Origin of the sequence: Bradyrhizobium sp. ISRA442 (assembly GCF_038085055.1) — a bacterium.
Lineage (GTDB): Bacteria > Pseudomonadota > Alphaproteobacteria > Rhizobiales > Xanthobacteraceae > Bradyrhizobium.
In genome coordinates, this window is record NZ_JALGCN010000001.1 from 282,602 (window position 1) to 513,287 (window position 230,686).

Sequence of the window (230,686 nt, forward strand, 5' to 3'; positions counted from 1 at the left end):
TCGCGCCATGCCGCAAGGCTATCCGGAATGGCCGACTGGGCCGCAGGTCTATGCCTACCTCATCGACTATGCGAGGAGCTTCGGCATCGACCGCATGCTGCGGCTTCGCACCAGCGTGGCCGGCATGGCGCGGCGCGCGGACGGCAAGCCGGGCTGGACGCTGACGCTGACGGACAAGAGTGGCGCGATCACGAATGAGGATTTCGATTTCGTCGCCGTCTGCACCGGACAATTCAACGAGCCGCGCGAGCTGAACTGTCCCGGCGAAGACGGATTCAAGGCGCAGGGCGGCCAGATCCTGCATTCGTCCAAATACAATGACCCCGCGCTTGCGAAGGGGCGCCGCGTCGTCGTGCTCGGCGGATCGAAATCGGCGACCGACATCGCCGTCAACGCGGTGAAGGCGGGCGCGCGCGAGGTGACGATCGTGATGCGTGAACCGGTCTGGCGCATTCCCTACTTCATCGGCGGGCTCGTCAACTTCAAGCGCATCCTCTACATCCGAGCCCAGGAGCAGATGTTTCCCGGCTGGGGCGCGAGCCCGATAGCCCGCCTCGCTCATCGCCTCGCGGCTCCCTTGGTCTGGGCGAACTGGCGCGGGCTGGAAAGCCTGTTGAAGGCACAGCTCAAGCTCGGGGCATGCCGGATGGTGCCGAAGGAGCGCATCGAGGATGGCGTCAATTGCTCGGTGCCGATCGCCACGCCCGGCTTCTATCCGATGGTCGCCGACGGCCGCATCAAGGCGCTGTTCGGCAGCTTCGATCATTACGAAGGCGAGACTGTCGTGATGAGCGGAGGCGAGCACGTCGCCGCAGATGTCGCAGTGCTCGCGATCGGCTACAAGCTCGGCGTGCCGTTCCTGCCCGCAGCGTATCAGGCCAAGCTGGTCGATGCGGACGGGCAGTACCGGCTCTATCGTCTGATCGCCAATCCGGACCTGCCGGAGCTCGGCTTCGTCGGCTTCAATTCCTCGTTCTGCACCGTGCTCTGCGCCGACCTCGCCGCCAACTGGCTGGTCCGCTACGCTGACGGGCAACTCGCACGCCAGCCGCGGGCGCAAGAGATGCGCGACAACATCGAGATGATGCTGCACTTCAAGCGCGTCGAGCGGCCGGCCGCAGGCGTCTATGGCGGTCTTTGCGTCGCACCCTACCACTACCGTCACTTCGACGAGCTCTTGGCCGACATCGGCGCCAAGGAGCACAAGCGGAGCCGCCTTGCCGAACGCTTCCTGCCACCGGATGCCGACGCCTACGCAAAGTTCCTGGCGTCGGCGCCGGACTACCGGGCAGCGGCATGAGTTCCGGTTGAGCGGGATTTTGCATCTCGCCAGCCTCCGCCTCTGATGCTTACCATCCCCTTGGCCGTCGAATCGACAGGCCCTGGGGAACCCGCCATGGGACCGAGATGTCTTGCCGCCGCATCCTTGGCGGCTCTTGCCTTCCTTGTCGCGGCGCCCGCCGTCGGACAGCAGGACACGCTGACGCAAAGGCAGTCGGACGCGCTTGCCGCCTATGATCGCGCGCTCGGCAATTTCAAGGCGATCCTTGCCGAGCGGCGCGGTCAGATCGATGCGAAGCAGCCGCTGCCGAATCTGCCGGGACAGGCGCTCTATCTCGCGCGCGTCGCGGTGATCAGCAGCTACAAGGATCTCACGGACGCCATGCCGTCCAGAATCGGCAAGCCCAACAAATTCGAAATTCCGCCCGCCTATTTCGATGCCGACATCGAGCCGCTGGTCGACGAATACGGAAGACTGTTCGACATCATGGAGGCGCCGCCTGCCGGCGCGCAAAGCTCGGCCACTCCGTTCAAGGACGTCGTCGATCTCGCCGTTGCGATCGCGCGGACCAAGGGGCTTTCAGCGGCGCAAGCCGACGCCGCCGGCCGCATCAGCCTGGGGCTGTTCTTCGCGGAGACCAACGGCAAGCAGAACGTCCGCAATGCGCGCTCGAACACCTATATGGGAAGCTTGCAGACGGGCCCGTCCGAAGACCGCAACGGCCGCAGGAAATGGGAGGCTATCAAGCCGGCGATCGCGGCGGCCGACCCCGACTTGAGTGCGCGCGATGACAAGGAGGAAGCGCGGGCACGCGGTACCGATCATCGCTTCAATCACTGGACCGCAGTGAGAGACGGACTCATGAACGCCCATGCGGAGCTGTTCCGGGAGATCCCCGCGATCGTGAAGATGCTGCCCGATCCGATCGATCAGATGAAGCTGTTCGAGCTGATCCAGATAGTCCCCACGCCGACGCGGTCCGCACTCAGGTCGGGCAACCTGCTGGACTACAGGGTGTCCGACCCCACGGTCATGAGACATCTGCGCAACAACAGCATCTTCGCCTTCGGACAGGCCGACAGGGCGCGAACGTCGGCCAGCTTCCGCGACATCCTCGGTGCGATGTGGCTGTTCAACCGCAAGTTCGAGCGCGCGATGGCGAAACACGCGGAGATCAAAGCGCGGTAGCGCCGCCACAGCATCACGCCGTGAGGTCGCGCAAGACATCACGGCACCAAGACACGGCCGCGCTACTGCGTGCGGATCGGCGAGTCCTTCAGGCCGTTATTGTCATAGGCCTTGCGCAGCGTGCCGTTCGTCGTCGCCTCCGCCATGAACTTGGTGACGAATGCCAGTGCCTGCGGATGGCCGGGCGGCACGGCGACGGCGGTGACGGTCTTCTTGAAGGTCTCATCCAGCACGCGCGTGCCCGGAATCTTCTGCGCCATCTTGTTGAGCTGGTCGCGCGACAGCGCAAAGGCGTCGATTCCGCCGCTCTTCAGGAGATCGAAGATTTCATCGTAGGTCTGATAGCCCGTAACCTTCGCATTCTTCAGATGCGCGATTGCGCCGCGCATCGTGGTGGTGTTGTTGACAGCGGCAATCTTTGTGCCGGGCTGATCGAGCGCGGCGAAGCTGGTGATATCAGAGCCGGGCCTGACGATATACGTGGCGTCCGCGACCTCGTAGATCGGGCCGAACGTCATCTTGGTCTCGCGTTCGGGATCCTTGGGCAGGAAGGTGACGTCCCAGGTGCCTTTCGCGGCGGCATCGGTGATCTGTCCGGAATTCTGGTGCACGACATATTCGACGGGCACGCCGAGCCGGGCAGCCATTTCCTTGCCGAGGTCGACCGGCACGCCGGCATAGCCGGTTTCGGTCCTGGTCGACCAGAACGCGCCACCCGCGGGGCTGATCGCAATCGCGACCCGCAGCTTGCCGGTCGGCGCAATCTCGTCCCTCAAGCCGTCGGCTAGCGCGGGCATGGCGATCGCCGCCGCCAGCGCGACGCCGGCGCAGGCCGACCAGAGTGTCGTTGGCATGTCATTATTCTCCCCGGCACGTCCCCTTTTCGCCGCGTCGTTTTCCATCGCACAGCCTTTGACACAATTGTGGTCGATCATGCGCGCTGTGAAAAGCAGTTTGTCACGGCACCTGACAAATCTGTCAGAAGCCACGCTCTTCCTTGCAGTGCAAGGCTGGAGACTGCCATGGCTATGGTGTTCCACCGCCCGTCGTTTGTTGCTAGCCTGCCACAACGACAGACAGCAATCGGGAGCCACCGAATGACGCGCGCCAGTCCCGCTCGACGCAACGGACAGTTGGGACAAATCGGGCGGGCGCTGGCCGCTGCAGCGACCGTGATTGCCCTTGCCGGCTGCGAGGACAAAAACACGTTCGTGGCGCCGCCGCCGCCCAAGGTGGACGTCGCGACGCCGATCCAGCGTCCGGTGACGCGCTATGTCGAAGCCACCGGCAACACCGCGCCGATCAAAAGCGTCGATCTCGTGGCACGTGTGCAGGGCTTCCTGCAATCGATCGACTACACCGACGGCGCGTTCGTCAAGCAGGGCACCCAGCTCTTCACGATCGAGCCGGAAACCTACAAGCTCAAGCTGGAGCAAGCGCAAGCCGCCGAGATCGGTGCGCAGGCCACGCTCAAGCAAGCCGAAACCGATTTCAAGCGTCAGGTCGAACTCGTGCAACGCCAGGCGGTCTCGCAGGCGACACTCGACACCTCGACATCCACGCGCGACAACGCCCAGGCCAGTCTCCAGCAGGCCCAGGCCAACACAAGGCTCGCCGCAGTGAATTACGGCTACACCAATGTGACTGCGCCGTTCGACGGCATCGTCAGCGCGCACATGGTCTCGATCGGCGAACTCGTCGGCGTCTCCTCCCCGACCCAGCTCGCGACCATCGTAGCGATGAATCCGATCTATGTGAACTTCACGGTCAACGAGCAGGACGTCCTGCGCATCCGTGCTGAAGCTGCGCGCCGCGGGCTGACCGTCGCCGATCTCAAGCAGTTTCCGATCCTGGTGGGCCTCCAGACCGAGACCGGCTATCCCCATGAGGGCCATCTCGACTATGTCGCGCCGACCCTCAACCAATCGACCGGCACGCTCGCGGTGCGTGGCCTCGTGCCCAACGATAATCGGGTATTGCTGCCCGGCTATTTCGTCCGCGTCCGCGTGCCCTTCGACCAGGACAAGAATGCCCTCCTCGTCCCCGACACCGCGCTCGGCAGCGACCAGAGCGGCCGCTATCTCCTGGTGGTCAACAACGAGAACACGGTTGAGCAGCGCAAGGTGCAGATCGGTCAGGTGGACAACGGACTACGCGTGATCGAAAGCGGCCTGAAGCCGGACGACCGCGTGGTGATCGCGGGCCTGCTCAAGGTCATTCCGGGCCAGAAGATCGACCCGCAAGTGACGAAGATCGAGCAGCCGCAGGCGTCTGCCAAGTAGGAGCGCCGGCCATGATCTCAAAATTCTTCATCGAGCGGCCGGTCCTCTCGAATGTCATCGCGCTTCTGATGATCCTGATCGGCGCCGTCGCGCTGTTCAACCTCGCGATCGCGCAATATCCGGACGTGGTGCCGCCGACGGTGCAGGTCACCACGCGCTATCCCGGCGCCAGCGCCAAGACCGTGATCGACACCGTCGCGCTGCCGATCGAGCAGCAGGTCAACGGCGTCGAGGACATGCTCTACATGCAGTCCTACAGCGGCTCCGACGGCACCTATACGCTGACGGTGACTTTCAAGATCGGCACCGACCTCAACTTCGCGCAAGTGCTGGTGCAGAACCGCGTCTCCAGCGCGCTGTCGCAATTGCCGCAGTCCGTGCAGAACCAGGGCGTCACCGTGCAGAAGCGGTCGACCTCGATCCTGCTGTTCGTGACGCTGACCTCGCCGGACTCCAGGTTCGACAGCCTTTATCTGAGCAACTACGCCACCATCAACATCCGTGATGAGCTCTCGCGCGTACCCGGCGTCGGCAATGTCACGGTGTTCGGCGCCGGCCAGTATTCGATGCGGGTATGGCTCGATCCGAACAAGCTGCAAGCCCGCGATCTGGTGCCGCAGGACGTCATCCAGGCGATCCAGCAGCAGAGCCAGCAGGTCTCGGCCGGCCAGGTCGGCGCGCCCCCGACGCCGCCGGGACAGGCGTTCCAGTACACGCTGAACGTCAACGGCCGGCTCGACGATCCCGACCAGTTCGAGAACATCATCGTCAAGACTGGCACGAGCGGCGACGTCACGCGGGTGCGCGACGTCGGCTGGGTCGAGCTCGGTGCCCAGACCTACAGCCAGATCTTTTCGCTCAACAATCAGCCCGCCACCGGCATCGGCGTATTCCAGTCGCCCGGCGCCAACGCGCTCCAGGTCGAGCAGGCCGTCGAGAAGAAAATGGCCGAGCTCGCAAAGGCCTTCCCGCAAGGCGTCAAATACGACACGCCGTTCGACACCACCAAATTCGTGCAGGCATCGGTTCACGAAGTCTACATGACCCTGATCGAGGCCGGCCTGCTCGTGCTGGCGGTGATCCTGGTGTTCCTCCAGGACTGGCGCGCGATGCTGGTGCCGGCGACCACGGTGCCGGTGACCATCATCGGCGCCTTCGCCGCGATGGCAGCGCTGGGCTTCACCATCAACATGTCGACTCTGTTTGCGATCGTGCTCGCGATCGGCATCGTCGTGGACGACGCGATCGTCGTGGTCGAAGGCGCCGCCCACAACATCGAGCAGGGCATGAACGGCCACGACGCCGCAATCCGGGCGATGGACCAGCTATTTGCGCCGATCATCGGCATCACGCTGGTGCTGATCTCGGTGTTCCTGCCGGCCTCCTTCCTCGCGGGTCTCACCGGCCGCATGTATTCGCAATTCGCGCTGGTGATCGCTGCAACCGCGCTGCTGAGCGCGATCAATGCGGCGACGCTGAAGCCGACCCAGTGCGCGCTGTGGCTGCGGCCGGCGGTGCCGCTGGAGCAACGCAACTTCTTCTACCGCGGCTTCAACGCCATCTATAACCGCGTCGAACGAGGCTATGCGCGGCTGATCGGCGCGCTGGTCAGGCATGCGACCGTCTCGGTCGCTGTGGCATTGGTCCTGATCGGGATCGGCGGCTATGGCCTGTCGCGTGTGCCGACGGGATTCCTTCCGATCGAGGACCAGGGCTATCTGCTCGCCGTCGTTCAACTTCCCGACGGCGCCTCGATCGAGCGAACCCAGAAGGTGCTCGAAAGGGCCACCGACCTCATCACCAAGACGCCGGGCGTGGCACAGGTCACCAGCATCGCCGGCATTTCCGCGCTCGACAACAGCGCGAGCCTCGCGAATGCCGGCGTCGCCTACGTTACTCTGAAGGACTGGAATTCGCGCGGCAAGGGCGAGGATCTGCGCTCGCTGGTCTACGGATTGAACGACAAGCTCGCGACGATCGATGAGGCGCGCGCACTGGTGCTGCCGCCGCCGGCGATTCAGGGCATCGGCAACGCGGCCGGCTTCACGATGCAGCTCGAACTGCGTGACGGCAACAGCGATTTCGCAAAGCTGCAGGCAATCACGACCGCGATGGTCAACAACGCCCAAAGCCAGAGCGCACTGCAGCGCGTCTCGTCCTCGTTCCGGTCGGCGGTGCCGCAATTCAATGTCGAGATCGATCGCGTCAAGACGCAGACGCTGCACGTGACGACGGACCAGGTGTTCTCCGCCCTCTCCACCTACCTCGGCTCGTCCTACGTCAACCAGTTCAACAAGTTCGGCCGCGTGTTCCAGGTCTATACCCAGGCCGATCCGTCGTTCCGCGTCACCGAGCGCGACATCGCCAACATGCAGGTGCGCAACCAGAACGGCGACATGATCCCGATCGGCACCGTCGCCAAGATCACGCCCGCCACGGGGCCGTCGCTGATCAGTCTCTACAATCTCTATCCGTCGTCCAGCATCGTCGGCCTGCCGGCGCAGGGCTACTCCTCCGGCGAGGCGCTGCAGCTCATGGAGCAGATCGCCGACAAGACGCTGCCGCCCGGCGCCGGCTATGAATGGACCGCGATGTCCTATCAGGAGAAGGCGGTCACCAACCAGATCTACTGGGTGTTCGGCCTTGCCATGCTGCTGGTCTATCTCGTGCTGGCTGGCCAGTATGAGAGCTGGTACGCGCCGATCTCGGTGATCCTCGCGGTGCCCCTGGCGTTGATCGGACCGACGCTGATTCTGAACGGTTTGGGAATCGACAACAATCTCTATGTCCAGATCGGCCTGATCCTGCTGATCGCGCTGTCGGCCAAGAACGCCATTCTGATCGTCGAGGTCGGGCTTGAGTTGCACGTCCGCGACGGCAAACCCCTGATCGAGTCTGCGATCGAAGCGGCCCGCGCCCGCTTCCGCCCGATCCTGATGACGTCGTTTGCCTTCATCCTCGGCATGGTGCCGCTGGTGATCGCGACCGGCGCCGGCGCCAGCGCGCGCAAATCGATCGGCATCACGGTGTTCTCGGGCATGCTGGCCTCGACCTGCCTTGCAGTGCTGTTCGTGCCGGCCTTCTTCGTGGTGGTGCAGCGCTTCGAGAACTGGCGCGCATCGAAGAAGGCGGCGACTGCGGCGCAGCCGGCTGCGGAAGTGAAGCCTTAAGCCTTCTCCGCGGACGCCTGGCGAGCCTCGCCGCTCGACACCAGCAGGACCGAGGCCTTCGACTGCCTGAGCACGGCATCGGCGACGCCGCCGAAGGAGAGATGGTCGGCCTGGATCCGGTCGACACCCATGACCACGAGATCGACATCGGTGGTAGCGATCTCGCGCAGGATGGCAGCTTCCGGCGCCCGGTTCACGCGCAAGGTCGTGGTGATATCGACTTCATAGCGGGCGGCGAGATCGCTGGCGTCCTTGAGGATGCCCGCCTCCTGGCTCAGCCCGCGGGACGCGCCGCGCTGCGCGCCCTTGTCACGGGTCGTCGCCACATAGATCACGCGGAGCGAGCCTGATCCCGCCTGCGCCAGCGCGACCGCGACCTCGGCGCCGCGCTTGGAGACGCCGCTGCCGGAGACCGGAACGAGGATGTTGAGCGTCTCGAGCATCGGGTCCTTGAGATGCCGGCCCCTGGCCGCGACGATCGCAAGCGGTCCCTCGAACTCCGCGGCGATGGCCTCGATCCTTCCGTCGAAACGATCCTTGGTCGCGGTGACCTTGTCGACGCCGACGACCAGAAGATCAAAACCCTTGCGCGCTTCATCGGCGATCGTCTCGCCGAGTTCCGCCCGCCCGACGCGCGTGATGACATCGACGCTGCCAGTATCGCCGTTGCCATAGTGCGACACCGTTTCAGCCGCTTTCTTCACCACGGCTTCATGGCTTCCCACCTCGCCCCGTCCGATCTCCTGCCCCTTCGCACGACGGCCGATATGCAGCACGGTGATCGGCAGGCCGCGCATGCCGGCAATCAAGCCCGCGATATGCGCGGCAAAGGTTGCGTTGACGCTCTCGTCCACCGCCAGCAAGGGCCGTTCGAGATTGGCGACGAAGCCGCGCCTCTCGAACTCCTCGCGTTCCAGCCGCTCATTCTCCTCCTTGTTGACCGGCAGCTTCGCCAGCGCCGCGCGCAGCGTCGGCGGCATCGCCATCGTCGTCACGATCGCCATCGTCACGATCATCGTGAACAAGGTCTGGCTGAGCACGCCGATGGAGAGGCCAATGGTGGCGATGATCACCTCGGTCGAGCCGCGCGCGTTCATCCCGCTCGCGAGCGCCAGCGATTCCCGATAATTCAAGCCGCCCATCGTGCCGCCGACGAAGGCGCCGCCGAACTTGCCGACGCTCGCGATCACAACCAGCAGGCCGGTGAGCATCAGGAGATGGGGATCGCGCAGTACCGACAGATCGGCGCTGAACCCGGCGAGACCGAAGAACACGGGCATGAAGAAGCTCGAGATCAGGCCGCGTAGGCGCTCGTCGATCTGCCGGGTCAGGATCGGGGACTCGCCGACCAGGATGCCGGCAACGAAGGCGCCGAGCACGGTGTGCACGCCGATCAGATGCGTGATCAGCGCCATGGTGCCCATCAGCAGAAGGATCACGGTGATGACCGGCGCGGTGCTGACGAGGGTGTCGTTGGCCCAGCGGATGAGCTGGAACACCAGCCGGCGGCCGATGGTGAAGCTGACGACGAGGAAGGCCAGCGTGCCCAGCACGGCCTTCGCGACCGAGCCTACGTCGAGCGTGCCTTGGGAGGCCAGGCTGAAGATGATGGCGATGATGATCCAGCCGATGGTGTCGTCGATCACGGCGGTGGCGACGATGATCTGCCCGACATTGCGGCGCATGAAGTTCATCTCGCGCACGACCACCGCGACGATCTTCACCGACGAGATCGACAGCGCCGTCCCCATGAACAAAGAGGCCACCAGGCGGGCTTGCGGATTGGGCAGAATGGCATCCGGCAGGAACTCGCCGAGCACGAAGCCGCAGGCGAAGGGAACGACGATGCCGGCGATCGAGATCGCGATCGCCGCCTTGCCGATCCTCCTGACCAGCTTGAGATCGGTCTCCATGCCGGTCAACAGCAACAGCAGCAGGATGCCGAACTGGGCGATGCCGTCGATCATCGCCTTCTGCTCGGGTGTCTTCGGGAAGATCGCCTGCTGCGCTTCCGGCCAGACCCAGCCGAACAGCGACGGCCCGAGCAGGATGCCGGCGAGCAATTCGCCGATCACCGAGGGCTGCCCGATGCGCTGCATGATCTCGCCGAGACCGCGGCCCACGGCGATCAGGAGCACGATCTGCGCCATCAGCAGGAATTCGGACGGACCGGCGGATTTGCCGCCCTCTGCGCTCGCCGTAATGGTCGTGAGGATAAGCGCCGCGGGGACGAGGCCGGCCGGTCGGAGCAGGCTCCACTGCATGCGGGTGTCGTTCCCCCTTGATCGGCCCCCGGCGAGGTGCCGGTGGCAGCAGGAGTAGAACCCGCTCGAGGCGAAGGGAGTTCCCGCCTCCACGCCAGGGGCTGCGGGCGCTTCGGCAAAAAACGCGAAAACAACCCCATGCAAAACAACCCCATGCAAAGTAGGAAGGTGCCGGCAGGAATGCGTCGAGCTACGCCGGGACGACGTTGACACGTCGGGCAAAACAGCGGCACTATTCCATCATTCCCCTCCTTGCGAGCGCAGCGAAGCAATCCAGAGTCTTTCCGCTGAGACAGTCTGGATTGCTTGGCTGCGCTCGGAATGACGATACGGCGCGAGCCAGCCTGCCCCCTCAAACCGGCTGCGGCGTCCTGATCTCGCGCGGCAGGATGATCGCGGCTGCGATTGCCAACAGGCAGAGGCCGGCAAAGGCGTGCAGCATGGAGACGAAGCCGCCCTGCTCGTAGAGCCAGGCGACCAGGCCGACGGAGGCACCAGCCGCGGTGAAGCCGACGAAATAGCGCACCGCATAGGCGCGGGAGCGCCATTCTTCCGTGGTGTACTTGCCGACCATAGCATCGTTCACCGTGACCTGCCCGAACGCTCCCATGACGATGCCGATCGAGACCACGATCAGCGGCAAATTGGACAGGCTCGCCGCCAGATACAGGAACGGCGCCAGCATGAAGGAGAGCGGCAGCGCCACGGTCTTCAGCGAATAGCGATCGAGCAGCCGGCCGATCGTGTACTGCGTCATCGCACCGAAGACGTAGACGCAGGCGGCGATGACGCCGAGCAGCGCCGGGCTCTTGGTCAGGTCCGCGAGCCGCTCCGCGAACAGCTTTGGCAGCGCGACCGTGACCGCGTTGAACGTCGTCGAGATCGCGATCACGACGATCAATAGCGACAGCACCACGCGCCACATGTCCTGCTTGGCCACCCGCGCTTGAGCGGCCGCCTGCTTGGTGCCCTTGCGGTCCTCGTGGACGACGGTCATCGCGAAGGCAAATCCGATCAGCACGGTGACCACGCCCGGGATGATGAAAGCAAGGCGCCAGCCGAGATACTGGCCGATCACGCCGGTGACCAGCGCCGACGATGCGACGCCGAGATTGCCCCAGACGCCGTTCAAGCCCATCTCGCGGCCGAGCTTGTCGGCGTAGGACACGATCATCGCAGTGCCGACGGGGTGGTAGATCGAGGCGAAGATGCCGATCGCGAGCAGCGCCGCGCCGAGCTGCGCCGGCGTCTGCACGAAGCCGACGGAGATCATGGATGCTCCGATGCCGACGAAGAAGATCAGCATCATGTGGCGGCGGCTCCAGCGGTCGCCGAGCCAGCCGGTGAGCAGCGATCCCGCGCCGAAGGCGACGAAACCGGGCGTCGCGTAAGGCAGGAGCTCGGAATAGGCCATGCCGAGCGCCGGTCCCATGATGATCACGGCGGCGGCGAAGATCAGCATCGAATAGTGATCGATGAAATGGGCGGCGTTGACGAAGCCGATCACCCGGCCGGGGCTGTTCATAGACGAATCCTCTCCTGCTCCAAAATCGGTTATATGTCGGGGCCATGACGGGATGCTGCCAATGACTGTCGTCGAAACGCCAATCAAGGAGGTCCGCGGCAACCACCGCTCGACCGCAGGCGTGCACCTGGTTGCGCGCGACTATCCCAAGGGGCTGCGTCTCGATCCGCACAAGCATCGGGAAGCGCAGCTCGTCTATGCCGCCAAGGGAACGATGCAGGTGACGACGCCCAAGGGACGCTGGCTGGTGCCGCCGGACCGCGCGGTCTGGGTCCCGGCCGGGCTCGAGCATGCCATCGACGTGCTCGCCGACATCGAAATGCGGACGCTCTATTTCGACCTGCCCTGGCTGGAGCGCGAGCAGCGCGATGAGGGCCTGACCAAGGAATTCGTGGTGCGGGTATCGCCCTTGCTGCATCAGGCAATCCTGGCGCTGTTCGATGCCCGCACGACGTCCGAGCGCACCGAGCTCCTGGTTCGCCTGGTGATGGTGGAATTACACCAGGCCGAGGACTCCGCGACCTTCGTGCCGCTGCCGCACGAGCCGCGCTGCCGCCGCGCGGCGATGATCGTGCTCGACGATCCCACCGGCCTGCACGACATCGACGCACTGGCGCGCGAGGTCGGAACCTCCGCACGCACGCTGTCGCGGCTGTTCTCGACGGAAACACAATTGAGCTTCAAGAGTTGGTGCCAGCGCGCCCGGATCGCCGCGGCGATCCAGCGGCTCTCGACCGACGCCGGCATCTCAGTCAAGCAGCTCGCCGCCCAGCTCGGCTATGCCAGCGTGCCCGCGTTCTCGGCCGCCTTCCGTCACGTGACCGGACGAACGCCGACGGAATTTGCGGGGAAGGGTTGAGGTAAACTCGCTGTCATCGCCCGACTTGATCGGGCGATCCAGTATCCCAGAGACGTCAGTTGGATACGGAAAGGCCGCAGCGTACTGGATGCCCCGGTCAAGCCGGGGCATGACAGCGTGCTTTGGGGCGAGCATATTGCTGCGTCCAACTTCGCGCCCGTCGTCGTCCGCCTTCGCGCGGCATGGCGGCTTTCTTGGGGCGCATGACGTAGCTTAAGATGCCAAACTCTTGCGCTTGATTGTGATCGGCTTCCGCCTAAATCCCGTGTAAGCTTCCGCAGCGCACAAACCGGATTCGAAAAGCCCAGATGGCCAACGCCTTCTTCTCCGACCTGCTCGCCACGATCTCCGAGCGCGGCCGCACGCTGCTTCGCCGCGGGGATTCCTCCGACACAAAGCATGACGCCGACGGCCTGGTCGAGCTCTGCGAGGCGCTGCTGTCGGGACGGGGCGAAGCCTCGGGCACCGCCATGGCGCGCGAGGTGCTCGACCTCTACCAGGACCTTGATGCGAAAGGACGCCGCGCTTTTTTCGAGGCGCTGGTGCGCGACTTCGGTCCGGACCCCGAGCGATTGGCCAAGGCGATCGAAAAATGGCGCGCCAAGTCCGGCGATGAGGACGCCAGCTCCCTGCACTTCGCTTCCGAGCCGCGCCGGCAGGAATTGATTCGCCGCCTCAACCGCGCGCCCGGCGGCACCGGCGACCTGGTCAGCATGCGCGCCGACCTGCTCGGCATGATGAACGGGCGCACCGATCTCGCCGCGCTCGACCGCGACGTCGTCCATCTCCTTTCTTCGTGGTTCAACAGGGGGTTTCTCGTGCTGCGCAGGATCGACTGGTCGACCCCGGCCAACATCCTCGAAAAGATCATCCGCTACGAGGCCGTGCACGAGATCAGCGACTGGGACGATTTGCGCCGCCGCATCGATCCGGTCGACCGCCGCTGCTACGCGTTCTTCCATCCCGCCATGGTCGACGAACCCCTGATCTTCGTCGAGGTGGCGCTGACCGAGACCATTCCCGGCGCGATCGCGCCGCTGCTCGCCGTCGACCGCCAGCATCTGCCTATCGAGCGCGCGCGCACCGCCGTGTTCTATTCGATCTCGAATACTCAGCGTGGCTTAGGGGGCATCTCCTTCGGCAGCTTCCTGATCAAGCAAGTGGTCGAGGAATTGCGCCGCGAACTGCCGAAGCTCGACAATTTCGTGACGCTGTCGCCGGTGCCGGGGTTCATGCAGTGGGTGAAGCAGGACAAGGACCTGCCCCTGTCGGCCGACGATCGCGAGATGCTGAAGCAGCTCGACGAGCCGAAATGGTTCGAGCATGCAGACGTCACCGCGCAGTTGCGCAGCGTGCTGGAGCCGCTTGCGGCCCATTATTTCCTGAAGGCGCGTACGCCGAAGGGCCGCCTGATCGACTCGGTCGCCCGCTTCCATCTCGGCAACGGCGCGCGGCTCGAGCGCATCAATTGGCTCGGCGATCTCTCCTCGAAGGGTCTGCGCGAGTCCGCCGGCATCATGGTCAACTACCTCTACCGTCTCGACGACATCGAGAAGAACCACGAGGCCTACGCCAATGACGGCGAGGTCGTGGCCTCCGGCGCGGTGAAGAAGCTGCTCAGGGGCGAAGGGCGGCGGCTCTTGGATATGCGGCTGTCGTAGGAGACTTCCTGCTCGCGCCACATCGTCAATGCGAGCGCAGCGAAACAATCCAGACCGTCTCCGCGGAAAGATGCTGGATTGCTTCGCTGCGCTCGCAATGACGGAGTGTACTGCAGCAGCCGGGCTACTCCGCCAGCGCCCTCATCTCCTTGTAGAGATCCGACTTGCCCTCGAAGCCGATGCCCGGCAGGTCCGGCATGGTGATGTGGCCGTTCTCGACGCGCACGCCGTCGGGAAAGCCGCCATAGGGCTGGAACAGGTCGGGGTAGCTCTCATTGCCGCCGAGGCCGAGGCCGGCGGCGATGTTCAGCGACATCTGGTGGCCACCATGCGGGATGCAGCGGCTCGGTGACCAGCCATAGGTCTTCAGCACCTCCAGCGTGCGCTGGTATTCGCACAGGCCATAGGACAGTGCGCAATCGAATTGCAGCCAGTCGCGGTCCGGCCGCATGCCGCCATAGCGGATCAGGTTGCGGGCATCCTGGTGGCTGAACAGATTTTCGCCGGTCGCCATCGGACCCGGATAGAACTCGGCGAGCGCAGCCTGCAGCGAATAGTCGAGGGGATCGCCGGCCTCCTCGTACCAGAACAACGGATAGTCCCGCAGCATTTTTGCATAGGCGATCGCGGTCTCCAGATCGAAGCGGCCATTGGCATCGACCGCAAGCTGCGCGTCCTTGCCGATCTCCTTGAGCACCGCCTCGATCCGCGTGCGGTCCTCCTCGATCGGCGCGCCGCCGATCTTCATCTTGACGACGTTGTAGCCGCGATCGAGATAACCGCGCATTTCGCCGCGCAGCATCGAGAGGTCCTTGCCCGGATAGTAATAGCCGCCCGCGGCATAGACGAAGACGCGCGGATTGGCTTTGACGCCGTGGCGCTCGGCGAGCAGGCGGAACAGCGGCTTGCCGGCGATCTTCGCCACCGCATCCCACACCGCCATATCGATGGTGCCGACCGCGACCGAGCGCTCGCCATGACCGCCCGGCTTCTCGTTGGTCATCATCGCGGCCCAGACCTTGTCCGGATCGAGATTGTCGCCGGCCGCGTTGAGCAGCGACTTCTGGTCGGCTTCCAGAATGCGCGAGGCAAAGCGCTCGCGGATCAGGCCGCCCTGCCCATAGCGGCCGTTGGAATTGAAGCCGTAGCCGACGACACGCTTGCCGTCGCGCACCACGTCGGTGACGACGGCAACGAGGCTCGTCGTCATCTTGGTGAAGTCGATATAGGCGTTGCGGATCGGCGAGGAGATCGGCTTGGTGATTTCGCGGACGTCGACAATGCGGACGGACATGGGGGGTTAGCTTTCAGTAATCGAGGAGGACTTCCGTCATTACGAGCGAAGCGAAGCAATCCAGACTGTCAGTTCCTCATCCTGAGGAGCGCGGAACGCGCGTCTCGAAGGATGAATGGCCCCGCTGTTGGCCTCGCCCTTGGAGACGCCGCGCAAGCGCGGCTCCTCAGGGTGAGGGTCTTCTGGATTGCTTCGCTTCGCTCGCAATGACGGTGGTTGGACCTTTACTTCTTATCCCTGAAGTACGGCTCCACGGGCCCGTGCACCTTGATGGTGAGCGGGTTGCCGTAGCGATCCTTGGCGTTGCCCGCGGTGACGCGGACCCAGCCTTCGCTGACGCAGTACTCCTCGACATTGGTCTTCTCGATGCCCTTGAAGCGGATGCCGACATCGCGCGAAAGGACGTCCGCGTTGTAGTACGGGCTGTTCGGGTCGACCGACAGGCGGTCAGGCAATTCGTCGCTCATGATTGTCTCGCTCACAACAGTGTTTCGATTTGGTGCCGCAATCCTTCGGGCCGCGCGGTCGGTGCGTAGCGCGCGACCACCTTGCCGGCGCGATCCACCAGGAATTTGGTGAAATTCCATTTGATGGAGGCACCTAAAAGGCCGGATTGCTGGCGTTTCAAGTACTCATACAGGGGATGCGCATTAGCACCGTTGACGTCGATCTTCTCGAACAGAGGAAAAGTGACGTCGTAGTTGGTCGAGCAGAACTCCTGTATCTCGCTCGCCTGTCCCGGCTCCTGTCCACCGAACTGGTTGCAGGGAAAGCCGAGCACCGAGAAGCCGCGCGGCGAGAAGTCGCGATAGAGATCCTCAAGGCCGCGATATTGCGGGGTGAAGCCGCATTTGCTCGCGGTGTTGACGATCAACAGCACTTGTCCTTCGAAGCGCCGCATCGGCACCTCCTCGCCGGCGAGCGAGTTGGCCTTGTACTCGTAGATGGCCGACATCGTCAGCCCACGGGGTCGATCGGCGATGGCGGTACGCCGCCCGCCTCGATCGCCTCGCCCGCAAGCAGGCAGAGGTCCTCACGATAGCGCCCGGACACCACATGCACGCCGACCGGAGCCTTGCCGACGAGCCCCGTCGAGACCACGAGGCCCGGCAGTCCCATGAAGGGAATGGCGATCTGCGGCAGTTGCGCCTCCCAGACGCGCTTGAAGGACTCATCGTCCTTGCGGTCGAGATGATCCGGGAACGGCAATTCGCCGGAGACCGGCGTCAGCACCACCGCATATTTTTCGAAGAACAGCATCCATTCGCGGGTCAGCGTGGCGCGGCGGGTCAGCGCCTTCGCGTAAGCGGCCTGATCGAACGGCGTGACCTTGGCGCGGTTGCCGCGCAGGCATGCAAGCGCGCCGGGATCGCCCTCACGCTCGGCGGCCTCCAACTGCGCCTCGTAGCCGTCGCCGAGCCAGAGCTTTGTTTGCCACTCGACCGCTTCACGCATCGGCGGCGTGTTCTCGATCACATCGACAGTCCAGCCGGCGCGCTCCAGCCGCTTGCCGGCATCGCTCACCGCCGCCTTCACCTCCGGTGCGGTCGCGAGCCCATCGGGGTTGAGGCAGAGCGCGGCGCGCTTCGGCCGCTCAGGGCCTTCCAGCGGAACCGGCACCCACCAGGGATCGCGGATGTCGCGCGCCGCCATCGCGGCTAGCGAAATCCGCAAGTCGTTGACGGTGCGCGCCAGCGGCCCCGACACTGCACTGATCTGCGGACCGATCGGGCGCTCTGGCAGCGCCGGGTTGAAGGCGGGAATGCGGCCCATGGTTGGGCGCAGGCCGTGCACGCCGCAGGCATAGGCCGGATATCGGATCGATCCGGCGATGTCGGTGCCATGGGCGATGTGGCCGATGCCCGCCGCAACCGCCGAGCCGGCGCCGCCCGACGAGCCGCCGGGGGTCAGCGAAGCGTCGCGGGGGTTCCTGGTGTCGCCGTGCACGAGATTGGTGGTGAACCAGCGATAGGAAAAGGCCGGGCAATTGGTGCGGCCGAGCAGGATGGCGCCCGCTTTCCGGAAATTGGCGACCACCGGATTGTCCTCGCGCGCGATCAGGTCGCGCTGCAGCTTGAGGCCGTTGGTGGTGGCAAAGCCGACCTGGTCGACGTTGGCCTTGATGGTGACGGGCACGCCGGCCAGCACGCCGGGGTCCTCGCCGCGGGCGATCGCGGCATCGACGGCATCCGCCTGCTTGAGCACGTCTTCCGGCCGGTGGTCGACCACTGCATTGAGCTTGGGATTGACGGCGTCGAGCCGGGCGAGCCCAGCCGTTGCTGCCTCCCTGGCGGAGACCTTCCTGGATTTGACGAGGGTGGCGAGGTCGGCGGCCGACAGGCGCCAGAGATCTTGCATGACGTGCTCCGTTTGATCGGCGTGTTTTAACGCCGGTCACGCGGCAAAGCCATGCGGATTTCGCAGGGGCGAAGGCGTGCCGCTAAAGCGCGATGGGATCGCGCTTTAGGTTATTGTTTGGGCATGATCTTTTCGGAAAACTGCGGCACACTTCTCCGGATCATGTCTCCGGATCATGCCCTAATGCCTGGTCGCGGAGCGGTCCGGAATATCCAGAAGCGCCTCGGTAAACGGAAACTCCAGCACGATCTCGCCATCGACGTCGGTGACCTCGATGACGGCCTCGAGCAGGGCCGGCTGGGCCCCCTCCGATTTCAACACTTCCAGGATCATCTGACGGGCGACCTCCCAGGCACGATCCGGGTTGCGCAGGTCCTCGCCGTCAGGATCCACGATCAATTCGTCGCCGATGCGGGTGTTGAAGAAGTATCTGGGCATGCCTGATCCAATGGGGTCGCCTGTAGCGGATTGAAAGCCGCCTTGCACTCACAACTGGTTTATCCGGACAGGGATTGCGACCCATCGTCGTTCTTAGCATGAGGTTGTCTTGCTGTTTTTGCGTCATCTCCGCGGCGGGTTCGTGCCTTCCGTGTTTGCGGCGCAGCATCGCAGCCTGCCTACTACCTAGGTCTCGGAAGATTTCACTGGCGAACTTTTCTGCCCGCACTAACTTATGGGCGGGCGGATACGTCCGATTTCTCAGAAAAGGAGAGCCACAATGGCCTGGAAGGCACCAAGGATCGTCGAAGTGCCATGCGGCATGGAAATCAACATGTATGTGAGCGCCACCCGCAAATAAGGGCGGCAATTTCACGTTGCGCGCAGGTGGATCCTTCGGGTGCGCCACGTCCCCGGACGAAGGGATTTGTGTCAGCCTGAGATCCACCGCGACACGTGCTTCCAGGAGACGGATTTATGCTTCGCGTCGTCGTCCTGGGCGCCGCAGCGGGCGGCGGAGTCCCGCAGTGGAACTGCGGTTGCGCAGGCTGCCGTGCAGCGCGCGCTGAATCTCATGGATTGCAGAGAACCCAGGCGTCGGTCGCCTTCAGTGGCGACGGCGCGCACTGGTTCCTGATCAACGCATCGCCCGATCTCAGACAGCAGTTGAACGCCACGCCGCAGCTACACCCCAAGGCAGGTGCCTTGCGCCACACGCCGATCGCGGGCGTGATCCTGACCAACGGCGAGGTCGATGCGGTTGCGGGCCTGCTTTCGATGCGCGAGGGCTCGCCCTTCACGGTCTACGCGCATGAGAAGGTGCTGGCGATCCTGAAAGCTAACAGCATCTTCAACGTGCTGAACGAGAAGAACGTACGGCGGCAGCCGATCGGCATCAGCGAGCCGTTCGAGCCGCGGCTTCCCGACGGAGCACGCTCTGGCATCGAGGTGCTCCCCTTCGCGGTGCCCGGCAAGTCGGCCTGGTATCTGGAAGGCAAGGCGCATCCCGGCGGCGAGGTCGGCGACGGCGATACGCTTGGCCTGAAGGTCACGGACAAGTCGACCGGCAAGAGCTTTTACTTCCTCGCCGCCTGCGCCGAGGTCACCGATGCGCTCAAGTCCGAGATCGACGGCGCAGCGCTGTTGTTCTTCGACGGCACGGTGTGGCGCGACGACGAGATGATCAAGGCCGGCCTCGGCCACAAGACCGGCAAGAGCATGGGACATATCGCGATGTCCGGCGACGGCGGCGCGATCGCCCGGCTCGCTGATCTAAATATCGACAGGAAGATATTTCTGCATATCAATAACTCGAATCCGGCGCTGCTGCCCGGCTCAATCGAGCGCAAGGCCGCCGAGGAGGCGGGCTGGCAGATACCCGCTGACGGAACGGAGATCGTGCTGTGAATGCCGCGTCAATGACAGGAATGACCGCGCTCTCGATCGGCAAGGACTTGAGGCTCAATTCGGCCGAGGAGCTCGAGGCGACGCTGCGCCACATCGGCGCCACGCGCTATCACAGCCTGCATCCGTTCCATAAGTTGCTGCACGGCGGCAAGCTGAACAAGGGCCAGGTGCAGGCCTGGGCGCTGAACCGCTACTATTACCAGAGCACGATCCCGATCAAGGATGCGGTGGTGATCTCGCGCTTCCGCGACCGCGCCACGCGGCTGGAATGGCGCCACCGCATCGAGGACCATGACGGCGACGTTGGCAGCGAGGGCGGCATCGAGCGTTGGCTGAAGCTGACCGAGGGCCTCGGTCTCGACACCGCCTATGTGGAATCGACCGAAGGCATTTTGCCGGCGACGCGTTTTGCGGTCGAAGCCTATGTCCACTACTGCCGCGAAAAAAGCCCGCTGGAGGCGATCGCCTCCTCGCTCACCGAACTGTTCGCGCCGAACCTGCACGAAGAGCGCATCTCCGGCATGCTGGAGCACTACGACTTCGTCAATCCAGACATCATGAGCTACTTCAAGCGGCGCCTGGCGCAGGCCCCGCGCGATGCCGGCTTCGCGCTCGACTATGTCAAGGCACATGCGAAGACGCCGGAGGAACGCGCCGCCGTCTGCAATGCGCTGATCTTCAAGACCAACGTGCTGTGGGTGCAGCTCGATGCGCTCTACCACGCCTATGTCGAGGGCCACATTCCGCCGGGCGCATTCGTGCCCAAAGCGAGCTAAGAGGAACCAGCGATGGCCGGGCCGCGTCACATCAGCGTCAGCGAAACGAGCCGCCCCGTGCTGCCGCGGCATGCCAAGCTGAAATACGACGAGACGCGACAGGTCTGGGTGATCCTGGCTCCGGAACGGGTGCTGGCGCCGGACGAGATCGCGGTCGAAGTGCTGCAGCTCTGCAACGGCGAGCGCAGCGTCAGCGACGTCGCGGACCAATTGGCCGCGAAATACGCCGCGCCGCGCGAGGCGATCCTCACCGACGTCGTCGCCATGCTCCAGGATCTCGCCGACAAGGGCTTTCTCACCGAGGCCCGGGAGAAGACGCCATGAGCGACGTACTCGGCAATCCGACCATTCCCTCTGACGCCAGCGACAGCCTCGCGGTGCTGGAGAAGCAGCGCTCGACGGCGGAGACTTTCGGCATTCCGCTCGCCGTGCTGCTCGAGATCACCCATCGCTGCCCGCTGCAGTGTCCCTACTGCTCCAACCCGGTCGAGCTCGATCGCGCCGGCAAGGAGCTGACCACCGAGGAATGGAAGAAGGTCTTGAGCGAACTCGCCGAGATCGGCGTGCTCCAGGTCCATTTCTCTGGCGGCGAGCCGACGGCGCGGAAAGACCTCGTCGAACTGGTCCGGCACGCCAGCGACGTCGGCCTCTACACCAATCTGATCACCTCGGCCGTGCTGCTGACGCGCGACAGGCTCGGCGAGCTTGCGGATGCCGGGCTCTGCCATGTGCAGATCAGTTTCCAAGGCACCGAAGAGGGACTCTCCGACCGCGTCGCCGGTTACAAGGGCGCGCATCACAAGAAGCTCGAGGTCGCGAAGTGGACGCGCGAACTCGACCTGCCGCTCACCGTGAACGCGGTGATGCATCGCCAGAACCTGCATCAGCTTCCTGACATCATCCAGATGGCGGTCGATCTCGACGCCGACCGGCTCGAGGTCGCCAACGTGCAGTATTACGGCTGGGCGCTGAAGAACCGCGCCGCGCTGATGCCGACAGTGGCGCAGCTCGACGAGACCACCCGCCTCGTCGAGGAGGCGCGCGAGCGGCTGAAGGGCACGCTCGCGATCGACTATGTCGTGCCGGACTATTACGCGCTGCGGCCGAAGAAATGCATGGGCGGCTGGGGGCGGCAGTTCTTCAACATCTCGCCGGCCGGCAAGGTGCTGCCCTGCCACGCCGCCGAGAGCATCACCGGGCTCGAATTCGAGTCCGTGCGCTCCAACCATTCGATCGCGTGGATCTGGCAGAACTCCGACGCCTTCAACCGCTATCGCGGCACCGGCTGGATGAAGGAGCCGTGCAAATCCTGCGAGTTCCGCGACATCGATTTCGGCGGCTGCCGCTGCCAGGCCTTCGCGTTGACCGGCGATGCCGCCAACACTGATCCTGCCTGTGCGCTGTCGCCGCTGCACGAGACCATCTTCAAGCAGGCCGAGCGCGAGGCCGAGGGCGAGACCAACCGCTTCCTCTACCGCAATTTCGCCGGAGGCACGCTGGAAGCAGAGACTTCGGAGAGCGGCGAGAATGGCGCCTGACGCCGACGCGGCCAGTTCGGTCAAACGCGCCGATCCCTTCGCGCCGCTGACCTCCGAGATGCTCGACGTCGGCGACGGCCACGATATCTACGTCGAGAGCGTCGGCCGTGCCGATGGTATCCCCGCTGTCTATCTGCATGGCGGGCCCGGCAGCGGCTGCCAGCCCGACCATCGCCGGCTTTTCGATCCCGAGCGATTCTGCGCCGTGCTGTTCGACCAGCGCGGCTGCGGCCGCAGCCGGCCCAAGGGATCGCGCGCGTACAACACGACGGCGCATCTGATCGCGGACATGGAGATGATCCGCAAAAAATTCGGCTTTCCACGCTGGATGGTGGTCGGCGGGTCCTGGGGCGCGACGCTGGCGCTGGCCTATGCAGAGGCGCACCCCGAGCGCGTCTGCGGCATCGCCTTGCGCGCGACCTTTCTGGGCACGCGAGCCGAGGTGGAAACCGGCTTCACGCGCCGGCTGTCGCAGTTCTATCCTGCACTCAACGAAGATTTTCTGAGCGTACTGCCCGCCGAAGAGCGCAGCCGCCCGATTGAGGCCTATTGGCGCCGCATCCTCGACGCCGATCCCGCCGTGCATGGCCCCGCCGCGCGGGCCTGGCACGACACCGAGCGCACGCTGTCGGAACACAAGCCTGCAAAGACGCGGCTGGACCTCGCCTCGCTCAACGTGTGGCGCACGCTGCCCGCGACGCCGTTCATGGAAGCGCACTACTTCATCAACGACAGCTTCATGACCGAGGACCAGATCTTGCGCAACGCCGGCAGGCTCGCAGGCATTCCCGGCATCATCGTCCAGGGCCGCTACGACCTGTTGTGCCCACCTGAGACATCGCAGGCGCTCGCGAGGGTCTGGCCGGGCTCCGAGATTCGCATCGTGGAAGAAGCCGGGCATTCGCTCTATGATACCGGCGTGAGGGACGCAGTCATGAAGTCGATCGCGGACCTCGCGTCGAAAACCGCGCGATAGAAACTATCCCCTCATCCTGAGGAGCGCGCTTGCGCGCGTCTCGAAGACGCGGCTCCTCATCATGAGGGGCGTGGGAAGAGAAGGACAACAGGAAATGCCGCTGGCCGGAAAGGGCATGCTGCTGACGTCGATGGACATCGACGCAGCCGATGAAGCCGATTTCAACCGCTGGTACGATCGCGAACATCTGGAAGAGCGCGTCGCGATCGAGGGTTTCCTTGAGGCGCGGCGCTATGTCGCGCACGCCGCCCATCCCAAATATCTCTGCCTCTATTCGACCGCGACGCTGGACGTGCTGGACAGTCCCGCCTACCGGGCGCGGCTCGCGAGCCCGACCGACTGGTCGCGCCAGAGCATGGCGCGCTTCAAGAACATGCTCCGCGTGGTGGCGCGCATTACGATCAGCAACGGCACCGGACGTGGCGCGGCGCTCGGCGTGGTCCGGCTTCGTCCGACACCCGACAATGCTGAGATATGGCGTGATGCACTGCGGGAGAAACTTGCGCAGACAACGCGCGACGGCATCATCTCCATGCATCTGCTCGAAACCGAGCCCGGGCTGTCCGGCGCGACCGCGGAGATTCCGGCCGCGCGCAACGAAGGCGCGCGCGACTGGTTCGTGCTGATCGACGGCACGCAAGTCGGCGCCGTCTCGACCCTTATCGCCGAGCGCTTCACGGGACCCGGGGCCGCGCCGTTCCCGCTCCCGGTCTCCGTCGGCACCTATTGCCTGATGTGGGACTTGGCCAAGAGCGATATCTCGCGCGACTGACGCCGTCATCTGCACCGCGAATGCTGCACCGCCGAATGTCGCGCGGCCGTTAATGCCGTGCGCGCGCAGCTCCTATGAAACCTGGAGATCGCGGAAATTTGCCGTTGTGCTTCGGAATGGTTCTAATAAGGTAAGCCTATGATCCAATTTAGAAACCAGATCGCACCTTAAGCGTTCGCCAAGCTCAAGAAGGCCGCCGGGTCTTTGGGCCTGCGCGGACAGGGTAGGAATGAAACCGACTGATATCGCGGCCCCCGACTACTTTCACAAAGTGGTCGATTGCCAGTGGGCCTGTCCAGCGCATACCCCCGTCCCCGAATACATCCGTCTGATCGCCCAAGGCCGCTACAGCGACGCCTACATGATCAATTGGAAATCGAACGTGTTCCCCGGCATCCTGGGGCGCACGTGCGATCGTCCATGCGAGCCGGCGTGCCGTCGCGGACGCGTCGAGGACAATCCGGTCGCGATCTGCCGCCTCAAGCGCGTCGCCGCGGATTTCAAGGACGACATCAAGCAGCGCCTGCCGCACCCCGCTGCGAAGAACGGCAAGCGCATCGCGCTGGTCGGCGGCGGCCCGGCCTCGCTGACGGTGGCGCGCGATCTCGCTCCACTCGGCTACCATTGCACCGTATTCGATGCCGACCCCGAAGCCGGCGGCATGATGCGCACGCAGATCCCGAAGTTCCGCCTGCCGAATTCGGTGATCGACGAGGAGACCGGCTACATCCTCAACCTCGGCGTCGAGTTCAAGGGCGGTCATCGCATCGACAGCATGAAGGCCCTGCTCACGGAGAAGTACGACGCGATCTTCGTCGGCTCCGGCGCGCCGCGCGGCCGCGAGCTCGACATTCCCGGCCGGAAAGAAGCGGCAGGGAACATCCATATAGGCATCGACTGGCTGTCCTCAGTGTCGTTCGGCCATACCGACAAGATCGGCAAGCGCGTGATCGTGCTCGGCGGCGGCAACACCGCAATGGATTGCTGCCGCACCGCGCGCAGGCTTGGCGGCGAAGACGTCAAGGTTATCGTGCGCTCCGGCTTCGACGAGATGAAGGCCTCGCCCTGGGAGAAGGAAGACGCGATCCACGAGGATATCCCGATCCTCAACTTCCTCGTTCCCGTTGCCTTCATTCACGACAACGGCAAGCTCACCGGCGTCACCTTCCAGAAGGTGAAGGCGGAGTACGACGCCAAAGGCCGCCGCAATCTCGTTCCCTCGGGCGAGCCCGACCAGACCTTCGAATGCGACGACGTGCTGGTCGCGGTCGGCCAGGAGAACGCCTTCCCCTGGATCGAACAGGACTGCGGCATCGAGTTCGACAAGTGGCACATGCCCAAGGTCGATCCGAAGACTTTCGTCTCGACGAATCCGAAGGTGTTCTTCGGCGGCGACGCCGCCTTCGGCCCCAAGAACATCATCTGGGCCGTCGCGCACGGTCACGACGCCGCGCTGTCGATCCACAGGCTGCTCTCGGGCGAGGACATCACCGAGCGCCCGCTGCCGGAGGTGCACGTCTCCTCGCAGAAGATGGGCATCCACGAATGGAGCTATGACAACGACATCTCGGTCGACAAGCGCTTCAAGGTGCCGCATCGCGACAAGGTGGTCGCGCTGAAGGACATCCGCGCCGAGGTCGAGCTCGGCTACGACGTCAAGCTCGCGCTCGGCGAAGCGCATCGCTGCCTGAACTGCGACGTGCAAACCGTGTTCTCGACCGCGCTCTGCATCGAGTGCGATGCCTGCGCCGACATCTGCCCGATGGACTGCATCACCTTCACGGCAAACGGCGAGGAAAGCGACTTGCGCCAGCGCCTGAAGGCGCCCTCGCCGCATCCGGACCAGGACCTTTACGTCTCCAGCGACCTCAAGACCGGGCGCGTGATGGTCAAGGACGAGGACGTCTGCCTGCATTGCGGGTTGTGCGCCGAGCGTTGTCCCACCGGCGCCTGGGACATGCAGAAATATTTCATCGAAATGACCCACGCAGGATCGTCATGTCCGACAAAAAGCCGATCAGCAGCGTAAACGACTTCGTCGTCCGCTTTGCCAACGTCAACGGCTCGGGCTCGGCCAGCGCCAACGAACTGTTCGCCCGCGCGATCCTGCGCCATGGCGTGCCGGTCTCCCCGCGCAACATCTTTCCGTCCAACATCCAGGGCCTGCCGACCTGGTACGAGGTGCGGGTGACGGAAGCCGGCCATCTCGGCGCCCGCGGCGGCGTCGACATGATGGTGGCGATGAACCCGCAGACCTGGGACAAGGACGTCGCCGGCATCGAGCCCGGCGGCTATCTGTTTTACGATTCCACCAAGCCGATGCCGTCGACCAAATTCCGAGACGACATCACCGTGATCGGCGTGCCGCTGACCGCGATCACCAATTCGACCTACACCGATCCACGCCAGCGCCAGCTCTTCAAGAACATCATCTATCTCGGCGCGCTCTCCGCTCTGCTCGACATGGATCCGAAGGTGATCGAGCAGCTCATCGGCGAGCAGTACAAGGGCAAGGAGAAGCTGCTCTCCTCCAACGTCCACGCGCTGCATCTCGGCCGCGACTGGGCGCTGCAGAACCTGAAATGCCCGATCGGGCTGCGTGTGAAGAAAGCCGACAAGGTCGGCGACCGCATCTTCATCGAGGGCAACAGCGCCGCGGCGCTCGGCGCCGTCTATGGCGGCGCGACGGTATGTGCCTGGTATCCGATCACGCCATCATCGTCGGTGGCGGAGGCCTTCACCAGCCACTGCAAAAAGTACCGGCACGATCCTGAGACCGGCAAGGCAAAATACGCGATCGTCCAGGGCGAGGACGAGCTCGCCTCGATCGGCATCGTGATCGGCGCGTCCTGGAACGGCGCCCGCGCCTTCACCGCGACCTCGGGCCCGGGCATCTCGCTGATGACGGAGTTCATCGGCCTGTCCTACTTCGCCGAGATCCCGGCCGTGATCATGAACATCCAGCGCGCCGGCCCCTCGACGGGCATGCCGACACGCACCCAGCAATGCGATGTCATCGCCTGCGCCTATGCCTCGCATGGCGACACCAAGCATGTGCTGCTGTTCCCGGAAGATCCGGCCGAGGCGTTCGAGTTCGCTGCCGCGGCCTTCGACCTCGCCGAGCGGCTGCAGACCACGATCTTCCTGATGCTCGACCTCGACATCGGCATGAACCATCGCCTCTGCCGTCCGCTGAAGTGGGACGATGCGCGCCAATACGACCGCGGCAAGATCATGACCGCGGAGATGCTGGAGGAAGGCCGCGACTTCGGCCGCTATCTCGACGTCGACGGCGACGGCATCCCCTACCGCACCTATCCCGGCACGCATCCGACCAAGGGCTCCTATTTCACCCGCGGCACCTCGCGCGACCGCTATGCGCGCTATTCCGAGGAAGGCCCCGTCTACGCCGACAACATGCAGCGCCTGGTGCGCAAATTCGAGACGGCGCAGGACCTCGTGCCGCGGCCGCTGCAAGCCAATGCGGAACGGCCGACCAAATATGGCGTGATCTATTTCGGCTCGACTTCGCCGGCGATGGACGAGGCGATCGGACTGTTGGAAGCGCGCGGGCATCAGCTCGATCGCCTGCGCATCCGCGCCTTCCCGTTCCATTCCAGCGTGGCGAGCTTCCTCGCCGAGCACGATTTCGTCTACGTGGTCGAGCAGAACCGCGACAGCCAGCTCCGCCAGCTCATCGTCAACGAGAACGGCATCGACCCGGTGCGCCTCGTGCCGATCGTGCATTACGACGGCACGCCGATCACCGCCCGTTTCATCGCGAAAGCCATTGGCGACCACCAGGATCACCTCAAGGTGACCCCGCTCCGCAAGGCCGTGTCATGACCTACATTGCAAAGCCGAAGTTTCATCATCCGGGCCTGAAGAAGAACGAGCTCGGCTACACGCATCGCGACTACGAGGGCAAGATCTCGACGCTGTGCGCCGGCTGCGGTCACGACTCGATCACCGCCTCGATCATCGAGGCCTGCTACGAGCTGTCGATCGAGCCGCATCGGGTGGCGAAGATATCCGGCATCGGCTGCTCGTCGAAGACGCCGGATTACTTCCTCGGCAATTCGCACGGCTTCAACTCCGTGCACGGGCGCATGCCGTCGGTGCTCACGGGCGCCAACCTCGCCAACCGCGATTTGATCTATCTCGGCGTTTCCGGCGACGGTGATTCCGCATCCATCGGCTTCGGCCAGTTCGCGCATTCGATCCGGCGCGGCGTCAACATGACCTATATCGTCGAGAACAACGGCGTCTACGGCCTGACCAAGGGCCAGTTCTCGGCGACCGCCGACCGTGGCTCGAAGTCCAAGAAGGGCGTGACCAACACCGACAACGCCATCGACCTCGTGGCGATCGCGCTGCAGTTAGGGGCCACCTTCGTCGCGCGCAGCTTCTCCGGCGACAAGACCCAGCTCGTGCCGCTGATCGCCGCCGCGATCCGCCACAAGGGCGCATCCTTCATCGACGTGATCAGCCCATGCATCGCCTTCAACAATCACGCCGGCTCGACCAAGAGCTTCGACTATGTCCGCGAGCACAACGATGCCGTAAACCGGCTCGACGTGCTGGTCGGCCGCGACCCGATCGCGGTCGATTACGCGCCGGGCACGGTGCAGATGGTCGAGCAGCATGACGGCAGCAGGATCGCGCTGCGCAAGATCGATGCCGATTACGATCCGCACGACCGGCTCGGGGCGATGACCTTCCTGCAGAAGCACGCCGCCAAGGGACAGATCGTCACCGGCCTGCTCTATGTCGATCCCGAGGCGGAAGACCTGCACGAGCACCTCAACACGGTCGAGACGCCGCTCAACGCGCTGGAGGCGGACACGCTCTGCCCGGGCTCGGCGGTGCTGGACAAGATCAACGCCAGCCTGCGTTGATCACTTAGCGGCTGAAACGGGCTGCCTGACGCGTATCGTGATCTTCTCCGACACGACGGGCGGCGCGAACGGATAGTGCTTCGCATCGCCCAGCACGAGCTGCAGCGTGTGCGTCCCAGGCGGAAGCTCGAGGAAGGTCTCGGTCTGTCCCGCCCCGAAGTGCAGATGCGATTTGTCCTGCGCGATCGGCTCCTTGGGATCGATGGGATCGTTGACGTCGACCAATAGATGATGATGGCCGGCGTTCTGATAGTCGTCGCCGGCATGCGTCACGCCCATGTTGCGCAGGCCGAACCGGACCCAGAATCCGCTGCGGACCTTCTGCCCGTCATGCGGGGTGATGAAATAGAGCTTTGCGTCCTTGGGGGCGGTCTTGCCCTGCGAATAGGCGACGCCCGGGAGCAGGGCGAGCGCCGCCGCCAGCGCGACGCAGCGAATGATTTTCATCAAACCTACTCCAGCACTTAAGGACTGAGCGCGACGCGGAATCCATGCGTCGGGTAACGAACATTGGTATCGTAACCATCGCGGTTGGATGGCCGCACATACCGCGAATCGTTCTTCCAGGAGCCCGAACGCAGGACGTGCGAGGCGCAATCTCCACCGGTCCATGCCGTTCCGTCGCCGGGCGCACCCTGATAGGTCCTGTGCCAGCAGTCCTCGACCCACTGATCGACGCCGCCACCCATGTCGTAGAGTCCGAATGGGTTGGGCTTGAAGCTGCCGACTTTCCCCGGCTGCTCGGCGGCGAGGTCACCGCAATCCTTGCACCCGGCCATACCCGGCTGCAGCTTGTCGCCCCACCAATACTTGGTCTGCGTTCCGCCGCGCGCCGCGTATTCCCATTCGGCTTCGCTCGGAAGCCGGTAGGCCTTCTTCGCTGCCTGCGCGAGCCAGGCGGCGTATTGTTGCGCATCGGTCCAGCTCACATTGGCGACCGGCGCATCGTCGTTGCCGGCGGCGGTGAATCCACACGCCTTGGCAGCGGCGCATTCGTTCCACTCCTGCACTGTTACCGGATATTTGCCGATCGAGAACGGCTTGACCGAGACCTGGTGGACCGGGCGTTCGGTCGGATCATCATTGCTTCCCATTGCGAAGCTGCCGCCGCGAATGGCGACCATCTGGGGTTCGCGGAAGGGCGTCGCCGACGCCGGGGCGGGCGACGAAGCCAATGAAGGAGACGGTTGCGGCGTCTGCGTCGTCGCTTCGCGCGGCGAAGGCTGCGGGCTCGGGGATGCGGCCGGCGAAGCGGTCGGCGTCGCGGCCTGTTCGCCCACCCTGCCCGGCTGCGTCAGCAGATACCAGAGCACGCCGGCGGCAATGACCAGCACCATGATGGCCAGGAGAAACATCAAGGCATTCTCGCGCCGGCTTCGCGTCCTGCCGACGGCATCTGCGTCCGGTAGCACGCGATAGATCCGCACGGGATCGGTGATGTTCTTGACCTTGTGATCGCCAAGCGCCTCATAGCCGCACACCACCTTGTGCTTGATCTGCTCGTAGATCGCGCCGGAGATATAGACCTGACCGGGCTCGGCGATACCCTCGATGCGCGTGGCGATGTTGACGCCGTCGCCGTAGATATCGTCCGGCTCGACGATGACGTCACCGAGATTGACGCCGATCCGATATTCGATCCGGGAATGCTTCGGAAGCGAGGCATTGCGGCCGATGAGGTTCTGCTGGATGACGATACTGCATCTGACAGCTTCGACGGGACTATCGAAAATGGCGATGAAGCCGTCGCCCGTCGTCTTCACCAGACTTCCGTGGTGCTCGACGATGGTGGGCTGGATGAGATCCCGCTCGATCCGCTTGACGCGAACATGCGTGCCCTCCTCGTCGGCCTGCATCAAGCGACTGTAGGAAGCGATGTCACCGACAATGATCGCGGCGAGACGACGAGGCATTGCGCCGTGCGGCGGCTCGTCATGACTTCCGGATCTGAAATTGCGAATTTCGCCCACCGCGGGGACTCCACGAACCTACCAGAAGGCAGCCCCAGCATACGACTTCGAAAAGCAATCGTCTGTGAAAGCTATCACATTGATGAACTGAGACAATGTCGCAGAAATCATCCACATCAAGTTCCGGAAGGCGAAAGCGCCATGTCGATTGAACCTTCTCGACCCTGCCGATGACTAATGCGCCGCGTGGAACCATCCATCTCACTCCGCCCTGCGATCATCATGCAGCGACCTTGCGAACGTTGAACGTGTCGCACGCAGCGCGCGTCTAACAGACAACAGCTCCTGCTATGGTTGTCACGCACGCGAGGCCGTCATGAAGTTCTCTCTCTTTGCTGCCCTTACCCTCGCTGCGCTGACCGGCGCGGCCCACGCCGAGGAGGCCGACAAGGTGCGGGAGGCAAACAAGGCGGAGGCGGAGACCTTCAACGCGCGGATGTATGCAGGCGTGCCCGGCAACAAGGCCTATGCCTGCTTCGTCCGCCGCTACGATGCCGAGCACCTGGCGCGGCATCCGAAGCAGAAGGTCGCGTCGATGAAGCTGCTGGTGTCGGCTGAATACGATGAGGAAGACAAACAGCTCCACAACTCATTCCGGCTCGGCTTCAAATACCGCCATCGCTCCGGCGATTTCGATTCCAGCGGTTCATGCCACCATGTGGTGCTCGGGGACTACGGTGACGAAGTCCGTCTCGGCTGCGGCGTCGATTGCGAAGGGGGCGGCATCGAGGTGGCGCTGTCGAAGGACAACAAATCGGCCATCGTCCGGCTCGAGCGTGTCCGGGTCTGGCAGAACAACAAGCCGGACGACGAGGCCGAGCAATCGCTGGTCGCCGGCGCCGACGACAAGATTTTCCGCCTCGACCGTGCCGACAGCAGCGAATGCGCCTCGCTCGTCACCGACCGCAAGGAACTCGCCGCGCTCCGCCACAAGTGATATCTGTCCGGCCATCTCAGACGCATGATCCGCATGGCGGCGCTGCCGCTGTCGCAGCCCATGCGCAGTCGAGGGAGACGTCATGAACCGGCGCAATATCCTCTGGAGCGCGGTTTCCAGCTTGGGCGCGATGTTCGCTGCCCGAGGCGCGAAAGCTGCAACGGAGGCCAATGCGAGCGACAAGCTCAAGGTCGTCTATCACCTGAGCGATGCCGAGAAGGTCAGTTTCGTACTCGGCAACATCCAGAACCATATCGACGGCGTCGGCGGTCCCGAGCATGTGACGATTGCGCTGGTGATCCACGGGCCGGCGTTGAAGGCGTTTCACTCGGCGCACGCCAACCCCGATATCGGCAAGCGGATCGGCGATTTCTCCAAGGACGGCGTCGAGCTCGCCGCCTGCGGCAACACGATGAGGGCGCAGAACGTCACGCTCAGGGATCTGCTGCCCGGCTTCGTCAGTGCGGAGAAAGGCGGCGTGGTTCGTCTCGCCGAACTCCAGTCGCAGGGTTACATCTACTTGCGGCCTTGAAACACGATGAAGTTCGGCCGCTCACCGGGGACCACCTCTCCCCGGCGGGAGAGGTGGTCCGAGCTCTGGGTTCGCATCGCTTCAACAAGAACTCATCCCGCTTGACTCATCCATAACTCTTCGGTTATGGATTATTTCATAACCGATGGGTTATGGATTAGAGATGTCGAGCACCCCCGACCTGCTGTTCAAAACCCTGGCCGATCCGACCCGACGGTCGATCTTCGAGCGGCTATGCCGCGACGGGGAGCAGACGGTCGGGGCGCTGACGGCCCGATCCGGCGTTTCACAGCCGGCGGTCTCGAAACATCTTGGCGCGCTGAAGCAGGCGGGGCTCGTGCGCGACCGCCACGAGGGCCGCCAGACCCATTACAGCGCAGAGCCCGGCGCGCTGAATCCGCTGATCGACTGGACGAGCCAGATGGCCGGATTCTGGCAGAACCGGCTCGATGCGCTCGAATATCTCCTGAAGAGGATGGACCAATGACAGAAGCTGCGACTGAGCTGCGCTCCGTGATCATCGAACGCGAGATGGCTTTTCCGCCGGAAAGGGTCTGGCGCGCGCTGACGCAGCCGCATCTGATCGAGGAATGGCTGATGAAGAACGACTTCAAGCCCGTCGTTGGCCACAAGTTCAACCTTCGCGGCGAGTGGGGCGGCGTGCTGGACTGCGAGGTTCTCACCATCGAGCCGCATAGAAGCCTCGCCTACACCTGGAATTTCACGCACGAGGACGCGAACTTCGATCTCAGAAGCGTCGTGACCTTTACGCTCACCCCGGCGGGCGGCGGCACCCATCTGCGCGTGGAGCAGGCAGGTTTCCGGCCCACCCAGAAGCAGGCCTATGGCGGCGCCCATGCCGGGTGGAAGCAGTTCTTTGCAAAACTCGAGGAGGTGCTGGCGCGGACGGAGTGAGCTCCACGACCAGCATCCCCTACCCCACCATCTTCACTCGAGAGGAGGTCCCATTGACCTGGAATATGCGGATTCGCCAGATCCATCGCTGGCTTTCGATCGCGTTCACGCTAGCCGTCATCGCCAACGTCGTCGCCATGACCCAACAGGTGCAGGCTCTGTGGGTGGGCCTCTTGGCGCTGGTCCCGCTCATCCTGTTGCTCGCGAGCGGCCTTTATTTGTTTGCGCTACCGTATGTGGCCGGCCGCCGCATGGCGGGTGAAACAAGCCAGTGAGTTGGCCGAACGGAAGGTAGAGGCAAGCGAGATCATGAAGAAGATCGCAACAGCAGCCAAGAAGACCGGCAGCGAGGCGGAAGGGGCTTCAGCATCCCATTTGATCGACGCGAAAATCCAGGAGCTTGGCGATTGGCGAGGCAAGATGTTGAGCCGGCTCCGGACCCTGATCAGGGAGGCCGATCCCGACGTCGTCGAGGAATTGAAGTGGCGCGGCGTGCCGGTGTGGTCGCACGACGGAATCATCTGCACGGGCGAGACCTACAAGGCCGCCGTGAAGATGACTTTTGCAAAGGGCGCGGCGCTGGAGGACCCCGCGGGCCTCTTCAATTCCAGTCTCGAAGGGAATGTGAGGCGCGCCATCGATTTTCCCGAGGGCGCGAAGATCGACGAAAAGGCGCTGAAAGCGCTCATCCGCGCGGCCGTCGCCCTGAACACGTCCAAAGCCAAATCCAAGACCAAGGCCAAAGGCAAATCTGCCAAAGCTTCGGCTTAAGAAGCTCAAGCGGGTCGAGAACTCTCCCCCGTACGGAGAGGTGGCGGCGTCAGGCCGCCGCCGGCAGCGGCCGCGGGCTCACGACGTATTCGCGCACAACCTTGTCGTTGGCATCGACCTCGATCAGCGAGACGTCATAGGTCCAGAGATCGGCGAGATGCTGAAGCACCCGCTTGGCGTCGGTCTCGTTGAGCTGCGAGCCCTTGATGACGTGGTGGTGCAGGATCAGCCGGCGGTCGCCGGACAAATCGACGTCGACCACCTCGATATTGGCGTCGATGAAGCCGACATCATGCTGCCGCGCCAGCTCACGCCGCACCCGGCGGAAGCCGCGCTCGTCGTGAATGGCATCCACCCGGATTCCGGCGCGCTCCTCGGGATCGTCGTGCAGGTGGAACATCCGGAAGTGCCGCATCAGGCGCGGACTGAGGAACTGGCCAATGAAGCTCTCATCGCGATAGTTGGCCCAGACGTCGCGCAGCACGCCCATCACGTCGCCTTTGCCGGCGATGTCCGGGAACCATTCGCGGTCCTCGTCCTCGGGCTTGCTGACGATGCGCTCGATGTCCTGCATCACAGCGAAGCCGAGCGCATAGGGGTTGAATCCGGAGAAGCGCGGATCGTCGAATTCGGGCTGGAATACGACGTTGGTGTGCGATTGCAGGAATTCGAGGAAGTTGCCGTCGCTGATGCGGCCCTGCTGGTGCAGCTTGCTCATGATGCGATAGTGGACGTAGGTCGCCGTCCCCTCGTTCATCACCTTGGTCTGGCTCTGCGGGTAGAAATACTGCGCGATGTGCCGGACGATGCGCAAGAGCTCGCGCTGCCAGGGCGCCAGCCGCGGCGCGCTCTTCTCCAGGAAGTAGAGCAGGTTTTCCTGCGGCAGGCCCAGCAGCTTGCGGCGGCGTTCGATGCTGAGCGCGGATCGGCTCTTGGCCGCTCCCTTCGGCACGGTGCGCCAGAGGTCGTTGAAGACCTCCTCCTCGTGCTGGCGGCGCCGCCCTGCCCGCTTCTCTTCGGCGCGCAGGTCCAGCTTCTTCTTGCCGGGATAGCGGTCGATGCCGTGCGACATCAGCGCATGGGCGGCATCCAGCGTGCGCTCGACCTCGATGCGGCCGTGGCGCTCCTCGCAACTCGCGACGTAGTTCTTGGCGAAATCCAGATAGTCCAGAATACCGTCGGCGTCAGTCCACTGCTTGAACAGATAGTTGTTCTTGAAGAAATGATTGTGGCCGAAGGCGGCGTGCGCGATCACCAGCGTCTGCATCGTCGCCGTATTCTCCTCCATCAGGTAGGAGATGCAGGGCGAGGAGTTGATCACGATCTCATAGGCGAGCCCCATCAGGCCCTTGCGATAGGAAGCCTCGTGGAACGCGAAGTGCTTGCCGAACGACCAGTGCTTGTAGAACAGCGGCATGCCTACGGACGAATAGGCATCCAGCATCTGCTCGGCGGTGATGACCTCGATCTGGTTCGGATAGACGTCGAGCCCGAGATCCTTTGTCGCCAACTCCTCGCAGGCGTCGTGAACGCGCTGCAGGGTGTGGAAGTCCCAATCCGCACCTTCGAACAATCGTTCCGTCATGGAGCGGCCTTCTCCTGGGTTTCGCGGCGCTGGAACAGGTCGTGGAACACCGGAAAAATCTCGCTGCGCTCGCTGACCTTGCGCATCGACAGCGGCGCGCCGGTGTTGCGCAGGCGGTCATAGAGAGTCCAGAGCGAGGAATCGGACAGATCGAAGGCACTGCCGCCGGACTCGCCGACTTCGAGATAGGCAAAGAACTGGCAGACAGGAAGGATCTTCTCCGTCAGCAGCATGCCCGCGAGCTCGCCGTCGGAATAGGAATTGTCACCGTCGGAGGCCTGGGCCGCGTAGATGTTCCAGTCCGCCGGATTGAAGCGCTCGCGCACGATCTCGTGCATGGCCTGGAGCGCGCTCGAGACCAGCGTGCCGCCGGAGGCCGGGCCGTAGAAGAAGGTCTGCTCGTCGACCTCCTCGGCGCGGTCGGTGTGGCGGATGAAGACGATCTCAACATGCTTGTAACGGCGCTTCAGGAAGACGTAGAGCAGCATGTAGAAGCGCTTGGCGAGATCCTTCATGTGCTCGGACATCGAGCCGGAGACGTCCATCAGACAGAACATCACCGCCTGCGCGACCGGCTTCGGCACCGTCTCGAAGCGCCGGTAGCGGATGTCGAGCGGATCGATGAAGGGAATGCGCTTGGCTTTCGCCTTGAGCTTCGCGAGCCGGGCGAGGAGCTCGGCGCGCCTGTCCTCATCGGTACATGCGTCGATCTCGGCTTCCAGCTCATCCATCTCGCTCTTGCGCGGACGGCGGAGCGCGATGCGGCGGGCGAGCGCAAGCTGCACCGTCCGGCTCACGGAGATGTTGGCGGGCGATCCCGAGGTGGTATAGCCGGCGCGTTGGATGCCCTCGCTCTCGGTCTCCGCGATCTTGCGCTTGGCGAGATCAGGGAGTTCGAGGTCGTCGAGGAAGAGATCGACGAACTCGTCGCGGCTCAGCACAAACCGGAAGGCGTCTTCGCTGTCGCCCTCGCCGGGACCCGAATCCTTGGCGCTGCCCTGGCCCGAGCGGGGCAGATAGTCGCCCTCGACGAACTTCTTGTTGCCGGGCAGCACCATGTCGCGCGTGCCGCCCTCGCGGCGGAAGCGCGGCTCGTGCATGCCGTCGAGCGGGATCGTGACCTCACCACCCTCCAGGACGTCCCTGATGTCGCGTTCCTGCGAGGTCTTCTTGACGGCGCCCTGCACCAGGGATTTGGCCCGACGCAAGAACCGCTGACGGTTCTCAAGACTCTTGCCGCCTGGATTCAGGCGCCTGTCAATGATGTGAATGGCCACTTTCTCATCCGCCTCAACCGGCTTGCTTCACCCGCATGTACCATTCGACCAGCCGGCGAACCTGACGCTCGGTGTAGCCGCGCTCCACCATGCGTGCGACGAACTCGCCGTGCTTCTTCTCCGTCTCGCCGTCCTTCTTCGACCCGAACGAGATCACCGGAAGCAGGTCCTCGACCTGCGAGAATATCCGCTTTTCGATCACGTCGCGAATCTTCTCGTAGGAGGTCCAGTTCGGATTCTTGCCGCTGTTCTGGGCCCTTGCTCGTAACGAGAACTTGACCACCTCGTTCCGGAAATCCTTCGGATTGGCGATGCCGGCCGGCTTCTCGATCTTGGTCAATTCCTGGTTCAACAGTTCGCGATCCAGGAGCTGGCCGGTGTCGGGATCCTTGAAGTCCTGATCCTCGATCCACGCATCTGCATAGTCGACGTAACGGTCGAACAGGTTCTGGCCGTAGTCTGCGTAGGATTCCAGATAGGCCTTCTGGATCTCGTTGCCGATGAATTCGGCGTAGCGCGGCGCGAGTTCCGCCTTGATGAATTCGAGATAACGCTTCTCGGTCTCCTCCGGGAGCTGCTCGCGGCGGATCGCCTGTTCGAGCGCGTACATCAAGTGAACGGCGTCGGCGGCGACCTCCTGCGGATCGTGGTTGAAGGTCGCTGCCAGGATCTTGAAGGCGAAGCGCGTGGAGACGCCGTCCATGCCCTCGTCGACGCCGGCGGCGTCGCGATATTCCTGGACGCTGCGCGCCTTCGGATCGGACTCCTTCAGGCTTTCGCCGTCATACACCCGCATCTTGCCGAACAGGGTCGAGTTCTCGTGCCGGCGCAGGCGCGACATCACCGAGAACCGCGCCATCGTCTCCAGCGTCGACGGCGCGCACGGCGCCGATGCCAGCTCGGAGCCCTGGATCAGCTTCTCGTAGATCTTCTGCTCTTCGGTGACCCGCAGCACGTACGGGACCTTGATCACGCAGATGCGGTCGATGAAGGCTTCGTTGTTCTTGTTGGACTTGAAGCTCGTCCACTCGGCCTCATTGGAGTGCGCCAGGATGATGCCGCTGAACGGGATCGCGCCGATGTTCTCGGTGCCGATGTAGTTGCCTTCCTGCGTCGCCGTGAGCAGCGGGTGCAGCATCTTGATCGGCGCCTTGAACATCTCGACGAACTCGAGGATGCCCTGGTTGGCGCGGTTGAGGCCGCCGGAATAGCTGTAGGCGTCGGGGTCGTTCTGCGCGTAGGTCTCGAGCTTGCGGATATCGACCTTGCCGACCAGCGAGGAGATGTCCTGGTTGTTCTCGTCGCCGGGCTCGGTCTTGGCGACCGCGATCTGGCGCAGGCGCGACGGCTGGATCTTGGCGACGCGGAATTGCGAGATGTCGCCGCCGAAGGCTTCGAGCCGCTTGTAGCACCACGGGCTCATCAGGCCGGTGAGGCGGCGGCGCGGAACGCCATACTTCTCTTCCAGCACCGGCCCGAGCTGATCGGGATCGAACAGGCTGAGCGGGCTTTCGAACACCGGGCTCAACTCGTCGCCGGCCTTCAGCACGTAGATCGGTTGCACCTCCATCAGCGACTTGAGCCGCTCGGCGAGCGAGGATTTGCCGCCGCCGACCGGGCCGAGCAGATAGAGGATCTGCTTGCGCTCTTCGAGGCCTTGCGCGGCGTGGCGGAAGAAACCAACGATGCGCTCGATCGTTTCCTCCATTCCGTAGAAGCCGGCGAAGGCCGGATAGGTGCGTATCGTACGATTCAAAAAGATACGGCCAAGGCGTGGGTCCTTGGCCGTGTCAATCGTCTGGGGGTCACCGATCGCAGCTAGTAGTCGTTCGGCCGCATTCGCGTACTTCATGGGATCGCTTCGACACGATTCCAGATATTCCGCCATCGACATGTCGTGCTGGCTTCTCGCCTCGAACGACCGAGCGAAAGCGTTGAATAGAGAATCGTTGTACATGATCCCTCTCCGCATGAGTTCCGCTACACAAGCTGAAACGAAAGCAGTTACCGGACCGTTCCTCAGCGCCCGTCTCGAATCAGCGTGAGCACATGACGATCATTGGACACCCTGGCCCCTTCTCCACGCAACGCACAACGTAGGCATTCGGGTGGGTTACGAACAGGCACTTGCCCGTTATTTATGCGAATCTATACCTGTATTCGCTAATTTCCAGCAAATGTCGCCTCACCGCAACATCCGGGCATTACCGGGGATCGTTCATCCGGCACCGCAGCATAGCCGTTCACCAACGGCAGCTTTATGACGCTCGTGCGGCGAAGCTTTGCGCGCCATGACTCCCGCTGCAACGCGGTGCGTGAATCGCTCGCAGCCTGACGGTCGCGACAGGCGCGCAGCAGTGTATCAAAATCGGTCGTCACCCAACCCGGCGACGCAGCCGTTTGGTCAACTGCAGGAGAGCTGCCGCGGCAACAGCGACGTCAGCGTCAGCACAACCATCTTGCGGCCGCGGCATTCATCAGCCGAAACATCCGCGATCAGTCCCAAACCAGACATTCATGACCGCTGCGGGGCGCACGGACGCCGCAGGCGGTGACAAGGCCGTCCGACAAATCGACGGCAAGGCTCGCACCGAGCAAGGTCACCACCGAACCCGCCGCGACAGCCAGCCAAAGCGAGACGCACATCGACCGATTTCGAAATCGCACAATTCATCTGCGTCGGCCGCACCGGCCAATTTGCGAATTGGCAGCGACGGCCGTCCCGATGTGCGTGGATACTTGCCCCAGCGTGGCTGTTCATGACCTAGCCGACGCGGCACGCCTCGCGAGCAAACACCCGCTGACGACACTCCGCTCAGCGCCAAGCCGACGCTACGCAACCAGTCTTCGACCGAACGATCCCGGCCGAGGACTTTCACGCAACATAACAACCCGCCCGGATCGCCATGATCTCAACGGAGTTTACCCAGAGTATGACACCCATACCCTTGATTGGTTCCCTCCCGGGAGCATGTTAGCTAGAGAATAGCGCGTCAGGACCGGCGCGGGAACCCCTCGCCCGCAGGCTTGGAGAGAAATAGACATCATGAATCCCGTCAAAGAACTGGAAAAGCACGGACAGGCCGTATGGCTGGACTTTCTGGCCCGCGGCTTCATTGCGAAGGGCGACCTGAAGCGGTTGATCGACACCGATGGCCTCAAGGGAGTGACCTCCAACCCCTCGATCTTCGAGAAGGCGATCGGCAGCTCGGACGAGTACGACGCCTCGATCGGCAAGGCGCTCAAGCGCGGCGACCGGACGGTGACCGAATTGTTCGAGACCGTTGCGGTCGAGGACATTCGGAGCGCTGCCGACGTGCTCCGCCCGGTCTATGACAGCCTCAAGGGCCATGACGGCTATGTCAGCCTGGAGGTCTCGCCCTACCTCGCGATGGACACCGCGGCTACGGTCGCCGAGGCGCGACGCCTCTGGAAGGACGTCGATCGCAAGAACTTGATGGTCAAGGTGCCGGCAACGCCGGAGGGCCTGCCGGCCATCAGGCAGCTCACCAGCGAAGGTCTCAGCATCAACATCACGCTGTTGTTCTCCAAGGCGGTCTATCTGGAGGTCGCCGAGGCCTATCTTGCCGGTCTCGAAAAATACGTCGCCGACGGCGGCGATCCGTCGCACGTGGCGAGCGTCGCGAGCTTCTTCGTCAGCCGGATCGACACGATGGTCGACAAGCAGCTCGACGAGAAGATCGCACGCGCCAACGATCCCAGCGAAAAGGAGCGGCTCGCCGCGCTGAAGGGCAAAGTCGCGATCGCCAATGCCAAGCTCGCCTACCAGGACTACAAGCGCCTGTTCTCTGGCCCGCGCTGGGAGAAGCTCGCCGCGAAGGGAGCCAAGCCGCAACGGATGCTGTGGGCGTCCACGGGGACCAAGAACAAGGAGTACAGCGACGTCCTCTATGTCGAAGGGCTGATCGGCCCGAATACCATCAACACGATGCCGCCGGCCACGCTGGAGGCGTTCCGCGACCACGGCAAGCTGCGCGATACCCTGGAGGAGAATGTCGACGAGGCGAAGGCCGTGCTGGAAGAGCTGGAGCGCTCGGGCATCTCGCTCGATGCGATCACCGAAGAGCTCGTCAAGGACGGCGTCAAGCAGTTCGCCGACGCCGCCGACAAGCTTTATGGCGCAGTCGCCCACAAGCGCGCCACCGTGCTCGGGCCGGCACTCGACCGCCAGCACCTGTCGCTCGGCGACGGGCTCGGCAAGGCGGTGACCAAGAGCGCTGAAGAGTGGCGCGCTTGTGCCAAGATCCGCAGGCTCTGGCAGCGCGACAAGTCGGTCTGGACCGGTGCCGACGAGGACAAATGGCTCGGCTGGCTCGACAGCGCGGCGAAGGCCGACGTCGCGGACTACGCGGACTATGCGAACCGCGTGAAGGGCCAAAAATTCTCCGACGCCGTCGTGCTCGGTATGGGTGGATCGAGCCTCGGGCCCGAGGTGCTGGCCGAGACGTTCGCACGGAAGTCCGGCTTTCCGAAGCTGCATGTGCTGGATTCCACCGATCCGGCGCAGGTGCGGGCGATGGAGGCCAGCATCGACATCGCCAACACCGTTTTCATCGTCTCCAGCAAGTCCGGCGGCACCACCGAGCCGAACGCGATGAAGGATTACTTCCACGAGCGCGTGGCTCAGGCGGTCGGTTCATCCGTCAAGACCGGCCATCGCTTCATCGCGGTGACTGATCCCGGCTCGTCGCTGGAGAAGGCGGCCAAGCAGCTCGGCTACGCCCGCATCTTCCACGGCGAGCCCTCGATCGGCGGACGCTACTCGGTGCTCTCGCCCTTCGGTCTCGTGCCGGCGGCAACCGCAGGCATCGACGTCAAGACCCTGATCAAGCACGCGCTCTCGATGGTGCGCTCGTGCGGGCCGGACGTGCCGCCGCAAGAAAATCCTGGCGTGCAGCTTGGTCTTGCGATGGGCCTCGCCGGCCTCGAGGGCCGCGACAAGGTCACGATCCTGTCGTCGAAGAAGATCGCCGATTTCGGCGCCTGGGCCGAGCAGCTCATCGCGGAATCGACCGGCAAGGAAGGCAAGGGCCTGATTCCGATCGACGGCGAGCCACTGGGGAATCCCTCGACCTACGGCAACGACCGCTTCTTCATCGACATCCGTACCGAGGGCGAGGCGGATGCCGACCATGACGCGAAGCTCACCGCACTCGAACAGGCCGGCCATCCGGTCGTACGCATCGTCATGAAGTCGATCGACCATCTCGGCCAGGAGTTCTTCCGCTTCGAGATGGCGACGGCGGTGGCCGGCGCAATCCTCGGCATCAATCCGTTCGACCAGCCGGACGTGGAAGCGGCCAAGATCAAGACGCGGGAGCTTACTGCGGCGTTCGAGAAGACCGGCGCGTTGCCGGCCGAAGAGCCAGTCGTCAGCACGGACGAGGCCGATCTCTACACCGACGAGGCCAACGCCGCAGCGCTGCGCGCTGCCGGGGCGAACGGCGACCTCACCTCCTGGCTGAAGGCACATCTTTCCCGCTCCAACCATGGCGACTATGTCGCCCTGCTCGGCTACATCGCGCGCGACAATGCCACCATCGATGCGCTCCAGGCGATGCGGCTGGAAGTGCGCGAGAAGCGTCATGTCGCGACCTGCGCCGAGTTCGGCCCGCGCTTCCTGCACTCGACCGGGCAGGCCTACAAGGGCGGGCCCGACAGCGGCGTGTTCCTCCAGATCACGGCAGACGATGCCAAGGACCTTGCCGTGCCGGGCCAGAAGGCGAGCTTCGGCGTCATCAAGGCGGCGCAGGCGCGCGGTGATTTCGACGTGCTCACCGAGCGCGGCCGCCGCGCGCTTCGCGTGCACCTGAAGGGCGGCCTCAAGAAGGGTCTCGCGGCGCTCAACGCCGCGCTGTCGGACGCGCTCAACTAGGGAATATCGCGATGCAACTCGGCATGATCGGCCTCGGCCGGATGGGCGGCAACATCGTTCGCCGCCTGATGCGCAACGGCCATTCAACCGTGGTCTATGACAAGGACGCCAACGCCGTCGCCGGCCTCGCCGCAGACGGCGCGCAAGGCGCCTCCACGCTGGAAGAGTTCGTCGCGAAACTCGAGCGGCCGCGCACGGCCTGGGTGATGCTGCCGGCCGGCCGCATCACCGAGACGACGATCGACGCGCTTGCGGGCGTGATGCAGGCCGGCGACGTCATCATCGACGGCGGCAACACGTTCTGGCAGGACGACGTCCGCCGCGGCAAGGCGCTGAACACGCGCGGCATCCATTATGTCGACGTCGGCACCTCCGGCGGAGTCTGGGGGCTGGATCGCGGCTATTGCATGATGATCGGCGGCGACAAGGCGGTCGTCGACCGGCTCGATCCGATCTTCGCCGCGCTGGCGCCCGGCGCCGGCGACATTCCGCGCACGCCGGGACGCGAAAACCGCGACCCCCGTATCGAACAGGGCTACATCCATGCCGGTCCGGTCGGCGCCGGCCACTTCGTCAAGATGATCCACAACGGCATCGAATACGGCCTGATGCAGGCCTATGCCGAGGGCTTCGACATTCTCAAGAATGCCAATATCGAGGCGCTGCCGGCGGATCACCGCTTCAACTTCGATCTCGCCGATATCGCCGAGGTCTGGCGGCGCGGCAGCGTGATCCCGTCCTGGCTGCTCGATCTCACCTCGACGGCGCTCGCCGACAGCCCGGCGCTGTCGGAATATTCGGGCTTCGTGGAGGATTCCGGCGAAGGTCGTTGGACCGTGAATGCGGCGATCGACGAGGCCGTGCCGGCCGAGGTCCTGACGGCGGCCCTTTTCGCACGTTTCCGTTCCCGCAAGGAACACACCTTCGCCGAAAAAATTCTCTCGGCGATGCGTGCGGGCTTCGGCGGCCACAAGGAGCCGAAGAAACCGGACGCGTCGAAGCCCGAGTAAGAAGCTGAAGTAAGACGCAACAATACGAAGGCCAGTTGTTCGTGACCAAAGACCCGCAGCCAAAGCGCAAGCCGGAAAATTGCGCCTTCGTCATCTTCGGCGTCACCGGCGATCTGACCCATCGGCTGGTGATGCCGTCACTGTACAATCTCGCCGCCGAGAACCTGTTGCCGGAAAAGTTCTGCGTCGTCGGCGTGGCTCGCAGGGGCATGTCGAATGACGAATTGCGCGACAGCCTGATGAAGGGCCTGCGCCAGTTCGCGACACGCCCCGTCGACGACGTCGTCGCCCAGCAACTCCTGCAATGCGTCACCTTCGTCGAGGCCGATGCGAAGGATCCTCCGTCCTTCGATCACTTGCGCGAACACCTCGACGCGCTCGAATGCTCGCGCGGCACCGGAGGCAACCGGCTGTTCTACCTGGCGACGCCGCCGGCGGCGTTCGCGCCGACCGCGCGCGAGCTCGGCCGCACCGGATTGATGCAAGAGAACGGCGCCTGGCGCCGGCTCGTGATCGAAAAGCCGTTCGGCACTGATCTCGCCTCGGCGCGCGCCTTGAACGCCGAGCTCCTGAAGATCATGGAAGAGCACCAGATCTACCGGATCGATCACTACCTCGGCAAGGAGACGGTGCAGAACATCATGGTGCTGCGCTTTGCCAACGGCATGTTCGAGCCGATCTGGAATCGCAACCACATCGACCACATTCAGATCACGGTCGAGGAAAAGCTCGGCGTCGGCCATCGCGGCGGTTTCTACGACGCCACCGGTGCACTGCGCGACATGGTGCCGAACCATCTGTTCCAGCTCATGTCGCTGGTCGCGATGGAGCCGCCGTCCCGGTTCGACGCCCATGCTGTGCGCTCCGAAAAGGCCGAGGTGCTGACCGCGGTCCAGAAGCCGAGCGAGGAAGAGGCGCTGAGAAGCTCGGTCCGCGCGCAATATCTGGCCGGGCGGATCGGCGACGACGATATTCCGGACTATCGCAAGACCGCGGACGTCAAGCCCGGCAGCACCACCGAGACCTATGTCGCGCTCAAGCTGATGATCGACAATTGGCGCTGGGCCGGCGTGCCCTTCTACTTGCGCACTGGCAAGGCGCTGGCCCACAAGCGCACAGAGGTCGCGATCAAGTTCAAGCAGGCCCCGCTGTCGATGTTCAGCGGCACGGCAGTGGACCGCCTCTCGCAGAATTTCCTCACCATAGGCATCGCACCGACCGAGACCATCGAGCTGCAATTCAATGCCAAAATTCCCGGACCGAGCGTCACGATCGACGGCGTCGAGATGAAGTTCCGCTACGGCGACTATTTCAAGGCCGATCCCAGCACGGGCTACGAGACGCTGATCTACGACTGCATGATCGGCGACAACATCCTGTTCCAGCGCGCCGACGGCGTCGAAGCTGGATGGGAGGCGGTGCAGCCGTTCCTCGATGCCTGGAAGAGGGCCGGCACCAACGGTATCGAGACCTATCGCGCCGGCAGCGAAGGCCCGGCCTGCGCCAATGAGTTGCTGAAGCGCGACGGGCGAAGCTGGCGAAAGTATTCGTGATGGCTGCGGCCGACCAGCCGAAATTGATCGTCGAAGCTGACGCCGAGGCGCTGGCGCAAGCCGCAGCCGAACGCGTGATGGCGCGCATCGCGGCCAACCCCGGCCGTATCGCGATTTGCCTCACCGGCGGATCGAGCCCGAAGCAGCTCTATCAATTGCTCGGGAGCGAGGCCTGGCGCGGCAGAATTCCCTGGGAGCGCGTGCACTGGTTCATCGGCGACGAGCGGTTCGTGCAGGACGGCGATCCCCTCAACAACATGGCGGTGGCACGCGCGATCTTCCTCGATCACAGCGCACCGCCTGGCCACATTCACCCGATCCCGACCGCGACCGAGAATCCCGATCGCAGCGCCGAGGCCTATCAGCGCGAGTTGCAGCTCTTCTACGGCGCGGATCGGCTCGATCCATCGCGCCCGCTGTTCGACATGGTCCTAATGGGCGTGGGACCGGACGGCCACACCGCCTCGCTGTTTCCGGGCTATCCTGCGCTCGATGAGACCGCGCGCTGGGTCGTCGGCGTGCCGACGGCCAATGTCGCGCCTTTCGTGCCGCGGGTCTCGCTCACCCTGCCCGCTCTCGCCTCATGCCGCGAAATGCTGTTCGAGATCGCCGGGCACGACAAGCAGGCGATCTTGACGCGCCTCGTCAATGGCGAGAATCTGCCGGCGTTACGCGCGCGCTCGAATGGCGAGACCGTCTGGCTGGTCGACCAGGCCGCGCTTCCGGAGGGGATTCGTGGCGGGCGTTGAAGCACCTTGTGCGTTGATCGTGATGGGCGTGTCGGGCTCGGGCAAGAGCACGGTCGCGAAAGCACTCGGCAAACGGCTGGGCTGGCGTTTTGAGGACGGGGACAGCTTTCATCCGCCGAGCAATGTCGAGAAGATGCGGGCGGGCCACCCCCTCACCGACGAGGACCGCTGGCCCTGGCTCAACGCCATCGCCGACGAGATTGCGCGGGTGTGCAAGGCAGGCGAACACGTCATCATCGCCTGCTCGGCGCTGAAGCATGCCTATCGTGACGTGCTGTTACGTGGACGCGACGACGTCCGGTTCGTCTTCCTCAAGGGCACGCAGGAGTTGATCGCCGACCGGCTCGCCCATCGCAAGGGCCATTTCATGCCGCCGGAGCTATTGACCAGCCAGTTCAGGACACTGGAGCCGCCGGAAAATAGCGAGCACGCGATCACGGTCTCGATCGACGAAACCGTCGAGGCGATCGTCGGGGATATCGTGCGGCAGTTGAAATTCGACGGCGAGAAGCACGAGGCCATGTCATGACGCCGATCTCGCTCGTGGTCTCCGACGTCGATGGCACGCTGCTGACCAAGGACAAGACGCTGACCGACCGCGCCAGGGCCGCGGTACGGCGGCTGCACGCGGCCGGCATCGGTTTCACCATCACTTCGAGCCGCCCCGCGATCGGCATGCGCTTTCTGATCGAGCCGCTCTCGATCACCCTGCCGGTCGGTCCCTTCAACGGCTCTTCGATCATCGATACACAGATGAACCCGGTCGAGCAGCACCTGATCCCGCGAACGGCGGCCGAGCGCTGCCTGCAGATCCTCCGGGAATTCGGCGCCGACATCTGGCTCTTCACCGCCGACAAATGGCTGATCGACAATCCCAAGGGCAGCTACGTCGCGCATGAGGTGCACACGATCCGCGCCGACCCGACCATCGTTGCGGACTTCACGCCGTACCTCGCCAGTGCCTGCAAGATCGTCGGCGCAAGCGCCGATGCGGCGGGGCTGGAGGCCTGCGAGAAGGTGATGCAGGAGGCGCTCGGCAGAGAGGCGACCGCGGTGCGTTCGCAGACCTATTATCTCGACATCACCCCGCCCGGATTCAACAAGGGCACCTTCGTGCAGGCAATGGCGCAGCGCCTCGGGATTGCGACCGACGCGGTCGCCACCATCGGCGACATGCAGAACGACCTCGCGATGTTCCGCGCCAGCGGCTATTCGGTCGCCATGGGCAATGCCGCCGACAACGTCAAGCAGCAGGCGATGCACGTGACCGCGACCAATGAGCAGGACGGCTTTGCCGCGGCGATGGAGATGATATTGAAGCGGAACGGAAGCGGCTGAACCGCTACTGCGAGCGCTGCATCGCCGGCTTTTCGCTTTCCTGTCGCGCAGCCGACAGGTTGTGGGCAGTGTTGACCAGCGCGATGTGGGTCAGCGCCTGCGGGAAATTGCCGGTCTGGCGTCGCGCGTCGGGATCGTACTCCTCGGCCAGGAGTCCGACGTCATTCGCAACCGCGACGACGCGGTCGAACAACATCTGCGCCTTGTCGAGATCGCCCGCCAGCACACAGGCGTCGGCCAGCCACAGGGTGCAGGCGAGGAACGCACCCTCGAGCGGCTGCTGCTCCTCGGACACTTCGCGCGGATCATGCCGCAGCACGAAACCGTCGCGCATCATGCATTTTTCGACGGCGGCGATGGTGCCGCGGACGCGCGGATCCGTTGCCGGCAAAAAGCCGACCGAGGGCAGCAGCAGCACGCTGGCATCGAGCAGCTTCGAGCCGTAAGATTCGACAAAGGCATTCTCTCCTGCGTCGAAACCCCTGTTGCAGACGTCGCGATGGATGGCTTCGCGCAAGGTGCGCCAATGCAGAAGCGGCGCCTTGAAGCCGAAGGTCTCGGCGCTCTTGATGCCGCGGTCGAAGGCCACCCAGGTCATCACCTTGGAGAAGACGTAGTGCTTCGGCTCGCCGCGTCGCTCCCAGATGCCGTGATCGGGCTGGTCCCAGACCTCCGCGAGGTGGTTGAGCACAGCACATTCCAGCGCCCAGCTCTCCTCGTCGAGCTTCAGCTTGGCCATGCGTGACTGGTGGAACGCGTCGATCAACTCGCCGTAGACGTCGAGCTGGAGCTGCGCATGCGCGGCATTGCCGACCCGCACCGGCTTCGCCGCCTCATAGCCGTCGAGCCAGCCCGCCTCCCATTCGAGCAGCCGCCTTTGGCCCCAAATGCCGTACATGATCTGCATGTTCGACGGCGAGCCGGCCGCCGCGCGCAACAGCCAACTATGCCAGGCCGCGGCTTCCTCGGTGTAGCCCGAATTCATCAGCGCGAGCAGGGTGAAGGTGGCATCGCGCAACCAGCAGAAGCGGTAGTCCCAGTTCCGCGTCCCGCCGAGCTTTTCCGGCAATGACGTGGTCGGCGCCGCGACGATGCCGCCGGTCGGACCGAAGGTCAGTGCCTTCAGCGTGATCAGCGAGCGCACGATGAGATCGTGGTAGTCGCCATCCCGGCTGCACTGGCTGCACCAGCCGTTCCAGAAGGTCTCGGTCTCCTGAAACGCGATCTCGGGATCGATCGGCTCGGGTACTGCGAGATGCGAGGGGCCATAGGTCAGCACGAAGGGCACGGTCGCGCCGGCCTTCACCTCGAATTCGGCAACCGTCGTCAGATCCTTCCCCCTTGTCTCGACCGGCGTCCGCAGCACGGTCATGTCCTGGCCGCAGACGGCCAGCAATGCGCCGTCCTCGGTTCGCCGTACCCAGGGAATGTCGGCGCCGAAGCCGAAGCGGATCACGAGCTGCATCCGCATCTTCACCATGCCATTGATGCCGCGCACCAGCCGCACGATGTCGGACGCCTTGCCCCGCGGCGGCATGAAATCGATCAGCGCGACGCTGCCGCTCTCGGTCTCGAAACGTGTCTCGAGGATCAGCGTGTTGCCGAGATAGCGCCTCGACGTGTTCGTGGCAGGGTCATTTGGCGCGATCAGCCAGCGACCGTTCCTGTACGTCCCGAGGATAGCCGCAAAACAGGCGTCGGAATCGAAGGCCGGCCAGCACAACCAATCGATCGAGCCGTTGCGGCCGACCAGCGCCGCAGTCTCGCAGTCGCCGATCAGTGCGTAGTCCTCGATCCTCACCGACAATTCGTTGCCATCCTGCGAAGGGACGGGAACTCAACTCCCGCCGACTGACGAACGTTCCCGCGTCGCCGCCTTCAAAGCCGCGAGATCGACGCGTGAGGCAATCCTGTCGAGCGCAACCGGCAGCCGCTGGCGCCAGTTCGGGTGCTCATCGATCGTGCCGGGAATGTTGGGCTGGTCGATCACGCCCAGCAGATCTTCCAGCGATACCGCCAACAGCCGCGACGGCGTGCGCGACAGGAAGGTGAGCACCGAATAGAGATCGTTGGCGTGAATGCCGTTGACGCGCAGGATCTCGTCGAGCATGCCGAGCGCATGCCAGCGCGCCTCGTCGTTCTCACCGGGGTCGATTCCGAGCGAAAGCTTCATCTTCAGATCGCTGAAGGAGCGCCAGCCGGCATAAGTGCAGAGATCGTGCGTGTTCAGCGTGACCAGCGCGTTGGGCCTGTAATGATCGACGTTGCGAAAATGACCGGCGTCGTCGCGCTCGAACATCATGACGAGATAGGACCAGATGCCCCAGTCCTGCATGGTCTCACGGAAGCCTTCCGGCACGGTGCCGAGATCCTCGCCGATCACGATGCATTTGTGCCGCGCGCTCTCGCGCGCCACCGCCGCCAGCAGCGCCTCGAACGGCATCTGCACATAGGCACCATTGTCCGGCTTGAAGCCGCGCGGCACCAGATAGAGCCGCTTCAGGCCGAGCACGTGATCGAGCCGGATCGCGCCGGCATGGCGCATCGAGGCGGCCAGCATCGCGGCAAACGGCACGAAGGACTGCGCTTCCAGGCCCCCCGCATTGAAGCCGGCAAGACCCCAGTCCTGGCCGACGGTGTTGAGCACGTCGGGTGGCGCGCCGACGGCGAGATGGCGGGAAATCGCCATCTGCTCGTTCCAGGCATCGAAGCCGTTGGACTGCACGCCGACGGCAACGTCGAGATAGAGCCCGACCTTCATGCCGAGCTGGGTCGCAAGCACCTTGGCCGCCTGCAATTGCGACTCGGCGGTCCATTGCGCGAATTCGACGAACTCAACCTCGCGCTTATCGGGACCATTGCGCAACTCGGCGAGTTTCGTCTCATCCGGCTGCCGCCATTCCCGCGGCCATTCCCACCAGGGGCCGGCGAAGCGATGCCGCAGCACCTCGAAGCAGGCAAAGCGTGACAATAGCGGTGCGCGCTCGGAGCGGAATGCCGCAAACTCCTGCCGGCGCGTTTCGCTCGCCTTCTTCACAAAACTGTCAAAGGCGGCGCGCAGGCCCCGCCATTTCAACGTCGCCATGTCGGCGTAGGGCACGCGGTCGCCTTCGCGCAGGCGCGCGGCAATCGCGGCAGCATCCGGGAGCAGGTCGGACGAAAACTCGGGGATTTTTTCAACGTCGATATAGAGCGGATTGAGGAACAGCCGGCTGTTCGGCGAATAAGGGCTGCAATCGCTCGGATGGTCGTCGAACAACACATGCAGCGGATTGAGGCCGACGCCGTCGGCGCCAAGCTGCCGGGCAAGCCGGACGAGACCGGCAAGATCGGTGAAATCGCCGATGCCCCAATTGCGATCGGAACGAACACTGTAGAGCTGCACCGCGAGCAGCCAGCCACGATCGAAGTCGCCCCCAAAGGCGCGCTCGGGGGCCACGATCATCGGCACTTCTTCCGTCGCGCCGTCAGCATCGGTCAGTGTCAACCGGTGATAACCGGCCGGCAGACCGGCCGGCCAAGCAATCACCGGCTCGCGCGTTTCGCCTTGCGCGATTACGTTGAAATTGCCGGTGATTTTCCATTGCAGCGGCAACGCGCCGGTTGCCGTCAGTTCGGTACGTGCATTCGCCAGGGCGCGAACCACGACCGGCCCATGGGCGAAGCGGTAGACACGCTTCTCCGGCAGGGCGTCGAGGATGGATTTCAAGGCGTCGGGCGCAGTGACCCGCAGCTTTCCCAGGGCGTCGATGAATTCGGACTGGACGCCCTTGATTTCGGCTTGAGCTAAAAGATCCATTCGGCACGCAGTTTGCAGGCCACCCTTTTGCCGGGGGCATCGATTTTGATGAAGCGAAGGAAGACGTTAGTCAGGGGTAACTCGCAGACCGCACCTGCCGTTCCCAGGCGGAACCAATGACACACAAGCGGCTTTCTATATAGGTACCGAGCGTCGGTTCCCGACAAGGGAAGCGGGATCCTGTTTTGTTGTCAATGGCATCACCGTGAACAAGACAATTCAAACCGTCGAGAGCGCCGCAGCCCGCAGCGCTTTCCTCATTGAGGACGTCTATCCGTTGATCGACGGGGGCCGCTTCGCCGTGAAGCGGATCGCGGGCGAGCGGGTCGAGGTCTGGGCCGACATCTACCGCGACGGCGACGCCGTGATCAGCGCCGCGCTGGTCTGGCGCCGCGAGCAGGATCGCGACTGGCGGCACGAGCCGATGAGCCAGCACGGCAACGACCGTTGGTTCGGCGCGTTCGTCCCGACGGAGCCCGGGCTGTATCTCTATGCCGTCCAAGCCTGGACCGACGAATTCGCCACCTGGCGTCATCGGCTGGAGCGGAAGCAGCTTTGCGGCGCCGACATCACGCTCGACGCGATCGAGGGCGCCGGCCTTCTGACCAAGGCGCATGGCGTGCGGCGGGACGCCGCCTCGATCATCCTGAGACAATGCGAGGACTATCTTCAGACCGGCGAGGTCGCGCCGCTGCTCGCGGCCGAGCTGAGCGAGGCCATGGCCGAGAGCCAGTCGCGCCCCGACCTGACCCGCTCCCCGCTCTTCCCGCTGAGCGCCGAACGTGACAAGGCGCGGTTCAGCACCTGGTACCAGATGATGCCGCGCAGCCAGAGCGCTGTGCCCGGTCGGCACGGCACGCTCAGGGACTGCATCGCGCGCGTGCCTGACATCGCCGCGATGGGATTTGACGTGCTCTACTTCACGCCGATTCACCCGATCGGCCGCACGCGGCGCAAGGGCCGCAACAATTCCCCGATCGCGACCGAACACGATCCCGGCTCGCCCTATGCCATCGGCGCTCCCGAGGGCGGGCATGATGCCCTGCATCCCGCGCTCGGCACGATCGAGGATTTCCGGGCGCTGATCGCAACTTGCCTCGAATATGGCGTGGAGCTCGCGCTCGATTTCGCGGTGCAATGCTCGCCGGATCATCCCTGGCTGAGGCAGCATCCGGAATGGTTCAAATGGCGGCCGGACCGCTCGGTGGGCACCGCGGAGGGCCCCTATCCCGATATCGTCATCCCCGACTTCGCCTGCGTCGACAGAATCGCGCTGTGGGGCGCGTTCCGCGATGCAATGCTGTTCTGGATCGATCATGGTGTGACCATTTTCGCCATCGACAATCACGACACCGCGCCGCTCCCGTTCTGGGACTGGCTCATCCGCGACATCCGTCGCCGGCACCCCGAGGTCATCCTGTTCGCAAAGACATTCACCCGACCGAAGCTGATGAAGGGGCTCGCAAAGCTCGGCTTCGCGCAGTCCTTCACCTACTTTCCCTGGCGCACCCAGAAGTGGGAGCTGGAGCAATATCTCGGCGAGCTCGTCAATTACCCGGAGCGGGATTTCTATCGCCCGAACCTGTTCGTCAACACACCTGACCTGTTGCCATATCATCTGCAGAACGGTGAGACCTGGATGTTCAAGTCGCGCGTTGCGCTGGCAGCGACGCTGTCGGGCAATTATGGCATTTACAGCGGGTTCGAGCTCCTGGAACACGGCGCCATTCCCGGCCGGGAGGAGTATCTCGATTCCGAGAAATACGAGATCCGGCAGCGCGACTGGAACCAACCCGGCAACATCAAGAGCTATATCGCCGAGCTCAATCGCATCCGCAGCGAAAACACCGCCCTTCAACAGACGGCCAATCTGCGGTTCCTCGGCATCGAGGACGGCGAAACGGTCGCGTTCGTGAAGCAGGCGGGTGATCCGGCCAGCACCGTCGTGGTAGTGGTCGCCCTCTCGCGCCGTGTGCGCGAATTCTGGCTGCCGCTGGGCGACGTCACGGTTGACGCCGGTGGGCAGCGGCACCACGTTGCGGTCCTCGAAAACCTCCTGACAGGCGAACAGTCCCGCATTGAATGGGGCGGGATCAGGTTGCGTATCGATCCTGACCTTGATCCGGCGCTGCTGTTTCGCTGCCTGGCGTAGGGGCGCACGCCATGAATGTTCTTTCCTCCGTCGACGTCAACAAGAAGATGGAAGCTGCCGAGATCGTGGACGAGCTCTGGTACAAGGATGCCATCATCTATCAGCTCCACGTCAAGGCGTTCGCCGACAGCAACAATGACGGCATCGGCGACTTCACCGGGCTGACCGAGAAACTGCCCTATCTCCAGGAGCTTGGCGTCACTGCACTGTGGCTACTGCCGTTCTATCCCTCGCCCGGCCGTGACGACGGCTACGACATCGCGGACTACGGCGCGGTCAATCCCGATTTCGGGACGATGAAGGATTTCAAGCGTTTCATCCAGGAAGCGAAGCGGCGCGGCCTGCGGGTGATCACCGAGCTCGTCGTCAACCACACCTCCGACCAACACAAATGGTTCAAGCGCGCACGACGCAGCCATCCGGGCTCGAGCGCGCGGAACTGGTATGTCTGGAGCGACACCGACCAGAAGTACCAGGGCACGCGGATCATCTTCACGGACACGGAGAAATCCAACTGGACCTGGGACACCGAGGCAGGCGCCTTCTACTGGCATCGCTTCTTCTCGCATCAGCCGGATCTCAACTTCGACAATCCGCGCGTGGTCAGCGCCATCATCCAGGTGATGAAGCGCTGGCTCGATGCCGGCGTCGACGGCTTCCGGCTTGATGCCATTCCCTATCTCTGCGAGCGCGAGGGCACTTCGAACGAGAACCTTCCCGAGACGCATACGATCATCAAGCGTCTGCGCCATGAGCTGGACGCCTACTCCAAGGGCAAGCTGCTGCTGGCCGAGGCCAATCAATGGCCCGAGGACGTGCAGGAATATTTCGGCCGCGGCGACGAGTGCCACATGGCCTATCACTTCCCGCTGATGCCGCGCATCTACATGGCCATCGCGCAGGAGGACCGCTTCCCGATCACCGACATCCTGCGTCAGACGCCGGACATTCCCGCGAGCTGTCAATGGGCACTGTTCCTGCGCAACCATGACGAGCTGACGCTGGAAATGGTCACCGACGTCGAGCGCGACTATCTGTGGTCGACCTATGCCAACGATCCGCGCGCGCGCATCAATCTCGGCATCCGCCGGCGCCTGGCGCCGCTGATGGACAACGACCGGCGCAAGATCGAGCTGATGAACTCGCTGCTATTGTCCTTCCCCGGCACCCCGATCATCTATTACGGCGACGAGATCGGAATGGGCGACAACATCTATCTCGGCGACCGCAACGGCGTGCGCACGCCGATGCAGTGGAGCCCGGACCGCAATGGCGGCTTCTCGCGCTGCGATCCCGCACGCCTCTACGCGCCGCTGATCATGGATCCCGTCTACGGCTACGAGTCGGTCAATGTGGAAGCGCAGTCGCGCAGCCTGTCGTCACTGCTCAGCGCCACCAAGCGGCTGATCTCGGTGCGCAAGTCGACGCTCGCCTTCGGTCGCGGCACCATGACATTCATCCGCCCCGCCAACCGCGCAGTGCTCGCCTATGTCAGGCAGTATCGCGACGAGGTGATCCTCTGCGTCGCAAATCTTTCGCGCGCAGCCCAAGCGACCGAGCTCGACCTGTCACCGTGGAAGGACCGCATCCCGCAGGAAATGCTCGGCCGTACCCGCTTCCCGGCGATCGGCGAACTACCCTACATGATCACGCTCGGGCCTTACGGCTTCTACTGGTTCCAGCTCCTGGAGCGCGACAAATCCGAGGCGGTGGTGCCGCGCGCGGTGCCGGAATTCGAAACGCTGGTGGTACCGGTCAACTCGACCTGGGTCTCGCTGGCACGCGAACGCAGCGTGTTCGAGCGCGACGTCCTGCCGGGCTTTTTGTCGCGGACGCGGTGGTATCCGGAGCATAACCCCAAGCAGATCCGGCCTACGCTGACTTCGGCGGTGCCGTTCTGCGACATCGGTGACAACCGACCCTGGATCGCGTTCTTCGAGGCCACACAGCACGACACGTCTTCGCGTTACGTGCTGCCCATGCAGATCGAGTGGGTGCGCTTCGACCGCGAACGCTTCAACCCGAGGGCGCTCGCCGCCGTCCGCCAGGGCGCGCGCGAAGGCACACTGCTCGACGTGGCCACCGACCAGATCTTCATCGGCCTGTTCCTGCGCAACCTGTCGCAGAATCTGGTGGTGGAGGAGAACAATCTGCGGCTGGAGTTCAAGTCGACCAGCCTGTTCGCCGACTACACAGTCAAGGAACCCGAACGCATCCGTACGATCGAGCAGTCGAACAGCACCGCCCTCGTCGACAACCAGTATGTCGCCAAGATCTACCGCCAGCTCGAAAGCGGCATCAATCCCGAGATCGAGATCAACCGCTATCTGACCGAGGTCGCCCGCTTTGCCAACACGCCGGCACTGCTCGGCAGCGTCGAGCTGGTCGAAGGCGATCAGCGCAGCGCGCTCGGCGTCCTGCACGCCTATGTCGAGAACCAGGGCGACGGCTGGGCCGTGACCGCATCCCATCTCGACCGCTATATCGACGAGCAGCGTCTGCTGACGGCGAGCCAGATGTCCCACGACAGCCAGGAGCCTGCGTCCTACCTGCACCACCTGGTGCAGACCGGCCGGCGCCTCGCCGAGCTGCATATGGCGCTGGCTGACGCAAAGACCGGCGACCTTGCTCCCGAGCCGATCGACGCCATGCAGGTCAAGCACTGGATCTCCGATCTCAAGACCCGCGCCGACCGGCTTTGCGAGCTCCTGGCCGAGCATCGCGAGGCCCTCCGAGAGGCCGACCGCCCGCTGGTCGACCAGCTCGCGGCGGCGCGCGCGAACCTGTCCGACCGGCTGACGACGCTATTGCCATCGGACCTCAGCGGGTTGAACATCCGTCATCATGGCGACTTCCGCCTCGGGCAAACTCTGATCGTGAAGGACGATATCTTCATCATCGACTTCGATGGCAATCCGTACCTGCCGCTGGCCGACCGGCGGCGCAAGGCGCCAGCCGCGCGCGACGTCGCCGGCCTGATCCGCTCGATCGAGCTTGCCGCAACCGCAGCCCTCCACCGCGCGCTCGCCGGGGCGCACGACGAGCAGGGCCGGCTTGCAGCCGCGCTCGGCGAATGGCGCGAGCGCGCGACAGCCACATTCCTGACCGCCTATCGGGAAGGCATGACAAACCGGCAGCTCTGGCCAAATGATCCGCAATCGGCGGACAGCCTGTTAAGGTTTTTCATACTTGATCACGCATTCGATGAGGTGGAGCATGAGCTGTCGCACCGGCCGGAGGGGCTCAACACACCTCTGACGGGGCTGCTTCGCATTCTGTCCAATCCCGAGAGCGAAGCACATGCCTAAACTGCCCGCCGAAGCCTACGCGATCATCGAGGGCCGCCACTCCGACCCCTTCCACTATCTTGGACTGCACCCCGAAGGCGACAGAAGCGTGGTGCGCGCCTTCCTGCCCGAGGCCTCCAATGTCGAGGCGATCGGCGAGCACGGCGAGGTGGCAAAGCTCGACCGCGTTCACGACGCCGGCCTGTTCGTCGGTGCCCTCCCGAACGGCTCCAGGCATTATCAATTGCGCGCGAAGTTCGGCGACAGCGTCGTCGAGTTCGAGGACGCCTATCGCTTCCCGCCGATCCTGACCGACTTCGACCTCTACCTGCTCGGCGAAGGCACCCATCAGCGCCTCTACGACAAGCTCGGCGCGCATCCGATGACGCTCGACGGCGTTGACGGCATCGGCTTCGTGGTGCTGGCCCCGAATGCGCGGCGCGTCAGCGTGGTCGGCGATTTCAATTTCTGGGACGCGCGGCGTCATCCCATGCGGGTGCGCGGCATCGGCTATTGGGAATTGTTCATTCCGCACGCCAAGCCGGGAGATCACTACAAGTTCGACATCGTCGGACCGCACGGCCACCAACTCCCGCTGAAATCCGATCCGCTGGCGTTCGCCACCGAGGTCCGGCCAAAGACGGCTTCCATCGTCTTCGACGAGGCGCATCTGCCGCGGCCGCGCCCGGCGCCCGACGGCATCAACGCGCTGTCGGCGCCGATGTCGATCTACGAGGTCCATCTCGGCTCCTGGCGGCGCAAGAACGGCAATGAATGGCTGACCTATCGCGAGCTGGCCGAACAGTTGCCGGCCTATGTCCGCGACATGGGCTTCACGCATGTCGAATTCCTCCCCGTGAGCGAGCATCCCTTCGACGGCTCCTGGGGCTACCAGCCAACCGGCCTCTATGCACCGACCAGCCGGTTCGGCTCCCCGGACGACTTTGCCGCCCTCGTCGATGCCTGCCATCGCGAAGGCATCGCCGTGCTGCTCGACTGGGTGCCCGGCCACTTCCCCGACGATCCGCACGGGCTCGGCCATTTCGACGGCACCTCGCTCTACGAGCATGCCAATCCGCTTCAGGGCCGGCATCTCGACTGGGGCACGCTGATCTACAATTACGGCCGCACTGAAGTGATGAACTTCCTGGTGTCGAACGCGCTGTTCTGGCTGGAGCGCTACGCCATCGACGGCCTGCGCGTCGATGCGGTCGCCTCCATGCTCTACCTCGACTACAGCCGGCCGCCGGGCGCCTGGATTCCGAACCAGTATGGCGGGCGGGAAAACATAGAGGCGATCGCGTTCCTGCGCCGCTTCAACACCGAAGTGTTCGCCCGTTTCCCGCAGGCGACCACGGCGGCGGAGGAATCGACCGCATGGCCACAGGTCTCGCGCCCGGTCGAATTCGGCGGGCTCGGCTTCGGCTACAAGTGGAACATGGGCTGGATGCACGACACGCTGAACTACATCAGCAAGGACCCGATCTACCGCAAGCATCATCACGGCGAGATCCTGTTCGGCCTGCACTATGCCTTCTCGGAGAACTTCATCCTGCCGCTGTCGCATGACGAGGTGGTGCACGGCAAGCGTTCGATCCTCGGCCGGATGCCCGGCGACGAGTGGCAGCGCTTTGCCAATCTGCGCACCTATTACAGCTTCATGTTCGGCCATCCCGGCAAGAAGCTCTTGTTCATGGGCGCGGAGATCGCACAAGGCAACGAATGGAATCACGACCAGTCGCTCGACTGGCATCTGCTCGAATACAAGAACCATTCCGGCATCCAGGCGCTGATCCGCGATCTCAACCGGCTCTATCGCGCGGTGCCGGCGCTGCACCAGATGGATTGCGACCAGGCCGGCTTCGAATGGCTGATCACCGACGATGCCAACCGCAACACCTTCGCCTGGATGCGCAAGGGATTCGACGAACACTCGCGCTGTCTCGTGATCGTCAACTTCTCACCCAATGTCTATCGCAACTATCGCGTTCGCGTGCCGTTTGCCGGCAAGTGGAAAGAGGTGTTCAATTCGGACTCCGCCCATTACGGCGGCAGCAATGTCGGGAACGTCGGCGAGGTGCTCGCCGTTGACGGCAAGACGCCCGAGCTTCGCCTCACCATTCCGCCCCTGGCCGCGATCTTCCTCGTTCCGGAAAGCTGACCCATGCGCCTGACCGCCGGATCGTCCGCACGCCTCGGTGCAAGCTGGGACGGACGCGGCACCAATTTCGCGCTGTTCTCCGCCAACGCGCAGAAGGTCGAGCTGTGCCTGTTTGACAGCCAGGGCCGCCGCGAGCTCGAGCGCATCGAATTGCCAGAACGCACCGAGGACGTCTGGCACGGCTATCTCAATGACGTTTCGCCGGGCCAGCTCTACGGCTATCGCGTGCACGGACCCTACGAGCCCGAGCACGGCCACCGCTTCAACGCCAACAAGCTGCTGCTCGACCCCTATGCCAAGCGGCTCGCCGGACGCCTGGTCTGGAGCGACGCGCATTTCGCCTACCGCACCGGCAGCCCGCGCTGGGACCTGTCCTTCGACCGCCGCGACAACGCGCGCGGCATGCCCAAGGCGGTCGTAGTCGACGAGACCTTTAACTGGGGCCGTCGCGAGAGCAGGCCTCACATCGCCTGGGAAGACACCGTCATCTACGAGGCTCACGTCAAAGGCCTGACGCAGAAGCGCGACGACGTGCCGCCGAACCTGCGCGGTACCTATGGCGGCCTGTCGTCGCCCGCGATGATCGAGCACTTGAAGCGGCTCGGCGTCACCACGGTCGAGTTGCTGCCGATCCACAGCTTCGTCGACGATCGTATCCTGGTGGAGAAGAAGCTCGCCAATTACTGGGGCTACAACACGCTGTCCTTCTTCGCGCCCGAGTCCCGCTACGCCCAGGACAATGCGCTCGACTCCTTCCGCACCACGGTCGCGCGCCTGCACGATGCCGGCATCGAGGTGATGCTCGACGTCGTCTACAATCACACCGCGGAAGGCAATCATCTGGGGCCGACGCTGTGCTACCGCGGCATCGACAACGCCTCCTATTACTGGCTGAACCGCGAGAATCCGCGCTACTACGACGACTTCACCGGCTGCGGCTCGTCGGTGAACATCACCCATCCGCGCGTACTTCAGATGGTGATGGATTCGCTGCGCTACTGGGTCGAGGTCTGCCATGTCGACGGCTTCCGCTTCGACCTCGCCACCACGCTGGCGCGCGGCCCGAACGGCTATGATCGCGGCAGCTCGTTCCTGACCGCCATCCGGCAGGATCCGGTGCTAGCCACCGTCAAGCTCGTGGCCGAGCCCTGGGACCTCGGGCTCGGCGGCTACCAGGTCGGTGCATTCCCCTCGCAATGGTCGGAGTGGAACGACCGCTATCGCAGCGCCATGCGCCGCTACTGGAGTGGTGAAGGCAGCCTGATCGGCGACATCTCCAGCCGCATGACGGCGTCCTCCGACCTGTTCAACCACGACGGACGGCGGCTGCGCGCCAGCATCAATCACATCACTGTCCACGACGGCTTCACGCTCGCCGACCTCTTCAGCTACAATGAGAAGCACAACGAGGCCAATGGCGAGGACAATCGCGACGGCTCCAACGACAACCACAGCAACAATTGCGGTGTTGAAGGCCCGACTGACGATCCCAATATCCTCGGTCTGCGCCGCCAGCTCCGCAAGAACGTGCTGGCCTGCCTGATGTTGGCGCAGGGCGTGCCGCTGATCCTCGCCGGCGACGAGGTCGGCAACTCGCAATCCGGTAACAACAACGCCTATTGCCAGGACAACGAGATCGGCTGGATCGGCTGGGACAATCTCGGCAAGGAAGGCGAGGACATGGTCGATTTCGTCGCCCATCTTGCCGAAATCCGCCGGCGCTTCTCGCAGCTCCGCAGCCACCGCTGGCTCGATGGCCGTCCCACGGAGGGCTCATCCTATGGGGTCTTGTGGCTCACCCCGGCCGGCGAGGAGATGAAGGAGAGCGACTGGAATTTCCCCGAAGGGCGCTTCCTCTCTTATGTGATGGGGCCGATGGAACCGGGCGGGCCTGCGATCTTTATTGTCCTGAACGCCGCGCCCGAAGAGATCGCATTCAAGTTGCCCAAGATGACCGAACACAAGAGCTGGCAGCAGATCCTGAACACGACTGAGGCCAAGCTGAACACGATCGAATTCCAGCCCGGAAGCGACAGTAAGGCGCCGCCGCGCTCCGTGGTCGCCTTCGCGGGCGCGCTATGAGGCCCTCCTTCGGTGCAAGATCGACCAAAGACGGCGTGTCGTTCCGGCTCTGGGCGCCCGCCGCCAGACGCGTCGACCTCCTGCTCGACCGCCGACATGCCATGCGCCGGCGCGACGACGGCTGGTACGTGGCCGAGGTCCACGGCCTGACGGCCGGCAGCCGCTACAAATTCAGGATCGACGACGAGATCGACGTGCCCGATCCGGCCTCGGCCTTCCAGCCCGAGGACGTGTTCGGCCCGAGTGAGGTGATCGATCACGCAAGCTTCGCCTGGCGCGCAGATGCTTGGCGCGGCCGCCCTTGGGAAGAGACGGTCCTGATCGAGACCCATGTCGGCACCTTCACGCCGCGAGGCACTTACCGTGCCATGATCGACAAGCTCGATCATCTGGCCGGCACCGGCGTCACCGCGCTGGAGTTGATGCCGCTGGCCGATTTCGCCGGCCGCCGGGGCTGGGGCTACGACGGCGTGCTCTGGTACGCGCCCGACAGCGCCTACGGCCGCCCCGAAGACCTGAAGACGCTGATCGACGAGGCGCATCTGCGCGGCCTCATGGTGTTTCTCGATGTCGTCTATAATCACTTCGGCCCCGAGGGAAATTACCTCAGCCGCTACGCGCCGACCTTCTTCACGGACGCGCACACGCCCTGGGGCAGCACGATCGACTATCGCGTGCCGCAGGTGCGGGCCTTCGCGGTCGAGAATGCGCTCGCCTGGCTCAGCGACTACCGTTTCGACGGCCTGAGGCTGGACGCCGCCAACCACATCATGGCGCTTCCCGGCGAGTCGTCGATGCTGCACGATCTCAGCGTCGCCACCGGCGAGCTCGCCAAGGCGACGGGGCGGCACATCCATCTCGTGCTGGAGAACGGCGACAACCGCGCGAGCCTGCTCGACGCCGCGCAGGAGCCGCCCAACGGCAAGTATCGCGCGCAGTGGAACGACGACTATCACCACGTCTGGCATGTGATGTTGACGGGGGAGCTCGCCGGCTACTACGCCGACTATCAGACGCCGCGCCTCGATCTTGCGCGCGCGCTGGCCTCGGGCTTCGTCTATCAGGGCGAGATCTCCGAATTCTGGGGCAACAAGCCGCGCGGCGAGCCGAGCGGCGCGCTGCCGCCGGCGACCTTCGTCAATTTCCTCCAGAACCATGACCAGATCGGCAACCGCCCGCTCGGCGACCGGCTCGAGAGCCTGGCATCGCCGCAAAAGGTCGAGGCCGCGCTCGCCGTCACGCTTCTCGCTCCCATGATACCAATGCTGTTCATGGGCGAGGAATGGGGCTCGACGGTGCCCTTCCCGTTCTTCTGCGATTTCCAGGGCGGGCTTGCAGATGCCGTGCGCAAGGGACGTCGGCAGGAATATGCCTGGGCTTACGAAAAATATGGCGACGAGGTCCCAGACCCGCTCGACCCAGCAACGCCGCAATCGGCCGTGCTCGACTGGACGTCGCGCACGCCCGAGCAGCAGGCACGACTGGCTCTGGTGCGGGAGCTGCTCGCGCTTCGCCGCAGGGAGATCGCACCACGGCTGAAGGGCGCGGTCTTCGGCAACGCCGAGACCACCGACAATGGTCTTTTGACCGCACATTGGCGCATGGGGGACGGCGCGATGCTGCGCCTCACCGCCAATCTCTCGGACCACGAGATCACGCATTCCAGCGAGAGCGCAGGCACACCGATCTGGGGCAGTGCAGCCGGCGACCGCCTCCCGCCCTGGGCAGTGCACTGGCGTCTCGGAGGTTAGCATGCCTCCCGCTAGCCCCCTTGCCACCTATCGGCTTCAGCTCACCGCAGATTTCGATTTCGACAAGGCCGCCGAGGTTGTCCCTTACCTCAAAGCGCTCGGCGTCACGCATCTCTACGCCTCACCGGTGATGAAGGCCCGCAAGGGCTCGACCCACGGCTACGACATCGTCGATCACAGCCAGCTCAATCCCGAGCTCGGCGGCGAGGCCGGCTTTGCGCGGCTGAGTGAGACGCTGGTAAAGCATGATCTCGGCCTGATCATCGATTTCGTACCCAACCATGTCGGCGTGCATTTTGCCGACAATCCCTGGTGGCTGGACGTGCTGGAATGGGGACAGGCTTCGCCGCATGCGGTCTCGTTTGACATCGACTGGGACCAGTTGCCCTACCGCGCCCGCGGCGGCGTGCTGCTGCCGATCCTCGGCGTGTCCTACGGCGAAGCGCTCGAGCGCGGCGAAATCGAATTGCGCTACGATCCCAACGAAGGCAGCTTCTCGGCCTGGTATTACGAGCATCGCCTGCCGATCGCGCCGGAGCGCTATGGCGAAGTGCTGCGGATGGTCGTGAAGGAGGCAGACGCCGCCGAAACAGACGCCGGCAAGCGCCTGCTCGCGCTCGCCACCCGCTACACGGGGCTGCGCCGCCCCAACCGCAAGGAAGCGCCTGCGTTCAAGGTCGAGCTCAAGGAGAACGCTGATGGCGCAGACATCATCGTACGCGGCCTTGGCGCCTATCGCGCCGCCAAGGATCGCCCGGCGCCGACACTGGCGCTGCACCATCTGCTCGAACGCCAGCACTACAAGCTCGGCCACTGGCGGCTCGCCTCCAGCGACATCAACTATCGCCGCTTCTTCGACATCAACGGGCTCGCCGGCCTGCGGGTCGAAGATCCCGGCACGTTCGCGGCCACGCACCGGCTGGTAAAGCAACTCGTTGCGGACGGCAAATTGCAGGGCTTGCGCCTCGACCACATCGACGGCCTGCGCGATCCCGCGCAATATTGCCAACGGCTGCGCCGGCTTGTGCGCGACGCGCAAGGCACCACAAAGCCGTTCTACACCGTGATCGAGAAGATCCTGTGCGAGCACGAACGCCTGCCGCGCTTTGCCGGGATACAGGGCACCACCGGCTATGAGTGGATGAACGTCATCATCCAGGTGCTGGTCGACGCCAGGGGACTGGAGGCACTGAACGAGACCTGGCGGCAGGTCAGCAACCGCGCGCCGCGGCTTGCGCCTTACGTCAAGGAGGCCAAGCGACGGGTGCTGGAGACGCTGTTGACCAGCGAATTCACCGTGCTGACGCGGCTGCTCGCGCGCATCGCCAACGGGCATTACTCGACCCGCGACTTCTCCGAGGACAGCCTGCGGCAGGCGCTCGAGCTCTATGTGCTGCATTTTCCGGTCTACCGCACCTATCTCACGACGGGCGCACCGAGCGCGCATGATCGCAAGCTGATAGACGAGACCATCGAAAGCGCGCGGGCGGAGTGGTTCGCCGCGGACGACGGCATTTTCGACTTCCTGCGCGACGCCCTCACCATGGACCTGCTGAGGCCGGACCGGCCGCGGCACAGCACCCCGCGCGTGCGCCGCTTTGCGCTGAAGGTGCAGCAATTCACCGGACCGATGATGGCGAAGTCGCTCGAAGACACCGCCTTCTACCAATTCCACCGGTTGCTCGCGCTCAACGAGGTCGGCGGCGATCCCGCGAGCAACGGGCTTGCGCTCCCCGCCTTCCATCAGACCATGCAGGCCCGCGCCAGGGAATGGCCGCACGGCCTAACCGCAACCGCAACGCATGACACCAAGCGCGGCGAGGACGCCCGCGCTCGGATTGCCGCGCTCAGCGAAATCCCCGGCGAATGGACCAGCGCGGTGGCGCGCTGGAAGGTCATGAACGCGCCGCACCTTGCCCTCCGCGGCAACATGCGCGCGCCTTCGGCGACGTTCGAATACATGCTCTACCAGACCCTGCTGGGGGCCTGGCCGCTGCAGGGGCCTGGCGCCGACTTCACCGAGCGCATCCAGGCCTATGCGCTCAAGGCTGCGCGCGAAGGCAAGGAGGAGACGAGCTGGCTCAACCCGCACGAGGCCTATGAGCAGGGTGTGCGCAGCTTCGTCGAAAAGATCCTCGATCCCGCACAGTCCGGCGAGTTCCTGGACACGCTGCAAACCCTGGCGCGGCGCGTGGCACTGCTCGGCGCGTTGAATTCCCTCAGCCAGATCACGCTCAAGGCGACGCTGCCGGGCGTTCCGGATCTCTATCAGGGCACCGAATTGTGGGACCTGTCGCTGGTCGATCCCGACAACCGCCGTCCCGTGGACTTTGCCAGCCGACATGCGGCCCTGGCGTCACTCGAGGCTCCGGACTGGAGCCACCTGATCAAGACCTGGCCGGACGGCCAGCTCAAGCTCGCCTGGACGCGGCATCTGCTCAGGCTGCGCACTGAGCTCGCCGACGTCTTCGGCCATGGCGACTACCGGCCGCTGGAGGTCCGCGGCGCGCATGCGGATCATGTCATCGCCTTCGCCCGCCGGCGCGGACGCGCAGCGGTGATCACTGTGGTCGGACGTCTGTTTGCACCCTTCACCCAGGTGGGACGCGAATGGCCTGCGTTCGAAGGCCTCGACGCGACCGTCGACATGACCGGCTACACCGCACCTCACCTCACCGGCAACCAACTGCCGATCGCGCAGGCCTTCCGCGATTTTCCCGCAGCAGTGATCGGGGCGCGCACCGCCAGCATCGCGAAGCCGGCCCGGCAGCGCGTCCTCGCCTGAACTCTATCTTTTGTCGTCCTTGGTCAACAGCAATTGTCCGCGCTTGCGGATGGTGGCCTGCGCCATCTCGGCGAAGCGCTGCAACAGCCATGGCAGCACCACCTCGACCCGGACATGATCGTCGGCAACGTCGATCTGGCCGCTCGCGATCTGCCCAAGCGCGCGAACGCGGAAGTTCATGCTGTCCCCGCTCCAGCGCTCTTCTTCGACCTGCATCACGGGAATGCTGGCCGCCGCACGACCGAGTCCGGATTTGAGCCGGCGCACCGCCTCCTCGCGGCCGAGACGGTGCGGAATTGAAACGACAAACGGTGCTGACATGGTCCGCCCCGCGCTGAATGATCCTCACGTAGTCATGCCGACCGAAACGGCAAAGGTTCCAAGGAAATCGGCTCTGCGATCGCGTTTCACAACCGGAACGAACAAACTTGCGGCAAGTTGCCCCCAGCGGAGGACAAGTGCAAGCGACCCTTTTTGACCAAGGGCTGGAGGAGATTTGGCATGACGATCGGTACGATCATTCTGATCATTTTGATCATCGCCCTGCTCGGCGGCTTCAGCGGCATCGGCGGCGGCCCGTTCTACGGCACCGGCTATTACGGCGGCGGCGGCCTTGGGCTTATCATCGTCATCCTGCTGATACTGCTTTTGCTGGGACGAATCTAGCCGCACACATGATCTCGTAGGGTGGGTTACGCTTCGCTAACCCACCTACGAATTTCGCAAATACAACGCGAAGGGTGCTGTGCGGCGAGCCCTACTTCACCTTCGCCGTCAGCTTCTTCATCGCCGCCTTGATCGACGTCGCCGCATCCTCGTATCCCTCCCATGCTTTCGAGCGCGCGAGCAAGCCAGGGACGGTGCGCAGCGTATATCGCTTCGGATCAAGATCGCTCTTCACCTGCGCCCAGGTCAGCGGCATCGAGACCGTGGCACCCGCGCGCGCACGCGGCGACAGCGGAGCCACTGCCGTCGACATGCGGTCATTGCGCAGGTAGTCGAGGAAGATCTTTCCATTGCGCAGCTTCTTCGACATATTGAGCAGGTAGCGCTCGGGATCGTTGTCGGCCATCCACCGGCAGATCCCTTGCGCGAAGGCCTTGGCCTCCTTCCAGCTCACCTTGTCGCGCGCGCCGTGCAGCAGCGGCACCACCACATGCAGGCCCTTGCCGCCGGTGGTCTTGCAAAAACTCTCCATGCCGACATCGGCAAGCCGCTGCCGCATCTCCTTTGCCGCCGCGACGACGCCGGCGAAATCGACATCCGGCGCCGGATCGAGATCGAACACCAGACGGCCGGGCGTGTCATAAGCGTAAGGCGCGCAATTCCAGGGATGCAGCTCGACGCCCCCGATCTGCGCCACGGCCGCGAGCCCCTCGATGCGATCGATCTGCAAATACGGCTTGCGATCGCCGGAGACCTTTGCGAGCTCCAGCAGGTTCGAGGTCCCCTGCATGGCGTGGCGCTGGAAGAAGGACTCGCCCTTGATGCCATCGGGCGCCCGGATCAGGGAGCACGGCCGTCCCTTCAGATGCACGATCATCCACTCGCCGACGGCTTCGAGATAGCGCGCGAGGTCCAGCTTGGTGACCGGCTCGCCATCGCCGTCGTCGGGCCAGAGCTCCTTGTCCGGCTTGGAGATGACGACACCCATGACCTCGGCATTCTCTGCGGCCGGCTTCGACCGGACGCCGGATGTCGTCTTGGCGCGCGACTTCTTCCGTGCGCCGGGAGACGGCTCCGCCAGCTCTGTATCGACAGGGGTTTCGGCCTCGACCTCCTCGGCCGGCTTATCCTGCCGCAGGCCCTTGAACGCCGCCTGGCGGATGTTGCCGTCGGCGGTGAAGCCGGCAAACTCGATCTCGGCGACGAGCTCCGGCTTCAGCCAGTGCACGTCGCGACTCTTCTTCGGCGCGTTCTTGCCGCCGAAGGGACTCTCGTTAGAGGTCACCTCCTTGAGGAGCGGCATGATGCGCTTGACCTTGTCGGCGCCGAAGCCTGTGCCGACGATGCCGACAAAGGCGAGGTGATCACCACGATGCACGCCCGCCATCAGCGAGCGGAATTTGCCGTTCGTGGTCTTGTAGCCGCCGATCACGACCTCATGGCCGGCGCGGCATTTCGACTTGGTCCAGCTCTCGGTACGGCCGGAGCGATAGGGTGCGTCGAGCCTCTTCGACACCACGCCTTCGAGCTCGAGCTTGCAGGCGGACCGCAGCACCGCGTCGCCCCCGCTCTCGAAATGCTCGACGAAGCGGATCTGTCCCGACTTCCTCTTGCGCGCCCCCAACAGCTCCTTGAGGCGGGCCTTGCGCTCGCCAAGCGGCAGCCGGCGAAAATCGAGCCCTTCTGCGAACAGGAGATCGAAGACGAAGAAGATGAGATCACCGGTCTTGCCGTCCGACAGCGCCGCCTGAAGCGAGGAGAAGTTCGGAGCGCCATTGTGGTCGAGCGCGACGATCTCGCCGTCGATCATCACGTCCGGCAGCGCACCGGCCTCCTTGACGATCGAGGTGAACTTGTCGCTCCAGTCCAGGCCCTTGCGGGTCTTCAGCGTCGCCTTGCCGTCCTCGACCCGAAGCTGCACGCGATAGCCGTCGAACTTGATCTCGTGACACCAGCCTTCGCCGGCCGCCGGACGCTCGACCGGCGTGCAGAGCTGCGGCGCGACGAAGTCCGGCATCTCCGAAACTTTCCTGACGTCCGCCGTCGTCGCCTTCCTTGCAGCCTTGCCACCTTTCAACGCCGTGCGGGGCGCCGGTTTGACGGTACGCCCCCTGGTTTCTTCGGCACGGTTGGAGTGCCACACCGCATCAGCCTTGCCTTTTGCGACCTTTGCGCCCTTTGCCAGCATGAACGGCTTGGGCGCGCGGCCCTTGCCTTCCGCAATCTGCTCCATGGCGCGCCCGGAAGCGACCGACTTGTCCTCGTCGAGGATGTCGTTGTCGGCACCCTCGCGGACATATTCGTCGCGGTGCTTGATCAGCAGCCAGTTGGTGCGCTTTCCGCCGGTGCGATCGTTGCGCATGCGCACGAGAACCCAGCTCCCGTGCAGCTTGTCACCGTGCAGGGTGAATTTAAGGTCGCCCTTCTTGAAGCCGCCCTCGGGATCTTCGGATTCCCAATAGCCGCGGTCCCACAGCATGACCGTCCCGCCGCCATACTGGCCTTCCGGAATCGTGCCTTCGAAATCGCCATAGTCGAGCGGGTGATCCTCGACCTCGACCGCCAGCCGCTTGTCGTGGGGATCGAGCGATGGTCCCTTGGTCACCGCCCAGGACTTGAAGACGCCGTCGAATTCGAGACGAAAGTCGTAGTGCAGCCGCGTCGCATCGTGCTTCTGGATCACGAACCGCCGTTGCTTCGACGGCGCGACCGCCGTTTCACCCGACGGCTCCGGCGTGATCTCGAAATCCCGTTTCTTTCGGTAGGTGGAAAGGTTTCTCAGCACGACCTGTCCCGCATGTTTCTCAGGCGCATTCAAGCCTATCACGACCTGTGTCCCACCCGGAACCAAAACCCGAAGCACGGGTTGGAGTTCCGAAAAAGCCCTGAAAACGCCGGAGATTGGAATGGCTCCCCGCGCCTACTGGAAAGGGTCGTTGAAACTGTCGCTGGTCAGTTGCCCAGTCGCGCTCTATCCGGCCGCGACTGCAGCCCAGAAGACGCGGTTTCACCTTATCAACCGGGAGACCGGAAACCGGCTCAAACAGCAGATGGTCGATGCCGAGACCGGCGACGTCGTCGAAAGCGATCAGAAAGGGCGCGGCTACGAGCTGCGCAAGGGCAAGTATGTCGAGATCGAGCCGGAGGAGCTCGAGGCGGTCCAGATCGAAAGCAATCACACCATCGACATCGAGAGTTTCGTGCCGAGCGACGAGATCGACCAGCGCTACCTCAACCATCCCTATTACATCGCGCCCGACGGCAAGGCCGCGATCGACGCGTTTGCCGTGATCCGCGACGCCATGGAGAATCAGGATCGCGTCGCGCTCGCCAAGATCGTGCTTACCAACCGCGAGCATGTCATGGCGATCGAGCCGCTCGGCAAGGGCCTGCTCGGCACCACGCTGCGCTACCCCTACGAGCTGCGCGACGAGGACCAGTTCTTTGACGACATCAAGAGCCCCAAGATCACCAAGGACATGGTCGAGCTCGCCGGCCACATCCTGCACACCAAGACCGCGCATTTCGACCCAAGCAAATTCAAGGACGAATACGAGGACGCATTGAAGGCGTTGGTGAAGCGGAAGGCCGCGGGCAAGAAGATCGAACTTCCAGAGCCCGAGGAGCGGCCGAGCAACGTCGTGAGCCTCATGGATGCGCTGAAGCAGAGCTTGAAGGGGCGCGGTGGAGGACGGACGAGAGCCAAGTCCCATGCACGCCGCACCACCGGACGGCATCGCAGCGCGAAGAAAGCGCACCGATCCACGGCCAGGCATCGCAAGGCGAGCTGATAGAATCGTCATTGCGAGCGCAGCGAAGCAATCCAGAATCGTTCCGCGGAGGGACTCTGGATTACTTCGCTGCGCTCGCAATGACGATGTTGAAGGAGATTCGCGCTCCAACCTCAGTCGTCATGCCCGAGGCTTGACCCGGGCATCCATGTCCATCCCCGCGCGGTGACGGCTCGCCTCAGTCCCCCGCCTTCAACCGATACCCGATCCCCGTCTCTGTCAGCACGTATTGCGGACGCTCCGGGTCGGCTTCGATCTTCTGCCGGAGCTGACGGACATAGACGCGCAGGTATTGTGCATCGGTCAGCTCGTCCCAGAGCTCCTTAAGGAGAAGGCGATGGGTGAGCACCTTGCCGGCGTGCTGGACCAGCACGCGCAGGAGGTCGTACTCCTTCGGTGACAGCTTCACCTCGCGCTCGCCCAGCTTGACGATGCGGCGCACGAGATCGACGGAGAGATCGCCGGTGCGGAACACCGGGCGCTCGCCCTTGACCTGGAGCTGGTGGCGCAGCGCCGCACGCAGGCGCGCCAAGAGCTCGTCCATGCCGAACGGCTTCGTAAGGTAGTCATCGGCGCCGAGATCGAGCGCCTGCACCTTGCCGGCCTCGTCGCCGCGGCTCGACAGCACCACGATCGGAACGTCCTCATTGCGGGCGCGAATGGTGCGCAACAGCTCGTGGCCCTGGATGTCGGGCAGGCCGAGGTCGAGGATGATCAACGCCGGCCCTTCAGTGAGCTTTTCCAGCGCGATTTTCCCGTTCGATGCCTCCAATATCTCATAGCCCTGCGTCGCAAGCCCCATCCGCAGCAATTTACGGATCGGCGGCTCGTCGTCGATGACCAGGACCTTGATCGAGGCAGCACTCATGCGGCGGTATCCAATGCGTGGGCCTGTGCCGGAACAGGCAGACGGATGGTCAGGACGGCGCCGCTCCGGTCGCTGCGGTTGGCGGCCGAGATCGTGCCGCGCATCGCCTCGACGAAGCCGCGTGAGATGGCCAGGCCAAGCCCGGTGCCGGGACGGACATGATCCCCCTTCTGCACGCGATAGAACTTGTCGAATACACTCTCGAGCTCGTCGGGCGGGATGCCGGCGCCTTCGTCGGCGACCTGGAGGAGCACCTGATCCGTGTCGCGTTGGCTCCTGATCAAGATCGTGGTGTCCTGTGGCGAATATTTGGCTGCATTATCGAGCAGGTTGAACAGCACCTGCTCGAACAGCACCGCGTCGAGCTCGAGCATCGGCAGATCGGCGGCCAGCAGCAGCTCGACTTTGTGCCCGGTGAGGATCTTGGCTGCCCGCCGCAGCGCACTGCCGACGATCTCGCCGAGATCGTGCAGCGCCGTGTTGGGCACGATGGCGCCGGATTCGAGCTTGGTCATGTCGAGGAGGTTGGCGATGAAGCGGTTGAGCCGCTCGGACTCGTCGATCACGGTGGCGAGCAGATCGCGCTTCTCGGTGGCGGAGAGCGCGCCGGCGAGATCGCGCATGGTCGAGGCCGCGCCCAGCACCGAGGCGAGCGGTGTCTTGAGATCATGCGAGATCGAGGTTAAGAGCGCCGAGCGCAGCCGCTCGGACTCGATGGTGCGCTTGACCCGGTCCATATCCTCGACCAGCAGCACGCGCTCGATCGCGAGCGCGCCCTGGTCGACCAGCGCGTCGAGCAGCCGACGCTGGTCCGGCGTCAGCAGCGGGCCGGTGCGGTCGTCGTCGATGCCGATGACGCCGATCGGCGCGCGCCCGGTGCGCATCGGCAGGAACAGCCGCCTGGCGCCCGGCAGCGTATCGGAGCCGCGGCCGGCGGGACGGTCGTTGCTCCAGGCCCAGTTGGCCGCCGCCAGATCGGCCTGGTCGAGCTGATCCTCGGGCGGATAGCCGGATTTCACCGCGAGCAGACCATCCTCCGGCAGCAGCAGCACCACGCGCACCTTCAGCATCAGCGCAGTCTGGTAGGCGGTGGCCCACAACACGTCGTCGAGCGTGCCGGTGCCGGCGAGCTTGCGGCTGAAGGCATAGAGCTGCTCGGTCGTCCTGATCCGCCCGATCGCGGTGTCGGCCTGCGTACGCACCCGTCCCGCAACGTTCGATACCAGCACCGCAATCAGCATGAAGAAGAAAAATGCCGCAACATTGGTCGGATCGGTGATGGTGAAAGTGTAGACCGGCGGCAGGAAGAAGAAATTATAGGCGAGCGAGGCCGCGATGCTCGCCAGCAGCGACGGCCACAGGCCGTAGCGCACAGCGACCGCCACCACCGCGGTCAGGAACACCAGGTCTACGTTTTCGACTCCAAACCGCGGCTTGATGACAGCCGCCACGGCAAGGCCGAGCGCAGTGATGCCAAGTGCCTTGAGATAGGGCAGCGCTTCGAATTGCTCGACGCGCGCCGCGGTCTGCACCGCCGTTTTCGGCGCGGGCCCGCCGGCGAGCTCGTCGCCCGGAATGACGTGAACGCTGATGTTGCCGGCTCGGCGGACGAGATCATGCACGACGGAGCCGCGCGTCATCTCGAACCAGCGCGAGCGCGTCGACTTGCCGATCACGATCTGGGTGACGTTGTTGCTTTGCGCGAAGTTGATGACGTCGTCCGCGATGCGACGGCCGACGGCGGGAATGGTCAGCGCCTCGCCACCCAGCGATTCGGCAAGCCGAAGCGTATCTGCCAGCCGGTCGCGCTCCTCGTCGGCGAGCTGCAGCGAGCGCCGGGTCTCGATCGAGATGGCGGTGAACGGCGCGTGCAGCCGGTCGGCCAGCCGCTTGGTGTAGCGCACGAGCCCGGCTGCGCGCGGATCCTCGCTGACGCAGACGAGGATGCGCTCGCCCGCAGCCCAGGGGCCAGCGATGGCATTCGCCTGCATGTGGGTGAGCAACTGCTCATCGACCCGCTCGGCCGTGCGCCGCAGCGCCAGCTCGCGCAGCGCAGTCAGGTTGCCCGGCGAGAAGTAATGCTCCAGCGCCCGCTCGGCCTGTTTGGGCACATAAACCTTGCCTTCCTTCAGCCGCTGGATCAGGTCGTCAGGCGTGAGGTCGATCAGCTCGATCGCGTCCGCACGGTCGAACACCGAATCCGGCACCGTCTCGCGCACCCGCACATGGGTGATCTGGGCAACGACGTCGTTCAGGCTCTCGATGTGCTGGATGTTGACGGCGGTGTAGACATCGATGCCGTGGGACAGCAGCTCCTCGACATCGAGGTAGCGCTTGGGATGACGGCTTCCGGCCGCATTCGTATGGGCGAGCTCGTCGACCAAAGCGAGCTGCGGCCGTCGCGCGATAACGGCGTCGAGGTCCATCTCCTCGATCATCTGGCCGCGATAGTCGAGCGTCTTGCGCGGGATCACCTCAAGCCCGCGCAGCAGCGTCTCGGTCTCGGCGCGGCCATGGGTCTCGACGAAGCCGACCACGACGTCGATGCCCGCCTTGCGCTTGGTGTGGGCGCTCTGCAGCATCTCGTAGGTCTTGCCGACGCCGGGGGCGGCGCCGACGAAGATCTTCAGCTTGCCGCTCGCGCTCTCCTCGCGGCGCGCGGTTTCCAGCAGCGCCTCGGGCGAAGGACGTTGTTCGGGATCACGGCGCTCTCGGACCATCAGGCGGCTTGCTATCAAATTACCAGTGCGCCCGCTCATCCCACCCCTCTCCCCGCAAGCGGGGAGAGAGAGCAACGGGCATCGCCTAGAATTATAATCATCAGAGCACCGCGAGCCTAGACCACTACTTCGCGGCAGCACGATCCAGTGAGAGATTCAGCGCCAGTACGTTGACCCGGGGCTCGCCGATCAGGCCGAGCAGGCGGCCCTCGGTGTGGGACGTCACGAGCTGCGTGACCTGATCCTCGGACATATTCCGCGCCTTCGCCACGCGCGGCACCTGGAATTGCGCCGCTTCCGGCGAAATGTTCGGATCGAGCCCGCTGGCGGAAGTCGTCACCAGGTCGACCGGCACAGCAGCCTTCGGGTTCTCCGCCTTCAGCTTCGCCACATCTTCCTTCAGCCGGTCGGCCAGCGCCTTGCTGGTCGGGCCGAGGTTGGAGCCGCCCGAATTGGCAGCGTTGTAGGGCGCTGGCACCGTCTTGGTCGCATCGTTCGGGTCCGGCGCCAGCGTCGCCGAAGGGCGGCCATGGAAATATTTGTCGTCCTTGAACTTCTGCCCGATCAGGGCGGAGCCGACCACCTTGCCGTCCTTCTCGATCAGGCTGCCCCGCGCCTGCGCGGGAAAGAGCGCGCTGGCGATGCCGGTGATCGCGAGCGGATAGGCGAGGCCCGTGATGGCGGTCAGCGCCAGCAAGAGGACGATGGCGGGGCGGATTTCTCTGAGCATGATGTCTCTCCCAATTCTTTCGTCATTGCGAGCGAAGCGAAGCAATCCAGAAATCTCTCCGGTGGCGGCAGTCTGGATTGCTTCGTCGCTTCGCTCCTCGCAATGACAGTTCAAGCCAAATGCAGCGCAGTCACCACAAGGTCGATCGCCTTGATGCCGATGAAGGGAATGACGATGCCGCCCAAGCCGTAGACCAACAGGTTGCGCCTCAGAAGCGCGCCGGCGCCGACGGCACGATAGGCCACGCCCTTCAGCGCAAGCGGAATCAACGCGATGATGATCAGCGCGTTGAAGATGATCGCCGACAGGATGGCGCTCTGCGGGCTCGCCAGGTTCATGACGTTGAGCACGTTGAGCTGCGGGTAGAACGCCAGGAACATCGCCGGGATGATCGCGAAGTATTTTGCGACGTCGTTGGCGATCGAGAACGTCGTCAGCGCACCACGTGTCATCAGGAGCTGCTTGCCGATCTCGACCACCTCGATCAGCTTGGTCGGGTTGGAATCGAGGTCGACCATGTTGCCGGCTTCGCGGGCGGCCTGGGTGCCGGTGTTCATGGCGACGCCGACGTCGGCCTGCGCGAGCGCCGGCGCGTCGTTGGTGCCGTCGCCGCACATGGCCACCAGCTTGCCCCTGCTCTGCTCGTCGCGGATCAGCTTGAGCTTGTCCTCAGGCGTTGCCTGAGCCAGGAAGTCGTCGACGCCGGCTTCCGCCGCGATCGCGGCGGCTGTCATCGGGTTATCGCCGGTGATCATGATGGTACGGATGCCCATGCGGCGCAGCTCCGCGAAACGCTCGCGGATGCCGCCCTTGACGATGTCCTTGAGCTGGATGACGCCGAGCAGCTTGCCGTCCTTAGCCACCGCGAGCGGCGTGCCGCCGGCCTTGGCGATCTCGTCGGCGATGGCCTGGATCTCACGGCCGATATCGGAAAGCGCCGCAGGCTGGATCGCCCGCGCTACATTGCCGGAGGCGATCGCCAGCGGCGCACCGCCACCGACATAGTTCAGCATGGCATCGACCGCCCCCTTTCGTACCGACGAGCCGCCGGCATCGACGCCGCTCATGCGAGTCTGCGCCGTGAACGGGATGAAGCTCGCACCCAGCTCAGCCATGTCGCGGCCGCGGATGCCGTATTTCTCCTTCGCCAGCACGACGATCGAGCGGCCTTCCGGCGTCTCGTCGGCGAGCGAGGCGAGCTGGGCGGCATCCGCAAGCTCGTGCTCGGTCACGCCGCGCACGGGGCGGAACGCGGTCGCCTGCCGGTTGCCGAGCGTGATGGTGCCGGTCTTGTCGAGCAAGAGCGTATCGACGTCGCCGGCCGCCTCGACCGCTCGGCCGGACATCGCCAGCACGTTGAAGCGCACCAGGCGGTCCATGCCTGCGATACCAATCGCCGACAAGAGCGCGCCGATCGTGGTCGGGATCAGGGTCACGAACAGCGCCACCAGCACGACCACCGAGATCGAGCCGCCGGCATAGGCCGCGTAGCTCGGAATGGTGACGGTAGCGAACACGAAGATGATGGTCAGGCCGGCGAGCAGAATGTTGAGCGCGATCTCGTTCGGCGTCTTCTGCCGCTCGGCGCCCTCGACCAACTTGATCATGCGGTCGATGAAGGTCGCCCCCTGCGCGGCCGTGATGCGGACGCGGATCCAGTCGGACAGCACCTGCGTGCCGCCGGTCACGGCCGAGCGGTCGCCGCCGGATTCGCGAATGACCGGCGCGGACTCGCCGGTGATGGCGGCTTCGTTGACCGAGGCGACACCCTCGATCACCTCGCCGTCGGAGGGAATGGTGTCACCGGCCTCGACCAGCACGATGTCGCCGACCTTGAGGCTCGTGCCCGACACGAGCTTGAACGTTCCGCCGGAGCCGGTCAGGAGCTTGGCCTGGCTCTCGGTGCGCGTCTTGCGCAGCGACTCGGCCTGCGCCTTGCCGCGGCCTTCGGCCACCGCCTCGGCGAGGTTGGCGAACAGCACGGTGAACCACAGCCAGAGGATGATCTGGAAGGTGAAGCCGAGATTCGCACTGCCGCTGACGAGGTCGCGCAGGAAGATCACCGTGGTGAGTGCAGCCACGATCTCGACCACGAACATCACGGGATTCTTGACCATGACGCGCGGATCGAGCTTGGTAAACGCCGCGCCGACGGCCGGCACCACGATCTTGGGATCGAGCATCGCCGAGACCGGCATGTGCTTGTTGGGTTTATGAACTGGTTCCATGGAGGTCACTCCGAAAGAGCTGGCTCAGAAGACGTTGCCGGCATTCATCGCGAGATGCTCGACGATCGGGCCGAGCGCGAGCGCCGGGAAGAAGGTCAGGCCGCCAATGATCAGGATCACGCCCACGACGAGGCCAACGAACAGCCCGCCCGTGGTCGGGAAGGTACCAGCCGAGGGCGGGATAGACTTCTTGCCGGCCAGCGAACCGGCGATCGCCATGGCAGGAACGATCATGAAGAAGCGGCCCACGAACATCGCGCTCGCGAGCGTCAGGTTGTAGAACAAGGTGTTGCCGGTCAGGCCCGCGAAGGCGGAGCCGTTGTTGCCGGTGGCCGACGTGAAGGCGTACAGCACTTCGGTGAAGCCATGCGGGCCGGCATTCGCCATCGAGGCGGCCGCCGCAGGATACACCACGCCGACCGCGGTCCAGCCGAGATACATCAACGGCAACACCAGGATCGCGAGCATTGCCATCTTGACCTCGCGGGCCTCGATCTTCTTACCGACATATTCCGGCGTGCGGCCGACCATGAGCCCTGCGACAAAGATCGCGAGGATGACGAACAGCAGCATGCCGTAGAGGCCGGCGCCGACGCCGCCGACGATGATTTCGCCAAGCTGCATGTTGATCAGCGGGATCATGCCGCCAAGTGCGGTGAAGCTGTCGTGCATGGCGTTGACCGCGCCGCAGGAGGCCGCCGTCGTGATCACGGCGAACAGGGAAGACGCGACGATGCCGAAGCGGACCTCCTTGCCTTCCATGTTGCCGCCGGTCAAACCAAGCGCCTGGAGCGTGGACGTGCCATCGGCTTCCGCCCAATAGGTGACGGTGACGCCGGCGACGAACAGCACACCCATCGCGGCCAGGATCGCCCAGCCCTGGCGCTGGTTACCGACCATACGGCCGAACACGTTGGTCATGGCTACGCCGATCAGGAGGATCGACAGCATCTGCACGAAGTTCGACAGCGCGGTCGGATTCTCGAAAGGATGCGCCGCATTGGCGTTGAAGAAGCCGCCGCCATTGGTGCCGAGCATCTTGATCGCGACCTGAGAGGCGACCGGGCCGACCGCAATGGTCTGCCTGGCGCCCTCGAGCGTGGTCGCCTCGACAGAGTCACCAAGCGTCTGCGGCATGCCTTGCCAGACCAGGAACAGCGCGTAGACAACGCAGATCGGCAGCAGCACATAAAGCGTGGTGCGGGTGACGTCGACCCAGAAATTGCCGATCGTCCGCCTCGAGGCGCGCGAGAAGCCGCGGATCAAGGCCACTGCGAGCGCGATGCCGGTCGCCGCCGACAGGAAGTTCTGGTGCGTGAGGCCGAGCATCTGCGCGAGATAGGACACCGTGCTCTCGCCACCGTAATTCTGCCAGTTGGTGTTGGTGATGAAGGAGATCGCCGTGTTGAATGAGAGGTCTTCGGCGACCGCGGCCTGCCCGGCCGGATTGAACGGTAGCATGGCCTGAACCCGCATCACGCCGTAGATGATGAGAAAGCCGCCGACATGGAACAGCAGCATGGCGACCGTATAGGTCAGCCAATGCTGCTCGCGCTTCTCGTCAACACCGGAAATCCGGTAGAGTCCGGCTTCGATCGGACGCAGCACCGGCGACACGAACGTCCACTCGCCGTTGAACACGCGCGTCATGTACCAGCCGAGCGGCTTGGCCAACGCGACGATGATGGAGCAATAGAGAATGATCTGGAGCCAACCGATCGCAGTCATGGAAATCAACCCTTCAGGCTTGGTGCCCGGCATAGCAACGGCAGCAGCACCGCGAGCAGGCAGGCGACGAGCACGGCATCCGCCAGCAACAATTTCACGACGAGCAGCACGGTCAGAACTGCTCGGGCCGCAGCAGCGCGTAGGTGAGGTAGATCAGGAGGCCGAACGAGACGGCGCCGGCGAGCGTATAATCGAAGATCATGATCCGCTCCGTCACAGCCGTTCGCAGGCGTAGGTGTAGCCGATCGCCAGCGCGAAGAAGGCCGCAGCCAGCGCCAGCATCAGGACGTCCATCATTGGATTGCTCCTCGTTGCGCCCTGACGTTGGACGCAACCGCTTCTCGGGGATCCGGCCGGTGGCGGAAAGCGGAAGGGCTCCGCGATACAAGGCGTACAAGCCGGATTTTCACCGCGCTGAAGTGCCATCGCGGACATAGGTTTTCGAGATGGGGGCTATGGCGAAGTTATAGGAATTTCATAAAGCTTGCGCCACAACGACGGCCTGGGGGTATGGGTCCCGGCCTTCGCCGGGACGACAGTGGAGAATGGGCGCGGCCGGTGCCTCCTTCCAGCACAATATTCGCACCTACGACACGACGCCCCATCCCACACTTATGAAATCCCTATATCTTCCGCCCTTCCCTCATCTCGTTTTCAAATGCCCATCCAGCCATCTTGGAGAGGCCGGCCGACTGACCGACGCCGAATTCCAGGAGGCCTGACATGACCACCGCTCTCCGACACTATGATCCGCTCGCGCTGAGCGAGGGGCTGCATCGTGCACATGCGATGACGCGGCCCTTGATGCTCGAAATCATCGACCACGCGTGCCGGCGCTTTCCGTCGCTCGGGCAGAGCGAGCGCATGATGCGGCTGATCGATGCGGAGGCCTGGGCCGACGCTGCGTTGGCACTGATGGCGCTCGAGCTGCCGCTGTGGCAGGTCCGGCGCGTCGCCTATGACGATGGCGAATGGTACTGCGCTCTGTCGCGCGAACGCGAGTTGCCGGATTGGCTGGACGCCGCGATCGAAGCCCGTCACGCCGACCTGTCGCTCGCACTGCTCTCTGCTTTCGTCGAAGCGCAGGTATCGGCTGCGGACGTGCCGCAGCCCAGCGTTCCCTTGGTGCGCCCTGCGCCGGATCTACGGTATCAACCTCTCGTCTGCGACAATTTCGGCTAGGCCAACATGATCGCGCTCAAGATCATCATGCTGGTCGCGTTGATGGGCGCGTTGCAGCTCGGCCTGCGCATCACCGCGACCCCGACCCCGGACGCCTAGCATGCAGCTCCTCAAGGGAAATCTGGAGCACGCGATCACGGTCACCATCCTGACCATGACGCTGACCTTGATCTGGGGCGCCGTCCTGACGCTCGTGATCATGCTTCTGGCACGCGGGCTCGGGGTTTAGCCCCCCTCACCTCTTCGCTTCCAAGCAATCGGGCACCACCCGCTGTCGCGATACCGGCGTGAACCACCTATCCGGCGGAAAAGACCCGGCCGATCTGGCGCAACTTCACGGAACCGTGTAGAGCGGTTTCCATGAGCAGCAGCAACGTCAACGTCGTCACCCACCCCCTGGTCCAGCACAAGCTCTCGCTGATGCGGGAGAAGGACCGCTCGACCAAGAGCTTCCGCGAAATCCTGAACGAGATCGGGATGCTGCTCTGCTACGAGGTGACGCGCGACCTGCCGCTGGAGCTGGTCGAGATCGAGACGCCGATCGCGCCGATGCAGGCGCCGAAGATCGCCGGCAAGAAACTCACGCTGGCGCCGATCCTGCGCGCCGGCGTCGGCTTCCTCGACGGTATGCTGGCGCTGATGCCCTCGGCGCGCATTGCTCATATCGGGCTCTACCGCGACCCCGATACGCTGCAGGCAGTCGAGTATTACTTCAAGGCACCGCAGGATCTGTCCGACCGCACCGTGATCCTGATGGACCCGATGCTCGCGACCGGCAACTCGGCCTGCGCCGGGGCCTCCCTGCTCAAGGCGCGCGGTGCCCGCGACATCCGCTTCGTGTGCCTTCTTGCAGCACCGGAGGGCATCGCCAAGTTCCAGCGGGAGCACGCCGACGTGCCGATCTGGACCGCCGCGATCGACGAACGACTCAACGACCATGGCTACATCGTGCCGGGCCTCGGCGATGCCGGCGACCGAATGTTCGGCACCAAGTAGACAGGTTTGCGCGATCGGGTTACTGCGGTAGCCATGCGCCAGAATGATCGATCGCTGCAATCGCTGATCGGCACCGGATCCGCCGCCGATGCCGCCTTCGTGTTCGACGGCACGCCGGTTTCGCGCGCGGAATTGTCCCGCAGGATTGACCAGACCGCTTCCTGGCTTGCGGCTCAGGGCATCGGCAAGGGCGACGTGGTCGCGGTCTGGCTGGTCAACCGGATCGAATGGGTCGCGCTTCTGTTCGCCGCCGCCCGCCTCGGCGCGATCGTTGCCGCCGTCAATACCCGCTACCGCAGCGCGGAGGTCGCCCATTTGCTCCGCCTGTCCGGCGCGAAGCTGATGGTCGTCGAGTCCGCCTTCCGCTCGATCGATTTCGCTTCCATTCTCGCCGATGTCGCCAAGGCCGACGTGCCCGAACTGCAGAAGCTTGCAGTGGTCGGCGCGGACGCGATCTCCGCGCAGTGGTCATGCGCGCGGTTCGATGCCTTCGACAAATCCTATCCGCCGATAGTGGCGCCGCAGGACGATGTCAATCTGCCGGTGCTGCTCTATACGACCTCGGGCACGACCAGGGGGCCGAAGCTGGTGGCGCATTCGCAAGCGACGCTCGCCACGCACGCGGTCTCCGTTGCCAAGGCGCTGGCGCTCTCGCCGCAGCGCCATTCGATGCTGGCGATGCTGCCGTTCTGCGGCACCTTCGGCATGACCGGCCTGCTCGCCTTCCTCGCCGGCGGCGTGACCATCCATGTACTCGACGCCTTCGAGGCGGCGCCGGCGTTGACGATCCTGGGCGAGCACGGCATCACCCACGCCTTCGGCTCCGACGAGATGTTCCGTCGCATCCTCGCGCTGACTGATGTGCCCCGGCCCTTCCCGCGCGTGGAAGTTCTCGGCTTCGCCGCGTTCCAGCCGGGCTGGCGTGAGCTCGCCGCGGAGGCCGAGGCGCGCGGGCTGCCGCTGTTCGGGCTCTACGGCTCGAGCGAGGTGCAGGCGCTGTTCTCGATCGGCCGCCCGAGCGACACTTTCGCCGACCGCATCGAGGGCGGAGGCTGGCCGATGTCGCCGGAAGCTTTGGTGCGCGTGCGCGACACCGAGACCGGCGCGCTCGCCACTCACGGCGTCTCCGGCGAGATCGAGATCAGCGCACCATCGCGGTTCCTCGGCTATTTCAACAATCCGGAGGCGACGCGCGATGCGATCACGGCGGACGGCTTCTTCCGTACCGGCGACATCGGTCGGCTGCGCGGCGACGGTTCGTTCGTCTATGAGACCCGCGCCGGCGATGCCATGCGGCTCGGCGGTTTCCTGGTCGCGCCGGGCGAGATCGAGGACGAGCTCAAGGCCTGTGCCGACGTCGCCGATGCCCAAGTGGTCGCGGTCGATCTGAAGGGCCAGGCGCGTTGCGTCGCCTTTGTCATTCCGGCCGGAGAGCCGCCACAGCACGACGCACTGGTGGCGCGCCTGCGCGAGCGGCTCGCCGGCTACAAGGTCCCGGCACGGATCTATGTCGTGGATGCGTTCCCCGTCACCGACAGCGCCAATGGCGTCAAGATCCAACGCACCCGGCTTCGCACCATGGCGATGGAACGGATTGCTTCCGAATAGGGCCGACTATTTCAGATAGCTTGCGAGATTCATGCTGAGAATCTTGGAGATGGCCGAATAAGACGCGGTGAGCTGCGCCTGATAGGTCGAAAGCTGCGCCGTGATGGCGGCGACGTCGACGCCGGTGAGATCGCCCGACAGCGTCTCGGCGTAACTCTTGTAGTCGCTCTGGCGGGCGCTTGCGGTCTCGATCGAGGATGCCGCGCTGGACAGCCTTGCCTGTACCGCCGCAGTGTCGTCGAGCGCCGTGCCGGCGAGATCGAGCGCGCTGGAGATATCGGAGGATGACAGCGAGGTGCTGTTGGCCACGAACTTCAGGACCCGCATCACCTCCTCGAACGCGGAGTTGTCCGCGGTGACGCCGTAGGACACGGTTTCATCAGCGGCGACGCGTACCGAGGCAACCTCGTCATCACCATTATAGTAGCTGGTATCGGCCGTGGTCGTGGAGCCCGCGCCGGACGAGAAGCTCGTGAGATCGACCGGCGCGGTGTCCGACTTGCCACCGGCGAAGACGTACTGGCCGTCATACTGAGTGTTCATGAGCGAGCCCATCTCTTCCAGCATCTGCTGCGCCGAAGAGATCACCGAGCTTGTCTCGGTCGCGCTGCCGGTCGAGGCGGCGCTGAGCTGGGAGCGGAGCTGGGTGATGATATCGGTCATCGAACCGACGGCCGAATACATCACCTGCACCTTGCTGTCGGCGAGCGTCGCCGCGTCGATATAGGATTGCGCGCGCGTCACTGAGACTTGAAGGTTGACGACGTGCTGCGCGGTCGAGCCGTAACCGCCGAAGTCCGTCGAGATGACGCCGGAGGATTCCTGGATCTGCTCGTTGGCCATTACCGACTGCACGCGCAGCGCGTCGGCGATCATCGCGTTCGACTGGGCGAAGGTGGCGACACGCATCGCGACCATGGCGCGGCTCCTTATGTCGACTGAACGGCGGTGAGCAGCGCCGAATACATGGAGTTGATGGCCTGGATCAGCGCGGAGGCCGCCGAATACTTGTTTTGCAGCGTGCTCAGCCGTGCCGATTCCTCGTCGAGGTTGACGCCAGATTGCGAGGACAGCGAGTTCGCATAGGTCGACTGCACAGTCTCCTTGGCCGTGTAGTTGGAGGACGCCTGCGACGACTTGCTGGCGACGTCAGCCACGATGGCCGAGGCGTAGTCGGCGAATGACCCGGTGGTGGCGGCGAGCCCGCCGGTCGAGGTAAATGTCCGGGAGGCCGTCAGCGCGTTGTAGAAGGCGTTCACGACGCTGGCCGAGCCCGACGACAGCACCGTGCTGCCGACGGTCAGGCTCGACGAGGAGTCCAGCGTCGCGAGCTGCAACCCGTTGGTGCCGGACAGGATGCTGCTGTTCACGGCGACGTCGGATGCGCTCGTCCCCGTCACCAGGTCGTTGAGGCCAAAATATTCCGAAAACCCCTCGCCCGAGCTGCCGACCGAGCTCGTCATCTCGTTGATCGCGACGCCGTTGCCGGAACCAGTCGCGGTGACCGAGAGATGGCCATTTGCATCGACCGAAGCGGACAATCCGGATATGCCGTTGATGGCGGTGACGAGATCGCCGACCGTGGAATAGGACGACAGATCGAGATCGCCATAGGAGACGAGATTACCGCTCTGGTCGGTGACGGCGATACGCACCGTGCCGGTGGCGGAAAGCGCCGAGGCGCTAGTGACGTCGGTCGTCCCGGTCAGGCTGGTCGGCGCCGGCACCGAGGAGGCACTGTTGGAGACGCTGTTCATCGCAGACGCGAGCTGCTGCGCGAGTTGGTCGAGCTGGGATTGCGCCGCCGGCAGCGTCTTGTCACGCAGCGTGACCAGCGCTCCGATGTCGCCGCCTGTGATCTGCGAGGTTACATCGACGCCATTCACGGTGATCGCGCTGAGCTCGCTCGACGACGAGCCCGCCGTGTAGGTGGTCGACGCCGTGACGTTGGCCGCGGCCGTGTAGCTGATCGTATGCGCCGTGCTGTCGACCAGCGCCTGGCCCGAGGTGGTGTAGATCTGGAGATCGCCGTTCGAGGCCGTGAAATAGCTGATGTTCATCTTGGAGGCTATGTCCTGGAGCGCCGTATTGCGCCGGTCCTCCAGGTCCGCGGTCGACTGGCCCGCCGCCGCCGTCTGCTTGATCTCAGCGTTGAGGTCCGCGATCTGCTGCAGGTCCGCATTGACGTCGTCGATCGAGGACGCGATGTCCTGGTCCGCGTTGGCGCGCAGCTTCTGGATGCCGCTCGAGGTCTCCCGTAGCTGGCTCGCGACGTCGTCGAGCGCGCTGACGACGTTGGATTGCAGGGACGCGCTGCTCGGCGTGCTCGCCAGCGACGACAGGGCCGATTCCAGCGAAGCAATGCTGTTGGCGAGCGAGGTCCCGGTCGAGGAGCTGTCGGAGCTGGAGGTCGAGCCGTAGAGTTTTTCGAGCGACGTCAGATAGGTGTTGGTGGTGTCGGCCGCACCGAGATCGAAGGTCGCGCCGATCAGCGACTTCAGGAGCAGCTTGTCGACGGTCGAGGTGATGCCCGTCACGGTGACGCCGGTGCCGACGCCATTGGTAACGCTGCTCGACTGCGTTGCGGTCTTCTCGGTATAGCCTGTCGTGTCGGCGTTCGAGATGTTCGACGACGTCACGCTGATCTGCACCTGCGTGGCCGAAAGCCCGCTGAAGGCGATCAACCGTGCGATGTCGAGCGACACGACGTGACTCCTCCCCGGCTCGTCAGGCGCTGCGGCTGGTACCGCTGGAGACGGCACGCGCCGCGACGCGGCCGGAGGCGCCGTAAGGCGACACCGCCGCGATCTGCTCGCGGATCGCCTGCATGACGGCCTCGATCCGACGATTGCTCGCCTCGATCGCGGCGCGCAGGCGCGCCAAATTCTCGTCCATCGCCACGCGCAGCTTCAGGATCCGCTCCATGAGCTGTTCGCGCAGGAGTCGGTCGCGCACGTGAAGGCTGGTCTGCCCCGCTGCACATTCGGCGACCGTACGCTCGAACACCTCCGCCAGCCGGTTCTTCTCGTCGACCTGCTTGAGGCGCGAGGCTGGCAGGCCCTTGGCGAGCTCCGCATTCTCCTCCGCGACCAGCATGGTCAGGGTGTCGATGAGTGCGATCAGCGATTTGATCCGCGCGTCGCCTTCGACGGCGTTGATCCTCTTGGTTTGAGCTAGGGTCATGGTCATCGCCTTCTTCTAATTGTGCCGCCGGCCACGGCTGGTCTGCGCGTTGCGCAGGTAGGCGCCGATCGCGGTCGTCCGGACGCTTGCCTGCCGCATCTCGCCCTCGATCGCCGCGCATTCCCTGAGCAGGCCATGGCGGGTGGTCTCGATATCGTCGAGCAGCGCGAGAAGCTCCTTGCGGTCGCTGCCCTCCACGGTGGCGGCGCGCGCCACCAGCCTGCGCAGCCGCCGCAGCAATGCTTCGCCCGCGGCCTTTGCCATCTCACCGCGCATCGCTCACCTCATCGCCGAGATCAAGGTGTCGTACATCTTGTTGACGGTCGAGATGACCTGGGAGGCGGCGGAATAGGCCTGCTGCGCCGAGATCATGCTCGAGAACTGGCTGCTGGTGTCGGTGGTCGATGATTCCAGCTCACTGCCGTAGATCGTGCCAGCACCGTTCTCGCCCGACGCCTGCAACGCGGCGTTGCCCGACGTCACGGTCGCGGAGTAGATGCCGTCGCTGGACGCGGAGAGCCCATTCGGGTCGGCAAAGGTCGCCACCGCGATCTTGTAGATCGCGATCGTCTCGCCGTTGGAGTAGGTGGCGTCGACCACGCCGTTCTTGCCGATCGAGATGCTGGACAGCTTGCCGTAAGACAGGCCGTCCGAATCGATGCTGGTGACGCTGACGGACGGCGTCGTCTCGCCCGAGGCATATTGCGTCAGGCCGTCGGTCTTGCCGGCGGTGCCGAGATCGAGCGTGATCGTGCTATCGGCGGCGCCGTCGATCCAGCCCGTCACCGCGACGGTGGCCGGATCCGGACTGGTGCTGGCGATCGAGCCGTCGCTGTTGAAGGTGATGTCGATGCTGCCGGAGGCGGTGCCCGTGGCGGTCGTCGTGTCTGAAGACGAGGTCGGATTGGCGAAGCTGGCGCTCCAGGTGTTGGAGCCGGTCTTGGTCCAGGTGATCTGCATCGTATTCGCCGCGCCGAGCGAATCGTAGACCGTCATCGAGCTGGTATAGGTGTCGCCGGTTGCGGCATCCGATGGCAGGTTGGCCGCGATCGTGGTCTTGGTGGTGGCGCTGCCGCTGGTCGAAGCGACCTGGGTGTTGATGGCCTCGAGATTGCTCGCCGACTGGCTGCCGACGACGTTGCCGTCCGCATCGGTGCGCCAACCCTCGAGGTAATAGCCGTTGTTCTCGAGATAGCCGGCATTGTTGATCGTGAAGGCGCCGTTACGGGTGTAGGACACGGTGCCGCCCGAGGTGGCGCTGGTCACGACGAAGAAGCCCGAGCCCTGGATCGCGACGTCGGTGGCGTTGGAGGTCGTAGCCAAGAGGCCCTGCTGGGTGATGTTGGCGCGGCCGGAAACGGTGACGCCGCCCGAGGCATAGGAGGTCGTGTTGCTCGAGGCGGTGACGAGCGCGTCGAACATCGCCGACGTGGTCTTGTAGGCGGTCGTATCGGAATTGGCGATGTTGTCGCTGATCATCGACAGGGACTGACTCTGGGCGCTGAGCGCCGAGATCGCCGAGGACAATGCACCGGTGAGACTCATGATGAACTCCGAGGAAATCAGGACGTAAAATCAGGAGGTGACGCCGATGATGTCGGCGGCGCTGACCGAGACGCCGTTCACGGTGAGCGATGGCGTCGAGGTCGAGGTGTCGATGCCGGTCACCGTGCCGGTGACGGTCGTGTAGTTGAGGACCGAGTTGCCGGCGGAATCCGTCGCGGTCACCGAGATGGTGTACTGGCCGCCGTCGGAGAGCTGGTTGCCGGCGGAGTCCTGGCCGTCCCATGTGAAGCTGTTGGATCCGGCATCCCCCGTTCCGGTGCCGGTCCACACCGTACTGCCGGAAGAGTCCTTGACGCTGATCGAGACGTTCGAAGCGGCAGAGGACAGCGAATAGCCGAACGTCGCCGAGCCGTTGCTCAGCGTGGAGGTGTCGGTCTTCGCCTCGACGGTATGGCCGATATAGTTCACCGAGTTGAGCGTCACGAGGCTCGAGAACGAGCTCGCCAGCGAAGAGAGGTTGGTATTGATCGACTGCTGCTGGCTGAAATTCGCGTAGGAAGTGAGCTGATTGATGAAGTCGGTGGTCGAGGTCGCGTTCAGCGGATCCTGGTTCTGCAGCTCGCTGACGAGCAGGCTCAGGAAGTCACTCGACGTCAGCGCAGACGCAGACGACGTGCTCGACGAGGACGTCGTGGTGGTAGCAGTCGAGACGGAGCTCGTTGCGGAAACGGTCATCAAGCACTCCGGTTCTCGTGCGCCCGGTCGTGACGATGTCGGCGGGCGGCACTTGAAATCTGTGTGCTGATGAAACGCGTGGGCCCGCAAATTCAGGCGCGGATTTGCGTAACGGATGCGAGCTGCACGCGATGCCTTCTCCTCGTCGTCCCGGACAAGCGCAGCGGAGCGGAGCGCCGATCCGGGACCCATAGCCACAGGATGCAGTTTTGGCGACGACTCGTGGTTACCAACCTCGCGCAACAACTGTGCCGTGTGGGTATGGGTCCTGGCTTTCGCCAGGACGACAGCGAGGACGAGTGGCCGTCGCGTCTCACTACGCGCAGGCGTGCGCGCGCATTCGATCGTTAAGGCGGGACGGCGATCTGTGCATAGTCAGGACACGCCGGAACCTTTAGCTCCCGGCCGTCTCGCCCTCGGTGCGCGGCTCGGCGGCGTCGCTGTTCAATCTCTTCGCAGCGGCGACGACGCGATCGGCGAGGCCTGCGGGGGCCCGCACGGGGGACGCTTCGAGCGCGCGGCGTAAGGTGCGCGCCTCTTCCAGAAGCGCCTGCGCGGCGGCAGAGCGGGCGAGCAGTTCCTCTGCAGGCAGACGCCGGTCGTCGGGCCAGAGCGAGAGATCCTCGCCCAGCCGATCAATCAGGTCCTCAAACTCGATGACGTCCATCGCCTGCCGGTCCCGTCTTCCGCGGCGCCCGTCATAAAGCATTGCGGGCGCGGCGGAAACCGGATTCCCGCGGGGCCCAGGCGCCAAAAGCGCCGGATGCACTGCGGAAAGCGTCCGAAACCGCGGCCCCAAACGACGGCCCTGCCCTTTCGGGGCCGGTGAGACCAGTGGCTTCAGCGCTTGCCGGCCGAATCGGCCGGGCCCGCCTTGGCGCCCCGCACGGTCGCATCGACATGCTCCCAGGCCTCGCGAAGCTCTGTCAAGCCGGCAATGATGCGCCGGAAACTCTCGCGCGCATGCGGCCGGCCATAGGCCTTCAGGCTCGCCATGATGAGGGCGTTGTAGGTCTGGAACAGCCGCTCGGCCACCGCCCCGCCCTTGGCGAAATCGAGATTGTGGCTGAGCCCGCGCAGGATCGCGGTCGCCTTCATCAGGTGCTCGTGCCCCTCCTCGAAGCGCCGCGCCTCCTGCGCCGCAAGCGACTTCTGCAGGAAGGTGATCGTGCCACCGAGCAGCATCGACACCGCCTTCAGCGGCGGCACGGTGGTCGCGATTCCCCGATAGGCCTGATTGGCCATGTACGCCATCGGATTATGCATCATCAGTCACTCGAGCTGGAGTTGAGCAAGGCCTTGAGATAGGTGAGCGTGTTGTTGGCGCTCTCGATCGCGGCCTGATAATTCGCGTATTGCGTCTGGAGCTGCGTCTGGTAGGCGGACGCGGCGCTTTCGATATCGTCGACCTTCTGCTGGAGCTCGTTGTCGCGGTCCTGCAGGTTGGTGATCAACGTCTGCAATGCGCCCGTGCTCGACGAATAGGTCTTGGCGATCTGGTAGAGCTGCGTCGCGATGCCCGAGGTCGAGGTCACCGTGATCGATTGCGACGTCGTCCCCGAATAGGTGAAGGCCATGCCGGCATAGGCCGTTCCGGCGTTGCCGATGATCGTGGTGCCGCTGACCGTAAACAGCGAGGAATCGCCGCCGACCGAGGCCGAGGTGAGATTGCCGGAGGAATCGACGGTCAGGTCGAGCGTGAAGGATTGCGGCGAGGTTCCGGTGTTGACGACGCTGAGCTGGCTCGACGAGGTCTTGGTCTGCGCCGACAGCAGCGTGGTGACGCCGCTCAAATTGGTGTCGAGGATTTCCGACAGCGTCGAGGTGTCGAGCTCGAGCTCGTTTTTCTCGTTGAAGGACAGGCCGAGGTCGGCCATGGTCAGCCCGCCCACGGTGCTGTTGAGCGCGTTCTGGAGCGCATCCATGATGTCGCGCATGGTGCCATCGCCGAACAGCACGGCGCTCGATGACGCCGTGCCGTCCGAATCGGTCGCCTGCTGGGCTATCACCGCATCACGAAAGGTGTTGTAGTTGGTGACGAAGGTCTCGACCGCAGATTCGATCTGGCTGGTGTCGGGCTCGATGCTGATGTTCAATGTTGCTCCGTCGGGTGTCGCCTGGAGCAGGTTGAAGGTCACGCCGGTGAGCACGTCGGTGATGTCGTTGGTATCCCGGGTCATCGAGATGCCGTCGAGGGAGAATTCGGCGGCCTGCGCTTCCTGCAGCACATCGGTGAAGGCACCAGAGCTGTCGGTGACCCCGAGCTTGTTCAGGATGTCGTCGCCGGACGAGCTGGAATAGGTGATGTCGGCGGCATCCTCGGTTCCCGTCAGCACCATCTCGTAGGAACCGCTCGACACCTGGACGATCGAGGCCTGGACATTGGTGGTCGCGGTCTGGGCATTGATGGCATCGACGATGTCCTGGAGCGACATCGTGCTGGTGATGGTGATGTCGGCAGTGCTTCCGCCCTCGAGGCCGAGCGAAAAGGCTCCGGAGTAGCCGAGCTCGGCGGTCTGGCTCGACTGCGAGGTCCCGACCACCTTCTGCGCGGTGGCGATCTGGCTGATCGTCAGCGTATGTTCGCCGGTCGCAGCACCGTTGCCGACCGACATCGACAGCGCGGAGGACGCACTCACATCGCCGGTCGAACTGATCGTTGCCGCGCGAGTGGCAAAGGCGTTGGTCGCTAGTGAATTGACGACCGAGGTCGCGAGCGAGGAAAGCCCGCTGGACAGTGTCGAGAGGTCGGTCTGCAGCGCCTCGTAGGCGGAGACCTTGGCCTCGTTGTTGGTGATCGTGGTCGAGATCGTGGTCGCCTGGGCCAGCTTGGCATTCACCGCCGAGGTGATCAGCGCGCTCCAGTCGATGCTGGTCGACGTGGTGGTGCCGGTCGTGGTCACCGAGGAGGCGGTCGAACTGGTCGCCGCCGTGCTGGTACTTGAACTGACGCTGGTCACTTTGCTGCCCGCTTCATCCCAGTGAGAACCGGGCCGGCCTCAGGCCGGCCCGGCATGACGGTCGCTAGGCCAAGGGCCTTAGCCAAGCAGCTTGAGCAGATATTGCGGCATCTGGTTCGCTGCGGATTCGGCCGACACCGCCGCCTGGGTCTTCACTTCGGCCGAAGACAGCTTGGCCTGCTCGGCCGCGATGTCGACGTCCTTGATCGCGGAGTTCGCGGCCTGCAGGTTCTGGGTCTGGGTCGAGATCGAGTCGGAGGAGAAATTGAACCGCGACTCCTGCGCGCCGATGCTGGCGCGGGCGGCCGAGACCGTATCGATCGCGGTGTCCAGCGCGGTCAGCGCCGAGGTCGCATCCGACAACGTGCTGACGTCAAGCGAGGACACGCCGAGCGAGGACGCCGTGAGGCTGGTCAGCGTGATGGTGATGGTGTCCGAGCCGGAGGAGCCGACCAGCACCGAGACGCCGGAGGCGAACACGCTGGAGCCGTCGAGCAGGCTCTGGCTGGAATAACGCGTGCCGCTCGCGATCGAATCGATTTCGCTCGTAAGCTGCGAGAATTCCGAGTTGATGTAGGCGCGGCTGGAATCGGTCGTGGTGCCCGAGGCGGACTCCGAGGCCAGCGACTTCATGCGGGCCAGGATGTCGGAGATGTTCGAAGCGCCGCCGTCGGCGGTCTGGAGGATCGCGGTCGCCTGCGAGGCGTTGGTCGCGGCCTGCTGCAGCGTGGTGACGTCAGACGAGATGCGGGTGGAGATCGCAAGGCCTGCGGCGTCGTCGGAGGCCGAGGTGATGCGCGAACCGCTCGACAGTTTTGCGAGCGAGCTGCTCTCCTGCGCGGAATTGATGTTGAGATAGCGGACCGCGGAGTTCGCGGCGGTGTTGGTATTGATTGCAGGCATCGAAGGCTCCTGTGCTGATGGGCAAGACGTGCCGCATCGTGGAAGACGATTGACGACGCGGACCGCAGCCCCGTCCGTTCGCTCAAACGACAGAGCGCAACCAGATCAGGCGGGAAAACTTTCTAGGGCGCGATTTTATGGTTAGCAGTCGGTAAACGCGGTGCGGATGTCGCGTTCGTGCCTGCGCAGGAGTTGACGAAGCTGCTGGCGGCCGCGCTTGAGCAGCGACTCCACCGCGGCCACCGTCGTCTCCATCACCTGCGCGATCTCGCCGTTGCTCATGTTCTCGTGGTACGACAGGATCACTGCGATGCGCTGCTGCTCGGGCAGGCGCTGCATTGCCAGCTCCAGCATGTCGTTCAGCTCGTTGCGCTCGATGATCTCTGCGGCATCGGGCTGGCCGTCGGCGACTTCCGGCACCGTCTCGACATTCTCGGTGCGCGGCTTGCGGCGCAGGTCGATGCAGCGGTTGGAGATGACGCGATAGAGCCAGGTCGAGAATTTTGCGCGGCCGTGCTGCCAGCGGCCGCGATGGCTCCAGACCTTGAGCATGGTGTCCTGCACGACATCTTCGGCGTCCGCTACGTTGCCGATGATGCGCAGCGCGATCGCGTAGGCGCGATCGATATGCCGCTCGACCAGCATGCGGAACGCCGCCTCATCGCCGGTGGCAAGCCTGTCTAGGAGCTCGCTGTCCTCGTCGAAGATGATGTCTGCGACCGGCGGGTTGTCCGGCGCGAGCGTCGCTGATGGCATCACCGGCACGATCGCATCAACCGGCACCGTCGTCGCGACCTCGGCCTCGGCGGGAGCCCAGACATCCGCAATGTAACTCATCCCGCAATCTCCAACCCGCAATGCCGGCGGCGCACATGCCACGCGGCTTCCACGCGTTGAACGCGGCACGAAAGCAATCCAGGCGGAAAATTTTCATTATTTTTCAAGATGTTATCAGGAATCTTTTGCCGGGCGACGGGCAATAATTGCCGACAGCGCGAGTTTTTCGCGTTCGTCCTGCAATCATCGACTTCGTCTCGCACCATTGCGGATCATCCATCCCGAACAGATGTGCTCTTTTGAAAACGCTGACATTACGCGGCACCAGGTGATCGAGCGCAGCACGCGCATCGCGCGCTAGGGGATCAATTGTGTCCGAGTGTGAATGAACGCGAGACCGCTTTCGCACTCGGCAATTTTTTCCGAATCACCTTTTTCGAACCTAGCGATTTTTTTGAATCTGTCAGTCGCGGCGAGCGCGATTTTGAATCGCGCGTGAACTTTTTTCATCGTCGCGGCGCCTGAGTTCGCTTGCGCGCACGTTAATCGCGTATTGGGCGGGGAATCTTGACATGACGATCGCGACGGCCGACGCAAAATGTCGGACGCAAAATGTTTCTGCTTGGTCATTCGATGTTTTCGATACGTTTCTCGTTCGCGCCTGTGCGACACCGGATGGCGTATTTGAAAGGACTTACCAGCTATCGAGCGTTTCGCGATCTTGTCCGAATGTTTCCGCGAGTTTCGTTCAGCATCGAATCCAGGCCGAAGCGCGGGCACGCAAGGCAGTGAAGGACAAGCGCGGCGCGAGCGAAGTCCACATCGGCCAAATCTATTCCTTTTTTCCGTTCAGGCTGTTCGGGCTCGCGCGCCGCGACCTGAACGCTCTGGTCGAGGCCGAGTTCGACGCGGAGCTCGAGCTCTGCCGCGCCAATCCCGACATGTTGCGGCAATATCTGGACATGAAACGTGCCGGGCACCGCGTCGGATTCATCTCCGACACGTATTGGGACTCCGACCGGCTGGCGCGGCTGTTGCGGGCTTGCTGGCCCGGCCTGACATGGGACTTCCTCTACGCCTCCTGCGACCATGGCAGCAGCAAGAGCGAAGCCCTGTTCGCAATATATCTGTCCGAGCAGGGCGTCGACGCCGCCACCTCCTTTCACGTCGGCGACAACGAGCAGGCCGACATCAAGGGCGCTCGGCGCCACGGCATTCGCCCACGCTACTATCCGCAGGCCACGCCGCAACTGGCGTCGACGTTTCAACGTGAGACCGCGCTGCTCGATTTGCTCTGCCAGAGCGCGCCGTCACGGTTAGATGATGGTGCGCGCACCTTGCGCCGCATGGTGGCCGCGCGCAGCGCCGAAAAGTCGCTCGCCTTCCATCTCGGGCTCACCGTCCTCGGACCGGTGATGACGGCTTTCGACGCCTTTGTGGCGCGGCGTTGCGAAGAGGTCGCGGGCCCCGGCCGGCAGGTTGCCCTCGGCTTCCTCGGCCGCGACGGCTTTCTGTCGCACCGGATCTGGCAGAACCTGCACGGCGCGGCTTCTACCTATCTCGAGATCAATCGCCGCGTCGGCCTGATCGCCTCGGCCGACACGATACAGCCGCTCATCGATCTCCTCAGCAAGGTCTTCAAGATCGACGCGCCGACCTTCCACGACATGATGAGGATCACGTCACCGAAAGTCGCGACGTTCTTTGCAAACTTTCCCGGCGGGATCGCCACCGGCGAAGAGCTCGCAGCCGCCCTTCCCGACCTGATGGACGCCGATGAAATCGTCGCGCTCGCTGCAGCCCTGCGCGCACGGCTACTCGCCCATCTCCGTCATGCGATCCCCGGCTTCGACGATTGCACCGATCTCGTGCTCGCCGATCTCGGCTATTCCGGCAGCGTGCAGAAGGCGCTGCGCCACGTCTTCGACCAGGAGAGCATCAACATCCGCCTGCACGGCGCCTATCTGATCTCACTCGACGATGCCTTCGACGATGTCGCCGAGAACGACAGCGCGCAAGGCTTCATCTCCGACCTCGTGGTCACGCCGCATGTCAAGCGCATGCTGATCCGCAACATTGCGCTGCTTGAGCAGGCCTGCTGCTCGGCCGATGGTTCGGTGCGGGACTACGAAGGCGGCACGGTGCTGCGCGAGATCAATCCGCGCCCCGCGAGCCAGATTGCGCTTGCCGCGGAGGTCCAGGCCGGCGCGCTGGCCTTTGCGCAAAACGCCGCGGGCGTCGCGGCCGACTATGGCTTGCATCCGTACGCCACGCCCAACGTCGCAGCGCGCTGGTCGGCGGCGACGCTGGCGCGGCTTCTGCTTCTGCCGGACGAGGACGAGCTGGCGCTGCTCGGCGGATTCAAGCACGACGTCAATCTCGGCACGCATGCGCTTGCACCGATGCTCGACGCCGGCTTCGTCCGCGACCAGATCACCGCGCGCGGCCTCTCCGCCGCCTGCACGTCGGCCGCGCCGCCGATGTGGCTCGCGGGCAGCTTTGCGCACCTGTCGCCGTCCTACGGCTATCTCTATGTGCTGTTCGGCGCCAACCGCCTGCCAGCCGACGTCTTCGAGGAAAGCCCCTGCGGCTCGGTTCAGATTGGACTGTTTCGCGCCGGCGGCGATGCGGCGCTGGAGACGGTGACCATCCATCGCACCGGCCTCGGCGAGTTGCGGCTGCGCATTCCCCTCTCGCGCGCCATGGCGATCGCCATGATCGCACTGCCGCTGGGGAAATTCGCAGCCCAAGGCCTTCTCCACGGCGTGACCGTGCAGCAGGGCGACGATGTTCGCGACGCCGCCGAGAGCCAGGACGTAGTCGGCATCGCCGACGCCAGCCTGGTCTATGCCGGCATGCGGCGGACCGGCGCGCACTATCGCGCCGAGACCGAGGACGGCTGCCTGCTGATCCCGGTCGTCCCGATGACACAGGACTTCGCGGTCTATTCCGTCGCGATCACGCCGCTCGGCACCAGCCTGAAATAGTGCGCCTGATCGCGCCTCCCCGGCCGTTGAAAACCAGGGGCCGGCACGACGCGAGGGGGCACGGAATTGACCGACGAGACGCACGCAAACCTTGATCGTCTGCTGCAATCCGGCGGCATCCGGCTTGGCCGAGCCCAACGCGATCGCCTGATCTGGCTGGTCGGCCAGTACGGTACGCCAACGCTGGATGCTAGCCCTGGGGGACGACACAGCGGCGTCGTCATCCTGAAGGAGCCGCCCAGCGGCGCGGCGGCCGAGCTGTTCTACCGTGCGCTCACCCCTAGCTGCGCCGTCGTCATACCCAGAAGCGAAAATCCGGGCTTCGATTTCCTCAAGTCCAAGCTGACCGAATTCGGCACAGTCGGCCCCTGCGGTGCGGACGGTCCGCACGAGATGTGGTGGGGCGGTATCGGCTGGTCGAAATTCCTGACCGCTGCCGATGCCTCCGCCGTCCAGCCGCGCATCGTTTCCTGCTATCCGCGCGGCACCGACGAGAACCTATCGCTCGCCCTGAGGCAGTCGCTCGAGCGCTTGCGGCTCGACAGTCATATCGAAGCAATCGAGACCCAGCTCGACGACCGCATCCTCTGCTTCGAGAAGGCCGAGTTCATGGTGCGGATGTGGAACAAATATCGCGAGCCGCTGCTGCTCATCGAGGCGGACGCCATATTGCGCGAGACACCGCTGCTGCCGTCCTTCCTCGGCTGCGACGTCGCGCTGCATAAATGGAACCGCTGGGAGATGTCGGCACGCACGCTCTATCTCGGCCGCACCAATCACGCCGAGCGCCTGCTCCGCACCTGGCAACACCTCGCCGCGTCCTATCCCGCGATCTGGGACGGCTATCTGCTCGACCAGGCCTGGAGCCTCACCTCGTCGCAGGTGCCGCTCGACACCGTGTGGCTGCCGCGGTGCTATCACGCGCTCAAGGGCGATCTCGGCGCGAGCCGCGCCGTCATCCTGCACGACCGGCAGACGACGACGCTGGAGCTCGGGCCCGATCCCGGCTTCGCCGGCCTCGTGCGCACCGCTCGCCGCGCCGGCCGCACCGGCGCCCGCGACGCCTTTATTGTGATGACCTCGAAGGCCGAAGCCGGCAACGGCATCGCCGTGATCCTGCGCGACATCTCAGCCACCGATGCGACCGCAGTTGCGGCGACGGTCGAAGCGGTGACTGGCGCCTACGCCGCCGATTGCGGCGGATACGGTCGGCTCGAGCTGTCGCTGTGCGCCTGGCAGGAGGACGTCGGCGCCGCGCGCGAAGCCGCCGCTCAGGCGCGCTACCGCATCCTGGAGATCTCGCCGGGCCAGCGCATCGCCAACGATTTCTTCGCCGCCCACACCTCCGACGATGCGGTCATGACCGCGCGCCACCTTTTCCCCTGACGGACGACACACGATGCTGAACACCATCATCCTGCTCACCAACACCGTGCAACAGCAGCAGCCGCTCGCCAACCTGCTCCGCGAGCACAATCTCAATCTGTCCTTCTGTTCGGCGCTGCGCGCCCGGGACCTCACCGCAATCTCGCCTGAAGTCCTGCGCAACGCGCGCCTGGTGTCCTTTGCCAACGATATCGCCGTCTCCGAAAAGTTCCTACTCCGGCTCGGCCATGGCGCCTACAGGTTCTACACGGCGCCGACGCAATATCCGGGCTTGCCGCCAGCGCCCGACGAGAGCGACGACGATCCGCGCTGCATCTCCGTGATCGCGCAGTCGATGACGATCTGGCCGGATTTCAGGAAGGTGGTCGGGCTCGAGACCGTGACGATTCCGGAAGGAACTGATATCGCCGAGCGCGACCGGCTGGTCTTCTCGCGGCTTGCCCATCTGTTCTGGCGGATGTCGGGCATGATCGCGGTCGAGGCCGCGGATCTTCCTGGCATCATCGACGCCGGCGAGAGCCAGCGGCCATCACTCGCGATGATGAACTGACGCCGCCAACGCGTCGCGGTGCTCGGGGGCGGCGATCGCGATCATGCGGCGCGCGCGCTCGGCAAGGCCGCAGCCGCGCAGCTCGGCAATGCCCCATTCGGTGACGATGGCATCGACGTCGGCGCGCGGCGTCGTCACCGTCTCGACATTGGCGACGATGCGGCTGGTGCCGTCGGACGCGGTTGCCGGCAGCGCGATGATCGCCCTGCCCCCAAGAGACGCGTTGGCGCCGCGCACGAAATCGAGCTGCCCGCCGATCGCGCCGATCGCAACGCCATTCAGCGTCTCGGAATTGACGGCGCCGTCGAGCCCGACCTGAAGAGCCGAGTTGATCGCGACCAGCCGGTTGATCCGCCCCAGCACGCTCTGGCCGTGCGTGTAGGACGTCGGCCGTACGGCGACCTCCCGGTTCTGGTGAACGAAGCGATAGAGCCGCGCTGTCCCGATCACCTGGTTGGTGACGGTGATCCCGTCATCGATGCCCTTCTCCGCATTCGTCACCGCACCGCGCTCGATCAAATCGACCACGGCGTCGTTGATCAGACCGGAATGAATGCCGAGGTTGCGTGCATGGGAGAGCGAGGACAGGATTGCGTCCGGGATCCGCCCCACCCCGAACTGGAGCGTGCTGCGGTCGGAAATCAGGCTCGCCGCATGCGCCGCAATCCGCCGCGAGACGTCGTCGAGCGGTGTTGAGGGCAGTTCGACGGGAGGGCGGCGGGCAGCCACGCGCACATGGATCGGCACGTTCGCTGGCCAGTCCGCGCCGAGTGTGAAGGGCGCATCCGGATTGATCTCGGCGATGACGAGGCGCGCCCCGCGCGCGGCGTCGATGACATAGTCGTTGGAGAGGCTCGCGCTCAGCCCGCCGTCGGCGGCTTCGGCGAGCTGCACCAGCACCACATCGGCTCGGTGACGGCGCGCGGCGAAATCGGCGCAGAAGGCACTGTAGTTGCCCGGGATCACATCGAGCCGCCCGGCTCTCGCGAGCCGCCGCGCATTGCCAATCACGCCATAGCTCAGGAACGACACGTTGGGCGTGCAGGCCGAAAAGGTTTCCGAGAACAGCGGGCCGACCATCATGCGAAAGGCCGGAAGCTGCGCAGCCTGCGCGACGAATGCTTCGGTCAAGGTGACGGGCTCCGCGGTCGCCTGCCCGCACACCACGAGGTCGCCGTCTTGGATCAGGCCGGTAAAATCGATCGGCGCTGGTTCTGCCGGCATTTTCGGCTAGTCCATCGGCGCAAGGCGCGCGGAGGACTCGTTCAGGAGCGTGCGTAGCTCCGTCTTCACGATCTTGCCGTAGCTGTTCTTCGGCAGCTCGCCGGTGACGTAATAATGCTTCGGTCGCTTGAAACGCGCGATCCAGGCATTGCAGATCTGATCGAGCTCGCTCCGCGTTACGCTCTTGCCTGTCACGGGAACGACGACGGCCACGACCTCCTCGCCCCATTCCGGATGCGGCCGGCCGATAACGGAGACCTCGGCAACGGCCTCGTGCCGCAGCAATACCTCCTCGACCTCGCGCGGATAGATGTTGGTGCCACCGGAGATGATGACGTCCTTGGAGCGGTCCTTCAGCGTGAGGAATCCGTCCGCATCGAACGCGCCCATGTCGCCGGTGTAGAGCCAGCCGTCGCGCAGGGTGTTCGCGGTGGCCTCCGGATTCTGCCAGTAGCCGGACATCACGGTATCGCCCCGTACGATGATCTCGCCGATCTCGCCCGGCGCGACATCCCGCCCCGCCTCGTCCACGGTGCGGACCTGCACGACACCCTGCGCGATGCCGACCGACGCCAGGCGTTCTTGGTGGCGCGGATGCCCGGCATCGACATGCATCGACTTGGGCAGATAGGTGATCGTCATCGGGGTCTCGCCCTGACCATAGATCTGCGCGAGCTTCGGCCCAAACACCGCGAGTGCCGCCTTGCAATCGGCGACATACATCGGGCCACCGCCATAGATGATGGTCTTCAGCCCCGGCGCGCTCGCGCCTGCCGCTTCCGCGGCGACCGTCAGGCGCCGCACCATGGTGGGCGCGGCGAAGAAGGAGATGTCGTCGCGCTTCGCCGTCAGCTCCAGAATCTCGTCCGGCTCGAAGCGACCGCTCTCTGGAACCACTTGCGCGCCCATGCCGAGCACATGCGGCACCATGTAGAGCCCGGAGCCGTGCGACATCGGCGCGGCGTGCAAGAGCGACTCGCCAGGGGCGATGGGGTTGATCTCGGCGAGATAGTTCAGCGCCATGGCGAGCAGGTTGCGATGGCTCAGCACCGCGCCCTTCGGCCGGCCTGTGGTGCCGCTGGTGTAGAAAATCCAGGCGGGATCGGTGATCCCGACATCGGCGATGGCGATGCCGTCGGCCTTCTCAAAGCTGCGATGCTCGGCTGAGCCGATCTCGATGACGTGCGGTTTGCGCGCGCCGAGCGCCAACGCCTCTGACGCAACGCTCGCCATGTCCTCGGTCACGAAGACGACCGCTGCGCCCGAATTGTCGAGGATAAACGCAACTTCGCGCGGATGCAGCTTTGCGTTGATGGGAACGGCGACCAGGCCGGCATGCCAGCATGCATAGAGGCAGGCGACATAGTCCGGCACGTTCTTCATCAGAAGCGCAACGCGGTCACCTTTGGCAAGGCCAAGGCGCTGTTGCATCGAGGCGGCCAGCGAGGCCACCGTCGCGGCGAGCCGGCCGTAATCGGCGACCGGCGTCAGTCCCTTGAATAGCGCCGGCGCGGAGGCGTCGGCTCTGGCGGCACGAAGCAGATGATGAGCGAGGTTCATGGCGATCCTGCCGAACGATCCGCGGGCAAGATTAGTACGATTTGGCGAGGCCGAGCACCTTTTCGGCGATAAAGCTGAGCGCGAGCTGCGGGCTGACCGGCGCAATGCGCGGGATCAGGATCTCGCGCAAATAGCGCTCGACGTGGAACTCCTTGGCATAGCCGAAACCGCCATGGGTCATCACCGCCTGCTCGCAGGCCGAGAAGCCGGCTTCACCCGCGAGATATTTTGCAGCATTGGCCGCGGCGCCGCAGGGCATGCCCTTGTCGTACTGCCAAGCCGCCGACATAACCATCAGCCAGGCCGCCTCGAGCTCGACCCAGTTCACCGCGAGTGGATGCTGGATGCCCTGGTTCTTGCCGATCGGACGGTTGAACACCACGCGCGTCTTGGCGTACTCGGTTGCGCGCGACAGCGCGAGCTTGCCGAGCCCGACCGCTTCCGCCGCGATCAGGATGCGCTCGGGATTCATGCCCTCAAGGATGTATTCGAAGCCGCGGCCCTCTTCGCCGATGCGGTCCTCCATCGGGATCTCGAAATCCTCGAAGAACAGCTCGTTGGAATCGACGATCTTGCGGCCCATCTTCTCGATCTCGTGGACCTTGATCTTCTTGCGATCGAAATCGGTGTAGAACAGGCTGAGGCCGTGGGTGGGCGAACGCACCTCCTCCAGCGGCGTGGTGCGCGCCAACAGCAGGATCTTGTGCGCGACCTGCGCGGTCGAGATCCACACCTTCTGGCCGTTGACGATATAGCGATCGTTCTTGGCGACCGCACGGGTCTTGAGCTGCGTGGTGTTGAGGCCGGTGTTGGGCTCGGTGACGGCGAAGCACGCCTTCTCGCGACCCTCGACCATCGGCGGCAGCATGCGTTTGCGCTGCTCCTCGGTGCCGAACACGACGACCGGGTTGAGTCCGAACACGTTGATGTGCACCGCGGATGCGCCGGACATGCCGGCACCGGATTCGGCGATCGTGCGCATCATGATCGCGGCCTCGGTGATGCCGAGGCCGGAGCCGCCATATTCCTCCGGCACGCAGATGCCTAGCCAGCCGGCGTCGGCCAGCGCCTTGTGGAAGTCGTGCGGGAAGCCGCCGTCGTGGTCTTTCTTCAGCCAGTAGGCATCGTCGAAGCCTTCGCAGATCTTGGCGATGGCGTCGCGAATGGCTTCCTGCTGATCGGTGAGCGCGAAATCCATGTTCTTGATCTCCTTGATTGGAGCCGCGGCGGCCCGGACGTGCTAGCGTCCCATCTGCGAGGGCAGCCAGAGAATGATCGAGGGAAACGCCACCAGGATCGCGATCGCGATCAGGTGCGCGATGAAGTGCGGGAAGGTGCCATGGAACACCTCCGCCACGGGCCGCTTGGCATAGCGGGCGACGATGAAGCAGTTCAGCCCGACCGGCGGCGTGATCATGCCGACCTCGGCGGTGACGATCTTGATGACGCCGAACCAGATCGGATCGAAGCCGAGCGTCTTGATCAGCGGCAGCACGATCGGCACGGTCAGCACCAGGATCGCGATCTGGTCCATGAAGGAGCCGAGCACGATATAGCCGCACAGGATCAGCGTGATGATCACCCAGCGCGAGGTCGGCAAGCTACCGATCCAGGCGACGAGGTCCTGCGTGACGTGGGTGAGCGTGAAGAAGTAGCCGAAGATCGAGGCGCCGACCAGGATCATGATGATCATGCAGGTGCCGTGGCAGGCGCGCAACAGCGTCTTGTAGAGGGACGACGGCGTGATCTTGCCCTTGACGATCGCGAGCAGGAAGGCGCCGAACGCGCCGAAGGCCGAGGCCTCCGTCGGCGTCGCAACGCCGAGATAGATCGTGCCTGTCACGATCGAGAACAGCACAACCATCGGCGAGACCTGCCACAGCAGCGCGAACTTCTCGCGCCATGGCACCGACTTGGCGGCGGGCGCGCGCGAGGGATCCTGCCAGACCAGGAAATAGATCGTGGCCATGATGGTGATGGTGACGAGGATCGCCGGGATGATGCCGCTGATCAGGAGCTTGCCGATGTTCACCTCGGCGAGCAGGCCGAAGAGCGCCACGCTGGTCGGAAGCAGCATCGACAGCGTGCCGGAGATGGCGACGACACCGGCCGCCATCTTCGGCTCGTAACCCTGGCGGATCATCGCGGGGAGGCTGGTCGAGGACAGCGTCGCCGCTGATGCCGTCGAGGTGCCGCAGATCGCGCCAAAGCCGGCGCCGGCGAGCGCCGTCGCCATGCCGAGCCCGCCCGGAACGCGGCCGACCCAGGCCGATGCCGTCTTGAACAGATCATCCGCGACACCCGACAGCAGCACGAGGTCGGCCATCAGCAGGAACATCGGGATGGTGATCAGCTCGTAAGACGAGACGGTCGAGAGCGGAGCCGTCTGCAGGATGCCTGACAGCGTCGCAAAGCCGCCGACCATGACGAGGCCGACCGAGCCGGCAAAGGCCATCGCGAAGCCGACGGGCGTGCCGAGTGCGAGCAGGGCAAAGAGAAGGGCGAGAACGATGAGAGGAGTCATGAGTACCCGCCGCTATTCAAAGGTTCGCGCTTCGCCGACGCCCGTGACCGGCGGCAGCGGATAGAGATCGCGGCCGCTGACGAGGCTCAGAAAATTGCCGACGAGCTGCAGCGCGAGCCGCAGCACCAGCACGCCACAGCCAAACGGCACCAGCGCCGCCGAGATCCAGGTCGGCCAGGGAATCGCGCCCGAGAGAACGTCGTGCTGCTCATAGTTCTCGAGCGCGCGCTCGAAGCCGACCTTGCAGATCAGGACGAACACGAACAGGCCGGTCAGTGCGGTGATGATCTCGGACAGCCGCCGCCCCGCCGGCGAGAAGCGCGACAGGAGGATGTCGACGCCGACATGAGCATGTTCACGCAGGGCGTCCGACAGCGTGAAAAAGAACACGCCAGCGAGGAGATAGAGCCCGATCAGGTCATAGGTGAAGGAGAACGGGCGGTTCAGCGCGTAGCGCATGAACACGTCGGTCACGACAAGCACCATGATCACGAACAGGAACACCACCGCGATCACCGTCAGCGCGCGTTCCAGCGCGCCGAGCACATCTGCTGCCCGCTTGATCACCTTTGGCGTCTCCCTTTGGCCGTGTCGTGCTATCAGTTCTTCTTGTCGCCGGAAGCGAGCAAGCCGTCGAACTCCTTCAGCGCGGCGGAGGCCTGCTTGCCACGGCTGTCGAGACCGCTCGCCCATTCCTGGCCGACGCCCTTCAGCTTGTCCCTCATCTCGGCGCGCTTCGCCTCAGGCAGCGGATCGAAGCTGACGCCCTCATCCTGGAGGTGCTTCTTGGTCGCGTCCGTTTCCTTGTCGACCTGGGCGCAGGCGGTCGGCTCGATCGCTTCGGAGGCCTCGTTCATCGCCTTCTTCACGTCGTCCGGCAGCTTGTCCCAGACCGACTGGTTGATGGAGTAGGCGACGATGAAGCTGCCGAAGCTGACGCCCTCGGTCGCATGCTTGACCAGCTTGTCGAGGCCGTAGGCGACGACGCTCTCCATCGGAAAGAGCAGACCATCCATCGTGCCGCGCGATAGTGACTCATAGGCATCGGGCGCGGCCATGCGCACCGGAACGGCGCTGAGCGCACGCAGCGTCAGGTCCTGCGCGCCGCCGGTGGTGCGCAGCTTCAGGCCCTGCATGTCCTTCGTCGCCTCGACCTTCGCCTTGGCGGTCCATACCTGATAGGGCGGCAGCACCACGGCCATCAGCAGCTTGATCTTGTTCGGCGCATATTCCTGCTTGGCCAGCACGCCTTCGCGGGCCGTCTTCCAGTAGGCCAGCGTGCCCTGGCAGCTCGTCTCGAACGCACCCGGCAATTGCGCGACTTCCGACAGCGGCATCTTGTCCGAGACATAGGACGGGCCGATGTAGCCGATATCGACAACGCCGGACTGGGTCAGCCGCAGCATGTCGGCGGCCTTGCCGATCTGCTGGTTCGGATAATAGGTGAAGGTCACCGCGCCGTTGGTGCGCTTGGTAACGTCGTCCATCCACGGCTTGAGCATCAGGCGGACGAGATAGTGGCCGGCCGGGAAGGAGTCGGCGACTTTCAGCTCCAGCGCCTTCGCCGACATCGTCGAGACCGGCAGCGACAGTGCGAGCGCCGAAACAGCCCAGGCCAATTTCTTCTTCATTTGCTTCTCCTTGACGCGTCCCCACGCCGGGGCGGCAGCCCGCTGCCGCCGAACGCCGGCCCTCACTCCATTTTCTTGCTTGAGAGAAATGTACATATATGTGAATTTCTATGTCAAGCATATGAACTATGCATGGAGGATGCGTCCTGGCGTGGAGCAGCGCAAATTGACATCCGCGTTCTATGAACTCTAACTCCACATATATGAATAACTCCGACGAGGCCTTATGGGACCGCTTGCCGGCATCACCATTCTCGACCTGACCAGCGTGCTGATGGGGCCCTACGGCACCCAGGTGCTGGCGGACATGGGCGCTGACGTGATCAAGGTCGAAAGTCCCGAGGGCGACATCGTTCGCCAGATAGGTCCCGGCCGCACGCCCGGCATGGGCGGGATGTTCCACAACGCCAATCGCGGCAAGCGCAGCATCGTGCTCGATCTCAAGAAGCCGGAAGGGCGCGATGCGCTGCTGCGGCTCGCCAGGCGCGCCAACGCGCTCGTCTATAACGTGCGCCCGCAGGCGATGGCCCGGCTCGGCCTCGATTACGAAACGCTCGCCGCGAACAATCCCGCCCTCGTCTATGTCGGCGCGTTCGGCTACGGCCAGTCCGGCCCCTATGCGGCAAAGCCCGCCTACGACGACCTGATCCAGGGTGCGGCCACCGTCCCGACGCTGCTCGCCGCTGCCGGCGACGGCACGCCGCGTTACGTTCCCGTCACCATCGCCGACCGCATCGTCGGCCTGATGATGGTCAACGCGATCATGGGCGGGCTGTTGCACCAGCAGCGCACCGGCGTCGGCCAGCGCATCGACGTGCCGATGTTCGAATCGATGGCCGAGTTCGTGCTGGTCGATCATCTCGGCGGCCTCACCTACGATCCGCCGCTCGACCATGGCGGCTATGCCCGCCTGCTCTCGCGCTATCGCCGCCCCTACCAGACCAGCGACGGCTATCTCTGCGTGCTCATCTACAACGACAAGCACTGGCGCAGCTTCTTCGAGGCGATCGGACGGCCGGAATTTTTGCAGCAGCCGCGCTTTGCCAACCACGCCGCGCGCACCAAGCACATAGACGAGATCTACGAGGAGATCGGCCACATCTTCCTCACCCGCACGAGCGCGGCGTGGCGCGAGCTTCTGGAGCGCGCCGACATTCCGGTGATGCCGATGCATACGCTGGAGACGATTTTGGACGATCCCCATCTCAAAGCGGTCGACTTCTTCACGACAGTGGATCATCCCGCGGAGGCCGCATCCGCCAGATGCGCGTGCCCTCCACCTGGAGCGTCACGCAGCCGGAGCCGGCCGGCCCCGCGCCGATGCTCGGCCAGCACGGCCGCGACATTTTGCACGAAGCCGGCTTCTCGGCGGACGAGATCAAGCAACTCGCAGAGCAAAAAGCAGTTCACCTAGCGGCGCCGCCTTAAGCGGACGCCGCCCAGAATCGCAACGACAGGGAGGAAGCCGCGATGGCCGGACTTTATTTCGAGGACTTTTCCGTGGGCCAGGAGTTCAGGCATCCGCTGACCCGAACCGTCACGGAGATGGACAACACCATGTTCAGCCTGCTGACGCTCAATCCGCAGCCGCTGCACATCGATGCGCATTTCTCTGAAAAGACCGAGTTCGGGCAGCGCATTTTCAACAGCCTTTATACCCTCGGCATCATGATCGGCATGACGGTCTATGATACGACCCTGGGTACCACCGTCGCCAATCTCGGCATGACCGACGTCACCTTTCCGAAGCCGGTCTTCCATGGCGACACGTTGCGGGCGACGACGAAGGTGCTCTCTGTGCGGGAATCCAAATCGCGCCCCAAGGCGGGCATCGTCGAGTTCGAGCACCACGCCTACAACCAGAACGACGAGATCGTCGGCAAATGCCGCCGCATGGCGATGATGCACAGGAGGCCGGTCTGATGCGTTCGATGCTGTTCGTGCCGGGGGATTCCCCGCGCAAATTCGAGAAGGCGAGCGAGGGCAACGCCGACGCGCTGATCATCGACCTCGAGGACTCCGTCGTCACCGAGAAGAAAGACGAGGCGCGCACGCTGACGCTTGAGATGCTGAAGGGCCGGCGCGGCCCGCACCAGCTCTATGTCCGCGTCAATGCACTCGACACCGGCATGACGCTCGCGGATCTCGCCGCGGTGATGCCGGGGGTGCCCGACGGCATCGTGCTGCCAAAATCGCGCGGCGGCGACGACGTACGCCAGGTCGCGACCTGGCTCGAAGCCTTCGAGGCGGCGGCCGGCACCACAGTCGGCTCGACCCGAATCGTCTGTGTCGCAACCGAAACCGCCGCATCGATCTTCGGGCTTGGCACCTACAAGGACTGCTCCCCGCGCCTCGCCGGATTGATGTGGGGCGCGGAAGACCTGTCCGCCTCGCTCGGCGCCACCGAGAAGGCCTCGGGCGGCGTCTTCCACAGCCCCTATCGCCTCGCGCGCGACTTGTGTCTGATGGCGGCGGCAGCGGCCGAGGTCGCGCCGATCGACACTGTCTATACCGACATCGACAATCTCACAGGACTCGAGCAGGAAACACGCGCCGCGCGGCGCGACGGCTTCTCCGCAAAGGCGCTGATCCACCCCAAGCATGTCGACATCGTCAATGCGGCATTCGAGCCGACCGAAGCCGAGCGCACCTGGGCGGAGAGGGTGATTGCGGCGTTCGCGAGCAATCCGAACTCCGGCACGCTGCGCCTCGATGGCATGATGATCGACAAGCCGCATCTTCGCGCCGCGAAGAAGATCCTCGGTCAGTCATAGATCAGGGTAACGCGTCGCGACAGACGGGATCGGATCATGATCGTTCGCCAAGCCGCAAACGTCCTGGAGATCATGGAGTTCTTCGCGCAAGTGAGGAAACCGGCGACGCTTGCGGAGATCGCAGATCATTTCGGCTGGCCGCGTTCATCGACCTTCAACCTGCTCGCGACGCTGTCGGAGAAGGGCTATCTCTATGAGCCGCGGCCGCGCGCCGGCTTCTATCCGACGCCGCGGTGGCTGGCGATGGCGCGCATGATCTCGGAGGTCGAGCCGCTACCGCCCTGGACGCATACGCTGGTCGCCGATCTCTCCGCGGAGACCGGCGAGACCGCCTCGATCGTGGCGCCGGCCGGCGTGATGGCGGTGTTCATCGACGTCGTCGAGTCCAAGGCGGCGATCCGCTATTTCGCGACCATCGGCCACCGCGTGCCGATCCACGCCACGGCCAGCGGCCGTGCATTGTTGTTGCAGTACTCGCAGGAGGAGCGCGACTCGGTCTATCGCAAGATCGAATTCAAACAGTACGGCCCGTCGACGCCGATCAGCATCGAGGCGGTGGAAGCGGAGCTGCGCAACTCGATCGAACGTGGCTATTGCCAAAGTTTTGGCGATTACAGCCGCGACCTCGCGGGCGCCGCGATTCCGCTGCCGATCGGCGACCGCCGCCTCTCCGTCGTCGTCGCTGGCCCCGAATTCCGGATCGGCCCGAAGGTCGGCGAAGTCGCCGCGCTGATTGCGCGGACGGTCGATCGGCTGCGGCCGAAGACCACCGCGGCTTAGGACCGTAGCCTCATTCGAATCCCTGAACCGGCGGCGTCGAAGTCTGCGCCGGCACCGCCGGAGCAGCTTGAACGGGCTCCGCCGCGGGCGCGGCCTGAGCCGGCGGATTGCCGGCAGTTCTCATCTGGCCATTGGCCTGCATCGCCTCACGCGTGGGCTGTGGCGCGCTGGTAGGGATTGCGCGGCTCGACTCGCGACGTGGCGGCTGCCGGTGTCTCGCCGACCGCGAACCTCTCACACCCCATGACCGGGCGATGGAAGGCCCGGCGGTGTAGCCGACCAATGCTCCGGCGACGGCACCGACCGGGCCCAGCACGATGGCGCCGGACACCGCTCCCAGCGCAGCATCGCCCGCGCGTTCCTGCGCAAAGGCGCTCGCGGGCACGCAGGCCAGCATCACGACGGCGGTAATCAGAGCTTTGTTCATCGAAGCGCCTCCCTCACGGGAGATCACTCTTACTCAAATATGGCGGCAGGAAGTTTGTTTGTCGCCCAACAAGCGGCAACGGCCTGCGGAACTCCGGCAATTCAAAGGCCTCCGCCGTGAACCGTGGTTCCGGCGGAGGCTGATCCGCAACGCCGATTAGACGATCTTGATCGACATGTCCGGCAGGCCCTCGAGCTTGCACAGGAGCACGTCGCCCTTCACGACGGGGCCGACGTTTTCCGGCGTGCCGGAATAGATGATATCGCCGGCCTTGAGCTCGAAGGCTTCCGAGAGCTTCGAAATCTGCTCGGCGACGCTCCAGATCATCTTGCTGAGATCCGAGCTCTGCCGCACGGTCCCGTTCACCGCCAGCGAAATCGCGCCTTTCTCGAAATGGCCGGTCTTGCTCACCGGATGAATCGGGCCGATCACCGCGGCATGGTCAAAGCTCTTGCCGATCTCCCAAGGCTTCTTCTCCGCGGCCATGCCGTTCTGGAGATCGCGCCGGGTCATATCGAGGCCGAGCGCGTAACCGTAGACATGGTCGAGCGCCTTCTCCGGCGGAATGTTGGTGCCACCGGACTTCAGTGCGGCGACCAGCTCGACCTCGTGATGATAATTCTTGGTCAGCGACGGATAAGGATGATCGGCAACCTGGCCGATCGCGACGTTCTGGATCGCGTCGGTCGGCTTCTGGAAGAAGAAGGGCGGTTCGGATCCGAGCCGCGCTCGATCGCATGCGCCGCATAGTTGCGCCCGATGCAGTAGATGCGGCGGACCTGGAACACACTTGTCTCGCCGACGATCGGGATCGCGACCATCGGCACCGGGAAGATCGGCTTCGGCCCGGCCTGCGCCGCGGCTGGTGCCGCTTCGGCGATGCCCGCCGCGGTCATCGCGGCTGCGGCAGTGAGCAGGTTGCGTCGAGAGGTCTTTGTCATGGTTCTTTTCCGTTGCTTGGCCGCCCGTTAGCGGCGCGGTTATTCATAGGGCCAAACGTTCAATGGGCCAATGGATTTGGCCGCATCTGCACCTTGTAGACTTTGGGCGAGGCCTCCTTGCCGCCCTCTCCGTGGAAACTGGCGCGCGTTCCCGTCGTGGTCCACAAGCCGCGGCCTTTCCAGCCGGTGTCGGGATCATCGATCCGGCCATCGACATTCTTGGTGAAGAAGCCGAGCGGATATGGATTGCGCATGTTCACGAACTGGTCGTTGACCAGTGCGAGCAGCGACTCGCTGCCGTTGGCGCTTGCGATCGGCACGTTGGCGCCGAGTCCGAACGTGTTGTACCGATCCACCCAGACATAATAGGCGTGGTTGGCACTGCCGCCGGCATCGAGTCCCCTGAACTGCGGTCCGGGCATGCGCCAGGTCTTCCACCCCTCCGGACACTGCTTGCCGTCGGCCGTCGTCGGTCCGTTCAGCGGACCTTTGCACAGCTTGCGATCGAAGCGTGCGAGATGTCCGCTGGACAACACCGTCCACACCACGCCGTCCAGCCCGATGTCGAGGCCGCGCGGACCGAACGTGCCCTCCGGCGGCTGATACACTTCGGCCAGTGCGGTGTTGGCCGGGTCGGGTCCGGGCGTCACGCGAACGATGTAGCCGGGCTGATCGATGCGGGAGAAACCGCGGTCCATCGCCTGGCCCCAGATCGTATCGTCGACCGGGCTCGGCATGATGCCGTAGAAGGATGCGGCGATGCGCTTGTCCTTGGTCGGATCGACGGGATCCTTGTGCTCGACATAGGCATCGCGCTTGCCATTGCCATTGGTGTCGATGATCAGCGGCGTCCAGCCCTGCGATTTCACGTCGTCGAGAGTCTCACGATATTGTTTGGTGTTGAGCCAGCCGACGATGCCGCCGCCGAGGCCGGGACCGCCGGAGCTGGTCCACAATGTCTGGTTGGCATCGTCGTCGAAATAGAGGTGATGGGTCGTGAAGCAGGTGTTGATCAGGTCCCATTTGCCCGTCGCGGGATCGAAGCGCGACAATTGGCGCAATGATGTCGCTTGCGGCGCCACCTTCGCCGACGGCAGATCCGATCCCTGCTTGCAGTAGTCGGGATTGGCCGGCGGACGCAGACGCGCGGTGAACCAGACCTTGCCCTGCTCGTCCATCATGACGTTATGGATGCTGGTGTGGCCATCCCAGATCGGTTCGTCCCCCCAATAGGCCGAGGGTCCGCGCGGGGCATCGGTCGACGATGGCGTGTTCGGATCGAGATAGGGATGCTTGATGGTGCCGGCGACGTTCTTCACGGGATCGAGCGTCGGCACGAGATCGGAGCTCTCTTCCGACGATCCGTAGATCAGGCCATTGGCGTTGACGCGCGGGTTGCGCTTGTCGGTCGAGATCGCATCGTGCTGATAGCGCGTCGGCGCGGCCCAGTCCCACATCGTGAAGACGACATTGCGCTCGATGCCCTTAGGCCGCTCGGGCTTGTCGAACGGCAATTCGCCGGCCGCAATACGGTCGGTCCATTTCGAAAAGAGATCATAGACCTTCTCCGGGCCCACGCTGGCCAGCACCGTCGCCATGTATTCCTGCGCCTGGCCGGCCTGGGTGCGCATCGCCCATGCGGTGTGGGAGTCATAGCCCTCGGTGAACGCCTTCGGGATTTCGCGGATGCCGCGCGTGCCGAGCGCGTGGCAGGATTGGCACATGTTCTTGACCGTATCGACCCACTGGGCCTGCGACTTCATGGTCTCCGGCATCTTGTTGCCCTTGTCGCCGGTGCCCGGAAACTCCTCGGGCCTGGGGATGTCGAGCAGCGAATACCAATACATGCCGGGATAGTTCTGTGCGTCCTGCTTGGGCGAGGCCTGGGCGGCCTTGAAGTCCATCACCTTGCCTGGACGAGCGTCCTGCTGCGCCGTGTCTTGCAGGCCGTAGCCGCGGACCCAGACCTTGTAGTTGGCCGCGGGAAGGTCCGGGATGACGAACCGGCCCTGATCGTCGGTGACCACCACCTTCGCGTATTTGGTTGGCAGGTCCCTGGTCTCGGCAATCACCCAGACCCCGGCCTCCGCGCCCTTGTCGCTGGTCACCTGCCCGCCGATGTCATTGGCGGATATCTCGACAGTCGCCGCCATCGCGGCACCGGCATGCAACAGCGCCGTCGCGCCGAGATAGCCGGCAAGCATTCGCCTCAAGCTCATCGTTTTCTCCCATTCGTTCTACGTTTCGTCCGAGCCTCTTGGCAGGCTTATTCGGACTCGTCTCTCATGGTTTGAGCCGGTCGAAAAACTCTCGAACAATTCGCGCGCAAACGTCGCTCGGCACGCTGAATGGTTGTTGCATCACACGGCCATCAACTTGCCGACCTCATCAAGTCGTTCGAGATCGCCGATCTGTTCTATCAGCTTTTCGGCTCGGTCGGCACCCAGCACCGGCGCGCCCTTGCGATGCCGTCACGGCGGCGGTTGCGACTGCGGATTGCAGGAAACGTCGGCGCGACGGCTTCACTTTCTCCTCGATCAGGCCGGGACCGACATCTTTGCGATATCAGCCGCATTCGGCAGATGCTCGAGATTCCAGCAGGCATCCATGATCCGCCGGGTCGCCGCGGCCGGAAGGATGCCGTCGGCAAGGTCGGAGAACTTGGTCTCGAGCTGCTTGTCGGTCATCGGCACCTCGAAGCTGCCGATCGCGTGTTCGATATAGCGGTTCAGCTTGCGCCCGTCCTTGAGCACGATTGTCAAGTCGACCTGCTCCGGCTTGATGCCAGGGGTAATGACCGGAATCACCTGGTCACGCAGCGCGACCACGGTCGGATCCGTCCCGGCACGGTCGCTGAATTGCTTCTCGCCGCCGGCGCCCTCGACGATCGCAACCGCGACCGCGTGATAGACGCTGAACTTGCCCTCGAGGCCTTGATGCGGCGTCTTCTTGCCGGTGAGCTCGAGCACGAGCGGATGGACCTTCAAATCGACACGCTCGATCTGATCGGCGGTCAGCTTGTTCTGGTTGCGAAGCTGGATCGCGGCGTCGATCGCCGGATGCAAGACGATTCCGCAGGCGAACGGCTTGTAGGTATTGAGTGCGGCCTCGTAGCGCTTGCCGAGGTCGCCCAGGATCTCGCCATAGTCCTGCTTGGTGCTGATCGTGTTGGCCCAGCCGCGCTTGGCCTCGATCATCGCGCCTGACGAGGTGAAATTCTTCGACGCCAGGATCGCCGCGAAGATGCCGTTCGCAGCGGCGCGGCCAGGATTGAAGCTCTTGTTCATCGAGCCGAAGGATTCGCGCAGACCCACCGGCTGGGACGCCGCAAGGCCGAGCGCCCAGGTCATCTGCTGCTCGTTCAGCTTGAGCAGCTTGCCCACCGCGGCAACTGAACCGAACACGCCCGCTGTGCCGGTGATGTGCCAGCCGACATCGTAGTGGTTCGGGTAGACCGAGTTGCCGATCCGGCACTCGGTCTCGACGCCGAGCACGAGCGCGTTCAGGAACTCCTTGCCCGAGACGGCTTGCATCTCCGATATCGCGAGGATCGCCGAGGCGACCGGACCGGCGGGATGGATGATCGTCTTCAGATGGGTGTCGTCATAGTCGAAGATGTGGCTCGACACGCCGTTGATGAAGGCCGCGTTCATGATGTCGAATCGCTCGCGCCGCCCGAACAGGGAGGCCTGCTGCGGACCCGAGAACGGACCGAGCGCCGCGACCGCGATGTCGACCGTCTCGTGACGCGATCCGCCGATCGCGACGCCAACCCAGTTCAACAGTGTGCGGACGCCTTCCTTCCGGACGTTTGCCGGCAGATCGTCATAGCTCGCCGTGACGAGATAATGCGCGAGCCTGCGCGTGACCTCTTTGGGCGGCGCTGCCGCTGGCGCCGCGACCGGGGCTTGCGCGAGAGCGGCATTGGCGCTGGCCGTGGCGAGCGGCAGCGCGGCGGCGGCCTGCAGCAGGGTCCTGCGATCAGTTGGCATAGGCTGCCTCCCGAACCTTCATCGAAACCAGTTTGGCCGCGAGGCGGACAGAGCTTTCGAGCGCGCCGGTGTTGGCCACGCCCTTGCCGACGATGTCGAACGCCGTACCATGCGACGGCGTGGTGAAAACGGTATCGAGACCGGCGGTGACGGTGACACCGCGGTTGAATCCGCGCAGCTTGGTCGCGATCTGGCCCTGGTCGTGATACATCGCGACCACACTGTCGAACTCGCCGGCGAAGGCGCGGATATAGACGGTATCGGCGGGATAAGGCCCGCTGCAGGCGATACCCGTCTTCGCGGCCGCCTCCACGGTAGGCCTGATCATCTCGATCTCGTCGCGGCCGAACAGACCGCCCTCGCCGGCATGCGGGTTGAGCGCGGCGACCGCGATGCGCGGCTTGGCGACGCCAGCCTTGCGCATCATGCGGTCGACCAGCTCGATCGCATCGGTGATGCTTTCCGGATTGATGCCCTCCAGCGCCTCGCGCAGCGATTGATGCCCGGTGACGCGCGACATCCACTGGCCGTCCAGCACGTTCATCTCGGAGAAATAGGAGGTGTGGCCGAGCAGGCTCGCGAACATCTTGTGCTCGTCGGGAAACTTCCAGCCGCCGTCGAACATCGCGCGCTTGTTCAGCGGCGCGAAGGTGATCGCATCGACTTCGCCGGCCTTGGCGAAGTCGATCGCGCGCGACAGCGTCTCGCCGGTCAGACGGCCGGACTCGGCGCTGGCCTTGCCGAGCGGGAATTTCGACGGGTCAGTGTTGCCGAGATCGGCGAGCTGCACCGTGCCGCGGCCCCAAGACGCGGCCTTCGGCGAAGCAATCCGCTCGATCTTCAACTTCACGCCGGCATGCGCCATCCCCATCTCGAGCACGCGGGCGTCACCGACCACGACGAGGCGCGCCACGTCGGCGAGGCGGTCGTCGGAGAGGATACGCACGGTCTGCTCGGGGCCGATGCCAGTGCAATCGCCCGGGGTCAGTGCGATGACCGGGAGTTCATTGGTGTTGGTAGCCATTGATCCTTACTTCACTGCTTGGGTTTGAGCGGCGGACTGGGCCCAGTCCTCGCGGTTGAATTCGCCGTCCCATTTGGCGACGACGATCGAGGCGACCGCGTTGCCGATGGTGTTGGTGATGGCGCGTGCCAGCGACATGAAACGGTCGATACCGAGCAGCAGCGCCAGGCCTTCCGCCGGCAGCCCGGCGGCCACCACGGTGGCCGCGAGCGCGGCAAAGGCGCCGCCCGTGACGCCGGCGGCGCCCTTGCTGGTGAACAGCATCACCACGAACAGGCTCAGTTGCTGCGCGGCGGTCAGCTCGATGCCGTAGACCTGGGCGACGAAGATCGTGCTGAGCGGCAGCGTCAGCGCGACGCCGTCGAGGTTGAAGGAATAGCCGGAGGGGATGACGAGGCCCGCCACCGCACGCCCGACACCCGCCTTCGGCAGCTTTTCCATCATGCCGGGGATGGCGGTTTCCGAAGACGACGTGCCGAGCACGACGAGCAGTTCGGTGCGGAGCAGGCGCAACAGGTCCATCAGGCGTATGCCGGCAAGGCGGCAGATCGCGCCGAGAACGACGAAAATGAAGAACGCCATCATCGCCCAGGCGGTGCCAACCAGCAGCGCCAGCGCATAGAGCGTCGCGGCGCCGAACTTCGCCACCGTAAAAGCCATCGCGCCGAAGGCCCCGATCGGCGCCAGCGCGACAACGACATGGACGACGCTGAAGATGAGCTCGGTAAGCTTCTCCAGCCCTGAGCGCAGCGGCACGGCCTTCTCGCCGAGCAGCAACAGCCCGATGCCACACAGCAGCGCGAGCACGAGAACCTGGAGCACATCGCCGCTCGCGAACGCGCCGACAAAGCTCTCCGGAATCATGTGCTGGATGTAGACCGAGAGCGAGCCGACATGGGCCTGCGAATAGCGGGCAACGGTCTCCGCCTGCTGCGCGGTGGCGTGGGCGACGCCCGCGCCGGGCTGGACCCAGCGCACGACCACGAAGCTGATCAACAAGCAGAGGGTCGTCACCGCCTCGAAGTAGGCGAAGGCCTTGAGGCCGATGCGGCCCACCGCCTTCATGTCGCCGACCTGCGCGATGCCGGTGACCACGACCAGGAAGATCAGTGGCGCGATCGTCATCTTGATCAGCGAGATGAAGCTGTCGCCGAGCGGCTTGAACTCGACCGCCACGGTCGGAAGCAGAAAGCCGAACAGCGCGCCGAGCGCCGCACCGGCCACGACCAGGACATACTGCTCGCGCCAGAGCGGCTTGCGCCGCCGCTCGGCGATCGACCTCGGGATGGGCTCAGACAACGGAGTTGCGGCGACCTGCAATTTGCTTTCCTCCAAGCGCAATCGTCGCGCCATGCGGGATGGCGCCTTGTTCTGGTTTTGCGATGCCATTTACATTGGACCAGCGGCGCATCAGGCGCTAATGCCGTATCGGAATGATTTGAGGACAAAACGTCATTATGGACCTGATCTGGCTGGAGGACTTCCTTGCCATCGCCGAGGAGGGCGGGTTCTCCCGCGCCGCCGAGCGCCGGCACGTGACCCAGCCGGCGCTGAGCCGCCGCATCAGGTCGCTCGAGGAGTGGCTGGGCACGCCGCTGTTCGAGCGTTCAACCCACACGATCACGCTGACGGCTGCCGGCGAAAGCTTTCGTCCCGTCGCCGAAGACGTGTTGCGCCGCGTCCTGGTCGGGCGGGAGGAAGCCCTCGAAGTGGCGCGGCTGAAAGCCGAGACCATCACCTTCGCGGCCACGCACGCGCTGTCGCAGACGTTCTTTCCGGAATGGATCCGCAGCTCGGACAGCGCGCGGGCCGGCTCCGCCGTTCAGCTCGTCGCCTCCAATTTCGCCGGCTGCGAAAAGCTGCTGCTGGATGCACAGGCGCATTTCCTGCTGGCGCACTATCATCCCTCCCTGGTAAGCCGGCTCGACATGGATCGCTTCCTGCGGATCGAACTTTCGACCGACATGCTGATCCCGATCAGCGCGCCCATGACGAAGCCGGGCCGCGGCGGACGGCGCAGCAAGGCAAAGCCGCGCTACGCCCTGCCCGGCGCATCCGGCGCGCCGCTGCCTTATCTCGCCTATCATCCGGGTTCGGGCGTGGGACGCCTCGTCACATCGTTCCTGGCGGCGAAGGATCCCGCCGCCTGGCTCGTTCCGAGCTTCGCAGCACCGGTCATGCTGCTGATCGACATGGCGCGCGAGGGACGTGGCGTGACGTGGGCGCCGATGGGCCTCGTCGGCGCCGATCTCGACAGCGGCCGACTGCTACGTGCAGGCGGTGCGGAGTGGGAAATTCCGATCGGCATCTCGCTGTTCCGTCCGCGCGCCCGCATGACCCGCGCCGCCGAGAACTTCTGGAATGTCGTGCGCAAGGGCCGGCCGGCCGGAAAAGCCGCCGCCGCGCCGCGGACCAGGTGACGGCGTCTCGTCCCAACCTCAGTCCGTTTGCTCCTTGTTTCGACCGTGGCGCAGCAGCGGCCTTGAACATCTTGACACCGACTTTCCGCTGAATATTTTTCTCGCCGAGAAATCTCTTTCTCACCTTCAATAATCAAAGGACTTGAACGCGACCGTCTGGAGAGACGATGATGCTCGATGAGAATTTGGCCCGTATTCGCGCGCACCGTAACAACATCCACCGCTACCGACGACTGCTGAAGACCAGGCTGGCAGAGATAGAACGCCAGTTCATCGAGAGACGTTTCGCAGAAGAGCAGTCGGCGCTTGATAGCCTGACCGCGGCGACCTTTCCCGTGACCTTCCGCTCTTCCAAGCCGCCGATTGACGCGACCGGAGCTGCGCAATGAACACAGACCGAGACCTGCTCATTCGAGGCAGCGAGAAGGTGATCGGGCATTACGAATTCCTTCTTGCAAACGCGAAAGCCGATCATGAACGCAAACTCTATCGCCAGCGGATCGAGCGTGAGCGGCGGCTGATCAGCGACCTACAGGGCGAGGCTCCACATCGCGCGGCTTGAGGCGAAGCTCGTCCCTGCGCGCTGGCGAAGCCTGCAAGAAGAACAAACAGCCCAGGCGCCTGGACTCGGCTGGGCAGCACGATTGCCAGAACGGCCGGCGACAGCGTCACACGCGCTTCCAGTCCGCGGCGGCCCAAGGCCGCCGCAATCGCATCGATACACCGCCGCCGCGCGGCGGGTCGTCGTCATTGTCGCCGTCGAGCTGCCGCAGGGCCGAAAGAATGTCGGCCAGTCGGATCGTGCAACGCATGCCCGGAATTTCGCGCAAGGCGGGATAGGATTCGACGGCGTACATGTCGGACGCCCAGGACGACAGGATGATCCGCTTCTCCGGCGCGGAAAGGTCCGCTGCATTCAGGACGTCGGTGGGGGATTCGTAATGGGCCGCGGGATGAAGCAGCGGGCCTAGGTTGCTGGCATTGGTGTTGATGTCGGTCATCGGCAATGCCTCCCTCAACGCTCCTTTCCAAGGGATGGGTTTGGGTGACGATTGGACGGCGGCGCCGACGCCGCCGTCTGTGATTTGTGCTAGTGCGTGCTGATGGCGATGCGCTTGACGGCTGCCTGCGCCTTCTCCGATTTCGGCAACGAGATAGTCAGGACACCGTCCTTAAACGACGCCTCGGCCTTGTCTTCGTCGACGTCCTCAAGCGGAATCTGCCGCTCGAAGGCGCCGTAGTAGCGCTCGGTGAAGTATTTGCCTTCATCCTTGTGCTCATCCTTCTTCTCGCCGCGGATCGTCAGGACGCCATTGGTGATTTCGATCTGGACGTCCTTCTCCGTCATCCCGGGCAGCTCCGCCGAGATCGTCAGCGTCTTGTCGGTGTCGCTGAGTTCGATCCTTGGCCAGCCGAGGCGCCCCTTCATCAGCGGCAGGCCGGATCCGCCGAAGCCCCGGAACACGTCGTCGAACAGACGGTTCATCTCGCGATGCAGCGTCATGAACGGATCGTAGCTGTCCCGCGCCTGCGCAAGCTCCTGGTTTCTCGACCAGGGAATAAGATCGCGAATAGCCATGGTGTTCTCCTTCGTTCAACGGTCTCGAGAGCGCCGAGGCCACATGCCGTCCACGCTCCTAAGACAACGCTTTGGACGAGCCTAAGCTGCTTTCTGCTGCTCGATCTGCGACGTAGGAGACGTGCCGCTCGCAATCTCGATGCGCCGCGGCTTCATGGCCTCCGGAACCTCGCGGACGAGATCGATGATCAGGAGCCCGTCCTGGAAGGATGCCTGCTTCACCTGAACATAGTCGGCGAGGTTGAACACGCGCCGGAACGGACGCGCGGCGATGCCGTGGTACAGATATTCGTGCGCGCTGGTCTCGGGCTTCTGGCCCTCGATGATGAGCGCGTTCTGTTCCGCCGTCACGGTGATATCGCCAACGCCGAAGCCCGCCACGGCAAGGCTGATCCGGTAGTGATCCTCGCCGGAACGCTCGATGTTGTAGGGGGGATAATTGTCCTCGGTCGCCTGACGCAACGTGCTGTCGACGAGATCGGCCAGATGATCAAAGCCGATGGTCGAGCGCCACAGGGGGGCGAAGTCAAAGGTGGTCCTCATAACCAAGTCCTCCAAAGAGCAAGCTGGATACGAAGGGACGCAAGACAGGGTCTCAGACGGGGTCCGAAGACACCAGTCCGGCGCCCGCGCCGGACCCGATCTGGCGTCCGGCACGCCGCTCTCGCGGCGAAAATCCACTTAGAAAACCGGAAATCGATTTCAAGAGGTCCGGCGAAGATTTTTTTGACGCCAGGTCAGCAAGGAGTAAGCCGATCGGCACCCCGTTGCGGGTCGCCCCCAAGGGCAGCGGCTGGCGGGGGATCGTGCGAAGCCAAGACCGGGAGCAAGAGATGCGCTGCACAAGAAGGCGAGGACAGGGTCTTGCAGCCATCGAGATGACCATCGCGCTGCTGATTGGGGCACGGTTATGTGCGGCGCACGCTGATGAGGTATCGATCGCGCCCGCGGAGCTGAAAGCGGTCGGCACGATCGATTCGCGCTTCCAGTCCTACAACATCGAGATGGTGGAGGTGACCGGTGGACGGTTCTGGAAACCTTATCCGCGCTGGCAGCGCGCATTCGATGCGCGCAATCGTTACAGCTATAGACCACCGACTGATCTCGCCAGCCCGCGTCTGCGCATGCTCGCAGCCGCGCTGTCGCCGGCCTATATGCGCGTCAGCGGCACCTGGGCCAATGCGACCTTCCTTGCCGACACGGAAACCCCTCCCGCGAAACCGCCTGCCGGATTCGACGCCGTGCTCAGCCGCGCGCGGTGGCGCGGCGTCGTCGATTTCGCGCGTGCGGCCGATGCGGAAATCGTGACTTCCTTCGCAGTCAGTCCCGGCAGCCGCGATCGCAACGGCGTGTGGACGCCGGATCAGGCGCAACGCCTGGTCGATTTCACGCATTCGCTCGGCGGCCACATCGCGGCGGCCGAATTCATGAACGAGCCGACGCTTGCGGCCGATAACGGCGCACCGCCGGGATATGACGCGAACGCCTATGGCCGCGACTTCAGGATGTTTCGCGCGTGGATGAAGCGCGCCGCGCCGGAGACGCTGATCGTCGGTCCCGCCTCGGTCGGCGACACCGCCTCACAATCCGCATCGGGCATCACCACGCGCGATCTGCTCGCCGCGTCCGGCCCCGGCGTCGATCGCTTCTCCTATCATCACTACAACACGATCTCGCCGCGCTGCGGCGGCCGTGATGATCCGAGGCAGGCGCTCAAAGAGGAATGGCTCTCCCGTACTGATGCGACACTGGCGGTCTACCGCGCCTTGCGCGACGCGTTCGAGCCGGGCAAGCCGATCTGGCTGACCGAGACGGCGAATGCGGCCTGCGGCGGCGACCGCTGGGACAAGACGTTTCTCGACACGTACCGCTATCTCGACCAGCTCGGACGCCTCGCAAGAGCCGGCGTCCAGGTGGTGATGCACAATACGCTCGCGGCCAGTGATTACGGCCTGCTGGATGAGACGACCTTCCGCCCCCGCCCGAACTACTGGGCCGCGCTGCTCTGGCACCGCCTGATGGGAACGACGGTGCTCGATGCGGGCGCGGCCGCCGCGCCCGGTCTTCACGTCTACGCGCATTGCCATCCCGCTTCGCGCGGCGCGGTCACGCTGCTCGCGATCAATATCTCGCGCGACACCTCGCACTCGCTGGTCCTGCCACTTCCGTCCGAACGCTACACGCTTCGCGCGGCGCGGCTGCGAGGCGCGACGGCGCAACTGAACGGCGGGACGCTCGCGCTCGCGGCAGGCGACCGATTGCCTGATATTGCGGGTCTGCCGACGGCGCCAGGTGCAGTCCGCCTCGCGCCGGCAACCATCACCTTCCTGGTGGTGCCGGGCGCGGCAAACCCAGCATGCCCTTAGCGGCGCTCACGACCTGAGCGAATCGCGCGCCGTCTCCGGTGCTATTAGGGTCGCGATGATGGTGATCACCGAGAGCGCGATGATGTAGAGCGAGACCGCCCAGTACGAGCCGGCCCAGGCGAGCAGCGCCGCTGCGATCAGCGGCGAGAAGCCGCCACTGAGTGCGGCCGCGACATTAGCCCCTAACGAAGCGCCGCTGTAGCGCACCTGGGTGCGGAACAATTCGGGCATGAACGCCGCCTTCGGTCCGAATAGCAGCGCATGCGTCAGCGTCATCGTCACGACGAGGGCGAGTGTGATCAGGGCCGGCTCCCTTGTGTCGAGGAACCAGAACAGCGGAAACGCGAGCGCGACGGAAAAGACGCCGCCGGCCAGGTAGAGCGCCTTGCGGCCAAAAATGTCGGAGAGCCAGCCGGCGAGCGGGAGTGTCGCGAACTCGACGATCGCGGCGTAGACCACCGCATCCAGGATCACCTGGCGCGGCAGCCCGAGCTTGGTCGTGGCGTAGACCACGGTGAACACGGTGAGCAGATAGGCCAGCCCTACTTCCGAGACGGTGATGCCGATCGCGAGCAGGAAGCTGCGCCAGTCGCGGCGCAGCACTTCCCACACCGGCTGCGCCAGGACCTTCTTGCGCTCGACCACCTCCTTGAAGTGCGGGGTCTCCGCGAGCTTCAGCCGCACGATGAAGCCGATGCCGACGAGCAGGATGCTGATCAGAAACGGCACGCGCCAGCCCCAGCTCAGGAAATCCGCTTCTGGCAGTTTCGTCATGAGGGCGAAGATGCCGGTGGAGGCGGCTACCCCGACGGGAAACCCGATCTGAACCAGACTGCCATAGAAGCCGCGGCGGTTGCCGGCATGCTCGATCACCATGACGACCGCCCCGCTCCATTCGCCGCCGAGCCCGATGCCCTGGATGAAGCGCAGGATGACGAGGAAGATCGGCGCCCAAACGCCGATCTGGCTGTAGGTCGGCAGGCAGCCGATCAGGAAGGTGCCGAGCCCCATCGCGATCATGGTCACCACCAGCATGGCTTTGCGGCCGAGCCGGTCGCCGTAATGTCCGATGATGGCGCCGCCGATCGGGCGCGCGACGAAGCCGACCGCATAGGTCGAGAACGCCGCGAGTGTGCCGACGAAGGGATCGAAGCTCGGAAAGAACAGCTTGTTGAGCACGAGCGCTGCGGCCGTGCCGTAGATCAGGAAGTCGTACCACTCGATCGCGGTGCCGAGCGCGCTCGCCCAGACCACATGCGCCGTCGTCGATTTCTCCGTCGCGGCGGCGACCTCCGTTGCTGCCGTCATGCCCTGCCCCAGATTGCCGGCAGGCATCATGGCCAATCACGAAGTTGGTTGCAACTTGCTCAGGCATCGACGTCTGGTCGTCCTAGCGGCAGCCGTCTGCTCGCGCACCCCGGAACCGCCCGATTCGCCATTGACAAACTAATTTGCCAATATCTAATTTACCGCCAACTCCATACCTGCCGCAAGACGCGGACATAAAGAGAGGGAACGACGATGAGAGGGCTTTTGGCCTGCGCCGTGGTCGCGGCCATGACTTCGACGGCGATGACGACGGCGGCACATGCGCAGGTCTCCGACGACGTGGTGCGGATCGGCGTGTTGACGGATTTGTCGAGCTGGGGCCGCGACAACAGCGGGCCGGGCTCGGTCGAGGCCGCCAAGATGGCGGTGGAGGAATTCGGGCCGACCGTGCTCGGCAAGCCGATCGAGATCATCAGCGCCGACCATCAGATGAAGACCGACGTCGGCGTGCAGATCGTGCGCGGCTGGTTCGACAACGGCAAGGTCGATGCGGTCGTCGACATCCCGAACTCCGGCATCGCGATCGCCGTCCACAACATGGTGCGCGAGCGCAACAAGATCGCCCTACTCTCCGGTCCGGGCGCAAGCTCGCTGACGGACGAGCTGTGCAGCCCGAACACCGTGCATTTCACCTACGACACCTACGCGCTGTCGAAGGTGACCGCCTCTGCCGTGATCAAGGAAGGCGGCAAGTCCTGGTACTTCATCACCGCCGACTACGCCTTCGGCCAGCAGCTCGAGAAGGACGCGACGCGCTTCATCAACGAGATGGGCGGCAAGGTGCTCGGCGGCGTGCGGCATCCGACCAACACGGCCGACTTCTCCTCCTTCGCGCTGCAGGCGCAAAGCTCCAAGGCCGACGTGGTGGCCTTCGCCAATGCCGGCCAGGACACCGATAACGCGATCAAGCAGTCCGGCGAGTTCGGCCTGGTGCAGGGCGGCCAGAAGCTCGTCGGCCTCTTGATGTTCGACACCGACGTGCACGCGATCGGCCTCAAGGCCGCGCAGGGCACCTACATGACCACGGCCTCCTACTGGAACATGGACGAAGCGACCCGCGCCTGGTCGAAGAAATTCTATGAGCGCACCAAGGTGATGCCGACGATGATCCAGACTGGCGTCTACGGTTCGGTGCTGCACTATCTGAAAGGCATCAAGGCCGCCGGCACCGACGATCCCGCCAAGGTGATGGCGAAGATGCGCGAGCTGCCGATCGAGGATATCTTCGTCCATGGCGGCAAGTTGCGCGAGGACGGCCGCGTCATCCGCGACATGTATCTCGCCAAGGTGAAGTCGCCCGAGCAGTCCAAGGAACCCTGGGACTACCTCGATATCGTCAAGACCGTGAAGGGCGAGGATGCCTTCCGTCCGGTCTCCGAGTCCAAGTGTCCGCTCTTGAAGAAGTGAGGCCCGCATGACCGGCAACGAGCGCAGCGCAATTGAGACTTACGAGTGCGATGTGCTCGTGGCCGGATCGGGTGCGTCCGGCATGTCGGCCGCGATCACCGCCCGCTCCCGCGGCCTCGACGTGCTGATCGTCGAGAAGGAGCCTCGCTTCGGCGGCACCACGGCCCGCTCCGGCGGCTGGCTCTGGATCCCCGGCACCTCGCTGGCGAAGGCCTACGGCATCGAGGAGACGCCGGAGCAGGCCTGCACATACCTGCGGCACGAAGCCGGCAACAATTTTGACGCCGCGCGGGTCGATGCGTTCTTGAGCGCCGGCCCCGAGGCGGTCGATTTCTTCACCACCAAGACCGCGCTGCGCTTCGACATGCCGCTGGTGTTTCCGGACTATCATGCGGAAGCACCCGGCGGCGCCCAAGGCGGCCGCTCGATGGTGACGCGCCCGTTCGACGGCCGCGAGCTCGGCGACCAGATCAAGACGCTCGGCATGCCGCTTCCGGAGCTCACCGTGTTCGGCATGATGCTCGGATCGGGCAAGGAGATCATCCATTTCATGCGCGTGACGAAGTCGCTGACCTCGGCGGTCTACGTCGCAAAGCGCCTGTCGCGGCACTTTATGGACGTGCTGCGTTATGGCCGCGGCATGACGCTGACCAACGGCAATGCGCTCGCGGGACGCCTCGCGAAATCCGCGCTCGACCTCAAGATACCGATGTGGCTGTCCTCCCCCGTGCGCGAGCTGACGATCGAGAACGGCGCAGTGACCGGCGCGATCGTCACGCGCGAGGGACGCGATGTACGTATTCGCGCGCGCCAAGGTGTCGTGCTCGCCTGCGGCGGCTTTCCGCACGACGTAGAGCGGCGCAAACAAATGTTTCCGCACGCGCCGACCGGCAACGAGCACTATTCGCCCGGACCGGCCGGCAATACCGGCGATGGCCTGCGTCTTGCGGAAAGCGCCGGCGGCCGCATCGAGGATCGCCTGCCGAACGCGGCGGCCTGGGTGCCGGTGTCGCTGACCACGCGCAAGGACGGCTCAAAGGGCGTGATGCCGCACTTCATCGACCGCGCCAAGCCGGGCGTGATCGCCGTGATGCGCGACGGCAAGCGCTTTGCCAACGAAGGCAACTCCTATCACGACTTCGTCCAGGCCATGGTCAAGGCGGCAAAGCCCGGCGAGGAGATCGCCGCCTTCCTCGTCTGCGATCACAAGACGCTGCGCAAATACGGCCTCGGTTGCGTGCCGCCCTTCCCGATGCCGCTCGGCCATCACTTGCGCACCGGCTATCTCATGCGCGGCGATACGCTGGAGGCGCTCGCGGCGAAAGCGGGCATCGACGCCAAGGCCTTCGCCGAGACCGTGGCGCAGTTCAACGCTACCGCGCCGCAAGGCCATGATGGCGCCTTCGGCAAGGGCTCGAAGGCCTATAATCGCTACCAGGGCGACGCGCTGCATGGCCCCAACCCCTGCGTCGCGCCGCTCGAGACCGGCCCGTTCTACGCCATCAAGATGGTGGTCGGCGATCTCGGCACCTATGCCGGCATCGTCACCGACGAGAACGCCCGCGCGCTCGACGCCGAAGGCCGCGTCATCCCCGGGCTCTATGCCGCCGGCAACGACATGGCGAGCATCATGGGCGGTAACTATCCGGGCGCCGGCATCACGCTTGGGCCGGCGCTGACCTTCGGTTACATTGCCGGCCGTCATCTCGCCGACAGCGCCGCCAAGCGCAGCGCGGCGTAACCGAAACACGCGCTAGGAGGCGCATGAAGAGAGAAAGCCGCGGCATCCAGTCGATCGAGGTCGGCGGAGAATTGCTCCGCGCGCTCGCCAGGAGCGGCGAGCCGATGATGCTGCGCGATCTCGCGCGCGAGGCCGGCATGACGCCGGCCAAAGCACATCCCTATCTCGCCAGCTTCTCCCGCATCGGGCTGATCGAGCAGGACGAAACCACCGGCCGCTACGAGATCGGCGCGCTGGCGCTGGAGCTCGGCCTGATCAGCCTGCGCCGGCTTTCCGGCGTGCGCATCGCAAGGCCGAAGATCGCGGCACTCGCGAGCCAGATCGGCCACGCGGTCTCACTGGCGGTGTGGGGCACGCATGGTCCGACCGTGGTGCAGCTCGAAGAGCCCGGCCAGCCGGTTCACATCGTGATGCGCGCCGGTTCGGTGATGGCGCTGCTGGAGACCGCGACCGGCCGCGCCTTTGCCGCCTTCCTGCCGGAGAAGACGATCAGCGCCGCACTCGAAAGCGGCCTCGACCGTCATGGGGTCGGCTACAATCCGAAGCGCGCAATCAAGAGCGCGAAGGTCACTGAGATGCTCGCCGAGGTCCGCAAGCACGGCCTCGCACGCGCGCTCGGCGATCCCCTGCCCGGCGTCAACGCGTTCTCCGCGCCGGTTTTCGATCATTCCGGCCATGTCGCGCTGGTCATCACCGCGATGGGCCCGGAAGGCACTTTCGATGCGCGCTGGGACAGCCCCATCGCCAATGCCTTGCGCGACTGCGCCGGCAGCATCTCGAAGCGGCTCGGCCACGGGGTGACGCTAGCGGCGGAGTGAGCGCAGGCTGCCGCATATAACAACCGCAGTCATGCCCCGCGCAGGCGGGGCATCCAGTACGCCATGGCGCCTCGGTTCAATCGCAGGCGTCACGGAGTACTGGATCGCCCGGTCAAGCCGGGCGATGACACCGGAGGATGCGGAGCCTACTTCTCCTTCACCGGCACCGTATAGTTCAGGATCAGCCGGCCGCCGTCCGGATAGATCGTCTGTCCGGTGATGTAGGACGCATCGTCGCTCGCCAGGAACGCGACGACGGAAGCGACCTCGCTCGGCTCGCCGCCGCGGCCGATCGGGGTGCGCGATAGCACGTTCTTGCGAGCATCCTCGGAAGTGTAGATCGCCGACGCCACCATGTCGGTCAGGATCGTGCCCGGCCCGACCGCCACCACGCGGATGTCGTGCGGAGCGAGCGCGACGGCAGCGACCGACGTGAGCTGCTTCATGCCGCCCTTGGAGATGGCGTAGGTCGCGAGCGTCGGGATCGCCAGCAGCGCGTTGACCGAGGACATGTTGATGATGACCCCGCCGCCGCCTTGCGCGATCATCTGCTTCGCTGCCGCTTGCACGCCGAAGAACGCGCCCTTCAGGTTGATGGCGATGACGTCGTCGAAATCCTGCTCGGAAATCTGCAGGATGTCCTGGTTGCGGGCGACGCCGGCATTGTTGACCATGATGTCGAGCCGGCCGAATTCCTTGACGGCGGTTGCGACGAGCTGGTCGACGTCGGCGCGCTTGGCGACATTGCCAACGACGGTGCGCAAGGCATCCGGCTGTCCGAGCTCGGCGGCCGTCTTGGCGAGGCCATCGGCATCGACATCCGAGATGACGACCTTGACGCCGTCGTCGAGGAATCGCTGTGCGCAGGCCTTGCCGATGCCGCGCGCCGCGCCGGTGATGGCAGCGACCTTGCCGGAAAGTTTCATGGGTCTCACTCCAGAATAGCTGCTCGCGGCGGGCCCACGCCGGGTGAGAGCTCCGACCTAGAGCGCCGCAAAGCCGAGATGAGCACGGAACCGGTTCGTGATAAAGACGGCATCGCGTGAGGGCAGCGAGCGCGCCGGATTTTCCGCCCGCACCTTGATGACGAAAAGGCGCGGCCCGTCGGCGGGCTCGCCGATTTGCGCCGCGAGGAGCTCCACCTCCTCGATCGTTCGCACGGTTCCGGTCGTGGCGAAGCCGCAAGCCGCGGCAATCGCCGTGAGATCGACGCCGCGCCCGGTGTGGCTCGCCTGCATGCCGGTCTCGCCAAAGTGCTGGTTGTCGATCACGACGATGTCGAGATTGCGCGGGCGCGCGACACCGACGGTGGCGATGCCGCCAAGCCCCATCAACTGTTCGCCGTCGCCGGTCAGGACCAGGATTCGCTTTTCCGGTTGCGCCTGCGCCAGGCCAAGCCCGATCAGCGCGGCGCCGCCCATCGCCCCCCAGAGATAGAAATTGTCGTCGCGGTCGCCGACCGCATGCAAGTCATAGGTGGGGGAACCGAGGCCGGCGACGATCAGCGTGTCCTGGCGATGCTTCAGGAGGGTCGCCACGGCGGCGCGGCGTTCGAGCTGGGGTTGGAGCGAGCTAGGCATGTGCAATCACCACTTCTTCCGGCCGATCAGGCGCTGTCCGATCAGCACCGCGATCTGCTGATCGGCGTCATAGGCGAGCGCCGCGGCGGATTGTACGGTCTCGATCAGGTCATCCGGCGTCTCGGCGCGCATCACCGTGACGCCGATCGCCTCCAGCGACGGCTGCGTCGCGCGGCTCATCGGCACCTGCCAGGGATTGAACTCGGCCCATTCGCCGCGCATCGTCACCAGCATCAGCAGCGGAAATCGGCCGATCGCCGACAGCGACAGCATGTTGATGCAATTGCCGACTCCGCTCGACTGCATCAGCAAGACGCTGCGCTGGCCGCCAAGCCAGGCACCCGCCGCGATCGCGACACCCTCCTCCTCGGTCGTCAGCACATTGGTGGTGACGTCGCGGTCGGCAGAGAACAGGCGGATGAGCTGGCTGTGGCCGGCATCCGGCACGTAGGACATCTGCCGGACGTCGGCGGCTTTCAGGACGCGATAGAGCTCGGAAGGCCAGTCATCGCCGGCGCGGGATTCGAGATTCGGTTGAGGGCTGTGCACCGCGGGTCTCCGTTGCATTCGGAAAGCACGCTAGCGATGTTCGGGTGCGATGACTCTAACCGTCTGGCACGACCAGATATCGAGGGATTGTATAGCTCTGTCTTCCCTCTCCCCTTGTGGGAGAGGGTGGCTCGCCGCGCAGCGGCGAGACGGGTGAGGGGTCTCTCTCCGCGTGCGCATCTCGGCTTAGGAATATGCTCAAGCAACCCCTCATCCGGCGCTTCGCGCCACCTTCTTCCAGAAGGGGAGAAGGGTGGGCACCGTCACTGGGGCTTGCAGCTCAATTCGCCGCGGTCTTTGCCGCCGGCATATAAATCTGCGCGTAACCTTCCTTGATCGCGGCGGTGATGCGGTCGAGGCGGCGGTCGATGTGTTTCTCCAGGACCGAGACACAGGCGGCCTCGTCGCGCGCTTTCAACCCCTCGACGACGGCGCGGTGCTCGGCTTGCGTGTTGGAGCGGTTGATGCGGTCCATGTCGATCCAGCGCACGAATCGGATGCGGGCGTTGACGTTGCGCAGGACGCGCAGCATCTCGGCATTGTTCGACATCGCCATCAGCCGCTCGTGAAAGGTCTCATCCAACTCGACCAGCTCGACCGAGGACCGCTCGCCGGGATCCGGACCGGTCGCTTCGAGGAATTTGAGCAGCGCGTCAATGTCCTCGTCCTTGGCACGCTTGATGGCGAGGCGGATCGAGGCGACCTCGATCGACTTGCGCAGCTCGTAGAGATCGAAGATCTCGTGCGCATCGAGCTCGCGGCAGAAAAAGCCCTTGCCGGGTGTGAAGCGCAGGAAGCCTTCGGTGTTGAGGCGATTGAGCGCCTCACGCAGCGGCGTGCGGCTGACGCCGAGCCGCTTGGCCAGCTCGCCCTCATTGAGCCTTTCGCCCGGCTTGAACTCGTAGCTCACGGCCATCGCCTTGAGCTGTTCATAGACGCGATCGACGATGCTATCGGAAGCCAGTTCCACGGTTGCTCTTCATAAGCTGCATTCATGCCCGAACACAGCCGAATATACCGGGGCTGCGTGGACGATGGCAATGCAAACGAAACCCTAGCAGCGCTTGTTCAGAGCTTTGCGACGGCTGGACTTAAGCGAAGGCGCGCGGGCGCAGCCCGGCATGAAACCAGGTGATCATGGAATAGATGTCATAAACCGGTAGACCCACTTCGGCCTGCAAGGCGGCCGCATAAGGTGGCATGTTGGTACATTCGAGCACGATGGCACCGACATCCGGATGCCTGGCGACGAGCTGCTTGCCGGCCTCGACCACGTCGCGCTCGGCCTGCGCGACGTCCATATCGTCCTTCTCGGCCTTGATGAGGACGCGGAAGAATTCCTTGCCGTTCTCGGTGCCGACCAGCGGCGTATCGAGCGGCACGCCGGCACCTTCGAGATGGGCCGGCGACAGCGTCGATCCGGAGACCGTGACAAGACCTACGCGCTTGCCGGGCGGCAGCGTCGCCTGTACCCAGGGCACCTGCATCAGCGATGAGGTTGCAACGGGAACGCCGACGGCGGCCGCGATCTCCTTCTGGAACAGCGAGAGGAAGCCGCAATTGGTGGTGATGGCTTCGGCCCCTAACCGCACCAGGTCCTTGGCCGCGTCGATGAAATCCGGCAGCAGTCCGGCCGCGCCTTTCAGCACGACCTTCTCCGGCGAAGCGCCGCTCACCACGCGATAGAGCACGGGGAACGGCCAGGTCGTGCCGTTGCCCATGTCGCCGGGAATGCGGGGAAAGCGCGCCTCCAGCATCAAGATGCCGAGCGGCGCGCCATAGATCGCCTTGCCGCCGCGGGCGACACGGGAAGACGAGTTGGCTGGATAGGTCATGGTGCGATCTCAGAGGAAACGATTTGGTGCGAAAGGAGCCAGAGAAATCTCCGGCGCCTTGCCGCTCAGAAGCTGCGCGACGAGACGGCCGGTGCGGGCCGACCCGACCAGGCCGACATGGCCATGGCCGAAGGCGTAGACGATGTCACGCGAGGCGCGCGCATAGCCGATGCAGGGACGGCCGTCAGGCATGCTCGGCCGATGGCCGAACCAGGTTTTTATGCGCGAGGCAGGAACGTCCTTGGGCAGCTTGGGGAACATGCTGAAGAGGTTGTTGCGCAAGATCTCGGCGCGCTTCCAGTTCGGCTCGGCATCGAGACCTGCGATCTCGACCGTGCCGGCGGCGCGCAGGCCCTTGTCCGTCCAGTTCACCACCATCTTGGCATCGGATGCCATCATCGAATTGCGCGGACCCGATTCCGGGTTCTCGATCATGACGTGATAGCCGCGCTCGGTCTCGAGCGGCAGCGGATCGCCGACCGATGCGGTCAGCCGCTTCGAGTGCGCGCCTGCGGCGATCACCGCGGCATCGCAAGGAATCTCGCCGGTCGCGGTGACGACCGCCACGAGCTTGTCGCCGGAAAGCTTGAGACCGGTCGCCTTGGCGCGGACGAACTTTGCGCCGCTCGCCAGCGCATGATTAGCGAGGGCCGCGACATAGGCGCCGGGATCGCGGCAGCGGCCGGCCTCCTCAACCACCACGCCAAACGTGTAGCGCGGATTGAGGTCGGGTTCGCGCTGACGCATCTCGTCGGCGGAAAGCTCCATCCATTCGACGCCGACGCGCTTGCGCAGGCGCCAGCCGAGATCATTGTCGAAATTGCCGCGCGACGGGAAGACATGCATCACGCCGTTGCGCTCGATCAGCTCGGGGACACCGGCCTCCTCTGCCAGCTTCTTGTGCAGGAGCGGCGCATCCTTCAGGAGATCGCGCAGCGCGAAGGCCGTCTGCTCGACGCGCGCCTCGGTCCAGCCCGAGAGCAGGTACTTGATCAGCCAGGGCAGCGCCTTTGGCAGGTACGACCAGCGGATCGCGAGCGGCCCGAGCGGGTCCATCAGATAGCCCGGCACTTTCTTCCAGACGCCCGGCTCGGCCGGCGGAATCACCGAATGCGACGACAGCCAGCCGGCATTGCCATAGCTCGCCGCCTGCGTGCCGCCCGGCTCACCCGGATCGATCAGCGTGACGCGATGGCCCTCGCGCAGCGCCTCGATGGCGCTGATCACGCCGACAGCGCCGGCTCCGATGATGGCAACGTGGCGGCCTTGCGACATCAGCTAAGCCTTCACCTCAGGGACAAAATCCTTGCCGACGGAGATCGCGCGCGGATCGATGATGCAATGCAGGATCGACGGCTTGCCCGACGCAAGCGCGCGCTCGAACGCCGGCGCGAATTCTTCCGTGCGCTCGACGCGCTCGCCATGGCCGCCGAACGCCTTCGCATACATCGCGAAGTCCGGGTTCTTGAGCTGGGTGCCGACCACGCGACCGGGATAGTCGCGCTCCTGGTGCATGCGGATGGTGCCGTATTGCGAATTGTCGACGACGATGACGATGAACGGCGCGTCATACTGCACGGCGGTCGCGAACTCCTGGCCGTTCATCAGGAAGCAGCCGTCACCGGCGAACGCGACGACGACGCGATCCGGATATTGTCGCTTGGCAAGCACCGCCGCCGGCACGCCATAGCCCATCGAGCCCGAGGTCGGCGCGAGCTGGGCGGCAAAGCTGTGGAAGCGGTGATGGCGATGGATCCAGCCGGCATAGTTGCCGGCACCGTTGCACACGATCGCGTCCTTCGGCAGGCGGTCGCGCAGCCACGTCATGACCTGGCCGTACTGGAACGTGCCCGGCAGCTCGCGCGCCTTTTCGGTCCAGGCAAGATAGTCGGCATGCGCCTTCGCCGCCTCGCCCTTCCAGGCCGGCGTCGAAGCCGGCTTCAGCGTTTCGACGGCGGCCGCGAACGCGGCGGGCGTCGCCTGGATCGCGAGCGCTGGTTGATAGATGCGGCCGAGCTCTTCGGAGCCCGGGTGAACGTGGATCAGCTTCTGCTGCGGGGTCGGAATGTCGAGCAGCGTGTAGGACGACGACGGCATCTCCGACATGCGGCCGCCGATCAGCAGGATGACATCGGCCTTGGTGATGCGGTCCTTCAGACTCGGGCTGGGGCCGATGCCGAGGTCGCCGGCATAGTGCGAGTGATCGGCGTCGATCAGCGAGGCCCGGCGGAACGAGGTCGCGACCGGCAAGTCAAACCGCTCGACAAAGCGCGCGATGCCCTTGGTCGCGTCAGCCGTCCAGCGCGAGCCGCCGAGGATGACGAGCGGCGCCTTGGCATTGGCGAGCATGGCGCCAAGCTTTTCGACGTCGGCGGGCGCAGGCCAGCTCACCGCCGGTTCGACGCGCATCGCATCGGCGACATCAGCGGTTTCGGTCAGCATGTTCTCCGGCAGCGCGATCACCACGGGACCGGGACGGCCCTGCATCGCGACGCGGAAGGCGCGCGCGACCAGCTCCGGAATGCGATCGGGGCGATCGATCTCGACGGCCCATTTCGCCATGGTGCCGAACACCGCCTTGTAGTCGAGCTCCTGGAACGCCTCGCGCTCGCGCATGCCGGTATCGACCTGGCCGACGAACAGGATCATCGGCGTCGAGTCCTGCATCGCGATGTGGACGCCGTGGCTGGCATTGGTCGCGCCGGGGCCGCGGGTGACGAAGCAGACGCCGGGCCGGCCCGTGAGCTTGCCATAGGCTTCCGCCATCATCGCGGCGCCGCCCTCGGCGCGGCAGATCACGACGTCGATCGGGCTGTCATGCAGCGCATCGAGTGCCGCCAGATAGCTCTCGCCCGGCACGCAGGTGACGCGCTCGACGCCCTGGGCGACGAGCTGATCGATCAGGATCTGGCCCCCGGTGCGGGTGTTGCGAATGGTCATGACAGCTCCCTACAGGCTCTGGCGATGCGTTCCACCGCCTCGCGCAAGTTTTGTTCGGAGGTGGCGTAGGACAGGCGGAAATAAGGTGCAAGGCCGAAACAGCTACCCGGCACCACGGCCACGTCATGCCTCTCCAGAAGGTAGCGGCAGAACGCGCTGTCGCTGTCGATCGTGGCACCGTCGGGTGCACGGCGGCCGATCAGGCCGGCGCAGCTTGCATAGGTGTAGAACGCACCTTCCGGCCGACGGCAGGTGACCCCGTCGATGGCGTTCAGCGCATCGACGACGATGTCGCGGCGGCGCTGGAACGCGGCGCGGCGCTCGATCAGAACATCTTGCGGTCCGGTCAGCGCGGCGATCGCCGCGGCCTGGCTCACCGAGGATGGATTGGTCGTGCTCTGACTTTGCACCACGGCAATTGCCGCAATCAACTCGCGCGGGCCGCCGCCATAGCCGACGCGCCAGCCGGTCATGGCATAGGCCTTGGAGACACCGTTCACGGTCAGCGTGCGGGATTTCAGGCTCGGCTCGAGCGCCGCCGCCGTAACGAACGGCATGCCGTCATAGATCAGATGCTCGTAGATGTCGTCGGCGATCAGCCAGACATGCGGATGGCGCTTCAGCACATCGAGGATCGGGCGAAGCTGCGCCGCCGAGTAGGCCGCGCCGGTCGGATTGGACGGCGAGTTGAGCAGCAGCCAGCGCGTGCGCGGCGTGATCGCGCGTTCGAGATCGGCGGCATCGAGACGAAAGCCGTTCTCCTCGCGGCAGAGCACGTCGACCGGCGTGCCGTCGGCGATCCGCACCATGTCGGCATAGCTGGTCCAGTAGGGCGCGGCGAGGATGACCTCGTCGCCGGGACTCAAGCTCGCCATGAACGCGTTGTGGATCACCTGCTTGGCGCCGGCACCGGCGGTGATCTCGTCCGCGGCATAGACGAGGCCGTTCTCGCGGCGGAACTTCTCTGATATCGCCGCCTTCAATTCCATCGTGCCGTCGAGGATGGTGTATTTGGTCTGGCCGGCGCGAATGGCGCGCTCGGCGGCGTCCTTGGCGTGATCGGGCGTGTCGAAATCAGGCTCGCCGGCGCCTAGCACGATCACCGGCCGCCCCTCGCGCTTAAGCTTCTGCGCGACCGCGCCGATCTTCAGGATCTCCGAGACGCCGATCGCGCTGATGCGCCGCGCGGGGCGGAAGCCGGTAGCTGAAGCCTGGACGGTCACGGGAAGGCCCCTAGCCGCGCGCGGCGATGGCGATCACTTCGATGCGGTAGGCGGGATCGGCCAGCTCGACCTTGCCGCAGGCACGCGTCGGCGCGTTGCCAGGGACGACCCAGGCATCATAGACCGCGTTCATGGCGTCGAAATCGTCCATGGTCTTGAGCCAGACCTGCACGCTGAGCAGGCGCGACTTGTCGGTGCCGGCGCGCGCCAGCATGTCGTCGACCTTCGCCAGCGCCTCGCGGGTCTGCTGGGTAATATCGGCGGTTTTGGTATCCGCCACCTGCCCTGCGAGGAAAACGAGGTCGCCGAACACGGAGGCGCGGCTGCGGCGGGCGTTCTGGTCGATGCGGGTGATGTCCGACATGGCGTGTCCTTAATTCTTGGCGGCAAGTCTTAGCGGTCTGCCGCGATGATGCGGCGGCAATGATCGAGCGCGGCACCGATCAGATTGTCGCTCGCCTCCGGCGTGCGGAACGCCGAATGCGCCGACAGCGTCACGTTCGGCAGCGTGGTCAGAGGATGGCCGGCCGGCAGCGGCTCGACCGTGAAGACGTCGAGGCCGGCATGGGCGATGTGGCCCGAGCGCAGCGCGTCGAGCATCGCGTCCTCGTCGACCACCGCGCCGCGCGCGGTGTTGATCAGGATGCTGCCGGGACGCATCATCGCGATGCGCTCGCGCGACAGGAAGCCCTTGGTCTCGTCGTTGAGCAACAGATGCAGCGAAACGACGTGGCTGTCCGCGAGCAGTTTTTCCAGCGGGACGAATTCGACGCCCGGATGCGTCTTCGGCGTCCTGTTCCAGGCGATCACCTTCATGCCGCAGCCGAGCGCCATGCGCGCAGCTTCCGCGGCAATGCCGCCGAAGCCGATCAGGCCGAGCGTCTTGCCGGTGAGCTGGACGGCGTCGCGCCGCAGCCAGTTGCCTTCGCGCATGCCACGGTCCATCTCGCCAAAGCTTTTTGCAGAGGCCCACATCAGCGCGATCGCGCATTCGGCAACCGCGGTGTCGCCATAGCCCTTGATGGTGTGCACGGAGATGCCGCGCTCGCCAAGCTCTTCCGGATTCATGTAGCTGCGCGCGCCGGTGCCGAGGAAGACGACATGCTTCAGCTTGGGGCACTTGGCGGCGATCGCGGTCGGCACCGCCGTATGGTCGACGATCATGATTTCCGCGCCGTCGAGCAAGCCAGGCAGATCGTCGGGCTTGATCGACGGGTTGCGGTTGATGCCGACCGGCAGCTTGTCGGCGCGCAGCAGCTTCTCGGTCACCGCTGCCAGGGTGTCGTTCGCATCGACGAATAGGGCGCGCACAGGCCTCTCCTTCAGCTCACTTCTTTATTGCGTTCAATTTTGTATTCAGACTTGAATGCGATTTGCAACCCCAGCCAATGCAGAATTTTACTCAATCCTGCCAAGATATTGGGCGCCTTTCCGCCTCGCCGCACAAATGAACAGCAAGCTGAAATACTGTATTGCATTTTATCCTGAATACAGAAATAGTCCAGAGGCCGGACATCATCCGAGCCAAATACAAGGAGGCAAAGTCCATGAATCGCAGGGATGCACTCACCACTGTCGCGCTGGCGGGCGCCGCGATTGCCGCGAGCAGTTCGGTCAAGGCCGACGCCGCGCCGACCTCCACGCTCGATCGCATCAAGAAGAACGGCGTGCTGCGCATCGCGGTCATCGTTGGCCAGGAGCCTTATTTCCATAAGGACCTAGCCACCGGTCAGTGGTCGGGCGCCTGCGTCGAGATGGCCAACGACATAGCCAGCAAGCTCGGCGCCAAGGTCGAGACGCTGGAATCGACCTGGGGCAACCAGATCCTCGACCTGCAGGCCGACAAGGTCGACCTCGCCTTCGCCGTGAACCCGACGCCCGAGCGCGCCCTCGTCATCGACTTCTCGACGCCGATCCTGGTGCACTCCTTCACCGTCATCACCAAAAAGGGCTTTGCCAAGCCGCAGACCTGGGCCGAGCTCAACAAGCCCGAGGTCAAGATCGCCGTCGACATCGGCTCGACGCACGAGACGATCGCGCGCCGCTATTGCCCGAAGGCGACGATCCTCGGCTTCAAGAACCGCGACGAGGCGATCCTCGCGGTCGCGACTGGCCGCGCCGACTGCAACGTCTCGCTGGCGGTGCTCTCGGTCTCGACCCTGAAGAAGAACCCGAACCTTGGCGATCTCGCGATCCCGCGACCACTGCTCACGCTGCCGACCAACATGGGCATCCGCGCCGAGAGCGATCGCCGCTACAAGGATTTCCTCAGCGCCTGGGCCGACTACAACCGCTCGATGGGCCAGACCCGCGAATGGATGCTGAAGGGCTTTGAGGCGGTCGGCCTCACCGCAGACGACCTTCCGGGTGAAGTGCAGTTCTGACGGCGATGTATGTCTGGGAGTTCGCGGCGCTCAAGCCGTATTGGGGCCTGATCTGGCAAGGGCTCCTGGTCACACTGTTCTACACGGTGACCACGGTGGTCGCGGGTCTCGTGATCGGACTGACTGTCGGTATTTTGCGCACGACGGCACCGCGCTGGATCACGGTGCCGCTGCGCCTCTATATCGAGGTGTTTCGCTGCACGCCGCTCTTGGTGCAGCTCGTCTGGGTCTACTACGCCCTGCCCGTGCTGATCGGCGTCGACATGACGCCGGCAATGGCCTGCTTCATCGCGCTGTCGCTCTATGCCGGCTCGTTCTACGCGGAGATCTTTCGCGGCGGCATCGAGGCCGTCGACGTCGGCCAGTGGGAAGCCGGACGCGCCATCGGCATGCGGCGCGGAAAGATCTTCCGCCGCATCGTGCTGCCGCAGGCAACGCAGGTGATGATCCCCTCTTTCATCAACCAGACGATCATGCAGCTCAAGAACACCTCGCTGGTGTCGGTGGTCGCGGTCGGCGATCTCCTGTACCAGGGCTCGGTCATCACGGCGTCGAGCTACCGGCCGCTGGAAGTCTACACCACGATTGCCGTGCTCTATTTCGTCGTGCTGTTCCCGCTGACCCTGGTCGCAGACCAGGTCGAGCTGCGGATGGGAGCGCATCGATGAGCGCGAACGGCGCGACGCTGATCGCAAACAACATCCACAAGGCGTTCGGCGATCACGAGGTGCTCAAGGGCGTCTCGCTCTCGGTCGAACGCGGCGAGGTCGTTACCCTGATCGGCGCTTCCGGCTCCGGCAAGTCGACCTTTTTGCGCTGCCTGAACCTCCTGGAAATGCCGCAGCAGGGCGAGCTTGCGATCGGCACGCACAAATTCGCCTTCGGCAAGGGCGTGCGCGCCGCGACCGACGCGCAGCTCGCGCTGCTTCGACGCAGCGTCGGCATGGTGTTCCAGCACTTCAACCTGTTCCCGCACATGTCGGTGCTTTCCAACATCACCGAAGGCCCGGTGCAGGTGAAGGGCATGGCGCAAGCCGAAGCCAACGAGCTCGGCCGAGACCTGCTCGCCAAAGTCGGCCTCGCCGACAAGGCCGACACCTTTCCGAGCCGCTTGTCAGGCGGCCAGAAGCAGCGCGTCGCAATCGCCCGCGCGCTCGCAATGAAGCCTGATGTGATGCTGTTCGACGAGCCGACCTCGGCGCTCGATCCCGAGCTCGTCGGCGAAGTCCTCTCCGTCATCCGTGGCCTTGCCGCCGAAGGCATGACCATGGTGCTGGTCACGCACGAGATGGCCTTCGCTGCCGACGTCTCCACCCGCGTCGGCTTCATGAACGACGGCGTCATGGCCGAGATCGGCACGCCCGAAGAGACCATCCGCCAGCCGCGCAGCGAACGGCTGAAGGGGTTTTTGAGCCGGTTTCACGAGGCGAACTAGGGTCGTGTACTCCTCGACCGCGCGGCTCGGAATTTTGTGCCGATGCGGCGCTTGGTCGATAAGCCAGCGATTGCGTCGACATTTGTCGAATGATTTCGAGCTAACTGGCTCAAAGCGTAACGGCTGAATGAGCGGAGCGGGACATCTCTACGTCTTCCCCGCCAGCTCCGATAACCATGCGCGCCATCCCATTGGTGGACCGGCTCAGCGCTAGATGATTGCCTCAGTTTCGTCTTGTGATCCCGGGCCAATAAATTACGAGATATGGTCACACCGGGCTGCCTCAGGCGCATCAGGCTATTGACATAGGTCAAGATGCGGTCTTCGCAGCTCCCGACGTTTGCCGAAATCACAAGTCGGTGCCGAATGAGAACCGCGAAACACCCTGCAAACGCTACCCTGCCGTCGATACCAAGCTCTGCCGGGGGGATCGCTCGCCTCGTGTGTGCCCGACTTCGGGATGCGAAAGTTGACCCGGCTCCGATCGTCTCAGCCGCAGGCTTGGCAATCGACGACGTTGAGGACCGCAAGCGCCGCATCGACGCCAGAGCGCAGATGAGACTCCTCGAGCTCGCTGCCAGGAAATTGCAGGACGACTGCTTCGGATTCCATTTGGCTCAAGACTTCGAGCTGGGGGAGATTGGACTTCTGTACTACGTCATGGCCTCATCAGAGCGGCTCGCTGACGCCTTGCAAACTGGAGGACGTTACTGCGCGATCAACAACGAGGGCGTACGGCTGCGGACGTCCCTGGAGCGCGGATTCACCATCGGACTCGAGTATGTCAACATCGATCGTCTATCGGACCGTCACCACACGGAATTTTGGCTAATCGCGCTTGTCCGTATCTGTCGCGGATTGACTGACGGCAGGCTGGCTCCAAGGCAGATCAAACTAAAACACTACAGACGCGAAACGCCCCTGGATGTCCGATCCCAGCTTGGATGCGACATCGAGTTTGCGGCGGATAGCGACGAGGTGTTGTTTCCCTCGCGGATCGGCACGTTGCCGGTCGTTGGGGCCGATTCGCACCTCAATAAGCTGTTGCTTCAATATGCCGATGAAGCCCTGAGCAAACGGACGTCGCCGCGGGCCGAGCTACGGTCTCGTGTCGAAGATCAGATCGCCCAACTGCTTCCGCACGGCAAAGCCAACGCTGCGGAGGTCGCGCGCCGTCTTGGCATGAGCCGGAGAACTCTCGCTCGGGCTTTATCATCCGAGGGCGCAGGCTTTTCGAGCGTGCTCGAAGCGTTTCGAAATGCGCTTGCGCGCCGCTACCTCAGGGAAGAGGAGCTGCCGATTTCCCAGATCGCATGGTTGTTGGGCTACACCGAGGTCAGTTCCTTCACGCATGCCTTCGTTCGTTGGACCGGCCTCACGCCAAAGGCGTATCGGGGCTCGAACGATGTTCCCTGATACGCTGGCACAAAGCCCTGATACGGTGGCACAAAGCCTCAATTCCCTGGCACAGAATAGCAAGACTTGGCGGCTCGTATTCCGCTAGGCCAGTGCCATGCGTTCAAACAAACTCGTGTCTGAGCTCACGTCGTGTTGGTTCAAGCTAGGGGCGCGTTTTTCGGCGCCATGACCAAACACGACTGGCTATTCCTGGCTTGCTCGATCTGGTTCATCGGTCTTTTGGTGACGCTGTTCTGGATCCTGTTCGCGACTTGAAGCGACGACGCCGACCTCGGCGCTCGATGCCGAGCGCGTCCGGTAAGGTGCGCTCCTTCGTCCGCGGCTTTGCCGCCCATCTCGCGAACTACCCCTTTATGAGTACACCCTAGTGGCTGTTGAAGATCACGAGATCAAGCGCTGAACTTCCCTCGCCTAGACCCATAGTTGTGTCCGAGCCTGCACGCTGGACGCTTCGCGAAATTTCAGGCGCCGGCCGGCACGGCACACCGCACTTTAATTCCAGCAAACGCAGGAGGAGCACATGCGCAAGTCTCTCGCCGCTTTCCTTTCCGGCGTGGCTCTGGTCATTGCGGCGTCAACCGCTCTGGCCGGAGAGCAGGTCCTTGAGTTCAAGCTCGTCACCAAGCCGATCGACTACAAGGTAACAGAGGCAGCAAACATCGAAGGCAAGACGGTCGCGTCCGGCAAATTGTTCGGCGTCGCCCTTTTCAAGGACGGCCGCATCGGGGTGAAGGAGTTCGTCAATTCCTCAGACTTGCTCAAAGGCTCGGGCCCCTTCTACGGCTACAGCACCTACACGTTCGAGGACGGCTCGATCACGGCGCGCTACACCGGCTCGGTCAAAGATGGAAAGTCAACGGGCGAATATACGATCCTCTCGGGGACGGGCGCCTATGCGAACGCTACGGGTACCGGCACTATCGAAAGCGCGCCGAACCCATTCAAGGGCGTCAACCTCTTGAACATCAAACTGGTCATCAGAACGCCCGGCACGTAAGCGGCCGTACGCACATAGGCGCCTCCGAAACTCTGGCGTCGTGAGGCGCGGTCTTGCTCATGCGGCGCGCCGCAACACGCGGTCTGCGGCGCGCCGGATTGCGCTGGGGGCTCGCGCCAGAGGCGGAAGCGAGAGCGGGCATTCGCCTGGCCGATGGGATAACGGCTGATCGAAGATCGCGAGCGGTTCTATTCCGAGGTTGAACTGCGGCCGGGCGCTGAGCATCTTTGGTGTCCCTCTATGCTTCGGGTCGATGGCGAGATGCGAGGCATACGCCGAGAAAGGGCAAAGTTGCTTCCGCTTGCGACGCCTGAACCAAGATCAAGTCGCTGAAGACGAATCTTCATCGAGCTTGAACTGGAGGTTCGCCCCTCAAACATCGCTCGATACATGCCTCTTGGACATTTTACACAATGGTGGAGGTAGCCCCATGCCGATCGTTCAATTTACTCGCTTCAAAACCGACAAGGCCGAGGAAATGGTCCAGATTGTCGGGCAGGCGAAGAAAATATTCGAGAAACACGGCGCCGAATTTCTTCGGCTCTCCCGTTTCCACACCGGCCAGTGGGCGGGACAGTTGTTGGTCACGACGCGCTACGCCAATTGGGAAGTTTACGGCAAGGTGCAGGAGGCCGTGGCAAAGGATCCCGAGTTCGCGCAGGTGCTGGCCAACGGCATGAAGATTTCCGAACTGCAGGGCCGTAACATCGCCGTCAGCATCGATCTCTAGTCAGGCGGCCCCGCACGCACCACGTCAAGCGCGAAAGGCCGCCGGACATAGGCCGGCGGCCTTTCAACTCTGATGATTGCACTGGCCATAAGCGGACATTGCACCAACTGGCGCATGAATGGTTCCCAGCGTAAGCTGCCAACGTCGGCCCCCAAGAGGCCGAGTGTATTTTGGGAGGATGCCAAGATGTCAGCCAGCCGTACCGTGAGCCTGTCGTTTGCGACCGCGATCCTGCTGAGTACAAGCCTACTTGGCTCCGCGCACGCAAAGCCGCTCATGATCGTCGGCCTCGACGAGAAGCTTTTGTGGGACGACAACGGCAAGCCGATCCTGGCCGCGCCGGGCAAGGATCAGGTCCTGATCGTGGATCTCGCATCCCCTGAGAGCCCGAAGATCGTCGCTTCTCTGCCGCTCAAGAACTCGGTGGTCGGACCACCGGTGAACGTTGCGATCAATCCAACCGGAACAGTCGCGCTCGTGGCTGACTCCGTCGATGTCGTCAAGGATGGCGATGCACTAAAGCAGGTGCTGGACAACAAGATTTACGTGATCGATCTGCAGGCCAACCCGCCTAAACTGACTGCCACGCTGACTGGTGGAAAACAGCCCTCCGGGCTGAGCTTCAGTCCAGATGGCAAGATGGCGCTGGTCGCCAATCGCGGCGACAACTCCATCAGTGTCCTTTCGGTAAGCGGCAGCGACGTGAAGATCATTGACAGCGTGGCGATGCCCGATAGCGTATCGCACGTGACATTCACGCCCGACGGCAAGCGAGCGCTCGTCGCCCGCTTTCCTGCTCACAAGATCTCATTGCTGGACGTCGGGGGCGACAAGGTGACGTATAGCAAGATAGACCTGCCGACCGGCCTGTGGCCCTACAATGTCGCGGTGGCGCCTGGCGGCAATATTGCGCTTACATCCGACAACGGCAACGCGGGTGCCTCGGACGGCAGCGTCGACACGGCAAGTGTCATTGATCTCGAGGCCAATCCGCCGCGCATCATCGATCGCGTGGTGGTTGGCGACGGACCGGAAGGACTAGCCATCAGTCCCAAGGGCGACGTCGCTGTTTCTGTCATTCTCCGCGGCTCCAACACGAAGAACGCGTACTTTTATGAAAAGAACGGCAGCATTTCGGTGCTGAAGATCGATGGCAAGAAAGTCACTAAGACCCAAGATATCGAGGTCGGTGGTTTGCCAGAGGCCGCGGTCTTCACGCCCGATGGCAGATACCTTCTCGTCGGCAACTACCTTACACAGGACTTCTCGATATTGAAGGTCGATGGCGCCAACGTGACGGATACCGGCAAGCGTTTCCAGGTGCCGGGACATCCCGCCTCAGCGAGGATGGGACCGTAGCGGCGGGTTGAGCAGGAGAGAGAGAGAGAGAGAGAGAGAGAGAGAGACTTTTACGGCCAAGAATTTTGTCTGGACCTGCAACAAGGAAACAAAAGAACAGGCGTACAATGAGAGAATGTAGCCGCGATCATGCGAATCGCGGACCTGAAGGTTTGCGGCTCGCTTCTTCGCAAGAGATCGATGGTAGGAGCGGATGGCGCGCGCGACGAACGCGCCCTCCGCGCGGAGCCGATCACCTGGTCCCATGTATAAATGCTTGCATCTCCTCTATGGTAAGCTTGCCATCCCTATTGCTGTCCATTGCCTTGAAAATCCGTTCGTGAGCTGCCTGAAACTCCTGCAGCGAGATTGTCCCATCACCATCGGCGTCCATCAGAGCGAACATCATACGCATCATAAAAGGTGATCCCATCGCCCTCCCACCCATCATGCCGCGCCCCATCATATGTCCTCCCATCATGCCGTGCCCCATCATACCGCCTTGCCCCATGGTGCTCGCGCCTTCCTGGTTCATGGAATGGGATTGCATTTGTTGCTGATCTGGCTGGGGCGTCATTCGGTCCTGTGCAATCGCACCGGCAATACCGCACGCCACAATGAGAGCAGATGTCGTGAGTCCCAGAACGCGCATGTACATTCGAACCTCCTCGGAAACATGCAGCCCGTCCCACTAATTCCGCACGAGCGGTATTGATCCTCCGGTACATGGTTCGAGACGCGCCGTAAGGGGGGCTCCTCACCATGAGGGTCCAAGATTTCGCCGCAAAGCAAGACCTCATCCTGAGGAGCCCGCCAAAAAGCGGGCGTCTCGAAGGATGGCCGCAGGGAATCCGCTCACGTAGGATGGGTTGAGCTCTTGCGAAACCAACCGCTCCCTACCTGTGTTTCAATAGAGTTGATGGGTTTCGCTTCGCTCTACCCATCCTACGAGCTGGCCCGGAGGTCTATGAGTCCACAACTTAGTCCCGCGAGACCCGCGGCGTCGACGGCGTGACGTTCGCCGGCGTGTGGAAATCGAGGCGCGCGCGATTTTCCTCGCGCACGCCGGTGTCGTCGCCAAACTCCAGATAATTTTGTGCGTCGAGCGTCCATTGCGGCCACGCCACCGCCGGCGTGCCCGGGTCTCCCGTGCGCGCGAAGGCGATGAGAGTGGCCATCATGCGATCCGACAGCGCGCGATCGAACTCGGTCCAGACACGCGTAGTGCGGAACTTGTTGAAGGCGTCCTGCGTGCCAAACCAATAGGGCACGTCGGACGTGTGATACGCGCCGATCTTCTGCGGATTGTCGAAGAATTCGACGCCGGGCGCAAAGGGATGCACGCGCGAGAACATGTACATGTAGAACGGCGCCTTGCCGGTCTTCTTCTGCGCCACGGCCCAGTTGCGTGTGCCAGCCTCGACTAGCCCCTCGCGCGCGGCAAGCAATCCCATCGCCTTGGCTTCGCCGTCGGTCTTGGCAGGATAGAGCGCGAGGAAGCGGTCGGCCTGATCGCCATAGAGTTTTCCTGCAGCCGCCATATAAGCTTCGAGATTCCCCGCAGTACGCAGATCGTTCGAGCTTTCGTCGCGGGTGAAGCCGGCCACCGTGGCGACGTCGTTCTGCTTTCCGGCGGCAAAGATATTCGGCACGGTGTCGGGCAGGACATGGCCGTCGATATCGAGCGGAACAGAGATCGTGCCGGCACAGCCGAGCTGGCAATCCTTCTGGATCGCCAGGATCCTGTCGGCCTGAATCAGCCGCATTTCGGCGAGCGAAGACGCGCCCAGCGCCGACTGCACTTCGAGGCCGATCTTCTCGGCGTCCGGCAGCTTCGGGAATTTGAAGCGGTTGTCGAACATGCTCAGGCTCATCGCAAAGCCGCGATTGAACAGACCCTTCGCCAGCGGGCTCGCTTCGAGCGCGGATACCGACATGGCACCCGCCGACTGCCCAGTGATGGTGACGTTATCGGGATCGCCGCCAAATTGCGCGATGTTGCGCTTGATCCATTGCAGGACCGCAACCTGGTCCATCAGGCCGTAATTTCCGGAAGCACGGTGCGGCGATTCCGCGGTCAGCTCAGGATGGGCAAGATTGCCCAAAATGCCGACACGATAGTTGAAGCTGACGAAGATCGTGCCCTTCTTGGCGACGTTCTCGCCGTCGTACATCGCCATACCGCTGGAGCCGAGCGTGAAGCCGCCGCCGTAGATCCAGACCACGACGGGGAGCTTTGCGCCTGGCTTGGCCTCGCCGCTCGCCCAGATGTTCAAATAGAGGCAGTTTTCGCACGTGGCCTCCTCACCAAAATAGTGATTGAGATTGTGCCGGCGCAGCACCTGAATGCATTCAGGCGCCAACCGATCGGCATGATAGACGCCCTTCCACGCTTCGACCTTCTGCGGCGCACGCCAGCGGAGATCGCCGAGCGGCGGCGCGGCATAGGGGATGCCGAAATAGGCCTTGACGCCCGACGCCAGCATCTTGCCGGAGACCGCGCCGCTGTCGATGCTGACGGGATCGCCAGGAATGGGCGTTACGACAATCTGCGCGGATGCCGGCGCGACGACTGAGGCCGCGAGCATCGCGAGGCTCGCGCCCAACAGGACCGATTGCAACACGAGGTGTGCGAATTTGCGATTGACCACCTTCATCTTGCCTCCTTCGTTCTTCTTTTTACGCCATCGCGGCGCGATGGGACCGTTTGGTCAACTCCGCCCAGAGGCAGAAGCGCTCGCCCTGGTTGAGGGCGGCAATATGAAACGACTGGCCGAAGATCGCGAGAGGCTCGCTGCCGGACTCCAACCGCGGCCAGACTTCCGCGACGTCGGGCCGGCCGGTCGCAACGAAGCGCAGCACGCTCGCCTGAAACCGCACCGCCACCTCGACATCCGCCGGCGTCATCGGCCCGCCCTTGCGCCGCAGGATCGGGCGATCGATGAAATCAGGCAGATGCGCCCAGAGGCAGGCATTGTCGGCGCCGTGGGTCGGCCCTTGCGACAGAAACGGCTCCAGCGCCGGACGATGATCGAACCGGCTCAGCCACACCGCACCGCCGACTGCTGCGTGAAGCCGCGCCAGATCGGCCATCGGGCGGTGCCAAAACGCATCCGACAACAGCGCCTCGTAGGGATCTTCGTCGGCGCGCGCCGTCGCGCGGTAGCAGGCAGCTAAGCGCTCCCAGCCGGCATCGCCGAAGGCGGCGCGCACCTGCCGCTCGGTGATGCGGATCATCGCGGCCGGCGGGGTGCTCTGCAAAAACATCACCATCTCGTCGCGGCAGGAGCCGAGCCAGAGCGGAATGTCGCGCAAGGAGCCGTCGGCGAAGACGTCGCGCGGCTCGCGCGGGATCACGGCGCCGTCAAGCACCGGGCCGAACACGGTGCCTGATTCGGTCTCATCCGCGAGCCTCCGACCGACGCGCTCCACCGCCGCGAAGAGCTGCGGCAACGGCACATCCGCGATCGCTGCGGGATGGTGCGCAAGCTCGAGCTCGGCGAGCACGCGGACGGCGACCTCGTCGGCATGATCGACGCTCGTGATGTTTCGGCCGGGCGCGCTGAGCGCAAGGGCGCGAATGAACTTGCCCTTGGCTTGCGGCAAGGTTGCCAACGCAATCACCATGGACGCGCCGGCCGATTGGCCCGACAGCGTCACCGCGTCCGGATCGCCACCGAAATTCGCGATGTTGGCTCGCACCCAGTCGAGCGCTAAGAGCGCGTCCGACATCGCGAGATTGTTGGCCTCGTCCAGTCCGTGGCGATGGAGCTGCAGGAAGCCGAGCGGACCGAGTCGGTAGTTGATGGTGACGATCACCGCCGGACCGTGCACGGCAAGGAAGGCGCCGTCGTAATCGGCGCCGCCACCGGTGACGAAGGCGCCGCCATGAACGAAGAACAGCACCGGCAACGGGCGATCGGCGCCTGCCGGCGTCCAGATGTTCAGGCTGAGACAGGACGCCTCGTCAGCATGATCGAGGTGACCGGGCTGCGGCGCGTAGGCGCCGTAGTCCGTGCAGCGGTGCGGCTCCGTCCAGGCGCGAGGCGGTGCTGCCTTCGCAAAGCGCCGTGCGACCGCGAACGGCACGCCCTTGAAGGCGCGCACGCCAGCCCGCTCGGTGCCGACAATGAGCCCGCTCGTCGTCGGAACTACGTCGGTCAGCATGCGATCGTCACCCTGTCTTTCGCTTCAGCCGCGCGGCTTGCCGAGATCGGCGATGTCGACGGTGTGGGTTTCGCGCGCGGTCGCCGCGGATGCTGCCGAGATCACGCAGCAGCAGGCGACGAAGATCGCGACGGGGATCCAGCCATTGGGCCCCTCACCGACCAGGCTCGCGCTCACCAGCGGCGTGAAGCCGGCGGCGAGGAAGCCGAGCTGGGTGCCGATCGCGGTGCCGGAGTAGCGCACGCGCGCCTCGAACATCTCGGCATAGAAGGACGGCCAGATCGCGTTCGGCGCGGCGTAGATGATGCCGGACAGGATCATCGCGGCGGCGAAGATCGCGAGCGTATTCCCCGAGGTCACCGCGATGAAGTACGGGAACACCAGCACTGCGCAGCCGAGCACGCCGCCGATGAACACCGGCTTGCGGCCGATACGGTCGGCCAGCAGCGCCCATAGCGGCTGGGTGATCAGCGCGGTGACGTTGCCGAGCACGCCGGCCCACAGCATGGTCGGACGCGCCACGCCGAATTTGCTCGTTGCGTAGCCGAGTGCGAACACGGCGGTCATGGTGCTCACGGTGGCGATCAGCGCGCAGACGATCACGCGCAGCACATCCGACCAGTAGTCGCGCAAAAGGGCGACCACCGGGAAACGGGCGACCTTTGCCTTGTCCTTGATCGCGTTGAAGACAGGCGTTTCGGGCATGGTCCGGCGCACGAGATAGGCGACCAGCAGCACGAGCGCCGAGAGCAGGAACGGAATGCGCCAGCCCCAGCTCAAGAGCTGGTCCTCCGGCAGTCTCGACACCGGGATGAACACCAGCGTCGCCAAGATCGCGCCGGCCTGCGTGCCGCTGAGCGTCCAGCTCGTGAAGAAGGCGCGGTTGGAGTTGGCGGAGTGCTCCAGCGTCAGCGAGTTCGCCCCGCTCTGCTCGCCGGCCGCCGACAGCCCCTGCAAGAGGCGGAGCAGCGTCAGGATGATCGGCGCGGCGTTGCCGATCGCTTTGGCGTCCGGCAACAGGCCGATGGCGAGCGTCGAGCCGCCCATCAGGACGAGCGTGAATAGCAGGACCGTCTTGCGGCCGATGCGGTCGCCGAAATGACCGAGGATGATGGCGCCGACCGGCCGGGCAATGTAGCCGATGCCGAAGGAGAGCAGCGCGAGCAGCGTTGCGGTCGAGGGATTGACATTGGCGAAGAACACTTTTGGAAAGATCAGCGCGGCCGCGGTGCCGTAGATGAAGAAGTCGTAGTATTCGAGCATGCTGCCGACGAAGCTGACAAGCGCGGCGCGCTTCGGCAGCTTGTTCTCGGTGGCCTCAGTCGCGGATGGCGCGTGCAGCGACGCGGTTGACGTCAACGTCATGAAATCTCCTCCCCAATCACAGCGCTTGCTGCGGCTCGCGTCCGGCAGGTCGTCCGCCTCGCGCGTTTTATGGTTCTAGTTGCCGCAACCTCGATTTGGGACGATAATGTACGAACTAGTACGTTTATGCAAGATCGTGCCGAAGCGACGTCTCGACAGGCGAAATTTGCCTTCACGTTCAAGGTGATCCATAGGACTGGCGGGAGAAACAGTGATGCTCGAGCGCATGCCGCCCCCACCCAAGCGCACCAACGACCCCGAGCGCACCAAGCGCGACATCCTCGAAGTGGCGACGGAGGAATTCGCCCGCGAGGGCTATTCCGGCGCCCGCGTCGATGCGATCGCGGCGCGAACCCGCACCTCCAAGCGGATGATCTATTACTATTTCGGCGGCAAGGAGCAGCTCTACCTCGCGGTGCTGGCGGAGGCCTATCGCAGCATCCGCGCGCTGGAGGATCAGCTCGACATCGCGCGCTGCGACGCTCGCGAGGGACTGCGCCGGCTGATCGAGGCGACCTTCGACCACGACGAGCGCAATCCGAACTTCATCCGCCTCGTCAGCATCGAGAACATTCACTACGGCAAGCACCTCAAGCAGACGCCGCAACTGCGCCAGCTCAACGCCAGCGTGATCGCAACGCTCAGTGGCATCCTCGCGCGCGGCCGTGCGGAAGGCGTGTTTCGCGACGACGTCGACGCCATCGACCTGCATCAAGCCATCAGCTCCTACTGCTTCTTCCGCGTCGCCAATCGCCACACCTTCGGCGCGCTGTTCGACCGCGACCTCAGCGACCCGAAGGTGCTGGCGAAGAGCCGGCAGCAGATCGTGGAGATGATATTGGCCTGGCTGGCGGTGGGCAAGTGAGGGAAGCAGTCAGGCGGACGAAACCGTTCGGCACACACCGCTGTCATGCCCCGGCTTGACCGGGGCATCCAGTACGCCGCAGCTTCTCCGTATCCTCGCGCTGCCTCTCGAATACTGGATCGCCCGCCTTCGCGGGCGATGACACCAGAGTACGGAATGCTCGTGCCGCAAGCTCGTCATTGCGAGCGCCGCAAAGCGTCGAGTCCGCTCGTTGACGCGCCCGTTTCGCTGATTTTCCCGTCCCGTCAATGCCTTACGCCGCGCAAGGTCTCCTTGCCCGCGGACAGTGGTTCTACTTTGCATGGGGTTGTTTTCGCATTTTCGGTTGGAGGCCCCCGATGGGCGCCCTCACCCGCTCTTGCGCTGCCTTGCGCTCGCCAGCAGCACCAGCATGAACGAGGCTGCCGTCATCAGCGTCGAGATCGCGGCAATGGTCGGATCGATCTCGTCGCGGAGCGCGGTGAACATGCGCTTCGTCAGCGGCTGGTACTGACCGCCGGAGATGAACAGCGCGACGATGGTCTCGTCCATCGCCGAGATGAAGGCGAAGATGCCGCCGGCGACCACGCTGGACTTGATCTGCGGCAGCGTCACCGCGAAGAAGCTGCGCAGGCGGTTCATGCCGAGGCTGCGCGCCACCATCTCCTGCGCCGGATCGAAGCTCTGCAGCCCCGCAAGCACCGAAATGACCACGTAAGGCAGGCCCAGCATCACATTGGCGAGCAAGAGGCCGGGCATCGTCGCGACCAGGCCGACCCTGGCATAGACGAAGAAGATGCCGACGGCTGTGATGATGATCGGCACCACCAGCGGCAACAGCAGCATCATGTGGATCAGGCGCATGATGCGCAGCTTCGACTGGCTGATGGCATAAGCGGCGGCGACGCCAAGCGGCGTCGCGATCAGGACGGTGAGAAGCGCGAGCGTGAGTGTCACCCGCGTCGCCTGCATCCAGGCAGGGTTTGCGAAATACTGCTGGTACCAGCGCAGCGAGAGAGACGGCGGCGGGAAGGTCAGGAAGCGCGCGCTGGAGAACGAGATCGGCACGATGATCACGACCGGCAGGATCAGATAGACCAGCACAAGGGCGCTGATCACGTACAGGGCGATCCGGGCGGGCGAACGTCGCATCACTTCTGCCCCAGCACGCGATCGAGCGAGATGAAACGGCTTACGACGAAGAAGATCAGGAGCACGCCGACGAGAAGCACGACGGCGACCGCGCTCGCCGCGCCGAACTGATTGTAGAGTTCGACATTGCGGCTCACCAGCATCGACACCATCACGGTGCGGCCGCCGCCGAGCAGCTCGGGCGTGATGTAGAAGCCGAGGCAAAGCACGAACACCATGGTCGAACCGGCGAGCACGCCCGGCAGCGACAGCGGCAGGAAGACGCGAAGGAAGGTCAGCGCGGGACTCGCACCCAGGCTGGCGCCGGCCAGCATCAGATCGTTCGGGATCTTCTGCATGGTGGCGTAGAGCGGCAGCACCATGAAGGGCAGCAGGATGTGCACGGTCGCGACCACCGTGCCGAAGGTGTTGTGGACGAGCGCAAGCGGTTCGCCGATCACATCGAGGTAGCGCAGGAACTGGTTGATCACACCTGTGCGCTGAAGTAGCGCGAGCCAGGCATAGGCGCGGACCAGCACGCTGGTCCAGAACGGCAGCACCACGAGCGCGAGGATGACGATGCTCCACCCTTTCGGCACGGCATTGGCGAGATATGCGACGGGATAGCCGAGCAGCAGCGCGAGCACGGTAACGGAGAGGCTGATCTCGAAGGTCAGCGCGAAGCTGCGCCAGTAGACGTCTTCGGTGAAGATGCGCCGGTAGTGTTCCAGCGTGAAGCCATCATGGTAGACCGACTGCCAGGCGAGCCAGCCCACCGGCAGGACGATGAGCAGGAGGATCACGAGCAGCGCCGGCGACACCAGGGCCAGCATCAGGCCGTGCTCGCGGCGCTGATGCTTTTGGGCGGGAGGTGGCACGGATGTCGTCAACGCTGCCTCGCTCGTCTCACTTCTGCATGAAGGACGCCCAGCGCTTCTCGGCCGCCTCGCCCGCCGGCGACGACCACCAGGCGTAGGACATCAGCGCCTGCTTGACCGCATTGGCCGGTTCGCTCGGCAATTGCGCGGCGCGCTCCGGCTTGATCACGCCGGTCCCGAACGCCTTGGGATTGCCGGGACCGTAGTCGATGTTGAGCGGCAGATTGGCCTGGTGCACGGGGTCGACCGCCTCGTTGAGGAACTTCACCGCTGTATCGAGGTTCGGCGCGCCCTTGAGGATGCACAGCGAGGTGCTCTGCAGGATGCCCTGATTATACGTGAAGGACACTTTCGCGCCCTCCTTGGCGACGGCGCTGACGCGGCCATTCCAGGCCATCTCCATGTCGACCTCGCCGTCGTTGAGAAGCTGTGCCGATTGCGCGCCGGAAGTCCACCACACCGTGATGTGCGGCTTGATCTCCTCGAGCTTCTTGAAGGCACGGTCGACGTCGAGCGGATAGAGCTTGTCGGGCGCGACGCCATCGGCCATCAGCGCCGCTTCGAGCGTAGCGATCGGGTGGTTGCGCAGCGCGCGGCGGCCGGGGAACCTCTTGACGTCCCAGAAATCGGCCCAGCTATTCGGCGCGTCCTTCGGGAACGTCTTCTGGCTGTAAGCAAGCACGCTGGAATAGAACTCGTAGGAGATCGAATAGGGGCTGCGATAGGCCTCCGGCATCGCCGCGGCATTGGGGATCTTCGAGAAGTCGAGCTTCTCGATCAGCCCCTGCTCGCCGCCACGCAGGCAATAGCCGGTCGGTGTGTCCACCACATCCCAGATCGGCTTGCCGCTACCGACCTGGGTCTTGATCGCAGGCCAGGCGTCGGGAACGGAGTCCTGGTTGATGGTGATGCCGAGCTTCTTGGCGGAGGGATCGAGGATTGCCACCGTCTGCGCCTGCTGATAGGCGCCGCCTTGCGAGACGAAGGTGATCTGCTCGGCGGCCCTCGCCGCGGTGCCGGTCAGCGCAATCGCGCCGAGAGAAGCGCCCAACAGGGCGTACCCAAGTCTGGCGTCCATTTTCGTTTTCATCCTCGCCTCCTCCATCACCAAACGGGATCTCATTGTCCGATTGCATCCAGGAACTGGTACCAGCCGGCGACCATCCGAACGGCCGGCTCGCGCAGCGGATAGAACGGAATGGGCCTGAGCCAGCGCGCATCGAGCAGCCCGACGTCAGGCCTCTCGCCGCGGACGAAGGCGGCGAGATAGCGTCCCATCAGGCTCGACATTGCCACGCCCGCGCCGTTGTAGCCCATCGAGAACAGCGTACGATCGTCGAGCCGGCCGATATGCGGCACGGAGTCCAGCGTCATGCCGACGAGGCCCGACCATCTGAATGCCAGCGGTACATCGGCCAGATCGGGAAAGATGCCGACCATCGCCCTGCGCAAGGCGTCGAAAGCGGGTTCGGAGTCGTGCTTGCCGAAGGCGCCGCGGCCGCCGAAGACGACGCGGTTGTCGACCATGCGGAACCAGCGCATCATGCGCTTGGTCTCGGTGTATGTGCGCCCCGTCGGCATCAGACGCCCGGCGAGATTGCGCGGCAGCTCGTCGGTCGCGATGATGGCGCTGCGAAACGGGATTAGCGTGCGCTGCATGTGCGCCGTCGCATCCGTCAGGTCGGAATAGCTGTTGGTGGCGATGATCGCTTGCTTCGCTCGCACCGCGCCTTGCGGCGTCTCGGCGACGACACCGTCCTGCTCGCGCCGCAGCCTTACGACCGGAGTTTGCTGGAAGATCGCGACACCGCGGCGTGCGACGCCGTCGGCGAGGCCGCGCACATAGTTCAGCGGATGAATGCCGCCGGAGCCGGGATTGAGGACGCCGCCGACGAAGATATCGGAACCTGTCTCGTCGCGCACTTCGCGCTTGTCGAGGATGCGGACCTCCGCATCACCCATCTCGCGCTTCATCCAGTCGGCTTCGTCGATCGCGGCTTTCAGCGTCGTCTCGTTATGCGCGGCCTTGACCTGGCCGGTGCGCGTCAATGCCGCGCTGGTGATGCCGAACTCCGACACCAGCTCCTCGACGAGATCGGTCGATTCATGCGCGATCTCATACATACGCCGCGCCATGGCGCGGCCATGAGCGGCGTCGATCTGGCGGAACGACAGGCGGAACTTTGCGGTGATCACCCCGCCATTGCGTCCGCTCGCACCCCAGCCGGGACGGTTGGCCTCGAGCACGACCGGCGCGAGGCCGCTTCTGGCGATGTGGTGCGCAGCGGACAGGCCGGTATAGCCCGCGCCGACGATCACCACATCCGCCTGACGCTCGCCCGACAGGACCGGAAAGTCGCGCGCCGGCCCAGCCGTGGCGGCCCACAGCGAGTTGGCAAATGGTAGCGCGCTCCAGTTCCGCGTCATGCCCGCGCTCACCAGTTACGCCGCTGGGCCGATCGCCGCGTCGGCGAGAGCGCTCAAGGTCGGAAAGTGAAAGTCCGGCTTGGTCAGCGTCTCGACGGCGGGCGTGCCACCGAAACCGGCCATGCCCTGGCGCCGCTCGATCCAGCACACCTTGTAGCCGAGTTTCCGCGCGATCCCGATGTCGTGATACTGGCTCTGCGCGACGTGCAGGATATCGGACTGCTTGTAGCCGAAGGCCGACTGGCGGCCCTTGTTGTAGGCGAAGAACTCCGGATTTGGTTTTGCAACTCCGGTGTCGTCGGCGCACACCGTGTCGTCGAAGGGATTGCCGAGCGCGTGGGCATAGCAGGACAGCGCGACACGGTCGGCGTTGGTCATCGCGACCAGGCGGAACTTCGTGCGCAAGCGCTTCAGCGCCTCGACGGAATCGGCAAACGGTGCCCAGCGCAGCACGGCGAGCTGGAAAGCGTCGCACGACGCGTCGTCAGCGGGCAGCCCGAGCTCCTTGGCGAGATGGCGATAGACGTGGAACATCACCTCGCTCGAGCGCTCATAGTGCTTGTCGCGACCGCGCTTGTAGGACTCGAAGATTTGGTCGTCGCTGAGCTCGGCCGGTGACCTGCCCGAGATCCTGCGCACAGCGGAAAGCACGCCGGTCTCGAAATCGATGAGGGTGCCGACCACATCGAAGGTGAGGACCTTGAAGTTGCTGAACGAGGCTGCTGTCGACATTTTGGCTTCTTCTCTCGGGTTGGACAAGGCGGGGATCAGTCGTCCCTGGGCACGACGATAGTGTCCTCGGGGTGAAGGGTGACGGTGAGGCTGCCGCCAAGCGGCGGTATGCGGCGATAGGCCTGGTGATAACTCGGCTGGCGCAGGCTGAGCGCGATCCCATCGGCGAGCGCCAGGAAGATGCGCAGGCTCTCGCCCTGGTAGACAATGTCGGTGACGATGCCGGTCAGCCGGTTGCAGGCGGCATCCTGCGCGCCATCCTCGATCAGAAGCTTCTCGCTGTGCACGGCGAGCATCAAGGCGTCGCCTGATGGAATGGCCCGCGCGCTGCGCAGCAAGGCATTGCCGAGCGCGACGCTGGAACCATCGACACGCCGGACCGGCAGCAGCGTCGCCTCGCCGATGAAGCTGGCGACGAAGGAGTCCGCGGGATGATCGTGCAGACGCTCGGGCTTATCGATCTGGATCAGCCTGCCGTCCCTCATCACGGCAACGCGGTCGCTCATGGTCAGCGCCTCGCGCTGGTCGTGAGTGACATAGATGATGGTCGCGCCGATGCGCCTGTGTAGTGCGCGCAGCTCGATCTGCATGGATTCGCGGAGCTGCTTGTCGAGCGCGGAGAGCGGCTCGTCCATCAGGATCAGGCGCGGCTCGAAGATCATGGCGCGCGCGAGCGCCACGCGCTGACGCTGACCGCCGGAGAGCTGTGCGATGCCGCGCTCCTCGTAGCCGGCAAGCCCGACCATCGTCAGCGCTGCGCGCACCTTGTCCGGCCAGATCGATTTCGGCAGACGCCGTGCGCGCAGCGGAAAAGCGACGTTCTCGCCGACGCTCATGTGCGGAAACAGCGCGTAGTTCTGGAACACCACGCCGATGTCGCGCTTGTGCGGCGGCATGTAGGTGACGTCGCGCCCACCGAAATGGATCGAGCCGGACGACGGCAGAATGAAGCCACCCAAAATGCCCAGCAGCGTGGTCTTGCCGGAGCCGGATGGACCGAGCAGCGAGACGAACTCGCCGGCGCCGACATTGAGGGACACGTCATCGAGGGCGCGAACCGGGCCGTAAGCCTTACTCGCGGATTTGATCTCGACGCTTTCCGCTCGTTTGTCCAACGATCGACCTCGTCTTCCGTCCGTCCCTTTGGCGTGCCTCTCTGCGCGCCATAAGCTTGTTTTATAGACAGGGCGGGCGAGCACCTTGCGATTGCGGCCTCACGAGCACGCAATCTTCTCTCCCGAGCCTTGTTCCCAAGCTGTCATGTCGATGACATCAGACTTGGCAAAACTCGGCAATTGCCAAATTCTTACCCACCTCATAACATGGCGTTATGCCCGAGCTGCGCCGGATGCTGCCTTCCAGTAACGCCCTGTTCGTCTTCGACGCAGCGGCGCGCAACGGCAGCTTTACCGCGGCGGCCGCCGAACTGAACGTCACGCAGCCGGCAGTGAGCCGGATGCTCGGCCAGTTCGAAGAGCATCTCGGCGTTCGCCTGTTCGATCGCACGGCGGGGCGCGCGGTGCTCACCGAGGAAGGCGAACTCTTGTATCGACGCGTGCTCGAAGGCTTTCGCAGCATCGAGACCGGGCTGGTGGAGATCGAGCGGCGCCGCAAGGGCACCGAGACCGTCACGCTCTCGGTCTCCTCCGCTTTCACCACGCATTGGCTGATGCCACGCATCGACAAGCTGCAGCGGCAGTTTCCGCAGGTCGATTTGCGCTTCCAGCTGATCTCCGGCGCGCTGCGCGGACCGGTGGACAATGTCGATCTGGGCATGCGCTTCCGCGACCGCGACGAGCCTTCATCCGGCGGCACGCTGGTAATGAAGGAAGTCACGTTGCCGGTGTGCAGCCCTGCCTATCTCGGCGAATCCGAGCCTGCCGACGGCAACACGATCATCCGGCTCGCCGAGACGCCCGGCGATTGGGCGGCGGATTATCCATCGTTCCTCACCCGGCGCTGCGCTCCGGCCAAGACGCTGAGCTTCACGGACTATGCGGTGGTGGTGCAGGCCGCCCTGCTCGGCCAGGGCATCGCGCTCGGCTGGCTGACGGTGACCTCGCACTGGCTCTTGACCGGTGCGCTGGTGCCGGCATCCGACACGCTCACCACCACACGGCGCATCTGCGAATTCCTGCCGCCGCGCAACCGGCCGATGCGCCCCATCGCGACCGAGATTCGCGACTGGATCATCGCGCAGATGAGAAGCGAAATCGCAGCGATCGACCGGCTCTATCCGAAGCTCGGAGCGATGGCCGCCTGCTACTGATGCCCGATCGCGCGGATCGCGCCGCGCAGCTCGGCAAGGCCGCGCAGGCGTCCGATCGCGGTGTAGCCGGGATTGGTGCGCTTGGTGGCGGCGAGGTCGTCGAGCATGCGGTGGCCGTGATCGGGGCGGAAGACGATCTGCCGGTCCGGCGAACGCCGCGCGTTCTCCTTCAGCAGTGCTTTCAGCACCGCAACCATGTCGACGTCGCCGTCGAGATGATCGGACTCGTAGAACGAGAGACCGTCGGCCTCGCGCTTGGTGGCGCGCAGATGCGCGAATGCGATGCGCGGGCCAAAGCGTTCGGACATCTCAGGCAGATTGTTGCCGGGACGAACGCCGAGCGAACCCGTGCATAGGCAGATGCCGTTGGCCTTCGACGGCACGGCATCGAACAGCGCCTGATAGTCGCCCGCGGTCGAGGCGACTCGCGGCAGGCCGAACAGCGGGCGCGGCGGATCGTCGGGATGCAGCGTCAAGGACACGCCGAGCTGCTCGGCGACCGGGGCGACGCGCGCGAGGAACTCGACGAGATGCTGGCGCAGGACATTTGGCGTGATCTCGCGATACTGCTCGAGCCGGTCGCGGAATTGGGGGATGGTCATCGGCTCGGTGGTCGAGCCCGGCAACGCGCTGGCGATGACCATGACCAGATAATCGATATCGGCCTGCGTCATCTGCTCGAACAGTCTTTTCGCGCGCGCTTGCTGCTCAGGTGAGTATTCCTGCAGCGCCGCGGGCCGCTTCAGGATGTGCAGCTCGAAGGCAGCAAAGCGGTCCTGGTCGAAGCGCATCGCGCGGGCGCCGTTCGGCAGCTCCCACTCGAGATCGGTGCGGCACCAGTCGACCACCGGCATGAAATTGTAGCAGATGATCTTGATGCCGGCCGCGGCCACCGCTTCGAGGCTCGCGATCCACGCCTCGATCGATCGCGTCGCCTTGCCCCCTAACCGCTTGACGTCGTCGGGGATCGGAATCGATTCCACCACCGACCAGGTCAGTTGCGAGCGGCCGGGCTGGCCGCGCTCGATGAAGTTCTTGCGCTCCTCGACCGCCTTGCGCGTCCAGGCCTCCCCGATCGGGATCTGGTGCAGCGCCGAGACGATGTCGGTCGCGCCGGCCTGCCTGACATCGTCGAGCGACACGGGATCATCGGGCCCGTACCAGCGCCATCCCTGCAGCATCATGCGCATTCTCTCCAATCAGTTCGCGGTCAGCACGACCTTGACGCTCTGCGAGCGATCGAGCGCGAGGCGGAGCGCATCGGGTGCCGTCGACAGCGGCCGCTCGGCCGTGACCAGCGACAGCACATCGACGCTGCCGGCGGCGATCAGTTCCACTGCCGTCATGAACTCGAGGCCGAAGCGGAACGAACCGCGCAGGTCGATCTCCTTCGCCATCACGGCATTCGCCGGCACCGAAATCTGGCCACCCGGCAGATTGCCGATCTGCACCACCGTGCCGCCGCGCCTGACGATGCCAATCGCGCTGGCAAGGCCCGCCGCCGTGCCGGACACCTCGAACGCGACATCATAGGGACGCGCTGCGGCCTGCGCCTTCAGGCCATCCTCGCCGCTCGCGACATTCTCGACGTGATCCGCACCGAGCCGGGTCGCAAACGCGAGCGGCGCCGGCGCGATATCCGCAACCGTGATGTCGGCGATGCCGGCCCGGCGCGCGGCGAGCATGGTCAACAGCCCGATCGGCCCGGCGCCGAAGACAATGCCGCGCTTACCCTCGATGTTGCCGGCGCGCGCGACCGCGTGCAGGCAGACCGCGAGCGGCTCGGCGAGCGCCGCCGCTTGATAGGAGACGTGATCGGGAATCTTCGCGCACTGCGCCGGGATGGCGTCGAAATAGTTGGCGAAGCCGCCCTGCATGTGCGGGGTCTTCGAGGCCGAGCCCATGAAGAAGATGTTCTCGCAAAGATTCGGCCGCCCCTCGCGGCAGGCGACGCAATGTCCGCACCAGCGCGACGGATTGACCGCGACGCGGTCGCCGACCTTCAGGCTGGCTGCGGATCCGGCGATCTCCACCACCTCCCCCGAAATCTCGTGTCCGAGCACCAAGGGCGACTTCACCACGAAATCGCCGGTGCGGGCGTGACGAAAGTAGTGCATGTCCGAACCGCAGATGCCGCCGGCACCGAAGCGGATGCGCACCATGCCTTGCGCCAGTTTCTCGAGCGGGTGCTCGATCATGCGCAGGTCTTCGGGGCCGAACAGGGTTGCGGCGAGAGCTGTGGTGGTCATTTGGACAGTCCCATGTATTTTGGCAGCCAGAGGGTCAGGTCGGGGATGTAGGTGATCGCGATCAGCGCGAGCAGCAGCGGCACCAGCCAGGGCAGGATCGCGACCGTGGTGCGCTCGACCGAGAGTTTTGCGACGCGCGCGAGCACGAACAGCACCATGCCGAGCGGCGGATGCAGCAGGCCGATCATCAGGTTCAGCGTCATGATCAGGCCGAAGTGGATCGGATCGATGCCGAGCTTGAGCACGATTGGCAGCAGGATCGGCACCAGGATGGTGATCGCGGCTATAGTGTCGATGAAGCAGCCGACGAACAGGATCAGAATGTTGGCGAGCAACAGGAACACCCATTTGTTGTGGGTGACGCTCAGCATCCAATCCGAGAGCGTCTGCGCAGCCTGCGACACCGTCAGCAACCAGGCGAAGATCGACGCGGCGGTGACGATGAAGAGCACGGACGCCGTGGTCTCGATGGTGTCGAACGTCGCCTTGGCGACCGTCTTCAACGTCATGGTGCGGTAGCGCACGAGGCCGAGGAACAGAGACCAGATCACCGCCGCGACCGCGGCCTCCGTCGGCGTGAACCATCCGAGCGTCATGCCGCCGATCAGGATCACCGGCGCCATCAGCGCCATCACCGCCGAGAAGTCGAAATACCAGTCGAGCGCGAGCAGCGCGCCGAGCCCGATGACCACAGCGAGGTTAGTGGAGAGGCCGGCGAGAGTCATCAGCCAGATCGCAAGCGGGAAGCTGAGCACGATAACGATCTCGAGGCCCGCCGAACCGAGCTGCGGCCACGAGAACGGGGTATCGCTGCCCCATTTGTTCTTGTGCGCGAAGTAGGTGACGGTCGCCATCATGAGCAGCGTCATGACGACGCCGGGAATCACACCGCCCAGGAACAGCGCCCCGATCGAGACGTTCGCCATCATGCCGTAGATCACGAAGGGCAGCGAGGGCGGGATGATGGGCCCGAGCGTCGCGGACGCCGCGGTGACGCCGACCGAGAACTCGGTGGAGTAGCCGTGGTCCTTCATCGCCTTGATTTCGATGGTGCCAAGACCGGCGGCATCGGCGATCGCGGTGCCGGACATGCCGGAGAAGATCACCGAGCCGATGATGTTGACGTGGCCGAGGCCGCCGCGCATCCAGCCGACCAGCGCGACCGCGAATTTGTAGATGCGCCCCGTCACGCCGGCAATGTTCATGAGATTGCCGGCGAGAATGAAGAAGGGAACGGCGAGCAGCGGAAAGCTCTCGACGCCGGCGATCATGCGCTGCGCCAGCGTGACGTCCGGCGTCACGCCGCTGACCAGAATATAGAGCAGCGATGAGGTCGCCATGGCGAGCGCCACGGGCAGGCCGAGCAGCATCAGGATGAGAAAGCCCCCAAGCAACAGCAGCATGTCAGCCCTCCGTTCCGTCGTAGGCGCCCGGGCGTTCGAGGATCGAATAGCCTTGCCGCCAGTTCTCGATGGCTACCTGTACCGAACGCGTGCACATCAGTGCGAAGCCGAGCAGCGCGGCGTAGTAGACGTAGTTCTTGGGAAAATTGATCGTCGTCATCGGCTCGTCGCCGATCACCTGGATGTAGATCCAGACCAGCCGGGTAGCGTAGGCAAAGAAGGCGATCCGGATCAGGTCGATCACCGTCGACAGCGCGCGCGCCATCACGTGCGGCAGATAGCGATACACCAGATCGACCTGGATGTGCCGCGACAGCCGCACACACATCGACGAGCCGACGAACACCACTCCAATCAGGCAATAGGTCGCGATCTCCTCGGTCCAGGCGTAGCTGTCGTTGAGCACGTAGCGGGTGAAGAACTGGAGGAAGACGGCGAGCGCCATCACCCAGAAGATCGCAAGCGCCAGCCAGTCCTCGAAGGCATAGATGCCGAGATCGACCTTCGGCGTCGCCTCTTCCTCGAACGTATGGGCGATCTCGTCCGCGGTGATCTGCCGGTGCATTTCGGCGGTCGACATGTGGTTACTCCCCTAAGAACTGCACGTCATTCCGGGCGACGCGTGAGCGTCGAACCCGGAATCTCGAGAGTCCGGATTCTCGCTTCGCGAGCCCCGGAACGACCGTCGGCTATTTCACCGCCTGAATCCGCTCCCAATCGGCCTTGCGATAGCCGAAGGTCTCGAACGGGACGTTCTTCATGACGATGTCGCGGAACTCGTTCTTGTCGACCTCGGTCACGGTCAGGCCCTTCTCCTTGAAGAAGCCGATGAGCTGGGCTTCCTTCTGCTTGATCTCCTCGGTCGCCTTGGCGGCGGCTTCCTGGGCGACATCGGTGAAGATCTTCTTGTCCTCGTCGCTGAGCTTCTTCCAGAGATTGCCGGAGACCACGGTGTTGAGATGGTCGACGATATGGCCGGTCAGCACGATGTGCTTCTGCACCTCGTAGAACTTCTTGGCCTCGATCGTGGTCAGCGGATTTTCCTGCGCCTCGACGGTGCCGTTTTGGAGCGCGAGATAAACTTCCGCGAAGGCGATGGGTGCGGTGTTGGCGCCGCAAGCACGCGGCATCGCGAGATAGGCGGGCACATCGGGCACGCGCATCTTGAGGCCCTTCAGGTCGGCACAGGTCTTGATCGGCTTGTTCGACGAGGTCTGGCGCACGCCGTAATAGGTGACCGCGATGATGTGGTGGCCGCTCTTGTCCTCGTAGCCCTTGGCGAGCTCCTTGAAGATGTCGCTCTTGGTGTAGGCGAGCAGATGATCGGCGTCGCGGAAGGTGTAGGGGTAATAGGTCACGCCGATCGGCGGGAAGCTCTTCGCCGCGAAGCTCGAGCCAGAGATGATGATGTCGACCGAGCCGAGCGAGAGGCCCTGATTGATGTCGGCCTCCTTGCCAAGCTGGGACGCCGGATAGACGTCGACCTGGTAGCGCCCGTTAGTGCGCTTGCCGATCTCCTGCGCGGCCCAGACCGAGGCGGTGTGGAACGGCTCCGAGGTCTCGTAGACATGGGCCCATTTCAGCTTGGTCTGCGCCGTCCCGGCAGCCGTAGTGGCAAGCATAGCGGCGATCAAGACCGCCAGCATCGCCGTCATTTTCCTGAACATCGATTTTTCCTCCATCGCTCAAGTCTGTTTTTGATCACCCGGCCCAAAGCGGGCCGCTCAACGCCATCGCCGCCGCACGCCGCTGCGCGCGGCCTGCTTTTTCGGCCGTCGTTTTGATCTTGCCGGCTTGGCGGCAGGGTGTGCCGTCCGGCTCTGGCCGGACGTCGCCGCCGCAATCTCGACGCCGAAATTCTGTGCGAACCGCTCCTGCGAGCGGGCGAGATGATTGCGCATCGCATCGCGCGCTGCGCCCGGATCACGCGCCGCGATGGCGTCGCGCACCGCACGATGCTCGTCGAGCGCAACGCGCCAGGTGCGCGGGTTCTCGAAATAATGCGCAAGCTTCGCGAAATAGGGGTTGAGGCGCTGGTCGAACAGCTCGCCGACCACACGCACCAGAACGGCGTTGCCCAGACTTCCGGCGATCGCGACGTGGAAGGCCCGGTCATGGACCATCGAGGCTTCGCCGGGATGCTCGACGTTTTCCATCGCGAGGAGCGAGGCGTCGATGCGCGCGAGGTCGTCCTTCGTCGCCATCCGCGCCGCCTGCTCGGCGATCGCGCCTTCGAGGAATTCACGGGCGCGCAACAGTTCGAACGGCCCCTCGATGACTGCAGCCGCAGCCACGGGAGCGCCCGGCCCCGCAGGCTCGATGACGTAGATGCCTGAACCAACGCGGATGCGAACGCGGCCTTCGACCTCGAGCGCGATCAGGGCTTCGCGCACCGTCGGCCGCGACACCTTGAGCTGCTCGGCGAGCTCGCGCTCGGTCGGCAAGCGGCTGCCGACCGCGTATTCACCGCTGTCGATCAAGCTTCGCAATTGATCGGCGACCTGGCGATAGAGCCGTCTCGCCTCCACAGCTTCCAGCGGCACGCTGGCCTCCCCGAAAGGGTCGCGCCGGACAGCTCGCGTCCGGCGGCCCGCCAATTTTGGAAAATTGGTCTTACCAATTGACCGGAGCATTGACCGAGGACGGGCGCCATGTCAAGCACGGGCAAAGCAAGGGGGAGACGATCATGCTGCTCGGCCGCGCCAATCTCGACCGGCTGCCGCCGGCCATCCGCCGTCCGGCCTATGACAGTTCGCGCGTCATCCCCGGCATCGTACATCTCGGTTTAGGCGCGTTTCATCGCGCCCATCAGGCCGTCGTCATCGACGACTGTCTTGCCGACGGCGCCACCGCCTGGGGCATCGTCGGCGCGAGCCTGCGCAGTCCTGACACGCGCGATGCGCTCGCCCCACAGGATCATCTCTATACGGTCGCAATTCGTGCAGCCGAAGGCCCCGAGCATCGCGTCATCGGCGCGCTGCTCGATAGCGTCGTCGCCCGCGAGAACCCGGCCCGGCTCGTCGACAGGATGGCGGATCCCGCCATCCGCATCGTCTCGCTGACGGTCACCGAGAAGGGTTATTGCCATACGCCGCAGACCGGCGATCTCGACGAGCGGCATCCGGACGTTGTGCACGACCTGAACAATCCCGACGCGCCGCGCTCGGCACCGGGCTTCATCGTCGCGGCGCTTGCGCGGCGCCGCGCGCAAGGCCTCTCGCCCTTCACCGTGCTATGCTGCGACAACCTCGCTGCCAACGGTCACACCGTGAAGCGGATCGTGACGCAGTTCGCGGCGCTGCGGTCGAAGGACCTCAGCAAATGGATCGCTGATACCGTCGCCTTCCCCTCGACCATGGTCGACCGCATCGTGCCGGAGACGACTGCTGCCGATCGCGAGGCCGTCTCCGCTGCGCTCGGCATGCGCGACGCTTGGCCGGTGATGACCGAGCCGTTCACGCAATGGGTCGTCGAGGATCGCTTCTCCGCGGGCCGGCCCGATTTCGCTGCCGCGGGCGTCGAGCTCGTCACTGATGTCAAGCCGTTCGAGCTGATGAAGCTGCGGCTGCTCAATGCCAGCCATTCGGCGCTCGCCTATCTCGGCTATCTCGCAGGCTATGAAACCATCGCCGACACCATGACCGAGCCGCACTTCGCGCGTCTCGCCGCGCAAGTGATGGAAGAGGCCGCGGTGACGTTGACGATGCCCGCCGGCACCGATCTTGCCGCCTACCGCGCCTCGCTGCTGAGGCGCTTCGCCAACCCGGCACTGCATCACCGCACCTGGCAGATCGCGATGGACGGCTCGCAGAAGCTTCCGCAACGGCTGCTCGGCGCAATGCAGGATCGCCTGGGCAAGAACCTGCCGATCGAGACGCACGCACTCGCCGTTGCCGGCTGGATGCGCTATGTCACGGCGATCGATGAACAGGGCCGTGCGATCGACGTACGCGATCCCTTGGCCGGTGAGCTTGCGGCGCTCGCGCGCGAGGCAGGTCCCGTCGCAGAGCGGCTCGCGCCGGCGCTGCTCGGCGTCGGAAAAGTGTTCGGCCCCTTGGGCAACGATCCGCGCCTGTGCGAGGCCGTGACCACCGCGCTCGACCGGCTCTATGCAGAGGGCGCACGGCGCGCGGTGGAGACGCACATCGCCACGTGACGGCCATTCGCGCCGCCGCCACGCCGATGCTGCACTGCGGTCAAATCAGCAGAAGTCGCGCTTGATTTTTCCGCGACATTGGCTCACCCCGGAGGCATGACGAAAGACAGCAAGGTCATTGCCGCCAACGCAGCCTTCTACGCCGCCTTCGCGACCGGCGACGTCGCGGGCATGGAGCGGATGTGGGCGGACGACGACACCATTTCCTGTATCCATCCCGGCTGGCCGGCGATCGTCGGGCGGGCCACCGTGATCGGGAGCTGGCGCGACATCCTGCAGAACCCGGAGCGGCCGCAGATCGTCTGCGCCGAACCGCGGGCGATCGTCGACGGCGACAGTGCGCGCGTGCTCTGCATCGAGATCGTCGACGGCACGGCGCTTGCGGCGACCAACCATTTCAAGCGCGTCGCCGACGGCTGGCGTCTCGTTCACCACCAATCGAGCCCGATCGCGCAGATCGTTGAGCAGTCCCATGAGGATGCACCGGGCCCGAGCCGGCGGTTTCACTGAAGCGCAATCGCACACGCAGCTTCAGCCTGGACGTTCCAGCTCCGACAAATCGTCCAGCACCAGGTGCGCGCCGGTAAAGTCGTCGTCCCGGAAGTACATGCTGCGTGTGATCAGGACGGGAATGCACGCGCGAGAGGCCGCAATCAGGCCATTGGCGGAATCCTCGATGGCGACACAATCGGGCGCCTTGAGCCGCAGCCGCGCCAGTATCTCCAGATACACGTCCGGCGCGGGCTTCTTGTAGCGGACATCGTCGCCGGCGACGATCGCGTCGAAGTCCGCAGCCCAGCCGTTGCCCAGCGCCCGCGACAGCAGCGCATCGATATTGCCGCGCGAGGTTGTGGTCGCGATCGCGAGCCGCTGGCCGCGTGCCCTCGCCGCGGCAAGCAGCGCCGCAACGCCGGGGCGCAGCGGACAGGAGCCCGTTTCGACCAGTTCGGCATACTGTGCGGTCTTGACGCCATGAAGCTTTGCGATGTCTTCATCCGACAATGGCGGCAGGCTGCCCTGCACCACGTCATGGGCACGGATGCGTTCCTTGCCGCCCGTCACCCGCAACAGATTCTTGTAGATGGTGCGGTCCCAATGCCAGTCGAGCCCGCAACGGACAAAGGCTTCGTTGAAGGCCTGCCGGTGCAGCTCCTCCGTCTCCGCGAGGGTGCCGTCGACATCGAAGATCAGCGCGGCGGCGCGCCGGACCAGCGCCGCGGCGGGCGCCTGGTCCGGCATGATCGAGGTCTGCAGCAAGATCCTTTCCAACGAATGCTCCCGGTCGATCGGGGTCCAACGGATTTCGAGCATGGCCGGCACTGGCAGACGAGTAAAATTGCAATATCTTTTGCCGGACCCAAAAATCTCTTATGAGCGGCTGCGCGCGGCAGCCCGGTCGGGCTCGCCGGCGATTTGGCAAGGAGACGCATGCGGCTCTTCATCTTTGGCCTTGGCTATAGTGCCCGGCGCTTTATCCGCAGATGCGGCGGCGCGTTCTCGCACATCACCGCCACGGTGCGCGATCCTGCGAAGCAGGAGAGCCTTCCCGGCATCGAGCTCCATCCGTTCCTGCGCAACGATCGCGATCTGATCGAGCGGTTGCGCAACGCCGATATCCTGCTTGCATCGATTCCGCCTGATCGCGCCGGCGATCCCGTGATCGCGGCCTTCGGAGATGCGCTCGCGGCGCGCCGTGGCCGGACGACGATCTATCTTTCCACCGTGGGCGTGTACGGCGATCATGGCGGCGCATGGGTCGACGAGAGCACCCCCGCGCGGGCCGGCCTCGAGCGCACGCGGATGCGAGTGGCCGCCGAACAGGCTTGGGTGGACGCGACACGCGGCGAAGCCGCCATCCTGCGGCTTGCCGGAATCTACGGCCCCGGCCGCAACGCGCTGGCGACGCTGCGGGCGGGATCCGCCCGCCGCGTCGTCAAGCCGGGGCAGGTCTTCAACCGGATTCACGTCGACGATATCGCCAGCGCGATCATGGCCGCGGTTCATCACCAGGGTGGCGGCACGTGGAATGTCTGCGACGATGAGCCCGCCCCGCCGCAGGACGTGATCGCCTATGCGGCGAAGCTGATGGGCGTTCCGCCGCCGGCGGAGGAAGCCTTCGAGACCGCCGCGATGTCGGAGATGGCACGCAGCTTCTATGCCGGCAACGCTCGCGTCTCCAATGCGAAGGTGAAGCGCGAGCTCGGCGTTGCGCTGGCCTTCCCGAATTATCGGCAAGGTCTCGATGCGCTGTGGGCCGCAGGCGAAGGACGCTAGGACGCGGGTTCCGCTACATCGAAAACGCGCGCCCCTGCTCCGCTTTCCCCGCAGTTGACTTCAATCCGACGCAGACGCGATCCTGAGGGCTCAGCGGCCATCTATCGTATAACGAGCCCGCCTTGGGAGGATTCAATGAAGAAGACGATCGCCATGATCGCGGCGGCGGCTGCCGTCATCACATTCAACGCGGCCAGCGCCGCACCACTGCCCGAGGCAAATCCCGACGAGGTCGGATTCTCGAAGCAAGGCCTCGCCCGGCTCGATGATTTCTTCGCGCGCGAGATCGCCGCCAAGGGCGTGCCCGGCGCAGTGGTCGCGATCGCACGCGACGGTAAGCTCGTCCACTACAAGGCTTACGGCATGCTCGATCCGGCCAAGGACACGCCGATGCCTGTTGATGCGATGTTCGCACTGGCATCGATGACCAAGCCGATGGCCGCGGTGGCGGGCTTGACGCTGATGGAGCAAGGCCGGCTGCCGCTCCAGGCCAAGCTTGCAGATTATTATCCGGGCTTTGCCGACATGAAGGTCGGCGTGATGCAGGGAGACGGCTCGCTCAAGCTCGAGCCGCAGGCCTCGCCGATCTTCATCCACGATCTCTATCGCCACACTTCCGGCCTGATGTATGGCGGCCGCCCGGACAGCTCGAGCCCGGTGGCGCGGCAATATCCCGAGGGCGTCGCACCGGCGCTGGAAGGTGACACGCTGGCCTTCATCGAACGCATCACCAAGCTGCCGCTGGCGCACCAACCGTCGACCGAGTTCGAGTACGGCTTCTCGATCGACGTGCTCGGCGCCGTGATCGAGAAGGTAAGCGAGCAGAAGCTCGGTGACTATCTCGCCGCCAATATCTGGCAGCCGCTCGGCATGAAGGATGCAACATTCCATCCGACCGAGGCGCAGCGCCAGCGCCTCGCGCGCCCCTTTTCCAACGATCCGCTGACGGGCAAGCCACAGGCCATCAAGCTGCTGGATGAGCCGACCAAATTCGACTGCGGCGGCGCCTGTTCCTTTGCGACGATCGGCGACTACGTGCGCTTCGGGCAGATGCTGCTCAACGGCGGCGAGCTCGACGGCCAGCGCATTCTCGGACCCAAGACCGTGCATCACATGACCAGCAACCACCTCGGCCCCGAGATCAAGAACAACGTGGCCAATGTCGAGCCGCATCGCGCCGGCTTCGGCTTCGGCCTCGCGGTTGCGGTCCGCACCAGCGAAGGCCTGTCGTCGGTCCCCGGCAATCCCGGCGAGTTCACCTGGAATGGCGCCTACGGCACGCAGTTCTTCTGCGATCCAAAGGAACGTCTCGTGGTGGTGGTCGGGACCGCGGCGCCCGGCGAGCTGCGGAAGTATTACCGCGAGCAGGTCCAGGACATCGTCTATGGCGCGATGGTGAAGTGAGCGGGCGCCCCGGCGCCTTGCTTTGTCCTAATCCTGAAGGCGACGCATTCGTCAATAATTGCCGGCGAAACGCAAATCACCAGCCTGCGAGCGCACGCCTTCGGGCCAGAGCCTGCCCTTGTTTCACCGGCGCGGTCTCCGGCATCAGGCTCATCGCGACAAGTCCGACGACCGCCGCGAGCAGGAGGTACCAGGCCGGCGCCAACGGATTGCCGGTGACGTGAAGGAGCCAGGTGACGACGAGCTGCGCGGTGCCGCCGAAGCTCGCGATCGCAACCGCATAGACGGTGGCGAACACGCCGCCGCGGATCCTCTGGGGCAGCGCCTCGGTGAATGTTGCGTAGAACGCGGTGAATGGCAGCGCACCGATGATCGAGAGCACGCCGAAGCCGACCAGAAGCGATAGCGCGCCGGGCGCATGGACGATCCACAGGAAGGTCGGATAGGTCAGCGCAAGCGTAGCAAGTTGCGGCCAGACCATGATCGGCTTGCGGCCCAGGCGATCCGCGAGCCAGCCGCCGAAGAGCGCACCCACGAATTGAAGACCGTTGCTGACGAGGGATACGGCGAAGGCCAATGTGGGCGTCACATGCAACGTGTTCTGCGCGTAAGTCGTCATGTACTGCGTGACGTAGGTCGAGATCGTGCCGCTCGCCAAGATCATCAACGCAAGCACGATGACGCCGATGTAACGGCGGGCGAGCGAGAGGTGGTTCGTGTGCTCGTGGCTGCCGACGGCGGCCTCGCCTTGCTGGATCGTCTCCGGCAGCGTCCGGCGCATCCAGAACCCGAACGGCAGGCAAATCGCGCCGATCAGGAACGCCACCCGCCAGCCGTAGGAATCCAGCATCTCCGGCGCCATCGTCTTGCTGAGGACGACGCCGACCAGGGCGCCCGCGGTCGCGGCAATCTCCTGGCTGGCCGGCTGCCAAGCCACCACCAGCGCCCGATGCTCCGGCGGCGCGATCTCAATGAGATAGGCGGTGGTCGGCCCGACCTCGCCGCCGAGGGCAAACCCCTGCGTCATGCGCGCTGCAATCACGATGATCGGCGCCGCAAGGCCCACTGTATTGTAGGAGGGGGTCAGCGAGATGGTCAGGATCGCCCCGCCCATCAAAGCAAAACTCAGGAGCATCGCGGGCCGCCGGCCGATCCGGTCGGAATAAATGCCGAGCACGATTCCGCCGATCGGCCGCGTGACGAAGCCCGCGCCGAAGGTTGCCAGCGACAGCATCAGGCTGCCGTACTCGCTCTGGGTCGGGAAGAAGGTGTGGCCGATCTGGATCGCGAAGAAGCTGTAGGTGATGAAGTCGTAGAACTCGAGCATGTTGCCGACGGTGGCGGCCAATGCGGCGTGTCTGACGCTGACCGGTTCGGCTTGCACGATTGCAGACGACAATTTCTCATTCCCTGGCTCTGATCGCCGCTCCGATTTAACCGTCTCTCCGCGCTGCATCGCAATATCCATTAACCGAGAAGAGCGGTTCTATTGCCGCCGTTCGCGCCTTCGCGCCCTGGACACCTTCGACGCCGTCGCACCGTTCGAGGGCTTCCATGGCAACAAATGGGTCGTTCGGTGGCGACGGAGACACATCATATCGCCTCAGCATCGCGAACTGGTCCTCAAGGTGCTGCAAATTCGCGCGCGAGCGCCGCCCATTTGACTGAAATTTTCAGAAGACTTGAGCCGCGCGATTTACCCGAACTTTCTTCGTGACGCTCTAGTTCCACTCGCGAAAGTTCCATCTCCAGAACGGAGAGGCGTCACGCGCGGCAAGTCCCTTCTTGCTTTGAGCCGACTGATCGCTCGAGAGCTTCATTCTGACCCACCCGGATTGCGCTACCAATGGCTCAATTGAATAAAGCTTTATCCGACTTGGAATGGAAATGAATTTAGCACGCGAGTCGATCGAATTGCTGGAGCAGGTCGCGCGGATCCTGTGGTTCGAAGGGACCAAGCATGGCTTGCGCGATCGCGAGTGGATGGCACTGCGCTTCCTCTCCCGCGCCAACCGGTTCTCCAGGACGCCCTCGGCGCTGGCAAGCTACGTCGGCACCACGCGCGGCACCGCCTCGTTCATCATCGGCGAGCTCGAGCGGCTCGGATATCTGGAACGGAAGCGCTCCGCCAAGGACAAGCGCTCGGTGATGCTGAGCGTCACGCAGCAGGGTAAGAAGTTCCTGGTGCGCGATCCCGTCAACGTTCTCGTCGATGCGATTACCGTTCTCGACGACGACGGCAAGATCCGCTTTCGCGACGCGTTACGGCACGTGCTTGATCAGTCGGACGCGGCCGAGCAGCGGCACCACACCGATGTCTGCAAGCGCTGCATCTTCCTCCGGGAAGATCGCACGGCCAGCGACAGCAAGACGACCGTCGAGTTCACCTGCCGCCTGTTTCGCGCAGCGATCACCGAAGCCGAGATCGATTTGCTATGCACCAGCTTCGAGCATCACCGCCAATAGAAGGCTGCCGCGATCACGGCGTTCCCTTGCGCGAGGAGTAGACGACACCTCCGCTGGCCTCGACGACCAGGCGTCCGTTCTCGTTTCTGATCTCCTCGATGCGGCCGAGGCCCGGCACTTGCTGGCCCAGCACCGCCTCGACGACTCCGTTCGGTCCTTGCAGGATCGCAATTCCCTCATAGGCTTGACGAACCGACCAGCCCTTGACCGGCTTGCGAACGACCGATGTACGTTCGGACGGCGACACCGACCCCGTGACCTCGGGCGCAGCGAGCGAAGCCATCATCGGCGTTGGCTGTGCCGAGGGCTGCGACTGTGCCATCGCCGGCGCCTGAGCCTGCGCCTGCGCGAGCTTGTCGAGCTTTGCCGTCGAGGACGAACTCACCCGCTCGATGCGATCCAGATTCTCCGCAAACCGGCCGAAGCGGTCATTGGTCGCCTTGCTGGAGAGATCGACTGCGGTGCGCAAGCCATCGAGGTTTTCGGACACGCCGGACACCTGCTTGCGCAACTGCGCGACCGTCTCACGCAAGTTCCTGATCTCGGCGTTGGCTGCGGCATTGGTCTGGACCGGTTGGGTGGTGAGATAGGCGATCACGCCGGTGCAGCCGCAGACCACGAGGCCGACAGCCGCTGCCAATGTTGCGAGCGGCGCGACCCAGGTCGGACGGGGGGGCGGCGGCTTGGCCACGATCATGGCCGGGCGGACGACGGCCGGCGCGGGCTTGGGTATCGCCATCTTGTCGAGCCGCGCCTTGGCGCGAATACGCTTGAGGCCCTCGAGCGCCTCTTTCGCCAGAGCTTCATCGTTTGCCGTCGCGGACGCGGGCCTTGTGCCCGCGGCCGGCTTGGCTGCACGCGCTGCATTGTCCTTTGCATTGCGCGTCTCCGGCGCCGGCTTGGCGGCGGCGGAGATATCCGCGGTCTCGTTGGGACGAGCTTTGCCATCGGACAACATATGAAAATGCTCCGTTCGGTTCGACACTCCGAACGAAGCTAATTGCCGAAGCTTGCCTGAAACGTGCGCACGGAAAAATCTTCCGTCACGCAAGATGCGACGTCGATTGAGTCCAATGCGTCATGCACGAGGCGAGAGTGCGACTCGAAAGCCACACACTCGCCAAGATTTCGCCAAGCTGGAGTCGCGTTGCCAAATGTGAGTCGGGTTGTCGCAAGCGAATGCACGTCAGTAGGAGTCAATCCGGGGTTGAAAGCCCCTCAATGTACCCACCCCGCAACACTACCCAAAAGGCCTGTAATTCTACAGGGCTACGGAAATTTAGAACTGCCTTAGGAAAAATATAGTTCGAAATTCAAATCAACTGATACGTTTGTATATAGCAAGAAACAACTCGAAACAAACCAACAGCATCAAGGCCGCGTACCAACAGCTTTGTTCCGCGCGCTTGATCGGGAATCGGCAATTGTTACGGTCCTAGTCAAGTGATTCTCGCCAACTGGCGAGGAGATCGACACAGTTCAGTGGTGTTCGGACGCGATGAGCAACTTGGCGCAACTGTACTAGGTCGCTTTCTCAATCCGCTCCGCGAGGTGATCCCTCAGGCACCCGCCGAGCCCAACGTCGTAGCGTTCAGTATCGAGTCGAAGTAGCAGGCCTGCAGGCGCAGGCGCTGAATGCGTAAGGCTGCCCGCGAATATCTCAACCAGAACAACGGTTCGCGGGAAGGAATGTCGTCAAACAGCATGGTTGCCGAGCCGGCGCATCACAAAAAAGCAACCGGCCGCAACAAGTGCGAAACAGGGGCGAAAGACTGATGTATATTATCGTTGATGACCGCGAGAGCGTCACGAACAGCTACGTAGGAGGGCTCGTTCGTGAAGGCGTATCGTCGATCGGCTTCTCCTGCGGGGAATTCTGGGACTGGCTGCAATCCGCGAGCGACGCGGATCTCGCAGCGGTCGACGCGTTCCTTCTGGGAGATTCCGATGCTCGCGGAAGTCTGCCTCGGGCGGTGCGCAAACGATCCGCAGCTCCCATCATCGCCGTGAGCGGCCAGAAAATGCTCAAGAACACGCTGGAGCTGTTCGAGGCGGGCGTGGACGACGTCGTCCACGTGCCGATCCATCTACGCGAAATACTCGCCCGGACGGCCGCGATCGCGCGCCGCCGGGCGGGCGACCTGCCGAGGCCGTGCGAGACCAGGATCCAGGTCTTCTTCAACGGGCGCGATCCGGAGATCGCCGGCCGCGCCCTCACCCTGCCACGCCGCGAGTTGCGTATCCTCGAATACATGGTCGGCAATCACGGAAAATGGATCACCAAGACGCAGATCTTCAACGCGGTCTATGGCATCTTCGAGTCCACGTTCGACGAGAGCGTGATCGAGAGCCATGTCAGCAAGCTGCGCAAGAAGCTCCGTGACCGCCTCGGCTTCGACGCGATCGTGGCGCGGCGTTACGTCGGATATCGGCTCAACATTCCAGCCAGCGAGGCGATGGACGAGCCGATGCAGGAGCTGGGCGAGGTCGGTATCCTGCTCAACAGGGCGCACGCCGCTCCGGCGGCGTATCCGGCCGGAAACTGACGCCGCAAGGCATCGACACGACAGCGACACCGGCCTCTGCGGCAAGACAGCCGCAGAGGCCGATGCACTTTAAGCTACAGCCTGGACGCGATGCCGGCACGTCTCGGCCGAGGCGTCACGTCACGGCTTCTGCTGGAATTCGTCCTTCGAGACGTAGTTGAAATCGTCGACCAGGACGTCCTGGACGACGTCGGCCTGCATGCGCTCATTGACGCGCTGCTTGATCGCGGCCGTGAGAACGGACAGGTCGTAGCGGGCGAGCTTCCTGAAATCCAGGCGGTCGTCCGCATAGATCCTGCGAAAAGCCTCGTCCACGACGAACGGCTCGGGCGGAACGGTGAGCTGGTGCATGGTCCGCGCCTCCACGGTGTAGACGAACCGTGCGACGATGTAGCCCTGCACGCCGCCATTCTCGACCATGGGCACGCTCAGCGCCCTCGTCTTCTGGTATTGCAGCCCGTCGAGATATTCGTCCTTGGCGGACAACAGGCTGCCGTTCTCCTTCCAGTAGGCCACGGCATAGCTCGTGCCCGCAGTGAGGATGCACACCCAAAGTCCGGCCAGCACCAGCCTGATCATTTGCGGTCCTGCGCTGCGCGACCGCTATAGGTGCCGTCCGACTCGGAATCCCTGATCGCCTTGATGATGATGGTCGCGACTTCCCGCACTGCGTCGTAGTGCATCTCGAGCAACGCACGATTTCGCTCGAGCTTCTGGCGCAGCCGCTGAATCTCCTCGGTGATCTCGGCCTCGCCGCCGGGAGGAATCCGCGCCCGCATCAGGCGGACGAACTCCAGCATGCTCCGGCTCTTGCGTGTGCTGAAGTCGTCGAAGTCGACCTTCTTTCCTGCGGCGAGTGCAACCGTCTCCTCCTCCACGATGCTCTCGAGGCGCCGGATCGCCGCCAAGAGGCCGCTGACCTGATCCGACTTCACGGCATCGGCCGCGCTGACCGCTACCTCGCCGCCGGCATTCGGCACATGCACGGGCAGCAAGGCCTCGTCAGCCACCGCGTCGGCCATAGCCTCGGCCTGTGCCGCCAGCGATTCCATCAGTTCCGTCGCGCCGTCATCTGCCTGCATGAGAAGTCCACCCCTCGACTGTCGTCACCCGTTCCAAAATCCGTCATCCGGCCTTGCCCACCTCGTCGCGAACCGCCGGGTGCGCAGCGGCGAGCTGCTTGGCAATGCCGATCCCCTTGCCCGCCGCGAGCTGATTGCCGAGCTGCTCCGCCAGCATCGACTTCCAGACGCTGCCGGCGGTTCCCTTGCCGAATACCTCCTCCGAGTCCTTCGGCAGCATCGTCTCGACGAAGGTCTGGAGGATGAAGGCCTCGAACTTGCGATACACGTCGCCCGACGCCGGCGCCTTGATTACCTGTACCGGCGCGGCATTCGGCGTCTGCACTTCCGTCGCCTTTGCCGCCGCTTGCCCGCCGGCCGCAGCCTTGCCGACCTCGGCTTCCATCGTGGCGGCAAAGTCGACATTTGACGATTTCAGAGCGTCCAGCTTCGCAGTCGCAGAGCGCTGCGTCACGGGATCGGCTGCCTCCAGGACGTCGAGCACGAGGTCGGGTGTCGCTGTCACGATCATGTTCGAATCCGGCTGGTTGGCATGGACGTCCAATCAGGCGCGGCGGGGCGTGTGCCGGCCATGTCCTCGAGCGAGCGCTTCTCGGTCTCGCGACGCTTGTCCGCGAGCGCCGCCCTCGCGACCTGCTCGAGCTGCTTGACACGCCGGCTCTCGGACCGGACCTGATCGAGCTGGCGCGAGGCCTGCGCCTGTACGGCGCGAGCGCCAATGCTCGTATTCGTCAGGCGCCGCGCGATCGACTCGCTCGATGACCCCGCCGGCAGCTCCGCACGATTGAGCGCCGCGACCAGCCAGGCCTGCTCGTCCTGCATGCTCTTCTCCTGCTGCCGAATCTGCGCGAGCCGCCATTCGGCCAGCCGGAGCTGAAGCTTGACCAGCGAGACCATGCGACCGAGTTTTTCCGCGCGCGACGTCATGGCCGATCATTCCGCCAGCCAGGACGAGACGCCGAGCATGAACTGTGTCAGCAGCTCGTCGCTGGTGAGGTAGAGCAGCAGAAAGCCACCGAACAGCACGAAGGGCACCGAGATGAAATAGACGGGAATCGCCGGCGTCAGCTTGTTGATGAGGCCGACCGACAGATTGACGATGACGGAATAGACGATGAAGGGGCTGGTGATCCTGAGCGTCAGCACGAACGCTTCCGATAGGCGGCTGGCGAGCTGATCCAGCGCCATGCTGCCGCCGAGCCGGTCGCCGGGATGCCAGACGTCGTAGGAGTTCATCAACCCGCGCAGCACCTGCCAGTGCTGGTCAGTCATGAAGAACAGCGTGGTGACGGCGGCCATGATCAGCGGCACAAGAGCCGGCGCCGGATCGGTGTCGGCGACCGGTGTGCCCGGGATGTTGCTGAGCCCGATCGCGCTCGCCATCACGGTGGCCATGGTTTGCAGCGCCAGAAAGAACACGCGCCCGCCGAGCCCGATGACGCTGCCGATCACGAGCTCGGAGCAGATCAGGAGCGCAAGGGTCAGCGGCGGCGCATTTTCCAACAGCGGCTTCAGGACCGCGATCAGGATCGGCGTCAGCGCAAACGTGGTGACGAGCGCGACGAACAGGCGAACCTGGGCCGGAACGTTGACGCTGGAATAGCCGGGCACCAGCATCAGGCAGGCGCCGATGCGGCAGAACACGATGAAGGTCACGAGCACGCTGTCGGTGAGACCGCCGATCACGACACGGCTCCGAGCGGCCTGATCTCGGCGCTGCGCGCGACTTCGACATGCGACAGGATCGGCAGGGTCGGAAACACCCTTTCCAGGATCATACGGACATAGGGGCGCGCCTCAGGAGTCACCGCGAGCACGACGCTGGTGCCGTTCTCCGTGAACTTCCGGACTGCGGCGCTGGCTTCGGTCGCGAACTGCTCGATCAGGCGCGGATCGGCATCGAACTCGACGACGTCGCCCTTGGCGTCGCGCTTCAGGCTCTGATGGAACGCGAGGTCCCAGCGATTGCCGAGGCGCACGACATTGAGCACGCCGTTGTCGGAGAGATCGCCGCAGATCTGCTGGGCGAGACGCATCCGCACGTGCTCGGCGACCTGCTCCGAGCGCCGCACGTGGGGCGCGATTTCGGCGATCGCCTCCAGGATGAGATGAAGATTGCGAATCGAGACCCGCTCGCCGAGCAGGATCTTCAGGATCGCGAGCAGGCCCGAATAGGAGATCTGCGACGGACAGAGATCATCGACCAGGCGCTTGTATTCCGGATCCAGCCGGTCGAGCAGTCCTCTCATGTCCTTGTAGGACAGGAGCTGGGCCAGGTTCGCCCTGATCACCTCGCTCAGATGCGTCAGCAGCACCGAGAGATTGTCGACCGGCCTGCAGCCCTGCCGCTTGACCTCCTCGGTGAAGGCTTCGGTCACCCACAGCGCCTTCATCCCGAAGGCCGGTTCGATCACCTCGTCGCCGGGCACGTCGGGCTTGCCGTCCTTGTCGACGAGCACCATCACCTCGCCGAGCCGCAGCTCGCCATGGGCGACACGGGTGTCGTGGATCCGGATCTGATAGCCCTTGGGATCGATCGAGAGGTTGTCGGAGAGCTTGATCTCGGGGATCACGAAGCCGTACTGTTTGGCAAACTTCTTGCGGATCTTGCTGACGCGATGGGCGAGCTCGTTGCGCGAGCCCAGCAGGTGAACGGCGAGCTGGCCGCCGAGTTGCAGCTCAATCTCCGCAGTCTTGAGCTGCTCCTTCACGGATTCCTTGGCCTCTGTCTGCGCCCGCTCGTCAGCCTTGCGCGCCTCCTCCTTCTGCTTCGCCTCCGCCTGCCGTTTCGGCAGCGAGTAGCCGACGAAGGCCATGACACCGCCGAGCAGCACGAACGGCGCCATCGGCAGTCCCGGCATCAGCGCAAGCACGAACATCATCAGCGCCGCCGCCGATACGGCGCGCGGATAGCCACCGAGCTGGCGGAGCACGGCCTGCTCCGCCGAGCCTCTGGTGCCGCCCTTGGAGACCAGGAGGCCCGCCGAGAGGGACACGATCAGTGCCGGCATCTGCGAGACCAGTCCATCGCCGACGGAGAGTTTCGTGTAGACGTCGGCGGCGCGCGCCAGCGTCAGCCCATGGTGGGTGACGCCGATGACGATGCCGCCGAAAATGTTGATCGCGGTGATGATCAGGCCGGCGATGGCGTCGCCGCGCACGAATTTCGAGGCACCGTCCATCGCTCCGAAGAACGCGCTCTCCTCTTCGAGCTCACGGCGCCGGCGCTGTGCCTCCTTGTCGTCGATCAGGCCCGCGGACAGGTCGGCATCGATCGCCATCTGCTTGCCGGGGATGGCGTCCAGGGTGAAGCGGGCGCCGACCTCGGCGATGCGGGTCGCGCCCTTGGTGATCACGACGAAATTCACCGTGACCAGGATCGCGAAGATGATCAGGCCGATGACGAAGTCGCCGCCCATGACGAATTTGGAGAAGCCGGCGACGACGTAGCCGGCGGCCTGCTCCCCCTCCCCGCCGCGCGACAGGATCAGGCGAGTGGTCGCGATGTTGAGCGCGAGCCGCAGGATCGTTGCGATCAGCAGCACGGTCGGGAAAGCCGAGAAGTCGAGCGGCCGTTGGATCCACAGCGCGACCATCAGGATCAGCGCCGACAGCGCGATCGAGACAGCGAGGCCGAGGTCGATCAGGATCGGTGGAATCGGCAGGAACAGGATCGTGAGCATGACCACGATTCCGCCCGCGAAGAACGCGTCCGCCCCCAGTCGTCGCGGGGTCGGCAGGCTAGCAGCTAACGTATCGGCCATGGTTCACCGGCAGCAGATTCCGGCCTGCAATCTGCCGCGCAAAGCTTACGCGGGGATGGTGGCCGGACGCTTTGCGGATCAGAAGCCGTGCTCGATCCGGGAATAGACCATCTCGGTGAAGGTGGAGAGATGCGCGCCGATGAAGGAGCCGGAGATGGCGACAACCAGGAGGATGACGATGATCTTCGGCACGAAGGTCAGCGTCACTTCCTGGACCTGCGTGAGCGCCTGAATCAGCGCGATGATGGTGCCGACCAGCATCGCCGCGCCGACGGCGGGCCCGGAGGCGACGATGATGGTCCAGATCGCCGCCTGGACGATGTCGAGGGCGTCCCTCTCGTTCATGCTAGCTGATCGTGAGCCCGGGCCCGACCGCGACCTTCGTCCCGTCCTCGAGGGTCGCGATGGAGCCGTCGCTGTTGATCGAGATCGACGCGACCTTGCCGGTGAATCTCGCCCCGGTCGAGTCGGTGAAGCTGACGGTCTTTCCGATCAGCCCGTCGGCCTGCGACAGCGCCTGCGAGGACAGCAGCGCATCGAGCTTCGTGTTGGTCTGCATGGCCTGCTCGACGGTGGAGAGCTGCGCGAACTGGCTCATATATTGCGAGGTATCCATCGGATTGGTCGGATCCTGGTTCTTCATCTCGGCGACGAGAAGCTGAAGAAAGGTGTTGTAGTCGACGCTGTTGCTGGCCGTGGTGGTGGATTGGGTCGAGCTGGATGTCCTGCTGGTCGCGTCGGTCGCGCTGGTGACGTTCATGTGTCTCTCCGCTGTCAGGCAGCCTCGAATGGAAATTCGGTCGTCGTGCCGGCCAGGATTGCCTGCTCGACCGGGAACAGCGCCCGGATCCGCTTGAGCGCCTCGTAGTAGCGGCTCGCCCCGACCAGCTCGTCGATCGCGGCGAGGCCCTCCAGCATCTGCTTGTTCTCGCACACCGCAGACAGAGCCGCATGGTGCTGCCCGTAGAGCGCGGATGCGTCGCGGATATCCGTCGGATTCATCAGCATGAGCTGCACGATGAAATAGAGCTGGCGCATCGCCGTGGTGGCGTCGGACGCCTGCATGACCTGGCCTTCGAGCAGGAACATCACGTCGTTGACGAGCTCGACGGAAACCTTGCGGTCCACGCGCAGCACCGCGCCGTTGACGTAGATCCGCTCGCCGGCGCGCAGGGATATCCTCATTGCAGCGCGTCTCGGATCAGGCGGTTGATTTCGATGAGCTGCATCACGTCGTTCGATTTCTCTTCACGAAGACGGTCGGCTTCCTTCACGACCCATATCCCGATCGAGATGATGTCGGCACGCAGCTTGTCGGGGAGTCCGTTGTCCGGATGGGAGAGATCCTCGATGAAGATCGTCCACAGTCGCCGCACATAGAGCAGGCTCTGGACCAGCTCTTCGATACTGAAGCGACCCTTCTGGATCCGCTCCAGGCGGTCGATGCCGAGGCTGAGGGCCTGGCGCTCGCGCCCGCGCGCCTCGTGGCCGCTGTCTTCGACGACCGCTTCATAGGCTTCAAAAGTCATCAGAACCACTCTGCGCACGAGACCGGATAACGAAGCAAGGCTTGCGAGCCCGACTCAGAGATAGTTGATCAAGCTGATCTTCTGGAGCTGCGAGGTGAGCGCGAGCGCCGTCTGGATCTGGGTCTGCAAGGTATTGACGCGAACGGAGGCCTCGGTCGGATCGACCTGCTCCATCTTGACGATCTGCTCGTTGAGAATGTCGTGCTGGATCTTCAGCTTGTCCGTCGCGGCGATGACCCGCTGCTGGGTCGAGCCGACGCTGCCCCCGAGCACGGCGAGATCGTTGATCGCACCGCTGACGAGGCTGATCGCCTTATCGACGACGACCTGGAACGTATCCCTGCTCAGGCTCGTGTTTCCGAGATCGGTCATCATGGTGTAGGCCTCGGCGAGCTTGCGGAAGCCGGGTTGGTTGGCGCTGACTGAGCTGTCGACGATCTCGGTCGTGGAGATGCGGCTCGACAATGTCTGGTCGGTGGCGGACGACCAGTTGGCGTTCCAGGCCGGACTGGCGAATTCCGCATCGAAGCTCGTGTTGAGGAAGGTCTGCATCTGGGCCGGGGTGATGCTGTTCACGCCCGCCGAGGACTGCGTGACGCCGAAGGCGGCCAGGAAGTCCGCATCGACCTGATTCTTGCTGGCAGAGCCGGTGGCGTAATTCGTGACCGGCGCATTCTGCGTGTTGAGGCCGGCGAACAGGTATGAGCCGTTGTAGGAGACGTTGAGCGCGCCAATCAGGTCCTGGAGATTGGCGGATGCGCTCGGCAGGATGATTCGCGCGCCGCTGTCGGCATCGCGCGCAGCGATCAGGTTCTTGAGGAAGTCCTGGGCGGTGGTGCCGAGCTGGGTGATCCGGTTCTGAGTCACGTCGAGGCGTCCCGCGACGAGCTCGTTGGTATCGACGAGTTGATCGGCGAAACTCATGTCGGCCCGCAGGCCGACGTCGCTCCCCGTTGCGGTGCCGAGCTCGAGGCCGACATCGGCGAATCGGCCGGTGGTCGCCTCCTTCGAGGCCTTGCTCAGGGCGCTCTGGTTGTTCGTGATCGAGTATCTCAACGATGATGACAGCATCAGGGTCGAGATGTAGTTCGCGCTCATCATTACGATGCTCCCACTGCGGCTAGCAGGCTTTTCAACATATCGTCGACCGTCGAGATCAGCTTCGACGACGCCGAGTAGGTGCGCTCGACTTGGAGCATCAAAGACATCTCGTCGTCCATGTTGACGCCGTTGACGTTCGACAGCGCCGAATTACTGCGGTCGAGCAGCGTGTTCTGGTATTGGGCGTTGTCGTCGGCGGCTTTGCGCTGGCTCTCGATCCAGCTCGCCGAGGACGAGGCGAAATCGATCACGCTGCCGCTCGGCTTGCCCTGTGCGGCAGTATCGAACGGCTGCGACGCATCCATGTTGCCGATCAATTGCTGGAGCCGGGTCGAGAAGCCGGCATTGCCGGCGGTGTTGTAGTTGTAGGCCGCATTGCCGCTGATTGCGCCGTCCCGCAACAGGTTCGGGTTGCCGCCTGCGGCTGGATCGACGGACGCCGCAACCATGATCGTGCCGGCGAGACCGACCGACACGGTCGCGCTCGCAGGCATGGCCGTCGCGCCAGGATAGGTGAAGAGGCCGGGTACGTCCGGCAGCGCCGCAGCGGACTGATCGCTCTCCTTGAAGGCGCTGATCAGGCCGCGCGCGACTTCGTCGAGCTGGCTCTGATACGTGACCGCGGCATTGTCGCGCAGCTCGGCAAGGCCCGCGAGCTTGCCCGACTTGAGCGGCATTACCGAATTGGCGCCGGTCACCGGTACGCCGTCGATATAAACCGCATTTCCGGTCGTGCCGGGCGTATAGATGTTGGTTGGTGCAAAGCTCACGGACCGTGCCGTCTTGTCGAACAGCACGACACCGCTGTCGGTGTAGAGCGCCGCATCGCCGTTGGTGCGGATCGACATGGTGACGCCGACCTCCTGCGACAGCTTCGAGACGATGCTGTCGCGCTGATCGAGATAGTCGGTGACGTCGTCGCCGGCGATCGTTCCCTTCACGATCGCCGTGTTGACGGTGTCGAATTGGGCGAGGAGCTTGTTGATATTGGCGACCGAGGTCGCCATGTCGGCATCGGCGCCTTCGCGGATCGACTGCACGGTCTTGGTCGCCTGATTGAGCGAGGCCGCCATGTCCTTGGCAGAGGAGACGGCCGCCTGCGCCAGCGTGGCGTTGTCGGGCGCGTTGGCGTATTGCTGCAACGCCTGCTTCAGCTTGTTGAGCTGCGCGGTCGGTGACTGGTCGAGCTCGGGATCGTCCACCGTGGCGGCCGCGATCTTCTGGAGACCGTCATAGATCGCGCTTTGCTTGGCGGATCCCGACGTCGCGGTCAGCACGTTGCTGAACAGGCCCGAGCTTGCGGCGCGCTGGATCGCCGCGACGTAGACGCCGGCGCCGGGGAGATTGTCCAGCACGGTGATCTTGCGCGAATAGCCGGCTTGGCTGGCGCCGGCGATGTTGCGCGAGATGACCGACGACTGGACACCCGACGCCATGAGCGAGGAGCGGGCGTTGTCGAGAGTGGCAGTGAGGGACATGAGGTGCTCTTCGGCGTGCTCTCGGCAGGTATCAGCGCTTCAGGTTGACGACGACGTCCAAAAGGTCCGCGCCGGTCTGGAACGATTTTGAGTTCGCGGTGAAGCCACGCTGCGCCTCGATCATCGAGGTCAGTTCGTCCGCGAGATCGACGTTGGATTCCTCAAGCGCGCCGGACTGGATGGTGCCGAGCCCGCCAGAGCCGGCACTCCCGATCTGCAGGTTTCCGGAGTTGAGGCTCACCGAATAGACGTTTCCGACTTCGGGAGTGAGGTTGTCCGGGCTGGGGACATCGGCGAGCGCTACCGTGTAGATCTGTATCTGCGTCCCATTCTGAAGGATCGCGTTCACCGCACCCTTGCTATCGATATCCACCTTCTCAATGGAAGACGGAGCGTTGCCGTTGACGGTGGCCTTGAAGTTGAAGCTCGAGGCCACCTGCGTCATGGCCGACAGGTCAACGTTGAGGGACGAGCCGTTGGGAACGGTCACCGAGAAATTCGGTTGCGGCGCCGGTGGCGCCGACGTGATGATCGCACCCTTTCCGGCCGCAGTTGTATCGAAATTCAAAGTGGTACCACCAAGCGCGTTATTCGCCGGATCGTAGACTTCGACCTGCCAGGTATCCTGGCCGGGAGCCGTTGCGGTCCTGGTCATGTAGACGTCGAGCGTCACAGCCCTACCGATATTGTCGTAGGCCACGATCGAGCTCTTCGCCGAGTATGACGTCGGACCTGGAACCGGAATCGGAGCTGCAGGGATCGTCGCGCTGGGGTCCAGATTGCCGGTGACGGTCGCCGTGGTCGAAGGCGTGGCCTGAAGCTTTGCCTGATTGACATTGACGATCTGCATCCCCGCGGTGCTGTTCGAGGAGATATTCGATACGGCGCCAGGGTAACCCATGAGATAGAAGCCGGCCGCATTGACCAGATTGCCCTGGCTGTCCGGCACGAACGAGCCGGCTCGTGTCAGGAACTGCTGTGTGCCCGTGGCATCCGACACGACAAAGAAGCCATTGCCCTGAACGGCGAGGTCAGTCGTCGACGTCGTGAACTGCATATGTCCGGCATCCGTGATCGCGTATCGGACATGCGTCTCGACGGCGCCGGAGTCGTAATTGCCCGAGCCGCTCTTCAGGATCAGCGACGAGAATTCGGTCGAAGCCCGCTTGTAGCCGGTGGTGTTGACGTTCGCGATGTTGTCCGAGACCGTCGACAGCTTGTTGGACTGCGCGCTCATGCCGGACACACCGGTGCGCATAACACCATACAGGCTCATGGATTGGGCTCCTTTGGTAGGTTGGAACTACAATGAGGGGTCTTGCTTGTGCGGGGCTGATGGTGAGTGCCGATCCACAACTTCACGTCGTCGCTTCACGTCGTCCTGGGCTGACAGAAGGAGCGCGCCTTGTCGGTCCACGCGCCGAAGCCGCTGGAGACGAGATGCGCGACGATGTGGCAGACGTAACGCTTCTGCGCCGGCTGGTTGTTGGGCCCGGCATTGTAGCGCGCCACCGCCATGGTCCAGCTTCCCTCGCGCTGCTTCAGTTCTTTGAGGAAGCGCGCGGCGTAGTCGACGTTCTTGGCTGGGTCGAACATTGCCCGCACCGAGGCGAACTTGTCGCCGTGGTAATAGTGGTTGATCTGCATGCAGCCGAGATCGATCAGCTTGATGCCCTTGTGCCGCATCGCCTCGAAATTCGCGATGGCGTCGTTCATGTCCTTGGCGAAAACCGTCTGTCCTTCGGCGCCGAGCGCATAAGGATAAAGCGCGCCGCGACGACCGGTCTCGGTCAGGCCGACCGCATAGAGAATGCCGAGCGGAATGCCGTGCTGCTGGGCCGCGCGTGCCATCTCGCGCTCGCAAGGGCGCGCGCTGTCGGCCGCCGCGTGCGCTGCGGCCGCGCTACAGATAAACAGGGCCGCGACGAATATGCGGCGCCACGTCCTGATCATGACGCGTCTCCTGATTGGGCTGCCGATCCTGCCGGTCCTGTTTCGCTCCGCCCTCCGATTGACCGGACGACGTGCTGGAGCCGTTGAAGGCGCCCTGCGATTGCGACGAGTGCTGTTGTTGTCCTGGGAGCTGCGGCTGCGACTGACCGGAGCCGGCCTGGAAACCATCGAGCGAGCCGTGCTGGACCGGCGCGACATCCGCGATGTAACCCGCCGACTGCATGAGTTCGCGGATCGAGTCGCGCTGCTGATCCAGCATCTGGCTCGTGTCCTTGCGTTCTGCGGCGAGATGGACGGAGACCTCCGCGCCGACGAGACGAAGCCGTACCGTGACGTTGCCGAGCGCCGGCGGCTCGAGATTGATGGTCAGGATCTTGAGCGGCTGGTCGGGCGCGCTGCCCAGCGACGATGCGAGATCGGGCGCGGCCGATGACGCCGGAGCGCCCTTCAGCTCCGACACGACCGCATCGGCAACTTGCTGGGTCGCGCTGAACTGCGGGACCGGCGGAAGATGGGTTTCCTGCTGAACCACAGTGACTTTGGTCGCCTCGGGTAGCGCCTCGCGCACCGCAACTTTTGCTGCACGCTCGACATTGGCGGTGACGGCTTCGAATCCGGATGCCGCGGATGTGGTTCTTGGCGGAGCCGCGCTGCTTTGCGGGGCCGTGCTCGGCGAGTTCGCCTGCGGAGCAAGTGCCCGCGCGTGCGGCCCGGATGGATCGACATCTGCCATCGTCGCCTTCGCAGCACTCGTGCCTTGGATCTCGCGCTTCGCAAGTGACCGCTCCTCGCGCGCGGACGCATCGCTCTTGTCGTTGGCCGGCGGCTGTAGCTGCGGGGTCACAGTCGGCACGGCTGCGAGCTCCTGTCCGACGATCGCGGAAAGGTTCACCCTGGCCACCACGTCCGTCTTCGCCGCAAGATCGAGCGGCACTTGCTTGTCCTGCGATTTCGGCTCCTCGCCGGCCCTGCCGTCTTCGTGAACAGTCTCGTCGCCGGGCTCGTCGCGTTCGGCCAGGTTCGCCAGATGCATCCGCAGCGTGCCCGCCTTCACCGTCGCGTCGCTGTCATGGTCGTTCAGGGCCCGTTTTGCCAGGTTCGAGACGGTGTGGAGCAGGTCGTGAAACGAGGCATCCTCGGCCGACTTCGCCCCCGTGGTCTTTGCGGAGCGGGATGCGCCGCGCGTGTTGAGGCTCTCAGCGAGGCCAGCAAAGAGCTGCCCGGATGTTCCGTCGAGCTTGGTCATGGGCGGCGATCCTTGGTAAGGAGTTCCAATTCGCCGAGCTGCTTCTGGGCGCGCGCAAGGGTGGCGGTCGACGATGCGAGATCGAGGCGCGCCGGCGCCGGCGGAGGCTTGTCGGCGGCAATCTCAGCGGCCGGAGCTGCGGTCGGCTTGCGGACATCGAGTGCGAGCTGAAGCGTTGCGTTCAGGAGCAAGCCATCGCGCTCCGGCAGCTTGGTTCTGTCGAGCGCCTTCAACTCGGCGAGACCGCCGTCATATTCGTCGGTCAGCACGCGTGCCGCGCCGCGGAAGAGGTGCGCGCGCTCGCGATCCGAACCGACATCAGAGCTCAGCGCGAGCGCCCGCTCGCCGGCAAGCCGGGCAACTGTGAGCCGGCCGCGAACCAGTCCGGCGCGCGCGATCACCAGATAGAGCTTGAGGCGACTGGTGCGATCGATCTGCTCCAGCAGGGCGACGATCCGCGCAAAGCGGCGCTCGTCCAGCGCGAGGCTCGACTGCGTCAGGCCGGAGGAAAAGCGCTGCCAGAAATCGCCGGCATAGATGGAGTTGCGATAGTGGCGGATATAGGCCAGCGTCAGGAACTCGAACTTGTCGAAATCCTCCGCCTGCCCGACCAGGAGGATCTCGCGCCGCAGCGCCGCCTCCTCGACCAGCGTGCCCGGCAGCAAAAGGCGCGCATCGTCGAGCCGCTCGATCGCCACCGACGCATCGGAGTGCGCGAGCAGTGCGCCCTGCACCAGCGCGACCTGCCCGGCCATGCTCGACGGAATCGCGCGCGGCCTGAAATCCTTGAGCAGCTCCCGCGCCTCGTCCTGTCGTCCTTCGACATAGGCGAGCGCGCCGTTGAACAGCCGCTCGTCGACATTGAGCTTGTCGCGCGGCAGCTTGCGCACGACCTGCGGCGCGCCGCCGCTGAGCAGATAGACGACGATCGCCTGGCCGTTCTGCGGACTGCTCCAGACGCTCGCATCGGCGGCGAGGAATTTTTCGCCGATCTGCCGGATCAGCGCGAGGTGGTTGCCATGTGCGGCAGTGTCGCCGTTGGCGATGCCGTCCTGAACCGCCTGCAACGACCGGACGAGCTCGTACGGCTCGCCCGACGATAGTGGCGCCGGCTCGGCAAGTGCGCCCACTGCGACGAACGTTTGCAGCAATACGAGCGCGGTCAGGAATCGCGACCTGATCAAGGGCGCTTCTCCCGGATCAGGATCTCGATCCGGCGATTCTGCGCGGCCGCCGGATCGTTCTGGAGCTTTGGCCGCCGGTCGGCATAGCCTTCGACATGCTCGATGCGCTGCGCGTCGACGCCGGAGCGCACCAGCATGTAGTAGGCCATCTGCGCGCGCGCCGTCGACAGCCGCCAGTTATCGTAGGTGTCCGACTTGTACGGACGGTTGTCGGTGTGGCCGCGGACGATGATCGTGCCGGGGCGCTTGCTCAGCAGCGGTCCGATCTTATCGATCACGCGGATCAGCTCGGGACGCGGCTCGGCGGAGCCGACCGCGAACATGCCAAAGCTCGCATCATCGGTCAGGCTGACCAGCAGGCCCTCTTCGACCTGGCGCACCTCCGCGACAGGTCCGGCGCCGGCCTTGATGTCCGAGAGCGCATCCGCGATCGCGGCCTGGAGCTGCTTGGCCGTCGGCTGCTGGGTCTCGGCCGGGTTGCGCGGGTCGGTGTCCTTTGCGGCATCGGCCGGGCGCGGCTGCGCCGTGGCACTCGTTTGAGCGTTTGCCTGTGCACTGCCCTCGCGCGCCGGCGATGTGGGCGCCGGCCCCGGCGGCAGCAGCGGTGACATGCTGGCGGACGGGGCCTGTGCATCGATCGCGACGCTTCCGCCGGCATCATCGGATTTGGCGCGGCGCGCTGCTTGCGGCTCGCCCCGATTTGTGCCGGACGGATTTTCGCGCGCGTCAGCGATCGGCTTGGGTTCGCTCTCGATGATCCGGTCCGCGTCCTTCGCTTGCGGAGCCAGCTTCCAGTAGCCGGGGTCGAACGGATCGCGATAGGCGTCGCCGCCCTTGAGGCCGTCCTCTTCCGCCGAGGTCAATGCGCCGGCGCGCCGCTGGCCCGAGGCCTGGTTCGAGCTAGCTGCGATCTCCGCCAGCGTGACGAAGGGATCACGAAACAGGACTTTCTCTTCATAGAACGGCGGCTTTTCGGCGGTCGGCGAGTCGCCGCGGCGCTCTTCGCTCGGCCCCGCCGGCTGGCGCTTGCCGTCCTGGCCGTCATGCGGTGTCGGCTCTTTCTTCGACAGATCCTTGAGGCCCTTGGGCGCCGGCGCGTTCTCGGCGAGCTTGATCGGGTTGAAGTAGCTCGCGACGACCTGCTTTTGATCCTGGTTGAGTGCATTGAGCAGCCACATCACCAGGAAGAACGCCATCATCGCCGTCATGAAGTCCGCATAAGCGATCTTCCAGACGCCGCCCTTGTGCGGCGCATCGTCGAACGCGCTGCGCCGCCGGATGATCACGAGCTCTGGCTTGACCTCATTCATCTGACGTTACCGGCGCGCTTCCTTCAGACGCTCGGCCCAGGTCGAGATCTGGGTCTCGATCACGGTCTGGTCGGCGACGACACGGATTTCGAGGGTGTCGGCGGCCTGGTACTCGATACCGGTACGGCGGGCCGCTTCGAGCTGTGTCCTGACCAGGTCGAGCAGCTCGCCTGGACCTGTGATCCTGAACACCGGCGCCGGCGAGTTGGAGGTCAGCGCGGTGATCTGCTCGACCAGCGCGGCGACCGCCTTGTCGCGAACCGCATCGGTCAGGAACGGCAGCAGAATGCGCGCGACGGAACTGGCGATGTTGGTCTCGATCTCGCGGCAGGCCGCAGCAAAGCCGTTCACGATCGCAATCGCCTGCTGGTCCGACCACTTGGCCCGCTCTTCGCCGAGCCTGATCGCGCTGCGGACCCGCTCTTCGGCAAGCTTGGCATCGCCTTCGGCGAGACCAGCGGCATAGCCGCGCCGATAGGCGTCATCCAGGAGATTGACCGGCGGAGCCTCGGCCTTCGGCGCAGGGAGCGGAGATTGCGGCTGCGATTGGGGCTGCGGCTCGCGCCGGACCTCCTTCGGCCGCGCCACCGGCTCCTGAACGCGCGGCATCTCGGGCGGCTTGGCCCGGCCGTTCGCGTCGAACTGTGTGAGGAGTTTTCCGATTGCCGCGTTCATGCCGCCTCCTCACGCCGCATCCAGTCTTTAAGAATCGCCGCTGCCTGCATCTGATCGAGACGCACGATCTGCTCCAGCCGCTTCTGCGGCGTGCGCTGCATCTTGCCCTCGAGGTCTTCGACGAGGTTGAGCTCGGCCTCCTCGTTCTCCGGCAGCGCGAGGGCAGCAGCGGCCTCGAGCTGGGCGATCTCTGCGGCCTCGGCCTGCTCCTGCTGTGCACGGTGGGTCAGGATGCCGTTCACGGCGGGCCTGAGGCCAAACCAGACCAGCATCGTTGCAACGGCCAGAATGGTCGCAGCGTTGATGAAACTTCCCATCTGCCGGTTGAGCATCTCGACGAAGCCGATCGGCGGCACCGGCGCCATCTCGCGCGAGCCCTCGATGAAATCGACCGCGGTCACCTGGATCTGGTCGCCACGCTGCTTGTCCAATCCGCCGGCCGTCGCCGCAAGCTGGCTAATCTCGGCGATCTTGCTGTCGATGATGGCCTGGTTGGTCTTGTCGCCGAGATCGGCGGCAAGGCGCGCGCGATTGATCAAGACCGCGATGAAGAGCTTCTTGACGGAGTAGCCGTCGCTCACCGTGGTCGTGGTCTTGGACGAGACCTCGAAATTGGTGACGTCCTCGCGGCGCTGCTTCTCCTCGTTGGAACTCTTGCCGCCGCCGGCATTCACCTGCTGGTCCGGAAGATTCTGCTGCACCGTGGTCGGCGTCGAGCGATCGGCGTTCTGCGAGGATTCCTTCTCCCGAACGTTCCGGACCGAGCGCTCGGCCCGCGTCTCCGGATCATAGACGGTCTCGTTGATCTGCCTTTTGTCGGTGGAGAGCTGCGGAGCGACGCTGACCTCGAAATTGTCGAGGCCCAGATACGGCGTCAGCGCCTTGCGGATGTTCTCCTGCACCATCGCGCCGACCATCTTCTGCAGGCTCGCCATCTTGGTCGGCGCCGCGCTCGCCTCATCCTCCTCGGCAAGCAGCATGGAGCCGTCGGCATCGAGCACCGTCACCTTGTCGCGGCTCATGCCGGGAATCGCCGCCGCCACGAGGTGACGGATCGACTGCGCCGTGCGCGCCTCGATCGCGCCGTCGGTGCGCAGCACCACCGAAGCCGATGGCGGCTGCTGGGTCGCACGAAACGAGCCGCGCACCGGCAGCACGATGTGAACCCGCGCGGCCTTGACGCCCTTCATCAATTGAACGGTGCGCGCGATCTCGCCTTCGAGCGCCCGAAGCTTCGTGACCTCCTGCATGAACGAGGTCAGGCCGAGCGAACCGATCTTGTCGAACAGCTCGTAGCCGGAATTGGCGCTGGTCGGCAGCCCCTTCTCGGCTAGCAGCATGCGCGCCTGCATGGTCTGGCTCGGACGCACGGAGACGGCATCGCCGGCCGCGTTGACGTCGAATGTGATGTTCTGCTCGCGCAGCGCGGCGCCGATGCGGGTCACGTCTTCGCGGGTCAGCCCCGTATAAAGGGTCTCGAATTCGGGTCGGCTTAGATAGTAGGCGCCGCCGACGACGGTGACGAGAACGGCGAAGCCAATCAGCCCCAAGGCCATCAAGCGTCGCGGCCCAAGCTCCAGCAGATTGTTGAGCAGTTGCTGTACCTGCGCGCGACTGAGCATGAGACCTCGTACCAATGCGAATACCGAGGACACTCCGCTGCGAACCTTGTCTGAAGGTTGCGCAAAAACACCAGCGCGTCATGTCGCGCGTGCCGCGTTGCAATTTTGCAAGGAGATCGGGGGGAGAGTCACGGCCGCACCAGCGGCAGTCGCGCACGATCGGCAAATGCCGACGCGTCATGATGCGCCGGCGACGGATCGGGAGACGCTCTGAGCAAATCGAGCGATGCGAGACGTCGCCTGGTCGCCGCTTACGGCGGAGACCGTGCTCCCGGGGGAGCACGGCCGCTTTCGATGTTTCCGCTTAGCCGCCGCGGAACAGCGACAGGATGCTCTGGCTGTTCTGGTTGGCGATCGAGAGCGCCTGAACGCCGAGCTGCTGCTGGGTCTGGAGCGCCTGGAGGCGGGTGGATTCCGCGTTCATGTCGGCGTCGACGAGCTGGCCGATACCGCGGGTCACCGAGTCCATCAGGGACTTCACGAAGTCCGTGTTGTTCGAGATGCGGTTCTTGATGGCGCCGAGGTTGGCGGCGGACTGGCTGACCGTGTTGATCGCGGCCGTAACCTGGGTGATGTAGCCATCAAGCGTGGTTTGGTCAGCCGCCGAGTCGGTCAGCGCGGCGATGTTGATAGTGTCGACCGACGCACCGCCGCTCACCGTGTCCAGGAAGCCGGTCTGCGTGCTGGTGTAGAGCGAGTAGTTTGCCACAGTCACCTGGATCGTGTTGATCGTGGGCGTACCGCCAACGCGCGAGAACGACGACACCAGGTTGACGGTGGTCGGCGTCGTGGCGGTCGTGCTCAGCCAGTTCACGCCATTGAACGTCGCCGAGTTGGCGGTGTTCTTCATGTCCTGCTGGATCTGGGTGATTTCGGACTGGATCTTGGTCCGATCGATACCAGCGGTCTTGGCTTCGACCAGCAGCGACTGGAGCTTGGTCAGGCCGGAGTTGCCATCGCTGCCCAGAACGGAGGTCAGCGCGGTGTATTCCGTGTCGACGGTCGCAGCCGACAGACCGAGCGAGTCGGAGACGGCGGAGAGCGCGGCGTTGTCGGCGCGCATCGAGGTCGCAATCGACCAATAGGCGGAGTTGTCCGAAGCGGTCGCGACGCGCTGGCCGGTCGAGATGCGATTTTCGGTGGTCTGCAAATTGGAGCTGACAGACCGGAGGGTCTGGAGCGCAGTCATCGCAGCCGAGTTCGTGAGCAGGCTTGACATTGAGAATGTCCCTTTGAAAGCAGATTGAGTTTTTGTCTGGGGGACATACCGGGCTTGCACCGGTACGAAAGGGCGGCGTCATGCCTTTAGGCCAAGGAGCTGCCCTGGGCCCAACCTGTCGTAACGGCAAGGATAGCGCCTGAAGCTTGTGCGAGGCTTGTGGCCAGTTGGCCGGAGGGCAACACGGCGGGCTCGGATCCGACTCCGAGGAGCGCGACGCCCAATAGAAAGGGCCACGCTCGCGAGAGCGCGGCCCTTTCCCGATGGTGCGAAGCTTAGCGGAACAGCGACAGCAGGCTCTGGCTGTTCTGGTTGGCGATCGAGAGCGCCTGAACACCGAGCTGCTGCTGCGTCTGAAGGGCCGCCAGACGGGTCGATTCCGCGTTCATGTCGGCATCGACGAGCTGACCGATACCGCGTGTCACCGAGTCCATCAGCGACTTCACGAAGTCCGTGTTGTTCGAGATGCGGTTCTTGATGGCGCCGAGATTGGCGGCGGCCGAGCTGACCGAGTTGATCGCACCGGTGACCTGGGTGATGTAGCCATCGAGCGTGGTTTGGTCAGCCGCCGAGTCGGTCAGCGCGGCGATGTTGATGGTGTCGACCGACGCACCGCCGCTCACCGTGTCCAGGAAGCCGGTCTGCGTGCTGGTGTAGAGCGAGTAGTTGGCGACGGTCACCGAGATCGAATTGATTGTCGGGGTGCCGCCGGTGCGCGAGAAGGACGACACCAGATTGACGGTCGTCGGCGTGGTGGCGGTCGTGCTCAGCCAGTTGACGCTGTTGAACGTCGCCGAGTTGGCGGTGTTCTTCATGTCCTGCTGGATCTGGGTGATTTCCGACTGGATCTTGGTGCGATCGATACCAGCGGTCTTGGCTTCGACCAGCAGCGACTGGAGCTTGGTCAGGCCGGAGTTGCCGTCGCTGCCCAGAACCGTGTTCAGAGCGGTGTACTGCGTATCGACGGTCGCAGCCGACAGACCGAGCGAGTCGGAGACGGCGGAGAGCGCGGCGTTGTCGGCGCGCATCGAGGTCGCGATCGACCAATAGGCGGCGTTGTCCGAAGCCGTCGCCACGCGCTGGCCGGTGGAAATCCGGCTCTGCGTGGTGGAGAGGCTCTGGCTCACAGACCGCAGGGTCTGGAGCGCAGTCATGGCGGACGAGTTCGTGAGCAGGCTTGACATTGCGAATGTCCCTTTATGTACGCGTTACATTTTCATGAGGGGACATACCGGGCTTTCACCGGTACGGCAGGGCGGCATCATGCCTTTGGACTGATGTGGGTGAGGTCCAACCGGCCGTGACGCCTTGCTAGCACGCCGAACCTTGCTTCCAGATTAAGGCCGACCTGAATTTCGCAGTAATATCATATGGTTAATATTACTTTCCGCTAACCATAACCAACCGGTCGGCCGACGATCGCGGCCCTTACGAGAACGACCGCACCAGTCCGGAGGCGAGCAGATTCCAGCCGTCGATCAGCACGAAGAACAGCATCTTGAACGGAAGCGCGAGGATCGTCGGCGGCATCATCATCATGCCCATCGACATTGTCAGCGTCGCGACGATCATGTCGATCACGAGGAACGGCAGGATGATGAGGAATCCGATCTCGAACGAGCGCCGCAGCTCGGAGATCATGAACGCCGGAATGATGACGCGCATGTCGATGCGCTTGTCGTCGAACTTCCTGCGGAAGCTCTCCGCGGCGAGCGCCTCGAAGGTCTGAAGATCCTTTTCGCGGACATGGGCCAGCATGAATTCGCGAAACGGATCGGTGATTCGCAAATAGGCCTGCTCCTCCGAGATCTCGTTCTTCATCAGCGGCTGAACGCCGGTCTCCCAGGCCCGGTCGAAGGTCGGCGCCATGACGTAGAAGGTCATGAACAGTGCGAGGCTGATCAGCACGAGATTGGCCGGCGTGGTCTGGAGGCCGAGACCGGCGCGCAGGAACGACAGCGCGACGGCAAATCGCGTGAAGCTCGTCACCATGATCAGCAACCCAGGCGCCACCGACAGCACCGTGATCAGCGCCATGAGCTGGATGATGCGGCCGCTGGTCGAGCCGTTGCCCGGCGGCAGCAGTGAGTTGAGGTCCGGAATCTGGGCGAACGCCACCTCGGGCAGGACGACCAGCAGCAACGCCAGCAGCAGGACTCTCACTCTCACTGGATCACCAATGTCTCAATGATCAATTCGCGCACCTTGCCGGACGACCTGATATTGGCGCGCTCGGCGAGATCGTCGCGCAGATGCTGAAGCCCGCGCGCGCCCTCGAACTGCGCAACCGAGGCGGATCTGAGATAGATGACGATGTCCTCGCTGATATGGGCGGCCAGGATGCCGGCGTCCTCGTCACTCATGCTGTCGGTCACCATGGAGGCCTCCACGCGCGCCCAGTTGTTGGCCGGCGCCGCGAGATTGGTCACGATCGGCGAGAGCTTTCTGAGCCGCGCGCTGCCGGCGTAGCTCGCAGCAATCGGCGGCGGGGTCGCACTTTTCTTCGCGTCGGCCACGCGCTCGGCGGCTGCCAGCAGATGCAGGCCCGCGATCGCGCCGGCGCCGATCGCGATCAGGGTCAGGGCCACAATGGCTCCAATCAGGCGCATGATACCCCTTGTCCCTGCGGCGCGGCCCGGCTTGCCTGCGCGTCAGAACGGCGCGACGGCGTCATAGATGCGATGCCCCCATCCAGGCTGCTGCACGTCCGACAGATTTCCGCGGCCGCCATAGGACACGCGCGCCTCAGCGATCTTGTCATAGGTGATCGTGTTGCCACGCGAGATGTCCCGTGGGCGCACGATGCCGCCGACGTTGAGCACGCGCATCTCCGTGTTGACGCGGAATTCCTGCGAACCGCTGATCATCATATTGCCGTTCGGCAATACGTCGGTGACGATCGCGGCGATCGAGAGCTTGATGTCCTCGGCGCGGTCGATCTGGCCGTTGCCCTTGATCTGGGTGTTGGTGCTGAGATTGGCGTTGGCCTGGCCTTTGTCGTTCCATCCCGCAACATCCATCAGCCAATCGAGGCCGAACTTGATCTGCGAATCGCGCGAGCGACCGGTCTTGTTGTCGAGCTTGGCTTTGTCCTGCATCGAGATGATCACCGTCATCACGTCGCCGACGCGCCGGGCACGCGGGTCGCGGTAGAGATCGGTGCCGTCGTCCCAGGTCGAACGATAGCTGACGGGCGTGCGCAAGCGGGGCGTCACCGGGATAGGATCGGCCGATGTCCTCAGGCCGCTGCCGACGGGCGACATTTGCGGGCCGGTCAGCAGCTCGGCCGGATCGTGGGAGCATCCAGCCAGGAATACGACCGACAGGATGAGGATCGGCTTCTTCATTTACTGCTCTTTCCGTCATCCACGCGACGCATTCCGCCAAGCAGATCGGCGAGATGCGCTGCGCGTGCCGAATCCATCTCATTGAAGATTGCGCTCGAGCTCCTGGGGCTGAGCTTGGCGAGAACGGCTGCGGCCGTCTCGTCCGCCATGCCCGCGATCTGGGTGGCTGCCGCTTCCGGCTTCATGCGCGAATAGATCTCGATCACGCTCGCTTCGGCCTTCTTGAGGAACTCGTCACGCAGCTCCATCCACTTCTCGTATTCGGCCCGCTTGGCCTCGACCTCGGCGATCCGCTCGCGGAGCTGGTTCTCGGCTTTCTCCAGCTCCTTCAATTGCCAGGCGAGCCTGGCATCGACGGCCGAGTCGGCGACGTTGCTGCAAAACAGCGCGACCTCGTTGTCCGGTGTTGCGGATGCCGCGGGCGGCGCCGGCTTCGGCGGCGCGGTGACGCTGCCGGGCTTTGCCGTCCGAACCGGCGTGGGCGTGGGTGCCGGCGGTGGAGTTTCAGGAGCTGGCACCGCACCGGTGATCGCAGGTCCAGTGTCTTCCGCCGCCCAGGCGGTCGCCCTGGCCGAACCGGCGTCGCTCACTAACGATGTGGCTGGCGGCTTCTGGGCGCCCGGAGCACGTGCGCGCGCGAAGGAGAGCAGGTTGAGCGGCTTCGACGGCTTCGCCTCATCCAGCGCCAGCACGGGCGAAGCGCTCGCCAGCGCGGACACCGCGACCAGGAGGAGGACTTGCGCTTTGTGATCCATCTTCAGCATCGGGCCGCGTGCGATTCTCGGTCGAGATGAGAGCATTGGGTGACCAAGCTTGCACGACGCTTATGCATCATTGGACGATGACATCGGCCTGGAGCGCGCCGGCCGTCTTGATCGCCTGGAGAATGGCGATGATGCCGGACGGCTTCAGTCCGATCTGATTCAGCCCGCGCACCAGGCGCTGCAGATCGACACCGCTGAGGATCGCAACCTGCGCGCCAGCCTCGTTGGCCTCGACGACGGTCTGGGGAACGACGACTGTCTGCCCCCGCGAGAACGGCGCCGGCTGCGACACCACCGGCATCTCCGTGACACGAACCGTCAGATTGCCGTGCGTCACCGCCACCGTCGAGATCCGCACGTCGCGCCCAATCACCACCGTGCCGGTGCGCTCGTTGATCACCACCCGCGCCGGAGTATCCGGCTCGACCGTCAACTCGCCGATTTCGGCGAGGAAGCGGACCGGGCCGATATAGCGCGGCTTGGACAGCACGATGGTCCGGTAGTCACGCTCGAAGGCGATCTGCGCGCGGTAGCGCCCGCCGGCGTAGCGGTTGATGGCATCGAGGATTCGCGTCGCGGTGACGAAATCGGGGTTTTTCAGCTCGAGCACCAGGAATTCCATCTCATGGAGACTCCCCTGCACTTCCCGCTCGACCAGCGCGCCGTTCGGAATCCGCCCGGCGGTCGGCGTGCCCTGGCTGACGTTCTGCGCCTGGCCTCCCACGCTGTAGCCCGCGACGGTGACGGCACCCTGCGCCACTGCATAGACGGCACCATCGGCGGCCCGCAACGACGTCATTACCAGCGTGCCGCCGAGCAGTGATGTCGCGTCGCCGAGCGACGACACCGTCACGTCCATGCGTTCGCCCGCCGCGATCGAAGGCGGCAGGTCCGCGGTCACCATGACGGCGGCGACGTTGCGCGTGCGCAGCGTCGTGGGCCGCGCGGTGTTGTTCGTGCTGGTTGTGTCGTTCCTGACGTTGATGCCCATGTTTTCGAGCATCGACTGGAGCGACTGCTCCGTGAACGGCGCATTGCGTAGCGTGTCGCCGGTGCCGTTCAGGCCGATGACGAGGCCGTAGCCGACGATCTGGTTTTCGCGCAATCCCTTGATGTCCGCGATGTCCTTGATGCGGACCGCGGCCTGGGCATCGGCCGTGGAGACGACGAGAATCAGCGCGAGCAGAAATCTGATCATGACCCGTCCACGACCTTGACGGTGCCGTCCGGCTGGACGATGCCTCGGATGACCACGCCGGTGTCGGTGTTTCGTACCGGGATGAGCGCCCCAGCCGCGCCCGATTGCATCGCCGAGCCATACGTCACGATCGACAGGCCGCTGTCTTCGACGACGACCTTGACCATGGCGCCGCGGGCGACGGTCCAGGGATCCTCCACCGCGTTCGTGGGTATGGGCTGGCCGGGCAGCAGCGTGCGCCGCGCCATGCGTCCCACCAGGACCTGGCGTCCCTCGATGAACATGGCGACCCCAAGCAGGTTCGACGCGAAGGCCCGCTCGGTGATCATGTCGTCCTTGATCACCTCGCCGGCGCGGATCGACACGGCCGGCACCGGAAGCCGCCGCTCCTCGGCCAAAGCGACCCGCGCAGAGAAGAGAAGGAGGAGCGCGGCGGCCAACCCACGCGCGATCAGGCCCACCCTGTTCAACATGGATACACCGAAACTAGCGAAGGCCCTTCGACACCGTCGAAGCCATCTCGTCCGAGGCCTGGATGACCTTGGAATTCATCTCGTAGGCGCGCTGGGCGGAGATCAGTTCGGTGATTTCCTTGACCGGATCGACGTTCGAGGCCTCGAGATAATGCTGATTGATCTTGCCGTAGCCGGAATCACCGGGCAGCCCGACCACCGGCGTACCCGACGCGGTGGTCTCACGATAGAGATTGCCGCCCAGGGGCTCTAGCCCCGCCTCGTTGGCGAAGTTCGCGAGGTTGAGCTGGCCGATCTGGCGCGGATTGATTTCCGTGTCCAGTTTGGCGAAGACCTGGCCGGTCTGGTTGACCGTGACCTCGACAGTTCCTTGCGGCACCGTGATTGCGGGATCGATCAGGTAACCGTCGAGCGTGACGAGCTGACCGTTTGGATTGGTGTTGAACGATCCGGCGCGGGTGTAGAGCACCTCGTTGTTCGGACCGAGCACCTGGAACCAGCCGCGGCCGTTGATCGCCATGTCGTAGGTGTTGCCGGTCTGCGTGAGCGCGCCCTGGATGTGCAACTTGCGGATCGCCGCCGACTTGACGCCGAGACCGAGATTGGCGCCTTCCGGAATCGGCGATGCGCCCGAGACGTTCGAGACACCCTGCATGCGGTCCATCTGGTAGAACAGATCTGTGAATTCCGCGCGCGCCCGCTTGAACGACGTGGTGTTGATGTTGGCGATGTTGTTCGCGATGACCTCGACATTGGTCTGTTGCGCGTTCATACCCGTGGCCGCGATGGCGAGCGATTTCACAACTTCACTCCTTCAGATCAAATCGACATCCGAACGACTTCTTGGTAGGCCTGCACGACCTTGTCGCGAACCGCGACCGCCGTCTGCAGGGCCTGCTCGGCCGACATCAGCGCCTCGACGACGCGCCGCGTCGATTCCTTGCCCTGCATTGCCGAGATCGACGCCGCTTCGCCCGCCTTCATCGTTCCGATTGCGTCCGTCGTCACCTGCTTGAGCACGGAATCGAAGCCGAGGTCGTCGCCCGATTGAATCGCGGTTGCCGCGGGCGAGATCGCCTGCGTCTCGGTCGCGCGAGTCGCCGCCTGGCCTGCGGAAATCGCCGTGGATGAAATCGCCTCAAGCATTGTCAGCTCCTCAGGAGATCGATGGTCATGCCCAGCATCGACCTCACCTGTTTCACGACCTGGAGATTGGCCTCGTACGACCGGTTGACTTCCCGCATATCGGCCATCTCGATCATCATGTTGACGTTGGGAAGCTTGACGTAGCCGGCCTTGTCGGCGGCGGGATGCCCCGGGTCGTATTCCACACGGTACGGCGTGGTATCGACCCCGATTTCCTTGACCTTCGCAAGCTGCGCGCCCGAGGCACGGTCCATTGCGGCATCGAAGGTGATCGTCTTGCGCTGATACGGATCAGCGCCGGCGGTGCGCCCCGTCGAACTCGCATTCGCAAGGTTCTCCGAGACGATGCGCATGCGCGTCGACTGCGCTTCGAGCCCGGAGCTTGCGACCGTCAGTGAGGCGCTCAGTGAGTCCAGCATGTCAGTTCACCTCAGGTCTTCGCGCTCGACAGCAGCATGCGGTGAAACGACCGCACGATCGCGGAGTTCATCGAGTAGTCGCGATTGACGTCGCTGCCCTTGATCATCTCCTGCTCGAGACTCACCGAGTTGCCGGAGTGAACCACCTCCCAGCTATCCTTCTTCGCGATCGCACGCGTATCGGTCTCGGCTGCGGAAAGCTGCATGTGCGAGGGCGACGTCATTGCGAGCCGCACCGGCGTTCCGTCGAGCACCTTGTTGAACGGCTCGACGTCGCGGGCCTTGAAGCCGGGCGTATTGGCGTTGGCGACGTTGGTGGCGATCGTCGACTGACGGAGTTCGAGCCAGCGCGCCTGCGACGATGCGAGTTCGAAGAGATAAAGCGGTCCCACGACAGTCCCATTCTGGTCTATTCGGGAGAATGTTAGAATCGTAAGCTTTCCTCAGGCTGATGGGCGGGGCGTTATCCGCACAAATTCACTGAACCTTTTCGGCGCGCGGTGACTGCTTCGACTGCAGGAAGTAGATGATCTCTGCTACGGGTCGGAAGAATTCGGGCGGAATCACCCGATCGACCTGAACCGCCTCGTAGAGCGCGCGCGCCAGCGCCTTGTTCTCGATCACCGGAATTCTGTTTTCCTCGGCGACCTCGCGAATCTTGAGAGCGATCGCGTCCATGCCCTTGGCGAGCACGAGCGGCGCCGGATTCTCTTCGCGCTTGTAGCGCAGCGCTATGGCAAAATGCGTTGGATTCGCGATCACCAGCGTTGCGCGCGACGCCGAGGCGATCATGCGCTGACGCGAGCGGTCGCGCGCCAGCGAGCGCAAGCGCGCCTTGACCAGCGGATCGCCCTCCGCCTGCTTGTGCTCGTCCTTGATCTCCTGCCGCGTCATGCGCAACTCGCGCCGCCAGTGGAAGCGCGCCCAGGCGAGATCGATCGCGACCAGCACGATCGTCGCGATGCAGATCGCCGAGACGATCCGCATTGCGATGGTCAGAATCATCTCCGGCAGCGCCACGGGATCGGTGTACATCGCCTCGAAGGCCTTCGCTTCGGATGAGCGCAGCACGAAGCCGACGACGAAGCTCACCGAGACGAGCTTGAACAGCGACTTTGCGAACTCGACGAGCCCCTGCGTTCCGAATATCCGGTTCCAGCCCTTGGCCGGAGAGATCCGGGACAAGTCCGGCTGGATACGCTCCAGCACCAGGCGCGGTGCGTTTTGCAGCAGCGACGCTGCCAGCCCGAACACAGCCAGGATCGCCACCAGCGGAATCAGGAAGCGCATCGCCTGCAGGCCGACCACGGTGAGGAGGTTCTGCGCGTCGGCCGCGGTGCTCAGCGGGAAACCCTCGGGATCGTCCAGGAAGCTCTTAAGGGTCGGCGTGAGCTGCTGCACGCCCTGACCGATCAGGAATGCCTGGATCACCATCAGCGCCGCCATGGAGGCGAAGATGGATGCCTCCCGAGAGACCGGAATTTTGCCCTGTTCGAGCGCATCGCGGACTTTCTTCTCGGTCGGCTCTTCTGTCTTGCTCTCCTGGTCGGATGTTTCTGCCATGCCTGCTCAGCGGTCAGCGGAAGACCAGCTCATCCTCCTGCTCGGGGTTGAGCTCGATTTCGCCCTTCTCCGCGAGGTCAAGCGCGAGGTCGGTGATGACGCGCCGCGCCTCCAGGACATCGCGCTGGTTCGACGGCTCGCCGATGGCAAGCTCGTGCTCGACGACGCGGCGCACGCGCGAGGCGACCGAGGACAGGATCAGCTCGCGGAAGCTCTTGTCGGTTCCCTTCAGGGCGACGACGATGCGGTCGGTCGGCACCTGATCGAAGATCATGGTGCGCGCCTTCGGCGTCAGGTTGACGACGTCGTCGAAGGTGAACAGCAGCTCCTTCAGCACCTCAGCCGATTTAGGCCGCTTCTCCGACAGGCTCTTCAGCATGTCCTCGATATGGCCGCGCTCCATCTTGTTGATGATGTCGGCGACGCGCGCATAGGTATCGGCGCCGAGATTGCGGGCGAAATTCAGGGTGAGGTCCTCATGCATCGTCTTCTCGATGATGCGCATCGCGTCGTCGACGATCGGCTTGAGGCTGAGCACGCGCCGCATCAGCTCGTTGCGCAGGCTCGAGGGAAGCTGGCTCATGACCTTCGCGGCGCACGCGGGCTTGACCTTGGACAATATCAGCGCTGCGGTCTGCGGATGCTCCTTGGTGAGGTAGCTCGCGAGCGAGTTCTCCGACACCGACGACACGCGGTCCCAGACCGAGCGGCTCGAATTGCCGAGCAGGTCCGACATGATCTGGGAGACCTGATCGGCCGGAAGGACGTCGCCGAGCACGGCCTCCAGGCCGCCGAGCGTGCCGAGGATGTTGGCGCCCATCGAGAACTGCTGGGCGAACTCCTCGACAATCCCCTCGAGCTCCTGCGCCGTGATCGGCCGCAGCTCCGCCGCGGCCTTGGTGACGATGCGGATCTCTTGCGGCTCGAATTGCTGAAGCACGCTCGCGGCCGCCTGCCGACCCATGGCCAGCAGGAGCGCCGCGACCTTTTCCGTTCCGCCCAGCGTGGCAACGCCTCGCTGCTTGACGGGAGCGATGCCGACCGGTGCCGCCATGATCAGGTATCACCTTGCCCCAGCGGTCCAACGATCTCCGTCAGCGACACGCCGAAACGAGAATTATCCTCTTCGACCACCACCACCTCGCCACGGGCGACGATGCGGCCGTTGACCACGACGTCGACGGGCTCGCCGACCCGGTGATCCAGCGGTACCACGGCGCCGCGACCGAGTTTCATCAGGTTCGCCACGGGAATTGTCGCCGAGCCGAGCACTACCTGCATGGTGACGGGAATGCGCAGGATCGCGTCGACATTGGCGAACTTTCCGGTCTCTTCCGCCGTGCGCGCGGCGATCTCCGCCAATCTCTCCAGCGGAGAGGTGTCGGCATGCCCCTCGGGCGCCGATGCTCGATTGGAAGACTCGTAGTCGAAAGATTGCGCCATCGTGTATCGCCTCTTGGTAATCCGCTCCCGGAGCGCGGCTCCGGAATCATTCCCCTGCTTGCGCGTCGACGTCGGCTGACGTTCCCGTCATCCGCGCCTGACCGGCCCCCGCCTCAATGCCTGTCCGTATCGCCGCCCGTGGTCGCCGCCGGCATAAGTCCGCGCCGCGCGTCCAACGCCGCGATCGCCTCATGCGCCTGATCGATCTTCGCCGTCAGAACGTTCGCGAGCCGCCCGAGATTGGCCGTGGAATCGTGCGCAGCGGTAATGACCGTGTCGAACGCGCCCGCGGTCTCGTGTACGATCGTCGTGAACTCGCCCTGGTAGCTGCGCAGCCGCGCCAATTCGCGGTGCATCCTGGTCACCCGCATGCTGGTGAAGGCGAGTGCGACGAGCAGCACGGCGTCAACGAGATAGGATATCATCGACAAACTCCCGCTTCTGATCGACGGGATCCGCCACCTGCATGGCATAGTAGCCGTCAAGCTGGCCGATCTGGCACCAGAACAGCACCTGGTTGTTGCTCTCGAGCCGGGCCAGCGTACGCGGCGTGGCTTCGAGCTCGAGCACTTGCCCGACATGAAACTTCACGACGTCGCCGAGGGGCAGTATCCTCTCGTCCAGCACTGCGCTCAGCGTTATCTCAGTCCGATGGACCTCGCTCTCCATCTGCTCTCGCCAGTGCGGATCGGCCGCGCGGCCGTCGCTGACGACGACATGGGCGAGTTTCTGCCGCAGCGGATTGAGCGCCGAGTGCGGAATGATGAGGAACATCTGGCCGCCGCGGTAGAGCGCCTGCAGCATGATGTTCGCGCAGATCGACATGTTGCCGCTCCGCCCGATCGCGAGCGAGGCCATGGCAGTCTCGACCCGCTCCAGCCTGAACGTGACTTCCGAGGTGCCGGCGAAGGCGGATTGCAGCGACTTGGCGAAGCGCTCGAACAGCGCCTGCACCAGGCGGAGCTCGATGTTGGAGAAGGATCGCTCGACATCGATCGGCGGTTCAGCGCCGTCGGATCCGAACATCGCCTCGACCATGGTGAACACGAAGTCGCGGTCAAGCATGATGATGACGCGGGAATCCCACTGCTCGGCATAGAGCACGGCGGCGACCGCGTTGGCCTCGTAGTCTTTGATAATGTCACCGACGCGATCATTGGTGATGCCATTGACCGAGAAATAGCAGGGCGTCCCCGCCATCGGCTGCAGGCTGTCCGTGCACGATGCCGCCATGCGATCGAAAATCACATTGAGCATCGGCATCCGCTCGATCGAGATGCCGGCGGCATCGAGCAGGTAGTTCGGCAGCCGCTTCTGCTGGTCGACGTCGAGACCATCCATCATCATGCGCGGGCAGCCTTCGGTTCGGCATCGGCAACCACCACCTTCGGCCCGGCGATGGTCTCATTCTCGACGACATCGATCGAGGGCCGCTCGGTGCTCGCGATCATCTTGCGGCCATGCTCCACCGCGATCTGCGGCATGGCGCCGTTCATGAAGGCGAGCAGGGTCTGCTTGACGATGATATAGGGCCGGCACCGCTTCTCGCGCGTCAGCTTGATCTTCAGCGCGAAGGGCGAAATGATGCCATAGGACAGAAAAATGCCGGCGAATGTGCCGACCAGGGCGGCGCCGATGAAGCCGCCCAGCAGCTTCGGCGACTGGTCGAGCGCGCCCATGGCCTTGATGACGCCGAGTACCGCAGCAACGATACCGAGCGCCGGCAACGCCTCGGACACCACGACCAGCGCGTTGTAGGGCGTGAGCTTGCTCTTCACGATGGTGTGAATCTCCTCGTCCATCAGTGCCTCGATCTCGTGCGTGCGCGCGTTACCCATGATGATGAGGCGCACGTAGTCGCAGATGAACTGGAGCAGCGCCGCATCCCCCAGCACGCTCGGGAACGCCTTGAAGATTTCCGAGGACGAGGGATCGTCGATATGGGCTTCCACCTCGTTGCGACCCTTGCCCCGCAGCTCGCGCATCAGGGCATGGAGCGCTCCGAGCAGGTCGAGATAGTAGCGTTCACCTGGCACCGCGCCAGTGACGGCCTGCATGGTCGCGAGACCCGTATCCACGACCACCTTCCACGGATTGGCCACGATGAAGGTGCCGATCGCGGTGCCCATGATGATCACGAACTCCCACGGCTGCATCAGCACGGCCAGATGCCCGCCCATCGCGGCAAATCCGCCGAGCAGTGCCGCGACCGTGATGATGATCCCTACGAAACTGCCCAACGCGCCGCTCCATCGCCGATCCCATCGGCAACATCTATGCGCCGACGCTTGCGCGAGGCTGGCTTGCCCGCCGTCAGCCCCGCGCAAGCAATCCGCGGCAGCTTGAGATCCTGTCGCAACTGCGGCCGGAGAGGTGCCATGCTGTCCACGATCGCGGACTACACGAGAATAACCAAGGACATGGGCAAGTCGCTGACGCTCGTCGCGAAGGAGCCGGATGTCAGCCGTGAGACCGACTATTACCTTGCCAACATCGGCAAGGTGAAGACCATCGACGATTTCCTGAAGGACTATCGGCTCTACTCCTATGCGATGAAGGCCTATGGCCTCAGCGACATGACCTATGCCAAGGCGTTCATGCGCAAGGTGCTGACCGAGGGTGTCGCGAACAAGAACACCTTCGCCAACAAGCTGACCGACACCCGCTACCGCGAATTCGCCACCGCTTTCAACTTCGCCGCCCTCGGCAGCAACGCGACCCAGACCACCCAGGCCACGACCGGCACGGCGACCCAATATGTCACGCAGACGATGGAGCAGAAAGCCGGCGACCAGAACGAGGGTCTTCGGCTGGCGCTCTATTTCACGCGCAAGGCCTCCACGATCACCAACGCCTACCAGATCCTCGCGGACAAGGCGCTGACGCAGGTGGTTCAGACGGCGCTCGGCCTGTCGTCGACCGTCAGCTCGGCCGACATCGACGCCCAAGCCAAGATGATCACGAGCAAGATCAAGCTCACCGATTTCCAGGACCCGACCAAGGTGAACAAGTTCGTGCAGCGCTTTGCCGCAATGTGGGATGCGACCCAGGCCCAGACCGACAACTCGACCAACCCCGCGCTGGTCCTGATCGGCGGCGCGTCGTCGATGACCAGCATGGATACCGACATGCTCTCGAAGCTCCAGTCCATCCGGTTCGGGAAGTAAGTCATGCAATCGGCTCTTTATGTGGGACTGTCGGCGCAGGTCGCGCTGGAGAAGCGCCTGCAGACGATCGCCAACAACGTCGCCAACGTGAACACGGCGGCCTTCCGCACCGACGTGGTGAAGTTCGAGACGGTGCTGTCGAAAGCGGGCGCCAATCCCGTCGCCTTCTCCTCGCCCGGCGACAACATCATCTCGCGCGAAGCAGGCAATATCACCGAGAGCGGCAACCCGCTCGACGTCGCCGTGGTCGGACAGGGTTGGCTCGCCTTCGCCGGTCCGAACGGCACGGTCTATACGCGCGACGGCCGCCTCCAGATCGCCCCGAACGGCGACCTTCAAACGGTGAGCGGTTTCCCCATCATCGATGCGGGCGGTGCACAGCTCACGCTCGACCCGAATGGCGGACCGGTCGCGATCTCGCGCAGCGGTGCGATCACCCAGGACAACAACGAGATCGGCACGATCGGCCTGTTCAACATTCCCGCGGACGCCAATCTCGACCGCTACGGCAATTCGGGCGTCGTCCCCGACCGGCCTGCGACCGCCATCTCCGATTTCACCCGGGACGGCTTCAAGCAAGGCTATGTCGAAGGCTCCGGCGCCAATCCGATGCTCGAATTGACCCGGCTGATCTCGGCCTCGCGCGCCTTCGACGGCACCAATTCGCTGCTCGAGGGCACCGAGAGCTCGTTGCAGAACGCGATCCGAACGCTGGGCGAGCCCGGAAAGTAGACTGCACCTCGCGCGCCATGATTGTGGACAATTTCCTTGAACGCTCTCCGGCAACTTGAGTGGGCACTGCTGGAGCTTCAGCAGAGCACCCCCCTTGCAAGCGTCAGCGGCGCGATCTCCGAGATCGCGCCGACGCATTTCCGCGTCTCCGGCCTGTCGCGCTTCGTCAGGCTCGGCGAGTTGATCGGCGTCAATTCGGCGGGCAAGCCCCAGATCGGCGAGGTTGTCCGGATCGATAGCGACGGCATCATCGCCAAGCCGTTCGACCGGCAGTTCGCAGGCGGCCTCGGATCGATCGCATACCGGATGCCGCCATTGTCCTTCGCGCCCGATCCGAGCTGGAAGGGCCGCGTCATCAACGCGCTCGGCGCGCCGCTGGACGGACAGGGTCCTCTCACGCCGGGATCGCGGGCCGTGTCGGCGGAGACGGAGGCACCGCCGGCGATGAAGCGGGCGCGCGTCCACAAACCCTTGCGTACCGGCGTGCGGGTCATCGACCTGTTTGCGCCGATCTGCGCCGGCCAGCGCGTCGGCATTTTTGCCGGATCCGGAGTCGGCAAATCCACGCTGCTGGCGATGCTCGCCCGCAGCGAAGGCTTCGACACCGTCGTGCTGGCGCTCGTCGGCGAGCGCGGCCGCGAGGTGCGCGAATTCATCGAGGACGTGCTGGGCAATGACCGCGCGCGCGCCGTCACCATCGTATCGACGGGAGATGAAAGCCCGATGATGCGGCGGCTGGCGCCGAAGACGGCGATGGCGGTCGCCGAATATTTTCGCGACCGGGGCGAATCCGTCCTGCTCGTGATCGATTCGATCACGCGCTTCGCTCATGCCGCCCGCGAGGTCGCGCTCGCCGCCGGCGAGCCCGCGGTCGCGCGCGGCTACGCGCCGACCGTCTTCACCGATCTGCCGCGTCTCCTGGAACGGGCTGGCCCCGGCGAGGAGGGGTCCGGGAGCATCACCGGCATCTTCTCCGTGCTGGTCGATGGCGACGATCACAACGAGCCGATCGCCGACACCATCCGCAGCACGCTCGATGGGCACATCGTGCTCAGCCGGCACATTGCCGACCAGGCACGCTATCCGGCCGTGGACATGCTGGCATCCGTCTCCCGTCTCGCCCATAACGTCTGGGATCCCGAGGAGCGCGAACTCGTCAGCAAACTGCGCGCCATGATCGCCAAATACGAGGACACGCGCGACCTCCGCCTGATGGGCGGATATCAGTCCGGACGCGATTCGAGCCTTGATCAGGCGGTCGACATGGTCCCGAGGATCTACAGCGCAATGCGGCAAGACGCTTCGGCTCCACCAAGTGCCGATCCGTTCCGCGAACTGCGCGACATGCTCAAGGGCGACTAGCGGCCAATTCCGCCGCGCGGCGAGGCCATGCATGCGCTTCGGCGTTAATCGCAGAAGAGCTGCGGCTTGGCTGCAGCGGAACACAGCCTGCAAATGCGGCACTGTTTCCCTCGCAGCAGCGTTAACCGTTCGGATGACTACCCTTAGCGGGACGCGAACAACCGCTGCGTGCAATCCCTACACATTCCCTCGCTGATTCTGCAGAACCGATTGCGCAAGTTGTGGATGACGCGAGGACGTACATCTTCGTCATGCACAAACTCTGATCAACTTGCATCGAACGGAGCCAGCAACATGCGTGCAAGTAAACCGTCGTATACTTTACCGCAGCTCGCTTGATACATAGAGCACACCGTTCGCCATCATGTCTTCTCCGTAGCGAGATCGAGTTGAATGTCGTGAACGTCTGCAACGACATTCCGTCTCCGAGGGCGTCTCTACTTGATTTTATTGAGAAGCTCATTCATCGTTTCGGCGGAATATAAGAAACGTGCTTGTGACTTGAACTCAGGGGCTTCGGTTGACCAATTCCGATCCATCGTCCGGTCGTGACGGCAACCCATCGGATGTCGCCGGCTATCCAGCTTCTCGCGAAGGATTCGTGCGCCAAGGCGGAAAGCGGCTTCGGGGCGCCGCAGGCGAATTTCCCGGGGCGAGGTAGACCCATGCCGTTGGCACGCGAAGCGGTCGAGCTGCTGATTCAGGCGGCGAGGGCTTGGTATTTCGAAGGCGATCAACACGGATTGCGCGACCGGGAATGGATGGCACTGCGCTTCCTCGGCCGCGCCAACCGCTTCTCGCGCACGCCGTCTGCGCTCGCCGGCTTCATCGGCGCCACCAGGGCGACGGCATCGCAGATCGTCAAGACGCTCGAGAGTAGATCCTTCCTGGTGCGAAAGCCGTCGCACGAAGACAAGCGCTCCGTCGTGCTCCACGTCACCGCGCAGGGCGAGAAGTGCCTGAACCAGCACGATCCGATCAATCACGTGCTGAACGCTGTCGCCGCGCTCGGCGCCGATAAGTGCATGAGGCTGCGTGACTCGCTGACGAAGATTCTCAATCACCTCGATGCGACGCATCAGCGGCTCGATGCCAGCATCTGCCGCGACTGCATGTTCCTCGCCGAGCGCAGCCCGGCTACCGGCAAGGCACCTGCAAACGCGGAGTTCATGTGCCGGCTGTACCGCGCGCCCATCTCGCTCGAGGAGACCGAACTCCTCTGCACGAGCTTTGAGCGCACCCGCGACCGTCCGAAAATCGAGGACCATCTCGATCGCGCCCGCGTCGCCAGCCAGGGTTGACGCGAGGGACTTGGGCTTGATGCGTCGTCGGCGTGTGCAATTTCCGAGTGAATGTTGCAGACATCGTGCACACCGTCTCTACGGACTCGTCATTGCGAGCGCAGCGAAGCAATCCAGGCTGCTGCCGCGGAGGGATTCTGGATTGCTTCGCTGCGCTCGCAATGACGGAGTGTGGGCGGCAGTTCCTCATCCCGAGGAGCGCGGCACGCGCATCTCGAAGCATGAAGACCCCGCTGTGGCCTCGCCCTTCAAGACGCGCGCAAGAGGCGCACTCCTCAGGGTGAGGGTCGCCAATTTTGACCGCCGCAGCATCTGATTTCCATTTCGACAAAGACACACCTTCGCCTTCTCGCGGCGGATTTTCGCCCGAGCTTTGCTTCATCTCGTCACCCCCTTCTAGCCAAGAGGGCGCAGGGAAGGCCGGGTGCCGGCTGGCACCCGCAGGTCCGCTGTGCGCATGTAGCGCAAAAAGAACTGCACAGCGGCAGACAGGTGAAGCCCAACACACGGCCTTCCCTGCGCAGTGGTTTGACGGCTTATGCCGCGCTCTCCCGGGAGCCGATTTCCCTCTGGCCTCCCTCGCCCTGCGAATTGACGGTGCCGTCCACCCGGTTGGGCTCGCGTGCACCTTCGCGACAGGCTTGACCGTAGCAACGACGGCCAGGACCACACGGTTTTGCCGTACGCGCGTTCGCTGATCGCCACAAGTCACCGGCAGTGTGCACACGCGCCGGAGAGTGTTGGCGAGACGAATCTTGCAGCGCCGCTCGTCTGCACGTGGCCTCGGGCTCACAGGGACGACCCGCCCTGCCCGCGCCTCTCGTGCCGACGCTGCCGCGTCCACCGCAACCCGGTCCGCGAAATCGTGACGACGTACGATCGCCCCTCTTGGTGGACCGGGATGGGAGACCATACGACAAATCCGAATTTCGGTAAAGCGGAATATTTTAGGCGTCCGTTCTTGACAAGTTTTGCGAACGGCGCAGGTGTTTTGCCCGTCGGGTAACATGGGACCTCGTAGCCCGGACGGCAGCAAACGCGAACGAAGCGGGAATGCGCACCAACCTTGTATGCATTATACCAGTTGCCATCGTGACGGACTTCGCTTTACATGCCGCCCCAATCCGTCCCGGACCACGGCCGGGCCAAATACGGCGTGATTTGTCGGAGGAAAGAGCATGGCGCGCAACATTCTGATCTTGGGGGCTTCTTACGGCTCGCTGCTGGGCTCGAAGCTGTTGATGGCGGGGCACAACGTGACCCTGGTCTGCCGCGCCAAGACCGCCGAGCTCATCAACCGCGACGGTACCGAGGTGCGCATCAAGCTGCGCGACGAGGCGGTGCACCGCGCGATCTTCTCGCGAGACCTGCCCGGCAAGCTGGATGCGGTGACGCCCGCCAATGTCGACGTCTCGCGTTACGACATGGTCGGCCTCGCGATGCAGGAGCCGCAATACACCAACCACACCGTCCGGACTCTCATGGTCAAGATTGCCGCGGCGAAGCTGCCGTGCCTCTCGATCATGAACATGCCGCCGCTGCCCTACCTCAAGCGGATTCCAGCACTCGCAGACATGGACCTCGAGGAGGCCTACACCAATGCACAGGTGTGGGAGCGGTTCGAGCCGGGCCTGGTGACGCTGTGCTCACCCGATCCGCAGGCATTCCGTCCGCCGGAAGAAGCGGCGAACGTGCTGCATGTCGGCCTGCCGACGAACTTCAAGGCCTCGGTGTTTGCGGACGAGAAGCACAACAAGGTGCTGCGCGAGCTTGAAGCCGACATCGATGCGGTCACGCTCGACGGTCACGACGTGCCGGTGAAGCTGAAAGTGTTCTCTTCGCTGTTCGTGCCGCTGGCGAAATGGTCGATGCTGCTCACCGGCAACTATCGCTGCATCACGCCGCACGATCCGCAGTCGATCCGCGACGCCGTGCACGGCGATCTCGCACGCTCGCAGACGATCTACGATCATGTCGACGCGATCGCCCGGCGCCTCGGTGCCGACCCGCAGGACCAGGTGCCGTTCGCAAAATACGCCAAGGCCGCCGAGAGCCTGCTCAAGCCGTCATCGGCGGCGCGGGCGGTGGCGGGCGGCGCCCCCTTCATCGAACGCGTCGACCTCCTGGTGAAGCTGATCTCGCATCAACTTGGCACGCCCAATGCCGAGATCGATCGCACGGTCGAGATCGTGGATCAGAAGCTGAACGAGAAGATCGTGCAGGGCGGATCCGGCGCGCAATGATCAAGGTCGGCGCGGTAGGCTTGGCCGCGCCGAAGCTAACTGGACCTCATCGGCCCGGCTTCTTGATGCAGACCGGGTCGCCCTTGGGCACGGCCTTGCAGTCCCAGTCCGGGCCGAAACCTGTTGCCTGATGGAAGTTCGGAAAGCCGACGACGACAAAGACGAAGATGCACGTCACGGCGAGCGCGATCGAAATTCCGATGATGTCGGCGCGCGTCGGATACCACTGAAGCCATTTCATCGGGACCAATCCAGGTCGCAGTCCTTCGCGTATTTCTTCATCTCAAGCATAATCGCGCCGGGCCGGGCGCGAAAGCGCCCGGAAAATCGACCCTTCCCATCGTGATTTGGCCCGAACCGGACCATTCCCGTGGCCCCCATTTGCGCAAACATCGCATACATGCGACTTGTAGCCGTACGCAGGTTGCCTATCACGGGCTGCGACGGGCTGGATGCCGGTTTCCCCGGCCTCGGTTCCGGGTCCGCCGCGACAGCCGGTTAGAAAGCGGAAGAACAAGTAGAAGACGATGGATCAGGCGACGTTGCAGGTCGTTCGCGCGGTGGAGGCGGGCGCGACGACGATGAAGGGGATCCTTGACGCGACCGGATTGTCCCGCCTCAAGGTCGAGCGCGCGCTGAACGCCCTGGAGAAGCAGAAGCTTCTCGTTCGCGATGGCCAGGGCTTCAAGCCCGTCGGTCGACAGGCACCGCCGCCGCCTTCCCGACAATGCGGATCGTGCAATGCCTGCTGCGACATTCTCGAGGTTGCTGCCGTCGACAAACCGGTGAACCAGTTGTGCAAACATTGGCAGACGGGAACGGGATGCACCATCTATGACCGCCGTCCGCAGATGTGCCGTTCATTTGTCTGCGCCTGGCTGCAAGGCCATCTCGACGATGACTGGTTTCCCGAAAAGGCGGGGCTCGTGGTGCATTTCAGCCAGGACGCCGTCAACGTGACGGTTGATGACCATTGTCCCGATCGCTGGCGCGAAGAGCCCTACTTCAGCAAATTGTCCGAGTGGTCACTGAACGGGATCAGGCGGATCGGAAACCGCGGCTATGCGACCCTCGTCGTCTCCGGGCCCGACAGATTCCTGCTGCTCGGCCGCACCATCGTCCCCGATCCCACGCTGTTCGGCACCGCGTTCCTGCCCCTGACGTCGGACACGTTCCGTTTCTGGAGAGCGAAGTCGCCCGAGCATTTGCAGCGGCTGCACGAGCGCGTCGCCGAGATCGAGCGCATCCGGCAGGAATTCGGCTCCTGCGCCATCCCTGAAAATGAGGATGACGATCCTCACCCGCCCTACCGGCCCGCCCTGCTCCGATTGTCGAATCTGGCGGGCGCCTGAGCGGCGCGGCCAGCCTGAGCATGCATCGACGTGTTCCCTGAACGCCACCGTGGGCAACGCAGCGTGATTCGCCATGCACCGCTCGACGGGCCGCGATCGGATTGATAAGCCGCTTGCCGCGAAGGAAGGCTTTGAGTCGGGACATGACGGTTGCGATCGAGATGGGGCAGACCACGGCGGGCGCCGCGGCAGCCATGGACCTCGAGGAGCTGCTCGCCACCCGCCTCCTGGTGCAGGGCAATTCCGGCTCCGGCAAATCGCATCTCTTGCGGCGCCTCCTGGAGCAGAGCGCGCCCTGGGTACAGCAGGCCATCATCGATCCCGAAGGCGATTTCGTCACGCTGGCCGAGCACTTCGGCCACCTCGTGATCGACGCAGAGGATCATACCGAGCGCGGGCTTCAGGTCGCCGGCGAGCGCGCGCGGCTGCACCGCGTTTCCACCGTGCTCAATCTCGAAGGGTTGGATGCCGAGAACCAGATGCGGCGCGCGGCGGCGTTTCTCGGCGGCCTGTTCGACATCGATCGCGACCACTGGTATCCGATGCTCGTGGTTGTGGACGAGGCGCAGCTATTCGCGCCGGCGGTTGCGGGCGAAGTATCGGACGAGGCGCGCAAGCTTTCATTGGGTGCCATGACCAACCTGATGTGCCGCGGCCGCAAGCGCGGACTTGCCGGCATCATCGCGACCCAGCGGCTGGCGAAGCTCGCCAAGAACGTCGCGGCGGAAGCCTCGAATTTCCTGATGGGCCGCACCTTCCTCGACATCGACATGGCGCGCGCCGCCGACCTCCTCGGCATGGAGCGGCGGCAGGCGGAAACCTTTCGCGATCTCGAGCGCGGACAGTTCATGGCGCTGGGACCGGCACTGTCGCGCCGGCCCTTGCGCCTCAATATCGGTCCGACCGACACTAAGCCGCGCAATGCCACGCCACGGCTATTGCCGCTGCCCGAGGCGACGCTGGAGGATGCACGCGCGGTGATCCTCGCCGCGCCGCCGCCGGAGGCGAACCGCCCACAGCGCCGGCCCGCGCCGGATCTGCTGGAGCAGCTCAGGGCGGCGAAGTCCGCTGCGACGGAAGCCCGCCCCGAGGCGATCGAGCTGCCGGTCAGCGCGGAGGAGCTCGCGGAGCGGCGCGAACGCGTCGACCGCACCTTGCGCGCCGTGCTGGCCGAACCCGACGCCGGCTTCCGCGCCATCGGCGTGCTCTATCAGGAGTTCGTGGTCCGCTGCCGCATCGAGGGGCTCGGCTCGGCCGTGCCCGACCTCAACGAATTCCGCCGCATGCTGACGCATGCGCGCGCCGGGCTCGGCACCGAGCTCGCCGAGGACGACGCATGGCAGGAAGTTACGCTGCGCGCCTCGATCCTGCCTGACGACATGCAGGGCGTGTTCATGATGATCGCCCGCGCGGCCAAGGAAGGCTGGCCCTGCCCGGGCGATGCCGCGATCGCACGCGCCTATGGCTCGCATTCGCTGCGCCGCGCGCAGCGGCTGCTCGGCTACATGGAGGAGCAGGGCCTGATCGTCTGCCAGCTCGACGGCGGTGGACGCAGGATCGTGACTCTGGTGGAGCTCGCCTGGGCGACCGCGCCGGGCGATCCCAACGGCGATGACTTGCCGGTAGAGCAGGCTCAGAGCGCAGCGTCTGCTTGAGCTTGGTTGTCCGTAAAGACTCGGCGATAGAGCACGATCGAGACCAGCCAGGCGATTGCGAACAGCGCGATCACTGCGAAGCCGACATTCGCAAGTGACTGATTGAGGCCGTCGATCAGCGACCACACCCCGCCGGAGCGATCAAGGCGGTCGCCGATCAGGCCAAGCGCCTCGATGCCGCCGATGAACAGGGCAACCGCGACGGAGGCGCCGGTGATGGTGAGGTTGTACCAGAGCTTTCGCAAGGGATCGACGAAGGCCCAGCGATAAGCGCTCACCATCAGCGCCGAGTCGGCGGTGTCGACCAGCGCCATGCCGGCGGTGAACAGAGCGGGGAATACCAGGACATGCGCAAGCGAAACGCCGCGCGCGGCCTCGGTGGCGGAGATGCCGAGCAGCCCGATCTCAGTCGCGGTGTCGAAGCCGAGCCCGAACAACAGTCCGAGCGGATACATGTGGCAGGGTTTCGTCACCAGACGGAACATCGGGCCGAGCAACCGCGCCAGAAATCCGCGATTGGCGAGCAGCGCATCGAGCCCTTCGGCGTCATGAATCCCATGCGTGCGCGCCGCGCGAAACGTCCGCCACAGGCCGATGAAGATGACGAGATTGAGGATCGCGATCACGAGCAGGAAGATCGCGGAGACCGAGCTGCCGATCAGGCCGCCGATGGATTTGAGCAGACTGTCACCGCCAAGACCGACCACGCCGAGCGCAAGCAGCATGGTCGCGACCACCACGACCGTGGAATGGCCGAGCGCGAAATACAGTCCCGCGGATCGCGGCACCTCGCCCACATGCATCAGCTTGCGCACGACATTGTCGATGGCGGCGATGTGGTCGGCGTCCACGGCGTGGCGGAGGCCGAACACCCAAGCAAGCAGCGCGGTCGCCATTACCGCGGGCCGGTCGGCGAACAGCGCGAAGGCCCAGACCCATGCGGCGATATTGGCGATGACGAGCCCGCCGAACAGCAGCACCGCTTTGGGCTCGACCACCCGCAAAGACCACTTCGTCACGAACACATTCCCGCCAATCGCACTGTAGTATGATATTTCTATAGAATGATCACACCGGCTAGCGCAATCCCGGACTACCGAGATGGATCCCGTAGCAAGACCGCGAGTTGAAGTGCCTTCGTTGCGGCCCATCCTTCGAGGCGCCCGCTTGAGCGGGCTCCTCAGGATGAGGTCTTGGTTTGCGGTCGCTGCTCCCAGCAGCGTCATTGCGAGCGCAGCGAAGCAATCCAGGAGCCTGTCCGCGGATGCATTTCTGGATTGCTTCGCTGCGCTCGCAATGACGGAGTTTGGGCGGCGACGTAGCTCTTTCAATTCAGGTCTGAAGCGGCAATCAAAGTTCACATCCTCCCCAGGATGAGGTCTTGTTTCGTGGCAAATTCGTCGACCCTCATGATGAGGAGCCCGCGCGTGCGGGCGTCTCGAACCATGAGGCCGTTATGCGGCCTCAGAGCCGCCCAGATAGGCGTCGCGCACGCGGGGATCGTCCTTCAGCGTCCGCGCCGGGCCGGAGAGCACGATCTTGCCGGTCTGCAGGACATAGGCTTCATGCGCGATCTCGAGCGCGAGGCTGGCGTTCTGCTCGACCATGAAGACCGACACGCCTTCCTGGTTGATGGTCCTGATCAGCTCCAGCACGCGGTCGACATAGAGCGGCGACAGGCCCATGGTCGGCTCGTCCATCACGATCATCCGCGGGCGGCTCATCAGCGCGCGGGCCATGGCGACCATCTGCTGCTCGCCGCCCGACAACGAGCCGGCGCGCTGCGACAGCCGCCGGCCGAGTTTTGGAAACAGCGTCAGCATCCGCTCGAGGTCCTGCGCCACCGCGGCTCGGTCGTTGCGCACGAACGCACCCATCAGGATATTCTCCCTGGCGCTCATTTCCGAAAACAGCCGCCGCGCCTCCGGCACCGAGGCGATGCCGCGGCGGACGATCTGCGGCGTGGAAAGTCCGAGCAGCGGGGCGCCGTCGAAGGTCACCTCGCCCGAGCGCGGCTTCACCAGACCAAGGATGATCTTCATCGTGGTCGATTTGCCGCTGGCGTTACCGCCGAGCAGACAGACGATGTGGCCGCGCGCGACGCTGATCGACAGGTCGAAATGCACCTGCGCCTGGCCGTAGAAGGTGTTGACGCCCGACAGCGCCAGCAACGGATCGGCGGTGCTCGTCATGCCGCTGTCTCCTGCTCCTCGCCCTGCGACAAGCCATGACCGAGATAGGCCTCGATGACCTTGGGATCGTTGCGCACGTCTTCGCCCAGGCCTTCCGCGATCTTCTTGCCCTCGTCCATGACCATGACGCGGTCGGACAGGCGCATGACCATTTCGAGCTTGTGCTCGATCAAGAGGATGGTCAGGCCCTCCGCCTTCAGCTCGGCAATCAGCGCCTGCATCTCCGCGGTCTCGGTCGGGTTCATGCCGGCGGTGGGTTCATCGAGCAGCAACAGGTGCGGCTTCAGCGCAAGCGCCCGCGCGATCTCGACGCGGCGACGGTTGGCATAAGAGAGGCTATAGGCCGGCTGATCGATCCGCGGCAACAAACGCTCGCCGAAGCGCGCGAGAATGACCTTCACCTCCTCGCGCAGGCGCTCCTCCTCGGCCCTGACGCTCGCCGGGCGCAGCAGCGCCAGCCCCAATTCCAGGAGCGGGCCGATCACCGGCACCGCCGGCTTGACCGCGCGCAGCCGCGTGTGGGCACCGATCAGGACGTTGTCCATGACGCTGAGATTGCCGAAGACACGGCCGAGCTGGAACGTGCGCGCGATGCCCTGCCCGGCCAGCGTTTCCGGCGCAAGGCCGGTGATGTCCCGCCCTTCGAGACGAACCTCGCCGGCATCGGGCCGGTCGTGCCCGGTCACGAGGTTGAACAGAGTCGTCTTGCCGGCGCCGTTCGGGCCGATGATGCTGACGAGCTCGCCCTTGGCGAGGTCGAGATCGATGGCGTCGACGGCAGTCAGGCCGCCGAACCGCCGCGTCAGTCCGCGCACGGACAGCATCGGAGCGCCGGAGGCAGTCGTGAGATGCGCGTCCATCAGATCGTCCCCAACAGGCCCTGCGGCCTGAACCGCACCAGCAGCAGGAGCACGATGCCGTAGATCAGGATGCGGTATTCCGCCGCGATCCGGAACACCTCGGGCAAGCCGACCAGCGCCACCGATCCGACGACGGCGCCGACCACATTGCCAAGGCCGCCGAGGATCACGACCGTCAACGCCAGGATGGATTGCTGCGTGTTGAAGGTCTCGTGATTGATGTAGGAATAAAGATGCGCGGCGATGGCGCCGCTGACGCCTGCAGCGAAGCCGCCGAAGATGAAGGCCAGCGACTTGTAGCGGTTCAGGCTGAGGCCGTAGGCGCGTGCAGCGATGTCGTCGTCGCGAATGGCGCGGAAGCTGCGGCCAAGATGCGAGGTGAGCAACCGCCCCTGCAGCAGTGCCAGCACGATCATGACGGCAAGGCTGAACCAGTAGACCGACGACGCGCTGATCAGGTCATAGCCGAACAGCGACAAGGGCGGAATCCCGGAAATGCCGATGGGACCGCGCGTCACGCCCTCCCAGTTCAGGATCACCAGCGACACGATCTCGCCGATGGCGAGCGTCGCGATCGACACGTAATGCCCGCGCAGGCGGAATGACGGCGAGATCAGCGTCGTGCCGAGCGCGGCGCTCATCAGGCCGCCGGCGATGACGGCAAGACCGACAGGAACGGACAGGCTCAGCGACAGCAACGCCGACGTATAGGCGCCGATCGCCAGCAGCGCCGCGTGTCCGAGCGAGACCTGGCCGATCGTGCCCGCAACCAGCGTCAGGCTGAGCGCGAGCATGCCGAGCAGCCAGGCGTTGATCAGGGTCTGCAGCACGTAGAACGACACCGGAAACAGCGGCAGGATCGCAAAGCCGCCGACGGCGACAGCCAAGGCCCAACGGGGAATGCGAACGGGACGGCTCGGTGCAATGAAAGTGCCGGTGAGCGGCTCGGGCGGCGCCTGCCGAGCACTTGCGAACAGGCCGTTCGGCCGCAACACGAGCACCAGCACCAGCAGCAGGAATGCAAACAGGTTGCGATAGCTGGTGCCGAATACGGCGACGCCGTAGCTTTCGACAAGTCCGAGCAGCAGACTGCCGACCACGGCGCCGGGGACGTTGCCGGCACCGCCGACCACCTCGGCGACGACGCCTTTCAGCGTCGCCTGCAGGCTCATCGCCGTGTCGATCTGGTTGTAGTACATGCCGACCAGCATGCCGGAGACGCCGCCGAGCGCGGCGGCGATGCCGAACACGGCCTGGTTCACGCGGTTGACGTCGACGCCCATCTGCATGGCCGCGTCGCGGTCCTGCGCGGTGGCACGCACCGCCCAGCCGAGCTTGCTGTAGCGCAGGAACACGAACAGCAGCAGCGCACTGGTGATGCCGACGCCGGCGATCAAGAGGTCGAGCGGGCCGATCGTTCCATTGCCTACCTGGAAGCGGACGTCGGGGAGCTGGCTCGGCAGCGCGCGCGGGTTGGGCGAAAAGGTGAGCATAACGATCTGGTCGAGCACGAAGCTGATGCCGATCGTCGCGAGCAGCGGCGCGATGCGCGCCGAATTCTGCAGGGGACGCAGGCCGAATCGCTCGATGATCAGTCCGACGAGCGCGGCGGCGACCGCGACCACGATGATGGTGAGGGGAAGCGGCGTGTGGAGCTGCACCACCGCCACCCAGCCGATATAGGCGCCGACGAGATAGATCGAGCCCTGGGCGAAATTGATCAGGTGGCTGACGCCGAAGATCAGCGCGAGCCCGACCGCAACGAGGGCATACACATTGCCGACGATCAGCCCATTGATCGTGTAGTCGAGCCAGGAGGACACGCGGGGTTCCTAGTGAAGGGAAAACGGGCCGGAGTGACCACTCCGGCCATGATGTCAGGTCGGCTTGCCATCCCAAAGCGCGAACTGCCCCTTGCGGACGACGAGCTCGGCGTTCATGGCGCCTTTGACGCGGCGGGTCTCGACGTCGAACGTCGCGGCCCCGAAGATGACGCTCGAGACATCGCGGACCTTGGTGAAGGCGTCGCGGATGGCGCGGCGATCGGTGCCGCCGATCCGCACGACGGCAGCCGCCATGTTCATTGCATCATAGGCATAGGCGTTGAAGGCGTCGGGCTCCTGCCCGCTGTATTTCGCCTTGAAGCCCGCGATGAATTTCTTCACCTCCGGCCGCGGATCCTCGGGGAAATAGCGGGTGCCGAGATGGACGTCCTCGACCGCCTCGCCGCCGAGCTCCAAAAATTTCGGCGAGTAGACCGAGCTAGCGGCGCAGATCGTCTGCTTCAGCCCGACCTGGCGGGCCTGACGCGCGATCAGCGCGCCATCGGAATAGTAGGAGATCAGGATCAGCCCGTCGGGACTGGCGTCGCGGACGCGCACCAGGGTGGAGCGGAAATCGCGCTCCTCCGCAATATAGCCCTCGGTGATCGCGACCTCAGCACCATACTCCTTGGCCGCCTTGACGAAATAGTCGCGGCTGGTGCGGCCCCAATCGGTGTTGAGGTGCAGCACGGCGAGCTTCTTGAGGCCCAAGCGCTTCACGGCATATTGCGCCAGCAGCGGCTGCTCGTCGGCCTGGCTGACGGAGGTGCTCCACATGAAATCGCCGCCCTTGGTGAAGTCGGGATGCGAGTTGGTGAAGCCGAACTGCACCAGCCCTCCCCGCTGATAGATTGGAGATGCCGCCATCGACGCCGGGCTGGAGAAGTCACCGAGCTCCATGACGATCCTGGAATCGGAGACGAACTTCTGGGCGATCGCCACCGACTGGCGCGGATCGCTCTGGCTGTCCTCGAAATTGTAGGCAAGCTTGCGGCCGTTGATGCCGCCGGCCGCGTGGATCTCATCCAGCGCGAGATCGAAGCCTTGCTTCCACTGCGTGCCGTATTGCGCGTTCGGCCCGGTCAGGGGACCGCTGACACCGAGCAAGATCGGCTCGGACGATTGCGCGAAGGCCGTGCGCGAGAAGGCCGCTCCCGCCATCATGGTGGCAAGAGAGCCCTTGACCAGGGTACGACGATCGATGTTGCTCATACTCGGCTCCACCCGTTCACATATTGGAGATTGGTCGCAAGTTCTGTGCCAAAGAATCGATCAAGCAAGATGCCTATTTTGTCGGCTCGCCGAGCGAAAGCATTAGCCTGTTGGCCCAGTTGAAGAACGACGCGCCGTTGATGACGTCGACGATTTCAGCATCGTCGAGACCAGCGCTGCGCAGCTCTTCGATGTTGTCTTTTCCGAATGCGATCGGCGTCGTCGCCAGCGCGACGGAAGTCTTCACCACCGCATTCCAGCGCTCGCCGAGATCGGCCTTGATGCCCTCGTCGAGCAGGCGCTGCACGTCGTCGCGGCGCTTCGAGTAGGTGCTGGCAAAGCGCGCATGCACGGCGGCGCAATAGATGCAGCCGTTGTAGCGCGAGGTCGCTGCCGCCGCGAGCTCGCGCTCGGCGCGCGGCAAGCCGTCCGCCACGTTGTAGAAAATATCCTTGTCGGTCTTGGTGCGGGCTTCCAACACTTCGGGATCGCGCACCAGGAGACGGAAATATTCGGACTTGGCGCGGGCGCGATCGACGAGGCCCGCGAAGTGCCGCTCAGTCAGCTCAGCCTCGGGCAGCGGATCGATCCATGCCACCCAGCCGAGCTCATCCTGGGTGAACACGACCGGTGGATTGACTGTGTTTGCAGCGCTCATGATACAGCCTCCTACGCGCTCGCCGCGGCAAGCGTGCGCAGGCCGCTTACGACGCGCACCTGAAACGACAGGAACGCGACGAGTTGGGACAAAGTAACGATGCCGGTGTTCGACCAGCCGGCGCCGAGCAGCGCCTTCACGTCGGCAGACGCGGCATCGCGCGGCCGGAACACCAGGAGATGCGCATGTTCGAGCGCCGCGGCGAGCCGGGCGCCGAGGACCGGCTTGCGATCCGCGCTCACACGGTAGATCAAGCCGGCCTTGTTCTCGATCGACAGCGGGCCGGCCGGAAAGGCGCCATACGGCCCCGAGGTCTTGCCGTGGGCGACTTCCGCCTCGATCGCTTCGACAAGGCCCGCTCCGTCGGTTGCCGCAAGCTTTGCGCGATAGAAGGCGGTCACATTGGGCTCACCGTGGAGGCCGATCACGAAGAGCGCGACCGCCGCGCGCTCCGCGATGGAGAAATCGCTGGCGTCAATCGGCTTGAACAGAGCGAGGTAGCTCTTCTGCGCGTTCTCGCGCGCCTGCGCCCGCCGCGCGCGGATCGCGTCCAGGCTCGATCCGGGCTCGATCCCGGCGAGCGTGTCGATGATATCCGTCGTGCTCATCATTCAGCCTCGTGCAACGCGATTTGTCCATTCCGGCTAGCCTGCCAACGCGACGTCGGCCGCAGCCGTTCGGGTCCAGCCCAGCGCCGGTGCAACCTTGTCCGCGACCAGCTCGATCGATCGGAGGATATAGGGGTGCGGTGGATCGACCGAATGCGCCTGGAAGACGAGGTCGGTCACCCGCTCCAGCGTGGCGTCGGCTCGGAGCGAGGCGACGACGTCGTCGGCCGCGCCCACATGGGTGTCGAACGCCGTAATCATCTCCTCCAGCGTCTCGCCTGGCGCGGCGTGACCGCCCTTCATGAACTGCGGGAGCGCGCGCCGCAGCCCGATATCGGCGAGGCGCATCGCTTCGCGACGGTCCTCTGCGACGAAGACGCTGCGCGATGCCATGATCCGCGGCTCGCATCCTGGCGGCAGCGCCTCAAGATAAGCATCGATGATCGGATTTTGGATCTCGGCGAGCGTGGCCTTCGGCGCCTCCTTGGTGCGGGGCTGGGTCCGCGACAGCAACAGGCCATCGCCAGCCTTGCCCGCGCGCGCGCCACCCGTCACCGAGAATGTCGCCTGCCAGACCCGGTCGCACAGTTGCGGCCGCTGCGGATAGAGCGTATCGCCGCCGGTGAGTGGCTTGCCGGCCAGCGCGCTTCGGACGACCTCGAGATTGCGGGCGAAAATCTCGTTGCGCTGGGCGCTGTCGAGGCCGAAGGCGGCAAAGGCCGACGGGTTGCCGCCGGTGCCGACGCCGAGCTCGAACCGGCCATTGCAAAGAAGATCAAGAACCGCGGCGTCCTCCGCCACCCTCACGGCATTCTCCAGCGGCAAGGTGACGATGCCGGTGCCGAGGCGAATGCGCGAGGTCTGGGCGGTGACGTAGCCGAGCAAGGTGAAGGGCGACGGCAATCCGCCCTCGCGCTCGTGAAAATGATGCTGCGCGATCCACGCGGAATCGAGGCCTGCCTTTTCCGCGTGCACGATCTGCTCCGCCGCGAAGCGGTATCGCTCGGCCGGCGGTGCCTCATCGAGAAGGCGCGTGAAGAACCCCAGTCGTTTCAGGTTTGCAAAGCGTTTCATACGACCCCTGTCGGGCGAGGATTGCCACGGCTCCGATGATGTCGGTTGCCGCGGCCGGAGACAAGCGGGCATTGCGCAAGGCTGCCACGTCGCCCCGATCGCGCCTCCGCCGGAGTTTGGCTGGGCAGTCTGCCTACCAGCTCGGCAGCACCGCGCCCTTGAACTTGGTCAGGACAAACTCCTTGACCTCCGGCGTGTGATAGCTGTCCACGAGGATCTTGACCCAGGGCTTGTCCTTGTCGGCGGTGCGGACCGCGATCAGGTTGACGTAGGGGCCCTTCGGATCTTCGCGCAGGATCGGATCCTTGACGGGATCGAGGCCAGCCTGGGTCGCGTAGTTGGTGTTGATCGCGGCGGCATCAACATCGTCGAGCGCGCGGGGCGCCTGCGCCGCGTCGACCTCGACGAACTTCAGCTTCTTGGGGTTTTCGGCGATGTCCAGTACCGACGGCTTGAAGCCGACGCCGTCCTTCAGCTTGATGACGCCCTTGTCGCGCAGGAGCAGCAGCACGCGCCCGCCATTGGTCGGATCATTCGGGATCGAAATCTTGCCGCCGTCGGGAATGTCGGCCCAGTTCTTGTGCTTCTTCGAATAGACCCCGATCGGGAAATTCACGGTGAGCCCGACCGAGTCGATCTTATAGCCACGGTCGGCCTTCTGATTGTCGAGATAAGGTTGGTTCTGGAAGGAATTGGCCTGGATGTCGCCGGCATCGAGCGCGGCGTTCGGCACGACATAGTCGGAGAACTCGATGAGCTGGATATCGAGCCCGTTCTTCGCCGCGATCGGCTTCACCGCTTCGAGGATCTGCGCGTGCGGCCCCGGCGTCACGCCGATCTTGATGGTCTCGGCCATGGCACCCGCGGACCAGACGGCGAGCAAGGTTGAAAGGATCAGGGGGAGGCGAAACGACATCTTGGTCTCCATGGAACCGGCAATAGCTTGTGTCGTCTTGTCCCGTGTGCAGCACGAAATCAATGAAATGGAAATTCAAATTTGGCCCCGTGGAGGCACGCTGCTTCTCTCTGCGTGGCCAATCGGGAAATGGAACGCGTGGCACGGCCTGAGCATGTGCGCGAGACGAGCCCGCAGCCCCGATCACTCGGGACGCCAGGTCGATGGCGACAGCATGATCAGGGCGCAGATCACGGCATAGGTTAGGAGCGAAACGGTAACCATGCCGGCAACCCCCGCCATTCCCGCGCCAAAGCTGGCGACGGCGATCCAGCCTCCGCCGGCCGCGATCAGGATCCGCGCGACGGATGAGGCGAGCGGGCCCATCGCGCGGCCGGTGCCCTGGGCAGCGAAGGACGCGACGAAGCCGAAGCCGAGTGCGGCATAGGCCGGGGCTACGATGCGCAGATAGACCGTGCCCGCGCGCACCACCTCGGCTTCATGGCTGAAGAGATGCAGCCAGCCCGTTGGAAAGATCGCAACCGTGATGCCGATCGTGCCGGTCATGATCATGCCGAGGACACCGCTGATCCAGCCGATCTTTCGCGCCCGCGCCGTCTGCCCTGCACCCATGTTGACGCCGACCATGGTCAAGGTCGCGGTGCTGATGCCGAACAGGAGCGGGATCATGATGTAGTCGAGCCTCGAGGAGATGCCGTAGCCCGCGAGCGCGGAGGTCCCGAACAGGCCGACCGCGCCGGTGACGAGGATGACGGTCAGATTGGTCAGCACCGCGTTGAGCGCGGTGGGAATACCGACCTTCAGCATGTCGGCGAAGATCGCGGCCCGCAGGCGCACGATGCGCAAGGTGAGACCCGATTGCCCGGAGGCCATGTAGCGCAGCAGGACCAGCATCGCCGCCCCGTAATAGAGGCCGAAAGCGACGCCGGCGCCGCCGATGCCGAGCCGCGGAAACGGACCGAAGCCGAAGATCAGCACCGGCGAGACCGGGATGGTCACGATCGCGCCGATCAAAGTGACCAGCGCGGGCACCTTCACGTTGCCGGAGCCGCGCAGCGCCGCCGCCTGGAGATTGACGATCCAGACTGGAATGGCACCGGCAAAGAGATAGTCGGAATAGGTGATGGCGGCAGCGAGCGCCCCGTCCTGGCCGCCGAGTAGGCTATACAGACGCGGACCGCCGACGATCGCGCCGAACGTGAAGAGCGCGCCCGCGACGACAGCAAGCACCACGGCATGAAACAGCGCCGCATCGGCGTCATCGCGGCGGCCGGCACCGACCGCACGTGCCACCGAGGACGCCACGCCGCTGCCGAACCCGCCGTTCGACATCATGGTCATCAGCATGAAGATCGGGAACACCAGCGCGGCGCCTGCCAGTGCGTCCGTGCCGAGGAAGCCGACATAGTAGGCCTCGGCGATGTTGACCGCCGTCTGCGCCACCAGAACGGCCACGGTCGGCAGCGCGAGCTTGATCAGGGTGGGCAGGATCGGCGCGGCCAGCAGCGCGGCCCGCCTCCGCGCGCTCGCGCTCTGGGCGGGCGGCGCCTCGCGAAGCGGCGCCGTGGCCCGGACCGGGCTTTGCGCTGCTGACAAAGCCGGCGCCGCGGCGTCCTCGACTGACATGCGTTCGATCCTGTGTGCCCCTCATGGACCGCCGCCTATCGGCCGCCCCTATTGTATTATGGCCATAATGTCTTATTATGAGCGTAATGCAATAGGTCCATCCTCACGATTTTGTGGCCGGGTCCGGTCTGTACGCAGGAGGCAGTATTGGCGCGCTACGACAAGGGACAGAGGGATGCGACACGCCGGCATATTCTCGACGTCGCCTCCGCGCAGTTTCGCGAGAGCGGCATCGCCGCAGTCGGCCTTGCCGGGATCATGTCGGAGGCGGGCCTCACCAACGGCGCCTTCTACACCCACTTCGCCTCCAAGGAAGAGCTGGTGCGCGAGGTGCTGCTCGACGCGCTGTCCCGGAGTGAGCAACGGCACGAGGACAATCTCGAGAACGGTATCGCGCTCGAGACGACGATCCGCGACTATCTCTCCCCGCATCATCGCGACCGCGCCGGCACCGGCTGCCCGACCGCCGCCCTCGTTGCCGAGGTCGCGCGGCATCCGAAGGCGACCCGCGACGCCTTCACCCGGAAATTTTCGGACATCATCGCGCTGATGGCGGCGCAAATCCGGCAGGGTTCGCCGGACGAGCGGCGGCGCAGGGTGATCGCGATCTACGCCACCATGGTCGGCGCTCTGCAATTGTCGCGCGCGATCAACGACAGGCAGTTGTCGGAGGAGATCCTGAAAGATGCAGCGGAGGCGGCGGTCAATCTCGCAGGCCCGAAGAGGGCTACAGGAATCGATTGAGTGGCGAAACCTACAGTCGAGGGGATTGCCATCTTAGCTGGCAAAAGGTTCAGCACGCTACGCGGGCGACCTGTTTTCATCCACCGCCAGCCTCGGTCGCCGTCACTGGCGGCAACGCCGATCCAACACCGCTTTCCGCCAGCGCACTATCCACGAGCACAGCAATCAACCAGCAGATCCCAAATCCGTTGAGTCTCTGCGCTCTTGTGCATCTCCAATCGTTCTTCTGTGTTCGGCTCCGAATAGCTGGCAACCGGAATAATTTCACGCGGCACAAACCATCGCTGCGTGATCGGATCGTACCATTTTCCGATGTTCATGTCGCTCACGTCGATCAGTCCACATCGTTGAACCCGTTAAGCCTGGGGCTTGAAGCTCCAGGCAGTTTGCCAACCAAGTGCTTTCGCAAACGTTCCCGATTCCGCACAATTCGTCGTGCGGTATCACGCTCCGTCTATGATGTTCGGAAGCGGCAATCTGCAGTCAGGATGACGGCACTATGGCAACAATGTGCCTGTGGTCGCGACTAGCGCGCCCTCGCCGGATGCAGCGTGCGCGGATGACGCTCGTGCAGCGGCCGCGCGAGGTCTTCGCGCTGGGTGTCGCGCCCCTTCATCGCGGCCTCGAACAGCGCTTCCTGGATATCGCGAGGCATGTCGCCCCAAACCTGCATGGCCGCACGTCCCAGCAGCTTAGCGAAATAGTCCGCTCCATCGCTCATTCGATTCTCCCGATCCATCGCTTTCCCGGCCGGGAACAGGCGCGCATCAAGCCAAGGCAACGCCCATTACTTGGCAACTTTCCCCGGACACGCGCATTAACGGGTAGAAATGGAACAGGACGCGCTCTCACACTCGTGAGCAGCCGGATTTATTTCCCAGCCATGCCGCATGCGGAACACGCGGCGCTTGCGCGCATAATCGTCGCGTTTGCGCGCCGGACACTTTTCGGGGCGCAGAACCCAAGCACCTCTCCCGCGCGAGCCGGTAGAGCCCCGCCGGTCAGCCCCGCGCGAACTGGCTACCGCCGCTCCGGAGCAACATTTGCGCTTGTTCGATTTCGGGAAGAGATCGCTCTGCATCAAATTCGGCGATGATGCCAGCGAGCACCTCGAGTGCCGCTCTGCCTTTCGTATTGCGCATGCGTGTAAGTCCAAGTGCGCTGCGGAGCTCGAATGTTCTCGTCTGTTGATGTCGGGCGATTTCCAGAGCTCGGTTGAAGGCATCTTCCGCACCGGAAAGGTCCGGCGGCTCGTGACGCAATAGAAGTTCGCCCCGCACGCGATGCAGTTCGGCATCGAGCCAACGCTGACCGGAACGCTCGGTCCATCCAATCAGCTCGCTCAACATGTCCAAGCCGGCCTGGAGTTGGCCCGCCTCTGCCCCTGCCACGGCAACATGCATGACCCAAAACGGCTCACAAAGGTAGCAGTCATTCTCGTGCAGCGCGGTCAGCCCGAGGCGCATGTCTGTGAGCCCCGCCATTCGGTCATCGGCCCGCCACTTCGCCAGACCGTTCAGGTAGGTTCCGGCGGCCACATACAAGGGCATCGTGTGGTCGCGAGCCAACCCCAGTGCCAGGATCGTCTCTGTTTGCTGCAACATACCCCCGCATAGTCCGTCGAAAACGGCCCTGTGAACGAGCGCATTGGCCTGGGAAAGCGCCCGCTTCTCTCCTTGCGCACTCACCGCTTCTGCGGCGAGCCGGCGCGCGCGGTCTATCTTTCCAAGCGGCCATAGCACGAGCGCAAGGAATCTCATGATGACGAACGGAAGATCCAGCGCCGACATCCTGAACGTCGCGGGATCCGGCTCGGCATCATAGATCGCAAGTGCCTGCTCGAGATGCGTTCTCGCGTTCAAGTAATCGCCCCCGAACCAGCAGGTCACCCCACTCGTCCAATGCGCGACAACGGCGGCCACCGGCGATTCCGGCCGTCGCTCGGCGGCACTCATGACGGCATTCGCCAGCTCCCGCATCGGAGCGATCTCGCCATGCGTCAGGCAGGCATTGAAGAGGCCCGAATGGATCGGCGCAAGTTCGACCGGATCATTGATGTCGGCCGCGAGCTGGCGGGCGCGCGTCCATGCGGCCACCGTTTCGGGCGCGCTGTGCCCGAGGCTGCCCCGCAATGCACGGCCATATGCGATCTGAAGGTGGAGCCTGCTCATCATGCGGCCGGGCTCATCGGGCAGCTCATCGGCGATGGCAATCGCTTTGCGAAGATGCGCAATCGCTTCGGAATAGGCCGAGCGCTTCAGCGCCTCTTGGCCCGCCTTGCGCCACCATTCGAGGGCGACCTCGCTCAGTCCCGCCTCACTGAAGTGGTGTGCAAGTATCTCCGGCTCAGTCGCGGCGACGACTGGAAACTTGTCACGCAGAACGTCGCCAATCTGCTTGTGGAGCACCTGCCGTCTGCTCCTGAGCATACTCTCGTAAGCCGCTTCCTGAACGAGTGCATGCTTGAAGCTATAGTTCGCTTCCGGCGGGACGCCGCGGCACACCAGCAATTCCGCCTCTTCGAGCTGCCGTAGTGCGGCGCTCAGCGTCAAGTCATCGCGCCCCGCCACATACCTCAGCAATCCGTAAGAGAAGTCGCGGCCGATCGCGGCGCCGATCTGCGCCACCTCCTTGACTGGAGCCAGCCTGTCGAGCCGTGCCATGAGGGAGTCCTGCAGCGTCGCGGGAATGGCGAGCGGCGGAAGCGGACTATCGAGGCGATAGCGCCCGGCGTCTTCGACGAGCAGTCCGGACTCCAGCACCATCTTGGTCAATTCCTCGACGAAGAGCGGGATTCCGTCGGTCTTGTCGATGATCTGCTTCATCATCTCGCGCGGAAGTTGGCGGCCGACGGTCACCTGCTCGACCAGAGCGCGCGTATCCTGCCGGTCAAGCCGGTCGAGCCGCAACAGGCTGACATTGGCGAGCCCCGCCCAGGACGGTTCGAACTCGGGCCGCGACGTCATGAGGACGAGTATCGGCAGACCCCTGATCCGGTCGACCGCGAGATCCAGCAGTTCGAGCGTCGTGGCATCGGCCCAATGCGTGTCCTCGCAGATAATCAGCACAGGCTGCTGCCGTGCCAGCCCCTCGAGCTGATCGAGAAGGGCGGCGAACGTCTGTCGCCGCTGCTGCGCCGGGCTCAGGCCGAGCGGCGGATAACGGTCGCCGGTGGGAATCGAAAGGAGCGCCGCGATGAGCGGCGTCGCTTGAGCCACCGACGCTGTTCCAAGTGCCAGCATTGCCTCAAGCTTGTCGAGTTTCTGCGCAGGCGTGTCGTGCGACCGGATGTCGGCGGCGCGCTCGAGCTGCGCGACGAAGGGATGAAGCGCGCTGTTGGTGTGGTAGGGCGAGCATTGATACCGCACCCGGCGGTGCGGACCCAAAGTGGGGCTTTCCGCGAGCGTTGCAACCATGCGCGATTTGCCGATGCCTGCTTCGCCGCAGATCAGCATCATCTGGCCTTGCCCCTGCCACGCCAGGCGCTGGCGCGAGAGCGCGAACTCGATCTCCTCCTTGCGACCGACAAAGCCGATCGAGCGCGCCGCGCGGACCGCCTCGAAGCGGCTCTCCGACGCGGACGCACCTTCGACCGCCCAGGCCGCGATGGGCTCGGAGATGCCCTTGACCTCGCGGCGGCCGAGATTGCGAAACGCGAAGAGATCACCGAGCAGCCGCCGCGTCGACGCGGCAACGACGACCGCGCCAGGCTCGGCCAGCCCCTGGAGCCGGGCGGCGAGGTTCAACGCATCACCGACCGTCGCCTGCTCCTCCGACGCAGTTCCGCTGACGAGATCACCGACCACCACAAGTCCGGTCGCAATCGCAATCCGCATTTCGACCTGCTCGCGTGTCTTGAGCTGCCTGACAGCGGCTATGACGTCGAGTCCCGCGCGTACTGCGCGCTCCGCATCATCCTCGTGAGCGCGGGGATAGCCGAAATAGATCAGTATTCCATCGCCCACGAACCGGGCGACCATGCCGTCATAGGCGGCGACGACGTTGGCGCAGGCGGCGCGATAGGCCCGGATCACTTCCCACATGTCCTCGGGATCAAGGCGCGCGGAGAGCGCAGTCGAGCCGACCAGATCGCAAAACATGACGGTGAGATGGCGGCGCTCAGCGCCGTGCAGAGGGGCCTGCGACGGGATCAATGCGGCCGGGTCGAGTTCGGCGATGGCGCGCAGCATTTTGCGACGATGGCCAAGCAGAACTCCGAGCTTGTCGAAATCCTCGTCCCTCAATTCGGGAAGGACGCCTATGTCGATCCCATTCTGAGCAAAGCGCTGTGCGTATTGCCCAAGCCCCAGGTTCTCGAGCCACTCCGCAATCTGCTGCATAGGCTCCACCGATACTCTGGTTGGCGGTTAGCAGAATCTTGGATCACGGCGTGCGGGGACGATATCCCAACATCAATGCGATGGCACGCCTTGTCTACGACCATAACGACATAGGTTGCTCAGTACCGATGCCGCTTTGAAGCCACCGAGGTTGAATGATTCACGAGTTCTCGCTTTCTAACCGAGATGCGACCTCAGCGAGGTGACCTTCGCATTCACGCTACGGAAGTCTTTTGCGAACGCGGCTTTCATCAGCTCTTCTCCGCAATGTCGTTGTTGCGAGCCAAGGTGCCTGCGATAACTTGAAGTGAAGAGCCCGCGAACCAGCAGCCAGCGACAACGGCGATCCCTCCGCTGGGGACATTTTGGTCAAGGACAATGATGCTGACGGACAGAGCCGCAGCAATCGCGGCGCCAAACGTTCCGGCTGCGCTGATGATCTCGGGTGCATCGGAGGCATCCCATTCTTCGGAGATGCCCGAATTCGATTTTCGCGCTTTATTGCCGGCCAAATCGATCCCGACATAGTAGCTCAGGGCTCCGTAGAGCATCGCCAGCAGCACGATCCAGCCGCTCTCGAACAATCCGCTTTCCTGACGCAACAGGATTGCACCCACGTAAAGACCGCAAGAGCCCCCAACGGCAGCGAGGCCGACCCTTTCGAGCAGATGGGCCAATTTGATCAGACTGGAACGGGCGATCCGGACACTGCCGCTGCGCCTTGTCACCAACGAACCGCGGAAGACCTCATTGCTTATTTTCATGAGATGCTCCTCTTAAAGTAAGTAGCGGCCTACCGGTCGAGCCTGAAAAAGGCTCTCGTGGCCGACGCCATTCGCAACGCGCTCTATTCCAATCTTCGAAAAGTACTGTGCGGCGGGCGAGCAGAAGGCGTCGCCGGCCTTGGCGTGCGTGTGAGCAGAGTTGCTCGGGGCACGACGATCAGGTGTGAGAATGCTTGCTCTTAAGGAGTCGATTCAAATATGAGACGGTTCACACGCGTGCTGCTTTTTCCCGTTGCTGCTACGGGCGCAAATGTGAGCACCTCTCGTTGAGCTTTTGCAAACTCTCACACCATAAGCTGCCGTGACGTTGGCGAGCGTAGGCGCACCGCGAACGTCGTGCACCCCATCACTTCATGCGGCATCTCTCGTTCGATTTGCTGCGCGCAAGTACGCGTGCATCGGCGCGCGATCGCGCCGCGTCCGTTACACCGGATCGAACGCGCGGATCGGCGGCAGGTTGCCAGTGAAGCGCTCCACGTCGACCGTCGTGAGCTGGCCGGTGCAGCCTTGCGCAAGTGACGATGTGCCGATGTCACGGGTGAGCACGTTCGGATTGCCGTGAACGCAGAGCGGCGCCTCGTCCTCGGGATCCATCGGATCGTACCAGGCGCCGGTCGGAAGCTGGACGACACCGGGCGCGATGCCGTCGGTGACATGCACCGCGGCAAGGCAGGCGCCGCGGTCGTTGAACAGGCGGATGATGTCGCCATCCGCGATGCCGCGCGCTTCCGCATCGCGCGGGTTCATGCGCGCGACCTCGCGGCCGCGATGCTTGGACGCAAGCGAATGTCCGCCGAAGTCGAGCTGGCTGTGCAGGCGCGTCACCGGCTGATTGGCAACGAGGAAGCACGGCGCACCTGGCTTCGGCACATCGGTCTTCTCGAGCCAGACCGGATGACCCGGACAATCCGCATCGCCATGGCCCGCGATCTTTTGCGAAAAGATCTCGATGCGTCCGCTCGGCGTCGGCAGGGCATGAGTGATCGGATCCTCGCGGAAGCGGCGCAGCCGGCCGCCGTCATCGGGCTGTTGCGGCACGACGAGGCTGCCGCGCCGCCAAAACTCCTCGAAGCTCGGCGCCTCGATGCCGCGCGCGGCAAGCGAGGCGCGGGTCGGCTCATAGAGATGTTCCAGCCATTGCCGCGATGTGCGGCCTTCGGTGAAGGGTTCGCGTGCGCCAAGACGCTCGGCGAGATCGGCAAAGATCTCATAGTTGTCGCGCGCAAGGCCAAACGGCTCGGCGATCCGGTGCATGGCGACCATCAGGGGATCGTTGGTGGAATAGCCGATGTCCTCGCGCTCGAGCGTCATCGTCGAGGGCAGGACGATGTCGGCATGCCGGGCCGTGGCGGTCCAGGCAAGCTCATGCACGACCAGCGTGTCGACACGCGCGAAGGCCTTGCGCAGGCGGTTGATGTCCTGGTGGTGGTGGAAGGGATTGCCGCCGGCCCAGTAGACGAGACGGATATCCGGATAGACGCGCGTCTCGCCGTTGTAGCG

General features: G+C 64.3%; 207 protein-coding genes and 3 pseudogenes (2 of these 210 cut by a window edge). 78 read left to right on the forward strand and 132 right to left on the reverse strand.

Annotated elements, in window-relative coordinates:
* Both MTR72_RS01330 and MTR72_RS01335 read left to right on the forward strand, forming a co-directional pair.
* Positions 1-1,300, forward strand: the 3' portion of a protein-coding gene (locus MTR72_RS01330; RefSeq protein ID WP_280965923.1) for a flavin-containing monooxygenase. The gene continues 194 nt to the left of window position 1, outside the view; 1,300 of the gene's 1,494 nt are visible here — the last part of the coding sequence; the start codon falls outside the window, past its left edge; the stop codon is at positions 1,298-1,300.
* 96 nt (positions 1,301-1,396) lie between these two features.
* A complete protein-coding gene (locus MTR72_RS01335; RefSeq protein WP_280965924.1) occupies positions 1,397-2,470 on the forward strand; it encodes a hypothetical protein in 1,074 nt (357 codons plus the stop codon).
* A 62-nt stretch (positions 2,471-2,532) separates the two neighbouring features.
* Here the strand turns inward: MTR72_RS01335 and MTR72_RS01340 are convergent, their stop codons facing one another.
* Positions 2,533-3,324 (reverse strand): ABC transporter substrate-binding protein, encoded by a 792-nt coding sequence (locus tag MTR72_RS01340; protein WP_280965925.1) that lies wholly within the window; start codon positions 3,322-3,324, stop codon positions 2,533-2,535.
* Positions 3,325-3,567: 243 nt separating this feature from the next.
* Between MTR72_RS01340 and MTR72_RS01345 the strand changes: the two genes are divergently transcribed.
* Both MTR72_RS01345 and MTR72_RS01350 read left to right on the forward strand, forming a co-directional pair.
* A complete protein-coding gene (locus MTR72_RS01345; RefSeq protein ID WP_280965926.1) occupies positions 3,568-4,752 on the forward strand; it encodes an efflux RND transporter periplasmic adaptor subunit in 1,185 nt (394 codons plus the stop codon).
* An 11-nt stretch (positions 4,753-4,763) separates the two neighbouring features.
* On the forward strand, positions 4,764-7,922 hold the full coding sequence (locus MTR72_RS01350; RefSeq protein ID WP_280965927.1) for an efflux RND transporter permease subunit: 3,159 nt from the start codon (positions 4,764-4,766) through the stop codon (positions 7,920-7,922).
* Here MTR72_RS01350 and MTR72_RS01355 read toward each other — a convergent pair.
* Positions 7,919-10,186, reverse strand: a complete 2,268-nt coding sequence (locus tag MTR72_RS01355; RefSeq protein WP_280965928.1) for a cation:proton antiporter domain-containing protein — start codon at positions 10,184-10,186, stop codon at positions 7,919-7,921. The genes MTR72_RS01350 and MTR72_RS01355 overlap by 4 nt on opposite strands.
* Before the next feature lie 352 nt (positions 10,187-10,538).
* The gene (locus tag MTR72_RS01360; protein WP_280965929.1) at positions 10,539-11,711 is read right to left on the reverse strand and encodes an MFS transporter; all 1,173 of its coding nucleotides are present in this window, start codon (positions 11,709-11,711) and stop codon (positions 10,539-10,541) included.
* Between the two features lie 61 nt (positions 11,712-11,772).
* Between MTR72_RS01360 and MTR72_RS01365 the strand changes: the two genes are divergently transcribed.
* Together MTR72_RS01365 and MTR72_RS01370 are read left to right on the forward strand one after the other, a co-directional pair.
* The gene (locus MTR72_RS01365; protein ID WP_341510014.1) at positions 11,773-12,570 is read left to right on the forward strand and encodes an AraC family transcriptional regulator; all 798 of its coding nucleotides are present in this window, start codon (positions 11,773-11,775) and stop codon (positions 12,568-12,570) included.
* A gap of 308 nt (positions 12,571-12,878) precedes the next feature.
* The gene (locus MTR72_RS01370) at positions 12,879-14,231 is read left to right on the forward strand and encodes a malonyl-CoA decarboxylase (RefSeq protein ID WP_280965931.1); all 1,353 of its coding nucleotides are present in this window, start codon (positions 12,879-12,881) and stop codon (positions 14,229-14,231) included.
* Between the two features lie 124 nt (positions 14,232-14,355).
* On the opposite strand, the gene tarD is transcribed toward MTR72_RS01370, so the two are convergent.
* The 5 genes from tarD to MTR72_RS01395 form a co-directional block, all read right to left on the reverse strand.
* Positions 14,356-15,525, reverse strand: coding sequence for a D(-)-tartrate dehydratase (gene tarD / locus MTR72_RS01375; protein ID WP_341510015.1), 1,170 nt, complete (start codon positions 15,523-15,525; stop codon positions 14,356-14,358).
* 224 nt (positions 15,526-15,749) lie between these two features.
* Positions 15,750-15,992, reverse strand: a complete 243-nt coding sequence (locus MTR72_RS01380) for a DUF3297 family protein (protein ID WP_280965933.1) — start codon at positions 15,990-15,992, stop codon at positions 15,750-15,752.
* 11 nt (positions 15,993-16,003) lie between these two features.
* Positions 16,004-16,480 carry a glutathione peroxidase gene (locus MTR72_RS01385; protein ID WP_280965934.1) on the reverse strand — a complete coding sequence of 159 codons (477 nt, stop codon included), beginning with the start codon at positions 16,478-16,480 and terminating at the stop codon, positions 16,004-16,006.
* A 2-nt stretch (positions 16,481-16,482) separates the two neighbouring features.
* Positions 16,483-17,883, reverse strand: a complete 1,401-nt coding sequence (locus MTR72_RS01390) for an amidase family protein (RefSeq protein ID WP_280965935.1) — start codon at positions 17,881-17,883, stop codon at positions 16,483-16,485.
* A 180-nt stretch (positions 17,884-18,063) separates the two neighbouring features.
* Positions 18,064-18,321, reverse strand: a complete 258-nt coding sequence (locus tag MTR72_RS01395) for a DUF6894 family protein (RefSeq protein WP_280965936.1) — start codon at positions 18,319-18,321, stop codon at positions 18,064-18,066.
* Positions 18,322-18,601: 280 nt separating this feature from the next.
* On the opposite strand from MTR72_RS01395, the gene pqqA reads away from it, so the two are divergent.
* From pqqA to MTR72_RS01445, 10 genes are all read left to right on the forward strand, one after another.
* Positions 18,602-18,682, forward strand: a complete 81-nt coding sequence (gene pqqA, locus MTR72_RS01400; protein ID WP_280971080.1) for a pyrroloquinoline quinone precursor peptide PqqA — start codon at positions 18,602-18,604, stop codon at positions 18,680-18,682.
* Between the two features lie 116 nt (positions 18,683-18,798).
* A complete protein-coding gene (gene pqqB, locus MTR72_RS01405; RefSeq protein WP_280965937.1) occupies positions 18,799-19,728 on the forward strand; it encodes a pyrroloquinoline quinone biosynthesis protein PqqB in 930 nt (309 codons plus the stop codon).
* A 20-nt stretch (positions 19,729-19,748) separates the two neighbouring features.
* Positions 19,749-20,504 (forward strand): pyrroloquinoline-quinone synthase PqqC, encoded by a 756-nt coding sequence (gene pqqC / locus MTR72_RS01410; protein WP_445819544.1) that lies wholly within the window; start codon positions 19,749-19,751, stop codon positions 20,502-20,504.
* A 12-nt stretch (positions 20,505-20,516) separates the two neighbouring features.
* Complete coding sequence (gene pqqD / locus MTR72_RS01415; protein WP_280965939.1) at positions 20,517-20,828, forward strand: pyrroloquinoline quinone biosynthesis peptide chaperone PqqD; 312 nt, start codon at positions 20,517-20,519, stop codon at positions 20,826-20,828.
* Positions 20,825-22,042, forward strand: a complete 1,218-nt coding sequence (pqqE, locus tag MTR72_RS01420) for a pyrroloquinoline quinone biosynthesis protein PqqE (RefSeq protein ID WP_280965940.1) — start codon at positions 20,825-20,827, stop codon at positions 22,040-22,042. Before pqqD ends, pqqE begins: the two co-directional genes overlap by 4 nt.
* The gene (gene pip, locus MTR72_RS01425; RefSeq protein ID WP_280965941.1) at positions 22,032-23,018 is read left to right on the forward strand and encodes a prolyl aminopeptidase; all 987 of its coding nucleotides are present in this window, start codon (positions 22,032-22,034) and stop codon (positions 23,016-23,018) included. The genes pqqE and pip overlap by 11 nt, the downstream gene beginning before the upstream one ends.
* A 94-nt stretch (positions 23,019-23,112) precedes the next feature.
* Positions 23,113-23,790, forward strand: coding sequence for a DUF4286 family protein (locus MTR72_RS01430; protein WP_280965942.1), 678 nt, complete (start codon positions 23,113-23,115; stop codon positions 23,788-23,790).
* A 229-nt stretch (positions 23,791-24,019) separates the two neighbouring features.
* On the forward strand, positions 24,020-25,819 hold the full coding sequence (locus MTR72_RS01435; RefSeq protein WP_341510016.1) for an FAD-dependent oxidoreductase: 1,800 nt from the start codon (positions 24,020-24,022) through the stop codon (positions 25,817-25,819).
* Positions 25,789-27,636: a 2-oxoacid:acceptor oxidoreductase subunit alpha gene (locus MTR72_RS01440; RefSeq protein ID WP_280965944.1), complete on the forward strand. Its 1,848-nt coding sequence runs from the start codon at positions 25,789-25,791 to the stop codon at positions 27,634-27,636. Before MTR72_RS01435 ends, MTR72_RS01440 begins: the two co-directional genes overlap by 31 nt.
* The gene (locus MTR72_RS01445; protein WP_280965945.1) at positions 27,633-28,688 is read left to right on the forward strand and encodes a 2-oxoacid:ferredoxin oxidoreductase subunit beta; all 1,056 of its coding nucleotides are present in this window, start codon (positions 27,633-27,635) and stop codon (positions 28,686-28,688) included. Before MTR72_RS01440 ends, MTR72_RS01445 begins: the two co-directional genes overlap by 4 nt.
* Here MTR72_RS01445 and MTR72_RS01450 read toward each other — a convergent pair whose 3' ends face one another.
* Both MTR72_RS01450 and MTR72_RS01455 read right to left on the reverse strand, forming a co-directional pair.
* Entirely contained in the window at positions 28,689-29,135 is a 447-nt protein-coding gene (locus MTR72_RS01450; RefSeq protein WP_280965946.1) for a DUF4399 domain-containing protein, read from the reverse strand.
* Positions 29,136-29,152: 17 nt separating this feature from the next.
* Complete coding sequence (locus MTR72_RS01455) at positions 29,153-30,658, reverse strand: SUMF1/EgtB/PvdO family nonheme iron enzyme (protein WP_280965947.1); 1,506 nt, start codon at positions 30,656-30,658, stop codon at positions 29,153-29,155.
* Between the two features lie 316 nt (positions 30,659-30,974).
* On the opposite strand from MTR72_RS01455, the gene MTR72_RS01460 reads away from it, so the two are divergent.
* From MTR72_RS01460 to MTR72_RS01485, 6 genes are all read left to right on the forward strand, one after another.
* Positions 30,975-31,595, forward strand: a complete 621-nt coding sequence (locus MTR72_RS01460) for a hypothetical protein (RefSeq protein ID WP_341510017.1) — start codon at positions 30,975-30,977, stop codon at positions 31,593-31,595.
* 82 nt (positions 31,596-31,677) lie between these two features.
* A complete protein-coding gene (locus MTR72_RS01465) occupies positions 31,678-32,127 on the forward strand; it encodes a DsrE family protein (RefSeq protein WP_280965949.1) in 450 nt (149 codons plus the stop codon).
* Between the two features lie 163 nt (positions 32,128-32,290).
* Entirely contained in the window at positions 32,291-32,614 is a 324-nt protein-coding gene (locus MTR72_RS01470) for an ArsR/SmtB family transcription factor (protein ID WP_280965950.1), read from the forward strand.
* Positions 32,611-33,042 (forward strand): SRPBCC family protein, encoded by a 432-nt coding sequence (locus MTR72_RS01475; RefSeq protein WP_280965951.1) that lies wholly within the window; start codon positions 32,611-32,613, stop codon positions 33,040-33,042. The genes MTR72_RS01470 and MTR72_RS01475 overlap by 4 nt, the downstream gene beginning before the upstream one ends.
* Positions 33,043-33,095: 53 nt before the next feature.
* Positions 33,096-33,317: a hypothetical protein gene (locus MTR72_RS01480; RefSeq protein WP_280965952.1), complete on the forward strand. Its 222-nt coding sequence runs from the start codon at positions 33,096-33,098 to the stop codon at positions 33,315-33,317.
* 34 nt (positions 33,318-33,351) lie between these two features.
* Positions 33,352-33,813, forward strand: a complete 462-nt coding sequence (locus MTR72_RS01485) for a DUF1801 domain-containing protein (RefSeq protein ID WP_341510088.1) — start codon at positions 33,352-33,354, stop codon at positions 33,811-33,813.
* A 49-nt stretch (positions 33,814-33,862) separates the two neighbouring features.
* Here the strand turns inward: MTR72_RS01485 and MTR72_RS01490 are convergent, their stop codons facing one another.
* From MTR72_RS01490 to MTR72_RS01500, 3 genes are read right to left on the reverse strand one after another with little or no spacing between them, the layout of a single operon-like run.
* The gene (locus tag MTR72_RS01490) at positions 33,863-35,398 is read right to left on the reverse strand and encodes a SpoVR family protein (RefSeq protein ID WP_280965954.1); all 1,536 of its coding nucleotides are present in this window, start codon (positions 35,396-35,398) and stop codon (positions 33,863-33,865) included.
* The gene (locus MTR72_RS01495) at positions 35,395-36,669 is read right to left on the reverse strand and encodes a YeaH/YhbH family protein (RefSeq protein ID WP_280971081.1); all 1,275 of its coding nucleotides are present in this window, start codon (positions 36,667-36,669) and stop codon (positions 35,395-35,397) included. Before MTR72_RS01495 ends, MTR72_RS01490 begins: the two co-directional genes overlap by 4 nt.
* A gap of 19 nt (positions 36,670-36,688) precedes the next feature.
* Positions 36,689-38,632, reverse strand: a complete 1,944-nt coding sequence (locus tag MTR72_RS01500) for a PrkA family serine protein kinase (RefSeq protein ID WP_280965955.1) — start codon at positions 38,630-38,632, stop codon at positions 36,689-36,691.
* Between the two features lie 1,089 nt (positions 38,633-39,721).
* Here MTR72_RS01500 and MTR72_RS01505 point away from each other — a divergent pair.
* The 6 genes from MTR72_RS01505 to MTR72_RS01530 are packed head-to-tail and all read left to right on the forward strand — an operon-like array spanning position 39,722 to position 47,221.
* Positions 39,722-42,571 carry a bifunctional transaldolase/phosoglucose isomerase gene (locus MTR72_RS01505; RefSeq protein WP_280965956.1) on the forward strand — a complete coding sequence of 950 codons (2,850 nt, stop codon included), beginning with the start codon at positions 39,722-39,724 and terminating at the stop codon, positions 42,569-42,571.
* An 11-nt stretch (positions 42,572-42,582) separates the two neighbouring features.
* The gene (gnd, locus tag MTR72_RS01510; RefSeq protein WP_341510018.1) at positions 42,583-43,581 is read left to right on the forward strand and encodes a phosphogluconate dehydrogenase (NAD(+)-dependent, decarboxylating); all 999 of its coding nucleotides are present in this window, start codon (positions 42,583-42,585) and stop codon (positions 43,579-43,581) included.
* Positions 43,582-43,622: 41 nt separating this feature from the next.
* Entirely contained in the window at positions 43,623-45,134 is a 1,512-nt protein-coding gene (zwf, locus tag MTR72_RS01515) for a glucose-6-phosphate dehydrogenase (protein WP_280965958.1), read from the forward strand.
* Positions 45,134-45,883, forward strand: a complete 750-nt coding sequence (pgl, locus tag MTR72_RS01520; RefSeq protein WP_280965959.1) for a 6-phosphogluconolactonase — start codon at positions 45,134-45,136, stop codon at positions 45,881-45,883. The genes zwf and pgl overlap by 1 nt, the downstream gene beginning before the upstream one ends.
* Positions 45,870-46,412: a gluconokinase gene (locus MTR72_RS01525; protein WP_280965960.1), complete on the forward strand. Its 543-nt coding sequence runs from the start codon at positions 45,870-45,872 to the stop codon at positions 46,410-46,412. Before pgl ends, MTR72_RS01525 begins: the two co-directional genes overlap by 14 nt.
* Positions 46,409-47,221, forward strand: a complete 813-nt coding sequence (locus MTR72_RS01530; protein WP_280965961.1) for an HAD family hydrolase — start codon at positions 46,409-46,411, stop codon at positions 47,219-47,221. Before MTR72_RS01525 ends, MTR72_RS01530 begins: the two co-directional genes overlap by 4 nt.
* A 4-nt stretch (positions 47,222-47,225) precedes the next feature.
* Here the strand turns inward: MTR72_RS01530 and MTR72_RS01535 are convergent, their stop codons facing one another.
* Positions 47,226-49,028, reverse strand: a complete 1,803-nt coding sequence (locus tag MTR72_RS01535) for a glycoside hydrolase family 15 protein (RefSeq protein ID WP_280965962.1) — start codon at positions 49,026-49,028, stop codon at positions 47,226-47,228.
* Positions 49,029-49,058: 30 nt separating this feature from the next.
* Positions 49,059-51,020: a 4-alpha-glucanotransferase gene (gene malQ / locus MTR72_RS01540; protein WP_280965963.1), complete on the reverse strand. Its 1,962-nt coding sequence runs from the start codon at positions 51,018-51,020 to the stop codon at positions 49,059-49,061.
* 205 nt (positions 51,021-51,225) lie between these two features.
* Between malQ and MTR72_RS01545 the strand changes: the two genes are divergently transcribed.
* From MTR72_RS01545 to treY, 6 genes are read left to right on the forward strand one after another with little or no spacing between them, the layout of a single operon-like run.
* A complete protein-coding gene (locus MTR72_RS01545) occupies positions 51,226-53,172 on the forward strand; it encodes a maltotransferase domain-containing protein (RefSeq protein ID WP_280965964.1) in 1,947 nt (648 codons plus the stop codon).
* Positions 53,173-53,183: 11 nt separating this feature from the next.
* Complete coding sequence (gene treS, locus MTR72_RS01550) at positions 53,184-56,480, forward strand: maltose alpha-D-glucosyltransferase (RefSeq protein WP_280965965.1); 3,297 nt, start codon at positions 53,184-53,186, stop codon at positions 56,478-56,480.
* The gene (glgB, locus tag MTR72_RS01555) at positions 56,473-58,620 is read left to right on the forward strand and encodes a 1,4-alpha-glucan branching protein GlgB (RefSeq protein ID WP_280965966.1); all 2,148 of its coding nucleotides are present in this window, start codon (positions 56,473-56,475) and stop codon (positions 58,618-58,620) included. The genes treS and glgB overlap by 8 nt, the downstream gene beginning before the upstream one ends.
* 3 nt (positions 58,621-58,623) lie before the next feature.
* Positions 58,624-60,702 (forward strand): glycogen debranching protein GlgX, encoded by a 2,079-nt coding sequence (gene glgX / locus MTR72_RS01560; RefSeq protein ID WP_280965967.1) that lies wholly within the window; start codon positions 58,624-58,626, stop codon positions 60,700-60,702.
* The gene (gene treZ, locus MTR72_RS01565; RefSeq protein ID WP_341510019.1) at positions 60,699-62,453 is read left to right on the forward strand and encodes a malto-oligosyltrehalose trehalohydrolase; all 1,755 of its coding nucleotides are present in this window, start codon (positions 60,699-60,701) and stop codon (positions 62,451-62,453) included. Before glgX ends, treZ begins: the two co-directional genes overlap by 4 nt.
* A gap of 1 nt (position 62,454) precedes the next feature.
* Positions 62,455-65,238 carry a malto-oligosyltrehalose synthase gene (treY, locus tag MTR72_RS01570; protein WP_280965969.1) on the forward strand — a complete coding sequence of 928 codons (2,784 nt, stop codon included), beginning with the start codon at positions 62,455-62,457 and terminating at the stop codon, positions 65,236-65,238.
* Positions 65,239-65,241: 3 nt separating this feature from the next.
* On the opposite strand, the gene MTR72_RS01575 is transcribed toward treY, so the two are convergent.
* Positions 65,242-65,559: a polyhydroxyalkanoic acid system family protein gene (locus tag MTR72_RS01575; protein ID WP_280965970.1), complete on the reverse strand. Its 318-nt coding sequence runs from the start codon at positions 65,557-65,559 to the stop codon at positions 65,242-65,244.
* A 180-nt stretch (positions 65,560-65,739) separates the two neighbouring features.
* Here MTR72_RS01575 and MTR72_RS01580 point away from each other — a divergent pair, with 180 nt between their 5' ends.
* Positions 65,740-65,904, forward strand: coding sequence for a DUF3309 family protein (locus MTR72_RS01580; protein ID WP_280965971.1), 165 nt, complete (start codon positions 65,740-65,742; stop codon positions 65,902-65,904).
* Positions 65,905-65,995: 91 nt separating this feature from the next.
* Here the strand turns inward: MTR72_RS01580 and ligD are convergent, their stop codons facing one another.
* A complete protein-coding gene (ligD, locus tag MTR72_RS01585; RefSeq protein ID WP_280965972.1) occupies positions 65,996-68,689 on the reverse strand; it encodes a DNA ligase D in 2,694 nt (897 codons plus the stop codon).
* Positions 68,690-68,810: 121 nt separating this feature from the next.
* Here ligD and ku point away from each other — a divergent pair, with 121 nt between their 5' ends.
* Positions 68,811-69,695 (forward strand): non-homologous end joining protein Ku, encoded by an 885-nt coding sequence (ku, locus tag MTR72_RS01590; RefSeq protein ID WP_280965973.1) that lies wholly within the window; start codon positions 68,811-68,813, stop codon positions 69,693-69,695.
* A 178-nt stretch (positions 69,696-69,873) separates the two neighbouring features.
* On the opposite strand, the gene MTR72_RS01595 is transcribed toward ku, so the two are convergent.
* From MTR72_RS01595 to MTR72_RS01620, 6 genes are all read right to left on the reverse strand, one after another.
* Positions 69,874-70,563: a response regulator gene (locus MTR72_RS01595; RefSeq protein WP_280965974.1), complete on the reverse strand. Its 690-nt coding sequence runs from the start codon at positions 70,561-70,563 to the stop codon at positions 69,874-69,876.
* Positions 70,560-73,283 carry a sensor histidine kinase gene (locus MTR72_RS01600; protein WP_280971082.1) on the reverse strand — a complete coding sequence of 908 codons (2,724 nt, stop codon included), beginning with the start codon at positions 73,281-73,283 and terminating at the stop codon, positions 70,560-70,562. The genes MTR72_RS01595 and MTR72_RS01600 overlap by 4 nt, the downstream gene beginning before the upstream one ends.
* A 124-nt stretch (positions 73,284-73,407) precedes the next feature.
* Positions 73,408-74,013 carry a K(+)-transporting ATPase subunit C gene (locus tag MTR72_RS01605; RefSeq protein ID WP_280965975.1) on the reverse strand — a complete coding sequence of 202 codons (606 nt, stop codon included), beginning with the start codon at positions 74,011-74,013 and terminating at the stop codon, positions 73,408-73,410.
* A gap of 110 nt (positions 74,014-74,123) precedes the next feature.
* Positions 74,124-76,241, reverse strand: coding sequence for a potassium-transporting ATPase subunit KdpB (gene kdpB / locus MTR72_RS01610; protein ID WP_280965976.1), 2,118 nt, complete (start codon positions 76,239-76,241; stop codon positions 74,124-74,126).
* Positions 76,242-76,265: 24 nt separating this feature from the next.
* Entirely contained in the window at positions 76,266-77,969 is a 1,704-nt protein-coding gene (gene kdpA, locus MTR72_RS01615; RefSeq protein ID WP_280965977.1) for a potassium-transporting ATPase subunit KdpA, read from the reverse strand.
* 112 nt (positions 77,970-78,081) lie between these two features.
* Positions 78,082-78,171, reverse strand: a complete 90-nt coding sequence (locus MTR72_RS01620) for a K(+)-transporting ATPase subunit F (protein WP_280965978.1) — start codon at positions 78,169-78,171, stop codon at positions 78,082-78,084.
* Positions 78,172-78,692: 521 nt separating this feature from the next.
* On the opposite strand from MTR72_RS01620, the gene MTR72_RS01625 reads away from it, so the two are divergent.
* The 4 genes from MTR72_RS01625 (at position 78,693) to MTR72_RS01640 (ending at position 81,755) form a co-directional block, all read left to right on the forward strand.
* Positions 78,693-79,151, forward strand: a complete 459-nt coding sequence (locus tag MTR72_RS01625; protein ID WP_280965979.1) for a hypothetical protein — start codon at positions 78,693-78,695, stop codon at positions 79,149-79,151.
* A gap of 100 nt (positions 79,152-79,251) precedes the next feature.
* Positions 79,252-79,380 (forward strand): hypothetical protein, encoded by a 129-nt coding sequence (locus MTR72_RS01630; protein WP_280965980.1) that lies wholly within the window; start codon positions 79,252-79,254, stop codon positions 79,378-79,380.
* Between the two features lie 131 nt (positions 79,381-79,511).
* Positions 79,512-80,147: a uracil phosphoribosyltransferase gene (gene upp / locus MTR72_RS01635; RefSeq protein ID WP_280965981.1), complete on the forward strand. Its 636-nt coding sequence runs from the start codon at positions 79,512-79,514 to the stop codon at positions 80,145-80,147.
* 33 nt (positions 80,148-80,180) lie between these two features.
* Complete coding sequence (locus tag MTR72_RS01640; RefSeq protein ID WP_280965982.1) at positions 80,181-81,755, forward strand: AMP-binding protein; 1,575 nt, start codon at positions 80,181-80,183, stop codon at positions 81,753-81,755.
* A 6-nt stretch (positions 81,756-81,761) separates the two neighbouring features.
* On the opposite strand, the gene MTR72_RS01645 is transcribed toward MTR72_RS01640, so the two are convergent.
* The 11 genes from MTR72_RS01645 to MTR72_RS01695 form a co-directional block, all read right to left on the reverse strand.
* The gene (locus MTR72_RS01645) at positions 81,762-82,673 is read right to left on the reverse strand and encodes a flagellin (protein WP_280965983.1); all 912 of its coding nucleotides are present in this window, start codon (positions 82,671-82,673) and stop codon (positions 81,762-81,764) included.
* Positions 82,674-82,684: 11 nt separating this feature from the next.
* Complete coding sequence (gene flgK / locus MTR72_RS01650) at positions 82,685-84,460, reverse strand: flagellar hook-associated protein FlgK (RefSeq protein ID WP_280965984.1); 1,776 nt, start codon at positions 84,458-84,460, stop codon at positions 82,685-82,687.
* Between the two features lie 22 nt (positions 84,461-84,482).
* Complete coding sequence (locus MTR72_RS01655; RefSeq protein ID WP_445819538.1) at positions 84,483-84,938, reverse strand: flagellar protein FlgN; 456 nt, start codon at positions 84,936-84,938, stop codon at positions 84,483-84,485.
* A 15-nt stretch (positions 84,939-84,953) separates the two neighbouring features.
* Positions 84,954-85,214, reverse strand: coding sequence for a hypothetical protein (locus MTR72_RS01660; protein ID WP_280965986.1), 261 nt, complete (start codon positions 85,212-85,214; stop codon positions 84,954-84,956).
* Positions 85,215-85,217: 3 nt separating this feature from the next.
* Positions 85,218-86,483: a flagellar hook protein FlgE gene (gene flgE / locus MTR72_RS01665; protein ID WP_341510020.1), complete on the reverse strand. Its 1,266-nt coding sequence runs from the start codon at positions 86,481-86,483 to the stop codon at positions 85,218-85,220.
* Between the two features lie 30 nt (positions 86,484-86,513).
* Positions 86,514-87,179, reverse strand: coding sequence for a flagellar hook assembly protein FlgD (locus MTR72_RS01670; RefSeq protein ID WP_280965988.1), 666 nt, complete (start codon positions 87,177-87,179; stop codon positions 86,514-86,516).
* A 394-nt stretch (positions 87,180-87,573) separates the two neighbouring features.
* On the reverse strand, positions 87,574-87,846 hold the full coding sequence (locus MTR72_RS01675) for a hypothetical protein (RefSeq protein ID WP_280965989.1): 273 nt from the start codon (positions 87,844-87,846) through the stop codon (positions 87,574-87,576).
* 173 nt (positions 87,847-88,019) lie between these two features.
* A complete protein-coding gene (locus tag MTR72_RS01680) occupies positions 88,020-88,448 on the reverse strand; it encodes a flagellar export chaperone FliS (RefSeq protein ID WP_341510021.1) in 429 nt (142 codons plus the stop codon).
* On the reverse strand, positions 88,448-90,139 hold the full coding sequence (gene fliD, locus MTR72_RS01685; protein WP_341510022.1) for a flagellar filament capping protein FliD: 1,692 nt from the start codon (positions 90,137-90,139) through the stop codon (positions 88,448-88,450). Before fliD ends, MTR72_RS01680 begins: the two co-directional genes overlap by 1 nt.
* Before the next feature lie 78 nt (positions 90,140-90,217).
* Positions 90,218-91,042 carry a flagellin gene (locus MTR72_RS01690; protein WP_280965992.1) on the reverse strand — a complete coding sequence of 275 codons (825 nt, stop codon included), beginning with the start codon at positions 91,040-91,042 and terminating at the stop codon, positions 90,218-90,220.
* Between the two features lie 141 nt (positions 91,043-91,183).
* Positions 91,184-91,879, reverse strand: coding sequence for an RNA polymerase sigma factor (locus MTR72_RS01695; protein WP_280965993.1), 696 nt, complete (start codon positions 91,877-91,879; stop codon positions 91,184-91,186).
* Positions 91,880-92,607: 728 nt separating this feature from the next.
* Here MTR72_RS01695 and MTR72_RS01700 point away from each other — a divergent pair.
* The 3 genes from MTR72_RS01700 (at position 92,608) to MTR72_RS01710 (ending at position 96,742) form a co-directional block, all read left to right on the forward strand.
* Positions 92,608-94,806: a hypothetical protein gene (locus MTR72_RS01700; protein WP_341510023.1), complete on the forward strand. Its 2,199-nt coding sequence runs from the start codon at positions 92,608-92,610 to the stop codon at positions 94,804-94,806.
* A 66-nt stretch (positions 94,807-94,872) separates the two neighbouring features.
* Positions 94,873-96,192: a hypothetical protein gene (locus MTR72_RS01705; protein WP_341510024.1), complete on the forward strand. Its 1,320-nt coding sequence runs from the start codon at positions 94,873-94,875 to the stop codon at positions 96,190-96,192.
* 13 nt (positions 96,193-96,205) lie between these two features.
* Positions 96,206-96,742, forward strand: a complete 537-nt coding sequence (locus MTR72_RS01710; protein ID WP_280965996.1) for a hypothetical protein — start codon at positions 96,206-96,208, stop codon at positions 96,740-96,742.
* Here MTR72_RS01710 and MTR72_RS01715 read toward each other — a convergent pair.
* Genes MTR72_RS01715 through MTR72_RS01740 form a run of 6 tightly spaced genes read right to left on the reverse strand, consistent with a single transcriptional unit; the run spans position 96,722 to position 103,681 of the window.
* Positions 96,722-97,966 carry an acetyl-CoA hydrolase/transferase family protein gene (locus MTR72_RS01715; RefSeq protein WP_280965997.1) on the reverse strand — a complete coding sequence of 415 codons (1,245 nt, stop codon included), beginning with the start codon at positions 97,964-97,966 and terminating at the stop codon, positions 96,722-96,724. The genes MTR72_RS01710 and MTR72_RS01715 overlap by 21 nt on opposite strands.
* 6 nt (positions 97,967-97,972) lie before the next feature.
* Complete coding sequence (locus MTR72_RS01720) at positions 97,973-99,526, reverse strand: class I adenylate-forming enzyme family protein (RefSeq protein ID WP_280965998.1); 1,554 nt, start codon at positions 99,524-99,526, stop codon at positions 97,973-97,975.
* 31 nt (positions 99,527-99,557) lie between these two features.
* The gene (locus tag MTR72_RS01725; RefSeq protein WP_341510025.1) at positions 99,558-100,724 is read right to left on the reverse strand and encodes an acyl-CoA dehydrogenase family protein; all 1,167 of its coding nucleotides are present in this window, start codon (positions 100,722-100,724) and stop codon (positions 99,558-99,560) included.
* Positions 100,725-100,766: 42 nt separating this feature from the next.
* Positions 100,767-102,050: a TRAP transporter large permease gene (locus MTR72_RS01730; protein ID WP_341510026.1), complete on the reverse strand. Its 1,284-nt coding sequence runs from the start codon at positions 102,048-102,050 to the stop codon at positions 100,767-100,769.
* Between the two features lie 12 nt (positions 102,051-102,062).
* Entirely contained in the window at positions 102,063-102,617 is a 555-nt protein-coding gene (locus MTR72_RS01735; protein ID WP_280966001.1) for a TRAP transporter small permease, read from the reverse strand.
* A gap of 32 nt (positions 102,618-102,649) precedes the next feature.
* Positions 102,650-103,681 (reverse strand): TRAP transporter substrate-binding protein, encoded by a 1,032-nt coding sequence (locus tag MTR72_RS01740; protein ID WP_280966002.1) that lies wholly within the window; start codon positions 103,679-103,681, stop codon positions 102,650-102,652.
* A gap of 226 nt (positions 103,682-103,907) precedes the next feature.
* Here MTR72_RS01740 and MTR72_RS01745 point away from each other — a divergent pair.
* The 4 genes and pseudogenes from MTR72_RS01745 (at position 103,908) to MTR72_RS01760 (ending at position 107,235) form a co-directional block, all read left to right on the forward strand.
* Positions 103,908-105,109 (forward strand): annotated as a pseudogene (locus MTR72_RS01745) (CaiB/BaiF CoA transferase family protein).
* 24 nt (positions 105,110-105,133) lie between these two features.
* Positions 105,134-105,604: pseudogene (locus tag MTR72_RS01750) on the forward strand (MaoC family dehydratase); the annotation flags it as partial.
* Complete coding sequence (locus tag MTR72_RS01755) at positions 105,604-106,455, forward strand: HpcH/HpaI aldolase/citrate lyase family protein (RefSeq protein WP_280966005.1); 852 nt, start codon at positions 105,604-105,606, stop codon at positions 106,453-106,455. The pseudogene MTR72_RS01750 and the gene MTR72_RS01755, both read left to right, overlap by 1 nt.
* 36 nt (positions 106,456-106,491) lie before the next feature.
* Positions 106,492-107,235 carry an IclR family transcriptional regulator gene (locus tag MTR72_RS01760; protein WP_280966006.1) on the forward strand — a complete coding sequence of 248 codons (744 nt, stop codon included), beginning with the start codon at positions 106,492-106,494 and terminating at the stop codon, positions 107,233-107,235.
* 10 nt (positions 107,236-107,245) lie between these two features.
* On the opposite strand, the gene MTR72_RS01765 is transcribed toward MTR72_RS01760, so the two are convergent.
* The 6 genes and pseudogenes from MTR72_RS01765 to MTR72_RS01790 all read right to left on the reverse strand — a co-directional run bounded on the left by MTR72_RS01765 (position 107,246) and on the right by MTR72_RS01790 (position 114,918).
* Entirely contained in the window at positions 107,246-107,662 is a 417-nt protein-coding gene (locus tag MTR72_RS01765; protein ID WP_280966007.1) for a hypothetical protein, read from the reverse strand.
* Between the two features lie 156 nt (positions 107,663-107,818).
* Positions 107,819-108,603 (reverse strand): annotated as a pseudogene (locus MTR72_RS01770) (fumarylacetoacetate hydrolase family protein).
* A 59-nt stretch (positions 108,604-108,662) separates the two neighbouring features.
* On the reverse strand, positions 108,663-110,822 hold the full coding sequence (locus tag MTR72_RS01775) for a carboxypeptidase-like regulatory domain-containing protein (RefSeq protein WP_341510027.1): 2,160 nt from the start codon (positions 110,820-110,822) through the stop codon (positions 108,663-108,665).
* 318 nt (positions 110,823-111,140) lie between these two features.
* Positions 111,141-112,595, reverse strand: coding sequence for an MmgE/PrpD family protein (locus MTR72_RS01780; protein WP_341510028.1), 1,455 nt, complete (start codon positions 112,593-112,595; stop codon positions 111,141-111,143).
* Positions 112,585-113,619, reverse strand: a complete 1,035-nt coding sequence (locus tag MTR72_RS01785; RefSeq protein ID WP_280966011.1) for a PdxA family dehydrogenase — start codon at positions 113,617-113,619, stop codon at positions 112,585-112,587. The genes MTR72_RS01780 and MTR72_RS01785 overlap by 11 nt, the downstream gene beginning before the upstream one ends.
* Positions 113,620-113,625: 6 nt before the next feature.
* A complete protein-coding gene (locus MTR72_RS01790) occupies positions 113,626-114,918 on the reverse strand; it encodes a cation:dicarboxylate symporter family transporter (protein WP_280966012.1) in 1,293 nt (430 codons plus the stop codon).
* Between the two features lie 158 nt (positions 114,919-115,076).
* Between MTR72_RS01790 and MTR72_RS01795 the strand changes: the two genes are divergently transcribed.
* The 3 genes from MTR72_RS01795 (at position 115,077) to MTR72_RS01805 (ending at position 116,601) form a co-directional block, all read left to right on the forward strand.
* On the forward strand, positions 115,077-116,039 hold the full coding sequence (locus MTR72_RS01795; protein WP_280966013.1) for a LysR family transcriptional regulator: 963 nt from the start codon (positions 115,077-115,079) through the stop codon (positions 116,037-116,039).
* Between the two features lie 167 nt (positions 116,040-116,206).
* Positions 116,207-116,428: a hypothetical protein gene (locus MTR72_RS01800; RefSeq protein WP_445819539.1), complete on the forward strand. Its 222-nt coding sequence runs from the start codon at positions 116,207-116,209 to the stop codon at positions 116,426-116,428.
* Positions 116,425-116,601: a hypothetical protein gene (locus MTR72_RS01805; protein WP_280966014.1), complete on the forward strand. Its 177-nt coding sequence runs from the start codon at positions 116,425-116,427 to the stop codon at positions 116,599-116,601. The genes MTR72_RS01800 and MTR72_RS01805 overlap by 4 nt, the downstream gene beginning before the upstream one ends.
* 106 nt (positions 116,602-116,707) lie before the next feature.
* On the opposite strand, the gene MTR72_RS01810 is transcribed toward MTR72_RS01805, so the two are convergent.
* From MTR72_RS01810 to MTR72_RS01820, 3 genes are all read right to left on the reverse strand, one after another.
* Positions 116,708-117,040, reverse strand: a complete 333-nt coding sequence (locus tag MTR72_RS01810; RefSeq protein WP_280966015.1) for a hypothetical protein — start codon at positions 117,038-117,040, stop codon at positions 116,708-116,710.
* An 89-nt stretch (positions 117,041-117,129) separates the two neighbouring features.
* Positions 117,130-117,618, reverse strand: coding sequence for an Hsp20/alpha crystallin family protein (locus MTR72_RS01815; protein WP_280966016.1), 489 nt, complete (start codon positions 117,616-117,618; stop codon positions 117,130-117,132).
* 81 nt (positions 117,619-117,699) lie between these two features.
* Positions 117,700-118,161, reverse strand: coding sequence for an Hsp20 family protein (locus MTR72_RS01820; protein WP_341510029.1), 462 nt, complete (start codon positions 118,159-118,161; stop codon positions 117,700-117,702).
* Between the two features lie 290 nt (positions 118,162-118,451).
* Here MTR72_RS01820 and MTR72_RS01825 point away from each other — a divergent pair, with 290 nt between their 5' ends.
* The gene (locus tag MTR72_RS01825) at positions 118,452-119,984 is read left to right on the forward strand and encodes a hypothetical protein (protein WP_280966017.1); all 1,533 of its coding nucleotides are present in this window, start codon (positions 118,452-118,454) and stop codon (positions 119,982-119,984) included.
* Between the two features lie 6 nt (positions 119,985-119,990).
* On the opposite strand, the gene MTR72_RS01830 is transcribed toward MTR72_RS01825, so the two are convergent.
* Positions 119,991-121,292, reverse strand: a complete 1,302-nt coding sequence (locus MTR72_RS01830; protein ID WP_280966018.1) for an MFS transporter — start codon at positions 121,290-121,292, stop codon at positions 119,991-119,993.
* A gap of 213 nt (positions 121,293-121,505) precedes the next feature.
* Here MTR72_RS01830 and MTR72_RS01835 point away from each other — a divergent pair, with 213 nt between their 5' ends.
* Genes MTR72_RS01835 through MTR72_RS01845 form a run of 3 tightly spaced genes read left to right on the forward strand, consistent with a single transcriptional unit; the run spans position 121,506 to position 125,279 of the window.
* The gene (locus MTR72_RS01835) at positions 121,506-122,720 is read left to right on the forward strand and encodes an ABC transporter substrate-binding protein (RefSeq protein WP_280966019.1); all 1,215 of its coding nucleotides are present in this window, start codon (positions 121,506-121,508) and stop codon (positions 122,718-122,720) included.
* Positions 122,721-122,727: 7 nt separating this feature from the next.
* Positions 122,728-124,461 carry an FAD-dependent oxidoreductase gene (locus MTR72_RS01840; protein ID WP_280966020.1) on the forward strand — a complete coding sequence of 578 codons (1,734 nt, stop codon included), beginning with the start codon at positions 122,728-122,730 and terminating at the stop codon, positions 124,459-124,461.
* 23 nt (positions 124,462-124,484) lie between these two features.
* Entirely contained in the window at positions 124,485-125,279 is a 795-nt protein-coding gene (locus tag MTR72_RS01845) for an IclR family transcriptional regulator (RefSeq protein ID WP_280966021.1), read from the forward strand.
* 146 nt (positions 125,280-125,425) lie between these two features.
* Here MTR72_RS01845 and MTR72_RS01850 read toward each other — a convergent pair whose 3' ends face one another.
* The 10 genes from MTR72_RS01850 to MTR72_RS01895 form a co-directional block, all read right to left on the reverse strand.
* Entirely contained in the window at positions 125,426-126,205 is a 780-nt protein-coding gene (locus MTR72_RS01850) for an SDR family NAD(P)-dependent oxidoreductase (RefSeq protein WP_280966022.1), read from the reverse strand.
* Positions 126,206-126,262: 57 nt separating this feature from the next.
* On the reverse strand, positions 126,263-126,859 hold the full coding sequence (locus MTR72_RS01855) for a thiamine pyrophosphate-dependent enzyme (protein WP_280966023.1): 597 nt from the start codon (positions 126,857-126,859) through the stop codon (positions 126,263-126,265).
* Positions 126,860-126,865: 6 nt separating this feature from the next.
* Positions 126,866-127,426 (reverse strand): thiamine pyrophosphate-binding protein, encoded by a 561-nt coding sequence (locus MTR72_RS01860; RefSeq protein ID WP_445819540.1) that lies wholly within the window; start codon positions 127,424-127,426, stop codon positions 126,866-126,868.
* A gap of 262 nt (positions 127,427-127,688) precedes the next feature.
* Positions 127,689-128,378: a GntR family transcriptional regulator gene (locus MTR72_RS01865; protein ID WP_280966025.1), complete on the reverse strand. Its 690-nt coding sequence runs from the start codon at positions 128,376-128,378 to the stop codon at positions 127,689-127,691.
* Positions 128,379-128,499: 121 nt separating this feature from the next.
* The gene (locus tag MTR72_RS01870) at positions 128,500-129,243 is read right to left on the reverse strand and encodes an aspartate/glutamate racemase family protein (protein ID WP_280966026.1); all 744 of its coding nucleotides are present in this window, start codon (positions 129,241-129,243) and stop codon (positions 128,500-128,502) included.
* A gap of 9 nt (positions 129,244-129,252) precedes the next feature.
* Positions 129,253-130,518, reverse strand: coding sequence for an NAD(P)/FAD-dependent oxidoreductase (locus MTR72_RS01875; RefSeq protein ID WP_280966027.1), 1,266 nt, complete (start codon positions 130,516-130,518; stop codon positions 129,253-129,255).
* Positions 130,519-130,521: 3 nt separating this feature from the next.
* Positions 130,522-132,183, reverse strand: a complete 1,662-nt coding sequence (locus MTR72_RS01880) for a thiamine pyrophosphate-binding protein (RefSeq protein ID WP_280966028.1) — start codon at positions 132,181-132,183, stop codon at positions 130,522-130,524.
* On the reverse strand, positions 132,180-133,406 hold the full coding sequence (locus MTR72_RS01885) for a pyridoxal phosphate-dependent aminotransferase (RefSeq protein WP_280966029.1): 1,227 nt from the start codon (positions 133,404-133,406) through the stop codon (positions 132,180-132,182). The genes MTR72_RS01880 and MTR72_RS01885 overlap by 4 nt, the downstream gene beginning before the upstream one ends.
* Before the next feature lie 10 nt (positions 133,407-133,416).
* Positions 133,417-133,770 carry a RidA family protein gene (locus MTR72_RS01890; protein ID WP_280966030.1) on the reverse strand — a complete coding sequence of 118 codons (354 nt, stop codon included), beginning with the start codon at positions 133,768-133,770 and terminating at the stop codon, positions 133,417-133,419.
* A 29-nt stretch (positions 133,771-133,799) separates the two neighbouring features.
* Complete coding sequence (locus tag MTR72_RS01895) at positions 133,800-134,717, reverse strand: D-2-hydroxyacid dehydrogenase family protein (protein WP_280966031.1); 918 nt, start codon at positions 134,715-134,717, stop codon at positions 133,800-133,802.
* Between the two features lie 236 nt (positions 134,718-134,953).
* Here MTR72_RS01895 and MTR72_RS01900 point away from each other — a divergent pair, with 236 nt between their 5' ends.
* The 7 genes from MTR72_RS01900 (at position 134,954) to MTR72_RS01930 (ending at position 141,730) form a co-directional block, all read left to right on the forward strand.
* Positions 134,954-135,790, forward strand: coding sequence for a transporter substrate-binding domain-containing protein (locus MTR72_RS01900; RefSeq protein ID WP_280966032.1), 837 nt, complete (start codon positions 134,954-134,956; stop codon positions 135,788-135,790).
* Between the two features lie 5 nt (positions 135,791-135,795).
* Positions 135,796-136,458 carry an amino acid ABC transporter permease gene (locus MTR72_RS01905; RefSeq protein WP_280966033.1) on the forward strand — a complete coding sequence of 221 codons (663 nt, stop codon included), beginning with the start codon at positions 135,796-135,798 and terminating at the stop codon, positions 136,456-136,458.
* Positions 136,455-137,225: an amino acid ABC transporter ATP-binding protein gene (locus MTR72_RS01910; RefSeq protein ID WP_280966034.1), complete on the forward strand. Its 771-nt coding sequence runs from the start codon at positions 136,455-136,457 to the stop codon at positions 137,223-137,225. Before MTR72_RS01905 ends, MTR72_RS01910 begins: the two co-directional genes overlap by 4 nt.
* A 366-nt stretch (positions 137,226-137,591) precedes the next feature.
* Complete coding sequence (locus tag MTR72_RS01915; protein ID WP_445819541.1) at positions 137,592-138,641, forward strand: AraC family transcriptional regulator ligand-binding domain-containing protein; 1,050 nt, start codon at positions 137,592-137,594, stop codon at positions 138,639-138,641.
* 523 nt (positions 138,642-139,164) lie between these two features.
* Positions 139,165-139,641 (forward strand): hypothetical protein, encoded by a 477-nt coding sequence (locus MTR72_RS01920; RefSeq protein ID WP_341510030.1) that lies wholly within the window; start codon positions 139,165-139,167, stop codon positions 139,639-139,641.
* A 430-nt stretch (positions 139,642-140,071) separates the two neighbouring features.
* Positions 140,072-140,371 (forward strand): hypothetical protein, encoded by a 300-nt coding sequence (locus MTR72_RS01925; protein ID WP_280966037.1) that lies wholly within the window; start codon positions 140,072-140,074, stop codon positions 140,369-140,371.
* A 186-nt stretch (positions 140,372-140,557) separates the two neighbouring features.
* Positions 140,558-141,730 (forward strand): lactonase family protein, encoded by a 1,173-nt coding sequence (locus tag MTR72_RS01930; RefSeq protein ID WP_280966038.1) that lies wholly within the window; start codon positions 140,558-140,560, stop codon positions 141,728-141,730.
* Between the two features lie 232 nt (positions 141,731-141,962).
* On the opposite strand, the gene MTR72_RS01935 is transcribed toward MTR72_RS01930, so the two are convergent.
* The 4 genes from MTR72_RS01935 to MTR72_RS01950 all read right to left on the reverse strand — a co-directional run bounded on the left by MTR72_RS01935 (position 141,963) and on the right by MTR72_RS01950 (position 147,241).
* Positions 141,963-142,367: an EF-hand domain-containing protein gene (locus MTR72_RS01935; RefSeq protein WP_280966039.1), complete on the reverse strand. Its 405-nt coding sequence runs from the start codon at positions 142,365-142,367 to the stop codon at positions 141,963-141,965.
* Positions 142,368-142,689: 322 nt separating this feature from the next.
* Complete coding sequence (locus tag MTR72_RS01940) at positions 142,690-144,366, reverse strand: carboxylesterase/lipase family protein (protein WP_341510031.1); 1,677 nt, start codon at positions 144,364-144,366, stop codon at positions 142,690-142,692.
* Positions 144,367-144,388: 22 nt separating this feature from the next.
* On the reverse strand, positions 144,389-145,876 hold the full coding sequence (locus MTR72_RS01945) for a carboxylesterase/lipase family protein (RefSeq protein WP_341510032.1): 1,488 nt from the start codon (positions 145,874-145,876) through the stop codon (positions 144,389-144,391).
* A 24-nt stretch (positions 145,877-145,900) separates the two neighbouring features.
* The gene (locus MTR72_RS01950) at positions 145,901-147,241 is read right to left on the reverse strand and encodes an MFS transporter (protein WP_280966042.1); all 1,341 of its coding nucleotides are present in this window, start codon (positions 147,239-147,241) and stop codon (positions 145,901-145,903) included.
* Between the two features lie 214 nt (positions 147,242-147,455).
* Here MTR72_RS01950 and MTR72_RS01955 point away from each other — a divergent pair, with 214 nt between their 5' ends.
* A complete protein-coding gene (locus MTR72_RS01955) occupies positions 147,456-148,106 on the forward strand; it encodes a TetR/AcrR family transcriptional regulator (protein WP_280966043.1) in 651 nt (216 codons plus the stop codon).
* A gap of 348 nt (positions 148,107-148,454) precedes the next feature.
* Here the strand turns inward: MTR72_RS01955 and MTR72_RS01960 are convergent, their stop codons facing one another.
* The 6 genes from MTR72_RS01960 to MTR72_RS01985 form a co-directional block, all read right to left on the reverse strand.
* Positions 148,455-149,240, reverse strand: coding sequence for an ABC transporter permease (locus MTR72_RS01960; protein ID WP_280966044.1), 786 nt, complete (start codon positions 149,238-149,240; stop codon positions 148,455-148,457).
* Entirely contained in the window at positions 149,237-150,049 is an 813-nt protein-coding gene (locus tag MTR72_RS01965; RefSeq protein WP_341510089.1) for an ABC transporter permease, read from the reverse strand. Before MTR72_RS01965 ends, MTR72_RS01960 begins: the two co-directional genes overlap by 4 nt.
* Positions 150,050-150,122: 73 nt before the next feature.
* On the reverse strand, positions 150,123-151,184 hold the full coding sequence (locus tag MTR72_RS01970) for an ABC transporter substrate-binding protein (RefSeq protein WP_280966045.1): 1,062 nt from the start codon (positions 151,182-151,184) through the stop codon (positions 150,123-150,125).
* A gap of 29 nt (positions 151,185-151,213) precedes the next feature.
* Complete coding sequence (locus MTR72_RS01975) at positions 151,214-152,521, reverse strand: NAD(P)/FAD-dependent oxidoreductase (protein WP_280966046.1); 1,308 nt, start codon at positions 152,519-152,521, stop codon at positions 151,214-151,216.
* Positions 152,522-152,536: 15 nt separating this feature from the next.
* Positions 152,537-153,253 carry an HAD family hydrolase gene (locus tag MTR72_RS01980; RefSeq protein WP_280966047.1) on the reverse strand — a complete coding sequence of 239 codons (717 nt, stop codon included), beginning with the start codon at positions 153,251-153,253 and terminating at the stop codon, positions 152,537-152,539.
* A gap of 35 nt (positions 153,254-153,288) precedes the next feature.
* Complete coding sequence (locus tag MTR72_RS01985) at positions 153,289-154,368, reverse strand: ABC transporter ATP-binding protein (RefSeq protein ID WP_341510033.1); 1,080 nt, start codon at positions 154,366-154,368, stop codon at positions 153,289-153,291.
* Between the two features lie 215 nt (positions 154,369-154,583).
* On the opposite strand from MTR72_RS01985, the gene MTR72_RS01990 reads away from it, so the two are divergent.
* Entirely contained in the window at positions 154,584-155,522 is a 939-nt protein-coding gene (locus MTR72_RS01990; protein WP_280966048.1) for a LysR family transcriptional regulator, read from the forward strand.
* On the opposite strand, the gene uxuA is transcribed toward MTR72_RS01990, so the two are convergent.
* From uxuA to MTR72_RS02020, 6 genes are all read right to left on the reverse strand, one after another.
* Positions 155,516-156,706, reverse strand: a complete 1,191-nt coding sequence (gene uxuA / locus MTR72_RS01995; RefSeq protein ID WP_280966049.1) for a mannonate dehydratase — start codon at positions 156,704-156,706, stop codon at positions 155,516-155,518. The two genes, MTR72_RS01990 and uxuA, sit on opposite strands and share 7 nt — an antisense overlap.
* Positions 156,707-156,721: 15 nt before the next feature.
* Complete coding sequence (locus MTR72_RS02000) at positions 156,722-157,771, reverse strand: L-idonate 5-dehydrogenase (RefSeq protein WP_341510034.1); 1,050 nt, start codon at positions 157,769-157,771, stop codon at positions 156,722-156,724.
* Positions 157,768-159,174 carry a TRAP transporter large permease gene (locus MTR72_RS02005; RefSeq protein WP_280966051.1) on the reverse strand — a complete coding sequence of 469 codons (1,407 nt, stop codon included), beginning with the start codon at positions 159,172-159,174 and terminating at the stop codon, positions 157,768-157,770. Before MTR72_RS02005 ends, MTR72_RS02000 begins: the two co-directional genes overlap by 4 nt.
* Position 159,175: 1 nt before the next feature.
* Positions 159,176-159,754 (reverse strand): TRAP transporter small permease, encoded by a 579-nt coding sequence (locus tag MTR72_RS02010; RefSeq protein ID WP_280966052.1) that lies wholly within the window; start codon positions 159,752-159,754, stop codon positions 159,176-159,178.
* A 109-nt stretch (positions 159,755-159,863) separates the two neighbouring features.
* Positions 159,864-160,829, reverse strand: coding sequence for a sialic acid TRAP transporter substrate-binding protein SiaP (locus MTR72_RS02015; RefSeq protein ID WP_280971085.1), 966 nt, complete (start codon positions 160,827-160,829; stop codon positions 159,864-159,866).
* A 69-nt stretch (positions 160,830-160,898) separates the two neighbouring features.
* On the reverse strand, positions 160,899-161,717 hold the full coding sequence (locus MTR72_RS02020) for a FadR/GntR family transcriptional regulator (RefSeq protein WP_280966053.1): 819 nt from the start codon (positions 161,715-161,717) through the stop codon (positions 160,899-160,901).
* 143 nt (positions 161,718-161,860) lie between these two features.
* On the opposite strand from MTR72_RS02020, the gene MTR72_RS02025 reads away from it, so the two are divergent.
* Both MTR72_RS02025 and MTR72_RS02030 read left to right on the forward strand, forming a co-directional pair.
* Entirely contained in the window at positions 161,861-163,330 is a 1,470-nt protein-coding gene (locus MTR72_RS02025; RefSeq protein WP_280966054.1) for a mannitol dehydrogenase family protein, read from the forward strand.
* A gap of 96 nt (positions 163,331-163,426) precedes the next feature.
* On the forward strand, positions 163,427-163,840 hold the full coding sequence (locus tag MTR72_RS02030) for a nuclear transport factor 2 family protein (protein ID WP_280966055.1): 414 nt from the start codon (positions 163,427-163,429) through the stop codon (positions 163,838-163,840).
* Between the two features lie 21 nt (positions 163,841-163,861).
* Here MTR72_RS02030 and MTR72_RS02035 read toward each other — a convergent pair whose 3' ends face one another.
* The gene (locus MTR72_RS02035; RefSeq protein WP_341510090.1) at positions 163,862-164,569 is read right to left on the reverse strand and encodes an HAD family hydrolase; all 708 of its coding nucleotides are present in this window, start codon (positions 164,567-164,569) and stop codon (positions 163,862-163,864) included.
* Positions 164,570-164,758: 189 nt separating this feature from the next.
* Here MTR72_RS02035 and MTR72_RS02040 point away from each other — a divergent pair, with 189 nt between their 5' ends.
* Positions 164,759-165,604: an SDR family oxidoreductase gene (locus tag MTR72_RS02040; protein ID WP_280966056.1), complete on the forward strand. Its 846-nt coding sequence runs from the start codon at positions 164,759-164,761 to the stop codon at positions 165,602-165,604.
* 135 nt (positions 165,605-165,739) lie between these two features.
* Positions 165,740-167,008, forward strand: a complete 1,269-nt coding sequence (locus MTR72_RS02045) for a serine hydrolase domain-containing protein (RefSeq protein ID WP_341510035.1) — start codon at positions 165,740-165,742, stop codon at positions 167,006-167,008.
* A gap of 76 nt (positions 167,009-167,084) precedes the next feature.
* Here MTR72_RS02045 and MTR72_RS02050 read toward each other — a convergent pair whose 3' ends face one another.
* Complete coding sequence (locus tag MTR72_RS02050) at positions 167,085-168,407, reverse strand: MFS transporter (RefSeq protein WP_280971390.1); 1,323 nt, start codon at positions 168,405-168,407, stop codon at positions 167,085-167,087.
* Between the two features lie 488 nt (positions 168,408-168,895).
* On the opposite strand from MTR72_RS02050, the gene MTR72_RS02055 reads away from it, so the two are divergent.
* Positions 168,896-169,474 carry a MarR family winged helix-turn-helix transcriptional regulator gene (locus tag MTR72_RS02055; RefSeq protein WP_280966058.1) on the forward strand — a complete coding sequence of 193 codons (579 nt, stop codon included), beginning with the start codon at positions 168,896-168,898 and terminating at the stop codon, positions 169,472-169,474.
* A gap of 13 nt (positions 169,475-169,487) precedes the next feature.
* Here MTR72_RS02055 and MTR72_RS02060 read toward each other — a convergent pair whose 3' ends face one another.
* Positions 169,488-170,432, reverse strand: coding sequence for a hypothetical protein (locus MTR72_RS02060; protein ID WP_280966059.1), 945 nt, complete (start codon positions 170,430-170,432; stop codon positions 169,488-169,490).
* Between the two features lie 677 nt (positions 170,433-171,109).
* Here MTR72_RS02060 and MTR72_RS02065 point away from each other — a divergent pair.
* Together MTR72_RS02065 and MTR72_RS02070 are read left to right on the forward strand one after the other, a co-directional pair.
* Positions 171,110-171,250, forward strand: a complete 141-nt coding sequence (locus MTR72_RS02065; RefSeq protein ID WP_280966060.1) for a hypothetical protein — start codon at positions 171,110-171,112, stop codon at positions 171,248-171,250.
* On the forward strand, positions 171,250-172,020 hold the full coding sequence (locus MTR72_RS02070; RefSeq protein WP_280966061.1) for a response regulator transcription factor: 771 nt from the start codon (positions 171,250-171,252) through the stop codon (positions 172,018-172,020). Before MTR72_RS02065 ends, MTR72_RS02070 begins: the two co-directional genes overlap by 1 nt.
* Positions 172,021-172,140: 120 nt before the next feature.
* Here the strand turns inward: MTR72_RS02070 and MTR72_RS02075 are convergent, their stop codons facing one another.
* From MTR72_RS02075 to motA, 37 genes are all read right to left on the reverse strand, one after another.
* Positions 172,141-172,599, reverse strand: a complete 459-nt coding sequence (locus MTR72_RS02075) for a hypothetical protein (protein WP_280966062.1) — start codon at positions 172,597-172,599, stop codon at positions 172,141-172,143.
* Positions 172,596-173,102, reverse strand: a complete 507-nt coding sequence (locus MTR72_RS02080; RefSeq protein ID WP_280966063.1) for a flagellar biosynthesis protein FlgN — start codon at positions 173,100-173,102, stop codon at positions 172,596-172,598. The genes MTR72_RS02075 and MTR72_RS02080 overlap by 4 nt, the downstream gene beginning before the upstream one ends.
* 43 nt (positions 173,103-173,145) lie before the next feature.
* The gene (locus tag MTR72_RS02085) at positions 173,146-173,613 is read right to left on the reverse strand and encodes a rod-binding protein (protein WP_280966064.1); all 468 of its coding nucleotides are present in this window, start codon (positions 173,611-173,613) and stop codon (positions 173,146-173,148) included.
* Positions 173,610-174,029 carry a hypothetical protein gene (locus MTR72_RS02090; RefSeq protein WP_280966065.1) on the reverse strand — a complete coding sequence of 140 codons (420 nt, stop codon included), beginning with the start codon at positions 174,027-174,029 and terminating at the stop codon, positions 173,610-173,612. The genes MTR72_RS02085 and MTR72_RS02090 overlap by 4 nt, the downstream gene beginning before the upstream one ends.
* A 6-nt stretch (positions 174,030-174,035) precedes the next feature.
* Entirely contained in the window at positions 174,036-174,788 is a 753-nt protein-coding gene (gene fliR / locus MTR72_RS02095; protein WP_280966066.1) for a flagellar biosynthesis protein FliR, read from the reverse strand.
* Complete coding sequence (flhA, locus tag MTR72_RS02100; protein ID WP_280966067.1) at positions 174,785-176,866, reverse strand: flagellar biosynthesis protein FlhA; 2,082 nt, start codon at positions 176,864-176,866, stop codon at positions 174,785-174,787. The genes fliR and flhA overlap by 4 nt, the downstream gene beginning before the upstream one ends.
* A 78-nt stretch (positions 176,867-176,944) precedes the next feature.
* Complete coding sequence (gene fliQ, locus MTR72_RS02105) at positions 176,945-177,211, reverse strand: flagellar biosynthesis protein FliQ (protein WP_280966068.1); 267 nt, start codon at positions 177,209-177,211, stop codon at positions 176,945-176,947.
* A 1-nt stretch (position 177,212) separates the two neighbouring features.
* A complete protein-coding gene (gene flgD, locus MTR72_RS02110) occupies positions 177,213-177,626 on the reverse strand; it encodes a flagellar hook assembly protein FlgD (protein ID WP_341510036.1) in 414 nt (137 codons plus the stop codon).
* 14 nt (positions 177,627-177,640) lie between these two features.
* On the reverse strand, positions 177,641-178,051 hold the full coding sequence (flbT, locus tag MTR72_RS02115) for a flagellar biosynthesis repressor FlbT (RefSeq protein WP_280966070.1): 411 nt from the start codon (positions 178,049-178,051) through the stop codon (positions 177,641-177,643).
* On the reverse strand, positions 178,048-178,395 hold the full coding sequence (flaF, locus tag MTR72_RS02120) for a flagellar biosynthesis regulator FlaF (RefSeq protein ID WP_280966071.1): 348 nt from the start codon (positions 178,393-178,395) through the stop codon (positions 178,048-178,050). Before flaF ends, flbT begins: the two co-directional genes overlap by 4 nt.
* 54 nt (positions 178,396-178,449) lie before the next feature.
* Positions 178,450-179,496 (reverse strand): flagellar hook-associated family protein, encoded by a 1,047-nt coding sequence (locus tag MTR72_RS02125; protein WP_280966072.1) that lies wholly within the window; start codon positions 179,494-179,496, stop codon positions 178,450-178,452.
* On the reverse strand, positions 179,496-180,974 hold the full coding sequence (gene flgK, locus MTR72_RS02130; protein WP_280966073.1) for a flagellar hook-associated protein FlgK: 1,479 nt from the start codon (positions 180,972-180,974) through the stop codon (positions 179,496-179,498). The genes MTR72_RS02125 and flgK (MTR72_RS02130) overlap by 1 nt, the downstream gene beginning before the upstream one ends.
* A gap of 31 nt (positions 180,975-181,005) precedes the next feature.
* Complete coding sequence (locus MTR72_RS02135) at positions 181,006-182,250, reverse strand: flagellar hook protein FlgE (protein ID WP_280966074.1); 1,245 nt, start codon at positions 182,248-182,250, stop codon at positions 181,006-181,008.
* 95 nt (positions 182,251-182,345) lie between these two features.
* Positions 182,346-182,927, reverse strand: a complete 582-nt coding sequence (locus tag MTR72_RS02140; RefSeq protein WP_280966075.1) for a transglycosylase SLT domain-containing protein — start codon at positions 182,925-182,927, stop codon at positions 182,346-182,348.
* On the reverse strand, positions 182,878-184,173 hold the full coding sequence (locus MTR72_RS02145; RefSeq protein WP_280966076.1) for a flagellar hook-length control protein FliK: 1,296 nt from the start codon (positions 184,171-184,173) through the stop codon (positions 182,878-182,880). Before MTR72_RS02145 ends, MTR72_RS02140 begins: the two co-directional genes overlap by 50 nt.
* Positions 184,170-185,357: a chemotaxis protein gene (locus tag MTR72_RS02150; protein WP_280966077.1), complete on the reverse strand. Its 1,188-nt coding sequence runs from the start codon at positions 185,355-185,357 to the stop codon at positions 184,170-184,172. Before MTR72_RS02150 ends, MTR72_RS02145 begins: the two co-directional genes overlap by 4 nt.
* Entirely contained in the window at positions 185,354-186,667 is a 1,314-nt protein-coding gene (locus MTR72_RS02155) for a MotB family protein (protein ID WP_280966078.1), read from the reverse strand. Before MTR72_RS02155 ends, MTR72_RS02150 begins: the two co-directional genes overlap by 4 nt.
* A gap of 6 nt (positions 186,668-186,673) precedes the next feature.
* Positions 186,674-187,342: a hypothetical protein gene (locus tag MTR72_RS02160; protein ID WP_280966079.1), complete on the reverse strand. Its 669-nt coding sequence runs from the start codon at positions 187,340-187,342 to the stop codon at positions 186,674-186,676.
* Complete coding sequence (gene fliF, locus MTR72_RS02165) at positions 187,339-188,964, reverse strand: flagellar basal-body MS-ring/collar protein FliF (RefSeq protein WP_341510037.1); 1,626 nt, start codon at positions 188,962-188,964, stop codon at positions 187,339-187,341. Before fliF ends, MTR72_RS02160 begins: the two co-directional genes overlap by 4 nt.
* Before the next feature lie 304 nt (positions 188,965-189,268).
* The gene (locus MTR72_RS02170; RefSeq protein ID WP_280966081.1) at positions 189,269-190,183 is read right to left on the reverse strand and encodes a flagellin N-terminal helical domain-containing protein; all 915 of its coding nucleotides are present in this window, start codon (positions 190,181-190,183) and stop codon (positions 189,269-189,271) included.
* A 275-nt stretch (positions 190,184-190,458) separates the two neighbouring features.
* Entirely contained in the window at positions 190,459-191,367 is a 909-nt protein-coding gene (locus tag MTR72_RS02175) for a flagellin N-terminal helical domain-containing protein (protein ID WP_280966082.1), read from the reverse strand.
* Positions 191,368-191,611: 244 nt separating this feature from the next.
* On the reverse strand, positions 191,612-192,352 hold the full coding sequence (fliP, locus tag MTR72_RS02180; protein WP_280966083.1) for a flagellar type III secretion system pore protein FliP: 741 nt from the start codon (positions 192,350-192,352) through the stop codon (positions 191,612-191,614).
* Positions 192,349-192,792 (reverse strand): flagellar basal body-associated FliL family protein, encoded by a 444-nt coding sequence (locus tag MTR72_RS02185; RefSeq protein ID WP_280966084.1) that lies wholly within the window; start codon positions 192,790-192,792, stop codon positions 192,349-192,351. The genes fliP and MTR72_RS02185 overlap by 4 nt, the downstream gene beginning before the upstream one ends.
* Positions 192,793-192,834: 42 nt before the next feature.
* Positions 192,835-193,530, reverse strand: coding sequence for a flagellar basal body L-ring protein FlgH (gene flgH, locus MTR72_RS02190; protein WP_280966085.1), 696 nt, complete (start codon positions 193,528-193,530; stop codon positions 192,835-192,837).
* Entirely contained in the window at positions 193,527-194,294 is a 768-nt protein-coding gene (locus MTR72_RS02195; RefSeq protein ID WP_280966086.1) for a MotE family protein, read from the reverse strand. The genes flgH and MTR72_RS02195 overlap by 4 nt, the downstream gene beginning before the upstream one ends.
* 67 nt (positions 194,295-194,361) lie before the next feature.
* Positions 194,362-195,492 carry a flagellar basal body P-ring protein FlgI gene (gene flgI, locus MTR72_RS02200; RefSeq protein ID WP_280966087.1) on the reverse strand — a complete coding sequence of 377 codons (1,131 nt, stop codon included), beginning with the start codon at positions 195,490-195,492 and terminating at the stop codon, positions 194,362-194,364.
* Complete coding sequence (gene flgA / locus MTR72_RS02205) at positions 195,489-195,965, reverse strand: flagellar basal body P-ring formation chaperone FlgA (RefSeq protein WP_280966088.1); 477 nt, start codon at positions 195,963-195,965, stop codon at positions 195,489-195,491. Before flgA ends, flgI begins: the two co-directional genes overlap by 4 nt.
* Before the next feature lie 13 nt (positions 195,966-195,978).
* A complete protein-coding gene (gene flgG, locus MTR72_RS02210) occupies positions 195,979-196,767 on the reverse strand; it encodes a flagellar basal-body rod protein FlgG (protein WP_280966089.1) in 789 nt (262 codons plus the stop codon).
* 17 nt (positions 196,768-196,784) lie between these two features.
* Positions 196,785-197,111: a flagellar hook-basal body complex protein FliE gene (locus MTR72_RS02215; RefSeq protein ID WP_280966090.1), complete on the reverse strand. Its 327-nt coding sequence runs from the start codon at positions 197,109-197,111 to the stop codon at positions 196,785-196,787.
* Positions 197,112-197,113: 2 nt separating this feature from the next.
* The gene (gene flgC, locus MTR72_RS02220) at positions 197,114-197,530 is read right to left on the reverse strand and encodes a flagellar basal body rod protein FlgC (RefSeq protein WP_280966091.1); all 417 of its coding nucleotides are present in this window, start codon (positions 197,528-197,530) and stop codon (positions 197,114-197,116) included.
* Positions 197,531-197,541: 11 nt separating this feature from the next.
* Positions 197,542-197,922: a flagellar basal body rod protein FlgB gene (flgB, locus tag MTR72_RS02225; protein WP_280966092.1), complete on the reverse strand. Its 381-nt coding sequence runs from the start codon at positions 197,920-197,922 to the stop codon at positions 197,542-197,544.
* Positions 197,923-198,007: 85 nt separating this feature from the next.
* A complete protein-coding gene (gene flhB / locus MTR72_RS02230; RefSeq protein ID WP_280966093.1) occupies positions 198,008-199,093 on the reverse strand; it encodes a flagellar biosynthesis protein FlhB in 1,086 nt (361 codons plus the stop codon).
* Between the two features lie 13 nt (positions 199,094-199,106).
* Complete coding sequence (locus MTR72_RS02235; RefSeq protein ID WP_280966094.1) at positions 199,107-200,147, reverse strand: flagellar motor switch protein FliG; 1,041 nt, start codon at positions 200,145-200,147, stop codon at positions 199,107-199,109.
* 2 nt (positions 200,148-200,149) lie between these two features.
* Complete coding sequence (fliN, locus tag MTR72_RS02240) at positions 200,150-200,536, reverse strand: flagellar motor switch protein FliN (protein WP_280966095.1); 387 nt, start codon at positions 200,534-200,536, stop codon at positions 200,150-200,152.
* A 113-nt stretch (positions 200,537-200,649) separates the two neighbouring features.
* On the reverse strand, positions 200,650-200,961 hold the full coding sequence (locus MTR72_RS02245; RefSeq protein ID WP_280966096.1) for a hypothetical protein: 312 nt from the start codon (positions 200,959-200,961) through the stop codon (positions 200,650-200,652).
* Entirely contained in the window at positions 200,942-201,883 is a 942-nt protein-coding gene (locus tag MTR72_RS02250; RefSeq protein ID WP_280966097.1) for a flagellar motor switch protein FliM, read from the reverse strand. The genes MTR72_RS02245 and MTR72_RS02250 overlap by 20 nt, the downstream gene beginning before the upstream one ends.
* Positions 201,880-202,776 (reverse strand): flagellar motor stator protein MotA, encoded by an 897-nt coding sequence (motA, locus tag MTR72_RS02255; RefSeq protein ID WP_280966098.1) that lies wholly within the window; start codon positions 202,774-202,776, stop codon positions 201,880-201,882. The genes MTR72_RS02250 and motA overlap by 4 nt, the downstream gene beginning before the upstream one ends.
* A 138-nt stretch (positions 202,777-202,914) precedes the next feature.
* Here motA and MTR72_RS02260 point away from each other — a divergent pair, with 138 nt between their 5' ends.
* The 5 genes from MTR72_RS02260 to MTR72_RS02280 all read left to right on the forward strand — a co-directional run bounded on the left by MTR72_RS02260 (position 202,915) and on the right by MTR72_RS02280 (position 209,341).
* Positions 202,915-203,703, forward strand: coding sequence for a DUF1217 domain-containing protein (locus MTR72_RS02260; protein WP_280966099.1), 789 nt, complete (start codon positions 202,915-202,917; stop codon positions 203,701-203,703).
* 3 nt (positions 203,704-203,706) lie between these two features.
* The gene (flgF, locus tag MTR72_RS02265) at positions 203,707-204,435 is read left to right on the forward strand and encodes a flagellar basal-body rod protein FlgF (RefSeq protein ID WP_280966100.1); all 729 of its coding nucleotides are present in this window, start codon (positions 203,707-203,709) and stop codon (positions 204,433-204,435) included.
* Between the two features lie 36 nt (positions 204,436-204,471).
* Positions 204,472-205,797: a flagellar protein export ATPase FliI gene (gene fliI, locus MTR72_RS02270; protein WP_280966101.1), complete on the forward strand. Its 1,326-nt coding sequence runs from the start codon at positions 204,472-204,474 to the stop codon at positions 205,795-205,797.
* A gap of 665 nt (positions 205,798-206,462) precedes the next feature.
* Positions 206,463-207,098, forward strand: a complete 636-nt coding sequence (locus tag MTR72_RS02275) for a MarR family winged helix-turn-helix transcriptional regulator (RefSeq protein WP_341510038.1) — start codon at positions 206,463-206,465, stop codon at positions 207,096-207,098.
* 1,178 nt (positions 207,099-208,276) lie between these two features.
* Complete coding sequence (locus MTR72_RS02280; protein ID WP_280966103.1) at positions 208,277-209,341, forward strand: ketopantoate reductase family protein; 1,065 nt, start codon at positions 208,277-208,279, stop codon at positions 209,339-209,341.
* Between the two features lie 46 nt (positions 209,342-209,387).
* On the opposite strand, the gene MTR72_RS02285 is transcribed toward MTR72_RS02280, so the two are convergent.
* Positions 209,388-209,582 carry a hypothetical protein gene (locus MTR72_RS02285; protein ID WP_280966104.1) on the reverse strand — a complete coding sequence of 65 codons (195 nt, stop codon included), beginning with the start codon at positions 209,580-209,582 and terminating at the stop codon, positions 209,388-209,390.
* A 286-nt stretch (positions 209,583-209,868) separates the two neighbouring features.
* Between MTR72_RS02285 and MTR72_RS02290 the strand changes: the two genes are divergently transcribed.
* Together MTR72_RS02290 and MTR72_RS02295 are read left to right on the forward strand one after the other, a co-directional pair.
* A complete protein-coding gene (locus MTR72_RS02290; protein ID WP_280966105.1) occupies positions 209,869-210,693 on the forward strand; it encodes a YkgJ family cysteine cluster protein in 825 nt (274 codons plus the stop codon).
* Positions 210,694-210,836: 143 nt separating this feature from the next.
* Positions 210,837-212,348, forward strand: a complete 1,512-nt coding sequence (locus MTR72_RS02295) for an ATP-binding protein (RefSeq protein WP_280966106.1) — start codon at positions 210,837-210,839, stop codon at positions 212,346-212,348.
* On the opposite strand, the gene MTR72_RS02300 is transcribed toward MTR72_RS02295, so the two are convergent.
* The 10 genes from MTR72_RS02300 to MTR72_RS02345 all read right to left on the reverse strand — a co-directional run bounded on the left by MTR72_RS02300 (position 212,327) and on the right by MTR72_RS02345 (position 223,317).
* Positions 212,327-213,367, reverse strand: a complete 1,041-nt coding sequence (locus tag MTR72_RS02300) for a HoxN/HupN/NixA family nickel/cobalt transporter (protein WP_280966107.1) — start codon at positions 213,365-213,367, stop codon at positions 212,327-212,329. The two genes, MTR72_RS02295 and MTR72_RS02300, sit on opposite strands and share 22 nt — an antisense overlap.
* 435 nt (positions 213,368-213,802) lie before the next feature.
* Positions 213,803-214,540: an ABC transporter ATP-binding protein gene (locus MTR72_RS02305; RefSeq protein ID WP_280966108.1), complete on the reverse strand. Its 738-nt coding sequence runs from the start codon at positions 214,538-214,540 to the stop codon at positions 213,803-213,805.
* Positions 214,537-215,400, reverse strand: coding sequence for an ABC transporter ATP-binding protein (locus MTR72_RS02310; protein ID WP_280966109.1), 864 nt, complete (start codon positions 215,398-215,400; stop codon positions 214,537-214,539). The genes MTR72_RS02305 and MTR72_RS02310 overlap by 4 nt, the downstream gene beginning before the upstream one ends.
* Positions 215,400-217,223, reverse strand: coding sequence for an ABC transporter permease (locus tag MTR72_RS02315; RefSeq protein WP_341510039.1), 1,824 nt, complete (start codon positions 217,221-217,223; stop codon positions 215,400-215,402). Before MTR72_RS02315 ends, MTR72_RS02310 begins: the two co-directional genes overlap by 1 nt.
* 54 nt (positions 217,224-217,277) lie before the next feature.
* Positions 217,278-218,435, reverse strand: a complete 1,158-nt coding sequence (locus tag MTR72_RS02320; protein ID WP_280966111.1) for an ABC transporter substrate-binding protein — start codon at positions 218,433-218,435, stop codon at positions 217,278-217,280.
* A 73-nt stretch (positions 218,436-218,508) separates the two neighbouring features.
* Positions 218,509-219,093, reverse strand: a complete 585-nt coding sequence (locus tag MTR72_RS02325; protein WP_280966112.1) for an alkylhydroperoxidase domain protein — start codon at positions 219,091-219,093, stop codon at positions 218,509-218,511.
* An 11-nt stretch (positions 219,094-219,104) separates the two neighbouring features.
* Complete coding sequence (locus tag MTR72_RS02330; protein WP_341510040.1) at positions 219,105-219,701, reverse strand: CMD domain protein; 597 nt, start codon at positions 219,699-219,701, stop codon at positions 219,105-219,107.
* A gap of 36 nt (positions 219,702-219,737) precedes the next feature.
* Positions 219,738-220,775 carry a putative FMN-dependent luciferase-like monooxygenase gene (locus tag MTR72_RS02335; RefSeq protein ID WP_280966114.1) on the reverse strand — a complete coding sequence of 346 codons (1,038 nt, stop codon included), beginning with the start codon at positions 220,773-220,775 and terminating at the stop codon, positions 219,738-219,740.
* Positions 220,776-220,908: 133 nt separating this feature from the next.
* Positions 220,909-221,703 (reverse strand): MetQ/NlpA family ABC transporter substrate-binding protein, encoded by a 795-nt coding sequence (locus tag MTR72_RS02340; protein ID WP_280966115.1) that lies wholly within the window; start codon positions 221,701-221,703, stop codon positions 220,909-220,911.
* A gap of 171 nt (positions 221,704-221,874) precedes the next feature.
* On the reverse strand, positions 221,875-223,317 hold the full coding sequence (locus MTR72_RS02345; protein WP_280966116.1) for an MATE family efflux transporter: 1,443 nt from the start codon (positions 223,315-223,317) through the stop codon (positions 221,875-221,877).
* A 147-nt stretch (positions 223,318-223,464) separates the two neighbouring features.
* Between MTR72_RS02345 and MTR72_RS02350 the strand changes: the two genes are divergently transcribed.
* On the forward strand, positions 223,465-224,061 hold the full coding sequence (locus MTR72_RS02350) for a TetR family transcriptional regulator (protein ID WP_341510041.1): 597 nt from the start codon (positions 223,465-223,467) through the stop codon (positions 224,059-224,061).
* A 146-nt stretch (positions 224,062-224,207) separates the two neighbouring features.
* Here MTR72_RS02350 and MTR72_RS02355 read toward each other — a convergent pair whose 3' ends face one another.
* From MTR72_RS02355 to MTR72_RS02375, 5 genes are all read right to left on the reverse strand, one after another.
* The gene (locus tag MTR72_RS02355; protein ID WP_280971184.1) at positions 224,208-224,390 is read right to left on the reverse strand and encodes a hypothetical protein; all 183 of its coding nucleotides are present in this window, start codon (positions 224,388-224,390) and stop codon (positions 224,208-224,210) included.
* 197 nt (positions 224,391-224,587) lie between these two features.
* A complete protein-coding gene (locus MTR72_RS02360) occupies positions 224,588-224,782 on the reverse strand; it encodes a hypothetical protein (protein ID WP_280966118.1) in 195 nt (64 codons plus the stop codon).
* Positions 224,783-225,062: 280 nt separating this feature from the next.
* On the reverse strand, positions 225,063-228,401 hold the full coding sequence (locus tag MTR72_RS02365) for an adenylate/guanylate cyclase domain-containing protein (protein ID WP_280966119.1): 3,339 nt from the start codon (positions 228,399-228,401) through the stop codon (positions 225,063-225,065).
* Between the two features lie 251 nt (positions 228,402-228,652).
* The gene (locus MTR72_RS02370; RefSeq protein ID WP_280966120.1) at positions 228,653-229,165 is read right to left on the reverse strand and encodes a hypothetical protein; all 513 of its coding nucleotides are present in this window, start codon (positions 229,163-229,165) and stop codon (positions 228,653-228,655) included.
* A 444-nt stretch (positions 229,166-229,609) separates the two neighbouring features.
* Positions 229,610-230,686: the 3' portion of a molybdopterin guanine dinucleotide-containing S/N-oxide reductase gene (locus MTR72_RS02375; protein ID WP_341510042.1), read on the reverse strand. It continues 1,245 nt past the right edge of the window; 1,077 of the gene's 2,322 nt are visible here — the last part of the coding sequence; its start codon lies off the right edge, out of view; the stop codon is at positions 229,610-229,612.

Coding starts and splice junctions, on each gene's coding strand:
- MTR72_RS01465 (WP_280965949.1), top strand. CDS start 31,678: ATGAACCGGCGCAATATCCTCTGGAGCGCGGTTTCCAGCTTGGGCGCG.
- MTR72_RS01670 (WP_280965988.1), bottom strand. CDS start 87,179: ATGACCGTTTCCGCAACGAGCTCCGTCTCGACTGCTACCACCACGACG.
- MTR72_RS01755 (WP_280966005.1), top strand. CDS start 105,604: ATGCGTTCGATGCTGTTCGTGCCGGGGGATTCCCCGCGCAAATTCGAG.
- kdpA (WP_280965977.1), bottom strand. CDS start 77,969: ATGACTGCGATCGGTTGGCTCCAGATCATTCTCTATTGCTCCATCATC.
- MTR72_RS02160 (WP_280966079.1), bottom strand. CDS start 187,342: ATGAACGCGGCAATCGGAAAACTCCTCACACAGTTCGACGCGAACGGC.
- MTR72_RS01915 (WP_445819541.1), top strand. CDS start 137,592: ATGAGAACCGCGAAACACCCTGCAAACGCTACCCTGCCGTCGATACCA.
- treZ (WP_341510019.1), top strand. CDS start 60,699: ATGAGGCCCTCCTTCGGTGCAAGATCGACCAAAGACGGCGTGTCGTTC.
- gnd (WP_341510018.1), top strand. CDS start 42,583: ATGCAACTCGGCATGATCGGCCTCGGCCGGATGGGCGGCAACATCGTT.
- MTR72_RS01910 (WP_280966034.1), top strand. CDS start 136,455: ATGAGCGCGAACGGCGCGACGCTGATCGCAAACAACATCCACAAGGCG.
- pqqC (WP_445819544.1), top strand. CDS start 19,749: ATGACCGCGCTCTCGATCGGCAAGGACTTGAGGCTCAATTCGGCCGAG.
- MTR72_RS01335 (WP_280965924.1), top strand. CDS start 1,397: ATGGGACCGAGATGTCTTGCCGCCGCATCCTTGGCGGCTCTTGCCTTC.
- MTR72_RS02025 (WP_280966054.1), top strand. CDS start 161,861: ATGCTGCTCGGCCGCGCCAATCTCGACCGGCTGCCGCCGGCCATCCGC.
- MTR72_RS02345 (WP_280966116.1), bottom strand. CDS start 223,317: ATGTCAGTCGAGGACGCCGCGGCGCCGGCTTTGTCAGCAGCGCAAAGC.
- MTR72_RS02030 (WP_280966055.1), top strand. CDS start 163,427: ATGACGAAAGACAGCAAGGTCATTGCCGCCAACGCAGCCTTCTACGCC.
- MTR72_RS01810 (WP_280966015.1), bottom strand. CDS start 117,040: ATGACCGACATCAACACCAATGCCAGCAACCTAGGCCCGCTGCTTCAT.
- flgH (WP_280966085.1), bottom strand. CDS start 193,530: ATGAAGAAGCCGATCCTCATCCTGTCGGTCGTATTCCTGGCTGGATGC.
- MTR72_RS02135 (WP_280966074.1), bottom strand. CDS start 182,250: ATGAGCCTGTATGGTGTTATGCGCACCGGTGTGTCCGGCATGAGCGCG.
- MTR72_RS01485 (WP_341510088.1), top strand. CDS start 33,352: ATGAAGAAGATCGCAACAGCAGCCAAGAAGACCGGCAGCGAGGCGGAA.
- MTR72_RS02235 (WP_280966094.1), bottom strand. CDS start 200,147: ATGGCGGCACCGGTCGGCATCGCTCCCGTCAAGCAGCGAGGCGTTGCC.
- MTR72_RS01795 (WP_280966013.1), top strand. CDS start 115,077: ATGGACCTGATCTGGCTGGAGGACTTCCTTGCCATCGCCGAGGAGGGC.
- flgF (WP_280966100.1), top strand. CDS start 203,707: ATGCAATCGGCTCTTTATGTGGGACTGTCGGCGCAGGTCGCGCTGGAG.
- glgB (WP_280965966.1), top strand. CDS start 56,473: ATGCCTAAACTGCCCGCCGAAGCCTACGCGATCATCGAGGGCCGCCAC.
- MTR72_RS02070 (WP_280966061.1), top strand. CDS start 171,250: ATGTATATTATCGTTGATGACCGCGAGAGCGTCACGAACAGCTACGTA.
- MTR72_RS01775 (WP_341510027.1), bottom strand. CDS start 110,822: ATGAGCTTGAGGCGAATGCTTGCCGGCTATCTCGGCGCGACGGCGCTG.
- MTR72_RS01870 (WP_280966026.1), bottom strand. CDS start 129,243: ATGACCTATCCAGCCAACTCGTCTTCCCGTGTCGCCCGCGGCGGCAAG.
- MTR72_RS02055 (WP_280966058.1), top strand. CDS start 168,896: ATGAATTTAGCACGCGAGTCGATCGAATTGCTGGAGCAGGTCGCGCGG.
- MTR72_RS02260 (WP_280966099.1), top strand. CDS start 202,915: ATGCTGTCCACGATCGCGGACTACACGAGAATAACCAAGGACATGGGC.
- MTR72_RS02285 (WP_280966104.1), bottom strand. CDS start 209,582: ATGAAATGGCTTCAGTGGTATCCGACGCGCGCCGACATCATCGGAATT.
- flgD (WP_341510036.1), bottom strand. CDS start 177,626: ATGAACGTCACCAGCGCGACCGACGCGACCAGCAGGACATCCAGCTCG.
- MTR72_RS01900 (WP_280966032.1), top strand. CDS start 134,954: ATGAATCGCAGGGATGCACTCACCACTGTCGCGCTGGCGGGCGCCGCG.
- MTR72_RS01645 (WP_280965983.1), bottom strand. CDS start 82,673: ATGGTCGCGATGCGTGTCGCCACCTTCGCCCAGTCGAACGCGATGATC.
- MTR72_RS02280 (WP_280966103.1), top strand. CDS start 208,277: ATGGCGCGCAACATTCTGATCTTGGGGGCTTCTTACGGCTCGCTGCTG.
- uxuA (WP_280966049.1), bottom strand. CDS start 156,706: ATGATGCTGCAGGGATGGCGCTGGTACGGGCCCGATGATCCCGTGTCG.
- MTR72_RS01390 (WP_280965935.1), bottom strand. CDS start 17,883: ATGCAAGATCTCTGGCGCCTGTCGGCCGCCGACCTCGCCACCCTCGTC.
- MTR72_RS01990 (WP_280966048.1), top strand. CDS start 154,584: ATGCCCGAGCTGCGCCGGATGCTGCCTTCCAGTAACGCCCTGTTCGTC.
- MTR72_RS01785 (WP_280966011.1), bottom strand. CDS start 113,619: ATGGCTACCAACACCAATGAACTCCCGGTCATCGCACTGACCCCGGGC.
- malQ (WP_280965963.1), bottom strand. CDS start 51,020: ATGGATCTTTTAGCTCAAGCCGAAATCAAGGGCGTCCAGTCCGAATTC.
- MTR72_RS02340 (WP_280966115.1), bottom strand. CDS start 221,703: ATGGAGACCAAGATGTCGTTTCGCCTCCCCCTGATCCTTTCAACCTTG.
- MTR72_RS02305 (WP_280966108.1), bottom strand. CDS start 214,540: ATGACGAGCACCGCCGATCCGTTGCTGGCGCTGTCGGGCGTCAACACC.
- flgE (WP_341510020.1), bottom strand. CDS start 86,483: ATGAGTCTCACCGGTGCATTGTCCTCGGCGATCTCGGCGCTCAGCGCC.
- MTR72_RS01640 (WP_280965982.1), top strand. CDS start 80,181: ATGCGCCAGAATGATCGATCGCTGCAATCGCTGATCGGCACCGGATCC.
- MTR72_RS01945 (WP_341510032.1), bottom strand. CDS start 145,876: ATGCTGACCGACGTAGTTCCGACGACGAGCGGGCTCATTGTCGGCACC.
- MTR72_RS01720 (WP_280965998.1), bottom strand. CDS start 99,526: ATGAACCTCGCTCATCATCTGCTTCGTGCCGCCAGAGCCGACGCCTCC.
- MTR72_RS02370 (WP_280966120.1), bottom strand. CDS start 229,165: ATGAAAATAAGCAATGAGGTCTTCCGCGGTTCGTTGGTGACAAGGCGC.
- MTR72_RS01435 (WP_341510016.1), top strand. CDS start 24,020: ATGAAACCGACTGATATCGCGGCCCCCGACTACTTTCACAAAGTGGTC.
- MTR72_RS02335 (WP_280966114.1), bottom strand. CDS start 220,775: ATGAAACGCTTTGCAAACCTGAAACGACTGGGGTTCTTCACGCGCCTT.
- MTR72_RS01760 (WP_280966006.1), top strand. CDS start 106,492: ATGATCGTTCGCCAAGCCGCAAACGTCCTGGAGATCATGGAGTTCTTC.
- MTR72_RS01710 (WP_280965996.1), top strand. CDS start 96,206: ATGCTGAACACCATCATCCTGCTCACCAACACCGTGCAACAGCAGCAG.
- MTR72_RS02245 (WP_280966096.1), bottom strand. CDS start 200,961: ATGATATCCTATCTCGTTGACGCCGTGCTGCTCGTCGCACTCGCCTTC.
- pqqE (WP_280965940.1), top strand. CDS start 20,825: ATGAGCGACGTACTCGGCAATCCGACCATTCCCTCTGACGCCAGCGAC.
- MTR72_RS01975 (WP_280966046.1), bottom strand. CDS start 152,521: ATGACGCGGAACTGGAGCGCGCTACCATTTGCCAACTCGCTGTGGGCC.
- MTR72_RS01580 (WP_280965971.1), top strand. CDS start 65,740: ATGACGATCGGTACGATCATTCTGATCATTTTGATCATCGCCCTGCTC.
- MTR72_RS01970 (WP_280966045.1), bottom strand. CDS start 151,184: ATGAAAACGAAAATGGACGCCAGACTTGGGTACGCCCTGTTGGGCGCT.
- MTR72_RS01730 (WP_341510026.1), bottom strand. CDS start 102,050: ATGACTCCTCTCATCGTTCTCGCCCTTCTCTTTGCCCTGCTCGCACTC.
- MTR72_RS01470 (WP_280965950.1), top strand. CDS start 32,291: ATGTCGAGCACCCCCGACCTGCTGTTCAAAACCCTGGCCGATCCGACC.
- flgI (WP_280966087.1), bottom strand. CDS start 195,492: ATGATCAGATTTCTGCTCGCGCTGATTCTCGTCGTCTCCACGGCCGAT.
- MTR72_RS02295 (WP_280966106.1), top strand. CDS start 210,837: ATGACGGTTGCGATCGAGATGGGGCAGACCACGGCGGGCGCCGCGGCA.
- flaF (WP_280966071.1), bottom strand. CDS start 178,395: ATGACTTTTGAAGCCTATGAAGCGGTCGTCGAAGACAGCGGCCACGAG.
- MTR72_RS01845 (WP_280966021.1), top strand. CDS start 124,485: ATGAAGAGAGAAAGCCGCGGCATCCAGTCGATCGAGGTCGGCGGAGAA.
- MTR72_RS01920 (WP_341510030.1), top strand. CDS start 139,165: ATGCGCAAGTCTCTCGCCGCTTTCCTTTCCGGCGTGGCTCTGGTCATT.
- MTR72_RS01490 (WP_280965954.1), bottom strand. CDS start 35,398: ATGACGGAACGATTGTTCGAAGGTGCGGATTGGGACTTCCACACCCTG.
- MTR72_RS02145 (WP_280966076.1), bottom strand. CDS start 184,173: ATGACCAAGCTCGACGGAACATCCGGGCAGCTCTTTGCTGGCCTCGCT.
- MTR72_RS02065 (WP_280966060.1), top strand. CDS start 171,110: ATGCGTAAGGCTGCCCGCGAATATCTCAACCAGAACAACGGTTCGCGG.
- MTR72_RS01660 (WP_280965986.1), bottom strand. CDS start 85,214: ATGCGCGGTGAGATGGCAAAGGCCGCGGGCGAAGCATTGCTGCGGCGG.
- MTR72_RS01680 (WP_341510021.1), bottom strand. CDS start 88,448: ATGATGCATAATCCGATGGCGTACATGGCCAATCAGGCCTATCGGGGA.
- fliN (WP_280966095.1), bottom strand. CDS start 200,536: ATGGCGCAATCTTTCGACTACGAGTCTTCCAATCGAGCATCGGCGCCC.
- flhB (WP_280966093.1), bottom strand. CDS start 199,093: ATGGCAGAAACATCCGACCAGGAGAGCAAGACAGAAGAGCCGACCGAG.
- MTR72_RS01695 (WP_280965993.1), bottom strand. CDS start 91,879: ATGAGTTACATTGCGGATGTCTGGGCTCCCGCCGAGGCCGAGGTCGCG.
- MTR72_RS01805 (WP_280966014.1), top strand. CDS start 116,425: ATGAACACAGACCGAGACCTGCTCATTCGAGGCAGCGAGAAGGTGATC.
- MTR72_RS02125 (WP_280966072.1), bottom strand. CDS start 179,496: ATGATGAGCGCGAACTACATCTCGACCCTGATGCTGTCATCATCGTTG.
- MTR72_RS02080 (WP_280966063.1), bottom strand. CDS start 173,102: ATGCAGGCAGATGACGGCGCGACGGAACTGATGGAATCGCTGGCGGCA.
- MTR72_RS02195 (WP_280966086.1), bottom strand. CDS start 194,294: ATGCTGAAGATGGATCACAAAGCGCAAGTCCTCCTCCTGGTCGCGGTG.
- MTR72_RS01930 (WP_280966038.1), top strand. CDS start 140,558: ATGTCAGCCAGCCGTACCGTGAGCCTGTCGTTTGCGACCGCGATCCTG.
- MTR72_RS01380 (WP_280965933.1), bottom strand. CDS start 15,992: ATGAGCGACGAATTGCCTGACCGCCTGTCGGTCGACCCGAACAGCCCG.
- MTR72_RS01860 (WP_445819540.1), bottom strand. CDS start 127,426: ATGCAACGGAGACCCGCGGTGCACAGCCCTCAACCGAATCTCGAATCC.
- MTR72_RS01430 (WP_280965942.1), top strand. CDS start 23,113: ATGCCGCTGGCCGGAAAGGGCATGCTGCTGACGTCGATGGACATCGAC.
- MTR72_RS01940 (WP_341510031.1), bottom strand. CDS start 144,366: ATGAAGGTGGTCAATCGCAAATTCGCACACCTCGTGTTGCAATCGGTC.
- MTR72_RS02000 (WP_341510034.1), bottom strand. CDS start 157,771: ATGACCACCACAGCTCTCGCCGCAACCCTGTTCGGCCCCGAAGACCTG.
- MTR72_RS01595 (WP_280965974.1), bottom strand. CDS start 70,563: ATGAGTGCTGCCTCGATCAAGGTCCTGGTCATCGACGACGAGCCGCCG.
- MTR72_RS01370 (WP_280965931.1), top strand. CDS start 12,879: ATGGCCAACGCCTTCTTCTCCGACCTGCTCGCCACGATCTCCGAGCGC.
- MTR72_RS01440 (WP_280965944.1), top strand. CDS start 25,789: ATGTCCGACAAAAAGCCGATCAGCAGCGTAAACGACTTCGTCGTCCGC.
- pgl (WP_280965959.1), top strand. CDS start 45,134: ATGGCTGCGGCCGACCAGCCGAAATTGATCGTCGAAGCTGACGCCGAG.
- MTR72_RS02215 (WP_280966090.1), bottom strand. CDS start 197,111: ATGCTTGAGGCGATTTCATCCACGGCGATTTCCGCAGGCCAGGCGGCG.
- treY (WP_280965969.1), top strand. CDS start 62,455: ATGCCTCCCGCTAGCCCCCTTGCCACCTATCGGCTTCAGCTCACCGCA.
- MTR72_RS02015 (WP_280971085.1), bottom strand. CDS start 160,829: ATGACGGCGATGCTGGCGGTCTTGATCGCCGCTATGCTTGCCACTACG.
- MTR72_RS01955 (WP_280966043.1), top strand. CDS start 147,456: ATGCTCGAGCGCATGCCGCCCCCACCCAAGCGCACCAACGACCCCGAG.
- MTR72_RS01360 (WP_280965929.1), bottom strand. CDS start 11,711: ATGAACAGCCCCGGCCGGGTGATCGGCTTCGTCAACGCCGCCCATTTC.
- MTR72_RS01950 (WP_280966042.1), bottom strand. CDS start 147,241: ATGACGTTGACGTCAACCGCGTCGCTGCACGCGCCATCCGCGACTGAG.
- MTR72_RS01505 (WP_280965956.1), top strand. CDS start 39,722: ATGAATCCCGTCAAAGAACTGGAAAAGCACGGACAGGCCGTATGGCTG.
- MTR72_RS02075 (WP_280966062.1), bottom strand. CDS start 172,599: ATGATCAGGCTGGTGCTGGCCGGACTTTGGGTGTGCATCCTCACTGCG.
- MTR72_RS01925 (WP_280966037.1), top strand. CDS start 140,072: ATGCCGATCGTTCAATTTACTCGCTTCAAAACCGACAAGGCCGAGGAA.
- upp (WP_280965981.1), top strand. CDS start 79,512: ATGAGCAGCAGCAACGTCAACGTCGTCACCCACCCCCTGGTCCAGCAC.
- MTR72_RS02085 (WP_280966064.1), bottom strand. CDS start 173,613: ATGATCGTGACAGCGACACCCGACCTCGTGCTCGACGTCCTGGAGGCA.
- MTR72_RS01675 (WP_280965989.1), bottom strand. CDS start 87,846: ATGGACGTCATCGAGTTTGAGGACCTGATTGATCGGCTGGGCGAGGAT.
- flhA (WP_280966067.1), bottom strand. CDS start 176,866: ATGGCCGATACGTTAGCTGCTAGCCTGCCGACCCCGCGACGACTGGGG.
- MTR72_RS01500 (WP_280965955.1), bottom strand. CDS start 38,632: ATGTACAACGATTCTCTATTCAACGCTTTCGCTCGGTCGTTCGAGGCG.
- MTR72_RS01460 (WP_341510017.1), top strand. CDS start 30,975: ATGAAGTTCTCTCTCTTTGCTGCCCTTACCCTCGCTGCGCTGACCGGC.
- MTR72_RS01880 (WP_280966028.1), bottom strand. CDS start 132,183: ATGACCATTCGCAACACCCGCACCGGGGGCCAGATCCTGATCGATCAG.
- MTR72_RS01830 (WP_280966018.1), bottom strand. CDS start 121,292: ATGACGGCAGCAACGGAGGTCGCCGCCGCGACGGAGAAATCGACGACG.
- MTR72_RS02010 (WP_280966052.1), bottom strand. CDS start 159,754: ATGTCGACCGCCGAAATGCACCGGCAGATCACCGCGGACGAGATCGCC.
- MTR72_RS01475 (WP_280965951.1), top strand. CDS start 32,611: ATGACAGAAGCTGCGACTGAGCTGCGCTCCGTGATCATCGAACGCGAG.
- MTR72_RS01445 (WP_280965945.1), top strand. CDS start 27,633: ATGACCTACATTGCAAAGCCGAAGTTTCATCATCCGGGCCTGAAGAAG.
- MTR72_RS01815 (WP_280966016.1), bottom strand. CDS start 117,618: ATGGCTATTCGCGATCTTATTCCCTGGTCGAGAAACCAGGAGCTTGCG.
- MTR72_RS01820 (WP_341510029.1), bottom strand. CDS start 118,161: ATGAGGACCACCTTTGACTTCGCCCCCCTGTGGCGCTCGACCATCGGC.
- MTR72_RS01355 (WP_280965928.1), bottom strand. CDS start 10,186: ATGCAGTGGAGCCTGCTCCGACCGGCCGGCCTCGTCCCCGCGGCGCTT.
- MTR72_RS01890 (WP_280966030.1), bottom strand. CDS start 133,770: ATGTCGGACATCACCCGCATCGACCAGAACGCCCGCCGCAGCCGCGCC.
- treS (WP_280965965.1), top strand. CDS start 53,184: ATGAATGTTCTTTCCTCCGTCGACGTCAACAAGAAGATGGAAGCTGCC.
- MTR72_RS01835 (WP_280966019.1), top strand. CDS start 121,506: ATGAGAGGGCTTTTGGCCTGCGCCGTGGTCGCGGCCATGACTTCGACG.
- flgA (WP_280966088.1), bottom strand. CDS start 195,965: ATGTTGAACAGGGTGGGCCTGATCGCGCGTGGGTTGGCCGCCGCGCTC.
- MTR72_RS01450 (WP_280965946.1), bottom strand. CDS start 29,135: ATGAAAATCATTCGCTGCGTCGCGCTGGCGGCGGCGCTCGCCCTGCTC.
- MTR72_RS02320 (WP_280966111.1), bottom strand. CDS start 218,435: ATGAGCAACATCGATCGTCGTACCCTGGTCAAGGGCTCTCTTGCCACC.
- ku (WP_280965973.1), top strand. CDS start 68,811: ATGGCTCCCCGCGCCTACTGGAAAGGGTCGTTGAAACTGTCGCTGGTC.
- MTR72_RS02310 (WP_280966109.1), bottom strand. CDS start 215,400: ATGGACGCGCATCTCACGACTGCCTCCGGCGCTCCGATGCTGTCCGTG.
- MTR72_RS01600 (WP_280971082.1), bottom strand. CDS start 73,283: ATGGTCCGAGAGCGCCGTGATCCCGAACAACGTCCTTCGCCCGAGGCG.
- pqqA (WP_280971080.1), top strand. CDS start 18,602: ATGGCCTGGAAGGCACCAAGGATCGTCGAAGTGCCATGCGGCATGGAA.
- MTR72_RS02060 (WP_280966059.1), bottom strand. CDS start 170,432: ATGTTGTCCGATGGCAAAGCTCGTCCCAACGAGACCGCGGATATCTCC.
- MTR72_RS02365 (WP_280966119.1), bottom strand. CDS start 228,401: ATGCAGCAGATTGCGGAGTGGCTCGAGAACCTGGGGCTTGGGCAATAC.
- MTR72_RS01690 (WP_280965992.1), bottom strand. CDS start 91,042: ATGCCTGCAATCAATACCAACACCGCCGCGAACTCCGCGGTCCGCTAT.
- MTR72_RS01365 (WP_341510014.1), top strand. CDS start 11,773: ATGACTGTCGTCGAAACGCCAATCAAGGAGGTCCGCGGCAACCACCGC.
- kdpB (WP_280965976.1), bottom strand. CDS start 76,241: ATGGAACCAGTTCATAAACCCAACAAGCACATGCCGGTCTCGGCGATG.
- pip (WP_280965941.1), top strand. CDS start 22,032: ATGGCGCCTGACGCCGACGCGGCCAGTTCGGTCAAACGCGCCGATCCC.
- MTR72_RS01965 (WP_341510089.1), bottom strand. CDS start 150,049: ATGCTGGCCCTGGTGTCGCCGGCGCTGCTCGTGATCCTCCTGCTCATC.
- MTR72_RS02325 (WP_280966112.1), bottom strand. CDS start 219,093: ATGAGCGCTGCAAACACAGTCAATCCACCGGTCGTGTTCACCCAGGAT.
- MTR72_RS01875 (WP_280966027.1), bottom strand. CDS start 130,518: ATGTCGCAAGGCCGCCACGTTGCCATCATCGGAGCCGGCGCTGTCGGC.
- flgK (WP_280966073.1), bottom strand. CDS start 180,974: ATGTCCCTCACTGCCACTCTCGACAACGCCCGCTCCTCGCTCATGGCG.
- MTR72_RS02045 (WP_341510035.1), top strand. CDS start 165,740: ATGAAGAAGACGATCGCCATGATCGCGGCGGCGGCTGCCGTCATCACA.
- MTR72_RS01575 (WP_280965970.1), bottom strand. CDS start 65,559: ATGTCAGCACCGTTTGTCGTTTCAATTCCGCACCGTCTCGGCCGCGAG.
- MTR72_RS01855 (WP_280966023.1), bottom strand. CDS start 126,859: ATGCCTAGCTCGCTCCAACCCCAGCTCGAACGCCGCGCCGCCGTGGCG.
- MTR72_RS01620 (WP_280965978.1), bottom strand. CDS start 78,171: ATGATCTTCGATTATACGCTCGCCGGCGCCGTCTCGTTCGGCCTCCTG.
- MTR72_RS01840 (WP_280966020.1), top strand. CDS start 122,728: ATGACCGGCAACGAGCGCAGCGCAATTGAGACTTACGAGTGCGATGTG.
- MTR72_RS01605 (WP_280965975.1), bottom strand. CDS start 74,013: ATGCTCAGAGAAATCCGCCCCGCCATCGTCCTCTTGCTGGCGCTGACC.
- MTR72_RS01625 (WP_280965979.1), top strand. CDS start 78,693: ATGACCACCGCTCTCCGACACTATGATCCGCTCGCGCTGAGCGAGGGG.
- MTR72_RS01655 (WP_445819538.1), bottom strand. CDS start 84,938: ATGACCCTAGCTCAAACCAAGAGGATCAACGCCGTCGAAGGCGACGCG.
- MTR72_RS01715 (WP_280965997.1), bottom strand. CDS start 97,966: ATGCCGGCAGAACCAGCGCCGATCGATTTTACCGGCCTGATCCAAGAC.
- MTR72_RS02175 (WP_280966082.1), bottom strand. CDS start 191,367: ATGTCAAGCCTGCTCACGAACTCGTCCGCCATGACTGCGCTCCAGACC.
- MTR72_RS01905 (WP_280966033.1), top strand. CDS start 135,796: ATGTATGTCTGGGAGTTCGCGGCGCTCAAGCCGTATTGGGGCCTGATC.
- MTR72_RS01630 (WP_280965980.1), top strand. CDS start 79,252: ATGCAGCTCCTCAAGGGAAATCTGGAGCACGCGATCACGGTCACCATC.
- MTR72_RS01765 (WP_280966007.1), bottom strand. CDS start 107,662: ATGAACAAAGCTCTGATTACCGCCGTCGTGATGCTGGCCTGCGTGCCC.
- MTR72_RS02090 (WP_280966065.1), bottom strand. CDS start 174,029: ATGACGTCGCGCGCGGAAAAACTCGGTCGCATGGTCTCGCTGGTCAAG.
- MTR72_RS02155 (WP_280966078.1), bottom strand. CDS start 186,667: ATGAATGAGGTCAAGCCAGAGCTCGTGATCATCCGGCGGCGCAGCGCG.
- flgC (WP_280966091.1), bottom strand. CDS start 197,530: ATGCTGGACTCACTGAGCGCCTCACTGACGGTCGCAAGCTCCGGGCTC.
- MTR72_RS01350 (WP_280965927.1), top strand. CDS start 4,764: ATGATCTCAAAATTCTTCATCGAGCGGCCGGTCCTCTCGAATGTCATC.
- MTR72_RS01780 (WP_341510028.1), bottom strand. CDS start 112,595: ATGCCAACTGATCGCAGGACCCTGCTGCAGGCCGCCGCCGCGCTGCCG.
- pqqB (WP_280965937.1), top strand. CDS start 18,799: ATGCTTCGCGTCGTCGTCCTGGGCGCCGCAGCGGGCGGCGGAGTCCCG.
- MTR72_RS02185 (WP_280966084.1), bottom strand. CDS start 192,792: ATGCGCCTGATTGGAGCCATTGTGGCCCTGACCCTGATCGCGATCGGC.
- MTR72_RS01825 (WP_280966017.1), top strand. CDS start 118,452: ATGCGCTGCACAAGAAGGCGAGGACAGGGTCTTGCAGCCATCGAGATG.
- MTR72_RS02170 (WP_280966081.1), bottom strand. CDS start 190,183: ATGTCAAGCCTGCTCACGAACTCGGCTGCGATGACTGCGCTCCAGACC.
- MTR72_RS01980 (WP_280966047.1), bottom strand. CDS start 153,253: ATGTCGACAGCAGCCTCGTTCAGCAACTTCAAGGTCCTCACCTTCGAT.
- MTR72_RS01740 (WP_280966002.1), bottom strand. CDS start 103,681: ATGAAGAAGAAATTGGCCTGGGCTGTTTCGGCGCTCGCACTGTCGCTG.
- MTR72_RS02275 (WP_341510038.1), top strand. CDS start 206,463: ATGCCGTTGGCACGCGAAGCGGTCGAGCTGCTGATTCAGGCGGCGAGG.
- MTR72_RS02250 (WP_280966097.1), bottom strand. CDS start 201,883: ATGATGATGGATGGTCTCGACGTCGACCAGCAGAAGCGGCTGCCGAAC.
- flbT (WP_280966070.1), bottom strand. CDS start 178,051: ATGAGGATATCCCTGCGCGCCGGCGAGCGGATCTACGTCAACGGCGCG.
- MTR72_RS01395 (WP_280965936.1), bottom strand. CDS start 18,321: ATGCCCAGATACTTCTTCAACACCCGCATCGGCGACGAATTGATCGTG.
- MTR72_RS02290 (WP_280966105.1), top strand. CDS start 209,869: ATGGATCAGGCGACGTTGCAGGTCGTTCGCGCGGTGGAGGCGGGCGCG.
- MTR72_RS01530 (WP_280965961.1), top strand. CDS start 46,409: ATGACGCCGATCTCGCTCGTGGTCTCCGACGTCGATGGCACGCTGCTG.
- MTR72_RS02360 (WP_280966118.1), bottom strand. CDS start 224,782: ATGAGCGATGGAGCGGACTATTTCGCTAAGCTGCTGGGACGTGCGGCC.
- MTR72_RS01800 (WP_445819539.1), top strand. CDS start 116,207: ATGATGCTCGATGAGAATTTGGCCCGTATTCGCGCGCACCGTAACAAC.
- MTR72_RS02035 (WP_341510090.1), bottom strand. CDS start 164,569: ATGCCGGACCAGGCGCCCGCCGCGGCGCTGGTCCGGCGCGCCGCCGCG.
- MTR72_RS01385 (WP_280965934.1), bottom strand. CDS start 16,480: ATGTCGGCCATCTACGAGTACAAGGCCAACTCGCTCGCCGGCGAGGAG.
- MTR72_RS02330 (WP_341510040.1), bottom strand. CDS start 219,701: ATGAGCACGACGGATATCATCGACACGCTCGCCGGGATCGAGCCCGGA.
- fliQ (WP_280966068.1), bottom strand. CDS start 177,211: ATGAACGAGAGGGACGCCCTCGACATCGTCCAGGCGGCGATCTGGACC.
- pqqD (WP_280965939.1), top strand. CDS start 20,517: ATGGCCGGGCCGCGTCACATCAGCGTCAGCGAAACGAGCCGCCCCGTG.
- MTR72_RS01345 (WP_280965926.1), top strand. CDS start 3,568: ATGACGCGCGCCAGTCCCGCTCGACGCAACGGACAGTTGGGACAAATC.
- fliF (WP_341510037.1), bottom strand. CDS start 188,964: ATGCTCAGTCGCGCGCAGGTACAGCAACTGCTCAACAATCTGCTGGAG.
- MTR72_RS01850 (WP_280966022.1), bottom strand. CDS start 126,205: ATGAAACTTTCCGGCAAGGTCGCTGCCATCACCGGCGCGGCGCGCGGC.
- MTR72_RS01935 (WP_280966039.1), bottom strand. CDS start 142,367: ATGTACATGCGCGTTCTGGGACTCACGACATCTGCTCTCATTGTGGCG.
- MTR72_RS02140 (WP_280966075.1), bottom strand. CDS start 182,927: ATGATCAGGACGTGGCGCCGCATATTCGTCGCGGCCCTGTTTATCTGT.
- MTR72_RS02005 (WP_280966051.1), bottom strand. CDS start 159,174: ATGCTGCTGTTGCTTGGGGGCTTTCTCATCCTGATGCTGCTCGGCCTG.
- MTR72_RS01340 (WP_280965925.1), bottom strand. CDS start 3,324: ATGCCAACGACACTCTGGTCGGCCTGCGCCGGCGTCGCGCTGGCGGCG.
- MTR72_RS02040 (WP_280966056.1), top strand. CDS start 164,759: ATGCGGCTCTTCATCTTTGGCCTTGGCTATAGTGCCCGGCGCTTTATC.
- tarD (WP_341510015.1), bottom strand. CDS start 15,525: ATGTCCGTCCGCATTGTCGACGTCCGCGAAATCACCAAGCCGATCTCC.
- glgX (WP_280965967.1), top strand. CDS start 58,624: ATGCGCCTGACCGCCGGATCGTCCGCACGCCTCGGTGCAAGCTGGGAC.
- MTR72_RS01725 (WP_341510025.1), bottom strand. CDS start 100,724: ATGGATTTCGCGCTCACCGATCAGCAGGAAGCCATTCGCGACGCCATC.